We start from the raw sequence: 230,686 nt of genomic DNA, 5'->3' as shown, positions 1-230,686 counted from the left end.
GGGCCGGCGCGCTGTCCGCGCTCGCTACGCCTCTTCGGTAGTGAACAACAATGATTAATTTCAGACTGCGCATCTGGCATTCACCGGGGCGAGTTGCTACGTTTATACCCGTCATACTTGAAGCAGCATCTTTGTTGGCTGCGCCTACTCACCCTGGTCGCATCGTTGGCTATGTTCCCGGGGATTTGCAGACTTGCCGCCTCGCTGCAGCTCCAATTATTTAGGGTATACGCCATGACGCGCAACGCGAAAGGAAAGGGACGGACGATGTTGAAGACCATTGCGAAACTCACGGCGATCGGCGTTTTGGCGATCGGGCTGTCTGCCTGTGACAACAAGGAAGACACCAAACCGGCAGTGCCCAAGCCGGACCCCAAGCCGATCGTGACGCAGCCCATTGCGCCGCCGCCACCGCCGGTGGAAAGCGAGCCCGTGGGGCTGAAGGTGTCGCTGCAAAGGGGCAACGTGACCTTTTTACTGCCGGCGGGGTTTAGCGATCAGACCCAGAACAGCGGCATTGTCAACGACAGCAAATCCACCATTCAGCGTTTCCTCGACGGCAAGACACGCCAGAGCACCGTGTCTTCTGAAGTGGTCCCGCCTGACGACATGAAGCTCAACACCAGCGATAAAATGCTGAAAGATCTGACGCAAAGCATCATCACTGAGCTGTCCGACCGCTATCAGAATATCAAGACCACCAAAGAAGAGAACTTCAGCGTCGGCAAGCAGAAGTTCCATCGGCTGGATACCGAGCAAAGCGTCAATGGGCAAAAGGTACTTTCCACCTTTGTGCTGACGGTATTGAATAAAAGGGTGGTGACGTTGCAAATGCTGTCGCCGGCCAAAACGCCCGAGGCGCACCAGGCGCTGGTTCAGCGGATTATCGACACGCTGGTGGTGAAATAACAACGCTGTGTTTCGACAGCCGGGGGGAAGACGAATGAAGCTGATAGGCAGCTATACCAGCCCTTTTGTACGCAAGATTTCCGTGATGCTGCTGGAAAAGGGGATAGCGTTCGAATTCGTTAACGATCCGCCGTATGAGCCGGGCAGCCGGGTGGTGGAACTGAATCCGCTCGCCAAGGTGCCGGTGCTGGTGGCCGATGACGGCGCGGTGTATTACGACTCGCGCGTCATTGCCGAATACCTCGAACTGCTTCCCGCCGCCCCGGCATTTTTGCCTGCCGATCGCGCGGCTGCGCTGCGTATTCGCCAGGTTGAAGCGCTGGCCGACGGCGTAACCGAAGCCGCCGCTACGCTGTTTCGCGAGAGCAAGCGCGCGCCGGAAAAACAGGACGAAAACTGGATACTGCGCCAGCGCGACAAACTGACGCACGGGCTGGACGCGCTGGAGAAGCTGGCGCAGGAAAAGACGCTGCTGAACGCCGCCGAACTGACGTTGGCGGACATCGCTACCGGCTGCGCGCTGGGCTACCTCAATTTCCGCCGCATCTTGCCCAACTGGTGCGTCGAACGGCCTGCGTTGGTCAAACTGGCCGAGCGGCTGTTTGCCCGCGAAAGTTTTGCCCGTACTTCACCCCCCTGAATTCCCTCACCCCGCTTTGGCGGGGGTTTTGCTTTATGCCGACATCATCACACAAAAAAACCGAGCGACCATGAGCACTGAATCCCACCGTCTTTACAGCCAGTTACCCGCCATTGATCGCCTGCTGCGCGATCCCGCTATCGAACCGCTGGTGGCCCAATACGGCCAGACGCTGATTGGCGACCTGCTGCGCGAGCTGCAGTTGCAGGCGCGTGAGACGATCAAGCAGCAGCAGCGGCTGCCCGATTGGTGCAGCGACTGGTCGCTGGCGCTCAGCGCCGGTTTGGCGCAACGGCAGCGTTCGGCGCTGACGCCGGTCTTCAATCTGAGCGGCACCGTGCTGCACACCAACCTTGGCCGCGCCCTGTTGGCGCAACCGGCTATCGAGGCGGTGATGCAGTCGATGGGGGCGGCGGTGACGCTGGAATACGATCTGGACGGCGCCGGGCGCGGGCATCGCGATCGCGCCGTGGCGGATTTACTGTGCCGGCTGACCGGCGCGGAAGATGCCTGCATCGTCAATAACAATGCGGCGGCGGTGTTGCTGATGCTGGCGGCGGTGGCGCCCGGCAAGGAAGTGGTGGTGTCGCGCGGTGAGCTGGTGGAAATCGGCGGCGCGTTCCGCATCCCCGACGTGATGCGCCAGGCGGGCTGCCGGTTGGTTGAGGTCGGCACCACGAATCGCACCCACCTGAAAGATTACCGCAACGCCATCAACGAACAGACCGGGTTGCTGATGAAGGTGCATACCAGCAACTACAGCATCCAGGGCTTTACCGCCGCGGTGGAGGAAGCCGAACTGGCGCAGCTCGGCGCCGAATATGGCGTGCCGACCGTCACCGATCTGGGCAGCGGCTCGCTGATTGATATGGCGCAGTACGGCCTGCCGGCCGAGCCGATGCCGCAGCGGCTGCTGGCCGCCGGGGTGGATCTGGTGACTTTCTCCGGCGACAAGCTGCTGGGTGGCCCGCAGGCCGGGATTATCGTCGGCAAAAAGGCGTTGATTGCCCGGTTGCAGCAGCATCCGCTTAAACGTGCGCTGCGTGTCGGTAAACTGACGCTGGCGGCGCTGGAAGCGACGCTGCGCCTCTATCAACAGCCTGAATTGTTGGCGGAGCAACTGCCGACGCTGCGGCTGCTGACCCGCCCGCAGCAGGCGATGCAGGCCGCAGCCGAACGCTTGCTGCACGCGCTGGAACCGCAGTTTGGCGAACGCTTCCAGTTGCGCGCCGAGCCGTGCTGGTCGCAGATTGGCAGCGGCTCGCTGCCGGTGGACAGGTTGCCCAGCTACGCATTGACCTTTACGCCGCTCGACGGCCGTGGGGCGACGCTGGAGGCGCTGGCAGAACGCTGGCGCCGCCTGCCGCAGCCGGTGATTGGCCGAATTAACGACGGCCGGCTGTGGCTGGATCTGCGCTGCCTTGAGCAGGAACAGGCGCTGATTGAGGCGTTAAACGCATGATTATCGCCACCGCCGGCCATGTCGATCATGGCAAAACCACCCTGTTGCAGGCGATCTCCGGGATCAACGCCGATCGCCTGCCGGAAGAAAAACGCCGCGGCATGACCATAGATCTGGGCTATGCCTACTGGCCACAACCCGACGGCCGGGTGCTGGGTTTTATCGACGTGCCCGGCCATGAAAAATTCCTCGCCAATATGCTAGCGGGCATCGGCGGTATCGATCATGCGCTGCTGGTGGTGGCCTGCGACGACGGCGTGATGGCGCAAACCCGTGAGCATCTGGCGATCCTGCGGCTGAGCGGGCGCCCGGCGCTGACGGTGGCCTTGACCAAGGCCGATCGGGTGGACGAAGCACGGGTTGACGAGGTGCGGCGGCAGGTTAGCGATGAACTGTCGCGGCAGGGTTGGCCCGATGCGCCGCTGTTTGTCACCGCCGCGGTGCGGGAGCGGGGGATTGAGGCTCTGCGTGCGCATCTGCGGGCGTTACGGCCTGATGAGCATGCGCTGACGCGCCGTTTCCGGTTGGCGGTAGATCGCGCCTTCAGCGTGAAAGGGGCGGGTCTGGTGGTAACAGGCACCGCGCTGGGCGGGCAGGTGGCGGTAGGGGATACGCTGTGGCTGACCGGTGCGGACGCCCCGGTGCGGGTACGCGGCCTGCATGCGCAGAATCAACAGGTTGAGCAGGCGCAGGCCGGTCAGCGCATCGCGCTGAACATCAGCGGTGACGTCAGCAAAGAGCAGGTGGCGCGCGGTGACTGGCTGTTGGCGAAAAAGCCGTTGCAGGCGGCAGAACGCATTCTGGTGGCGCTGGATACCGACCAGCCGATAAAGCATTGGCAACCGTTGCATCTGCATCATGCCGCCAGCCATATCACCGGGCGGATTGCGTTATTGAATGAACACCTGGCGGAACTGATCCTCGATCGCCCGCTGTGGCTGGCGGACAACGATCGGCTGGTGCTGCGCGATATCGGCGCCCGCCAGACCCTGGGTGGCGCACGGGTGCTGAGTTTGACGACGCCGAAACGCGGTAAACGCCAGCCGGACTACCTTGCCTGGTTGGCGGCATTGGCGCAGGCCGGCGACGATCGCCAGGCGCTGACGCTGCACCTGCCCAACGGGCCGCTGGATCTGGCGATGTTTGCCTGGGCGCGGCAACTGACCGAAGGCGGTCTGGCTGAGCTGTTGGCGGACCATGAATTGCTGATTGCCGGCGAGTTGGCGCTGGCGCAGGATAACGTGCAGCAGAGCGAACGGCGCCTGCTGCAAGTGTTGGAAGAGTACCACCGCCAACATGCCGATCAGCTTGGCTTGGGGCGAGCGCGCCTGCGGCGCATGGCGTTGCCTTTGTTGCCTGAAGCGCCGGTGTTTATGATGATCGATCGGCTGCTGGCCGCCGGCAGCGTGCGCAATACGCGCGGCTGGCTGCACCTGCCGGAGCATGGCCTGGCGTTCAGCGCCGAAGAACAGATTCTGTGGAGCCGCATTGAGCCGCTGTTCGGTGACGAAGCCTGGTGGGTGCGCGATTTGGCCGCTGAATTGGGCGAGGAAGAGGCCCCGGTGCGGGCGACGCTGCGTAAAGCGGCGCAACTTGGTCACATCGCGGCTGTGGTGGTGGACCGTTACTATCTCAGCCGGCGTATCGAACAGTTCGCCGCGCTGATCCGTGAGCTGGATGCAACGCAGGGCAGCACCAACGCCGCGGATTTCCGCGACAGGCTCGGCGTCGGCCGCAAACTGGCGATCCAGGTGCTGGAATTTTTCGATCGCAGCGGCTTTACCCGCCGCAAGGGTAACCAACATCTGCTGCGCGACAGCGGTCTTTTTGGCGGTGATTCCCATCATACTTGAAGCTGCATCTGTGTTGGCTGCGAGCGCTCACCCCAGTCACTTACTTGAGTAAGCTCCTGGGGATTTACGCTCTTGCCGCCTTGATGCAACTCCAATTATTTTGGGTATCTTACATTTTTTGATTTAGCGACGAGGCGAGCAGGATGAATGTTAATACTTTGCTGCTAGTAGGAAAAAATAACGTAGGGACTGACAAAACTGTTCGAGAGGAAGAACAGCGACGTTTGACGCTAGAGGCACTTAATGATGTCGAACAAATGAATATTATCAGCCATGAGGAAGTACAAGCATGGGCGATAAGTTTGGATGCTGACAAACGGAGTTGAGGGTGTTGAACCCAGTGCAAACTTTACAACACGCGAGGAGATAACCTCTCCTCGCGTGCAGATCATTACAGCGCTGCGTTAGGCGTCGGCGTTGCATCGCCGCTGCGGCGTTTGCTGAGGAACAGCGCCACCAGCGCCAGCCAACACAGGCCGCCGATCAGGTTAAACAGGTTGAACAACCCGCTGCCGCCCCAGACATAGGCCACTTTCGCCAGCTCGATGCCGACGGTGAACACCAGCATGCTCAACATGCCCATGGTGGCGGAAACCGTCCCTTTGCTGACGGAGCTTGAGAACAGCGTCAGGCGGTACAGCCCGGCGTTGGCCAGCCCGATACCGAAGGCATACAGGCTCAGCCCGGCGGTCATCCACAGATAGGCGTGGCTGGAGAACAGCGTAGCCAGCGCCGCGATCAGCAGCCCCAGCATCATAGGTACCGCGCCCAGCTTGATCAGGCGCTCTACGCTGTTTTTGCCGGTCAGGCGCGCCAGCGTCAGGTTGCCGAGGATCAGCGCGCCGAACACCGGGATCTGCAGCAGGCCGTAATCCAGCGTCGACAGCGATTCGCCGCTGATCAGGATCACCGGCGACTGGGCAATCCAGGCCAGCAGCGGCAGGCTGGCGAAGCCGATGGCCAGTGCGCCGCAGATAAAGCGGCGGTTGGCCAGCACCTGGCGATAGTCGCGCCACAGGTTGGCGGCCGAGAATTTATCGCCCTGCAACGAGGCGGTTTCCGGCATCGCCTTCCACAGGCCGTAAAAGGCAATCGCCGCCAGCGCCGCGAACAGCACGAACATGCTCTGCCACGGCGCGACGTGGATCAGCGCAGCCCCGGCCAGCGGCCCGAGCAGCGGAGCGATCAGCGCCACGTTGGCCATCAGCGCGGTGATTTTTATGCACACCGATTCCTCGAAGGATTCCTGTATCGTGGCGTAGCCGACCGCGCCGATAAAGCACAGGCCAATACCCTGCAGGAAACGCATAAAGATAAATTGCTCGATGTTGGTCACCAGCAAAATGGCCAGACAGGCGACGATAAAGAACGCCACGCCGGCCAGCATCACCGGGCGGCGGCCGCGTCTGTCCGACAGCGGGCCGAGCAGCCATTGCAAGAAAATACCGCCGGCCAGATAGGCGGTCATGGATGTCGGCACCCATTCTTCACCGGCGTTGAACTCTGCCACGACCGCCAGCATACCGGGCTGGATCATATCGTTGGCGATGTAGGTGGCAAATTCGAACAGCACCAGACAAAGAGGGAATAAAAGCGCCTGTCGGCCCAAGCGTGCCGCAGGTGGTAATGTAGTTTTCATATTTATAGTACTGATAGTGAAGAAGAAAAAAGGAACTGCCAGGGCGGGAAGCGCAAACTGAGCCAGTTATGGCGGCTATTTTGCCGCCAATCGTTCACCTTAGCAACGATAAGGTGTTGTTTCAGCACATTCTGATATGACCCGTCAGGGTTGCCACCCACACTTTGGCTAGTTACCCTCTTTTTAACAGACGAAGATGACAATACGGCGAGCAATCTTTTGAGCACTAAAATTGGCTGGATAGATAACCTGCGCGCGGTGGCGTGCATGATGGTGGTGATGATCCACGCCACCACCTATTACGTCACCAACGGTATGGCGGTGGGGGAACATAACTGGGACATCGCCAACGTGCTGAACGGCATGTCGCGCGTTTCGGTGCCGCTGTTTTTCATGATTTCCGGCTATCTGTTTTTCGGCGAGAAAAGCGCCGGCAAAAAACATTTCATCCGTATTGGCTGCTGCATCCTGTTCTACAGCCTCATTGCGCTTGCCTATATCGCGGCCTTCACCAAAATCGGCTTCTGGCCGTCGCTGCGCGGCATGCTGCAAAAACCGGTGTTTTATCACCTGTGGTTCTTCTATGCGATTGCGGTGATTTACCTGCTCTCGCCGCTGATCAGCGTCAAACCGGTCTCGCGCCGTTATCTGGCCGGGGTACTGGTGATCCTGGCGGTCATTGCCAACCCCAATACCCGTACGGTGACCGTCGGCAACGCCCACCTGCTGCCGGTCAATCTGTATATCTACGGCGACACCTTCTATTACCTGCTGTATGCGCTGGCCGGGCGGGCGATTGGCATGATGGACACCGGGCGGCGCGGCATCAGCTGGCTGGCGGCGCTGGGCTTTGTACTCAGCGTGGCGCTGATTGTTCAGGGCACCAAAAGCCAGATGTTCATCAACGGCAGCTTCGCCGATACCTTTTACATCTACTGCGGCCCGCTGGTGTTTATCGCTGCGGTGTCGCTGCTGGTGTGGTTTAAGAACTGCCTGCCGGAACCGATCGGCTGGCTGGGCGTTTTTTCCCGCCATTCGCTGGCGATCTACGGTTTTCACGCCATTATCGTCAACTTTATGCGCAGCCGGCATCTTGAACTCGCCGCTTATCCGCTGCTGGACATCTTCTGGGTATTCGGTGTGGCGCTGGCGCTCAGTCTGTTGCTGTCGATGGGGCTGCAAAAGCTGGACGTTCGAAGGCTGGTGTCATAACGGGTTTTGCCCGCGCTGTTGCGCGCGCCGCAACTGACGGCCGGACGAGAACCCGGCCGCCAGTGCCGCTTTCTCGAGCCCGTAGCCTTGTTGCAGCCGCTGTTGCGCCACGGCCAGCCGCAGCTGTTCATGATATTCCCGTACGCTGATGCCGATATGGCTGCGGAACAGCCGCGCCAGATGGCGGCTGCTGACGTGGGCTTTTTCCGCCACCTGCGGCACTGACCATTCGGCCTCCGGTTCGGCGGCCATCACGTCCTGGGCGCGGTGGACCGCCGGGTGCAGATGATTGCGATAGCGCAGCCACGGCGAAAGCTGCGGGTCGTCGCCGGAACGGCGGAAGTACACCACCATTTCGCGGGCGATTTCCATCGCCCGGGTTGCGCCGCACTGGCGGTTGATCAGGTGCAGCGCCAGATCGATACCGGCGGTAATGCCGGCGCTGGTGTAGACGCTGCGGTCTTCGACAAAAATGCGGTTTTCTTTCACCAGCGCCGCCGGCGCCTGCAGGCGCATGCGTTCGAGCACGTCATGGTGAGTGGTGCACTGGTAACCGTCGAGCAAGCCGGCCTGCGCCGCCAGCAGTGCGCCGGAACACACGCAGACCAGCGTGATGCGCCGGCTTTGCAGATCGGGTTGCAGCGCCGCCAGCCAGCGGCGGGCCTGTTCGGCTTGCGGGCCGGCAAAGTAGCGCGCCGAATCGCTGACTCCCGGCACCACCAAAATCGCGCCGTCTTCCAACTGAGCAGGCAACGGCTCCAGCCGGCTCAGCGTCATGCCGATGGAGCAGGTTATCTGCGGCTCCGGGCCGATGTAATGCAGGCTGAAGGTTCCGGCCAGGCGCAAGGTTTCGGCCGGGCCGCTGACGTCCAGCGACAGCACCTGGGGCAGCATCAGAAAGTAGACGGCCTGCGGCATTATGACTCCTGTGACAGTTGCGCCAGCACCTCATCCACGCTGGCGAGCCGGGCGAAACGGTCGACCAGCACCGTCTCAGTATGCCGCTTGAGCTGTTCGGTGGTAAAGACCTGGCCGTCGGGGTGTTGCATCGGGAACGTCAGGGTCGCTTCGGTGACGAAGGTCACCCGATAGCCGAGATCGCTTGCCACGCGGGTGGTGGTTTCGCAGCACTGCTCGGTACGAATGCCGGAGATAATCAGGTGATTGATCTCCCGTTCACGTAGCCAGGCATCCAACCCGGATTCGGTCAGCGCGTTATGCACCTGTTTGCGCACGGTAACGTCCGCCTGGTGGCTGAGGAACGGCAGGCGCTGCACCAAGCCGGACGCCAGCGAGAATGGCCCCTGCGGGGAAACGTGGAACACGTCGACCAACGCCACGCCCTGCCGGCGGCAGCCTTCGATTAATCTTGTGATCGCCTGCTGGAAAGCGGGCAGATCGTCCTCTTGCCAGAAAGGGCGATGCTGGAATGATTGCTGAACATCGATGATCAATAATGCGCTGTGTGACATTTTCGGCCTCCGCCTGTTGGGTATAACGCCATACTGCGCCGTTATCCTGCGAGGAAGAAGGCCAAAAACGGCCATCATGATGGCATCAGCGGACCAGCATCAGGCTTTGCTGAGCTGACCGGCGACCAGACGCCCCCGATGGAAGGTGGCGCGGCGGGCAGGCAGGCGGGCCACCGCCTCGGCGGAGCAACTGGCGTTGATCAACACGAACTCCGCGCTGTCGCCGGCTTTGGGCCAGGCGCGTTGGCCTTTGTCGTTCAGCGGCAACACGCCGCCGGTGGAAATGGCCAGGGCGCGCGACAGATGGAACTCATCCGAACCGCGATACAGCTGGGCGTAGAGATTGGCTTTTTCCAGAATGTCGCCGGTACCGAACGGCGACCAATGGTCGATCACGCTGTCGGTTCCGGTCATCACAAATACCCCTTTTTCACTGAGCTGCGGCAGCGGCATCATCAGCCCGCCGATCGGCACCGTGGAAGCGATGGTGATTTGCTGCGCCGCCAGGCGGGTGGCGGTTTCCGCCAGCGCATTCGGGTTCAGCGTGGTCAGGGCGAAGGCGTGGCTGATGGTGACCTTACCGCGCAGCGCCGGGTTGTTTTCTACGGTGGCGATCATGTAGTTAATCGCCGCTACCCCGGCGGGGCTGGTTTCATGCAGGTGGATGTCGACGCCTTTGCCAGTGTCGAGCGCAATCTGGAACATCGCGTCCAGCGACCTCTCCATCGCGCCGTCGACGTTGGTCGGGTCCAGCCCGCCGACGTATTGCACGCCCATCTGCATGGCCTCGCGCATCAAGCCGTCGACTTTAGAATGCAACAGGCCATGCTGCGGGAAGGCGACGATTTCGCAGCTGAAATCCGCCCGGTGATTTTCCAGCGCGCGTTGCAGGTGCTCCAGGCTTTTCAACCCGCTGACCGGATCGATATTGCAGTGGCTGCGCGCCACGGTGCTGCCTTTGGATTGCAACAGGGCGATCAGGTTTTCCGCGCGCTGCTGCGAGGTCGGCAGCAGCTTGGGGATCAGCGTCTGTTCCAGCGCGATCATGTCCATGATGGTTTTGCCCTGGCGTGGGCGCGGTGCCTGCCACGGGCCGCTGTAGAAGGTTTTGTCCAGATGGATATGCATGTCGCGGAACGCCGGCAGCAGCAACTGACCCTGCGCCTGATAACGCGGCACGCCCGCGATCGGCGCCGCATCCGCCGCGTGGATGGCGGCAATGTTGCCGTCTTTGATTTCCAGTTGATAGAGGGCGGTGCGGGTGCCGATCACCGTATCGCCATCGTATTCGAAACCCTCCTCCAGCCGCACGTCGCTCAGCACGTAGTGATTGTCGGTCAGGGTCATGGGTTCTGCCTCCGGCGCACAGTGGCCGCCAGCCTGTGGTGCGGCCTGCGTCACGCCGCCGGTCAACCCGATCACCGCGCAGGCGGTGGTGAGTTTGCCGGTTTGGCTGAGGAAAGCTCTGCGGCTTTGTTGTTGGGTTTTTTCCACGTTCGGTTCCTTAATCCAGAGGTGAGGTGCGTCAAAAAACACCCACCAATTTAGGAGAGGAACCCGCGGGTTGGCAGCGACATTTGCCACTGGCGACTATTCGATTTGGTAATAATGAGGGGCAGGGTCACTGCCCCCGGGGCCTCACATCAGCGGCAACAGACAGGTATACAGCTCGCGGAACGTGCTGCGGCGCGCGGCGTAGTGCCGATGGCGCTCGGCATCCGGTTGGTGCAGCTGTTCCAGCGGCAATTCGGGCAGCAGGTCGCTCAACGGGCGCTGCGGATTCAGGGCAATCTGCGCCAGGCGCGCGGCCCCCAGCGCCGGGCCGACGTCGCCGCCGGTGCGGTATTCCAGCCGTTGGCCGCTGATATCCGCCAGCATCTGCCGCCAGAACGGGCTGCGCGCGCCACCGCCGATCAGGGTGATGCTCGACGGTTGCAGGCCGCTGGCGTGCAGCACGTCCATGCCGTCCGCCAGGGCAAAACCGACGCCTTCCAGCACCGCGCGCGCCAGATCGTTCGGCCCATGCTGGTGAGTGAGCCCCCAGAACGCCCCTTTGGCGTTGGGATTGTTATGCGGCGTGCGTTCGCCGGAAAGGTAAGGTAAAAACCACAACGGGGCTTCCGCCGGAGGGGCCTGTTCGACGTTGCGCAGCAGGGTGGCGACGCTGTCGACATTGGTCAGTTTGCAGACCCAGTCCAGGCAGGAGGCGGCGCTGAGCGTCACCGACATCAGGTGCCAGGTGTCGGGCAGCGCATGGCAGAAGCTGTGCACCGCGCTGGCCGGGTTGCTGAGAAAGCCGTCGCTGACCGCAAAGTAAACGCCCGAGGTGCCGAGCGACAGCATGGCTTGCCCGGCCTGATACAGCCCAACGCCGATCGCCCCGGCGGCATTGTCGCCGCCGCCGGCCACCACCGGCACCGGCGGCATCCCCCAGCGCCTTGCCAGCTCGGTGTGGGTCTGGCCGGTGATTTGATTGCCTTCGAACAGTTGCGGCATGTGGCGGCGCGAGAGGCCGCAGGCGGCCAGCATTTCGTCGCTCCAGTCGCGCAGCGCGACGTTCAGCCACCCGGTGCCGGCGGCGTCCGACATATCGCCGGCGAATTCGCCGGTCATGCACCAGCGCAGATAATCTTTGGGTAACAGCACCTTATCGATCTGGCTGAACAGGTGCGGTTCGTGCTGTTGCACCCACAGCAGCTTGGGGGCGGTAAAGCCGGGCATCATCAGGTTGCCGGTAATTTGCCGCGATTGCGGCACCGCCCGCTCCAGCGCCTGGCACTGCGCGGCGCTTCTGCCGTCGTTCCACAGGATGGCCGGGCGCAGCACCCGCTGGCGGTCATCCAGCAGCGTGGCGCCGTGCATCTGGCCGCTGAGGCCAATGGCCTTCACCTGTTGCAGACTGTGCTGCTTGCCCAACGCCAGCATGGCGCGATCGGTGGCGTGCCACCAGTCCTGCGGCGCCTGTTCTGACCATAGGGGATGGGGGCGGGAGATGGGCAGCGGTTCACTCTGGCTGGCGAGCAGTTGGCCCTGCTCACCGAGCAAAATGATTTTTACGCCGGAGGTGCCGAGATCGATGCCGATATACATGATTGAGATCCTTTAAAGCGCGGCGGACGGTGCGCCGCGCGGGTATACCCTTCATTCTTCAGGCTGCGTCTGTGTTGGCTGCTTGCGCCTACCCCCCTGTCGCGTACTGGCTGTACGCTCCCGGGGATGCGCTGGGTTGCCGCCATGATGCAACTCGAATTATTTTGGGCATAGTTAACCGAACAGGTAGCGGTTCATCAGGTTCTCAAGCTGCTCCTGACGGCCGCTGGCGTGCTGCGGCGCCAGTGCATGTTGTTCAGCGTACTGCGCCAAGGCTTCCAGCGACAGTTTGCCCTGCAAAATTTGCTGGCCCAGCTCACCGTTCCAGCCGGCGTAACGTCGGGCGACCTGCTGAGGCAGTTGGCCGTCGACGGTCATTTTGGCCGCCACTTTCAGCGCCAGCGCCATCGTGTCCATCGCACCGATATGGCCGTAGAACAGATCGTATTTGTCGGTGCTTTGGCGGCGGACCTTGGCGTCGAAGTTCAGGCCACCGGTAGTGAAACCGCCGGCCTTGAGGATCTCGAACATCACCAGGGCGTTCTCCTCCACGCTGTTGGGGAACTGGTCGGTATCCCAGCCCAACTGCGGATCGCCGCGGTTGGCGTCGACCGAGCCGAAGATGCCGAGCGCGATGGCGGTGGCGATTTCATGGTGGAAGGAGTGCCCGGCCAGGGTGGCGTGGTTGGCCTCGATATTGACCTTGATCTCCTTCTCCAGCCCGAACTGCTTCAGGAAGCCGTACACCGTGGCGACGTCGTAGTCGTACTGGTGCTTGGTGGGTTCCTGCGGTTTGGGTTCGATCAGCAGCGTGCCCTGGAAACCGGTTTTGTGTTTGTGCTCCACCACCATTTGCATAAAGCGGCCAATCTGCTCGCGCTCCTGGCGCAGATCGGTATTCAGCAGGGTTTCGTAACCTTCGCGCCCGCCCCACAGCACGTAGTTCTCGCCGCCCAGTTGATGAGTGGCGTTCATGGCGGTGAATACCTGAGTGGCCGCCCAACTGAACACTTCCGGATCCGGGTTGGTGGCCGCGCCTGCGCCGTAGCGCGGATGGGTAAAGCAGTTGGCGGTGCCCCACAGCAGCTTCACGCCGCTGCTTTGCTGTTTTTCCGCCAGCACGTCGGTCATCACCGCAAAGTTATTCAGATACTCTTTCAGCGAAGCGCCTTCCGGCGAAACGTCGACGTCGTGGAAGCAATAGTAAGGCACGTTCAGCTTGTGGAAGAATTCGAACGCCACGTCGGCCTTGCGTTTCGCCAACGCCAGCGCATCGCCCGGTTGCTGCCAGGGCCGATCAAAGGCCCCGACGCCGAACATGTCCGCGCCGTTCCAGCAGAAGGTGTGCCAGTAACAGGCGGCGAAGCGCAGGTGGTCGGCCATGCGTTTGCCGAGCACCAACTCATCGGGATTATAGTGGCGGAAAGCCAGCGGGTTATTGCTGTCGGGGCCTTCGTAGCGAACTTGCTCAAGCTGATCAAAATAGGATTGCATTTTCGACTCCTGGGTAGCGATGCCCGGTTTACGGGATGCATTTATCTTCGGAGTTAGAACCCGGTGGCTCAATTACGTTATTTCACTCTTAAATTCACAGAATTATTAAATGTGCGGCAGATCTCATAATAGGCGTTTAAGCGCGTTTCATTTGAATTTTATGGCGCACGACGATTTTTTTCAGGGAGAAAGCATGACCGCCATCATAAAAATAACATTAAACCAAAAAACATAATTCGCCGGTAAAAATCTGTAATTGCCGAAGAGTAAATAACCGACAACAATCCGCTCTAAGCTGATTCACCGGCCCGTTTCAATTACCTTCCCATACCCGTCGCCTTTCAGGTTGCGGCGTTGTTGGCTGCAACCTGAAATTCATAGGGTATAAATATTGGATAACAAAGGTATATAAAATGAAATTAAAACCCCTGTTCCTTTCGGTCTGCGCGCTGCTGGCGCTGGCCAGCCAACCGGCACTGAGCAAAGAAATCAAAATTGGCATGGCGATCGACGATCTGCGTCTGGAGCGCTGGCAAAAAGACCGCGATATTTTCGTCAGCAAGGCCAAAACATTGGGGGCGGACGTCTTCGTTCAATCGGCCAACGGCAATGAAGAAACCCAGATGGCGCAGATAGAAAACATGATCAACCGCGGCGTCGACGTGTTGGTGATTATTCCCTATAACGGCCAGGTGCTGAGCAACGTCATCAGCGAGGCCAAGCGGGAAGGCATTAAGGTATTGGCCTACGATCGCATGATCAATAACGCCGATATCGATTTCTATATCTCCTTCGACAATGAAAAGGTCGGTGAACTGCAGGCGCAAAGCCTGGTGCAGCGGGTGCCGCAGGGCAATTATTTCCTGATGGGCGGCTCACCGGTGGATAACAACGCCAAACTGTTCCGTCAGGGCCAGATGAAGGTGCTGCAACCCTTGATCGACAGCGGGAAAATCAAGGTGGTGGGCGATCAGTGGGTTGATGGCTGGCTGCCGGAAAACGCATTGAAAATCATGGAAAATGCGCTGACCGCCAACAGCAACCATATCGACGCCGTGGTGGCTTCCAACGACGCGACCGCCGGCGGGGCGATCCAGGCGCTGGCCGCTCAGGGGCTAGCGGGCAAGGTGGCCATCACCGGCCAGGACGCCGATCTGGCGGCGGTGAAGCGTATTATGGCCGGCACCCAGACCATGACGGTCTACAAGCCGATCAGCAAGCTGGCCGATGAGGCGGCGAGCATCGCCGTGCAACTGGGCAAAGGCGAAAAACCCAAATCCAACGCGACCCTGAATAACGGCGCCAAACCGGTGCCGGCCTGGTTATTGACGCCGATCCCGGTGGATAAATCGAATATCGACAGCACTATTATTGCCGACGGTTTCCATAAAAAATCCGACCTTAATTAATACCGATATCCGGTGACGTGGAGGGAATAATGCCCTGCCTATTGGAAATGAAAAATATCACCATGCAATTCGGTGCAGTCAAGGCCGTGGATAATGTCAGCCTGCAACTAGAGGCCGGGCAGGTATTATCGTTGTGCGGTGAAAACGGGTCGGGAAAATCCACGCTGATGAAAGTGCTGTGCGGAATATATCCGCACGGCAGTTATCAGGGCGATATTTATTTTTCCGACGATGTGTTGGCGGCAAAAAATATCCGCGACACCGAGAAAAAAGGCATTGCCATCATCCACCAGGAGCTGGCGTTGGTGAAGCAGATGACGGTGCTGGAAAACATGTTTCTCGGCAACGAACAGTGTCGCCGTGGCGTGATGGATTACGACGCCATGTACCTGCGCTGCCGGCGCATGCTGGCGCAGGTCAAGCTGGAGGTGGATCCCAATACCCGCGTCGGTGAGTTGGGGCTGGGGCAACAGCAACTGGTGGAGATCGCCAAGGCGCTCAACAAGCAGGTACGGCTGCTGGTGCTGGATGAACCGACGGCGTCGCTGACCGAAAGCGAAACCGCCACGCTGCTGGCGATCATTCAGGATCTGCGCGATCACGGTATCGCCTGCATTTACATTTCGCACAAGCTGAACGAGGTGAAAGCGATCTCGGATCTGATCTGCGTGATCCGCGACGGCAGGCATATTGGCACGCGGCCGGCGGCGGAGATGAGCGAAAAAGACATTATCGCCATGATGGTGGGGCGCGAACTGACCGAGCTGTACCCGCAACAGCAGCATGCGATCGGCGACGTGATTTTGCAGGTGGATAACCTGACCGCCTGGCACCCGGTGAACCGCCACGTCCGCCGGGTGGATGAGGTGTCGTTCAGCCTGCGGCGCGGTGAAATTCTTGGCGTCGCCGGGTTGGTCGGCTCCGGCCGTACCGAGACTATGCAGTGCCTGTTCGGCGTCTATGCCGGCCGCTGGCAGGGCAGCATCCGCATTAACGGCCAGCCGGCCATTATCAATAATTGCCGACAGGCGATGCGCCACGGCATCGCCATGGTGCCGGAAGATCGCAAGCGCGACGGCATTGTGCCGGTGATGGGCGTCGGGGCGAATATGACGCTGGCGGCGCTGAGCGACTTCAGTGGCGCATTGACGGTGATCGACGACGCGCAGGAGCAGGCGACCATTCGCCAGTCGCTGGCGCAACTGAAAGTGAAAACGTCGTCGCCCGAATTGGCGATCGCCAGGCTGAGCGGCGGTAATCAGCAGAAGGCGATTTTGGCCAAGTGTCTGTTGCTGAAGCCGAAAATCCTCATTCTGGACGAGCCGACCCGCGGCATCGATATCGGCGCAAAACAGGAAATCTATAAATTAATCAATCAGCTGGTACAGCAGGGTATCGCGGTGATCGTGGTGTCTTCGGAACTGCCGGAAGTGCTGGGCCTCAGCGACCGCGTGTTGGTAATGCATCAGGGGCGTATCAAGGCGTCGCTGGAGAACCGGGGTCTGACCCAGGAACAGGTGATGGAAGCCGCATTGAGGAGTGAAACAGATGTCGAAAAGCACGCAGTCTGACGCGATAGCGCAGGAAATCGCCGAAAAAAAGCCGATCCTGAAGCTGAAATCCATCAATTTTCAGGTGTTGGTGATGCTGGCGGCGATCGCCGTCATTATGCTGTTCTTTACCTTTACCACCGAGGGTGCCTATCTCAGCGCGCGCAATGTCTCCAACCTGCTGCGCCAGACGGCGATTACCGGCATTTTGGCGGTGGGCATGGTGTTCGTGATCATTTCGGCGGAGATCGACTTGTCGGTCGGTTCGATGATGGGGCTATTGGGCGGGGCGGCGGCGATTTTTGACGTCTGGCTCGGCTGGCCTCTGCCGTTGACCATCGTGGTTACGCTGCTGGCCGGTCTGTTGCTGGGGGCCTGGAACGGCTGGTGGGTGGCGTACCGCAAGGTGCCGTCGTTTATCGTTACGTTGGCGGGCATGCTGGCCTTTCGCGGCATTCTGATCGGCATCACCAACGGCACCACGGTAGCGCCGACCAGCGGCGCCATGTCGCAGATCGGCCAGAGCTATCTGCCGGGCGGTGTGGGTTTTGGCATCGGCGCCGTCGGGCTGATGCTGTTCGTTGCCTGGCAATGGCGGCGACGCAGCCGACGCGCGCAGCTCGGGCTGCCGGTGGCCGCCGCGACCGGCGACGTGACCCGGCAAAGCCTCCTGGCGGTGGTGGTGCTGGGGGCGATTTATCTGCTCAACGATTACCGTGGCGTACCTACGCCGGTACTAATCCTTACCGCGCTGATGCTGGCGGGGATATTTATGGCCACCCGCACTGCGTTTGGCCGCCGGATTTATGCCATCGGCGGCAATATCGACGCCGCGCGCCTGTCGGGGGTCAACGTCGAGCGCACCAAGCTGGCGGTGTTCGCCATCAATGGCCTGATGGTGGCGATCGCCGGGCTGATCCTCAGTTCGCGGCTGGGCGCCGGCTCGCCGTCGGCGGGCAATATCGCCGAGCTGGATGCCATCGCCGCCTGCGTGATTGGCGGCACCAGCCTGGCCGGCGGCATCGGCAGCGTAGCTGGCGCGGTGATGGGGGCGTTTATCATGGCGTCGCTGGATAACGGCATGAGCATGCTGGACGTGCCGACCTTCTGGCAGTACATCGTCAAGGGCGCGATCCTGCTGCTGGCGGTGTGGATGGATTCCGCCACCAAACGCCGGGCATAAGCATATTTCCTTCACACTTGAAGCGGTATCTGTGTTGGCTGCGTTCGCCCACCCTTAAGTGAGCTCATCGGAATGAGCTCCTTTGCCGCCTCGATACAACGTCAATTATGTTGGATATAGCTTCAGAGATCACAGTTATGAGGTGATGCCTGCTGCTCTCGCAGATGGGGTGTGCTATGCCAGAGAGCAATTACATTTACCGGGGATGCCGCATGTTCGCGAAGCGCTTTCGCATTACGTTACTGTTCAACGCCAATAAAGTGTATGACCGCCAGGTGGTCGAGGGCGTCGGCGAGTATTTACAGGCTTCACAGTGTGACTGGGACATCTTTATCGAAGAGGATTTTCGCTGCCGTATCGACAACATCAAGGACTGGCTGGGCGATGGGGTGATCGCCGATTACGACGATCGCGAGATTGAGCGGTTGCTGCATAACGTCAGGGTGCCGATCGTCGGCGTTGGCGGCTCCTATCACCGTGAAGAGGATTACCCGCCGGTGCACTATATCGCCACCGATAATCAGGCGCTGGTGGAGGCGGCGTTTATGCACCTGAAGGAGAAGGGGATCAATCGCTTTGCTTTTTACGGCCTGCCGGCGGAAGGCGGCAAACGCTGGGCGCAGGAGCGCGAACAGGCGTTCCGCCAACGGGTGGCGGCGGAGCAATATCAGGGCGTGGTGTATCAGGGCATGGCCACCGCGCCGGAGAACTGGCAGTACGCGCAGAACCGGCTGGCGGATTGGGTGCAGACCCTGCCGCAGCAAACCGGCATCATCGCCGTGACCGACGCGCGGGCGCGCCATTTGTTGCAGGTGTGCGAGCACCTGGATATCGCGGTGCCGGAGAAACTCTGCGTGATCGGCATCGATAACGAAGAGCTGACGCGCTACCTGTCGCGGGTGGCGCTGTCGTCGGTGGCGCAGGGCACCCGCCAGATGGGGTACCGCGCCGCCAAGCTGCTGCATCAGTTGCTGGACCGCCGCGAACTGCCGCTGCAACGCATCCTGGTGCCGCCGGTGAAGGTGATTGAACGCCGTTCCACCGATTTCCGCTCGCTGCGCGATCCGGCGGTGATTCAGGCCATGCATTACATCCGTCATCACGCCTGCAAGGGCATCAAGGTCGAGCAGGTGCTGGATGCGGTCGGCATGTCGCGCTCCAACCTGGAAAAACGCTTTCGGGACGAGACCGGCGAAACCATCCACCATATGATCCATCAGGAAAAGCTGGAGCGCGCCCGTAATCTGCTGACGGCGACCTCGCTGACCATCAACGAAATCTCGCAGATGTGCGGCTACCCGTCGTTGCAATATTTCTATTCGGTGTTCAAAAAAGGCTATGACGCAACGCCCAAAGAGTACCGCGAGCGCCACGGTGAAACCGGGTATTAGTTGCCTTTTTGTAGCCTTAAAGGCTACATTTGTAGCAAATAAGGCTACAAAAAGAGGCGTCATGTACAATCCTCTGCTCGACATCCTGTTCAGCGAATATCGGCGAAAAGTGCTAAGCCTGCTGTTAACTCAGCCCGAACAAGCGTTTCATGTGCGTGAAATTGCGCGCCGGACCGCAACTCAGGCTGGCACTCTGCATAAAGAGTTGAATAAGCTGGCACAGGGCGGCATTTTGCTCAGACAGCAACAGGGGAATCAAATTTGTTACAGGGCCAATCCCGACTGCCTGATTTTTACTGAGCTGGCGGCTGTTTTCCGCAAAACTTCCGGGGTTGTCGGGTGTTTGCAACAGGCCTTGTCCGGGCTCAATGCCGATCTTGAGTTGGCCTTTGTTTTTGGCTCAATCGCCAGTGGTAAAGCCAATGCAGACAGCGACATAGATGTTTTGATCGTCGGCGATGTGTCTTTCACGGAGGTTATCAAAACTTTTTATCCGCTACAGGAGATGCTGGGCAGGGAAATTAACCCTAAGTTGTACTCTTCAGCAGAATGGCAGGTGGCTTTGGCTGAGGGTTCTGCGTTTATTCAGGACATCATGAATAAACCGCAATTATGGATTTTGGGAGACAAGGATGACATTGGACAATCTGGTCGGCATCGGCCTGGAGGCGATACCGCCTGATTCGGGCGCTATTAGAAAATTACTCTCCGCCGCTGCACGTAATCGGCGTGACGCCAGCATTACGCAGCTCAGCAATGAAAGCCGTTTTGACACGGCGTATAAAGCGGTTATGCAAATGGCCAATGCCGCTTTGCAGGCGCAAGGCTTTCGGACGTTGACCAGCAAACCAGGCGATCACCAGATTGTGATTCAATCATTGCCGCTTACGGTAGGGATCCCCCGTGAAACCATGATTTGTCTGGATGCTTTGCGAAAGCAACGCAACATTGCGGATTATTCAGGTGATTTGGTCACGGATGCGGCGGTGCAGGCTTGTCTGGAACAGGCCGAGGCATTATGGCTGGCGGTTAATGACTGGCTTCGACTCAAACACCCCCAGCTTTTGGAATAGCGCCCCTCACACCAACCCGCAAAACGCTCTTAGCCGCTCGGCCAGCGCCGGGGTGGCGGCGGGTGCGCTGTCGCGGTAGTAAAGCGCCAGCTCGAAGCTGCCGACCGGCGGTAACCCTTCGGCGATACCCAGCACCCGGTGGCTCGGCAACCGGCAGCCGGCCGGCAACAGGGTGACGCCCAACCCGGCGGCGGAGGCGGCGGTGAGTGCCGCCAGGCTGGCGCTGCTGTAGCCGATGCGCCAGCGTTTACCGAGGTTATCCAGCGCCTGACACAGCTCCTCACGGTACAGGCCATTAAGCGGAAACACCGCCAGCGGCACCGGGGATTGTTCGATCGCCGGGAAGGCCAGGCTGTCGAGCCACAGCAGCGGTTCCGGCCTGGCGGCGCGCGGCGGCTGGCTGCGGCGCTGCTTGACCAGGATCAGATCCAGCTCTTCTCGGGCGTAGGCGCTGTGCAGATCGGCGCTCAGGCCGCTGGCGACGTCGAGGCGCAGGTGCGGGTGCGCACGGCTGAATTCCGCCAGCAGCTCGGTGGTCGGCACCGCGAAATCCTCCGGCATCCCCAGCCGTAATACCCCGTCGCGCCAGATGCCGGTCAGCGCGTCGTGGGCCTCTTCATTCAGCGCGATAATCCGCCGCGCATAGCTCAGCAGCTTGACGCCCTCTTCGGTCAGCAATACCTGATGGGATGAGCGTTCAAACAGCGGCTTGCCGAGCATCTCCTCCAGCCGCCGCACCTGCTGGCTGACGGTCGATTGCGACAGGAACACCCGATCCGCGGCGCGGGTGAAGCTGCCGCTGTCGCAGACCGCGACAAAGCTGAGCAATAACTGCGGATTGAACATCGGGTAACGATTCATTTTCCCACTGCCGGCTATTCTATTATTTAATTTCCCAATACTAGCGGCGATGCCTACAGTAACGCAACGCTGTGGCGCACAGGCTGTGACGCCGCACTCTTCATCCCGCAAGACCAGGATTATGCCGTGTTAAATCATTCCGTTTCCCCCGCCACCTCGCGCCGCGGGTTTAACCCGCTGCTGTGGGCGCTGGTGCTGATTGGCCTGAATATGCGGCCCTTGTTGACCTCTGTCGGCCCGCTGCTGCCGACGCTGCGGCAGGCTACCGGGCTGAGCTTTGGTGGCGCTGCGCTGCTGACGACCTTGCCGGTGCTGATGATGGGGCTGATGGCGTTGGCGGGCGGGGCGATCAACCGCCTGTTCAGCGAACGGAGCAGCGTGGTGCTGAGCCTGCTGGCGATCGGCCTCGGCGCCGCCTGGCGCGAACTGGCGCCGGGCAGCACGCAACTGATGCTGAGCGCGGTGCTGGGCGGGCTGGGGATTGGGGTGATCCAGGCGGTGATGCCCGGCATCATCAAGCACCACTTTCTCAAGCGGATGGCGTTGGTGGCCGGCCTGTGGTCGGCGGCGCTGATGGGCGGCGGCGGACTGGGGGCCGCGATAACGCCGTGGCTGATGAGCGCCGGGCATGACTGGCACGGCGCACTGGCCTGGTGGGCCGCACCGGCTCTGATGGCGTTGATCGCCTGGTGGCCGGTCAGCCGTGGGTTGGCTCGCCTTGCGCCATCCGGCGCTTCTGCCGGCCCGAGCCTGCTGTTCAGTCGCCGCGCCTGGCTGCTGGGCGCTTATTTTGGTTTGATCAACGGCGGTTATACCAGCCTGATCGCCTGGTTGCCGCCGTATTACATGCAGCTCGGCTGGCAGCCGCAGGCCAGCGGAACGCTGCTGGCGCTGATGACCTTCGGCCAGGTGATTGGCGCGCTGTTGCTGCCAGCGGTGGCGCGGGCACAGGATCGTCGGCCGCTGTTATTGTTGGCGCTGGTGATGCAACTGATCGGTTTTATCGGCCTGATTTACCTGCCGCAGACGCTGCCGTGGCTGTGGGTACTGATCGCCGGTCTGGGGCTGGGCGGCGCCTTCCCGCTGTGCCTGGTGCTGGCGCTCGATCATATCCCGCACCCGGCGGCGGCGGGGCGGTTAGTGGCGTTTATGCAGGGCATCGGTTTTCTGCTGGCGGGGATGACGCCGTATCTTTCCGGCCTGCTGCGCGACTACAGCGGCGGCTTTACGCTGGACTGGCAAATCCATGCGCTGCTGGTGGTGGTGTTGATCGCCATCACCGGGCGTTTTCATCCGCGCAGCTACCGGCAGGCATGTAGCGAATAATATTTCTGTCATTGCGGCTCCCTATAGTGACGTTGCTTTTACCTCGGGGCGATAACAACAATTAGGGAACCATGACATGCACATCACCAAAACCCGTTTGGCGCTGTTGGCCGGCTGTATGGCATTAAGCGGCAACCTGTGGGCCGACGCGCAGCCGGCGCAAGCGATACTGGCCGGGCATGCGCTGCTGCCGGTTAAATCCAGCATCTCCGCGCCACAGGATGCGCCGACCGATTTACGGCAAAGCGGCAAATACACCAGCGGCAAGCGCGTGAGCGAACTGGGTAGCGTGGCGGGCAAATCTGCCGATCGCATGACCGGCATCGGCCTGCCGATCAATGGCCAACCCTTGCAGGGCCATTCCGGCATCAAACATATGCCCGACGGCACCTACTGGGTGCTGACCGACAACGGCTTTGGCAGCAAGGCCAACTCGCCGGACGCCATGCTGTATCTTAATCACTACAAAATCGACTTCAGCACCGGCACGGTTACGCCGCTGAAGACGGTATTCCTGCACGACCCGGACCAGAAGGTGCCCTTCCATATCATCAATGAGAGCACCGAAAAACGTTACCTGACCGGCAGCGATTTCGACCCGGAGAGCTTCCAGTTCGCCGACAATGCGCTGTGGATCGGCGACGAATTCGGTCCTTACCTGATCAAGGCCGATCTGGACGGCAAGGTGCTGGCGGTGTTCGATACCAAGGTGGACGGCAAGGTGGTGAAATCGCCGGATAACCCGACGCTGACCCTGCCGGGCGCACCGGACGGCAAACAGAACTTCCAGGTGGCGCGCTCCAAGGGCTTTGAAGGCATGGCGGCGTCGCCGGACGGCAGCAAACTCTACCCGCTGCTGGAAGGCGCGCTGTGGGACGGCGAGAAGTTTGAAAACGTCGACGGCAAACGCTACCTGCGGGTGCTGGAATTTGACGTGAAACAGCAGGCATGGACCGGCCGCAGCTGGCAATACGTACTGGAAGACAACCAGAACGCCATCGGCGATTTCAATATGATCGACGCCACGCGCGGCCTGGTGATTGAGCGCGACAACGGCGAAGGCACGCCGGACAAAGCCTGCGCTGCGGGTGCGCCGACCGACAATTGCTTCAGCCAGGTGGCGAAGTTCAAACGGGTGTATAAAATCGCCTTCTCGGATGCCAACGTCGGCAAACCGGTGGAAAAACTGGCGTATATCGATCTGCTGAACATTCAGGACCCGAACAAGCTGGCGCGCAAGCCGCTTAACGACGGCGTACTGACCTTCCCGTTCTTCACCATTGAAAACGTCGACGTGGTGGATGGCAGCCATATCATCGTCGGCAACGACAATAACTTCCCGTTCTCCTCCAGCCGCCAGCCGAACGTGGCGGACGATAACGAATTTATCCTGCTGGACGTGAAAGATCTGCTGAAGCCTTAACCCCGCCGGCCTCCGGCATTGCTGCCGGGGGCCAACGCTATTCCCTCTTAGCGCCAGGGATAAACTGCGCTATAATCAGCCTCTTGCTTCTGACTCCCGAAGGAAGATCCTCGTCCCCGGTGGGGCGGCCGGACTTCAAATCCGGTTGGGGCCGCCAGCGGTCCTGGGCAGGTTCGACTCCTGTGATCTTCCGCCAATGCTTGTTCTGATAGTTCCCGCAATTGAAACGATTAGCCGTAAACGGCACACAAATAAAGCCGATCGATGGATTCTGGCCTACAGGGAAGAATCATGCGTACCTTTGAGCCGGATGTGTGTTCGTACGGTGATCAACGCCCCATTGCCGAGATTAAGCCCTTGGATTTGCTGGAAGTACTGTGGCGGATTGAGAAGCTTAGGGTATTGGGGAAAACCCGTAAGGTATGCCAGCGCTGTGGAGAGGTCTTCCGCTACGCCATTATCACCGGCGGCGGAGTACAATCCAGCCTCAGATCTTGCCAGTGCACTAACCATTCCCAAGCAAAAGCACCACCCGTTTCTTTCTGCCGAAGAGCTGCCTTATTTTGTTAAGGACTTGGAAGGGTATACCGGCAGCATCATCACTAAGAACGCAGCTAAGATCGTTATGCTGACGGGCGTACGCACGCAAGAAATGCGTTTTGCAACATGGGAAGAAATTGATTTTGAACGCGCTATCTGGGAGGTTCCCGCCGAACGCATGAAAATGCGCCGCCCGCACATTGTGCCGCTCTTGTTTAAACAGCTACAACCGATCACAGGTCACTATCCTTACATTTTCATTGGACGAAACAACCGCAGAAAGCCTATAAGTAAGGAAAGTGTGAATCAGGTGATTGAGCTGCTGGGATATAAAGGGAGAGCCACCGGTCACGGTTTCAGGCATACGATGTCTACTATCCTACATGAGCAAGGGTTTGATTCCGCATGGATTGAGATGCAACTTGCTCATGTGGATAAGAATGGTATTCGAGGAACTTATAATCATGCTCAGTATCTTGAAAGAAGAAGGGAAATGCTTCAATGGTATAGCAACACTCTTTTCGTAATGAAAATTAAGGAGCGGTAGTGAAAATAATATCTTTATTCAATCATAAAGGTGGTGTTAGTAAGACCACAACTACTTTTAATATGGGATGGATGCTAGCTCAACTTGGCCATAAAGTTTTGATAGTTGATGCAGATCCACAATGTAACTTAACGGCTTTAACGCTAGGTTATTCAACTACGGATGATTTTGATGTAATATATAAAAATAATCCAAATTGTGATATTTACACCTGCATTAAGCCAGTTGTTGATGGTTCTTTAGGTAAGGTTATTCCAGCCGATCCAATTGTTACATCTAATCCACAGTTAAGCTTATTATGTGGCAGTATATCTTTGTCAGAAATAGAAACTCAGATTGGGGTTGCGTTGACAACTAGCACTGCTATTCCGGCTATTAGGAATATTCCAGGGAGTATAGGTGCGTTTTTGCGAGAAACAGGGAAAAAACACGAGTTTGATTATATTCTAGTTGATATGAGTCCCAGTGTTGGTGCATTGAATGAATGTCTACTGATGTGTAGTGACTATTTTATTGTACCGACATCACCAGACTTTTTCTGTGCTCAAGCTATTAAATCACTCGCAAAGGTTCTCCCTAGGTGGAATAGTGAAATAAATAACTTTCGAGATGAGGCGATTTTATATCCTTTCCCAGTGGAACCACCAAAATTTATTGGTTTTATTTCCCAGAAGTATCGTCCGAGAAATAATCAGCCGGTTAAATCTTTCCAGCGATGGATTGATGTTATTAAGGGTGAGGTTACAAATACATTAATACCTTCTTTAATGCCAGTTAATATGTCGATATCAGAGGCTGAGTTTGTTAATGGAAGTTCTTCGAAAGAACCGTTTAATTTAGCAAATATTTCTGACTTTAACTCACTTATAGCTCAATCACAGAGGCATAGCACACCTGTATTTGCTCTGTCAGATGCACAAATAGAGCAAAGTGGAGTAATTCTTGAAACAATGAAAGAAAATAGAAAGGAGTTTAGAGATAATTTCATAACACTGGCTAATTCCGTTGCTAATTTAGCAAGGTAAATGTATTTAAGCCGTAGACTATATAGTCTCGGCTTTTTTATTTGTGCTAATTTTATTTTGATGTTTTTCTAGAAAGTCTGCATTATTTATTTTTTTAGCCTTTGTGCTACAATTTTATTTATTTAAGGTGTTAAATTAAATAAATATTCAATCCCAATTGTCAATCATATATTTTACCCATTGGGAGTATTTTTCATTACCTACCTTTATAATGTATTTGTTACTATAATCGAATCCTGAATCTTTCTTTGAAAGATAAAAAACCAACTCTCCATCACCCCAATTACAAACGATCCTCCTTAGGTATTCCTCTTTTGATGTCATTGCACCATGAAAATCACTGTCACTTGGAAATCGTGAGTTAAGGTATTTAGTTGCCTCAATAAATAGTAATACTATATCTATAAAATCTTCGGCTTCCTCAAGAGTTGCATCTCTGTACTCGTGCTCTATTTCATTTCTTAGCTTATTTATTTTATCTATTATTCTTGGTCTAACAATTCCAATGCTTTCCAAAAAATCAATTTTTCTTGGAAAGTTTTTCAATTTTTTAAAATAATCAACTCCACTAAATGAAATGCAAAGAATATCTACCTTCATATGCAAAGCAGCTTTTGCATTCCTTATCGAGTTATTTAGATTCCTTCTTTCCTTTCCTGCATTTAAATCATCAATAGCATCTTGTAAGTATTTATTTGGTTTCAAATAATCTTTATATCCAATGTAAGTCCAACTACAGTCAGGATAAACATCTTCGTCCAACTCGCTAGGAACTAACATAATATAACCTCCTTGGTATGTGCTAGTTTATAAATGGATTCTTAACGTATGTAAATAGTCTAACAACACTAAAATTTTTACCATAAGTTTTAGCTGTAATGCCTGCGCGCGCAATACTCCCTCGCCTACGCGCTCTGACTTTATCGTGCACATTTCATGCATGACACAGAGGCCCAGTAAGCCCTTGTGGCGCGGGGTTTCGGCTGTTTTGAAAGGCTGGGGATTAATGCAAAATCATGCACCCTATGCATGCACGCTCGATTTAAGGCAGGCTAGCCAGAGAAAAGGCTGTTTTCGGGCTTGAGGGACGATAAAAGCCCCGCAGCAAAATCAACATTGCAGCGGGGCCAGTTCAATCAATGAAGTGTTTGATTTCGGCTATAACGGCGGTAACGATTTAATGTCCTTTTTCCGGTGGCGGTAAATCATCGCCGGTCACGGCCTCTGCTTTAATTGGCTGACATAAAATCTTATCGACGCTCTCTATAGCAAACTAGGATTGATAAACACCGCCTTCATGCATCTGCAACAGGTGGTTGTTCGCCTGCTCGCTGAGTTCTAACAGGGCAGGGAGCACATGCGCGGAGGCTTTGAGCCAGGCGCTGATTTGCACCTTGCTGTTTGCTGAGTGCTGTTCCCCATTCTCCAGCGATTCCGCCAGATACAACAAGCCATGACATAACCCTTCTGCGGATTCCTGAGCCACGGCGCTGAGATCGCACAATTGGATATCGCTGAGTTTGCAAAATTGCAGGTCGGCAATGAGGTTGCGGAAGAGGGTGATAGAGGATGCGGTGTTTTCAAATGTCGTGTTCATAGTGTTTTTCCGAGATAGTAGTGATTGCTACCATCACGCGAGGTTCCAATCTCGGGTGGTGGCCCAGACAGGTTTGGAACCCCGGCTCTCAGAAAAACCGGTCAACCTTGCGGTTGCCCTGCCTGAGCCACCGAACTGAGTGTGCACGTAGGCGCTGAAAAAACACAAGGTTTTTCAGTTCTGAGATAATCGAGGGTTCCAATCCCGACTACGGATTTTGCCGCAGCAAGAAGACTTTATCCCGGCGATAACGCGCAGGAAACAGGCTGGATGGATTTACAGGGATTTGTTGCAGGGATTGGAATCGGGATCGCAAATTATGGTTACCTTACGGACCTTATTATCTCCGCCACCTGTACAGGTTGGGATATCACGCTGTGCACTGACCCACTATACTTTGTATGCCGGAAGCGCTGGAGAATGGGATGCGTTGTCGCCTGCGCCTGGGCTGCCAAGAGGTTCAGGGCACCTGGCCAGAAAGCGAGATCGGGCTGATACTGATTTATTCCATGATGAATGAGGTTGATTACCCTTCCAGTGACGGAGGTAATCAACTGACTCTGATTCAAAACGCAACGGCAAGCTCTGCGGGACAATGAGCTTCGCCGTCGACACAGTAAACCGGAGCAAACATGTTCGAGCCATGCTTTCCAGAAAATGAAGCCGAACGTCTGTCGGTTCTGAATTCGTTGAACGTATTGGACACGAATTCAGTGGAAAAATTGGACCGCATCACGCGGCTGGCCGCAAAATATTTTGGCGTCAGCATTGCGCTGATTTCTCTGATAGACCGCGATCGCCAATGGTTTTTGTCGCGCTTTGGCCTGGATGCCAGGGAGACGCCACGCAATATTTCTTTCTGCGGGCACGCCATTTTGCAGCGAGAGACCCTGGTGGTGCCCGATACCGCCGCCGACCCGCGTTTTTTCGATAACCCCCTGGTCACCGGCGGCCCAAAGATTGGGTTCTACGCCGGGCAACCCTTGCTCTCGCTGGATGGTCTGCCGCTGGGTACGCTGTGTATTATCGATAGTCGTCCTCAGGCATTTTCTCGTGACTTGGTCCGCGACTTACATGATTTTGCCGCGGTAATCGAAGAACACCTGCATGGTGTTGAGCGTGATATTTATACCGAAAGCCTGAAATCTAACCTGCAGCGCACCGAAGCCCTGTTTGAACAGACATTTTCTCAGGCGGCGGTCGGCATGGCCCTGGTCTCGCTGGAAGGCTATTGGTTGCGCGTCAACCCGCGCATTTGCGAAATGCTGCAGTATTCTGAACGGGAATTGCTGGATCGCACGTTCCAGGACATCACCCATTCGGACGATCTGCATATCGACCTTGGCCTGCTGAAACAGTTGCTCGCCAACGAGATAGAAACCTATTCGATGGAAAAACGTTATTACCGCGCAGATGGCTCAATTATTTGGGTTCAACTTACGGTGTCTCTTAACCGCTTGCCGAATGGCAATCCCCACCATTTTATTTCGGTCATCGTGGATATCAGCGAGCGTAAAGCGGCTGAGGCCGATTTGTTCGCGTTGCAGCATGAACTGGAAGAACGGGTCGAACTGCGCACCCGGGAGCTCAGTGTGGTGGTCAATAAACTCAATCGCGAAATTGACAGCAGGGTCCTTACCGAACATCAACTTAGCGCGGAGAAAGAACGTCTGCGCGCTATTACCGACAATATGCCGGCCCTGATCAGCCAGATTGACAACAATGAACGTTATCTCTTCGCCAACAGCGCTTATAAGGCCTGGTTTGGCCTGGATGAAGCGCGCCTCAAGGAAATGACGGTACGAGATTTGGTGGGGGAGGCCGCTTATGTGAGGGCCAAACCTGTGATCGAAAGAGCGTTATGCGGGGAAACCGCCAGTTTTGAGAATGAACTTCAGACGCGGCAAGGGTTATTGACGGTCCATACCACATTGGTGCCCTGTGAAACGCAGGGTTTCTATATTCTGTCCATGGATATCACCGAGCTTAAACACTTGCAGCAGCGGCTGGAATACGATGTCACCCACGACATGCTGACAGGGTTAACCAACCGACGCGCTTTCCTGCGCCGGCTGGCCGGTACATTGCAGAGTTGTTGTCCTCAACAGCAGATGGCGCTGTTGTTCATCGACCTCGACGGTTTCAAAGCCATCAACGATACCTTCGGCCACGATTTTGGCGATCTGATCCTGAAGACTTTCGCCAAACTTCTCAGCGCCTGTGCCGGCACCGGCAACAGTGCGTCGCGGTTAGCCGGAGATGAGTTTACGGTCATCCTGTGGCCGCTAATGCACCCGGAGCGGCAGGTCACAGAATTTTGCGAGAAGCTGCTCACGCAGCTGGCGGCGATAACGCACATCGGCAACCAGAAGGTGAGCCTGTCCGCGAGTATCGGCGCAGCGATTGCCTCAGACGGCAATATCAGCGCTGAAGCGTTACTGACCAAAGCCGATGACGCCATGTACCAGGCGAAGTCCGCAGGCAAAAAGACATACAGGATCCGTTAGGTGAATCGTCTTTATCGGCTTTGATGGGGGATCCCAGGCATGCTTAGACACCTCAGTAAAAACGAAGATGAACGGCAAGCCTCGATCGATGCCCTGGAAGGGCTTGATACCAGCCATAATGACGCTATCCATAATGTGTTGGATCTGACGTGCAGGCTTCTGCAAGTGCCCGGTTGTTTTATCTGTCTCTACGGCTCAAAAAAAATCTGGATCAAGGCAAAAATCAATACCGAATTGCAGGATATCGATTTTAACAGTCCGCTCTTCAACTTTGTCCGGCATAGCGGTAAACCGCTGATCTGCAAGGATGCCCAACAGGACAAACGTTTCGCATCAGACCTGATGGTCACCGGCCCCGCCGCCATTCGCCACTATGTCGCCATGCCTTTACGTACCCGCGAAGGCTATATCATCGGGGCGTTATGCATCACCGACAAACAACCGCGTTTGTTTTCGGCCGTCAGGGCCGGTTTGCTCAGTAATATGGCCACCATCGTTATTGAGCTGATTGAGGCACAAAGTGAGATTGGTTTGGTCGATGCGGTAACGCGTTTCCCTAATCGCCAGAGGCTAATGGGTGAGATCGGCAATTTGTCGTCGGCCCCCGGTGAATATGCCTTGATCCTGCTCGATACGATCGACATTAAATACGCCTACGAAATGGCGCGCTCTTTCGGCCTCTCGGCTGTGGAGCTGGTGTTGGTGGATATTGGGCATTTTCTAAAAGGCACGTTTCTTGGCGAGCAACTTTTATACAGCATTTCTCCGGGCCGTTTCGCCACCATTATCGATGCCCAAAAAACACACTCGGTAATCGGCATGCTGGAAACCTGTGCAGAGCGGATCCGCCATGAAGTGCGCGGTATCGTGCCATTGAAACTGGAGCTTTATGCCGGCTACACCCTGTTCTCGGTCCAGGACAGCAACCCGCAAGAGGTGTTGCGCGAAGCGACCAGCGCCTTGCATGACGCCATAGATGAGAACCTGACCGTCTCGGCATATAACGTATCGAAGGATGCCATACGTAAATACAAATTCAATTTGCTCAATGAACTGGCGGAAAGCCTGAAACAAAGGGTCGGCTTGTATCTTGAGTATCAACCCAAAGTTGAGCTGATCTCGAAGCAGATTGTGGGGGCGGAAGCGCTGCTGCGCTGGCAGCATCCGGTGCTGGGGGCAATCCCCACCGGTGACTTTATTCGTCTCGCAGAGAACACGTCGCTGATCAAACCCCTCACCGAGTTTGTGATTTCACAGGCGACCCGCGAGGTCTTCAGGTTGCGTCAGGCAGGGGTCAATATCCCCGTATCGATCAATGTCACCGCCGAGAACTTTGCCGAGAAACACTTTTCTGACAGGCTGGACGACGCACTCGGCCACTATAATCTGCAACCCCAAGATATCGAGATCGAATGTCTGGAATCACAGCGGATCCTGGAAAGCGGTGAGGCGTTAGCCTGTTTGCAGACGCTCAAGGCCAAAGGTTACACCATTGCGCTGGATGACTTCGGCGCCGGCTACAGCAATCTAAACTACCTGCGTCATATCCCCGCCAGCGTGATTAAACTGGATGGTTCCTTGATCAAAAACTTGAGAACGGACAGCGAGAGCCGCATCGTGGTGCAAAGCATTATTGATATGTTACATAAGCTTAATTATGTCGTGTTGGCCGAAGGCGTAGAAGATCAAGAGTCATTGCACTACCTTGAGCAATACGGTTGCGATATCGCTCAGGGATTTTATTTCTCCCCGTCAGTCAGCCTGGAGAAACTGTGTGTGCTGCTCAATACCCACCCTCAGCGGTTAAAGATATCCTGACTCCCTACGCCGGTTTTTTCCGGGGCGCTGGCCGGAGGTGGTATGGCGCAGATGAATTTGAAATGATAGATTAACAATGTTAAAGTAAAAATTCCGGCCAGCAGTGACTTTTTGCATGCCCTGTCTGACCGGAAAATTTTCCCTGGTGTTGGCTATATTGGCTACCTGACCGTAACGGTCAGGTTTTTTTTACCAGTGCCTAACAAGGTTTATTATATATGGTGGGCTAAAATATATAAACTGTACTTAAGTTTAGGTTCTTTCCTCTAAAGGGCAAAGCCAGATCGCCACGGAGCCCGCATGCTTTCTACCCTCAATGAAAATCAGCTCATAACGGGAACGCTTCGGGAGTATATCGACAGGAAGTTATCCTCACTCGGTAGCCCGGCATACGCCTACACGGTTGTCAGGAAGAACAATCCGTCGGATGTTCTCATTATTTCCAGTTACCCTGACGAATGGGTGGATCTCTACCGCGCCAATAATTTCCAGCTCACTGACCCGGTGATTCTGACTGCGTTCAAACGCGTCTCGCCTTTTGTATGGGACGAAAATATTACCCGGATGTCAGATAAAATATTTTCCCTCTCCAGGCGGTACAACATCGTTAACGGCTTCACCTTCGTGTTGCATGACCCTATGAACAGCCTGGCGTTGCTGTCTGTCGTCATCGGCAGTAACGGACAAGGGGAGCTGGAAAAGCGGCTATCGTCCGATTGCGGGGCCATGCAGATGTTACTGATCGATTTTAATGAACAGATGTATCGTCTCGCCGGGTCGGTCTCCTCCGGTACGCGGAAGCATCATGCGGACGTAGACAAACCCATTTTCACCCCACGGGAGAATGAGGTGCTGTATTGGTCCAGCATGGGGAAAACCTATGGGGAGATTGCCGCCATCGCGGGTATTTCCCTGAGTACGGTGAAGTTCCACATGGGTAATATTGTGGTCAAACTGGGCGTCAGCAATGCCCGTCAGGCTATCCGACTGGGCGTTGAGTTGGGGCTTATGACACCGGTAGCGACAGCGGCCAGGCGATAAGGAGATCCATCCACTAAGCCCATTGAAGGCCGTTTGCCTTTACCCTGCGGATGGGCAGGTCTCCGCCAATTGAGTCAGCCCCTCACTTTCCTGCTTGAATGACACCTTATTCACTCTGCCGCTGTTATCCAGCGTGACCACAAAAATGCTGTCGAAGTCGCTGCCCGGCCATTTGGGTACCTGATTGGCGTCGCCACCGCGTGCGGCAACGATGTTTTTCACCGCCTGGTCGAGGTTCTTGTGTTCCCAGGCGATAAAGACGCGTGCGCTCTGGTATTTCTCGCTGAGCAGCTCTTGTTCAAGCCCGGCGATGTCGTTGGCGTGGAACTGAATGTTGATGGGTAACTCTGCACGCACGGCGGTGGGCATAATGGTCGATAAAGCGCGCAGCGAACTGCCGCTTTTGTTCTCTTTCGGCCCGGCGGCAAAGATAAAGTCCGGTTTGCCGTAGCGGCCCAGCAGCACCTGCGGTAATGCCAATGCGCGGTTCAACCCCTTACAGGTCAACTGGCCACTGTTGTTGGCGGGTTTCTCCCCGTGCCGGACGAAGATCAGCGTTTCCTGCGCCTGTGCGCTCTGGCTGCACAGCAGCAATGCCGCCAAACAGCCCAGTATTTTGTGGCCTATCTTGTTGCGCATCTTTACCCTCAACTTTCATGCAATGGTTCGTTGATTTTCTTGCGCTTTGCGCCGCATAACTCGTTATCATAACCGGTGTAACAAATAGGGCCGGCCGCCATACCGACGTGTCGCCTCTGGGATAATTAAATACTGACCTAAGGAAGGATTTACAATGAAAAATATTTTCTTTTTTGACGCGATGCTGACGCCGAAAATCATCACCGGCGTTTACTGGCTTTGCCTGTTGTGCATTCTTGTTGGCGGGATTGGGGCGATGTTCTACGGGGAGTTCTTCCGTGGCCTGTTCGGGATTATTCTCGGCGGCGTGTTTACCCGCGTCTGTTTTGAAATGATCATCATTGCATTCAAAAATAACGAATATCTGCGCAAAATCGCCGAAAAGCCTTAATTTAGCTACTATGCCGGGCACCGCTCGGCATAGTGCTATTTCTGCAACTCTCTCACGAAACGCTCTCGTATTGGCTCAATAAAATTCTTCGGCATTTTCACCCTTGAGGCTCTTTGGGGGGGAAGGCTCACATGCCGTACCGGAACTGTTCATAATCAATCACGCCAGAAGCACGAACCTGTGACAGTGCGGCACCGTACTTGCTGTAGCAGATTCGCCATATAATCGGCCACATGCCTGGAGTTTGATTTCCTGCGATGGCTGCCGGTCACGATAGAAATATCCATTAAAATCTCCTTATTCTTTGTGGTCGGTTGCTGAAAAACGACCACAGCATTAAACTTGCCGGGGCGGTTATGCTGATAGCAAGGATATAAATCCACGCGTGTTCATAACCGTCCTGGAATAAAAATACAGCCAACCCGGTGGCTATAACGCGATTGATTAAGGTAAATAATTGCCCGGTGGAAAACACACGGCCGATTTTTTCGCTCTCTACTTCATTCAGCACAACATTTTGGCTGCTAATGCGTGATGCAGAGTTGAAAAAACCGAGAAAGAAGGCACAGAACAGCACAACCGGTAGGGTCGGGGTCGTGGCAATCACTAATACTGTGAGCGCGAATCCGCCGGTAAAAATGTGAACGAGCTTTCTGGCAGGGAATTTTTGCGACAACCAACCCAATAAAATGCTGACCAATATTGCCCCTAAACCATAAATGATGCCGAAAGAAGCATAAGACTCTATGGATGCATTCAATACTTCATGCATAAAAGGTGCTTGTATGACATTAACAACCATGATGCAGACAAAGGGTATTGCTCCCATCAGCAGATACACAAGGATATCGCGACTTTCCGGTTGGAGTTGAAACAGTGAGCCCTTAGGCATATGGAGAACTGCCGATGAACGCCGCTGATAAGGTATCGCTAGCAAGATGACCAGAGAAATGGCAACCAGCGCCGCCAATATCGTAAATATGGCGTCGTAGCTAAAATAGGATGATGCAGAAATAACTAATAAGGCAGATATTAATGTCGACGCCTGAGATTCCATTTCAAGGAGAGAGTTGGTACGTGAAAGATAATCGCCATTAAATATATCCTTTATAAATCCCTGTCGTGCTATATAAAAAATGGCATAGTAAAATTGAATGACAAAGTAAGAGGCGATCAGTGGGAATATAATGTCAAAGGAAAGATACCGGCTGAAAATTGCCAAAACGAACGCAACGAATACAATGGCATTGACGACCGTAAGTAAATTTTTTCTGTTAAATTTGTCGACAAGCATGCCAATCCATGGTGTGACAAAGATCAGAAGTAGTGAAGATGCTGTTGCCATAGCGGCTAATAGTTTTGGCTGCCCGCCTTCATTGCTTATATACCAAGGGATGATATACATCCCTATGCTTACTGCAATGGATGAAAAAAAATTAGACGTTATCAGTAAGAGTAAGCAAGTTTTTTGCGAGTAATTCATGGATGTCACGCCATCTTAACTGTGGGCCGGGTTTTATCTGTTCGTTGTACAGTTCGTATTGTTGAAGATAGCCTGAGCGACCCAAAGTAGCAAACGTGTTGTCTTTGATATGTATAATGCTTTTCATATAGTCCTCACTGTTATAGATACTGTCTAACTGAGTGGCGGACAAGCGATCATATCTCAGCGCTAATGAAATACCGGTTATTTTAGCTGTCTGTACAGTGCCCATAAAATAACAACCCGTCATTGATAATTTAAAAGGACGGCAAGCGTGCGCTGCCCCTGAGCACCTTTAGCACCTATAATCGCTGCTGGATAACCGTGAATTCAGGGGTGAGTATGCCGTCCAGGGCGATAATCAAAGGGATCAAACGGCTGACGATTGTGGTCGTCACCGTCGTATTCACGTTGCTTGCGGTACGGGTTTACGACACCCAAAGCGGCCCGGCGCTGGAGCCGTGGCACACTTTTGTACCGCACGAATTGTCTGCCGCCGAGCTGGATAAGGCTGACTGGCAAGCGTACCTGGCCGCCGAAAACCGGGTGTTCGATGAGGTGAAGGCCAACGTCACCGACAAGCTTTCCGCCAGCGAACGGATTCCGCTCAACCGCTATTTCGACGGCAGCCCTGTGTATCCGCCGCACTTCGCTCAGGATTGGAACCGCTCCTATGAGCTGTTGCCGCAGGGCGAGCCGCGTGGCGCGGTGGTGCTGCTGCACGGCCTGACCGATTCCCCTTACAGCTTGCGGCATATCGCCGAAAACTACCGGCAGCGCGGTTTTGTGGCGGTCGGCATTCGCCTGCCGGCGCACGGCACCGTGCCGGGGGCGTTGACCGATATTGAATGGCGCGATTGGCTGGCGGCGACGCGGTTGGCGGTGCGCGAGGCACGCAGCAAAGTCGGGGGCGACAAGCCGCTGCATATCGTGGGTTTTTCTAACGGCGGCGCGCTGGCAATGAAATATACGCTGGACGCGCTGGAAGACTCGAAACTGGCGGCACCGCAGCGGCTGATTCTGATTTCGCCGATGATTGGCGTCACCAGCTTTGCCCGTTTCGCCGGTATCGCCGGATGGCCGGCGGTGTTCCCGGCGTTTGCCAAAGCGGCGTGGCTCGGGGTGCTGCCGGAGTTTAATCCGTTTAAATACAATTCGTTTCCGGTGAATGGCGCACGCCAGTCTTATCTGCTCAGTAATAGCCTGCAACAGCAAATCGCCCGTGCTGCGCGTGACGGCAAACTTGGCACCTTGCCGCCGGTGCTGACCTTCCAGTCGGTGATGGATTCCACCGTCAGCACCCGGGCGGTGATCCGCGCCTTATACAACGAATTGCCGGCGAACGGCAGCGAACTGGTGCTGTTTGACGTCAATCGAACGATCAACTTCGGGCCGCTGCTGCGGCCAAACGCGGCGGCGGCGGTCAGCCAGTTGTTGCCTGCGCCGCCGCGCCGTTACCGGACGACGGTAATCGCCAATGCCTCACCGGAAAGCAGTGAGGCGACTGCCCGCATAACGCCCGCCGGTGAAACCACGGAAACCGTGCAGCCGCTGGGAATGATTTACCCGGCGGATATTTATTCGTTGTCGCATGTGGCGCTGCCGTTCCCGGTGAGCGATTCGCTGTATGGACGTTTCCCGGCGCAGCGCAACGAGTTTGGCATCAGCCTGGGCACTATCGCCGCGCGCGGCGAACGGTCGGTGTTGGTGGTCGATCTCGATTCGCTGATGCGCATCGCTTCCAACCCGTTCTTCCCCTATCTACTGCAGCGCATCGACGAAAAACTTTAGGCGAAGCCCAGAATGCTGAACGCATCGTCCTGCGGGTAGTAGCCGAGCAGGCGGCTGGTCTCTTCCAGCGACAGCCGCTTATAGCGGTTGTTGGAGACGCCGTGCACCACCGCATGGTGCACGCCTTCAATGCGGATGCAGCGTTCCAGCAGATCGGCGGCGTCGCGATGGCTGAGAAAAGCGCTCATGTCACGGGCGCTTAGCTGCTCGCCGGCTTCCAGCGTGGTGAAGTTGGCGATGCGTACCGACAGCGCGGAAAGCCCTTCCTGATGGGCGAAGTAGGCTGCAATGCCTTCGCCGAACGCCTTGCTGACGCCGTACAGGTTTTTCGGTTTGGGCGCGTCCTCCGGACGGATCTGATAATCCAGCGGGTAGCCTTCCACCGCCTGCGCGCTGCTGGCGAATACCACGCGTTTGCAGCCTGCGTCTTTCGCCGCGCGGAAAATATTGTAGGTGCCGAGGATATTGTTATCTTTCAACGAGTGGCAAAAATCGGCGTCGGGGGAGGGATCGGCGGCCAGGTGCAGCACGGTATCGATATTGGCGCAGGCCGCACGGCAGGCGTCGAGATCGGCAATGTCGAAGCCGATCACTTCATCGCCGGGTTGCAGGCCGGTCAACACGTTACTGTCTCTTTCCGCCAGCCGCAATTGATAGCGATCGCCCACCGACTGACGGAATGCCGTGGCGACCCGGCCGCCGGCGCCGGTAATCAAAATTCGTCCAAATTCAGTACGCAATGTCATGATCACAGCCGTCCATAAAGTAAATTACGCGGCGATCAGTAATAATCCCCTGCGTGACTTTTGTCCAGCATTCAATTAGCAACCCTGATGTTTTATATTGCCAGCGGGCATTTTTTTCCGATGAGATCGCTCAGGAAAGTCATGACCGTGCGGATGGCGGTGGAACCTGCCAGATCGGGGTAGGTGACCAGCCATAACTCGCGCGTTGGCGGCGCTATCGGCGTCGGTAGCGCGACCAGTGCCGGGTCGTTATCGGCGACAAACGTCGGCAAAACTACGGCACCCAGCCCCGATCGTGCCGCTTCCTGCAAAGAGAACAGATCGCTGGCCTGAAACACCACCGGGCGGCCCAGCAGCAGCTGTTGCAACCACTGCTGGTGAGGCTGGTTGCTGTAGTGATGGTCATAGGCGATAAAGGCCCGCGCCGCTTCCGGCAGGGCGGCGTGCTGCGGGGTAGCGTACAGCCTGTAGCGCATCATGCCGATGCGTTGCACCAGCAAATCCGGCTGCTGTGGCCGCACCATGCGTACCGCCACTTCGGCGTCGCCGCGATCCAGTTCGGCGATGGAGGCTTCACCGGAGAGCACCAGCGTAATATGCGGAAAAGCCTGATGAAACTCGGCGATATGCGGGGCGATGACCCGCGCTGCGATCGACGGCGGCGCGCTGATGCGTACCTGGGCCTGCGGCGTTTCACTGGCGCTGCGGGCATGGCGAGCAATGGCGTGGCTTTGAGCTTCGATCTCTGCTGCCAGCCCGGCCACCTTTTGGCCGTCCGGCGTCAGCGGCGTACTGCGCGGCAACCGGAGGATCAGCCGCAGCCCGAGCGCCTTCTCCAGCGCCGCCACTCGCCGGCCGACCGTCGCGTGGTCGCAGCCCAACTCCCGTGCCGCCGCCGACAATGAACCGGTGCGAGCCAGCACCACAAAGTGTTTTAAATCCTGCCAATCGAACATCAGTGAATTCCTGCACAGTATTGCCGCGATTTTACGGAATATTCACACAGAGCGGGCTGTGATTCAATGCCGTTATCTCTTTAGCGAAATTGAATTATTCAATTAGGATATCTTATGGATTTGCAGTTGCAGGATCGTGTCGCGCTGGTCACCGGCGCCAGTGAGGGTATCGGCGCCGGTATGGTTCGGGTTCTGGCGGCGCAGGGCGTCACCCTGGTGGCGACCGCTCGCCGTGAGGAACGTTTGCTGGCTCTGGCCGATGAGGTTGAACGAAGCGGTGCCCCGCGGCCGTATACGATCGCGGCGGACATCACCGACGCGGCGGCGCTCGACGGCATGCTGGCGCAGGCGGCACGCCTGGTCGGGACGATTGATATCCTGATTAATGCGGTCGGCGGCGCTCGTCCGACCGCGTTGAGCGAAGGTGACGCCGGTTGGGAAGAGGCGTTCGCCCTGAACTTTACGCCGGCCCGCCGGGTGACCCACGCGTTGTTGCCCGGCATGCAGGCGCAAGGCTGGGGGCGAATCATCAACATCAGCGGCTCGATGGAACCGCGCAGCCTGAATGCCGCCACCGCCGCCAAGGGCGCGTTGCACCTGTGGGCCAAGGGGCTGGCAAGCGAGCTGGCGGCGCAGGGCATCACCGTCAATACGCTGCAGCCTGGGCGGATTAACAGCGAGCAGGTGCGCGAAAAACTGCACCCGACCGAGGCCGCGCGCCAGGCGTTCATCAAGCAGAATATCCCTATCGGCTACTTTGGCGAGCCGGAGGATATGGCTTATCTGGCGGCGTTTCTTTGTTCCCCGCTGGCGCGTTATATCACCGGCGCCGTGATCCCGGTAGACGGCGGCATGCACTATTTCGCCCACTGAGGCTGTTTTGCATGCCGGATCACAGTTCCACTCTTTGCCGTCGGAAAGCCTTGCCGTGGCAAAAAGCCGGGTGTTAACGTCATAGCTCAGCCGATTTAGGGTTGTCACTGCTCCGGCAGGCAAAACCTAAACCTCATGCTTCTGTTCCCCTTTTGCGGGGGCGGGGTCATGAGGTTTAGGTTTTTTTTTGCGCTGAATTCCGTCACGGCGATAGGCCATCGCTGCGCTGGAGCGGCAGAACACAGATCGTAAGGATAACACTATGAAATATGACACATTAGCCAGTGAGATTTTGGCCGGCGTCGGTGGCCGCGACAACGTAAAAAGCCTGGTGCATTGCGCCACTCGCTTGCGCTTTAAGCTGCGTGACCGCCAGCGTGCCGATGCCGCGGCGCTGAAAGAAAATCCCGGCGTCATCATGGTGGTGGAGAGCGGCGGGCAGTTTCAGGTGGTGGTGGGCAACCACGTGGCGGAAGTCTATAACGCGGTCAATCAGGCCGCCGGTCTGGGCGATGGCGCGGCGGCGGATGACACGGGCGATGGCAAGAAGGAAAACCTGTTCAGCCGCTTTATCGACGTGGTGTCAGGCATTTTTACCCCGCTGCTGGGGGTGATGGCCGCTTCGGGGATCCTGAAAGGTTTTCTGGCGCTGAGCCTGGCCTGTGGCTGGCTGTTGGAAAGCGGCGGCACCTTTAAAATGTTGTTTGCCGCCAGCGACTCGCTGTTCTACTTCCTGCCGATCATGCTGGGCTATACCGCCGGGAAAAAGTTCGGCGGCAATCCGTTCGTCACCATGGCGATCGGCGGCGCGCTGACGCATCCGCTGATGATGGCGGCGTTCGAAGCCGCGCAGCAGCCAGGCGCAGTGCGCGAGTATTTCCTCGGCATCCCGATGACCTTTATCAATTACAGCTCGTCGGTGATCCCGATTATTTTCGCCGCCTGGGTTTCATGCCGGTTGGAGCCGTTGTTTAACCGGGTGATCCACAGCGCGCTGCGCAACTTCATTACGCCGCTGCTGTGCCTGGCGATCACCGTGCCGCTGACCTTTTTGCTGATCGGCCCGGCGGCAACCTGGCTCAGCCACCTGCTGGCCAACGGTTATCAAAGTATCTATGCCTTTAACCCGATCGTTGCCGGCGCCTTTATGGGGGCGATGTGGCAGGTGTGCGTGATCTTCGGCCTGCATTGGGGCCTGGTGCCGTTGATGATCAATAACCTGAGCGTGCTCGGCCGCGACACCATGGTGCCGCTGCTGTTGCCGGCGGTAATGGGGCAGGTGGGCGCCGCGCTGGGCGTGATGCTGCGCACCCGCGACACCAAACTGCGGGCTTTGGCCGGCTCGGCCATCGGCGCCGGGGTGTTTGGCATTACCGAGCCGGCGGTCTACGGCGTGACCTTGCCGAACAAGCGGCCCTTTATCTTTGGCTGTATCGGCGGTGCGCTCGGCGGTGCGGTGATCGGCTATTTCCATACCGCCACTTACTCTTTCGGCCTGGTGAGCGTCTTCACCTTTGCGCAGATTATTCCCGCCGGCGGCTTCGATGCCACGGTGTGGGGGGCGATTGGCGGCACCCTGTTGTCGTTCTGTTTCGCCGCAGTCGCCAGTTATCTGTTCGGCGTGGCGCCGGCAGAGGTGGCTGCACCACAGGAGCCGATGCCCGTCGCCTCGCTCAATCGCAAGGAGATTGTCGTCAGCCCGATAGCCGGCGAGGTGATGCCGTTGGCCCAGGTCAACGACGCCACCTTCGCCAGTGGGTTGCTGGGCAAGGGCGTGGCGATCGTCCCGTTGCAAGGGCGGGTAGTGTCGCCGGTGGTGGGGTGCGTGGCGTCATTGTTTAAAACCAAACACGCGATTGGCATTGAGTCGGAGGACGGGGCGGAAATTCTCATCCACGTCGGCATCGATACCGTCAAGCTCGACGGGCTGCATTTCACCGCCCACGTGCAAGAAGGGGATCGGATCAACCCGGGCGATCTGCTGATTGAGTTTGATCAGGCGGCGATCCACGCTGCCGGCTTTGATACCACCACGCCGATCATCGTCAGCAACAGCGATGACTACGTCGACGTGTTGGCCAGCGGCCAGGGCAGGGTGCAGGAACAGGCGCCGCTGCTGACTTTATTACGTTAACCAAGGAGAAAGCGATGAGCAGCAAATTTCCAGACCATTTTCTGTGGGGCGGCGCAGTTGCGGCAAACCAGGTGGAAGGGGCTTATCAGACCGACGGTAAAGGGCTGTCGACTTCCGATCTGCAACCGCAGGGCATTTTCGGCGCGGTGACGCCACGGGTTGATGGCGACAGCGGCATCAAGGACGTGGCGATCGACTTCTACCACCGTTACCCGCAGGACATCGCGCTGTTCGCGGAAATGGGCTTCAAGTGCCTGCGCACCTCCATTGCCTGGACGCGCATTTTCCCGCAGGGCGATGAGGAAACCCCCAACGAGGCCGGGCTGGCGTTTTACGATCGGCTGTTTGATGAGATGGCCAGGTACGGCATCCAGCCGCTGATTACGCTGTCGCACTATGAGATGCCTTACGGGCTGGCGAAAAAGTACGGCGGTTGGGGCAATCGCAAGACCATTGGCTTCTTTGAGCGCTATGCGCGCACTGTGTTTGAACGCTATAAGCACAAGGTGAAGCATTGGCTGACCTTCAATGAAATCAATATGTCGCTGCATGCGCCCTTTACCGGCGTCGGCTTGCCGGAGGGCAGCAGCAAGAGCGCCGTCTATCAGGCGATCCACCATCAGCTGGTCGCCAGCGCCAAGGCGGTGAAGGCCTGCCATGAGATTGTACCGGAGGGCAAAATCGGCAATATGCTGTTGGGCGGTATTCTGTATCCGTTGAGTTGCCGGCCGGAGGACCTGCTGGAAACCCAGCGTCAGAACCGCGACTGGCTGTTCTTTGGCGACGTGCAGGCGCGCGGCGGTTATCCGGCCTATATGAAGCGCTATTTCCGTGAAAACGGCATTCAGGTCGAGATTACCGCCGAGGATCAACAGGCGCTGCGCGAGACTATCGATTTTATCTCATTCAGCTACTACATGAGCGGCTGTGTCACCACCGACGAGACGCAGAACGAGACCGCCCGTGCCAACATTCTCAACATGGTGCCTAACCCGCATCTGGCCAGCTCGGAGTGGGGCTGGCAGATAGACCCGATCGGGCTGCGTTACCTGCTCAACGTGCTGTATGACCGCTACCAAAAGCCGCTGTTTATCGTGGAGAACGGGCTGGGCGCCAAGGACCGCGTTGAAGCCGACGGCAGTATCAACGACGACTATCGCATCAACTATCTCAATGACCATCTGGTGCAGGTGGCGGAAGCGATTGACGATGGCGTGGAAGTGATGGGTTACACCAGCTGGGGGCCGATAGATCTGGTCAGCGCTTCTAAAGCCGAGATGTCCAAACGCTACGGCTTTATTTATGTCGATCGCGACGATGCAGGCAACGGCAGCCTGGAACGTCGCCGCAAAAAGAGTTTCTACTGGTATCGCGATGTGATCCAGAGCAACGGTAACAGCCTGAAAGACCAGGGCTAAATCTAAATACCCGCCCGGCGGCAATCGTCGGGCAATCACCTTTATTCACTGATGCTAATTATGGGGAATTCTCGCCCAGGGAATGCTGTTGCCCGCAGTCAGCGTTTTATATGCGGAGAAATATAATAATGAAATATCCATTACCTCACACCGGGACACTCGCGGCACTGCTGCTGTTTTGCAGTAGCGTGCAGGCGGAAACGCTGCAAACCGGCAAAGACGTCGAAGCGCCAACCGCCAAATGGGATGGTCTGGCGCTCGGTTTCGAACCGCCGTCACCGGGGTTGCTGGGCGATATGCTGGGGATCAGACCGATCCTGGAAGATCATGGTTTTCACTATAACCTCGGCTATCTCAGCCAGCTGTCGTATAACGCCGGCGGCGGGTATAACCAGGATAAGCAGGCTTCGTATATCGATCAGTTCTCGTTGACCTTCAGTCAGGATTTGCAGGCGCTGACCGGCATCCCGGACGCGGCCATTGAGGGCAATATCGTTAACCGCAACCACGACAACAACCTGACGCGCGATCGCTTGCAGGATCCGCGCGCCAATCCGACCGATCTGTCGCAGGAAAGTTATGGCGGCCAGTCGATCACCCGGCTGGGTTGGCTGACCTTCAGCCGCAGTTTTCTCGATCGCCGGTTGCAGTGGCGCGTCGGCATGATGAACAAGGTGCAGGATTTCGATCAGATCATTCCCTGCGATTTCCAGACGCTGGCGCTGTGCGGCGGCAAGTCCGCCAACTCGCTGACCTGGTATAACTGGAACGTGCATTATTGGGGCACCACCCTGCAGTACAAACTGACCGACGGGCTGACGTTCAAAACCGGCGTGATGGAGCAGAACCCGAACGCCACGAGCCGCGGCCATGCCTGGAGCACCACCACCAAGGGCAGCAAGGGCTTTTTACTGCCGATGGAACTGGAGCTGAAAACCAATGCGGTCAATCAGTTGCCGGGGGTGTACAACCTCGGTGTCCTGTTCACCAACGCCAGGCAGCAGGATCTGTATGAAGGGGTTTCCGGTGGCGCGGGCGCGACCGATCCGAACGGATATCGCAGCCACAATCGCACCTGGTTCCTGTACAGCGGTTTTAACCAGCAGGTGACGCGCCACCGTGATGACGCCAGCCGGGGTTTGAGCCTGTTCTACAGCCTGGGGCTGGCGGATCAGCGCACCAACTATATGCACTATTCCACCTCGACCGGCATTCGCTACCACGGCCTGTTCGATGCGCGGCCGGACGACTGGCTGGGGCTGGGGGTATCTATGATCAAGCTGAGCGATCATTACCGGGATAATCAGCGCTACATGAACCAAATCAACAACGTTACCGATTACCAGGATCCCAACTATCGCCCGGTGCCGGGGCATTCGGTGACGGCGGAGCTGTTCTATCGCTTCAACGTCACCCCCTGGTTACAGTTGCAGCCGGGTCTGCAATATTGGCATCACCCGGCGGGCGTGAGCGAAACGCAGGACGCCTGGGTGACGGCGCTGAAAACGGTGGTGACGTTCTGACGGCTAGGCCGCATCGCTTTCCCGGTAACGCCGGCGCGCATGTTCGAACCAACTTGCCGGGACGTTGTGCGGCGGCAACTGGAGCCTGGCCAGCCCTTGTTCGACGATATGGCTGGCCTGTCGCCACAGCGTCGGGTCGCCTTCGGTCAGCACTTCCAGCAGCCGCTGTTTTTCAATCAGATAGGTTCGGGCAAAGTGGCTGTCGTATTCCAGCAGCGAACGGGTGTTGTCGATCAGGTCCGCCAGTTTGATGGTTTTAGCCTGCGGCGAGGCGCCGGCGCTGTGCCGCCGATCGCGGTTTTTGCGTTCAAAGCGGTTGCCGTCGCCGGTGCCGCTGACGTTGGTGAGCATGCCCACCAGTTCAGCGACCTGCGGCCCAAAATGGCTTTCGATATCGCTGAGCGTTGTGGGTGTATCTTCTACCGTGTCGTGCAGCCAGGCCGCGGCCAGCATTTCTTCACTGTGTGGCACGCTACTGACGATTTCCATCACTGCCTGCGGGTGAACAATGTAGGGATCATTGGTGTATTTGCGGCGTTGGTCGATCGCCGCATGCGCTTTGGTGGCGTAACGGCGTGCACGCTCTGCCAATGTGGTTGTCATATCCTTTCCCTCCGCACAGCACCCTGCTGTGGCATCCCCTGCATTGAAAAATGTAGCACATCGCGTAAAAAATAGTTTGCGATTACATCGCGCACTATCTATATTTACCTCATGAAAACCAAAGACACCGAACAACCCACTGCGAAAAACCTGCTGCTGCTCGACCAGCAGATGTGTTTTGCCCTGTACTCCGCCAACCTGGCGTTGAACAAGGTATATCGTAAACTGCTGAGCCAACTCGAACTCACCTATCCGCAATACCTGGTGATGTTGGTGCTGTGGGAGCGCGATGAAATCAGGGTCACCGACATCGGTGAACGGCTGTTTCTCGATTCTGCCACCCTGACACCGCTGCTGAAGCGGCTCGAGACCGCCGGCCTGTTGGTGCGTTACCGTGCCACGACCGATGAGCGGCAGGTGATCATCGCCTTAACCGATAACGGCCGCGCGCTGCGTGAAAAAGCGCAGGCGGTGCCGGAAGCGGTGATGTGCGCCACCGATTGCAGCCTCGACGAAATAGTGAATATCAAGCAGCAGCTGGAAAAGCTGCGCGGCAAGCTGATCGACCAGATTTGATGGCCAGTGCCAGAAGCACGATCGCCGATCGTGCACTACACTGAGTTAAGCGCTTAATATAAGTAGTGTGCGATTTAATCGTGAAAGATAGAGAAGTGACGGAGTTCAGCCAACTGAATCCGATGTCATACCTCCAACCCGGAAATAAGGAACGATTTATGTCCATTGAAAAAGTTGTTTACCGCGCTCATGCAACCGCCACCGGTGGCCGCGACGGCCGTGCGACCTCATCCGACGGCGTGCTGGATGTGAAACTGGGCGTGCCGAAAGAAATGGGCGGCGCGGGCGGTGAAGTCACCAACCCGGAACAGCTGTTTGCCGCCGGTTACTCGGCCTGCTTCCTTGGCGCGCTGAAGTTTGTCGCGGCGAAAGAAAAAGTGAAGATCCCGGCCGAGGCCAAAATTGACGGTACCGTCGGCATCGGCGAAATTCCCAACGGGTTCGGCATCGAAGTGCAGCTGGATATCACCCTGCCGGGCATTGAACGCAGCGTAGCCGAAGACCTGGTGAAAAAAGCCCATGTGGTGTGCCCATACTCCAACGCCACCCGCGGCAATATTGATGTAACTCTTAACGTTAAATAACGTTTTTGCCGACACCACGGAAAAAATGGAGGGGAGACCCTCCATTTCCCCTTCTGCCCCGCATTTATCGTCATCACAAAAAACGGCAAAAAATGCCTGCTTTTTGAGAATTCACTTGATTATTACCCCCAAAATAGCGCTTATTGCCGATCGGCTGAACCTGCAGCCGCATCCAATGTCTGACTGATTCAGAACTGTTAAAGCTCCGGAGCCATCGCGTTACATGAACAAAGTTAAATCGCTATCACAGCAGAATTTATCGTTATTGTTAGCGATTTATATCGGCATCTTTTTGAACCTTTCCGTTTTTTATCGTCGTTTTGATTCGTTTTCGCACGGCATTCAGGGCATTAAGGTTATCTCTGCGGTCACTGAAGTTATCGCTATCGTTCTGTTTACCTTCTTCATCATGCGGCTGATATCGCTGGGCGGCCGGCTGTTTTACCGCATTATCGCTTCGCTGTTGGTGCTGATTTCCGTTGCCGCCAGCTATTACATGACGTTCTTCAACGTGGTGATTGGCTACGGCATCGTCGTCTCGGTGATGACCACGGATATCGACCTGTCGAAAGAAGTGGTCGGGATGCATTTCGTCCTGTGGATGGTGGTGCTCAGCGCATTGCCGCTGCTGTGCATCTGGAAAAACAACCTGCGCTACACGCTGATCGAACAGCTGAAAACCCCCGGGCACCGGGTGAAACCGCTGATGGTGCTGGTGGCGGTGGTGGCGTTGGTCTGGCTGCCGCTGCGCATGCTGGACAAAGAGCAAAGCGCACAGGAAAAAATCACTAACGTCGATCTGCCAAGCTACGGCGGCGTGGTGGCGCATTCCTACCTGCCATCTAACTGGATCTCGGCGCTGGGGCTGTTTGCCTATACCCGCTACGACGAAAGCCTGGATCAGGCCAATTTGTTCGATCCGGCCAAGAATTTTACCTATGTGCCGCCGGCGGATATCGATGACACCTACGTGGTATTCATCATCGGTGAGACCACGCGTTGGGATCACATGGGCATTCTCGGCTATGACCGTGATACCACGCCAAGGTTGTCGCAGGAGAAAAACCTGGTGGCGTTCCGCGGCGAATCCTGCGATACCGCCACCAAGCTGTCGCTGCGTTGCATGTTCGTGCGCGAAGGCGGCACGTCGGACAACCCGCAGCGCACGCTGAAAGAACAAAACGTGTTTGCGGTGCTGAAAAGCCTGGGCTTCACCTCCGAGCTGTTCGCCATGCAGAGCGAGGTCTGGTTCTACAACAATACCGAAGTGGACAACTATTCGTTCCGCGAGATGATCGCCTCCGAGAAACGCAACGACGGCAAATCGGTCGACGATATGCTGCTGGTGGACGAAATGAAAGAGTCGCTGGCGCGCTACCCGAAAGGCAAGCATATGGTGATCTTGCACACCAAAGGTTCGCATTATCTCTATTCGCAGCGTTATCCGCGCAGCTACGCGCGCTATCAGCCCGAATGTATCGGCGTTGACGACTTCTGTTCCAAAGATCAGCTGGTTAACGCCTTCGATAACTCGGTGCTGTATACCGACAGCTTTATCGCCAATGTGATCGACCAGGTGCGCGAGAAGAAGGCCATTGTGTTCTATTCGTCCGATCACGGCGAGTCGATAGGCGAGAATTCACACCTGCACGGCACGCCGCGCGAAATGGCGCCGCCGGAGCAGTTCCGCGTGCCGATGATGGTATGGGCCTCTGATAAGTTCCTGGAAGATCAGCAGCATCGCAGCGCGTTTGAGCAACTGCAGGCACAGCAGCGTATCGGCAAGACCCACCGCCACGTCGAGCTGTTTGATACCATTCTCGGTTGCCTCGGTTACACCTCGCCGAATGGCGGCATCGTAGATAAAAACAACTGGTGCAACATCCCGCAGGAAAAAGCAGCGGCGACCCCGCTGTAACATCCCCATGCCGGGCGCGGCTGCGCCCGGTGTTTATATCTCCGTCATACTTGACGCTGCATCTGTGTTGGCTACGGCCGTGATGCAACTCCAATTATTTTGGGGATGCATTCTCCTCAATACATTTTCTTCATCAATTCATCAGGCTCAGGCTTGCGGTATACTTGCGCACTTTCCCCTCGGACCGGAGATTTCCATGACCCTGCGCGTGGCGTTTATTGACGATCATGACATTGTGCGATCGGGCTTTGTACAACTGCTGTCGCTGGAGGCGGATATTCAGGTGGTCGGGGAGTTCAGCAGCGCGGCTCAGGCGCGCGCCGGCTTGCCGGGCCTGGAGGCGGAAATCTGCATCTGCGACATTTCGATGCCGGACGGCAGCGGGCTGGATCTGCTGGCGGACATTCCCTCCGGGATCCGGGTTGTGATGCTGTCGATGCATGACAATCCGGCGCTGGTGGAGCTGGCATTGGAGCGCGGCGCCTGCGGTTTTTTGTCCAAGCGCTGCAAGCCGGAAGATTTGATCACCGCGGTGCGCACCGTCGCCAGCGGTGGCGTGTACCTGATGCCGGAAATCGCCCAACAGCTGGCGCGGGTGAAGGTCGATCCGCTCACCCGCCGCGAACGCGAAATCGCGCTGCTGCTGGCACAGGGGCAGGAGGTGCGAGAGATCGCCGCTGCACTGGGGCTGTCGCCGAAAACGGTGCACGTGCATCGCGCCAATTTGTTCGCCAAGCTGGACATCAATAACAACGTCGAGCTGGCCAAGCGGATGCTGAACCTGTGATGCAACGCCTGATCACCCAGTTGGCGCTGTTTTTTATCTACGCCACCAGCGCTTTTTGCCTGTGGGGCATAGGTACTGCGCTGATCGACCCGCCGTGGCAGGCGCTGCTGCTGTTCCCGTTTGGCCTGCGGATGGGCATTTTGCTGCAAAGCCCTTACCGTTTTTGGCCAGGAATTTTGCTGGCCGATCTGCTGCTGATGGTGCTGCTGGCGGATCAGTTCGGCTATGGCCCGGCGCTGTGGGCTTCAGTCGTCGTGCTGGCGCTGACGGTGTTGCTCAGCCTGCTGGCTTCTCCCTGGTTGTTGCGCCATCAGCAAAGCGACAGTGAATGGCAATGGCCGCTGCTGCAGGGCGCGGTAGTGGCGGCGGCGGCCCTGTTGCAGGCCATGGTGTGGCAACTGGTGAACGGCGAAGGCGCGCGTGCGCTGCTGCTTGGCCTGGCGGGCGGTTTCACCATTGCGCCGACCTGCCTGCTGCTGTGGCACTATCTGGCGCGGCAAATCTGGGTACCGCTCGAGCCGGGCCTGATCCATAAACCCGTGACGCTGCGTCTGCACCATCTGGCCAGCTATCTGCTGCTGTTCGCGCTCAGCATCTGGTTGCAGCAACAGGTGAATGCCGCCGAGCTGCGCCGCTTCGCCCCGTTCTGCCTGGCTATTCCGATTGTCTTTATGTCCTATCGTTATGGCTGGCAGGGCGCGCTGCTGGCGACGCTGCTCAACGGCGTGGTGCTGGTGGCCAACGAGCCGCCGCAGCCGGAATCACACCGCGATCTGCTGTTGTCGCTGCTGGCCCAGAGCCTGACCGGGCTGTTGCTCGGCGCGGGCATCCAGCGCCAGCGCGAACTGAACCAGCAACTGCGGTTGCGGCTGGCGGAGAACCGCCAACTGGCGCGCGCGCTGGTCACCGCAGAGGAACAGACCCGGCGTGAGGTGGCGCGGGAACTGCACGATGAGGTCGGGCAGACCATCACCGTCATCCGTACCCAGGCCAGTATCATTAAACGTCTGGCGCCGCAGCCGCAGGTGGTGGGGTGCGCCGAAGCCATAGATACGCTGGCGTTGCGGGTCTATGACGGCGTGCATGACGTGCTGACCCAACTGTGGCCGGCGGCGTTGAATAACCTGCCGCTGTCGGCGGCGGTGGCGGCGATGCTGCGTGAATCACTGCCGCAAGATGCCTCGCTGGTGAGCGTGATGCAGTGGCAGGTGCCGGATGAACTGCTGGACGAAACCCTGAAGATTACGCTGTATCGGGTGTGTCAGGAGGGGGTGACCAACGTCTGCCGCCATGCGGCCGCCAGCCGGATTGAGCTGGATGCGCGTCTCGGGCACCGCAAAGGGCAGCCGCCGCAAATCCAGCTGACCATTTGCGATAACGGCGTGGGTATCGATCCTGCCGGCCACGAGCCGGGTTATGGCCTGCGCGGCATGCAGGAGCGTATCAGCGCGCTGGGCGGCCGGCTGCGGTTGACGTCGGAACAGGGCACCTGTTTGAATGTGATCTTACCCACAGTTTCACCGACAGAGGGGCAAAACTAGGAAATACTCCTAGCCGCGTCGGGAATCCGGCGTAAGCCATTCGCGCGCACGCGCAGCATGATAGCGGCACTTTTCCCACTCTTCTGAGGTTTCACATGTGGTCTTTCCTTAAAAGCCGCCAGGATGTGCCGCAGGTCACCGATCAAAAACAGATCGATGCCAGCTATAAATACTGGCGTATCCAACTGATGTGGACGATGTATATCGGCTATGCCGCGTTTTACTTCACGCGCAAAAGCTTCAACTTCATCATGCCGGCAATGCTGAGCGATCTTGGCCTGACGATGTCCGATGTCGGCATCCTCGGCACGCTGTTTTACATCACCTACGGCTGCTCGAAGTTTATCTCAGGCATGATCAGCGATCGCTCCAACCCGCGCTATTTCATGGGGCTGGGCTTGATCATGACCGGGATACTCAACATCTTCTTCGGTCTCAGCTCTTCGCTGATGATGCTGGGCACGCTGTGGATCCTTAACGCCTTCTTCCAGGGCTGGGGTTGGCCGCCATGCTCCAAAATTCTTACCAGTTGGTACTCGCGCTCCGAGCGTGGCGGCTGGTGGGCTATTTGGAACACTTCGCACAACTTTGGCGGCGCGCTGATCCCGCTGCTGGTCGGCTTTATCTCGCTGCACTTCAGCTGGCGCTACGGCATGATCATTCCGGGCATCATCGGCGTGGCGCTGGGCCTGCTGATGTGCTGGCGCCTGCGTGACAAGCCATCCACCCTGGGCCTGCCCAGCGTCGGCAAATGGCGCAACGACGCCATGGAACTGGTGCAGGAATCGGAAGGCCAGGGGCTGACCAACCGGGAAATCATCAAGCGCTACGTGCTGACCAACAAGTACATCTGGCTGCTGGCGGTGTCTTACGTGCTGGTGTACATCGTACGTACCGCGATCAACGACTGGGGCAACCTGTACCTGACGCAGGAGAAAGGCTATTCGCTGATGACCGCCAACTCGGCGATCTCCCTGTTCGAAGTGGGGGGCTTTATCGGCTCGCTGGTGGCCGGCTGGGGTTCTGACAAGCTGTTCCGCGGTAACCGTGGGCCAATGAACCTGATCTTCGCCATCGGTATCTTCCTGTCGGTTGCGGCGCTGTGGATCATGCCGGGCGTCACCTTCCTGTTGCAGGCCGCCTGCTTCTTTGCCATTGGCTTCTTTATCTTTGGCCCGCAGATGCTGATCGGCATGGCGGCGGCGGAATGTTCGCACAAGGATGCCGCGGGTGCGGCGACCGGTTTTGTCGGCCTGTTCGCTTACCTTGGCGCGGCGTTGTCCGGCTACCCGATTGCGCGGGTGATGGAAATCTGGCACTGGAACGGTTTCTTTGTGGTGATCTCCATCGCCGCCTGCCTGTCCGCGCTGTTCCTGTTGCCGTTCCTGCGCGCCCAGTCGCCGGCGCTCAATACCGCCAAGGCATAATGAAAAAGCGCTGCGCAGGCTCTGGCGCAGCGCTTTATGCCGTTTTTATCGCCACTTGACGGGCGCGATTGAAAAAGTCATTGACGCCTATGATGGCCGGCAGTAACATGCGCCCCCATCGGCGAGTAGCGCAGCTTGGTAGCGCAACTGGTTTGGGACCAGTGGGTCGGAGGTTCGAATCCTCTCTCGCCGACCACATTTAAGAAACCTGCTTTTTAAGCAGGTTTTTTTTCGCCTGGAGTTTATGAGGATGAGAACCTCCGAAGGAGGTTTGAGCCGAGCGCAGCGAGACCACGTTGCTTTAGCAACGGCCCGCAGGGCAAGCATCGTAGATGCGCGTAATCCTCTCTCGCCGACCACATTTAAGAAACCTGCTTTTTAAGCAGGTTTTTTTTCGCCTGGAGTTTATGAGGATGAGCACCTCCGAAGGAGGTTTGAGCCGAGCGCAGCGAGACCACGTTGCTTTAGCAACGGCCCGCAGGGCAAGCATCGCAGATGCGCGTAATCCTCTCTCGCCGACCACATTTAAGAAACCTGCTTTTTAAGCAGGTTTTTTTTCGCCTGGAGTTTAGGCAGCCTTGCCGACCACGAAGTCAAAATGGATTTCGTCGTAAGGGAACACGATCTTCGCACCTTTCTTCTCTAAAACACCGGCATTCAGTAGCGCTTGAACATCCGTATGCACAGCTTTGAAATCCCGGCTTACCCGCCTGGAAAGTTCGCGGATCGACATCGCCTCAGCACCGGTCATTTCTCTGATAAGCGCCATGCGGTTAGTGTTCAGCAAAACATAGGTCATTGTTTCGATATCTGGAAATGTCAGCACGCTTCCCATATCCACGCCAGATAATGCTTTGGAAAAATCGGTTTTAAGCCTGTTGATCGCCTGTTCGGCAGGCAGTACATTTACCATCAGAATGCTCATTGCGGCCTCCTTAGCTGGTTTACTTCAGTAACAAAATCATTAACCAATTGGTTGATGTCAATAAACTCTATGGGGACCTCGGCTGCGCCGAGATGTTTGTGGTCGCCTTTACCTGCTTCGTTGTCGTAGCGCAATACACACACATCTTGCACAACATAGGCCAAACGGTACTTGTATCTGTGGTTGCTTCCTCTTACTGAGGGGGTCACGTCCCAAACAACCAGGCTGAGCAAACTGCTTCTGTCCAGCCAGATGCGTCTCTTCATGATGAGTATTGCCGGCATTTAACATTCCTTGTTGATGTTTAAGCTACCATCAAATTTATTTTGATGTCAACGATGACATCATTCCCATAAAAGACATTCATCCTTTCCCACTAATTAATTCACTCTCCTTATTCCTGGCCACTTCTGTTATTCATATTTAAATAAATTCACCGTTGCCAAATAAAACCCGATTGATAGAGCTATTGTGTTGTAGGCGGTTTTATCTATAGTCTGAATACATACAGCGGAGGTAATTAATTCCCGTTGTGTGGCAAGATATTTAAATGTGTTTTTTAGTTTAATCGGCCAAGATTATTGCGGAATTATTTTGCTCCGGCAATAGGCGGCCGTCATTAACTCTTTTACGTTTATCCTCTCGGAATAAAGGAATCAGTTATGCGCAAATTTAATAAACCGTTGTTGGCGTTGCTGATCGGCAGCACGCTGTGTTCTGCGGCCCAGGCCGCCGCGCCGGGCAAGCCCACGCTGGCCTGGGGCAATACCAAATTCGCCATTGTCGAGGTTGATCAGGCGGCGACGGCTTATAATAATCTGGTGAAAGTAAAAACTGCCGCGGATGTTTCCGTTTCATGGAATTTATGGAATGGCGATACCGGTACCACGGCAAAAGTGTTATTAAACGGCAAGGAAGTCTGGAGCGGAGCCTCAACCGGCGCTTCGGGCACGGCAAACTTTAAGGTTAATAAGGGCGGCCGTTATCAAATGCAGGTGGCATTATGCAATGCCGATGGTTGCACCGCCAGCGACGCGACAGAAATTGTGGTGGCGGATACCGACGGCAGCCATTTGGCGCCGTTAAAAGAACCGCTGCTGGAAAAAAATAAACCTTATAAACAAGACTCCGGCAAAGTCGTCGGTTCTTATTTCGTTGAATGGGGCGTTTATAATCGTAATTTCACCGTCGATAAAATCCCGGCGCAAAACCTGACGCATTTGCTGTACGGGTTTATCCCGGTCTGCGGCGGTGACGGCATCAACGACAGCCTGAAAGAGATCGAAGGCAGTTTCCAGGCGCTGCAACGTTCCTGCCAGGGCCGCGAAGACTTCAAGGTGTCGATCCACGATCCGTTCGCCGCGCTGCAGAAAGGGCAAAAGGGCGTCACCGCCTGGGATGACCCCTACAAAGGCAACTTCGGTCAGCTGATGGCGCTCAAACAGGCGCGTCCCGATCTGAAAATCCTGCCGTCTATCGGCGGCTGGACGCTCTCCGACCCGTTCTTCTTTATGGGCGATAAGGTGAAGCGCGATCGCTTCGTCGGTTCGGTGAAAGAGTTCCTGCAGACCTGGAAGTTCTTTGACGGCGTGGATATCGACTGGGAATTCCCGGGTGGGCAGGGCGCTAACCCGAAACTGGGCAGCGCACAGGACGGGGCGACCTATGTGCAGTTGATGAAAGATCTGCGTGCCATGCTGGATCAGCTTTCGGCGGAAACCGGCCGCAAGTATGAGCTGACCTCCGCCATCAGCGCCGGCAAGGACAAGATCGACAAAGTGGATTACAACACCGCGCAGAACTCGATGGACCACATCTTCCTGATGAGTTACGACTTCTATGGCGCCTTCGATCTGAAAAATCTGGGCCACCAGACCGCGCTGAAAGCGCCGGCCTGGAAACCGGACACGGCTTACACCACGGTTAACGGCGTCAATGCGTTACTGGCGCAGGGCGTGAAGCCGGGCAAAATTGTGGTGGGTGCCGCCAAGTACGGCCGTGGCTGGACCGGCGTGAGCGGTTACCAGAACAACAATCCATTTACCGGCACCGCCACCGGGCCGGTGAAAGGTACCTGGGAAAATGGCATCGTGGATTACCGCCAAATCGCCAACGAGTTTATGAGCGGTGAATGGCAGTACAACTATGACGCCACTGCAGAAGCGCCTTATGTGTTCAAGCCGTCTACCGGCGACCTGATCACCTTTGACGATCCGCGTTCGGTGCAGGCGAAAGGCAAGTATGTACTGGATAAGCAACTGGGGGGATTGTTCTCCTGGGAAATTGACGCCGACAACGGGGATATTCTGAACAATATGAATACCAGCCTGGGCAATAGCGCCGGCACGCAATAATCCGGTTGTAGCACGTTGCCGGGGGATATCCTTTCGCCCCCGGCTTTTTGACAGACGAAAGTTTTTTCACGCCGCACAGATTGTGAGGTCAGAGGGCGCAAAAAGGACAACTCCGTCTCACCCTTTCGAGTAAGGAATCAGCATTTCATCCTGTTTTTAACCTAGATAACGAAAATAACCGTTCAGATATTCATCATTTAACAACAAACTTTTTTAGTTTTTTCTCGGAGTTAAATGCCAATAACTTTCCTCATGGCAGTCTATCGAGCTAAAAATGACCGCATAGCATAATTTTTAATGCTGCAAGTGTTAAAAAAAGGTTTTTTTTATGTTTGTTTGCTGTTTCTCACAGTCTGTGTAAATCCCTACTGGTTATATTGACGACACCCCAAACAGTTGGCAATTTGGTAGTCTCAGGGGTAAGAGCGAGAGTTGTTTGAGTGAATTCCACGCGCTCAGACGCCCCGGCGGGATGCGTTTTACCCGGCTCTCTCGCGCGTTTATCCCTTCTGCCTTCGGGCAACGACTGCACAGGCCGTGCAAAAAAAAATATAGGGTCTGGCGGTAACTACCCAATAGCTTTCGACCTGCAGCAAGGCGGCAATCGAACGAATCCCCGAGAGCTTAGGGGTGAGAGAGAGCAGCCAACGACGCAGCAGTTTGAAAGATGCAGGGTACACACACATCACATCACATAACGGAGCACAGCGATGACAAGTTCCTTGGGAAAAACAGGGATTCTGAAATTCGGGATTGGGCTGATTGCGTTGACCGTCGCGGCCAGCGTGCAAGCAAAAACGTTGGTTTATTGTTCTGAAGGGTCCCCGGAAGGGTTCAACCCGCAGCTGTTCACTTCGGGTACCACTTATGACGCCAGCTCGGTGCCCATCTATAACCGTTTGGTCGAGTTCAAAATCGGCACCACCGAGTTGGAACCGGGCCTGGCCGAAAAATGGGACGTCAGCGAAGACGGCAAAATCTACACTTTCCACCTGCGTAAAGGCGTGAAGTGGCAGAGCAGCAAAGACTTCAAACCGACCCGCGATTTTAACGCCGACGACGTGGTGTTCTCGTTCGAACGCCAGCTGGACGCGAATAACGCCTATCACAAAGTCTCCGGCGGCAGCTATGAGTACTTTGAAGGCATGGACATGCCGAAGCTGATCGCAAAAATCGAGAAAGTGGACGATAACACCGTGCGCTTCGTGTTGAACCGTTCGGAAGCGCCGTTCCTGGCCGATCTGGGCATGGACTTCGCGTCTATCCTGTCTGCCGAATACGCCGACAACATGATGAAAGCCGGCACGCCGGAAAAAGTGGACCTGAACCCGATCGGTACCGGCCCGTTCCAGCTGCTGCAATACCAGAAAGACTCCAAAATCCTGTACAAGGCATTTGACGGTTACTGGGGCACCAAGCCGAAGATCGACCGTTTAGTCTTCTCCATTACGCCTGACGCCTCCGTGCGTTACGCCAAGCTGCAGAAAAACGAGTGCCAGGTGATGCCGTTCCCGAACCCGGCGGATATCGCTCGTATGAAGCAGGACAAAACCATCAACCTGATGGAAAAACCGGGGCTGAACGTCGGCTACCTGGCGTTCAACGTCGAGAAAAAACCGCTGGATAACCTGAAAGTGCGTCAGGCGCTGACGTTGGCGGTCAACAAGCAGGCGATCATCGACGCGGTGTATCAGGGTGCAGGCCAGGCGGCCAAGAACCTGATCCCGCCGACCATGTGGGGCTATAACGACGCGGTGAAGGATTACACTTACGATCCGGTCAAGGCCAAAGAGCTGTTGAAAGAAGCCGGTATGGCTGACGGTTTCGCCATCGATCTGTGGGCGATGCCGGTACAGCGCCCGTATAACCCGAACGCGCGTCGCATGGCTGAAATGATCCAGAGCGATTGGGCGAAAATCGGCGTGAAAGCCAAAATCGTGACCTACGAGTGGGGTGAATACCTCAAGCGCGCCAAGGCGGGCGAACATCAGACGGTGATGATGGGCTGGACCGGCGACAACGGGGATCCGGATAACTTCTTCGCCACGCTGTTCAGCTGCGCCGCAGCGAAAGACGGCTCCAACTACTCCCGCTGGTGCTACAAGCCGTTTGAAGATTTGATTCAACCGGCGCGCGCCGAACCGAACCACGACAAACGCGTAGAGCTGTACAAACAGGCTCAGGTCGTGATGCACGATCAGGCTCCGGCGCTGATTGTTGCCCACTCCACCGTTTATGAGCCCGTGCGTAAAGAAGTGAAAGGCTACGTCGTGGATCCGCTTGGCAAGCATCACTTTGAGAATGTCTCTCTAGATTAATTCTGGTCCTTCGGCCGGGGTGCACAAAAGGACTTGGCAGGGGCGCAACAGGTTGCGCTTCTGCTGAGTCGTCCCCGGCGTATGGCATCAGGGTTGTTCAAAGTGTGTGAGCTTTAATAAGCCTGGCGGACGATGAGCTGCCGGGCATTTTATACAGAGAGTTCGGGATATGTTGCAGTTCATACTCCGACGTTTGGGGTTAGTTATCCCAACGTTTATCGGCATAACTTTGCTGACTTTTGCATTCGTCCATATGATCCCGGGTGACCCGGTGACCATCATGGCCGGGGAACGCGGGATCTCCGCAGAACGCCATGCGCAGTTGATGGCGGAAATGGGGCTGGATAAACCGCTCTATCAACAATACTTCCATTACGTATCCAACGTGCTGCATGGCGATTTGGGTACCTCCCTCAAAAGCCGCATCTCGGTGTGGGAAGAGTTTGTTCCACGCTTTAAAGCCACGCTGGAGCTTGGCTTCTGCGCGATGATCTTCGCCGTGCTGGTGGGCATTCCGGTCGGGGTGCTGGCGGCGGTCCGGCGGGGATCGATATTCGATCACACCGCCGTGGGCATTTCGTTGACCGGCTATTCGATGCCGATTTTCTGGTGGGGCATGATGCTGATCATGCTGGTGTCGGTGCAGCTAAACCTGACGCCGGTATCAGGGCGCGTCAGCGACACGGTGTTCCTCGATGATAGCCTGCCGCTGACCGGCTTTATGCTGATCGACACCCTGATTTGGGGGGCGCCGGGCGACTTCACCGATGCGGTAATGCATATGATCCTGCCGGCTATCGTGCTGGGCACTATCCCGCTGGCGGTTATCGTGCGCATGACGCGCTCCTCGATGCTGGAAGTGCTTGGCGAAGATTACATTCGCACCGCACGCGCCAAGGGCGTGAGCCGTATGCGGGTGATCGTGGTGCACGCATTGCGCAACGCGCTGTTGCCGGTGGTGACGGTCATCGGCCTGCAGGTCGGCACCATGCTGGCCGGCGCCATTCTGACCGAAACCATCTTCTCCTGGCCGGGCCTGGGGCGTTGGTTGATGGACGCGCTGCAACGTCGCGACTATCCGGTCGTCCAGGGTGGCGTGTTGCTGGTCGCCTGTATGATTATTCTGGTTAACCTGCTGGTAGACGTGCTCTACGGCGTGGTCAACCCACGAATTCGCCACAAGAAATAAGGGGCGCTCTGATGTCTCAAGTCACTGAGTCTGTAGTTAAAGGTGCGCCGAAGCCCATGAGCCCGTTCCAGGAGTTCTGGCACTATTTCAAGCGCAACAAAGGGGCCGTCGTCGGCCTGGTTTATATCGTTTTGATGTTTGTGATTGCTATCGGTGCCGGCGTTCTGGCGCCGCATGCCCCGGCGGATCAGTTCCGCGACGCGCTGCTCAAGCCACCGGCCTGGCAGGAAGGGGGCAGCTGGCAATACTTCCTCGGTACCGACGATGTTGGCCGCGATGTGCTGTCGCGCCTGATGTACGGCGCGCGGTTGTCGCTGCTGGTCGGGTGCCTGGTGGTGGTGCTGTCGCTGATCATGGGCGTGGTGCTGGGCCTGTTGGCCGGTTACTTCGGCGGCGTGGTGGATGCTGTCATCATGCGTATCGTCGACATCATGCTGGCGCTGCCAAGCCTGCTGCTGGCGTTGGTGCTGGTGGCGATTTTCGGTCCCTCCATCGTTAACGCCTCGCTGGCACTGACCTTCGTCGCCCTGCCGCACTATGTGCGTCTGACCCGTGCGGCGGTGTTGGTGGAAGTGAACCGCGACTACGTCACTGCCTCACGGGTGGCGGGCGCCGGCGCGCTGCGTCAAATGTTTATCAACATTCTGCCAAACTGCCTGGCACCCCTGATCGTCCAGGCTTCTCTTGGTTTCTCGAACGCCATTCTGGATATGGCCGCTCTCGGCTTCCTGGGCATGGGTGCGCAACCGCCAACGCCGGAGTGGGGTACCATGCTCTCCGACGTGCTGCAGTTCGCCCAAAGCGCCTGGTGGGTCGTGACCTTCCCCGGCGTGGCGATTCTGCTGACGGTGCTTGCATTTAACCTGATGGGGGACGGCTTGCGTGATGCTCTCGACCCCAAACTCAAGCAGTAACAGAGGACGAGAGAGATGGCGTTATTAAATGTAGACAAGCTTTCGGTGCATTTCGGCGACGAAGGCACACCCTTCCGTGCGGTAGACCGTATCAGTTACAGCATTGAGCAGGGCCAGGTGGTCGGCATCGTCGGCGAATCCGGCTCCGGCAAGTCCGTCAGTTCGCTGGCGATCATGGGATTGATCGATTTCCCCGGTAAGGTGATGGCCGAAAAACTGGAGTTTAACGGCCAGGATCTGCGCAAGATTTCCGAAAAAGAACGCCGCCAACTGGTGGGCTCGGAAGTGGCGATGATCTTCCAGGACCCGATGACCAGCCTGAACCCGTGTTACACCGTCGGTTTCCAGATCATGGAAGCGTTGAAGGTGCATCAGGGCGGCAATCGCAGTACCCGCCGCCAGCGGGCTATCGATCTGCTGACCCAGGTGGGGATTCCCGATCCGGCCTCGCGGCTGGACGTCTATCCGCATCAGCTTTCCGGCGGGATGAGCCAGCGCGTGATGATCGCCATGGCCATCGCCTGTCGGCCGAAGTTGCTGATTGCCGATGAACCGACCACCGCGCTCGACGTGACCATCCAGGCGCAAATCATCGAACTGCTGCTGGAGTTGCAGCAGCGCGAGAATATGGCGTTATTGCTGATCACCCACGATCTGGCGCTGGTAGCCGAAGCGGCGCACCACATCATCGTGATGTACGCCGGCCAGGTGGTGGAGTCCGGCAAAGCCGCGGAGATCTTCCGCGCACCGCGCCACCCTTACACTCAGGCGCTACTGCGTGCGCTGCCGGAATTCGCCGCCGACAAGGCGCGCCTGGCTTCGTTGCCGGGCGTGGTTCCGGGAAAATATGACCGCCCGAACGGGTGTTTGCTCAACCCGCGCTGCCCGTACGCCAATGAGCGTTGCCGCGTTGAGGAGCCGGAATTGCGCAGCATTCCCGGCCGTCAGGTTAAATGTCACACACCGCTGGATGATGCGGGGAGGCCGACCGTATGAGCCAGAATCAACCCTTATTGCAGGCGATTGACCTGAAGAAACACTATGCGGTCAAGAAGGGGATGTTTGCCCCGGAACGGCTGGTCAAGGCGCTGGATGGCGTTTCCTTCACCCTGGAACGCGGTAAAACCTTGGCGGTGGTGGGCGAATCGGGCTGCGGCAAATCAACCCTGGGCCGCCTGCTGACGATGATCGAAGTGCCGACTGCCGGCGAACTGTACTATCAGGGGCAGGATCTGCTGAAGCCGGACGTCACCGCCGAGAAGCTGCGACGTCAGAAGATCCAGATTGTGTTCCAGAATCCTTACGGATCGCTCAACCCGCGTAAAAAGGTCGGGCAGATCCTCGAGGAACCGTTGCAGATCAACACATCGCTGACCAGCGCGGAGCGCCGTGAAAAGGCGCTGGAGATGATGGCGAAGGTCGGGCTGAAAACCGAACATTACGATCGTTATCCACACATGTTTTCCGGCGGCCAGCGCCAGCGTATCGCCATCGCGCGTGGGCTGATGCTAAACCCGGACGTAGTGATTGCCGATGAGCCCGTGTCTGCACTCGATGTGTCGGTACGTGCGCAGGTGCTGAACCTGATGATGGATCTGCAGCAGGATTTGGGGCTGTCCTATGTGTTCATTTCACATGATTTGTCGGTAGTGGAGCACATCGCCGACGAGGTGATGGTGATGTATCTCGGCCGTTGTGTGGAGAAGGGCAGTAAAGACGCCATTTTCAATAACCCACGCCATCCGTACACCCAGGCGCTGCTGTCTGCCACGCCGCGCCTGAATCCGGATATGCGCCGCGAGCGCATCAAGCTGACCGGCGAGTTGCCCAGCCCGATGAACCCGCCGCCGGGCTGTGCATTCAACGCCCGCTGCCGTCGCGCCTTCGGGCCATGCACCCAGCTGCAACCGCAGCTTAAGCAATACGGCGAACAGATGGTGGCCTGCTTTGCAGTCGATCAGGATGAAAATCCCGACGTATAAGTCTGTTATTACTGATAATTAATGTTAACGCCGGCATTTACGTCGGCGTTTTTTTTTGGCTAATTTTCGAAATTATTCATTGAATAATTATTCCGGGTATATTCATAAATATTTAATTTATTACCGAAACCCTCAAAAAAAATTATTTATATTCGTAATATCCTTAAAAACGTCATACCCACCATCCTCCCGCTTAATTAGCCCAATATTTAATGACAGGCGGTTCAGCGCTGTAGCTACTCCTTTATTCTACAAGCCATAAAAAAGCACGCCCGAAGGCGTGCCTAAGAATTAACTGCGGGATTGACCGTGACGTTTACTGTGGATAAGGCACCCAATCGCCACCGTTAAGGCGAATGTAGGGTTTACCCTGATATTGCATCACGATGGCGTTGTCGTTCTCCGAAATAACCGGCGTTTGTGGCAGATTTTGAGTCAGTGCCTGCCAGTCTACGCTTGGTGCGGTGAAGGCTTTACCGTCTACCAGGCGGGATACCAGCTCAGAGAGCGCCAGATAGCTGCTTGGCGTTTTAATCTGCAACGGGCTGCCCTGATGCGGCGCTTTCATGCCCACCAGTTTGATGCCGACCGGCGTATGGGTAATGCTCGGGCTTGGGATATCACGCAGGCCGGACATCTGCATTTTGTCGCCCACCAAGGCCGCGCCGTGTTCCGGCACAATGACCACCATCACTTTGCGTCCGGACTTCTCCAGTTGTTCCAGGAAGGTGTTCAACTGGTCAAACAGCTTTTGCGCACGCGGCTGATAATCCGCGCTTTTGTTCGAGCCGACGAAGCGGTTGCCGTCATGCAGCGGAATGACGTTGAAGAAGGTGGCGCTGCGGCTATCCCCGGCCTTCTGTTGTTGATCCAGCCAGCGGGTGAGCAGTTCCAGATCGTTGTAAATCGGCTCGCCGTCGAAAGAGGTCAGTTCATTGCCGATACCGGCTTGTGACATCAGCGGCGCCTGCAGATCGCCCTGCTCGCGCAGGTTTTTCAGGTAGTTGCCGAACACGCCCGAGTGGTCCAGCATCAGCTGCTCTTTAAAGCCAAGTTTGGCAAGATTATCAAACAGATAACACTGCTGATTCACCGGTTGATACAAATCGTGATGCGAAGATTGGCCGCAACTGGCGCGCAGCAGGCGGATAGCGGCCGGGCCGCTGTAGGCGGTCGCCGAGTTGAAGCTGTCGAACATGATGTCCATTTTCGACCACAGCGGATGGTTCTGCAGATTGATCGACTCCATATCGGCCCAGGCCAGCGAGCAGATATTGATCACCAGCAGGTCAAAGGGCTGGGCGTCGGCCGGCAGGGTGGCCGGGAAGGCGGTGGCGCGGGATTTTTCCCGATCGTAAAACTGATTCAGGTAGGCCGTCAGGTTAGCGCTGGTCGGCGGCGCGCTGTCGGCCGGGGCGTTGTCACCGCCTGCTGCGGCCGGCGCCGTCGTTGCCGGCGTGGAGGTGGTTGCGGTGGTGCTGGCGGGCAGCAGCGACACGGCCGGACCGGCGATGGTCAGGACATTCAGCCACACCAGCGCCCCCACGGTGAAGACCGTGACGCGCACCCACTGGGCCAGAAACAGATAGGCAATCAGCATCACGAAGGCGGCGCCGATCATCTGCCAGTTGATAAAGCGGTTCACCAGTTCCAGCAGGTATTGGGCGCTGAAGCCGGCCAACTGCGAACCCTGGTTGAGAATGCTGTTGATGCCTGGCAACCAGGTATCGTAATAGAACAGGGCGATACCGACAGGAATGGCGACATAGTGCCGCCAGCGGTGCAGGCGCAGCGCCGGTATCGGCATCAACAGGAACGCCATAAACACCAGGTTCGGCAGCGGGTGGAAATTCAGGTAGCCGAACCACAGCAGGCCGAACTTGGCCAGGAAGTAGTAGTTCCAGCCGCCGAGTCCGCGCCAGTAGCGCCACAGAGAGTTATCGGGTTGGGTGTTGTTTTTTGGCTTCATGGCTGTTTCTTATGCTTAATCTGAGATGAAGAACCTTCGCGCACCCATAACCCGGAGGATTTTAAATAACGCGGTGATAAAAACAGGTTTTGCCAATATTGACGCCAGCGCGGGAAACGGCGGTGAAAGAAATAGCCCAGCGGAATAAAAATGATCGCGCACAGCAAAATCAACTGCGCGATATCGTTAAGGTTCAGCATGCTTGTTCTCCTGTGCGCCGGCGGCCAGCGTGAAGGCTACCGGTTGACGGCGTTCCTGCGGGCCGTCAGCCACGGCGGCGCTTTGGCGCGGCGCGGGCGGCGTGGTGGCCTGCGGCGCTAACGGAATATTGGCGTTTTGCGCCAGCCGTTTGATTTCTGAAGTAATATCCACGTCCTGGTGCCACACCACTCGGTTGCTGAACGCCTCGTTCACCGGCAGGCGGAAGATGAATTTCAGGGCGGTGTCCAGATCGTTAATCCGGCAGGTGGAGAGGAACAGCACCAGCCGCCCTTGCACCACGGTCATTACGTCACCGAAGCGGCGCAGATGGCACAGAGTCATCGCCTGTTCGGCACGCAGCCCCGGCGCAGGGCGCAGCGCGACCATCACGCCTTTGCCGTCTTCCGGCAGCAGCGTGTTGTTCATCAGCGAAATGACCGCCTGGCTGAAGTCGTCCGGGCGCATATAGCCTTTCAATTGCAGCGGCCGCAAGCCGTGCAGCAGGGCGTCGATATCCGCCGGAACATGACGCGAGAAGCGTTGCCCCTGGATGCCCTCCAGCATGGTCAGAAAACGTGATAGCGGCGCAACGTGCGGCACAATCAGGTTGGCGCCGCAGGCCAGCAGCAGGCGTTCATCGCTGTAGCGCAGGCTGGCGCTCATCTCGCGCACCGCAATTTTCAGCCCGTTGCCGCGATGGCGGCGAAGGCTGTGAATTTGATGCGCCAGCGCATCGATTTCGTCGCTTTGGTACAGCGCGAAAATCAGCGTTGCCGAGAGCGTCAACATGCCGTGCTGAGCCAGCTCCGCATTGCTTTCCAACAGTTGCCAGTTGGCCGACAGCGGCGGCGCACCTTCAAGAATGCTTTGCTGGGCCAGATAGAGGCCTTCGTCGCTGCGTATGGAGGTTGGCGAAGGTTGATTGCCGTCATCGTCACCCTGCCAGCCGTTTTCTCCGACATACAGCGTCAGTAACTGGTTGGCGTTGATGCCATTTTCCGTACTCCACCAGCTAACCAGATATTGCGCGCTGTCTTGCTGCCACTGCAGGCTGGCCAGGCCGTTAAGAATACGGTGCTGGGTACTGAGCTGCCCTTTGAGTTTGTTCACGCCACTGCCATGGCTGAGGATCAGCAGGGTGCACCCTTGCCGATGCAGCCAGTGGCCAGTGGTACGGCCCCAGTCGCGCAACTCTTCGGTGGTGAAGGTTTGCCACAGGCTGGCGTGGGCCAGCAGGATTAACAAGCGGTTTTGCGGTTTTAAGGCGCGCATCAGGTCATCGCAGAAATGCGTCAGCGCCGCTTTTTTCTCCGGTAGCTGGTACAGCGGAATTTTTTTCAGTGCAGGGGAAGCCAGCTCAGCCAGCAGTTTGTCGGGTTTTTCTCCGCTGCAAATCAACGCGACCTGGCTGGTTGCGGCCTGGGCAGCTAGAGTTTGTTGGCAGAGCAGAGCGGCATCAGTTTGGCGGTCGACATTCACCCAATAAAGCCCAGGTGACTGCATCACTGACAGTTCTTCCCAAATCTGCCGAATACCTAATGAGAAAGATTGCGCCATAGGATATTTTTCTACTTTCGTTGAAAGTGCCGTCGCGAGCAACTGAGTAAGTATTGCTAGTCAGTCAGCGTATCATTGGGAACAATAATAACAAATCTGACAATCTGTGTAATAATATCTGTTAAGAATCATCTTATTGGTTATGTCTTTTTTAGGTTACTCTTTTTTTTAGATTGCTATAGTTAATTAACATTAGCCTATTTTTAAAAGGCGGCAGAATGAATAATCAATTAACGCGCTTTCACGGGGTGGTATCGCCGGAAACTCAGGACGATCTGCTGGCCCTTAGTCAGGCTTTTTCTCTGCCAACATTAAGTTATGTCGATATTTCGCGTCAGGAACGATTGACGCAGATGATGACGCGTTGGCCATTGCTGGCCGAATTGGCGCAAACCACGGGGAGCCGCTAGTTTATGCCGATAATTGCGCTGCAAGGGCTGCGAGGCGGGATGGGCGCGTCGTCGATCACGGCGGCGCTCGCCTGGGCATTACAGGAGTTGGGCGAGTCGGTGCTGGCGATTGATTTTGCGCCGGATAATCAGTTACGCCTGCATTTCAATACGCCGTTTGAGCTGGCACGCGGCTGGGCTCGTGCAGAGCAGGACGGCGGCGACTGGCAGCAGGGCGCCATGCGCTACTGCGAAAAACTCGACTTTCTGCCTTTTGGCCGGCTAACGGCCACGGAACGACTGAATTTGCAATCCCCGGCTCGCTGGCAAGATAATCTGGTGCAGTTGGCCGGCGGCGGTCAATACCACTGGATCCTGCTGGATGTGCCGGCGGATGATGGCGTGCTGGCGCGTCAGGCGTTGGCGCTGGCAGACAGCATCTTCATGCTGATCGCCCCGGACGCCAACTGCCAGATCCGCCTGCATCAACAGGCGCTGCCGGAAGGTTGCCACTTCCTGATTAACCAATATTTTGCCGCCAGTCAGTTGCAGCAGGATCTGCATCAGCTGTGGTTGCAAACCTTGGGCGGGCTGTTGCCGGTGGCTATCCACCGCGATGAGGCGATGGCCGAAGCGCTGGCGGCAAAGCAACCGCTGGGTGAGTACCGCCCCGAGAGCCTGGCTGCCGATGAGGTGCTGACGCTGGCCAACTGGTGCCTGATTAATCTCAAGGATGCGGCGCCATGAGCCGGGTGATGAGCCTGCTGCTGGTGCCGCCGGTCCATCAGGCGGTGCAGACGCGCTATCGAACTTACCGCCGTAACGGCTCCTCGGCCTTTAGCGCTTTCCTTGCCACACTGCTGGTGGCGTTGGGCTGGATTTTCCTGCGTTTTGAATCCCCGGGCTGGCAGCAAGTGAGCGCCGGCCGCGCCTATTGGTTCCCGCATCTGTCCTTCATCCGTCCGCGCCCTGCGGATGGGTTGCGTTATCTGTTGCAGGGGCTGTGGCTGTTGCTGTTTCGTACCGGCCGCGCGCCGATGGGCCGCCATTATTTCGCCGGTTGGCACCGTCTGCAACTGCGTTACGCCAACTGGCTGCAAAGGCTCCCGCACCGGTTGCAGAGCGCCGGGGTGGAGCAGCGTTCGGTGGAACGCCTGAGCCAGATGAGCCGGCGCATGCGCCGCGTGCTGTTTATCATTGTCGGCGTACTGGCGGCGATCCTCGCCATGCTGTGCATTTCGCAACCCTTCGATTTGCCGGCGCAGTTTGTGTTTGTGGTGCTGCTGTGGGGCATTGCGATGGTGGTGCGCCGGGTGCCGGGCCGCCTGCCGGCGCTGATGCTGATCGTACTGTCGCTGACCGTTTCCTGCCGCTACCTTTGGTGGCGCTATACCGCCACGCTGAACTGGGACGATCCGCTCAGCCTGACCTGCGGCCTGCTGCTGCTGGCGGCGGAAACCTATGCCTGGGTGGTGCTGGTGCTAGGGTATTTTCAGACCGTCTGGCCGCTTAACCGCCAGCCGGTGCCGCTGCCTGCCGACAGCACCACATGGCCGACCATCGATCTGATGGTGCCGACCTACAACGAAGATCTTGGGGTGGTGAAGCCGACCATTTACGCCGCGCTGGGCATCGACTGGCCGAAAGAGAAGGTCAATATCTACCTCCTCGATGACGGCAACCGGCCCGAATTCAAAGCCTTCGCCGAAGAGGTGGGGGTGAAGTATATCGCCCGGCCGACCCATGAGCACGCCAAGGCCGGCAACATCAACAATGCGTTGAAGCAGGCCACCGGCGAGTTTGTGGCGATTTTCGACTGTGACCACGTGCCGACCCGCTCCTTCCTGCAATTGACCATGGGCTGGTTCTTCAAAGACAAGAAGTTGGCGATGTTGCAGACCCCGCACCATTTCTTCTCGCCGGATCCGTTTGAGCGCAACCTTGGGCGTTTCCGCCAGACCCCGAACGAAGGCACGTTGTTCTACGGCCTGGTGCAGGACGGCAACGATATGTGGGACGCGACCTTCTTCTGCGGCTCTTGCGCCATTCTGCGCCGCAGCGCGCTGGATGAGATAGGCGGCATCGCGGTGGAAACCGTCACCGAAGATGCCCACACCTCGTTGCGTTTGCATCGGCGCGGGCACACCTCGGCTTATATTCGAATTCCACAGGCCGCCGGGCTGGCGACAGAAAGCCTGTCGGCGCACATTGGCCAGCGCATTCGTTGGGCGCGCGGCATGGTGCAGATTTTCCGGCTGGATAACCCGCTGTTCGGCAAGGGGCTGAAACTGGCGCAACGCCTGTGTTACGCCAACGCCATGTTGCACTTCTTGTCCGGTATTCCGCGGCTGATTTTCCTCACCGCGCCTTTGGCGTTCTTACTGCTGCACGCCTATATCATTTTCGCACCTGCGCTGGCGATCGCGCTCTATGTGTTGCCGCATATGATCCATGCCAGCCTGACCAACTCGCGCATCCAGGGGAAATACCGTCACTCCTTCTGGAGCGAGATCTACGAAACGGTGCTGGCCTGGTATATCGCCCGGCCTACCACGGTGGCGCTGTTCAATCCGCACAAGGGCAAATTCAACGTGACCGCCAAAGGCGGTCTGGTGGAAGAGGAGCATGTCGATTGGGTGATTACCCGGCCTTACATGTTCCTGGTGGTGCTCAATCTGGCCGGCCTGATCTTCGGCGCCTGGCGGATGGCCTACGGCCCGACGGACGAAGTGATGACGGTGATCGTCAGCCTGGTGTGGGTGCTGTACAACATGACCATTCTCGGCGGCGCGGTGGCGGTGGCGGTAGAGGCCAAGCAGGTGCGCCAGGCGCACCGCGTGGAGATTGCCATGCCGGCGGCGATAGCCCGCGCCGATGGCCATCTGTTCCCTTGCACGCTGCGCGACTATTCCGACGGCGGGGTAGGGATTGAAATGCGCGTGTCGGATGCGCTGAAAGACGGCGACAAGGCATCGCTGCTGTTAAAACGCGGCCAGCAGGAATACAGCTTCCCGTGCGTAGTCACGCGCGCCTTCGGCAGCAAGGTGGGGATCCGCATGGTCTCACTCACCACCCGTGAACATATTGATTTTATTCAGTGCACCTTTGCCCGCGCCGATACCTGGGCGCTGTGGCAGGACGGGTTCCCTGAAGATAAACCGATCGAAAGCCTGCGCGACGTTCTGGCGCTGGGCTTCCGGGGTTACCTGCGCATGGCGGACTATGCGCCGCCGATGGTGCGCAGCCTGCTGGTCGGATTCACGACGATGATTGCGTGGATAGCGTCGTTCATCCCGCACGGTGTCGGCAGGCACCCGGCTTTCAGCCAAAAAGAGACAGTGGTATAGGCAAACCGCCCCGTTCACTTGCCTGGCTCCCAGGCTTTAACATTGATGATGATACGATGACGAGAAAAATAACCTGGTTTACCGCCCTGGCCTTAGGCATCAGCACCCTGTCTCAGGCTGAAACCGCCACCGCGCCGACCGTCGTCGCGCCGCCGGCGAGCGTACCGGCCGATGCACCGGTCACCACGCCAATGGGAGCGGCCGCACCGCAGGATGCGAATGCGCCGGTCCGCGACGTGCAATTGCCGTTTGCCCAGATAGCGCCGCCGCCGGGGACCTTTACCCTGCGCGGCACCCGCCCGGATGGCCAGGTTGAGTTCGGCGTCCGCAGCGACGAAGTGGTGTCGCAGGCGACGCTCGATCTGGAGTTCACGCCTTCCCCGTCGCTGATCCCGGTGGAATCGCACGTCAAGGTGTACCTCAATGACGAACTGATGGGCGTGACCCCCCTCACCAAAGAACAGCTCGGCAAACCAAATCGCATCCAGATGGCGATCGACCCGCGCTATATCACCGATTTTAACCGCGTGCGGCTGGTGTTCGTCGGCCATTACCAGAACCTCTGCGAAAACCCGGCCAACAGTACGCTGTGGCTCGACGTCAGCAAATCCAGCTCGCTGAATTTGCGTTTCCAGACGCTGCCGCTGAAGAACGAGCTGTCGCATTTCCCGGAACCATTCCTGGACAGCCGCGACAACCGGCCGTTGACGTTGCCGATGGTGTTCGCCGGCTCGCCGGACCTCACTCAGCAGCGTGCGGCGGGCATGCTGGCCTCGTGGTTCGGCAGCAAGGCGCAGTGGCGCGGCCAGTCGTTCCCGACGTTGTATAACAAGCTGCCGGACCGGCACGCCATCGTCTTCGCCACCAATAAGCAGCGCCCGGATTTCCTGCGCGATTACCCGGCGGTCAACGGGCCAACGGTGGAGATGATCAGCCATCCTGACAATCCCTACGTCAAACTGCTGCTGGTGCAGGGGCGTGATGACAACGATTTGATCACCGCGGTAAAAGGCATTGCGCAGGGCAACATTCTGTTCCGCGGCCAGAACGTCACGGTGGATAAGGTTGAACAATTGGCGCCGCGCACGCCATACGATGCGCCTAACTGGGTGCGCACCGATCGGCCAATGACCTTTGCCGAGTTGCAACAGTACGCCGAACAGCTGCAAACCAGCGGTATCGAGCCTGGCCCGATCTCGCTGACCATGAACCTGCCGCCGGATCTGTTCCTGATCCGCAGCACCGGCATCGATATGCACCTGAAATACCGCTATACCGCGCCGCGCATTCAGGACGGTTCGCGCCTGAGCGTTAGCCTGAACAATCAGTTCGTGCAGGCCTATTCGCTGGTGCCGGAACACGAACAGGGCACTCAGCTGCTGCGTCTGCCGCTGACCCAGGGGCTGATCGACTCCGACAAGAGCGTCAATATTCCGGCGCTGCGCTTGGGTGCCAGCAACCAGATGCGTTTCGACTTCGATTACACCACGCTGCTGGCCAGTGGGGCGGAGGGGCGCTGCGAGACGTATTCGTTCACTCAAAACCACGCGGTTATCGACGGGTCGTCGACCATTGATTTCTCCGGTTACCGTCACTTTATGGCGATGCCGGATCTGCGCGCCTTCGCCAATGCCGGTTTCCCGTTCAGCCGTCTGGCCGACCTGTCGCAGACGCTGGTGCTGGTCAACAAACAGCCGCAGCCGGCGCAGGTTAGCGCCATGCTGAACGCACTGGGGATCATCGGCGCCCAGACCGGTTACCCGGCGCTGGCAATGACGCTGAGTGACGATTGGTCGCAGGCCAAAGATCGCGATGCCGATATTTTGATGATCGGCACTATTCCGCCGGAACTGCGGGACGACAAAAAAATCAGTCTGCTGGTGGATGCCACCCAGAGCTGGGTGAAACAGCCAACGCGTCAACTGCCGCTGCCGGCCATGGATGTGCTGCCGGAGGACAGCAAGCCGGACAGCCAGACCACCATCAGTTCCGAAGGGGCGATGTCGGCGATTATCGGCGTGCAGTCGCCGTTTAACGATCAGCGTAGCATTGTGGCGCTGCTGGCCGACAGTCCGCGTGGCTATGAGCTGCTGAACACGGCGCTGCTGGACAGCGGCAAGCGTGCGGCGGTGTTTGGTTCGGTGGCGGTGATCCGCGAATCGGGGGTGAACAGCCTGCGCGTGGGCGACGTTTACTATGTCGGTCACCTGCCGTGGTGGGAGCGCATCTGGCACGCATTGTCGACCCATCCGGTGTTGCTGGCGGTGATTGCGGTGGCGGTGGTGGTGATTCTGGCGCTGATGCTGTGGCGTGGCCTGAAGGCCTTTAGCCGCCGTCGCCTGTCGCCTGAAGATCGGGATTAATCACCATGTCCGTAACGCTGAAACGCCTGACGTTCGGCATGCTGCTGCTGTGCGCATTCAGCGCGGCGGCGGCCTGCGAGTGGCCGGCCTGGCAACAGTACAAACAGTTTTACATCAGCGACGAAGGGCGGGTGATCGACCCGAGCAGCCCGAACCGCATCACCACCTCGGAAGGACAGAGCTACGGCCTGTTCTTCGCCCTGGTGGCGAACGATCGGCCGGCGTTCGACAAGTTGCTGGAGTGGACGGAAAACAACCTGGCGGCGGGCGATCTCAGCGCCCATTTGCCCGCCTGGTTGTGGGGCGAGGACGATAAAAAGCGCTGGACGGTGCTGGACACCAATACGGCGTCCGATGCCGATCTGTGGATTGCCTACAATCTGCTGGAAGCTGGTCGTTTGTGGAAAAGCCGACGTTATCAAACCCTGGGTACGCTGCTGTTGCAGCGTATCGGCCGCGAAGAAGTGGCCGATATTCCCGGGCTGGGGCTGATGCTGCTGCCGGGCAAGGTCGGGTTCGTGGCGGAAGATCGCTGGCGGCTCAATCCAAGCTACCTGCCGCCGCAGCTGCTGGCGCGTTTCGCCGCCCTGAACGGCCCATGGCGAGCGATGCAGAAAACCAATCAGCGGTTGTTGCTGGAAACCGCACCTCAGGGTTTCTCCCCGGATTGGGTGGTGTGGCAGGCCGGCAAAGGCTGGCAGCCGGATACCGTGAAACCGGATGTCGGCAGTTACGACGCCATCCGGGTTTATCTGTGGGCCGGCATGCTGGCGGACGATGACGAGCATAAAGCCGCCTTGGTCAGACAACTGTTGCCGATGGCGCAATTGACCGCTCAACAGGGCGTTCCGCCGGAAAAAACCGACGCCGCCAGCGGTAAAACCAGCGGCGGCGGCCCGGTGGGCTTCTCCGCAGCCATGCTGCCGATGCTGGCCAATCAAACGGCCGCGCTGGATACTCAGCGTCAACGCATCAATCAACACCCGCCGGGCGACGATGCCTATTTCAGCGCATCGCTGACGCTGTTCGGCCAGGGATGGGATCAACAACGTTATCGTTTTAATCGGCAGGGCGAACTTCAACCTGCCTGGGGCGGCCAATGCGTAACTTCAGAATAAACTGGTTGGGCCTGGTGCCTTTAAGCCTGGCGATGCTGCCGCAGGCGCAGGCGGCAGAAGCCGTCTCGCCTGAGCAGTGGCTGTTGGAGCAGGTGCGCGTCGGGGAGGCCAGTAACAAGGATGAACTGGTGCGTCAGTCGCTTTATCGGCTTGAACTGATGGATCCGAATAACCCGGACGTGATTTCAGCGCGCATGCGTCTGGCGTTGCGGCAGGGCAATCAGGCGCTGGCGCAGCAGCAACTGGATAAGCTTAAGCAGCTCGCGCCGCAGTCCAGCGCTTATCGTCAGGCGCAAATGAACATGCTGCTGACCCAGCCGGAAACCCGCCAAAAACTGCAACAGGCGCGGCTGATGGCGACCGCCGGGCGTTTGCCGGAGGCGAAAGCGCAATATGACGACCTGTTCCATGGCGACCCGCCGACGCTGGAACTGGCGGTGGAATACTGGCGTCTGGTTGCCCGTCTGCCGGGCCAGCAAGCGGCTGCGCTGAAACAGCTACAGTCGTTGGATCAACACTATTCCGGTAACGTGCCGCTGCGCATGTCGCTGGCGCGGATGCTGTTCAGCCAGGATCGTGACGCGCAGGCCTATGATTTACTGCAAAAAGTGGCCGCCGATCCCGCCGGGCGCGGCGATGCCGCCGATCTGTGGCTGGAAAAGGTCAAAGCCATGCCGGTCAGCCCGCAAAGCGTGGCGGCCCTCAACCGATTCCTTGGCGTATTTGAAACCGGCGATCAGGCGGTCAGCGCCCGGCAGGAACTGGCCCGGCAGCAAGCGTTGTTGTCGGATCCCGCCTATCTGGCGCGGGCGCGTGGGCTGGCGCAGGTGGACAAGGGCGGTAGCCGTGCGGCGATCCCCGAATTGAGAAAAGCGCTGGCGGCCTCGCCCAATGATGCCGAAGTGCTGGGAGCGCTGGGCCAGGCCTATTCGCGCGCCGGTAATCGCCCACAGGCGTTGAGCTTGTTCCGTCAGGCGTTGCAGGCCGATAAAGGTGGCAATAACAGCAGTAAATGGCAGAGCCTGATCAAGAGTAACGGTTATTGGCTGGCGATTGACGAAGGCGACAAGGCGTTGAAAGCCGGCAATCTGGCGTTGGCGCAGCAGAAATACCAGCAGGCCGCTCAGATTGATGGCAGCGACAGCAGCGCGGCGCTCGGCCTGGGCGATGTTGCGGTGGCGTGTAAAGATGACGCCGGTGCTGAACGTTATTATCAGCAGGCGTTGAGGCTGGAGCCGGGTAACGGCAGTGCGGTGCGCGGCCTGGTGAATATCTATCAGCGCCAGTCGCCGGAAAAGGCGCTGGCCTATCTCAATAGCCTGCCGCGCAGCCAGCAAAACAAGCTGCGCAGTACGCTCGACGGCCTGCAGCTCGACATGCTGAAACAGCAGGCTGACGACCTGGCCGGGCAGCAGCAATGGCATCAGGCGGCGGAAAAATACCGTCGCGCCCAGTTGATGGACCCTGATGACGTCTGGTTGACCTATCATTATGCGCAGACGCTGCGTCAGGCCGGGCAACCGCAACGGGCGGACGCCTTGTTCAGCCGGTTGGCGCAGAAACAGCGTGACAATCCGCAGCAGGCCTACGCTTATGCGTTATACCTCTCCGGCAGCGATCGCGACCGGCAGGCGCTGGCGCAGCTGAATACCTTGCCCGCCGCGCAGTGGAACGACAATATGCGCGAGCTGGCGCAGCGGCTGAAAATGCAGGCGACGCTGGATCAGGCCGAACGGCTGCGCGCCGCAGGCGACGAACCTGGCGCAGTGGCCTATCTGCGCCGGCAGCCGGCGGATACCCGTATCGATCTTCAGTTGGCCGATTGGGCGCTGGCGCGTGGCGAATATGACGCCGCACTGGCCGACTATCAGCGGGTGCGGGCCCGTGAGCCGAACAACCCGGATGCGCGGTTGGGTGAGATTGAGGCCTATGTGGCGCAGGGCAAACTCAGCGAGGCGCGCCAGCGCCTGCAAAACGAACCACAGGAGCCGGAACCTTCCAGCAACAGCGGGCGGCGAGTGGCCAATGCCTGGTATGCCGTTGGGGAGCCGCAGAAAGCGAGCGACATTTTTACCCGGCTGAAAACGGCGGCGCAGCAGGAGCCGGCGGGGCAGGCGAAAGCGCTGATTTACCGCGATGCGGCCCGGCTTGAGCGTGAACAACGGCAGCCGGAACTGGCACAACAGGATTATAAGCAGGCGATGGTCGCCGGCGGCATCACGCCGACCGTGCCGCAGGATAACGACAGCTATACCTATCTGACGCGCAACAACCCGGGTGACGACTGGCTCAAGCGCGGCATTCGCTCGGACGCGGCGGATCTGTACCGTCAGCAGGATGTCAACGTCACGCTCGATCACGATTACTGGCGTTCCAGCGGCACCGGCGGCATCTCCGACTACAAAGCGCACGACACCATGTTGCAGGTGGACATGCCGCTGTACGATGGGCGGGCCTTCGTGCGGACCGATACCGTGCAGCTGGATGCCGGCAGTTTTTCCTCCGACAGCAGCGGCAAGTATTACGAAACCTTCGGCACCTGCCATACCCAGGGCTGCAGCGGCGATGAGCATCAGAAAACCACCGGCACCAGCGTGGCGGCCGGTTGGGAAAACGATCGCTGGGCGGGGGACATCGGCACCACGCCGATGGGCTTTGAGGTGGTCGACTGGGTAGGCGGGCTGGCCTACAGCAATGACTGGAACCACATTGGCTGGACGCTGGCGGCCTCGCGGCGGCCGATCTCCAGTTCGCTGCTGGCGTTTGGCGGAACCAAAGATCCGAATACCGGCACCACCTGGGGGGGCGTGCGCGCCACCGGGGTGAGCCTTAGCGCCAGCTACGATCGCGGCGAAGCGAACGGCGTCTGGGCTGACCTCAGCGCGCACCAGCTGACCGGCAAAAACGTCGAGGATAACCAGCGTGAGCGCTTTATGGCCGGTTATTACTACAAGCTGATTAATGAAGATAATCGCCGTGTCACCGTCGGGCTGAACACCATGCTGTGGCACTATCAAAAGGATTTGAGCGGTTACTCGCTCGGCCAGGGCGGCTATTACAGCCCGCAGCAATATATGTCGCTGGCGGTGCCGGTCAATTATCGCCAGCGCACCGAAAACTGGTCCTGGGAACTGGGGGGGTCGGTGTCCCTGTCTCATTCGAAAACCAACAGCCAGCGGCGTTATCCGCTGCAGGGGCTGATACCGGATTCGTTGCCGGACAAGTTCGCGGTGGAAGACGGCAGTTCCTCTTCCGGCGTCGGCTATACTTTGCGGGCGATCGTTGAGCGCCGTCTCAGCTCGCACTGGACGTTGGGCGCCGGTATCGATATTCAGCAGGCGAAGGATTATACGCCGAGCCACGCATTAATTTATCTCCGCTATTCGTTGGCGGGCTGGCAGGGCGATCTCGATTTACCGCCGCAACCGCTCACGCCTTACGCAGACTTCAAATAACCGGGTTCAGTCAGATTCGGAGTGTCGGACACAGGGTAGTTTTGCTACCCTGTGTTAAGGCTGCGCCCTGCCATTTTCCGCCATCGGCGCTCATGTACCAGGGCGATACGGGGCCTTTCGTTTAAGAAAAGACTGAAACCCGCAGTTTTCTTGGTTCTGCCATGGGTATGGCAAGATAAAAACAGCCGACAATCGAGTATACTCGGACCGGTCCGAAGGGGGTAGGATACTTCTTAGCCTCTTTTTTATTTCAGCCCGAATTAGCGGAGAGCAGGTTTGCGGGTCAGGCGTTCATTAACGATTAAACAGATGGCAACGGTGTCCGGTGTGGCGCTGGTGACGATCTGCATATTTATCGTGATCCAGTTATTCCATTTTGTGCAGCAGCGCAGGGATGACTATGCCCAGCAACTGGAAAACATTGCTCATTCCGTACGGCAACCGCTGGCGGAGGCCGTGCTGCGCATGGACGTGCCGGAAACCAAACGGGTGCTGAATACCCTGTTGCCGGTAGGCATACTGACCCGTGCGGATATCGTGCTGCCGAACGAATTTCAGGCATTGCACGCCAACTTCCCGCCGGAACGCCCGGTGCCGACGTTGATCGCGCGGCTTTTCGAGCTGCCGATCCAAATTTCCGTTCCGCTCTATTCGCTGGAGCGCGTGCCCGCCAACCCACAGCCTCTGGCTTATCTGGTGTTGCAGGCCGATTCGTTCCGCATGTACCAATTCATTCTCGGCATGCTGTCGACCATGCTGTCGACCTACTTGCTGCTGGCGTTGATTCTGTCGGTCTCTATCAGCTGGTGTATGAACCGGTTGATGGTGCACCCGCTGCGCGCAATGGCGAAAGAGCTGGAAAATATTTCGCAAGATGAAGCGCCTTATCACCAGTTGATGCTGCCGGCCCTGCATCAGGACGATGAGCTGGGGTTGCTGGTGCGCAACTACAACCGCAATCAGCAGCGGCTTGCCAAAGCCTATGCCGAGATGAGCCGCCTGAGCACGCGTCATCCGGTTACCGGGCTGCCTAACCAGGCGTTGTTTACCGCGCTGCTGGAACAGCATATCGCCTCCAGCCTGCGGCCCGACCGCTTTAACCTGCTGGTCATCGGCATTGAGACGCTGCATGAGGCATCCGGCGTGCTCAATCCGGCGATGCGCGAAGCGCTGTTGCTGACGTTGGCGAAGAAGTTGCGTGAGTGTATTGATGAAAACGGCGTGCTGGCGCAACTGAGCAACACCGAGTTCGCTATTTTGGCCAAAGGCGTTGAGCGGCCCTTCCATGCCATGCAGTTGGCGCGCCGCATTATGGCGCAAATCAATGCGCCGCTGAGCCTGCAGGAAATGCCGTTGCGGCCAAGCGCCAGCATCGGTATCGCCCACTATCTCAATGTGGGAGAGAGCGCAGAACAGCTGCTGCGCAGCGCCACGTCGGCGATGATGTCGGCGCATCGTGAAGGCAAGAATCAGATCCTGTTCTTTGAACCGAGCCTGACGGAGCGCACCCAAAAGCGGCTGACGCAGGAAAGTGAGATTCTGCACGCCATTGATCAACGCCGTTTCACCCTGTTTTTACAGCCGCAGATGGACATGCAGTCCAATGCGGTGATCGGCGCCGAGGCGTTGCTGCGTTGGCAGCAGTACGACGGCAGCTTTATTCTGCCGGCAGACGTCATTCCGTTGGCCGAGGAGCTTGGCGTGATTGTGCCGCTCGGCAACTGGGTGCTGGAAGAGTCCTGTCGCATTCTGGCGGACTGGCAAGCCAGAGGCATTACGCTGCCGCTGGCGGTCAACATTTCCGCCATCCAGATGCAGCATGAAGACTTTATTCCGCACCTGAAGAGCATGTTGGCGCAGCATCATATCGACCCGCGCAAGCTGCTGCTGGAAATTACCGAAACGGTACGCATTGACGATCTCGACCGCGCGCTGGCGCTGTTGCGGGAGTTGCACGACCTGGGGCTGTCGATTGCGCTGGACGATTTTGGCATGGGATATTCCAGCCTTAATTACCTTAACCGGCTGAAATGCCTGCCGATCGATTTGATTAAAATCGACAAGAGCTTTATTCAGGGGTTACCGGCGGATGACGCCATGGTGCGCATCGTCAGTTCCATTTCTGAGGTACTGCATCTGCCGGTAATGGCTGAAGGGGTCGAAAACGCCGGGCAGCGCGATTGGCTGTTGCAGCACGGCATTCACAGCGGCCAGGGGTTCCTGTTTGCCCGCCCGTTGCCGCGCGCGGAGTTTGAATCTCAGTTCTGCCAACCTTCGGCTTAAGTCCAACACTTCTGTCTTTCGCTTTGGGCGACGTGTGCGTCGCCCGTTGCATATCCTGCCCAAAAAACGTTGATTATCAGCTACCCCTTTTGCGTTAGTGCAAAGAAATAGTTACGCAATTTGCCGCTTTACATTCGAGCTGGCGCGTTTCAGCTCTTAAATTCGTATCAACCTGTGTCTGTGGCTGCAACAAATTATTTCCATGTTGTTATGTGGGTGTTATTTTCCGCGCAAGCGATGAACAGGCGAGATAACTAGACTACCGCCTGGTGCGTGTCTTCCCCCCCAAAGGATGTTCATATGAAAATCACTATCTTTAAGAGCCTCTATTTTCAGGTGCTGACGGCAATTACGCTGGGCGTCCTGCTTGGCCATTTCTATCCTGATATTGGCGCACAGATGAAACCTCTGGGCGATGGATTCGTTAAGCTGATCAAGATGATCATTGCGCCGGTGATTTTCTGTACCGTGGTGACCGGCATCGCGGGCATGGAGAGCATGAAGGCCGTAGGCCGCACCGGTGCGATCGCGCTGCTCTATTTTGAGATTGTCAGCACCCTGGCGCTGCTGATTGGCCTGCTGATCGTCAACGTGGTGCAGCCGGGCGCGGGGATGAACATCGATCCGGGCACGCTGGATGCCAAAGCGGTGGCGGTATACGCAGAACAGGCTCAGCAGCAGGGTATCATTCCGTTCCTGCTGGACATCATTCCCGGCAGCGTCATCGGCGCTTTCGCCAGCGGCAACATTCTGCAGGTGCTGCTGTTCGCCGTGCTGTTCGGTTTCGCCCTGCATCGCCTGGGCGATAAAGGCCAGTTGATCTTCAACGTGATCGACAGCTTCTCGCGCGTTATCTTCGGCATCATCAATATGATCATGCGCCTGGCGCCGCTGGGTGCTTTCGGGGCCATGGCGTTCACCATCGGCAAGTATGGCGTGGGTACGCTGCTGCAACTCGGCCAGTTGATTGCCTGCTTCTATATTACCTGCGTACTGTTCGTGGTGGTGGTGCTTGGCACCATTGCTCGCGCCAATGGTTTCAGCATTTTCAAATTTGTTCGCTATATCAAAGAAGAGTTGCTGATTGTGCTCGGGACCTCTTCTTCCGAGTCGGTGCTGCCGCGCATGCTCGATAAAATGGAGAAGCTGGGCTGTAAGAAATCGGTGGTGGGGCTGGTTATCCCGACCGGCTACTCCTTTAACCTGGACGGCACCTCGATCTACCTGACCATGGCGGCGGTATTTATCGCTCAGGCAACCAATACTCATATGGATATCGTGCATCAGGTGACTCTGCTGGTGGTGCTGTTGCTGTCCTCGAAAGGGGCTGCCGGGGTGACCGGTAGCGGCTTTATCGTACTGGCTGCCACCATTTCCGCCGTGGGCCATCTGCCGCTGGCAGGCCTGGCGCTGATTCTGGGCATTGACCGCTTTATGTCCGAAGCCCGCGCGCTGACCAACCTGGTCGGTAACGGCGTGGCAACCGTGGTGGTGGCGAAATGGTGTAAGCAACTGGATGAAAAACAGCTGCATGACACCTTGTCCAACAAGCACGGTAACGGTGCCGATAAAACACTGCCTTCCGCCTGATTTTAGCTTCCAATCACCGGCTGCGGCCGTAGTCGGTGATGCTTTATTCCCCCAAGTAATGAATTCTTGCATTAAAAACCCGACTATCCATTATTTTTCACTTCAATGAGTGACATCCGCAAAGGCGTGCGGTCTAACAGAGTGGTACACTTTCTGCTTTCCGCCCCACTGTGAAACTCAGGGCGTATTTGTAGGCTGTACGAGACAGCCTAATATTCCGGTGAATGGAATATCCGCATTTGTATACAGAAATTGGATAGTAATTAAGTAGGGGTTCACATGCAGGGCACCAGAATTCATCTTATAGTCGGTGGGCTGTTGTTGGCTGCCGCCAACGGCAGCGTGCAGGCTGAAACACTACAACCCGATCCTGCCTGGCAGCAGGGTCAGCTCGACAACGGGTTTTCATGGCAGATTCTTGATACGCCGCAGCGGCCGAGCGATCGCGTCGAGCTACGGTTGATGGTCAATACCGGCTCGCTGGTGGAGTCTTCCCAGCAGATCGGCTTTGCTCACCTGCTGCCGCGCCTGTCGCTGGCGCGCAGTGAAAGCTTTACGCCACCGCAGTTGCGCTCGCTGTGGCAACAGAGTGTGGACAGCGAGCGGCCTTTGCCGCCGGCAATCAGCTCTTATGATTTCACCATTTATAATCTCAGCCTGCCAAATAACCGCCCAGACCTGCTGAAAGAAGCGCTGGCGTGGCTTTCCGATACCACGGGCAAGCTGGCGATCGACGAACATACCGTGCATGCGGTGATGAACTCCAGCGTCGACCCGGTCGGTACTTTCCCGCCGAACCCCAAAGAGGCCTGGTGGCGTTATCGCCTGAAAGGCTCGACGCTGCTGGCGCACGATCCGGCCCAGCCGGTGAAACGGCCGGTGAATATCGATCAACTGAAGAAGTTCTACCAGCAATGGTATACGCCGGACGCGATGACGCTGTACGTGGTGGGTAAAGTGGACAGCCGCAGCCTGGGCGAGCAGATCAACAAAGCCTTCTCGCCGCTGAAAGGGAAACGTGAAACGCCGGCCACCATGCCGACGCTGACACCGTTGCCGCCGCAGCCGGTCAGCCTGATCAGCGATCAGGTGAAGCAGGATACGTTGTCGATCATGTGGGACGCGCCATGGCACCCGATCCGCGATTCGCAAAATCTTAGCCGCTACTGGCGCAGCGATATCGCCCGCGAGGCGCTGTTCTGGCACCTTCAGCAGGTGCTGGAAAAGAGCGATCAGAAAAACCTGCATCTGGGCTTTGATTGCCGCGTGCAGTACCAGCGTGGCCAGTGCGCGATTCACCTTGATACGCCGAACAACAATCTGAACAACAGCCTGGGTTTTATCGCCCGCGAATTGGCCAGCGTGCGTAACAATGGGCTGTCGCAAGAGGAGTTTAACGGCCTGTTGGCGCAGAAGAACGATCAACTGAGCAAGCTGTTCGCCACCTACGCCCGCACCGATACTGACGTGCTGATGAGCCAGCGTCTGCGTTCGCAACAAAGCGGCGTTGTGGACATCGCGCCGGAGCAATATCAGAAGCTGCGCCAGGAGTTCCTGTCCGGATTAACGCTGGAAGCGCTGAACCAGGAGCTGAAGCTTCAGCTCTCGCAGGATGCGACGCTGGTATTGATGCAGCCGAAGGGCGAGCCGGAAATGAGCATGAAGCAGTTGCAGGAGACCTACAACGGCATTATGGCGCCGGCGCCGGCCGTGGTGACGGAAGAGGTCAAACCGACCGACGCCGCTCCGGCACCGGAGACCAGCGCACAGTAAAAACCAAGGGGGCGGCTCGCCCCCTTAGTTGCGGTACAGTACCTTGATGATGTGGTAGCCGAACTGGGTTTTCACCGGGCCATAAGGCTTCAGCAGCGGGATGCTGAACACCGCTTTATCAAAGGCCGCCACCATGGTGCCCTTGTTGAATTCGCCCAAGGCGCCGCCGTTGCGCTTTGACGGGCAGCTAGAATATTTGCGCGCCAGCGTGTCGAAGCTGACGCCGCGCTTCAGCTTGGCCAGCAGATCGTTGGCCAGTTTTTCGTTATCTACCAGAATGTGCAGGGCGCACGCCGTCTTTGCCATGGTATTGCCTTATCGATACAGAAATTGCGCCGAGTATACCCGTTAAATCTCATCGGCGCTTTCTGCTACAATCCCCTTCCACGTGAAAAAGCCGAGCAATAAAGCGCCATGCGATTAAATCCCAGCCAACAACAAGCCGTCGAATTCGTTACCGGGCCTTGCCTGGTGCTGGCCGGTGCAGGTTCCGGCAAGACGCGCGTCATCACCAATAAAATCGCTCACCTGATCCACAACTGCGGGTATCAGGCGCGGCATATCGCCGCCGTGACCTTTACCAACAAGGCTGCGCGCGAGATGAAAGAGCGTGTGGCGCAAACCATGGGGCGCAAAGAAGCGCGCGGGCTGATGATTTCCACTTTCCACACGCTGGGCCTGGAAATCATCAAGCGTGAATACGCCGCGCTGAAGATGAAGTCCAACTTCTCGCTGTTTGACGATCAGGATCAGCTGGCGTTGTTGAAAGAGCTGACTGAAAAATGGCTGGAGAATGACAAAACGCTGGTGGCGCAGCTGATTTCCACTATCTCCAATTGGAAAAATGACCTGGTCGATCCCAAAAAGGCGATGGAACTGGCGCGCTCCGAGCGCGACAAGCTGTTCGCTCATTGCTACGGCCTGTATCACGCCCATATGAGGGCGTGTAACGTGCTGGATTTCGACGATTTGATCCTGCTGCCGACCCTGTTGCTGCAGCGTAATGAAGAGGTGCGCGAGCGTTGGCAAAACCGTATTCGTTATCTGTTGGTGGATGAGTATCAGGACACCAATACCAGCCAGTATGAGCTGGTAAAACTGCTGGTGGGCAATCGCGCGCGCTTTACCGTGGTCGGGGACGACGACCAGTCGATTTACTCCTGGCGCGGTGCGCGGCCGCAAAATCTGGTGTTGCTGAAGGAAGATTTCCCGGCGCTGCAGGTGATCAAGCTGGAGCAGAACTACCGTTCCAGCGAGCGCATTCTGAAGGCGGCAAATATTCTGATCGCCAATAATCCGCACGTGTTTGAAAAACGGCTGTTTTCCGAGCTGGGCTACGGCGAAGAGCTGAAAGTGGTGACCGCGAATAACGAGGATCACGAGGCCGAGCGAGTCGTGGGGGAACTGATTGCCCACCACTTCGTGAAGAAAACCAATTACGGTGATTATGCGATCCTTTATCGCGGTAACCATCAGTCGCGGCTGTTTGAAAAAATGCTGATGCAGAACCGTATTCCTTACAAGATTTCCGGCGGCACCTCGTTTTTCTCGCGGCCGGAAATCAAGGATCTGCTGGCCTATCTGCGCGTGCTGACCAACCAGGATGACGACAGCGCTTTCCTGCGCATCGTCAATACGCCAAAGCGTGAGATTGGCCCGGCGACGCTGCAAAAGTTGGGTGAATGGGCCAATCAGCGTAACAAAAGCCTGTTCCGCGCCAGTTTCGATCTGGGCCTGAGCCAACATCTGACCGGCCGTGGGCTGGAGTCGCTGCAACGCTTCACCCACTGGCTGGACGGTATCGCTCAACTGGCGGAGCGTGAGCCGGTGGCTGCGGTGCGCGACCTGATCCACGGCGTGGACTATGAAAGCTGGCTGTTTGAAACGTCACCCAGCCCGAAAGCCGCCGAAATGCGCATGAAAAACGTCAACACGCTGTTTGGCTGGATGACGGAAATGCTCGAAGGCAGCGAGCTGGATGAGCCGATGACGCTGACCCAGGTGGTGACGCGCTTTACCCTGCGGGACATGATGGAGCGCGGCGAAAGCGATGAGGAGCTGGATCAGGTTCAATTAATGACGCTGCACGCCTCCAAAGGGCTGGAGTTCCCTTATGTATTCCTGGTGGGAATGGAGGAGGGATTATTACCGCATCAGAGCAGCATCGACGAAGATAACGTCGATGAAGAGCGGCGTTTGGCCTATGTGGGGATCACCCGCGCCCAAAAAGAGCTGATTTTCACTCTGTGCCGCGAGCGCCGCCAATATGGCGAGCTGGTGCGACCGGAACCGAGCCGTTTCTTGCTGGAACTGCCGCAGGATGATCTGGCGTGGGAAAGCGAGCGTAAGGTGGTCAGCCCGCAGGAGCGGATGCAAAAAGGGCAGAGCCATTTGGCCAATATTCGCGCGCAGCTGGCCAAAGCCAAAGGTGAAGGCTAAAAAGAAAGGGCGCTTGGCGCCCCTGGAGTTTGATGACAAAGTGGTCTTTGAACCCGAGATACCCGGGCCTAGCGCACCGAGGGGCGCTCCGACGGCCAAGGCCGTTACGACCCCTTCGGCACGCTCTCCCTAATAACGGGCTTTGTCAGCAGTCTGAAAGAGCGCTTGGCGCCCTTGTCATATTAACGTTGTTCTTCCAGCATCAGCGGCCAGTGCACATAGCTTTGCCAGTGGCTTTCCTGATCCAGTGCCTCTGCACGTAGCGGGTGCTGCTCCAGCCAGCCCGACGGCAGGATCACCGTCAGCTCGTCGTCGTTATTGGCACGCAGGCGCACCGCAGGCAGCGTGTCGTCGCGGCGCCGGCTGGCAAAAATGATGGCCAGCCGCAAAAGGCGGCATAGACGTTGCGCCATACGCGGCGGCAGGGCGTTTTGCTGGCTCAGCAGCGGCAGATCGATAGTGTTGCTCTGGTTTTGCAATAGCGTAGCCAACAGCTTTTTTTGCGCCGGCGTGAAGCCGGGCAAATCCAGATGGCGGATCAGGTAGGCGGCGTGTTGTGGCGCCTGCTTGAAATCAACGCTGAGGCCGATTTCGTGGATCAGGCAGGCGCTGTGCAATAACTCGCGACATCGCGCGTCCAACTGCCACTCGTTGCTCACCTGCTGCGAGAAGTTGGCAGCCAACTGGCTGACTCGCTCGGCCTGTTCGGTATCCAACAGGTAGCGCCGTTGCAGATTGCGAATGGTGCGGCTGCGGATATCCTGTTCAACCGGCAGATGCAGCATGCCGTAGACCAGTCCTTCGCGTAGCGCGCCGCCGGCCAGCATCATGCTTTCAATGCCCAGCTCCTGGAAAATCGCCAGCAGGATCGACAGCCCGCTTGGAAACACCAGTGCGCGTTCCAGCGTCAAGCCCTCGATTTCCAACTCTTCCAGCTTGCCGCATTGAATGGCGCGCTGTTTCAACTGACGCAGCTTGGACAGGGTGATGCGCTCATCCATGCCCTGCGCCACCATGATTTCCTGCAACGCCTGTACGGTGCCGGAAGCGCCGACGCAGATTTGCCAGCCGTGCTGACGCAGATGCGGTGCGATAGGGCGCACCATTTCGCGTGCGGCCTGTTCGGCGCGTTCGAAATTATCCTGCCCCAGATTGCGATCGCTAAAGAAACGCTCCAGCCAGGTGACACAGCCCATGGACAGGCTGTATAGCTGGGCAGCCTGAGCGCCGGTGCCGGTGACCAACTCGGTGCTGCCACCGCCGATATCGACCACCAAACGCTGGTCCGGCCCACCGGTGGTATGGGCAACGCCATGATAAATCAGGCGCGCTTCTTCCTCGCCGCTGATCACCTGGATCGGGCAACCGAGAATTTGCTCGGCGGTCTGCAGGAATTCATCGGCATTTGACGCCAGACGCAGCGTGGCCGTAGCGACCACACGGATCTGGGCGCGGGGGATGTCCTGCAAGCGTTCGGAGAACAGCTTCAGGCATTGCCAACCGCGCTGCATGGCGTCATGCGACAGGTGATTGTGCTGATCCAGCCCGGCCGCCAGACGCACTTTACGCTTGATGCGCGCCAGGGTCTGAATGCTGCCGGCCACTTCCCGTACCACCAGCATGTGGAAGCTGTTGGAGCCGAGGTCGATAGCGGCATAGAGCGTGCTGGAACTGAGCATGGTTATCAGCCTGGACGTTTACGGTTATTGCGTGGTGCACCGCCGCCACGACGCGGCGCGGAATTACGGCGTGGGCCGTTGCCACCGCGTGGACGGGCAAGGCGTTTCGGCGCAGGCAGGTCAGTCAGCAACGCGTCGCTGTTGTACTTGCTCACCGGAATGCTGTGGCCGGTATAGGTTTCGATCGCCGGCAGGTTGAGTGCGTACTCTTCACAGGCCAGGCTGATGGAATGGCCGCTTTCGCCGGCACGGCCGGTACGACCGATACGGTGAACATAGTCTTCGCAGTCGTCAGGCAGATCGTAGTTGAACACATGCGTGACCAACGGGATATGCAGGCCGCGGGCGGCGACGTCGGTGGCGACCAGAATATCGAGGTTGCCTTTGGTGAAGTCTTCCAGAATACGCAGGCGTTTTTTCTGCGCCACATCGCCGGTCAGCAGGCCTACGCGGTGGCCGTCGGCCGCCAAATGGCCCCAGACGTCTTCACAGCGATGCTTGGTGTTGGCGAAAATGATGCAGCGGTCCGGCCACTCTTCTTCGATCAGCGTCTGCAGCAGGCGCATCTTTTCTTCGTTGGACGGGTAGAACAGTTCTTCTTTGATGCGATGGCCGGTTTTCTGTTCCGGTTCCACTTCAACATATTCGGCGTTGTTCATCTGCTCGAAAGCCAGTTCGCGTACGCGATAGGACAGAGTGGCGGAGAACAGCATGTTCAGGCGTTGATCGACCGCAGGCATGCGGCGGAACAGCCAGCGAATGTCTTTGATAAAGCCAAGATCGTACATGCGATCGGCTTCATCCAGCACCACAACCTGGATCGCGCCCAGATCGATGTAGTTCTGTTTGGCGTAATCGATTAAACGACCTGTGGTGCCCACCAGGATATCCACGCCGCTTTCCAGCACTTTCAGCTGCTTGTCGTAACCGTCGCCGCCGTACGCCAGACCCAGTTTCAGGCCGGTGGATTGGGAGAGGGCTTCCGCATCGGAGTGGATCTGCACCGCCAGTTCACGCGTTGGCGCCATGATCAAGGCGCGCGGCTGGTTGGTCTGGCGATCCTGTTTCGCCGGGTTAGAAAGCAAATAGTGAAAAGTAGACGCTAAAAATGCCAGCGTCTTTCCGGTACCGGTTTGCGCCTGACCTGCAACGTCACGCCCGGAGAGCGTGAGCGGCAATGCTAACGCCTGGATAGGCGTGCAATGGTGAAACCCTTTTTTTTCAAGGGCTTCAAGGACTAACGGGTGCAGGGCGAAGTCGGAAAACTTCTGTTCGGTCAAGTGTGTTTTGCTCATAGTGTGGTAGAATATCAGCTAACTATTGCTTTACGAAAGCACATCCGTTGAAATAAACGCGGTGAAATAAAATCACCTTAGGTTGGTTAATGCTACACCAACAAGGTAGGCATAATCCTGTGGAGTAGAACATGAGCGATAAAATTATTCACCTGACTGACAGCAGCTTCGACACCGACGTGCTAAAAGCTGAAGGGCCAATCCTGGTCGATTTCTGGGCTGAATGGTGTGGGCCGTGCAAGATGATTGCTCCGATCCTGGATGAAATTGCCGTTGAGTTCGAAGGCAAGTTGACCATCACCAAGCTGAATATCGACCAAAATCCGGCAACCGCCCCCAAGTACGGTATCCGCGGTATCCCGACGCTGTTGCTGTTCAAAAACGGTGAAGTGGCTGCGACCAAGGTGGGTGCGCTGTCCAAAGGCCAGCTCAAAGACTTCCTTAACGCGAATCTGTAATCGGGCGTAACGCCCTATATCCTGTGGGATCAAAGCCGTAGCCAATCAGGCTGTAGCTTCAGAGGCAATGGGGATATTCAGGCGTCTGGCGGGGATTTAAATTCACCGCTAGACGCCTGCCAATAAGCGTGTTAAGTTTAGCCACACTGCATATAGAACTTGCCCGAAGTTTTAAATCTAAAGAGTTTGAATCTAAAGCTATACTCTGTGCTGAACCGCTGGTGTTGACAGTAAAATGAACTCAACCCGCGTTTTAGCAGTCAAAAGGTTTTGCAAAATCAATTTTAAGGTACCTTCGATCTTAAACCGTCAATGCGCGCGTCTCTTGTAAGCCATTTCTTACCGTGACAGCTCAGCGCCCGGTGGTCGAACGTCCAGTAAACAGGCACGTATCACGCTGCCATACCATTCACGATAGCAGTTCGAGACACACCCCGAGTTTAAGAACCCACCACTATGAATCTTACCGAATTAAAGAATACGCCGGTTTCTGAGCTGATTACTCTCGGCGAAAATATGGGGCTGGAAAACCTTGCCCGTATGCGCAAGCAGGACATTATCTTCTCCATCCTTAAGCAACATGCGAAAAGTGGAGAAGATATCTTCGGCGATGGCGTGTTGGAGATATTGCAGGATGGATTTGGTTTCCTCCGCTCTGGAGACAGTTCCTACCTTGCAGGCCCCGACGACATCTACGTATCCCCTAGCCAAATCCGCCGTTTCAACCTCCGTACAGGTGACTCCGTTTCCGGTAAGATTCGTCCGCCAAAAGAAGGCGAGCGCTATTTTGCCCTGTTGAAAGTTAATGAAGTCAACTACGACAAACCGGAAAACGCCCGCAGCAAGATCCTGTTCGAGAACTTAACCCCGCTGCATGCCAACTCCCGTCTGCGGATGGAACGTGGCAACGGTTCAACCGAAGACCTGACGGCACGCGTGCTGGACCTGGCTTCTCCGATTGGCCGTGGTCAGCGTGGCCTGATTGTCGCTCCACCGAAAGCCGGTAAAACCATGCTGCTGCAGAACATTGCGCAGAGCATCGCTTACAACCATCCCGACTGCGTGCTGATGGTACTGCTGATCGACGAGCGTCCGGAAGAAGTGACCGAGATGCAGCGTCTGGTGAAGGGCGAAGTCATCGCCTCTACCTTTGACGAGCCGGCTTCCCGTCACGTCCAGGTTGCGGAAATGGTGATCGAAAAGGCCAAGCGCCTGGTTGAGCACAAGAAAGACGTTATCATCCTTCTTGACTCCATCACCCGTTTGGCACGTGCCTACAACACCGTTGTGCCGGCTTCCGGCAAAGTACTGACCGGTGGTGTGGATGCCAATGCCCTGCATCGTCCTAAGCGTTTCTTCGGTGCGGCACGTAACGTTGAAGAGGGCGGCAGCCTGACCATCATCGCTACCGCGCTGGTCGATACCGGTTCCAAAATGGACGAGGTTATCTACGAAGAGTTTAAAGGTACCGGCAACATGGAATTGCATCTGGCGCGCAAAATCGCCGAGAAGCGCGTATTCCCTGCGATCGACTACAACCGCTCCGGTACCCGTAAAGAAGAGTTGCTCACCACGTCTGAAGAACTGCAAAAAATGTGGATCCTGCGTAAAATCATTCACCCAATGGGCGAGATTGATGCGATGGAGTTCCTCATTAACAAGTTGGCCATGACCAAGACCAATGATGAATTCTTCGATATGATGAAGCGCTCATAATGACGACGCGCTCATAATTGAGTAAAAAATTCAGAGAACGCCACGCCTAGCCGTGGCGTTTTTTGCATTTGGCGGATACGATAAGTAACAGAAATGGAAATGTAAGTTTTTTGTGACTTACTGAGAATTCATCTTATTTGCGGTCGGCGCTTTGCCGCTCGCGCTTTGTTGCTGTCTAAACGGCGGGCACACACATTGGCGTAAGAATGAATGGCTGTTGTCATAGGAAATGACTGAAAGGTAGCGGGATCCCATGGCGCAACCTGTCGCCCGTGTTAAGCTGCCTTATCTTCTACAGAGATCTGTTAACTGTGAACTTACTCACTATGAGTACTGAAATTCTATTTGTTTTCCTGTTTTCTTTGGCGTTTCTCTTTGTTGCCCGTAAAGCAGCAAAACGTATTGGTCTGGTTGATAAACCTAATTACCGTAAGCGTCATCAGGGGTTAATTCCTCTGGTCGGCGGTATTTCCGTTTATGCCGGGCTGTGCTTTGCCTTCCTTATCTCTGACCAAACGATTGCGCACGGTAAACTTTACCTGACCTGTGCGGGTATATTGGTGTTCGTTGGTGCTCTCGACGATCGTTTCGATATCAGCGTGAAAATTCGTGCTCTGGTTCAGGCGTTGGTTGGCATCGCGATGATGGTTTTCGCCGGTCTCTATCTGCGCAGTTTCGGCCACGTGCTGGGTGACTGGGAAATGCAGTTGGGGCCTTTCGGCTATCTGGTCACGCTGTTTGCCGTTTGGGCCGCCATCAACGCCTTTAACATGGTGGACGGCATTGACGGTCTGTTGGGTGGGCTTTCATGCGTTTCTTTCGGTGCGCTGGGTGTCCTGCTGTATCTGAGCGGCCATTCTGAGTTGGCTTTCTGGTGCTTCGCGATGATCGCCACCATCGTTCCCTATATCCTGCTTAACCTCGGCATTCTTGGCCGGCGGTATAAGGTATTCATGGGGGATGCAGGCAGTACGCTGATCGGCTTCACCGCCATCTGGCTGTTGTTGCAAAGCTCGCAGGGTAAGGTTCACTCCATCAATCCGGTTACCGCCCTGTGGATTATCGCTATTCCGCTGATGGACATGATTGCGATCATGTACCGTCGCTTACGCAAGGGGATGAGCCCCTTCTCCCCCGATCGTCAACACATTCACCATCTGATTATGCGCGCAGGCTTTACGCCGCGGCAGGCTTTCGTACTGATTACCCTGGCGGCAGCGCTGCTGGCGGCGATTGGCGTGCTTGGCGAGCGTCTTACTTTTGTTCCTGAATGGGTAATGTTGGCATTATTCTTGCTTGCTTTCTTTTTGTACGGTTATTGCATCAAACGCGCCTGGCGCGTTGCACGTTACATTAAGCGTATCAAGCGCCGCTTACGGCGTTCGACCGACAATAAGCAAGTATCTTAACCAGAGGCTTTTGGGCAGTGATGAATCCAGAAACAACGTCTGACAAGAATATCCCGGCAGTGGATAACGAACTCGATATCCGCGGCTTGTGCTGTACCCTGTGGCGCGGCAAGCAATGGATTATCGGCATGGCGGCATTGTTCGCGGTGGTTGCGCTGGCCGTATCCTACCTGGTGAAACAGGAATGGAGTGCGGCGGCGATTACCGATCGGCCGACCGTGAATGCACTGGGAGGCTATTATTCCCAGCAGCAGTTCCTGCGAAATCTGGATGTGCGTACGCTGCCGGCGGTCTCTGCCGAGCAGCCGGGCATTGCTGACGAAGCCTATAATGAATTCATTATGCAGTTGGCGGCATACGATACGCGTCGCGATTTCTGGCTGCAGAGCGATTATTACAAACAGCGCCAGGAAGGTGATGCCCGCGCCGATGCGGCATTGCTTGATGAACTGATTAACAACGTTCAGTTTACGCCGCGCGATGACAAAAAAGTGCCGAACGATGGCGTGAAATTGACGGCGGAAACGGCGGCGGACGCCAATCATCTGCTGCGCCAGTACGTGGCATTCGCCAGCCATCGCGCAGCTCAACACCTGAATGAAGAAATCCAGGGCGCATGGGCTGCCCGCACGACGTCGATGAAGGCGCAGGTGAAACGTCAGGAGGCGGTGGCGGACGCGGTTTACAAGCGCGAGCTGAACACGATCGAGCAGGCGCTGAAAATTGCCGATACGCAGGGCATCAGCCGGACTCAAACCGATACGCCGGCCGAACAATTGCCGGATTCCGATCTGTTCCTGCTGGGGAAACCTATGTTGCAGGCGCGTCTGGAAGGGTTGCAGGCTTCAGGGCCAACCTACGATCTGGATTACGATCAAAATCGTGCGATGCTGTCGACATTGAATGTGGGTCCGACCCTGGACGAGAAATTTCAGACTTACCGCTATTTGCGGACCCCGGAAGAACCGGTAAAACGTGACAGCCCGCGGCGGATATTCTGGTTGATCATGTGGGGCGCGATGGGCGCTTTGGTTGGCGCAGGTATTGCCCTGGTGCGCCGCCCGCGTAATTAAAAATAATATAATAATTCGCTTATGGGCGTGTGAACGCCCAATTCGCAGGTATGCCTGCGGTTAACCGACCAAAAGAGATTCGCTGTGAAAGTGTTGACTGTTTTCGGCACCAGGCCTGAAGCCATCAAGATGGCACCGCTGGTACATGCCCTGGCTCAGGATGAAGCCTTTGAATCAAGAGTCTGCGTAACGGCACAGCATCGTGAGATGTTGGATCAAGTGTTGCGGTTATTTGAAATCGTGCCTGATTACGATCTGAACATCATGAAGCCCGGCCAGGGACTGAGTGAGATTACCTGTCGCATTTTGGAAGGCCTGAAAGGCGTTCTGGAAGAGTTCAAGCCGGATGTGGTGCTGGTCCACGGTGACACAACCACCACGCTGGCGACCAGCCTGGCGGCTTTTTATCAGCGTATCCCGGTTGGACACGTGGAGGCGGGCTTGCGCACCGGCGATCTGTACTCGCCGTGGCCGGAAGAGGCCAACCGCAAGCTGACCGGTCATCTGGCGATGTATCATTTTGCACCGACGGAAAATTCACGCCAGAACCTGCTGCGCGAACTGTTGCCGGACGATCATATTTTCGTCACCGGCAACACGGTTATCGATGCGTTGTTCTGGGTGCGCGATCGTGTAATGGGTGATGCCGCCGTGCATGATGGCCTGGCGCAGCGCTACCCGTTCCTGGATGCCAGCAAGAAGTTGATCCTGGTGACGGGCCACCGTCGCGAAAGCTTCGGCGGCGGGTTTGAGCGGATTTGCAGCGCGCTGGCAGAAATCGCCCGTACTCATCCTGACGTACAGGTGGTGTACCCGGTACATCTCAACCCGAACGTAAGCGAGCCGGTCAACCGCATTCTGAAAGGGATTGATAACATTATCCTGATCGATCCGCAGGATTACTTGCCGTTCGTGTATCTGATGGCTAACGCTTATATGATCCTGACCGACTCCGGCGGTATCCAGGAGGAAGCGCCGTCATTGGGTAAACCTGTGCTGGTAATGCGTGACACTACCGAACGGCCGGAAGCGGTGGATGCGGGTACGGTCCGCCTGGTCGGCACCGACGTGGCTAAAATTGTTGATGCGGTGACCCGGCTGTTGACGGATGAAAAGGAATATCACGCCATGAGCCGGGCGCATAACCCTTACGGTGACGGGCATGCCTGCCAGCGTATTCTCGCAGCTTTGAAGAATCATCAGGTGACACTATGAGTTTTAACACTATTTCGGTTATCGGCCTGGGGTATATCGGTCTGCCAACGGCGGCGGCGTTTGCCTCGCGCAAGAAAAAAGTGGTCGGCGTAGATGTTAACCAGCATGCGGTAGATACCATTAACCGCGGCGCGATTCATATCGTTGAACCCGATCTGGATAAAGTGGTTAAAGAGGCCGTCGACGGCGGTTATCTGCAGGCGGTGACCAAACCCTTGGCCGCGGACGCTTTTCTGATCGCGGTACCTACGCCGTTTAAAGGCGATCATGAGCCCGATCTGGCTTATGTCGAGGCTGCCGCCAAATCACTGGCGCCGGTACTGAAAAAGGGTGATCTGGTTATCCTGGAGTCCACCTCTCCGGTGGGGGCTACCGAACAGATGGCGCAGTGGCTGGCCGAGGCGCGCAGCGATCTCAGCTTCCCGCAGCAGACGGGTGAAGCTGCCGATGTGAATATTGCTTACTGTCCGGAGCGTGTGCTGCCGGGGCAGGTGATGGTTGAGCTGATTCAGAACGATCGCGTTATTGGCGGCATGACGCCAAAATGCTCGGATCGCGCCAGCGAGCTGTACAAGATTTTCCTTGAAGGTGAATGTGTGGTGACTAATTCACGCACCGCCGAGATGTGCAAACTGACCGAAAACAGTTTCCGCGACGTGAATATCGCCTTTGCGAATGAGCTGTCGCTGATTTGCGCCGAGCAGGGCATCAACGTCTGGGAACTTATCCGTCTGGCGAATCGCCATCCGCGGGTGAATATCCTGCAGCCGGGTCCTGGCGTCGGTGGCCACTGCATCGCGGTCGATCCGTGGTTTATCGTGTCGCAAAATCCGCAGCAGGCGCGCCTGATCCATACCGCACGTCTGGTGAATGACGGAAAACCACTGTGGGTGGTTGACCGGGTGAAAGCCGCCGTTGCCGACTGTCTGGCGGCCACCGACAAGCGCGCTTCAGAAGTGAAAATTGCCTGTTTCGGTCTGGCTTTCAAGCCGAATATCGACGATTTGCGCGAAAGCCCGGCGGTGGAAGTGGCGCATCTGATTGCTGACTGGCACGTCGGCGAAACCTTGGTGGTAGAACCCAATGTTGAGCAGTTGCCGAAATCTCTGGCCGGTCACGTGACGCTGAAAGCGTTGGCCGATGCCTTGCAGCAGGCGGATGTGATCGTAATGCTGGTCGACCATAAGCAATTCAAAGCGATCAAGCCGGAAGAGATTACGCAATCCTGGGTAGTGGATACCAAAGGGGTATGGCGTTGAAACGTATTTTAGTCACTGGAGGCGCCGGCTTTATTGGTTCCGCCGTCGTGAGGCATATCATTGAAGCCACGCAAGACAGCGTCGTGGTGGTAGATAAGCTCACTTACGCGGGCAATCTGGAGTCGCTTGCGGTGATTGCCGATAACGAACGCTATGCGTTTGAACAGGTGGATATCTGCGATCGCACGGCGTTGGATCGGGTATTTGCCCAGTATCGGCCGGATGTGATCATGCACCTGGCGGCGGAAAGCCATGTCGATCGTTCGATCGACGGCCCGGCGGCATTTATTGAAACCAACGTGGTGGGGACCTACACCCTGCTGGAAGCGGCCCGCCAGTATTGGCAATCGCTGGATGCGGAGAAGAAGCAGAATTTCCGCTTTCACCACATTTCCACCGACGAAGTGTATGGCGATCTGCATGGCACGGACGATCTGTTCACCGAAACCACGCCTTATTCGCCGAGCAGCCCGTATTCGGCCTCTAAAGCCTCCAGCGATCATCTGGTGCGCGCCTGGTTGCGAACCTACGGCCTGCCGACCATCGTCACTAACTGTTCCAATAACTACGGCCCGTATCACTTCCCGGAGAAACTGATCCCGTTGGTGATCCTGAATGCCGTTGCCGGCAAGCCATTGCCGGTATATGGCGACGGCGCGCAAGTCCGCGATTGGCTGTATGTTGAAGACCATGCGCGCGCGTTGTACCAGGTTGTTACCGAAGGTGTGGTAGGTGAAACCTACAATATCGGCGGCCACAACGAGCGCAAGAATATCGAGGTGGTACACACCCTCTGCGATCTGTTGGAAGAACTGGCCCCGAACAAGCCGCTGGGCGTGAAGAAATACCGCGACCTGATTACTTACGTCAAGGATCGCCCAGGTCATGATATGCGCTACGCGATCGATGCCGGGAAAATTGACCGGGAACTGGGCTGGCGGCCGCAGGAAACCTTTGAAAGCGGCATTCGCAAAACGGTTTCCTGGTATCTGAACAACGAAACCTGGTGGCGACGCGTTCAGGACGGTTCCTATGCGGGTGAACGTTTAGGTTTATCCGACTAAATTTGGCGAGGCCGCTGCCGTTTGGCGGCCCTGTGAAGTCTGGAGTGAGTATGAAAGGTATTATTCTGGCGGGCGGCTCCGGCACACGCCTGCACCCGATTACCCGTGGCGTATCCAAGCAACTGCTGCCTATCTACGACAAGCCGATGATTTACTATCCGCTGTCGGTGCTGATGCTGGCGGGGATCCGCGACATTCTGATCATCTCCACCCCGGAAGATTTACCCTCATTCAGACGCTTGCTGGGCTCTGGAGAAGAGTTCGGCATTACCCTCAGTTATGCCGAACAACCTAGCCCAGATGGCCTGGCGCAGGCATTTTTAATTGGTGAAGAGTTCCTGGCCGGCGAACCGAGCTGCCTGGTGCTGGGTGATAATATCTACTTTGGCCAAGGGTTTAGCCCGAAACTGAAAACTGTCGCCGCCCGTACGCAAGGCGCTACCGTGTTCGGCTATCAGGTGATGGATCCTGAGCGCTTCGGTGTCGTGGAATTTGACGATAATTTCCGCGCCCTGTCGATCGAGGAAAAACCGCAACAACCTAAATCCAATTGGGCGGTGACCGGCCTGTATTTCTACGACAGTCAGGTCGTGGAGTTTGCCAAACAGGTAAAACCTTCCGAGCGCGGCGAGCTGGAAATCACCAGCATTAACCAGATGTACCTGGAGCGTGGTGAACTGACCGTCGAGCTGTTGGGCCGTGGTTTCGCCTGGCTGGATACCGGCACACACGACAGCCTGCTGGAAGCCAGCAGCTTTGTGCAGACAGTGGAAAAACGCCAGGGCTTTAAAATTGCCTGCCTGGAAGAGATTGCCTGGCGCAATGGCTGGCTGGACGATGACGGTGTGAAACGCGCCGCGCAATCCTTGCTTAAAACCGGTTACGGTAAGTATCTGCTGGATTTATTGCATGCACGTCCGCGCCAGTATTGAGCCCTTAGCCTGGGAAACAGAGTTTTTTGCCCTTAACAGCGCAAAGCTCAATTTTGCCACTGCAGCCCCCATACTCGCTGAAGCCGATTTGAATGCCTACGCATTGGTGCAGGCCAAAATCCCTGCGCATCAAACGGCCTGGGCGGATGGATTGGCCGGGTTGGGGTTTCAACTGGTTGAAGGCGAAGTCGATCTGGTACTGAATATCGGCACGGAATGTGCTTCATCTCAGACTGTGTCGCCAGGGACCATTCGCCCGGCAGTGCCGGGCGATATCCCGGCGCTGCGTGACGCGGCGGCCGGGGTGTTCACCGCCAGCCGTTTTCGTGCGCCCTGGTATGACGCTAATGACAGCGGCCGTTTCTATGCCATGTGGATAGAAAAAGCGGTATTGGGGACATTTGATCACCAGTGCCTGCTGGCGCTGGACGAAGCCGGGCAGCCTGAAGGGTTTGTCAGCCTGCGTGATATCGGTGGCCAGGAGGCACGAATCGGCCTTTTAGCGGCGTTTCCCGGCGCATCCGGCAAAGGGATTGGCTCCCGATTGATGGCGGCGGCTATCGCAGAGTGCCGGTCGCTGCAGCGCCTGCGGGTCGCCACCCAGATAGGTAATATCGCCGCGTTACGGCTCTATCAACGACAGGGTGCCGCTATCGAAAGCACCTCGTATTGGTTATACAGAGGAAAACATGATCCCATTTAACGCACCACCGGTTGTTGGCACCGAACTTGAGTATATGCAGGCTGCAATGAGCAGTGGCAAACTGTGTGGCGATGGAGGTTTTACCCGTCGCTGCCAACAGTGGATGGAGCAGCGTTTTGGTTGCCCGAAGGTGCTGTTGACGCCTTCCTGCACCGCCTCGCTGGAGATGGCGGCGATCCTGCTGGATATTCAGCCGGGCGATGAAGTGATCATGCCGAGCTTCACCTTTGTTTCAACCGCCAACGCTTTCGTGCTGCGCGGCGCTAAAGTGGTGTTCGTTGACTTGCGTCCGGACACCATGAACATCGATGAGAGCAAAATCGAAGCGGCGATCACCGATAAAACCCGCGCCATTGTGCCGGTTCATTACGCCGGCGTGGCCTGCGAGATGGACACCATCATGGCGCTGGCGAAAAAATACAACTTGTACGTGGTGGAAGATGCCGCACAGGGCGTGATGTCGACCTATAAAGGTAAGGCGCTCGGCACCATCGGCCATATTGGCTGTTTCAGCTTCCATGAAACCAAAAACTACACCGCAGGCGGTGAGGGCGGTGCCACGCTGATTAACGATCCGGCGCTGATCGACCGGGCGGAAGTCATTCGCGAGAAGGGCACCAACCGCAGCCAGTTCTTCCGTGGTCAGGTCGACAAGTACACCTGGCGCGATATCGGTTCCAGCTACCTGATGTCAGATCTGCAGGCCGCTTACCTGTGGGGCCAGCTCGAGGTTGCCGATCGCATCAACCAGCGCCGCCTGGCGCTATGGCAGAAGTATTACGATAGCTTCCTGCCGCTGGCCGAGGCCGGCCGCATCGTATTGCCGAGCATTCCGGCGGACTGCGTGCAGAATGCGCATATGTTCTATATCAAACTGCGCGATATTGAAGACCGCACGGCGTTTATCGATTATCTGAAAGAAGCCGAAATCATGGCGGTGTTCCATTACATTCCGCTGCATGACTGCCCGGCGGGCGATCGTTTCGGCCGCTTTGCCGGCGAAGACCGCTTCACCAGCCAGGAAAGCGCGCGCCTGGTGCGTCTGCCGCTGTTCTACAATATGTCTGATGCTAATCAGCGTACGGTGATCAATACCATTCTTAGTTTCTTCGCCTGATATGTCGTTGGCAAAAGCATCGATTTGGACCGCCGGCTCCACGCTGATCAAAATCGGCGTGGGGTTATTGGTGGTGAAACTGCTGGCGGTGGCGTTTGGCCCCAGCGGCGTTGGGCAGGCGGGTAACTTCCGCCAGTTGATCACCGTGCTGGGTGTGCTGTCCGGCGCCGGGATTTTTAACGGCATCACGAAATACGTCGCCGAATACCATCAGGATCCGCAGCGGTTGAGGCTGGCGGTCGGCACGGCGTCGACTATCGTGCTGGGCTTCTCCACGCTGTTGGCGCTGGTGTTTTTATTCGCAGCCGTTCCCATCAGCATTGCGCTGTTCGGCCACGCAGAGTATGTGAACGTGGTGCGTGCGGTGGCCTTTATTCAGATGGGTATCGCCTACGCCAACCTGTTTATGGCGGTGCTGAAAGGCTACCGCGATGCGATGGGCAATGCGTTGGCGGTGATTGGCGGCAGCCTGATTGGCGTGGTGGCGTACTACCTGTGCTTTAAGCTGGGCGGTTATGAAGGCGCGCTCGCGGGGTTGGCGCTGGTGCCGGCATTGGCGGTATTGCCCGCCGGCTTCCTGCTGTGGCGGCGCAAGACCTTGCCGCTGCGCTACCTGGCGCTGGCCTGGGACAAGGCGCTGGCCAGTCATCTCGGCAAGTTCACCATTATGGCGCTGATTACCTCAGTGACGCTGCCGGTGGCCTATGTGATGATGCGTAACCTGCTGGCCAGCCATTACAGTTGGGATGAGGTGGGGATTTGGCAGGGCGTCAGCAGCATTTCCGACGCTTATCTGCAATTTATCACCGCTTCGTTTACCGTCTATCTGCTGCCAACGCTGTCGCGCCTGAAGGACAAAAGCGCCATCTCGCAGGAGATTGTGCGTTCGTTGAAGTTTGTGCTGCCCGCCGTGGCGGCGGCGAGTTTCACCGTCTGGCTGCTGCGCGACGTCGCCATCTGGTTGCTGTTCACGGACAAGTTCGTCGCCATGCGCGATTTGTTCGCCTGGCAACTGGTAGGGGATGTACTTAAGGTCGGCGCTTATGTGTTTGGCTACCTGGTTATCGCCAAGGCGTCGTTGCGTTTTTACATCCTGACGGAAGTCAGCCAGTTTCTGCTGCTGACGCTGTTTTCGCACTGGCTGATCCCCTTGCACGGCGCACTGGGTGCGGCACAGGCCTACATGGCAACCTACATCGTGTATTTCGCGCTCTGTAGCTGCGTATTCATTCTTTATCGTAGACGAGTATGACCATACTGATTCACGTATTGGGATCTGATATCCCGCATCACAATCAGACGGTGTTGCGTTTCTTCAACGACGTGTTGGCGAAGCGCCTGCCGCCCGAACAGACGCGCCATTTTATGGTGGCGGCCAGAGACGTAGCGGCGTTGGGCGATTTTCCCGAGCTGAGCATCGAGGCTTTCCCGGATAAGAAAAGCCTGGCGGCGGCGGTCATCTCTCGCGCTCAGGGCGATCGGAATCAGCGTTTCTTCCTGCATGGGCAGTTTAATCCTGCGCTGTGGCTGGCGCTGCTGAGCGGTAAAATCAAAACTCGCCAGGCGAGCTGGCATATCTGGGGCGCGGATCTGTATGAGGATGCCACCCATTGGAAATTTCGCCTGTTCTATTTACTGCGCCGCATCGCGCAGGGGCGGGTAGCACGTGTATTTGCTACCCGCGGCGACGTGATCCATTACCAGCAGCGCCATGCGCGCGTGCCGGCCTCGCTGTTGTATTTTCCAACGCGAATGGATCCGGCGCTGACCGGCATTAGCGCAGAGAAAAACCTGGCCGGGCCAATGACCATTCTGGTAGGGAATTCCGGCGATCGCACCAACCGCCACGTTGAAGCGCTGAAGGCGATTCACCAGCAGTTCGGTGCGGACGTGCGCGTGATCCTGCCGATGGGGTATCCGACCAACAACGACGTCTACATTGAGCAAGTGCGTAGCGCCGGGCTGCAATTGTTCGGCGACAAGAACCTGCAGTTGCTGACGCAACAGGTGGCGTTCGACGATTACCTGAACATTTTGCGTGAGTGCGATCTCGGCTACTTTATTTTTAACCGCCAGCAGGGTATCGGTACCCTGTGTTTGCTGATTCAGTTCGGCGTGCCGTTCGTGCTCAGCCGACATAACCCGTTCTGGCAGGATTTGGCGGAGCAGCATTTGCCGGTATTGTTCTACGGCGATTCGCTGGATGAGGCGGTGGTGCGCGAGGCGCAGCGCCAACTGGCATCGGTAGATAAACAGGCGATCGCTTTCTTTAATCCAAACTACATTGATGGCTGGCAACAGGCATTGGCTCTGGCTGCGGGGGAAGGCTCATGACGTTGGCGCAATTTGGCGGATTGTTTGTCGTCTATCTGGTCAGCGTGCTGTTTATCCTTACTCTGACCTATCAGGAGTTTCGGCGTATCCGCTTTAACTTCAACGTGTTCTTTTCGCTGCTGTATTTGCTGACGTTTTACTTCGGCTTTCCGCTGACGTGTCTGTTGGTGTTTCAGTTCGACGTTGAGGTGGTGCCGGTCGAGTTCCTGCTGTACGCCATTCTCTCCGCTACCGCGTTTTACGCAATTTATTACGTCAGTTATAAAACCCGGCTGCGCAAGCCCAGCGTGCGGCCGCGTAAGCCGGTATTTACCATGAACCGGGTGGAAACCAATCTGACCTGGATACTGCTGGCGCTGGTGGCGATCGGCACCGTTGGCATTTTCTTCATGCAAAACGGTTTTCTGCTGTTCAAGCTCAACTCTTATAGCCAGATTTTCTCCAGCGACGTATCCGGCGTAGCGCTCAAGCGGTTCTTCTATTTCTTTATTCCGGCAATGCTGGTGGTGTATTTCCTGAAACAGGATCTGCGCGCCTGGTTCTTCTTCCTGGCGGCTACGGTGGCCTTCGGTATCCTGACCTACGTGATTGTCGGCGGTACTCGCGCCAATATCATCATCGCTTTCTCGCTGTTTTTGTTTATCGGCATCGTGCGCGGCTGGATTTCGCTGTGGATGCTGGTGGCCGCCGGCGTGTTCGGCATCGTCGGCATGTTCTGGCTGGCGTTAAAGCGTTACAGCCTGGACGTCAGCGGTTCTGAAGCGTTTTACACCTTCCTTTACCTGACGCGAGACACGTTCTCGCCATGGGAAAACCTGGCGTTGTTGCTGCAAAACTACGACAAAATCGACTTCCAGGGGTTGGCGCCGATAGTGCGTGACTTCTACGTGTTCATTCCGGCCTGGCTGTGGCCGGGCCGTCCGGATACGGTGCTGAATACCGCCAACTATTTCACCTGGGAAGTCTTGGATAACCATTCTGGCCTGGCGATCTCACCGACGCTGATCGGGTCGCTGGTGGTGATGGGCGGCGCGTTGTTTATCCCTGTCGGCGCCGTGTTGGTTGGCATGATCATCAAATGGTTCGACTGGCTATACGAAATGGGCAAAAGCGAGCCTAACCGCTATAAGGCGGCGATATTGCAGAGTTTCTGTTTTGGCGCTGTGTTCAACATTATCGTCTTGGCGAGGGAAGGCGTGGATTCGTTTGTCTCGCGGGTGGTGTTCTTCTGCCTTATTTTTGGCGCCTGTTTGCTTATGGCGAAATTGCTGTACTGGCTGTTCGACGCTGCCGGTTTGATTAAGGCACGGGTGCTGCGTTCACGCAGGCTGGCATCGCCGGCATCCTCCCCGCGCGCCAACGGTCTTCTGTAAGGATAAGAATAACGATGGAAGCAACTATTAGGGTTCCCAAATATGAGCTGCGCGGTTTCAGCCTTTGGGGATTCCGCGATATGGCGCAATGCATGGATTTTCTGTTTGACGGCGGTCAGGTAAAACAGGGCACGCTGGTGGCAATGAACGCAGAAAAGATACTGAAGGCGGAGGAGGATACCGCGCTGCATGCATTGCTGGACGAAGCGGAATACAAGTATGCCGACGGTATCAGCATGGTGCGATCAATCCGCCGCAAATATCCGGGCGCCGAGGTGTCGCGCGTGGCGGGCGCCGATCTGTGGGAAGCGCTGATGCAGCGTGCCGGCCGTGAGGGGACGCCGGTGTTCCTGATTGGCGGCAAACCTTCGGTACTGGCGGAAACCGAGCAGAAGTTGCGCAGCCAGTGGAATGTGAATCTGGTCGGCAGCCAGGATGGTTACTTCAAGCCCGAACAGCGCGATGCGCTGTTTGAACGCATCCGCGTCAGCGGCGCCGCTATAGTGACGGTTGCCATGGGATCGCCGAAACAGGAAATCCTGATGCGCGACTGCCGCAAGGCGCATCCGCAAGCGTTGTATATGGGCGTGGGCGGGACCTACGACGTGTTCACCGGTCACGTGAAGCGTGCGCCAAAGGTATGGCAGAATCTTGGCCTGGAGTGGCTTTACCGGCTGCTCAGTCAACCCAGCCGGATTGGTCGCCAACTGAAACTGCTGAAATTTGTGGGTTACTACTACCGCGGCAAGATGTGATGAGTACGTCGGGGTGTATTGTGCTGCCCTGGCGTATTCACTTGTTCAAATAAGCTGCTTGATGACGTATTAGCCAGCACCTCTATAACCTCAGACCCTAAGCCCACCCTCATTTATTCCATAAAGTTTTAAGTTGCGGTTTGCTTATAGCGGCAAAATGCGAAACGATACCGTCCGGAAATTATCCCCAGTTGCTGGCGCCCGGAGTGGCAGCGCTGAACGACGTTTTTCTCGCCGTAAGATCGCCCCGATCAAACATTGATGTCAGCCAAAGCGGCGGGGGATGATTTACTCTATTTTCATCAAAAAACAATAACGACCGGCAGCGGCCGGCATGCAAACACAATCAAAAAGACATCATTGAGGATCTATGGCACACAAAGAAAAACCGCAAGGACTGCACCGGGGGCTAGAGGCCCGGCATATTGAGCTGATCGCTCTGGGTGGCACCATCGGTGTCGGTCTGTTTATGGGGTCGGCCAGCACGCTGAAATGGGCGGGGCCGTCGGTCTTGTTGGCCTATATCATCGCCGGGCTGTTCGTGTTCTTTATTATGCGTTCGATGGGCGAAATGCTGTTCCTGGAGCCGGTAGCGGGTTCTTTTGCCGTTTATGCGCATAAATATATGGGGCCGTATTTCGGTTACCTCACCGCCTGGGGCTATTGGTTTATGTGGATTGCCGTTGGCATCTCCGAAATCACCGCCATTGGGGTCTATGTCCAGTTCTGGTTCCCGGAAATCCCGCAGTGGGTGCCGGCGTTGATCGCCGTGGCGATGGTGGCGTTGGCCAACCTGGCGGCGGTGCGCCTGTACGGCGAGCTGGAGTTCTGGTTTGCCATGATTAAGGTGACCACCATCATTGTGATGATTCTGGTGGGACTGGGAGTGATCTTCTTTGGCTTTGGCAACGGTGGCGAGCCGATCGGTTTTGCCAATCTTACGCAGCACGGCGGCTTCTTTGCCGGCGGTTGGAAGGGCTTCCTGTTCGCGCTGTGTATCGTTGTGGCCTCCTATCAGGGGGTTGAGCTGGTCGGTATTACCGCCGGCGAGGCCAAGAACCCGCAGGTTACGCTGAAACGCGCGATTAACAATATCCTGTGGCGCATTCTGATCTTCTATGTCGGCGCCATCTTCGTCATCGTCACTATCTTCCCATGGAACGGTATCGGCACTATCGGCAGCCCGTTCGTGCTGACCTTCGCCAAGATCGGTATCGTCGCCGCCGCGGGAATCATCAACTTCGTGGTGCTGACTGCGGCGCTGTCCGGCTGCAACAGCGGCATGTACAGCGGTGGCCGCATGCTGTATGCCCTGGCCAAGAACCGCCAACTGCCCGCTTCCTTAACCAAGCTGTCCGCCAGCGGTGTGCCGGTGAACTGCATTGCCGTGACCATCGTCTGCCTGCTGGTCGGCTCAGGGCTGAATTACCTCATTCCGAATCCGCAGCAGGTATTTGTCTATGTCTACAGCGCCAGCGTGCTGCCCGGTATGGTGCCGTGGTTTGTGGTGTTGATTAGCCAACTGTACTTCCGTCGCGCTCATAAAGAAGCGATCAAAACCCACGGCTTCAAGTCAGTGATGTTCCCGTATGTGAACTATCTGACCATCGTTTTCCTGGTCTGCGTACTGATTGGCATGGGAATTAACCCTGATACGCGTATTTCTCTGTTGGTGGGGGCGATTTTCTTGGCGGGTGTTAGCCTGTGCTACTTTGCTTTCGGCATGCACAAGAAACATCATCCGGCTGAAAAACGGGCAGAAACGCAGCAATAACCGGTGAAAAGGGGCTACGGATAGCGCTTTTCGGCGTGGGAGTGAGCAAAGCGTAATCAAACGCAACATTTCTTCGAAAAAGCACTAGACAGGATTGGGTTAAATCCGTAGTATCCCCTCCCGCAACGGCGCTACGCGCCCGTAGCTCAGCTGGATAGAGCGCTGCCCTCCGGAGGCAGAGGTCTCAGGTTCGAATCCTGTCGGGCGCACCATTAAGTTTGTGTGCAAGAGCTGCGGTGGTAGTATTACCGCGTGAAGTTAAGAAGTAATGGTGGCTATAGCTCAGTTGGTAGAGCCCTGGATTGTGATTCCAGTTGTCGTGGGTTCGAGTCCCATTAGCCACCCCACTTCCTAAGAGAAGTGAAGAATTGTAAGCTGTTTTGTGACTGTGCGAAGGTGGCGGAATTGGTAGACGCGCTAGCTTCAGGTGTTAGTGTTCTTACGGACGTGAGGGTTCAAGTCCCTCTCTTCGCACCACACAAAATGTCTGATAAATTTTAATATTTACATAGACATAAGCGATAAAATTCAGTAGTATCTGCAACAAGAAATCGGCGAGTAGCGCAGCTTGGTAGCGCAACTGGTTTGGGACCAGTGGGTCGGAGGTTCGAATCCTCTCTCGCCGACCACATTCAAAGAAACCGACGAAAGTCGGTTTTTTTACGCCTGTAGTTTATGAGGATGAGTACCTCCGAAGGAGGTTCGAGCCGAGCGCAGCGAGACCACGTTGCTTTAGCAACGGCCCGCAGGGCAAGCATCGCAGATGCGCGTAATCCTCTCTCGCCGACCACATTCAAGAAACCTGCTTTTTAAGCAGGTTTTTTTTCGTCTGGAGTTCAAGAGGATGAGAACCTCCGAAGGAGGTTTGAGCCGAGCGCAGCGAGACCACGTTGCTTCAGCAACGGCCCGTAGGGCAAGCATCGCAGATGCGCGTAATCCTCTCTCGCCGACCACATTCAGAAAAAGCCCGTTCAGCAATGAACGGGCTTTTCGCTTTCTGTAATCCGCACTTTTATTTTCTTCAGTTTTGTCCTTTGTCCTTTGTCCTTTGTCTTCCTGTCTGCGTGTTTTGGCATGTCGTTGGGTTTCAGCGACATGGGCATCATGCATTGTCGTCAGGTTGAGACATATAACGTGATGATTTTATTATATAAAAATCACTTTAACTTAAGTCGTCGTTCTAAGGCGACATAGTTGGCTGCGGCAGACCAAGAGAATGGCGCAGGATAACGAACGGCGCCATCGGTGTGAAAATAATTAAATGTTTTTTAATTCAATAGAATAGAGGGTTTTATGCAAAGTCCGGCGCGCATCTGCCTGAAGTTGGCACGCCACGTGCAATATCTATTCTGTAGATGCTCATTCCACCTCTTATGTTTGCTTAGGCTTCATAAACCCTGGGAATGATGCAGAGCCGATTTAGGGTGCCTATTGTCCACCAGAACGATGACAGCGTTGTTTGCAACTGCTGACATCACACTCCGGGCATAACGTTGAGTGAGGCACCGCCCCTGTTGTCCTAGACCTGATTGCTTTTTTATACACTTGCCACTGCGGCAAGTGTTTTTTTTTGCCTAATACCCTTCATACTTGAAGCTGCATCTGTGTTGGCTGCGTTTGTGCACCCCAGTCACTTACCTGTGTAAGCTCCTGGGGATTTACAAACTTGCCGCCTTGATTCAGCTCCAATTATTTCGGGTAGAAGTCGTTGTCATACTTGAAGCTGCATCTGTGTTGGCTGCGTTTGTGCACCCCAGTCACTTACCTGAGTAAGCTCCTGGGGATTTACAAACTTGCCGCCTTGATTCAGCTCCAATTATTTCGGGTATAAGTCGTTGCCATACCTGAGGCTGCATCTGTGTTGGCTGTGTGTCTCAGTCATAAGATACAGAGAATAAAAAAGGCGCGACCAGAGGGCGCGCCTTGAAGATAATGCGTTGTCGCGTTATTCGCCGTTATGTTTCAGCGTCAGCATCAGCCCTTCGCGTCGCATTTGAGCGGCTTCGTCCGAACGGTGCAACTTATCCAGCACATCAGCCAGCCAGGCGTAGTCGTAGGCATCCGGACGCTGTTTCAGCGCCTCCCGGAATGCGTCGGCGGCCTGCTGCCATTCACCGTGTTTCATCAACAACTGACCGAGCGTACTGTTCAGCAACGGCGTAGCGCCATGCTGTTTGATCTGCTGACGCAGCGCTTTTTCCAGTTGTTCCGGATTGCCGGACTTCAGACGCGGGATCAACAACACCAGACGTTCGTCATACTGACGTTTCAGGCTGTCGAGCACGATTTCCTGCGCCATTTCGTGGTCGTTGCATTCGATCAGGTGCTCTACCATCGCAATTTGCAGCGGGACTTCATGGCGGGTTTTACGGCTCTGATCTTTCCACCAGCGCTTCAGGCCGTCGCTGCCCTCATCCGCCATCGCCTGGTTCATCAGGCCGATATAAGCCTGCTGTTGCAGCGCTTGCAGCTCATCTTCGGTGTGCAAATTGATTTTGCCCATCGACGGCAGAATTTCCAGCAGCGAGGCAAAGGCACCGGTGCGCAGATAAGCCTGCTCTGCCAGACGCAAGACTTCGGGATGACGCGGTGCCTGGTTCAGCAGGCGATCGACCCCGTGACGCGCGGCATGGTTTTCCCCCTGCGCCAGTTGAATGCGCACGCGCGTGATATCTACCGGTAACTGATCGGTATCGGCGGCCTCGGCTGCGCGCTCCAGATACTGATTGGTGCGGAAAGCATCACCGCGTTGCTGTGCGGCTTCGGCTGCCAGCAGGTAGTTTACTACCGGCTGTTCGGCGTGGTCGGCATTGCGCGTCAGCAATTTTTCGACCTGCTTGTAATCCCCTTCAGCCAGTTTGATCAGCGCGGCTTTGGTTTGTTTGCGCGCCCGGCTGCGTTTGCGGCCAAGGAACCAGCCGCGGGTACGGGCGCCAGTGCGGAAGAGGCGGCGCAGGATCCACTCGATCACCAACAGCACGACAAAGAACAGCACTGCCATGATCACCAGGCCGGTGACGCTGGTTTCGACATTGTAGTTATCGGTCTGGATCAGCACATAGCCCTGATGGCCGGCCAGCATCGGCCCGACCACCACGCTTGCGATCAGTACCAGGAACAGAAATAGCACGCGTAACATGGCTTATCCCTCCTGGTGAGCGGCAGGGGACTGGGTCAGCAGATTGCGCACCCGGGTCTGCATCAGTTTTTCCAGCAACGGCTGGCTTTTCAGGTGATCCGGCACGTCCATGGAGATCGACTGCTGGCTCAGGCTATCCAACTCCTCCAGAAAAGCTTTGGTGGCCGGATCGGTGGTATCGAAGTAGGCGCGTACCCAGGTGGAAATGGTTTCCAGCGACTGTTTGTAGGTCTCATTCTGATGACGCGGGATAGCCTGCGCCGCCACCAGCAGGCGCGAACGGATATTTTCGCGCAGGTAGATGTCCTGATTCGGCGCCAGCAGCGGTTCGGCGCTGGCATCGCGGCGGCGAACGGTAATAAAGTCGGCCATAAAGTTGTGCCAGCTTTTGCTCAGGTTCTGCCGCCATTCGCCAATCGAGCTGGAAAGTTCGCTGCTGTCCTGATCCATCGGCGCTTCATCTCTGTCGTTATCCGCCAGGCGCAGGTTGTCTACCTGGTTAGACAACTGATTGGTCTTGAGAATGATGCCATCGAAATCGACCTGGGTCAGGGTGGAGAGCGTGCTGATGTCTTCGGTAATGGCGCGGCGTACCTCGAGCAGGCTTGGGTCGTTCATGTCCGCCAGGCTGGCGTCGGCGCTTTTCAACAGCGTCGCCGCACTGGTCACGTCCTGATCGCTCCACAGCTTGCGCCCGGCCATTTTCACCAGGAAATCGGCTTGTGCCAGCAGCCAGGTTTTGGCATCGCTGCCGGAGATGGTCGCGACCTTTTCCTGCAGTTCGTTAAGCTGCCGGGCCAGAGTGGCTTGCTCGCGATCGGCGGCGTCCAGCGTTTTACCCTGTTGTTGCAACAGACCTTCCAGCGCGTTTCTTTCTTGTTGCTGGCTTTGCTTCAGCCCGTCGAGCTGCTGCTGCAAGGCTTGATTGGCGGCAATAAGCCGTTGTGCCTGCTGATGTGTGTGGTAATAACCGCCCGCGCCCAGAGCGATGACCAGCGCGATGGCGATCGCGCCGAGTACCGGACCGGTATTTTTCCCTTTGCGGCGGTCAGCGTCTGGCTGCTGGGAGGTCTCAACCGCTGGGGTGGGTTCTTCAACCGGGGCGGATGGGGTATTTTGTTCCGTCATAGTGGCACATCCCATAGTCAGGTTTATTGTAGCGCGCGGATTAGCGCGTCATTATCGGCTTTATCAGCTACCCGAATCGTGCTCCAGCCCAATTCCTGGGCAAGGGTAGCCAGACGTTCGCTCACTACTATCAGGCGGCAACGCAACAGCCACGAAGAGCGATAGTAATCAGGAACTAAAGTATAGAGCTGTTGTAACATTTCACCGCTGGTCACGACCAGCGTATCAACACCGGCGCGCTGCCAGTGGGCGCTTTGCTCACTGCCATCATAGTGCACCGGGCTGCGTTGATAACATTCATAATAGCTGACGTTGGCACCACGTTCGCTCAACTGGTTGCCGAGCAACTCGCGCCCGCCGTTGCCGCGCAGTATCAGCGCTTGCTTGCCGTCCAACTTCTGCAATGCCGGCAGCAGCAACAGCGTTTCACTGATCTCCTGCTCGCGCGGATACTCCACCGGCAGGCTGCTGATGCGGTGCATCGCCAGCCCGGTTGCACGGCCAATAGCATAATAGGACAACCGTGCCGGCCATGTCAGCCCGGCGCGGCCGATGACCGAGTTGGCGTAATTCACCGAATGCTGCGACACGACAAACACCAGATCGCCATCGTTAAGTTGCTGCAATGCCTGCGGCAGTTTAGGCAGATCGCTGCCGGGAGCGAAATCGATCAACGGGGCATGATAGGCAACCCGGCCGAGTGCGCGCAGGCGGCTCACCAGTTGTTCTCCAAAAGGAGAGGGGCGGGTTACCAGAATCGTCATGCCGGGGGATTTCCCTGATAAACGTCGTGCAGGATTTCACGTGCGCCGCGCGCCAGCAGTTCTTCCGCCAGCTCGACGCCCATTTGTTCGGCCAGGGCCGCCGGGCCGCGACGTTCGCCGCGCACCATCTGGCTGCCGTCCGGTGAGCCGACCAAGGCTCTCAGCCACAGGCTGTCGCCTTCCAGCTCGGCATAGCTGCCGATCGGCACCTGGCAACCGCCTTCCAACCGCGTATTCATCGCCCGTTCGGCACGCACGCGGATATCGGTTGCGGTGTGATTGAGCGGTGCAAGCAGCGCGCGGGTGGCGTCATCGTCGAGGCGGCATTCGATGCCCACCGCACCCTGACCGACTGCCGGCAGGCACTCTTCGGGGCTCAATGGGCTGCGGATACGTTGCTCCAACCCCAGACGTTTCAACCCGGCGACCGCCAGAATAATGGCGTCGTAATCGCCGTTATCCAGCTTGGCCAAACGGGTACCGACGTTGCCGCGCAAATCGCGCACGATCAAATCCGGCCGGCGTTCGCGCAACTGGCACTGACGGCGCAGGCTTGAGGTGCCAACCACGCTGCCCTGCGGTAACTGATCGAACGAGGCGAAACGATTGGAAACAAAAGCGTCGCGCGGATCGTCACGCTCACAAATGGTCACCAGGCCCAGGCCGGCGGGGAAATCTATCGGGACGTCCTTCATCGAATGGACGGCGATATCGGCCCGGCCTTCCAGCAGCGCCAACTCAAGTTCTTTAACAAACAGGCCTTTACCGCCGACCTTCGCCAGCGGCGTATCCAGAATAATGTCGCCCTTTGTGACCATTGGCACCAGTTCAACCTGCAGGCCAGGGTGGCTGGCCATCAGACGCTGTTGCACATAATGTGCTTGCCAGAGCGCGAGTGGGCTTTGTCGGGTGGCAATTCGAATAATTTTGTCTAACATGCTTGTTACCGTTTTTATAATTCGCCATCCATCCTACCACTGAGTGTGAAAACTGTCAGTGCAAGAAGCCACAGGCGGAGAAAGGACAACGGAATCAACGGGACGTGTGATGTGTTTTGGGGCAGTTAACACTGTGGGTAAATCGTTTAGGGAAGCGCTACAATAATAGTGGAGCGTTACCTCCTTTACGGTCAATCGGCAAGGTGTTAAATTGATCACGTTTCCGACAATAAGTTGCCAAATATTCTTCCAATACAAACGGCGCTTATGGAATACGGGTTTTTTCTAAACACCGGGATAATCAGGCGAGACGTCTTGTACCTCTACATCGAGACACTGAAGCAGAGACTGGATGCGATCAACCAATTACGAGTTGATCGCGCCCTAGCGGCCATGAAACCCGCGTTTCAACGGGTATACAGTCTGCTGCCTACCTTACTGCACTACCATCACCCACTGATGCCGGGCTATCTGAACGGTAACGTTCCCCACGGCGTTTGCCTCTACACGCCTGATGAAACCCAGCAAGATTACCTTAACGATTTAGAAGACAAATGGGGCAGCCCGTTTGACAAGCTGGCCAGCGGTGAGCTGCCGATTACCGGCGTTTACTCGATGGGCAGTACGTCATCGATCGGCCAAAGCTGCAGCTCGGATCTCGACATCTGGGTGTGTCATCAGTCCTGGCTGGATAACGAAGAGCGTAGCCGTCTGCAGGAAAAATGCAGCCTGCTGGAAAAATGGTCGGCGTCGATGGGCGTAGAAGTCAGCTTCTTCCTGATCGATGAAAACCGCTTCCGCCATAACGAAAGCGGCAGCCTGGGTGGCGAGAACTGCGGCTCTACCCAACATATCCTGTTGCTGGATGAGTTTTACCGCACCGCGGTGCGCCTGGCCGGCAAACGTATTTTGTGGAACATGGTACCGGGCGAAGAAGAAGCGCATTACGATGAGTATGTGCTGTCGCTGTATTCGCAAGGTGCGTTGACGCCGAACGAATGGCTGGATCTCGGCGGCCTGAGCACGCTGTCGGCGGAGGAGTATTTTGGCGCCAGCCTGTGGCAGTTGTACAAGAGCATCGATTCGCCTTACAAAGCCGTGCTGAAAACCTTGCTGCTGGAAGCCTATTCCTGGGAATACCCGAATACTCAACTGCTGGCGATGGACATTAAACACCGTCTGCATGAAGGCGAGATCGTCTGTTTCGGCCTCGACTCCTACTGCATGATGCTCGAACGCGTCACGCATTATCTAAACCAAATCAACGACACCACCCGTCTCGATCTCGTCCGCCGCTGTTTCTATCTGAAAGTCTGTGAAAAGCTGTCGCGCGCTAACGCCTGCGTCGGTTGGCGCCGCGAAATCCTGAGCCAACTGGTCAGCGAGTGGGGATGGGACGAAGGGCGCCTGGCTATCCTGGATAACCGCGCCAACTGGAAGATCGAGCGGGTACGTGAAGCGCATAACGAACTGCTGGATGCGATGATGCAGAGCTATCGCAATCTGATCCGCTTCGCGCGCCGCAACAACCTCAGCGTCAGCGCCAGCCCGCAGGATATCGGTGTGCTCACCCGCAAGCTGTATGCGGCGTTTGAAGCCCTGCCCGGCAAGGTAACGCTGGTGAACCCGCAGATCTCGCCGGACCTGTCGGAAAACGACTTAACCTTTATTCATGTGCCGATTGGCCGCGCCAACCGCACCGGTTGGTATCTGTACAATCAGGCGCCGGCCATGGATTCCATCGTCAGCCATCAACCGCTGGAATATAACCGCTACCTGAACAAGCTGGTGGCCTGGGCCTATTTCAACGGCCTGCTGACGCCGCAGACCCGCCTGCACATCAAGAGCGGCAACCTGTGCGATACGGCCAAACTGCAGGAGCTGGTGGCGGATGTGTCGCACCATTTCCCGCTGCGCCTGGCGGCGCCGACGCCAAAAGCCTTGTACAGCCCGTGTGAAATCCGCCATCTGGCGATTATCGTCAATCTGGAAAACGATCCAACCGCCGCCTTCCGCAATCAGGTGGTGCATTTCGATTTCCGCAAGCTCGACGTGTTCAGTTTCGGCCAGCAGCAGCAGTGCCTGGTGGGCAGTATCGATCTGCTGTACCGCAACTCATGGAACGAAGTGCGTACCCTGCATTTCAGCGGTGAGCAATCGGTGCTGGAAGCGCTGAAGACCATACTCGGTAAAATGCATCAGGACGCCGCGCCGCCGGAATCGGTGGAAGTGTTCTGCTACAGCCAGCATTTGCGCGGTCTTATCCGTACGCGCATCCAGCAACTGGTGTCGGAGTGCATAGAGCTGCGCCTGTCCAGTACTCGCCTGGAGCCGGGCCGTTTCAAAGCGGTGCGCGTCGCCGGCCAGACCTGGGGCCTGTTCTTTGAGCGTCTGAGCGTGTCGGTGCAAAAGCTGGAGAACGCGGTGGAATTCTACGGCGCCATTTCCAACAACAAATTGCACGGTCTGTCGATCAAAGTGGAAACCGATCAGGTGCACTTGCCGCCGGTAGTGGATGGTTTCGCCAGTGAGGGGATCATTCAGTTCTTCTTCGAAGACACGTCGGACGATAAAGGCTTTAACATCTATATTCTGGATGAATCCAACCGGGTTGAGGTTTATCACCATTGTGAAGGCAGTAAAGAGGAACTGGTGCGCGACGTCAGCCGTTTCTACTCCTCTTCACACGATCGCTTCACTTACGGTTCCAGTTTTATCAACTTCAACCTGCCGCAGTTCTACCAGATAGTGCAGTTGGATGGCCGCACTCAGGTGATCCCGTTCCGCAGCAATGTTCTGTCGAGCCTGTGCGTGACCCTGGCCGATGGCGCCGCTCAGCCGCTGAAGCAGCAATTTCAGTTGCATTGATTCCGTAGGGAAAGCCCTACGGAATCAGCGGTTTATCAGGAAAAATGCACCTCTTCGCCGGCCTGTGCGCTGGCCGCTTCGCTGAGCAACGGATAGAACCCGCGATCGCTGCGATCGCACAACCAGGCGCCGTCCCGGTAGTTAAAGTGATAACCGCCGGTTTTGGTTGCCAGCCATACCTGATGCAGCGGTTCCTGGCGGTTGATCACAATCTTGGTGCCATTTTCGAAGCTTAACGTCATTACGCCGCCGTTAGTTTCGTAATCGATGTCCGCATCGCCGTCAAAATCGTCCAGTGTCTCTTCGATATTAAGCATCAGTTGGTCAGCCAACTGGTGAAACTCACTGTCGTTCATAATCAATTCCTATTGCTTTTCATGATCCACCTGCGATTATAGAGATCTTGGACGCATGAATTACAGGCATTAATGCAAATGAAAAAACAACTACGCTATGCGCTGATGGCAGTTCTGCTTGCCGGGCTCTCCGGCTGCGGTCTGAAAGGCCCGCTGTATTTCCCACCGGCCGAACCTGGTAGCCATAAATCGGCCACTCCGCCGGTACAAACGGGCGATCAGGTACAGAAAAATCAGCAGGAAACTTCTGTCTCTCAGCAAAAACCGTCGATGAGCGACCAGTAACACCTGATTTGCGGTGGCGGGGCGTCGCCGCAAACCCAAGACGGATGAACCCAATAGATTTCAAGTTGCAGCCAGGCGACAAGCGCGTGAATCCCCAGGAGCCTGGATTCGCCAAGTGACTGGGGTGAAGGCGAGAAGCCAACAACGCGGCAGCTTGAAAGATGAAGGGGGTAGCGCGTCCAGATAGCGGAGTATGATATGCAGTTCTCCAAAATGCACGGTCTGGGCAACGACTTTATGGTGGTCGATGCCGTTACACAGAATGTCTATTTTTCACCTGAACTGATCCGCCGATTGGCCGATCGGCACTTGGGCGTTGGCTTTGACCAGATGCTGGTGGTAGAACCGCCTTACGATCCGGAACTTGATTTCCACTACCGTATTTTCAACGCCGACGGCAGTGAAGTGGCGCAGTGCGGTAATGGCGCCCGCTGTTTCGCCCGTTTTGTGCGGCTGAAAGGGCTAACCAACAAACGCGATATCCGCGTCAGCACCCAAACCGGGCGCATGGTGCTCAGCGTCACCGACGATGATCTGGTGTGCGTGAATATGGGTGAACCGAATTTTGATCCTCAGGCGGTGCCGTTTCGCGCCACCAAAGAGGAAAGGACATACATCATGCGTGCGGCGGAACATACCGTGCTGTGCGGCGTGGTGTCGATGGGCAATCCACATTGTGTTTTACAGGTGGATGATGTAAAAACCGCCAAGGTGGAGCTGCTTGGGCCGGTGCTGGAAGGGCACGAGCGCTTCCCGGAACGGGCCAATATCGGTTTTATGCAAATCGTCAGTCGTGAACACATCAAGCTGCGGGTCTATGAGCGCGGCGCCGGTGAAACGCAGGCCTGTGGCAGCGGAGCCTGTGCGGCAGTGGCTGTGGGGATTCAACAGGAATTGCTGTCAGAAGAGGTGCATGTAGAACTGCCGGGCGGCAGCCTGCATATTCGCTGGAAAGGGCCGGGCAACCCGCTGTTTATGACCGGTCCGGCAACCCATGTATATGACGGATTTATTCATCTATGAAGAGTGTTGAGGACCAGGCTGTCACGGGCATTGAGCTTGATGACGACGCCGTAATGCAGTTTTTGCTGCAAAACCCGGATTTCTTTATTCGCAATGCGCGTTTGGTTGAACAGATGCGCGTCCCCCATCCCGTTCGCGGAACCGTGTCGCTGGTCGAGTGGCATCTGGCCCGCCAGCGCAACCATATTGGCCGGCTCGAAGAAGAGATCACCCTGCTGATGGAGCAGGCCAGCGCCAACGAAACGCTGTTTGCCAGCCTGCTGCATCTGCAGGCCAATCTGGCTACCGCCGGCAGTCTGCAAGACATGCTCAACCGCCTGCAACGTTGGGCGCGTGGTTTCGGTTTGGCCGGCGCCAACATCCGCCTGTTTTCCGAAAGCTGGAAAATCGGCGCGCCTTCCGACTTCACCCATCTTGCCCTGACGCGTTCGTCGTTTGAACCGCTGCGCATTCAGCGCCTGGGCGACCAACAGCATTTTCTCGGCAGCCTGAATGGCCCCGAACTGCTGCTGCTGTTGCCGCAGGCCAAGCTGGTTGGCTCGGTCGCATTGTCGATGTTGGGCGAAAACGGCGAACTGGGCATGGTGATTTTCAGCAGCCGCGATACGCAACACTATCAGCAGGGCATGGGCACCGTGATGCTCAATCAGTTGGCGCGCATGCTGCCAGAACTGCTGGAACGCTGGATAGAACGAGCATGACCCCGGTTGCGACCAGCCTGCAACAGCCGGTGGACGCTTTCCTGCGTTATCTGAAGGTTGAGCGTCAGCTCAGCCCGCTCACTCAACTGAGTTATTCGCGCCAACTGCAGGCGCTGATGGCGCTGGCGCAGGAGATGGGCGTGACCGAATGGCCGATGCTTTCCGCCGCTAAAGTCCGCATGCTGGCGGCGCGCAGCAAACGCGCGGGCCTGCAGTCTTCCAGCCTTGCGCTGCGCTTGTCGGCGCTGCGCAGCTTTCTCGACTGGCAGGTCAGCCAGGGCGCGCTGATCGCCAATCCCGCCAAAGGTATCCGAACGCCGCGCAGCGGTCGTCATCTGCCGAAAAATATCGATGTCGATGAAATAAACCAGCTGTTGAATATCGATCTTAACGATCCGCTGGCGGTGCGCGATCGCGCCATGCTGGAGGTGATGTACGGCGCCGGGCTGCGCCTTTCGGAACTGGTGGGGCTGGACTGCCGTCATGTCGATCTGGCCGCCGGCGAAATTTGGGTGCTGGGCAAGGGCAGCAAAGAACGCAAGCTGCCGGTGGGCCGCACCGCCGTTACCTGGCTGGAGCACTGGTTGGCGATGCGTGACCTGTTCGGGCCGACAGACGACGCGATGTTCCTGTCCAATCAGGGAAAACGCATCTCGACCCGCAACGTGCAAAAGCGTTTTGCCGAGTGGGGCGTCAAGCAGGGCGTAAACAGCCATATTCATCCCCACAAGCTGCGCCACTCGTTTGCGACCCATATGCTGGAGTCGAGCGGCGACCTGCGTGCCGTGCAGGAACTGCTCGGCCACGCCAACCTCACCACTACCCAAATCTATACCCACCTCGACTTTCAACATCTGGCGAACGTGTACGATGCTGCGCATCCGCGCGCCAAACGGGGGAAATCCTGATGCATTTTTATCGTCCGCTGCGCCCGCTGGCGGCGCTGACCTTCGATCTGGACGACACGCTGTACGACAACCGCCCGGTGATCAGGCAGACCGAGCTGCAGTCGGTAGCCTTTCTGCAGAATTATCATCCCGGGCTGAATCACTTTCAGTCGGCGGATTTTCACCGTCTGCGCCAGGAGCTGCGCGAGCAGGATCCGGAGATTTATCACGACGTCACCCAGTGGCGCTGGCGCGCCATTCATCTGGCGCTGAGCCGTCAGGGGTTACGGGATGCCGAGGCCGCCGTCGGCGCCGACGCGGCGATGCAGAACTTTGCGCTGTGGCGCAGCCGCATCGAGGTGCCGGAGGCGACTCACGCCACGTTGAAAGCGCTGGGGGAGCGTTTCCCGCTGGTGGCGATCACCAACGGCAATGCCGATCCGGCGCTGTGCGGGCTGGACGGTTACTTCCAGTTTGTGCTGCGTTCCGGGCCGGATGGCCGCGCCAAACCCTATCAGGACATGTATCGGTTAGCCGTTGAACGGTTAGGTGTTCCCGCCGGGCGCATTCTGCACGTTGGCGATGATTTGACCACCGACGTCGCCGGGGCGCTGCGCGCAGGCCTGCAGGCCTGCTGGATCAACGATCGTCAGCGTAACCTGATGCAGGTCGCGGACAGCCGTCTGCTGCCACATATTGAGATCGCTCAGTTGGCATCGCTGACAACATTGTTATAGCCCTTTCATACTTGAAGCCGCAGCTGTGTTGGCTACGTGCGTTCACCCCAGTCACTTACCCGAGTAAGCTCCTGGGGACTCACACACTTGCCGCCTTGCTGCAACTTCAATTATTTCGGGTATAATCCCAGATTGACTCTGTATAAATTCCCAGTGGAAAACGCGTCTCAGGCGCGTTTTCCCTTACCAATTAATGGTGCTTATGGACGTTTCCGATCTGCTCGACAGCCTGAATGAAAAACAACGCGAAGCCGTGGCTGCGCCACGCTGCAACCTGTTGGTGTTGGCCGGCGCGGGCAGCGGTAAAACCCGGGTGCTGGTACATCGCATCGCCTGGCTGCTGTCGGTAGAGAACTGCTCGCCGTATTCGATTATGGCGGTGACGTTCACCAACAAAGCGGCGGCGGAAATGCGCCATCGTATCGAACACCTGATTGGTACCAGCCAGGGCGGCATGTGGATCGGTACCTTCCACGGTCTGGCCCACCGGTTGCTGCGTGCCCACCATATGGACGCCAATCTGCCGCAGGATTTCCAAATCCTCGACAGCGACGACCAGTTTCGTTTGCTGAAGCGCATCGTTAAGGCGCTGAATATCGACGAAAAACAATGGCCGCCGCGTCAGGCGATGTGGTACATCAACGGCAAAAAAGACGAGGGCCTGCGCCCGCAGCACGTTGAAACCTACAACAACCCGGTGGAAGCGACCTGGTTGCGTATCTACCAGGCCTATCAGGAAGCCTGCGACCGCGCCGGGCTGGTGGACTTTGCCGAACTGTTGCTGCGCGCCCATGAGCTGTGGCTGAACAAGCCGCATATCCTCAATCACTACCGCGAGCGCTTCACCAACGTATTGGTGGACGAGTTCCAGGATACCAACAGCATCCAGTACGCCTGGATCCGCCTGTTGTCCGGCAATAACAGCAACGTGATGATCGTTGGCGATGATGACCAGTCAATTTACGGCTGGCGCGGCGCTCAGGTGGAAAACATCCAGCGTTTCCTGAAGGATTTCCCCGGCGCGCAAACCGTGCGCCTGGAACAGAACTACCGTTCGACCAGCAATATCCTGAAAGCCGCCAACACCCTGATCGCCAACAACGGCGGGCGCATGGGTAAAAACCTGTGGACCGAGGGGGCCGAAGGCGAACCCATATCAATCTACTGCGCGTTCAATGAACTCGACGAGTCGCGCTTTGTCGTCGGCCGTATCAAAACCTGGCAGGAAAACGGCGGTGCGCTGAATGATTGCGCGATACTCTATCGCAGCAACGCCCAGTCGCGGGTGCTGGAAGAGGCGCTGTTGCAAACCGCCATGCCGTACCGCATTTATGGCGGCCAGCGCTTCTTCGAACGTCAGGAAATCAAGGATGCGCTGGCCTATTTGCGGCTGATCGCCAACCGTAACGACGACGCGGCGTTTGAGCGCGTGGTGAATACCCCGGCGCGCGGCATCGGCGACCGAACGCTGGACGAAGTGCGCCGTACGGCGCGCGATCGCCAATTGACGCTGTGGCAGGCTACCCGCGCGTTGTTGCAGGACAAAGTGCTGGCCGGGCGTGCGGCGTCCGCGCTGCAACGTTTTACCGAATTGGTGGATTCCCTGGCGCACGAAACCGCAGATATGCCGCTGCATGTACAGACCGACCGGGTGATCCGCGACTCGGGGCTGTTCATCATGTACGAGCAGGAAAAGGGTGAGAAGGGTCAGGCGCGTATCGAAAACCTTGAGGAACTGGTCACGGCAACGCGGCAGTACAGCTATCAGGATGAAGATCAGGATCTGATGCCGCTGCAGGCGTTTTTGTCACATGCCGCGCTGGAGGCGGGCGAGGGGCAGGCAGATGCATACCAGGATGCGGTGCAACTGATGACCCTGCACTCCGCCAAGGGGCTTGAGTTTCCGCTGGTGTTTATCGTCGGTATGGAAGAGGGGATGTTCCCGAGCCAGATGTCGCTGGACGAAGGCGGGCGACTGGAAGAAGAGCGCCGGCTGGCCTACGTTGGCCTGACGCGCGCCATGCAGAAATTGACGCTGACCTATGCCGAAACGCGCCGTTTGTACGGCAAAGAGGTTTATCACCGGCCTTCGCGCTTTATCGGCGAACTGCCGGAAGACTGTGTGGAAGAAGTGCGGCTGCGCGCCAGCGTATCGCGGCCGGTGAATCATCGCCGCATGGGCACGCCCATCAGCGAAAACGACACCGGCTACAAGCTTGGCCAGCGGGTGCGCCATCCCAAGTTTGGCGAGGGTACCATCGTCAATCTGGAAGGCAGTGGTGAACACAGCCGGTTGCAAATTGCGTTTCCGGGCGAAGGCATCAAGTGGCTGGTGGCGGCCTACGCCCGGCTGGAAACGGTGTAAGGCGAATTGCAGGGGAAAGTCCCCTGCAATCAGTCAAATCAGTGAGAGTAACTGTCGCCGATTTGTGCGGTGGCATACCAACGCATCACCGCTTCGGTGCCCTCACCGCCTTCCGCCGGCGCCCATGACATGCAGTCTTCTTCCGACAGCGGCTGATACGGCCCCTGTTTCACTTCAAACACCACGCCGCCCGCATCCACCGACAGCACCGCATGCCAGGTAAACGCCGGCATCTCCAGCACTTTGGTTTCTTCGCCGAGCAGCGTGCGTTGGGTGACGACGCCGTCATCGTTGAACTGCAGCACCACAAAACGGCCGCGCAGCGGCGTCAGCAGCTCCCAGGTTTGCGGATGGCGGTGCGGGCGGATATAGGTGCCCGGCTCCATGGCAATCGCCAGGCGCTGTACCGGATCGCTTAACTCTTCGTGTAATGTACGGTGCGCGCGCAGGCGCGCCACTTTGGCAGCTTGTTCGCTCATCGTGGCCAGGTCGTGGGCGGTAATCTGTTTCATCGGTTAAATCCGCAGGTTTATAGTGGCCTAATCTTAGCAACTTTCCCGGATGCGGTCAGAGATCGCCGCAGACTTTTTCTGCACGCTTTACTTCGGATTAAGCGCGCTTTTCGTCATTTGTCATAGTGATGAGTTGTTGCTCAATTATCCTGTCTAACGTGTTGACAGGCTTTTTCTTCTCGGCGTAACATGCGCGCACGATTATCAATGAGGACATACGCCTTGGACACACCCAGTAGATACTGGCTCACTGACCTGGACAACAACAGGTACAACTTCTAAGGCTATCCCATTGAGCTGATGGCCTTCGTGGTTGTCGGCGACCCCGCAAAGCGTCGCTACGAGTCGGATCCTTCATGGTCTGAAACAAGCTGGTGATGCAACACCCCTCTGTTTCTGTGCTTCCACGCGTTGTCTGCACCTGTCACCGATAGGGAGTTTTGGCACATGCTAAGCGCGTTTAAATTAGATAACAGTCGCCTGTCCCGTCTGGAGTTGGATGACTCGGATGATCTCACCTCGTCACTGTGGGTTGATCTGGTTGAACCGGAAGAGGGCGAGCGTGAGCGCGTGCAAAACGAGCTGGGCCAGAGCCTGGCGACACGCCCGGAGCTGGACGACATCGAAGCCTCCGCGCGTTTCTTCGAAGATGAAGATGGCCTGCATATTCACTCCTTCTTCTATTTTGAAGATGCGGAAGATCACGCCGGCAACTCGACCGTGGCTTTTACCATTCGCGACGGCCGGCTGTATACCCTGCGAGAACGCGAACTGCCGGCGTTTCGTTTGTACCGCATGCGTGCCCGCAATCTGACGATGGTTGACGGCAATGCCTATGAGTTGTTGCTGGATCTGTTCGAAACCAAGATTGAACAGTTGGCGGACGAGATCGAAAACATCTATAGCGATCTGGAAAAGCTCAGCCGGGTGATCATGGAAGGCCATCAGGGCGACGAATACGACGAAGCGCTGTCAACCTTGGCGGAACTGGAAGATATCGGCTGGAAAGTGCGCCTGTGTCTGATGGATACCCAACGCGCGCTTAACTTCCTGGTGCGCAAGGCGCGCCTGCCGACCGGCCAGTTGGAACAGGCGCGTGAAGTGCTGCGCGACATCGAATCCCTGTTGCCGCATAACGAATCGCTGTTCCAGAAGGTGAACTTCCTGATGCAGGCGGCGATGGGTTTTATCAATATCGAACAGAACCGCATCATCAAGATTTTCTCGGTGGTATCGGTGGTGTTCCTGCCGCCTACGCTGGTGGCTTCCAGCTACGGGATGAACTTTGAGTTTATGCCGGAACTGAAATGGTCGTTCGGTTATCCGGGGGCCATCAGCCTGATGATCCTCGCGGGGCTGGCCCCTTATCTGTACTTCAAGCGCAAGAACTGGCTGTAAACGAAACGAGCGTTGCCAACGTGAGCTCGGCCTGCGTGTAGGCTCCGGAGCCGGCGTGCTACGTTTAAAGAGTGCGTGGGGATGATCCCTTAGCCTGCTAAATAGAGGTAGAATAGCCCCTCAGCTTATCGGCCCCCTAAGGCGTGCGTGTTGATGGAAAGAGTTCCCCGCTTGATTCAATGGCTGTTCCTGCTGCTGGCTTCGTTGGCGCTGGGGTTTGGCCTGCAAACATTTCATATTCCCGCTGCGCTGTTGCTGGGGCCGATGATCGTCGGCGTGGCGATGGGGCTGTCGGGGGCCACGGTGCGTATTCCGACTCGTCTGTTTATCGTCGCGCAGGCGGTGCTCGGCTGCATGATCGCGCAAAGTCTCTCACCCGCTATCCTCACGCCGTTACTCGACGACTGGCCGCTGGTGCTGTTGGTATTGTTAGCCACGCTGGCGGCCAGCGGCGTTTCCGGCTGGTGTCTGGTGCGTTTTAGCGGGTTGCCGGGGCCAACAGGCGCCTGGGGTTCATCGCCCGGCGGCGCTTCGGCGATGGTGGCGATGGCGGGGGATTTCGGTGCAGACGTCCGGTTAGTGGCATTCATGCAGTACCTGCGGGTACTGTTTGTCGCCACGGCGGCGGCCATGGTGGCGCGGATTGGGCTGGGCGATGAGGCGGGTCACGGCAGCGTCGCACTGGAATGGTTTCCGCCGCTGGATTGGCGTTTTCTCGCGACGCTGGGTATCGCCGTTGTCGGCGCCTGGCTTGGGCCCCGGCTGCGCATTCCTTCCGGCGCGCTGCTTTTACCGATGATTATCGGCGCAACGCTTCACTCCAGCGGCGCGATGGCGTTGCAGGTGCCGGAATGGTTGTTGGCGTTGGCTTATACCCTGATTGGCTGGAGCGTCGGGCTGCGCTTTACCCGACCGATCTTTTTGCTGGCGCTGCGCACATTGCCGCAGATGGTGGCGTCGATAGTGGCGCTGATGCTGTTTTGCGGGCTGCTGGCCTGGATGCTGACCCACTTTCTGCCGGTGGATCTGATGACCGCCTATCTGGCGACCAGCCCGGGCGGGCTGGACACCGTGGCGATTATTGCGGCGGGCAGCCGGGTGGATATGTCCTTCGTGATGGCGATGCAAACGTTGCGGCTGTTCACCATCCTGCTGACCGGCCCGGCGATGGCCCGCTTCATTTCCAACCGGGCCTCGCCTGCGTCAACGTAATTTGCGCTGGGTGTAGAGTGCGTCGAGGATAAACAGCAGCAGTGCCGCCCAGATAAAGCCGAAGGTCACCAGCTTGTCCTGGCCGATGGTCTCCCCATAGCAAGTGACGGCCAGCAGAAACATCAGCGTCGGGCCGAGGTATTGGAAAAAGCCGAGTGTCGACAGGCGCAGGCGGGTCGCCGCAGCGGTAAAGAACAGCAGCGGTATGGTGGTGACGATGCCGGCTGCGACCAGCATCAGGTTCAGTGACCACGGGTTGGCGCTCAGATGGCTGGTCGGGCTGTCGGCGAACAGGAACAGATATGCCGCCGCTACCGGCAGTAACCACAGGGTTTCAATCAGCATGCCGGTCTGCGCGTCGATGGCGATCTTCTTGCGCAGCAGGCCGTAGAAGGCAAAGCTGAACGCCAGCCCCAGGCCGATAATCGGCAGCGACCCGAATTGCCATAGCTGAATCAACACGCCGGCAAACGCCAACACTACCGCCAACCACTGCATGCGGCGGAAACGTTCTCCCAGGAACAGCATTCCCAACAGCACGTTAACCAGCGGGTTAATGAAATAGCCCAGGCTGGCTTCCAGCATGTGGTGGTTATTTACCGCCCAGATAAACAGCAGCCAGTTACCGCCGATCAACACAGCGGTCACCGCCAGCAGCAGCAGCCGTTTGCGGTTGCTGCAGGCGGCACGAACCTGCGGCCAGTTGCGGCCCAGCGTGATCAGCGCCAGCATAAAGAAGAAGGACCAAATGACCCGATGAGTGAGGATCTCATCGGCGGGTACCTGTTGAATCAGTTTGAAATAGGCCGGGGCGATGCCCCAAATCAAATAGGCGGCCAAAGCAAAGAAGATGCCCTGCCGCGTTTGCTGTGCGTCCATGACGATACTCGGATGGGTAAAACGGAGATGCGGTGAGTGTACTTAAGACACTCACCGCGCACAATCACCCGACCAGGTAGGTGGCGGTGGCGCTGGCGATATGCAGGCCATCGTGGTTATGCAACTCGACGCGGGCGACCGCCACTTTGTTGCCGCTGCGCAAGACGCTGGCGGAGGCGACGAAATGCTCGCCGCGGCCGGGGCGCAGGTAGTCAACGCGCAGATCTATGGTTCCCATGCGCGACAGGCGCGAGGCCACTTCCTCTTCGATCAGCGGATCCATACGCATCAGCACGCTACCGGCGCAGGCCAACCCGGCGGCAACGTCCAGCACTGAAGCGATCACGCCGCCGTGCAGGATCTTCTGGGCGGCGTTACCCACCAGTTTGGGCTGATTGGCGAAACTCAGTTCAACGTAGTCATCTTCAAAACGGCGCAGTTCAAGGCCCAGCTCGCGGTTAAACGGCATGTGATAAACAAAAATTTCGCCGATTTTCTGGCGTGCAGCATCGAGAGTCAGTGGTGTAGTGGACATAAATACCCGTTCTTTATTCAATAGAGTGAGGAGGTTATTAACTGGTCAGTCCAGGTTAATCGTTTGTTGATTTTATGCCTATATTTTGTTGCTGACCAGACTAATCCAATAAATGCACGCCGCGCTGCTGCAAAACCGCCTTTGCGTGTAAAATGGCCTGTTTTTATTTCAGAGTTTGTCATTTTTGTTGGAGTGAGGAACGTTATGCGCATTTTGTCAGGGATCGTTTTGGCCATGTTGGCGGTGCCATTGCTGGTGCAGGCGGAAGAGGCCAAAGAGCAGCAAATTCATGATAAACCCGCAGTGCGCGGCAGCATTATCGCCAACATGCTGCAGGATCACGACAACCCCTTCACGCTCTATCCGTACGACACCAACTACGTGTTGTACACCGATACCAGCAATATCAACAAAGAGGCCATCAAGTCCTACAACTGGGCCGAGAAGGCGCGCAAGGATGAAGTGAAATACCAGCTCAGCCTGGCCTTCCCGCTGTGGCGCGGCATTCTTGGCGACAACTCGGTGCTGGGCGCCTCTTATACTCAACGTTCCTGGTGGCAGCTTTCCAACCACGGGGAATCGTCGCCGTTTCGCGAGACCAACTACGAGCCGCAGGTATTCCTCGGCTGGGCGACGGATTACCGCTTTGCCGGCTGGACGTTGCGCGATGTTGAAGTGGGCCTCAACCATCAGTCCAACGGGCGTTCTGATCCCACCTCCCGCAGCTGGAACCGTGGCTATGCGCGTTTTATGGCGCAGAACGGTAACTGGCAGGTGGATCTGAAACCCTGGTTCCGCTTCTCGGAAAGCGACAGCAGCGATGACAACCCGGATATCACCAAATACATGGGATATTACCGTCTGAAAGTCGGTTACGCCTGGGGCGACAGCGTGTTCAGCGTCGACAGCCATTACAACTGGAACAGCGGCTACGGCGGTGCGGAAGTGGGCTGGAGCTACCCGATCTCCAAGCATGTGCGTTTCTACACTCAGGTGTTCAGCGGCTACGGCGAATCGCTGATTGATTACAACTTCCGGCAGACACGGGTTGGCGTTGGTGTCATGCTTAACGATATTATGTAATCATACCCTGCGTACTTGAAGCTGCTGCTGTGTTGGCTGCGTACACTCACCCCGGTCACTTGGTTGGCCAAGCTCCCGGGGACTCACGTACTTGCCGCCTTGCCGCAGCTCCAATTACTTTGGGTATATAGTTCAAAGTGGGGAAGTGTGTGTCAACCGCAGCAGTGATAAACAAAGAGTTGCTGGCAGAGCAGGTATTGCGCGATACCTTTGGCTACCAGCAATTCCGACCGGGTCAACAAACGATTATCAACGCGGCGATCGGCGGGCTGGATTGTCTGGTGGTCATGCCGACCGGCGGCGGTAAATCGTTGTGCTATCAAATCCCGGCGCTGGTGATGGATGGCCTGACGTTAGTGGTTTCCCCCTTGATCTCGCTGATGAAAGATCAGGTCGATCAACTGCTGGCTTATGGCGTTTCCGCCGCCTGCTATAACTCGACGCAGACGCGCGAGCAGCAGCTGGAAGTCATGGCGGGTTGCCGCAGCGGGCAGATCAAAATGCTGTATATCGCCCCCGAACGGCTGATGATGGACAGCTTCCTCGATTTGCTCGACCACTGTCCGCCGGCGCTCTTGGCGGTGGACGAGGCGCACTGCATTTCGCAGTGGGGCCATGATTTCCGTCCTGAATACCGCGCGTTGGGTCAGCTGAAGCAGCGCTTCCCGACGATGCCGGTGATTGCCCTGACCGCGACCGCCGACGAGTCTACCCGTGGCGACATCGTGCGCCTGTTGGCGCTGCACGATCCGTTGGTGCAGGTCAGCAGCTTCGACCGTCCAAATATTCGCTATACGCTGGTGGAGAAGTTCAAGCCGCTCGATCAGCTGTGGCGCTTCGTGCAGGACCAACGCGGCAAGAGCGGCATCATTTACTGCAACAGCCGCGCCAAGGTGGAAGACACCACCGCGCGTTTGCAGAGCCGCGGGCTGAGCGTGGGCGCCTACCATGCCGGGCTGGACAACGATCGCCGCGCGCAGGTGCAGGAAGCGTTCCAGCGTGACGATTTACAGGTGGTGGTAGCCACCGTCGCCTTCGGCATGGGCATCAACAAACCCAACGTGCGTTTCGTGGTGCACTTCGATATCCCGCGCAATATCGAGTCCTACTATCAGGAAACCGGCCGTGCCGGGCGTGATGGCCTGCCGGCCGAAGCGATCCTGTTGTATGACCCGGCCGACATGGCCTGGCTGCGCCGTTGCCTGGAAGAGAAACCGGCCGGGCAGCAGCTGGATATCGAGCGCCACAAGCTGAACGCCATGGGGGCTTTCGCCGAAGCGCAAACCTGCCGTCGTTTGGTGTTGCTCAATTACTTTGGCGAGGGCAAGCAGCAAAATTGCGGCAACTGCGATATCTGCCTCGATCCCCCCAAGCGCTATGACGGGCTGGAAGACGCACGCAAGGCGCTGTCTTGCGTGTATCGCGTCGGCCAGCGGTTCGGCCTGGGCTATATTGTCGAAGTGCTGCGCGGTTCCAATAACCAGCGCATCCGCGAATACGGGCACGACAAGTTGCCGGTGTACGGCATCGGCCGCGAGCAGACGACCGAGCACTGGACCAGCGTGCTGCGTCAACTGATCCACCTGGGGTTTATTACCCAGAACATCGCCATGCACTCGGCGCTGCAATTGACCGAGGCCGCGCGCCCGGTGTTGCGTGGTGAGCTGGAGTTGCAACTGGCGGTGCCGCGTATTCAGAGCCTGAAGTCGCGTGGCAGCGCCAACCAGAAATCCTACGGCGGCAATTACGATCGCAAGCTGTTTGCCAAACTGCGCAAGCTGCGCAAATCGATTGCCGACGAAGAAAATATCCCGCCTTACGTGGTGTTTAACGATGCCACGCTGTTGGAAATGGCGGAGCAGATGCCGATCAAGGCCGGCGACCTGCTTAGCGTTAACGGCGTTGGCCAGCGCAAACTGGAGCGTTTCGGCGCCCCGTTTATGGCGATGATCCGCGATCACCTCGATAATGACGAAGAATAAGGGCAATAAATCATGCTGATGCTGTTTCTGACCGTGGCGCTGGTGCACCTGATTGCGTTGATGAGCCCGGGGCCGGACTTCTTTTTTGTTTCGCAAACCGCCGCCAGCCGCTCGCGCCGCGAGGCGATGATGGGCGTAGTGGGCATTTCACTGGGTATCGTGGTGTGGGCGGGGGTTGCGCTGATGGGCTTGCACCTGATCTTGCAGAAAATGGCCTGGCTGCACCAGATCATCATGGTCGGCGGTGGGCTTTACTTATGCTGGATGGGCTGGCAACTGTTGCGTTCCGCACGTTCCCAGAACGCCCAATCGGTGCCGGCGCAAGAAGTGAAAGTGGCGTTGCCAAAGGCCGGACGCAGCTTTATCCGCGGTTTCCTGACCAACCTTTCAAACCCGAAAGCGGTTATCTATTTCGGCAGCGTGTTCTCGCTGTTTGTCGGTGACGACGTGGGCGCCGGCGCGCGCTGGGGCTTGTTCCTGCTGATTATCGCCGAGACCTTTGTCTGGTTCAGCCTGGTGGCGGTAGTGTTTGCGTTGCCGGCGATGCGCCGCGGCTATCAGCGTTTGGCGAAATGGATCGACGGGCTGGCGGGCGTGCTGTTCACCGGCTTTGGTCTGCATCTGATCTTTACCCGTTAGGCTATTTTACTTGCCAGGTTGAGTCCGGACAGCGCCCGGACTCCTCAGGTACTTTATGTAGGCTCCGGGTCCTGTGCGCTGCTCGAGTCCAACCTGCCGGCGACAATAACGCCTAACATTGAATTCTCAGGCCTTTCTGGCCGTCGCCAATAACCCGGCCACCAGAATAAACAGCGAACCGAAGATGCGGTTCAGCAACTGCATTTGGCGCGGCGTCTTCAGCCAGCCGGCAATGCGCTTAGCCAGGGTGGCGTAACCGATCATCACCACAATATCCACCGCCACGGTGGTCACGCCGAGTATCAGATACTGCTCGGCCTGCGGCTGGTTGGGTAAAATAAACTGCGGGAACAGTGCGGCCAGAAACACGATGCTCTTCGGGTTGGTCAGATTGACCAGCACCGCGCGGCGGAACAAACGGCGGCGCGGCAGGGTACCCGCCAGCGTATGCAGATCCAACGAACCGGCAGCGCGCCACTGCTGGATACCGAGCCATACCAGATAGGCGGCGCCGAACCATTTCAGCAATTCAAATGCCATCAGCGACTGAGAGACCAACGCGCCGAGGCCAATGCCCACCAGCACGATATGCAGACTCAACCCGACCTGCAGCCCGGCGATGGATGCCGCCGCGCCGCGATACCCGTGGCTGATACCGGTGCTCATGGTGTTGATTGCGCCTGAACCGGGTGACAGGCTCAGGATAAGGGTTGTCAGCAGATAGGTTAACCACCAGTCCAAGGTCATCGTAAGGCTCCCTGAAAGTATCAATTTGTGCCAAAATAGGCTCGGTTCTTGTAAGACTGAAATCACAATACGCTAGTATTATTTCTTGTGCCAGAGGCCACATTTTTGCCGCTGGCGGCTCAGGGAAAAGCTCTCAATGACGTCGTTCACTCAAGGCACCGATGACTGGTTAATGCGTGAAACGCAGTTCGCTGCTTTCGCTACCGGCCCGCTGCTGGACTTTTGGCGGCTGCGGGAGGAGGGCGAGTTCAGTGGCGTGGGCGGCGTGCCGATCCGCTTCGTGCGTTTCAGCTCATCGCGTCATCAGCGGGTGGTGGTGATCAGCCCCGGCCGTATCGAAAGTTACGTTAAATATCCAGAAGTTGCCTACGATCTGTTCCATTGCGGTTTTGATGTGATGATTCTCGATCATCGCGGGCAAGGTCGTTCTGGCCGCTTGCTGGCTGATACGCACCGCGGTCATGTGGTAAGCTTTACCGATTATATTGACGATTTCGCTCAGTTTTATCAGCAGCAAGTGGTGCCGCACGGTTACCTGCAGCATTTTGCGCTGTCGCATTCGATGGGCGGCGCGATACTGGCGCAGTTTCTGGCCCGTCAACCGCAGGCGTTTGACGCCGCTGCGTTTTGCGCGCCGATGTTCGGCATTCATCTGCCGATGCCGGGCTGGATGGCGGACCGGATCCTTAACTGGGTAGAGAAACACCCGGCGGTGCGCGATTACTATGCGATAGGCACCGGCCAGTGGCGGCCGCTGCCCTATGTGGTCAACGTATTGACCCACAGCCGTGAACGTTATCGCCGCTGTTTGCGCTATTACGCCGATTACCCCGAGTTGCAGGTGGGTGGCCCTACCTACCACTGGGTAAGAGAAAGCATTCAGGCCGGGCGGCAGATTGTCGCGCAGGCGGCTAAAATCACCACACCGCTGTTATTATTGCAGGCCGGCGAGGAACGGGTGGTCGACAACCCTTCCCAGCAGGCTTTTTGTCAGGCACTGTCAGACGCGGGGCACCCTTGCGAAGGGGGGAAACCGCGGGTTATCCAAGGCGCACGCCATGAGATCCTGTTCGAGCGGGACGCGATGCGCGCCGAAGCATTGAACGCAATCCTGCGTTTCTTTGCTCAACACTTAGGTGGCGCCCCTGCCGCCGACCACTCCATCAGAGGTTAGAACATATCCTTATGTATCACGTTGTCGCTTCCGATTTAGATGGCACGCTGCTATCACCTGACCATACCCTGTCGCCTTATGCCAAAGAGACGTTGAAGCTGCTGACCCAGCGTGACGTGCACTTTGTGTTTGCCACTGGCCGGCATCACATCGACGTTTCGCAGATCCGCGATAACCTCGATATCAGCGCCTTTATGATCACCTCCAACGGTGCCCGCGTGCATAACACCGCCGGTGAGCTGATTTTCAGCCATAACCTGGCGGAAGACATCGCCCGCGATCTCTACGGCATGATGCACGATGATGCGGACATCACCACCAACGTCTACCGCAACGACGACTGGTTCATCAACCGGGAAAGCCCGGAGCAGGAGGAGTTCTTCCGGGAATCGATCTTCCGGTATCAGCTGTTTGAACCGGGCCTGCTGGAGACCGACGGCGTGTGCAAGGTGTACTTTACCTGTGACGACCATGAAAAGCTGCTGCCGCTGGAAGATGCCATCAATGCGCGCTGGGGCGATCGGGTGAACGTCAGTTTCTCGTTCCCGACCTGTCTGGAAGTGATGGCGGGCGGCGTATCCAAAGGGCATGCGCTGGAAGAAGTGGCCAAAATCATCGGCTATTCGCTGAAAGAGTGCATCGCTTTCGGTGACGGCATGAATGATCTGGAAATGCTGGCGATGGCCGGCAAGGGCTGCATTATGCGCGACGCGCACCAGCGCCTGAAAGACAAGCTGCCGGAGCTGGAAGTGATTGGCTCCAATGCCGACGATGCGGTGCCGCACTACCTGCGCAAGATGTATCTCTGAAACAACAAGGGCGCCTTGCGGCGCCCTTGTCCGGGTTACTTGTGCTGGCCCTGCTTTTGCAGGAACTGCACGCCCTTGTCGGGGAAGTCGGTGAACACGCCATCAACGCCCGCCTGGTTGTAAATCACGTCGTACAACTGATTCACGTCGGTCACGTAGTTTGGCAGCGCATCGGCGCGGATGGTGAACGGATGCACCGCCAGCTTGTTGGCATGGGCTTCTTTCACCATATCGGTCAGCACCACGTGGCCCGGTTTGGATTTCTCCGCTTCCACCAGCATGTGGTAGTCCGGCCCGATGCCGTCGGCGTACTGGGCAATCTGCTTCATCGCGCCCGGCTTGAACATCCAGTCATAGTCGTATTCCACCCATTTGCCGTCGGCTTTCTGCTCATAGGTTTCCTGCCACTTGTTGTAGGCGATCAGTTGGATCAGCTTCAGATCCATGCCCATCTTCGGTTCCAGTTCGGTTTTAATCCGCTTCAGTTCGTTGGCGTCGAAGCATTGCAGATAAACATTGTCGCCCTTGCCGGTGTAACCATACTGCTTCAACACCGCCAGCACTTTGCTGGAGATATCCTTGCTTTCCTGCTTGTGGAACCACGGCGCCTTGATTTCCGGGTAAATACCGATGTTTTTGCCGGTCGAATGGTTCAGCCCCTGCACAAATTCGATCTCTTCCTGGAAGGTATGGACGCGGAAGTCCGATTTGCCCATCGGGAAGCGGCCAGGGTAGCCCTGCACCTTTTTGCCGTTTTCGATCTCAAAGCCTTCCGTGAACTTCAGCGACTTGATTTCCGCCAGGGTAAAGTCGATGGCGTAATAACGGCCGTCTTTGCGTGCCCGGCTCGGGAAGCGCTCGGCCACGTCGGTAACGCGATCGAGGTAATGGTCATGCAGCACCACCAGCTCGTTGTCCTTGGTCATCACCAGGTCCTGCTCGAGGAAGTCCGCACCCTGCGCGTAGGCCATCGCCTTCGCCGGCAGCGTGTGTTCCGGCAGATAGCCGCTGGCGCCACGGTGGGCGATCACCACCTTGTCCGCCGCCTGTACGGCACTGACCATTGAGGTGGCCAGGATGATCCCTGTCAGCAGGGCTTTGACTTGAGTCCGCATTCTGTAATTCTCCATGTTGTAGGTGCAGGGCAATAAAAAGGCCGCAGCGCGGCCTTTAAATAATGCGAAATTTGTATGACGCTTAGCCGCGTTTGTTGGCTGCGATTTCTGCGTGGTGCTTTTTCTCGCTCAGCATGGTCAGCAACAGCAGCACTACCGCGCCGATACTGCCGCCAATCATCACCATAAAGCCGCCGTCCCAACCGAAGTAGTCCACGGTGTAACCGACGATGGCGCTGGCCGCAACGGAACCGCCCAGGTAACCGAACAGACCGGTGAAGCCCGCTGCGGTACCGGCCGCTTTCTTCGGTGCCAGTTCCAGCGCATGCAGGCCGATCAACATCACCGGGCCGTAAATCAGGAAGCCGATGGTGATCATGCAGGCCATGTCGATGCCAGGATTACCGACCGGGTTGAGCCAGTAAACGACGGTAGCGATGGTCACCAGCGTCATAAAGAACACGCCGGTGGCGCCGCGATTGCCTTTGAACACTTTGTCCGACATCCAGCCGCACAGCAGGGTGCCCGGAATACCGGCGTATTCGTACAGGAAGTAGGCCCAGGAAGACTTATCCAGCGCGAAATGCTTCACTTCTTTCAGGTAGGTCGGTGACCAGTCCAGAATGCCGTAACGCAGCAGGTAAACGAACACGTTGGCCACGGCGATGTACCACAGCAGCTTGTTCGGCAGAATGTATTGCATGAAGATCTGCTTGGCGGTCAGCTCTTCTTCCGCTTTCTCGCTGTAGTCGTCCGGGTAATCGTTTTTGTATTCTTCGATCGGCGGCAGGCCACAGGATTGCGGCGTATCGCGCATCAGCGCAAAGGCGATCAGGGCCACCAGAATGGCGCCGAAGGCCGGCATGTACAGCGCCGCGTGCCAGTCGTTGAACCAGGCCATGCCCAGCAGGAACAACAGCGGCGGCAGGCCGCCACCCACGTTATGGGCGCAGTTCCAGACCGAAACGATACCGCCGCGCTCCTTCTGCGACCACCAGTGCACCATGGTGCGGCCACAAGGCGGCCAGCCCATGCCCTGGAACCAACCGCACAGGAACAGCAACACGAACATGACCGCGATGCTCGATGTCGCCCAGGGAACGAAGCCCATGAACAACATCACTGCGGCAGCCAGTATCAGGCCGGCAGGCAGAAACACGCGTGGGTTGGAGCGGTCGGAAACCGACCCCATGATGAATTTGGAAAAACCGTAGGCGATGGAAATACCCGACAGCGCGAAACCGAGGTCGCCGCGGCTGAAACCCTGGTCGATCAAATACGGCATGGCCAGGGTGAAGTTCTTACGCACCAGGTAGTAGGCGGCGTAACCGAAGAAAATCCCCATAAATATTTGCCAGCGCAATTTACGGTACAGCGGGTCGACTTTGTCGACCGGCACACGGGAAATGTGTGCTGCCGGCTTAAAAATACTCAACATGAGCGCCTCCGATGGCTTTTAGTTATCACATCAATATGATTGTCTACGTTCATTTGATGATTGAGCGGATATCGTATGTGGTGTTTTTTTGTTCCATAACGAGCGTCATCCTAGTCAAAACAGCCTGGTGTCGCTGTGATGAATGGCGCAAATGTTACACTTTTATGAAACTACGGCGGATTTTGAGCGATTCGTTAACGTTATGAAATAGAAAAACGGCCAAAAATCGTGATTCCGATCACATTCATGGTTTTTTGTGGACATTTTGTTTTCGTTTTAAGTTCGTTATTGTTCCTTATCAAACAAAGACCCCAGCAACTGTGACCCAATAGGATAATAACCACGGATCCTGAGGGAGCATCATGAGCAGCCATTCACCGGACAGCGAAACGGATGTGATAATCATTGGCGGCGGCGCAACCGGAGCGGGCATTGCCCGTGACTGCGCGCGTCGTGGCCTGCGTTGCATACTGCTGGAGCGCCATGATATCGCCACCGGCGCCACTGGCCGTAACCACGGTTTGTTGCACAGTGGAGCGCGCTATGCGGTGACCGACGGCGAGTCGGCGCGTGAGTGCATAGAAGAAAACCGCATCCTCAAGCACATCGCGCATCACTGCATCGAGCGTACCGATGGGCTGTTCATTACCCTGCCGCAGGATTCGTTGACCTACCAGCAACAATTTATTGCTTCCTGCCACAGTGCCGGCATCAACGCCGAAGCCATTGATCCGCAACTGGCGTTGCGCCTGGAGCCGGCGGCTAACCCGGCGCTGATCGGCGCCGTGCGGGTGCCGGATGGCACCGTCGACCCGTTCCGCCTGACCGCCGCCAATATGCTCGATGCCCGCGAGCATGGCGCACAGATCCTGACCTATCATCAGGTGGTCGGTTTGTTGCGCGTGGGTGACCGCGTGACCGGCGTGCGCGTTTTCGACCATCAAGCTGCGCGCCGCTACGATATCCACGCCGAGGTGGTGGTCAACGCCGCCGGCATCTGGGGCCAGCAGATTGCGGAATACGCCGATCTGCGCATCCGCATGTTCCCGGCCAAGGGCGCATTGCTGATCCTCGGCCACCGCATCAACAACATGGTCATCAACCGTTGCCGCAAACCGGCAGACGCCGACATTCTGGTGCCGGGCGACACCATCTCACTGATTGGCACCACCTCCACCCACATCGACTATGACCAGATCGACAATATGGTGGTGACGCCGCAGGAGGTGGACATTCTGATCCGCGAAGGCGCGCTGCTGGCGCCGGAACTGGCGCAAACCCGCATTTTGCGCGCCTATGCCGGAGTGCGGCCGCTGGTGGCCAGCGACGACGACCCCAGCGGCCGTAACGTCAGCCGCGGCATCGTGCTGCTCGATCATGCCAGCCGCGATGGGCTGGAAGGATTTATCACCATCACCGGCGGCAAGTTGATGACCTATCGCCTGATGGCACAGTGGGCGACCGATAAAGTGTGTGAAAAGCTTGGGCTGGATAGCCCATGCACTACCGCAGTGGAACCGCTGCCCGGCTCCCGGCAGACGGCGGAGGAAACGGTGCGCAGCGTGGTGGCGTTGCCGGCCAGTATTCGTGGCTCGGCGGTGTATCGCCACGGCGATCGCGCCAGCCTGGTGCCGGCCGGTAATCGGCTGGACAACAGTCTGGTCTGCGAATGCGAGGCGGTCACCGCCGGCGAGGTGCGCTATGCGGTGAACTCCCTCACCGTCAATAATCTGGTGGATCTGCGCCGGCGTACCCGCGTGGGCATGGGCACTTGCCAGGGCGAGCTGTGCGCCTGCCGCGCCGCCGGGCTATTGACGCGCTTTAACGTCGCTACCCCGCAACAGTCAATCGATCAGTTGTCGCATTTCCTCAACGAACGCTGGAAGGGCGTACGCCCGATCGCCTGGGGTGACGCGCTGCGCGAGAGCGAGTTCACCAGTTGGGTTTATCAGGGATTGTGCGGGCTGGATGCACGGGAGAAACGGGAGGCAGATGATGCGATTTGACGTGGTGGTGATTGGCGGCGGCTTGGCGGGTATGGCTTGCGCCATCGGGTTGGCGGAACAGGGCAAGCGCTGCGCCGTGGTCAGCTCGGGCCAGAGCGCGCTTTATTTCTCCTCCGGCTCGCTTGATTTGCTGGCGCAACTGCCCGACGGCACGCCGGTCGACGCGCCGCTGGCTGCGTTGCCAGAGCTGGCGCGACAGGCGCCGCAACACCCTTATGCCTTGATTGGCGCAGAGCGGGTGGCGCTGTTATCTGATGAGGCGGCCCGGCTGTTGCAGCGCTGCGGCCTGAACCTGCAAGGCAGTAATGAAAGGAATCATCTGCGCATTACGCCGCTCGGCACGCGCCGGGCCACCTGGCTCAGCCCACAGGCCATTCCGGTGACGCCGTTGGCCGGTGAACTGCCCTGGGAAAGCATTGCGGTGATTGGCATTGAGGGCTTTTTGGATTTTCAGCCGCAGCTGGCCGCCGATTCACTCATGCAGGCGTTGGGAGTGCGCACCGAGGCCAATGGGTTGCATTTACCTGCGCTGGACCGGCTGCGCAACAATCCCAGCGAGTTCCGGGCGGTGAATATCGCCAGAGTGCTGGACTTGCCGGAAAACCTGATGCCGATGGCGGACGAGCTGCGCCGGCTGGCCGGTGATGCCGAGGCGATTTTCCTGCCGGCCTGTCTGGGGCTGGAGGAGGATGCCCCGCTGGTGGCGTTACAGACGGCGGTGGGCAAACCGGTGCGTCTGTTGCCGACGCTACCGCCTTCGGTGCTGGGCATGCGCTTGCACCAGGTATTGCGCCGGCGTTTGCAACAATTGGGCGGTGTTTTTATGCCGGGGGACAGTATGCTGCGGGCGGATATCGACGCCGGGCGTGTTACCGGTCTTTACACCCGCAACCACGGCGATATTCCGTTGCAGGCGCAGCAGGTGGTGCTGGCCGGCGGCAGCTTTTTCAGTAATGGGCTGGTGGCGGATTTTGACGGCGTGCGCGAGCCGGTGTTTGGGCTGGACGTCGAAAGCCGCGCGGATCGCGCCGACTGGAGCCGCAGCGATCTGTTTGCTCCGCAACCTTATTTGCAGTTCGGCGTACGCACCGATAGCCGGCTGCGTGCGTTAAGGCAGGGGGAGGCGCTGACCAACCTGTATGCCATCGGCGCGGTAACCGGCGGGTACGATCCGTTACAGCAGGGCTGCGGCGCCGGCGTTTCGCTGATCGGGGCGCTGCACGTCGCGCAACAGATTGCCGCAGAGGAGGAGCGACCATGAGCCTGCAGAAAGACAACAGCTTTGAGAACTGCATCAAATGCACCGTCTGCACCACCTATTGTCCGGTCGCCAAAGTCAACCCGCTCTATCCAGGGCCAAAACAGGCGGGACCGGATGGCGAACGCCTGCGGCTGAAAGATCCGGCGTTGTACGATGAAGCGCTGAAGTATTGCACCAACTGCAAGCGCTGTGAGGTCGCCTGCCCGTCCGACGTCAAAATCGGCGATATCATTCAGCGCGCCCGCGCCGATTACGCCCAGAGCAAACCGACGCTGCGCGATGCCATCCTCAGCCATACCGACATCATGGGATCGCTGTCGACGCCCTTTGCGCCCATAGTCAACGCCGCCACCGGTCTGAAACCGGTGCGCGCGCTGCTGGACAAAGCGTTGAAAATTGACCACCGTCGCGAGTTGCCAAAATATTCGTTCGGCACCTTCCGTCACTGGTATCGCCGGCAGGCGCAGGCCCAGCAGCGCTATGCCGAACAGGTGGCGTTTTTTCACGGCTGCTTCGTCAATTACAACCATCCGCAGCTGGGCAAGGATCTGATCAAGGTATTTAACGCGATGGATATCGGCGTGCAACTGCTGAAGCGCGAGAAATGTTGCGGCGTGCCTTTGATCGCCAACGGCTTTATCGCCCAGGCCAAAAAGCAGGCCAAAGTGAATGCCGAATCGTTGCATGAGGCGGTGCTGGAACGCGGAATTCCTGTGGTGGCGACCTCGTCGAGCTGTACCTTTACCCTGCGCGATGAATATCCGCATCTGTTGGAGGTGGATACCTCGGCGGTGCGCGAGCGGGTAGAGCTGGCGACGCGCTATGTGTATCGACTGATCAACCAGGGCCGCACTCTGCCGCTGAAGCGCACGCCGCTGCGGGTGGCGTATCATACGCCGTGCCATATGGAGAAAATGGGCTGGACCGCTTATACGCTGGAGCTGTTAAGGCAAATTCCGGGGCTGGAGCTGGTGGTGCTGGATTCGCAGTGTTGCGGCATTGCCGGCACTTACGGGTTTAAATCGGAGAACTATGCGACTTCGCAGGGGATTGGCGCTTCGCTGTTTCGCCAGATAGAGGAGAGCGGCGTGGATCTGGTGGTGACCGATTGCGAAACCTGCAAGTGGCAAATCGAGATGTCGACCGGCAAGCGCTGCGAACATCCGATCACCCTGCTGGCGCAGGCGTTGGCATAATCGGTGATGAGCTGGCGAAACGGGGCCGGCATGCCGGCCCCCTAAGGTTACTGCTTCAGTTTCAAGGTGCTGATGATGCCTTCGGCTTCACTTTGCGCCTGCTGCTGGTTATCTGCCGGCAGCGTTACCTGAATGGTCAGCATCTTGTTATCCAGTGTGCCGATCAGGATCGAAGAGTAGGCTTTCTCGCCGCCGCTGGTGATGATGCTGTCCAGTTGACGCAGAGGGACGCCGTTAACCTCGATGGCCTTGTTGGTAATCACCTGCAGATTGGCGTCACGCGAGCGCTGGGTGTCTTCCAGACGCTTGGCCAGGGTTTCCAGGTTGTCGGCGGTCTTGTCGCCGAGGATCACGATCACCGCGCGCTGGCCGGTGCTGTCGGCGTAAACGTGCATGTTGTTCGCCTGGTTGCCCAGCTTGCCGCTCTGGTCCGCCATGCCGACCGGCAGAGTGAACGCCAGTTTACCGTCCAGTAAACTCACCTGTTGCCCGGCCGGTGCACTGGCCGCAGCACCGCCCGCCGGCGCCTTGGTGTCTTTGGTGTCGCCGTCACAGGCCGCCAGGCCAAGCACTAACAGGCTGATACCCATCAATTTTGCTACTTTACGCATTGGGCTTCCTTCTTCCTTTCAGGTAGGTTTTACTGCCGTATCGCAACCTATTCCACGTTGAAATGCAAGGCAGATGTTGTCACAAGGTTTTTTCAAGTAATAGCCGATAATCAGCCACTTCGCCTTTCTTTTCCAGCTGAACAATCTGATAGTGATGGCCGATGAGCATCGTCAGCATCGCCTGGAACCTATTGCGTGTTTTCACTCTTATCCGGCGATAGCCCCGAGCCTGCGCCCAGCGTTCCTGTTCGGCCAATAAGGCCTGCGCCGCGCCGTGGCGGCGAAACGCCGGCAGCACGCCGCCCAGCCAGCTGTAAAATACCCTTTCTTGCGTCTGATAACCCAGCTTGAAACCGGCAGGTTGGCCGCCGATCTCGGCGATCAGCAGGTGGCAGGCGGACGGCCCGACGCGTTGCTGTAAATCGGCCAGGCTATGCAGGCCACCGAATTCGGGGATTTGTCGATACAGGGCGTGGATTTCTTCGAGGGTAGCGTGGCGGGTGATTACTGTCATTGGCGGCCTCCGTAGGGTGCAGGCCGCCAATGATAACACGGCTCAGTTCGCTTGCAGGCTGCCGTCATTGCGGCGGACGGCAATGCGCTTGAGCAGCATATTCAGCAGTACGCCGTACATCGGCAGGAAGAACAGCAGGCAGATCAGAACCTTGAAGCTGTAATCCACCAGGGCGATCTCCACCCAGTTATTGGCCATAAAGGCATCGCTGCTCTTGTAAAACGCAATAAAGAAGAACGACAGGGTATCGCTGATATTGCCGAGGAACATTGCTGCAGCAGGAGCAACCCACCAGGCGCTGCGTTGGCGCAGGCGGTTGAAAACGTGTACGTCGAGGATCTGACCGAGCACGTAAGCCATAAAGCTGGCGATGGCGATACGTGCCACAAACAGGTTAAAACTGCCCAACGCGGCAAAACCCTGCCATTCGCCCTGATAGGTTACGGTAGAAATCACGTACGAGATGAACAGCGCCGGGACCATTACCGAAAGAATGATACGTCGTGCCAGCGGGGCGCCAAAAATACGCACCGTCAGATCGGTTGCCAGGAAGATGAACGGAAAGGTAAACGCCCCCCAGGTGGTATGGAAGCCGAAAACGGTAATCGGCAACTGCACCAGGTAGTTACTGGAGGTGATGATGACAATATGGAACAGCGATAGCCAGAGCAACGCGGTGAGGCGCTGCTGAGCGGTAAACGAATACATGTTGTAGCCTTTTTAGTCGTGGGGTGAGGGAACCCAGTGATTCTTGTCAGAGCAGCCGAATTAACTGCGCGGCGGCATGATACGTGTTTGCGCAACCAATGCAATGGTTAGGCTGTGTCTCCCTATGAAACGTGAGGGCCGCTGGAGGTCAAATCACAGTGCAGCAGGGCGTGAGTCGCGAGGTTTGGTGGGCCAAATAAGCGGCGAATAACGCAGCAGCACTGTGATTTGGCCCCAGCCTGAAAGGCCACGCCCTCAACAACCGTTCTCTGTGTTGTCAGGTTTGCCCATAGGCCCACTATGGGCTGCACCCTCCGCCGTGATAACGGCAGTTGGGGGCAGTGGCGGCACCACATTTCATAGGGAGACGCAGCCTCTTTTTAAGCAAACGTTAACGTATCTTGCGCAGAAAAACTACCGGCGTAAACTAGGCGCCAATGAGATGCGGCGGGCGTTCGCCGATCGCTTTTGATCGAGAAAAATTGCATGACTGACTTATTTGCCCAGGCAGACCAGACGCTTGACGCGCTGGGACTGCGCTGTCCGGAACCGGTGATGATGGTGCGCAAGACCGTACGCCATATGGATGACGGTCAAACCCTGCTGATTATTGCCGATGATCCGGCCACCACCCGCGACATTCCGGGCTTCTGCCGCTTTATGGAGCACACGCTGGTGGCGCAGGAAACCGACAAGGCACCGTACCGCTATCTGTTACGCAAGGGCGTCTGACCGCTGCGAATTTCACCTCAGGGGCGAATTGATTCACCCCTGAGGTATGCCGTCGTCTAGTTGCGTTTCTTCAGCAAGCGCAGTGCGTTGGCGGTGACCAGCGCGGTAGCGCCCGAGTCGGCCAGCACCGCCAGCCACAATCCGGTCATCCCCAGCAGGGTGGTGATCAGGAATACCCCTTTCAGCCCCAGCGCAATGGTGATGTTTTGCCGGATATTGGCGTGCGTAGCGCGCGAGATGCGGATCATCTCTGCCACGCCGACCAGCCGGTTGTGGGTCAGCGCCGCGTCCGCGGTTTCCAGCGCCACGTCGGTGCCGCTGCCCATGGCGATGCCGATGCTTGAGGCTTTCATCGCCGGCGCATCGTTGATTCCGTCGCCGATCATTGCCGTCGGGCGCAGTTCACTCAGTTCGATCACCGCCTTCACTTTATCCTCCGGCAGCAGCCCGGCACGGTAATCGATCCCCAGTTCAGCGGCAATCGCCGCCGCCGCTCGCGGGTTATCGCCGGTCAACATCACCCCGTGGATCCCCAGCGCGTTCAGTTCGGCAATCGCCTGTTTGGCGTCGCTGCGCAACGTATCGCGCAGCGCCAGCAGGCCGATTGCCACGCCGTCTTCCAATACCACCACCGCCGTTTTACCGGCGTTTTCCAGCTTTTCCACCTGGTTTTGCAACTGTGCGTCGAGCTGGCCTGCCGCCAGTTTACCCGGCGCGCTGATCAACAGGGTTTTGCCGTCAACCTTGCCTTCCACCCCGACCCCAGCCAGAGCGCGACGCGCCTGAGCCGGCGGCAGAGGTGCGCCATACTGCTCGGCCCGTTTGATAATTGCCTGCGCCAACGGGTGGTGGGAGCCGGTTTCTACCGCCGCCGCCAGGGTCAGCAACCGCTGCTCGCTGATGCCGTTGCTTGGCAGCACATCCGTAACCCTGGGTTTACCTTCCGTCAGCGTGCCAGTTTTATCGAAGGCGATGGTTTGCACCTGGCCCAGTTGTTCCAGCGCTGCGCCGCCTTTAATCAGGGCGCCGCGTCGGGTGGCTGCCGCCAGCCCGGAGGTAATCGCCGCCGGAGTGGATATGACCAACGCACAAGGACAGCCTATCAGCAGCAGAGTCAGGCCACGGTAAATCCAGATATCCCAGGGCTGTGACAGCAGCAGCGGCGGCACCAGGATCACCGCAACGGCCAGCAGCATAATCGCCGGCGTGTAGTAACTGCTGAAGCGGTCAAGAAAACGTTCGATAGGCGCGCGGCGTTCTTCGGCCTCTTCGATCAACTGCAGAATGCGGTCGATGGCGTTTTTGCCCGGCTCGGAAATTACCTTCATTTGCGCGGCCTGATCGACCGACAGGCTGCCGGCGGCGACTTTTTCACCCTGCTGACGTTCGACCGGCACCGATTCGCCGGTCAGGGCGCTTTCGTCGAAACTGGCGAACGGATTGAGCAGTTCGGCATCGGCCGGCAGGCGGCCGCCGGGGGCAATTTCAATCACATCGCCGGGGCGCAGGCTGGCGACCGGTACGCGCTTGCGCTCCGAGCCCCGGACCCGCAAAGCATCTTCCGGCACCAGTTCCATCAGCGCCTTCACGCCACGGCGGGCGCGGTTGGCGGCGTAGGATTCCAGCAGTTCGCCCACCATAAACAGCAGCAGCACCATGGCCGCCTCGGCGGTGGCGCCGATAAACAGCGCGCCTATTGCCGCCACGCTCATCAACGTTTCAATGGCAAACGGCGTACCGGAGCGGATTAACCGCAGCGCCTTGGTAGCGACCGGCGCCAGACCGACCAGCGTGGTGGCGATAAACGCAATGCGGCCCAGTTCGGGATTGACCATATTGAGTGCCCAACTGACTACCATCAGCGCGGTGAGCAGCAGCAGCGGGCCGAACTCCTTCAGGAGCGATGCCTTGGGCGACTCGGTTTGGGTTGCCTGGGTGCCGAGCAGGCTAAAGCCTGCCTGTTGCACCGCATCCTGGATGCGCAGGCTGACATCGGATTGGGCGTCGACCACCAGCTTTTCAGTGGCGAACAGCACGCGAGCGTTTTCTACGCCGGGAATGCCCGTAACGGCGTTCTCTATTTTTTTTGCGCAGCTTGGGCAGTCCATGCCGGTGACTTTCCAACTGTAACGTTGGCTGCCGGAAGGTGGCGCGTCAGCCAGCCTGTCGCTTTCCTCATCCGGATCCTCATGATCGTCCGTACTGCAACAGCTGGCGCCATGATCGTGCGAGTGAGCGTGATCGGCTTCGGCGGCGACTTTTTTTTGCTCGTTGCTGCAACCGTGCTGGGTTTTACCGTGGCTGTGATTGCAGCCGCAGGCACCTTCTGCAGGGTTATGTTCCTGATGATTATGGTTTTGATGGGTATGCATAACGTCCCCCTCCGGGCAGTTAATGATGTTCATTGCGCCGACTCTACACCCTGGAGTCAACTCCAGAGTCAAGCGCCGGGATGAGAATTATTGCTAACTGTCATGCTGGGAGAGGGCGAGCGGTAAAAAAGAATTTGATAGCAAAGCAATAATACAAATATTAATCAATTGGCGATGACAGGGGTGTTTTTAGGCGATGTACCTCGGGCCGTTAGTCGATATAAGAAGATGTTATTTCTAAGCGAACTAAAAAGTCCCGTCAGCTAATAATAAAGAGTTATTAATCTATAACTGTTTAGTTAAATTTAACTCTTTTATTGAAAACAGCCAGCATGATTCGCTTGTGTCTGCAGGTCGCATTCTTATTGAAGTTTGTGACCAACTTATATGGAGTAGATTGCTTTTGATTTGTAAAAGTGATCAAAAAGCAGCATAAATATCTTTCGATATTTAAATATATAGTTGATTATTTTATGTTCAGTTTTGAGTCCATGCCTATAATTGGAATCGATTACCATTTCTGTTGGTAATCTTATTTGCTGATATATATGCATTAATTCTATCTAACACACTGCCGGTAACGGCGCATAAACCCCTTCCCGCAAGCCGGTGGTTCGTCCATCGTGGCTTTCTGGCAGGTTATGTTTATCTGTCTGATTGATAACAATCAGCTAATGAGTGGAATCGAACCAATGCAATCTACTAAAAAGGCAATTGAAGTTACTGAGTCCAGCCTCGCCGCTACCGGATCCGGCTATAATGCTGTAGACGATCTGTTGCATTACCACGAGCGCGGCAACGGGATTCAGGTTAATGGCAAGGACTCATTTTCTACCGAACAAGCTGGGCTGTTTATTACCCGTGAGAACCAAACCTGGAACGGTTATAAGGTTTTTGGTCAACCGGCTAAATTAACTTTCTCTTTCCCCGATTATAAATTCTCTTCTACCAACGTCGCCGGCGATACCGGGCTGAGCAAGTTCAGCGCCGAACAGCAGCAGCAGGCTAAGCTGTCGCTGCAATCCTGGTCCGACGTGGCCAATCTTACCTTCACCGAAGTTGCCGCCGGCCAGAAAGCCAATATCACCTTCGGCAATTACAGCCAGGATCGTCCCGGCCATTACGATTACGATACTCAGGCTTACGCTTTTCTGCCGAACACGGTTTATCAGGGGCAGAATCTGGGCGGCCAAACCTGGTACAACGTCAATCAGTCCAATGTCCAACATCCGGCAAGCGAAGATTACGGTCGCCAGACGTTCACTCATGAAATTGGCCACGCGTTGGGCCTGAGCCACCCGGGCGATTACAACGCTGGGGAAGGCAACCCAACCTACAACGACGCCAGCTATGCCGAAGACACTCGCGAGTTCAGCCTGATGAGCTACTGGAGTGAAACCAATACCGGCGGCGACAACGGCGGCCACTATGCCGCGGCACCGCTGCTGGATGACATTTCCGCCATCCAGCACCTGTACGGCGCCAACCTGTCCACCCGCACCGGCGATACCGTGTATGGCTTCAACTCCAATACCGGCCGCGATTTCCTCAGCACCACCGGCAACGCGCAGAAAGTGATCTTTGCGGCCTGGGACGCGGGCGGCAATGATACCTTCGATTTCTCCGGTTACACCGCCAATCAGCGTATTAACCTGAACGAGAAATCTTTCTCGGACGTCGGCGGGCTGAAAGGCAACGTGTCGATCGCTGCGGGTGTCACCATTGAGAACGCCATCGGCGGTTCAGGCAACGACGTTATCGTCGGTAATGCGGCCAATAACGTGTTGAAGGGCGGTGCGGGCAACGACATCCTGTTCGGCGGCGCAGGGGCCGATGAACTGTGGGGCGGCGTCGGCAAAGATACCTTTGTTTTCGCCGCCGTCAGCGATTCCAAGCCGGGCGCTTCTGACTGGATCCGCGATTTCCAGAAAGGCACCGATAAAATCGACCTGTCGTTCTTCAATCAAGGGGGACAGGGCGGCAATCAGATCCATTTCGTCGATCATTTCAGCGGTGCGGCGGGTGAAGCCTTGTTAACCTACGATACTTCAAGCAACGTCAGCGATTTGGCGCTGAACATTGGCGGGCATCAGACGCCGGACTTCCTGGTGAAAATTGTCGGGCAGGCGGACGTTGCCACCGACTTTATCGTGTAACGGTGAACGTCATAACGCCCGGCGCAGCCTGGCCGGGCGTTATGCAGGAGTCAACATGAAAGGCAGTTTAGCGCGAGCCGCCGTGATGGCGGGGGGCATGATGATTATGGGAGCAGTTATGGCCGGCAGTTTGGTTCTTCCCTCCGCACAGTCGCTGGCGGGGCAATGGCTGATCGCCGATGCCGAACAGCAGTGCCAGATTGAATTTTTGGCTGGCGAACAAAGCGAAATCAACGGCTATCGGCTGGTGGATAGTCAGCACTGTCTGAAAAAGGTGTTTACGGCAGAGGTGGTCGGTTGGCGCCCGGCGCCGGATGGCATCGCTCTGTTGCAGGCCGATGGCAGTACGCTGGCGTTCTTTTCGCGTGACGGCGAGAGTTATCGCAACCAGCTCGGGGCGGATGATGGCCTGACTCTGAAGGCGCTGAGATAGTAAAACGGGTTCGGCAGCCCGAACCCGCTCTGGACAGTTACAGGTACAACGAGCGTACGATCAGGAAGTGACCGGAGAAGTAGCAAAACGCCACCAGCGCATCCGCCGCGCGGAAGGTGAAGCGGTAGCGGTTGAGCAGCCAAACCACATTGGCCAGCAGCAGCAACGAGGTGCCGGTCAGCAGCGAGAAGCCGAAATCGGTGCTGCGCAGGAAATATTGCTCGCCCGCCAGCCAGACCATCAGCAGCGTCATCGCCACGTAGGTGACGATCGGCCAGCGCATCTCTTCCAGCCGGGTCCAAATGGTGGCCAGCAGCAACGCGCCGATCGCCAGCAGCGCCAGCGGCAGCGGCCAGAACAGACTGAACGTCATCTGGCTGGCGAAGCTCAGGGTATACAGCAGGTGGGACAGGAAAAAGGCGCCGATGGCGTACAGCACCCGCTCACGCGGCAGCAGCAGCAGCGCATCGCCGATCAGCGTCGCCAGCAGGCCGAGTACGATCAGATAACCCGCGGCGCTCAGCACCGGCGCCTGCCAGGCCAACAGCAACAGCAACAGTAGAGTTAGAGGTTTAAATACCCAGCGCTGCCAGCGCGGCCCACGGTAAGAGGCGTCGACGAACAGCCAACCGGAAAAGAATACGGCAAGGAACGGCCAACTCATTGTGTCTTCCTTATTCATTATGGGAGCCGCAGAGTCCGGCTCCAAATTGTCACCAGTGTCACTTCCTATGTGCAGTGTAGGCAGCGCGCCGGCAATCGACAATGCTTTCTTGAGAATGCTATGTTTACGCCGATTTAGCCGCGAAGGGAATGGGAATAAAGATGAGTAAACCGCCGCTGTTTTTTGTCGCCGTGATTGCGTTGATCGCCGTGCTGGCGACGCACCGTTACTTCAACCAGCGCCGGGCCGAGGCGGAAAATGACCGCGCGCCGGTGCGCAGTTTACAGGTCAAGGTTAGCGACAAGCGCGAGTTTCCCGTGGCGACCACCCGTTCGCGCCAGCGCGAACAGACGGTCAATGAGCCGATGCATTATGAGGTGGTGTTCAGCCCGCTGCGCGGCGGCGAGGACATCCGGCTGCGGCTGAAACAGTGGCAGTACAACCCGATCGAAAAGGGCGCGCAGGGCACGTTGAGCATGCAGGGCACGCGCTTCGTCTCCTTTACCGCCCAATAACCTATTTCCTTTTGATCGGCGGCTGCTTTTTCTGCCAGGCCAGCAGTTCAAACACGCCAAAGATGAAGATCTTGGCTTCCTGCCAGTAGCTTATCGGCTGATCTTTCGGCTGGGTGGATTTGAGCAACACCAGTTGCAGCCCGTGCATCACCACCATAAAGAACAGCGCCACGTCGATGAAATACTTCAGCGGCTTGGGAAAAGGGTGAAACAGATTGGAGAGCAGAAAGCCCCATACGCACAGCATCAGCAGGCGGCCCAGATTAATCAGCATTGTTGGTTTTCTCTTGCGAACGAATATAAAGCCGGTAAGCGACCTGACCGGCGACTTTTTCCCGGTGTAATTGCCAGTTGGCCGGCACGTCAGCCGCGGCGCTTTCCGCCTCGGCCTCTACGTAAATCCAGGCCTCATCGGCCAACCAGCCCTGCTGTTCCAGCAGGGTGACGGTTTCTGCCAGCAGCCCTTTGCGGAACGGCGGATCGAGAAACACCACGTCAAACGGCTGGCCGTTGCCCGCCAGCCAGTTCAGCGTGTTGGTGTTGACCACCGTGCCTTTACCCTGCAGCAGCGCCAGGTTTTTCTCCAGCTGCTGCGCCACCGGGCGTTCAAACTCCAGTAGCGTGGCGCTGCCGGCATAGCGTGACAGCGCCTCCAACCCCAATGCGCCGCTGCCGGCAAAACAGTCCAGGCAGCGCGCACCCTGAATGACCGGCGCCAGCCAGTTGAACAGGGTTTCGCGGACGCGGTCGGTGGTCGGGCGCAGCCCCGGGCTGCTAGGCACCGGCAGTTTACGCCCGCGCCATTGGCCGCCGATAATGCGGATCTGCCCGGCCGCGGCCTGGGGCGGTTTTTTTGCCGACGCCCGTGGCGTTAGTCTTGTCATAGGTTTGCTTTATTTCTTTCTTTGGCCGTGAGGCCGCACGAGTTAACGAAAAGTTGCCTCTATTCTACCGGTGAGACGCGCCGGGGGGAACGGTAAAACTTTGTTGCCTGATTTCACAGCGGAAAGCATACCGGATGCGTGTTGCTGCGCGAGGGAAAGTGATAGACTCGGCGGATTATTGTCAGCATAAGCAAGCCTTAGGTACGGAGTAGAGTCATCACATGGCAAAAGATAAGAAACGTGGGTTTTTCTCCTGGCTGGGCTTCGGCCAGAAGGAAGAAGAGCAACCGCAACCTGAACCGTCGGTAGAGCAGACGGAAAATCAGGCCGTGGATACGCCGGCTGAACCGGTTGCCGCCCCGCTGGACGACAAGCTCCCCGCCCAGGAATCTGAACCTGCCGCCTCCGTTGATACCCCAGGGGAATGGGACGGCAGCCTGACCGGCGAGCATATCGCCGAAAGCGTGCCTGCCGTCGCTGAGCATTCCACCCCGGCGCAAGCGTTGGCGGAAGAGGTGGTCACCCTTACCGAACAGGTGGCGGCGCAACAGCAGCCTGAGGTTGAAGAGATCGTTGAGCCGGTCGCGGTCATTGCGCCGGAGCCTGAACTCATTGCACCTGCTGTCGAGCCTGAGCCGATGGTGGAACCTGAACCTGAGATGGTTGAGGCATTGGTTGAGCCAGAGCCAGAGCCAGAAGCAGAATCGGAACCAGAGCCTCTGCCGGCCAGCGTTGCGCTGGAGCCGATGATCATTGCCCCGGCCGTTGTTGAAAGAGAAGAACAAGAGCCTGAGTCGGCGGAAGACGACCTGCCGGCCCCGGCGGTGACTCAAGAGCAGGAACGCCCGACCAAAGAAGGCTTCTTTGCCCGCCTGAAGCGCAGCCTGGTGAAAACCAAGCAGAACCTGGGTTCCGGTTTCATCGGCCTGTTCCGTGGCAAGAAAATCGACGACGATCTGTTTGAAGAGCTGGAAGAACAGCTGCTGATTGCCGACGTCGGCGTGGAAACCACCAGTAAAATCATTACCTCCCTGACTCAGCACGCCAGCCGTAAGCAGTTGAAAGACGCCGAGGCGCTGTACGGCAAGCTGAAGGAGGAAATGTCTGAAATTCTGACTAAAGTTGAACAACCGTTGGATGTGGGCGGTAAAACCCCCTATGTCATTCTGATGGTTGGGGTGAACGGCGTGGGTAAAACCACCACCATCGGCAAGCTGGCTCGTCAGTTCCAGGCGGAAGGCAAATCGGTGATGCTGGCGGCGGGGGACACCTTCCGCGCGGCGGCGGTGGAGCAATTGCAGGTATGGGGCGAGCGCAACCGTATTCCGGTGGTGGCGCAGCATACCGGCGCAGACTCAGCGTCGGTGATCTACGACGCGGTGCAGGCCGCCAAGGCGCGCGGCATCGACGTGCTGCTCGCGGATACCGCCGGCCGCTTGCAGAACAAGGCGCATCTGATGGAAGAGCTGAAGAAGATCGTCCGCGTCATGAAAAAACTGGACGACCAGGCCCCCCATGAGGTTATGCTGACTCTGGATGCCAGCACCGGACAGAATGCTGTCAGCCAGGCGAAATTATTTAATGAAGCCGTGGGCTTAACCGGCATCACGCTGACTAAACTGGACGGTACCGCCAAGGGCGGGGTGATCTTCGCCATTGCCGATCAGTTCGAAATCCCGATTCGCTATATTGGCGTTGGGGAAGGTATCGAAGATTTGCGGCCATTTAAGGCTGACGATTTTATTGAGGCACTTTTTGCCCGAGAGGATTAATACGGATGATTCGCTTTGAACAGGTCAGTAAAGCTTATCTGGGCGGACGGCAAGCGCTGCAGGGGGTAGATTTCCATCTGCGTCCGGCGGAGATGGCGTTTCTGACCGGCCATTCCGGCGCGGGGAAAAGTACCCTGCTGAAACTGATTTGTGGTATCGAACGACCAAGCGCCGGCCATATTTGGTTTGGTGGCCACGACATCAGCCGGTTGAAAAACAGCGAGGTGCCGTTTCTGCGTCGTCAGATCGGCATGATTTTCCAGGATCACCACCTGCTGCTGGATCGCACGGTCTATGACAACGTGGCGATGCCGCTGATCATCGCCGGTGCCAGCACCGAAGACATCCGCCGCCGCGTTTCCGCCGCGCTGGACAAGGTCGGGCTGCTGGATAAAGCGAAAAACTTCCCGATTCAGCTGTCCGGCGGTGAGCAGCAACGCGTGGGCATCGCCCGTGCGGTGGTGAACAAACCGGCGGTGCTGCTGGCGGACGAACCCACCGGTAACCTGGATGATGCGTTGTCGGAGGGCATTCTGCGCCTGTTTGAAGAATTTAACCGTGTTGGCGTTACCGTGCTGATGGCCACGCACGACACCGGGCTTATCGCCCGTCGCAATTACCGCATTCTGAGCCTGAGCCAGGGCCGTATGGCTGGAGGAGCGCATCATGGCGAATAATGCAAAAACCGCCAAGAGCAAGGCGCTGCGCGGCGGCTGGCGTGAACAATGGCGCTATGCCTGGATGAACGCCATCAAGGATATGCTGCGTCAACCGTTGGCGACGCTGCTGACGGTGATGGTGATCGCCATCTCGCTGACGTTGCCGAGCGTGTGTTATATCGTCTGGAAAAACGTCAGCACGGCGGCCACCCAGTGGTATCCGACGCCGCAGCTGACGGTGTATCTGGATAAATCTCTCGATGACGACGCCGCAGTGAAGGTGCTCGACGCCATCAAGGCGGAAGCCGGCGTAGAGAAGGTGAATTACCTGTCGCGCGAAGAGGCCCGGGGCGAATTCCGCAACTGGTCCGGCTTTGGCGGTGCGCTGGATATGCTGGAAGAAAACCCGCTGCCGGCCGTGGCCATCATCACGCCGAAGATGAGCTTCCAGAGCTCGGAAACCCTCAATACCCTGCGCGATCGCGTGGCGGCGGTTCAGGGGGTGGACGAAGTGCGGATGGATGACAGTTGGTTTGCCCGCCTGGCGGCGCTCACCGGGCTGGTTGGCCAGGTGGCGGCGATGATCGGCGTTTTGATGATTGTGGCGGTCTTCCTGGTGATCGGCAACAGCGTGCGTCTGAGCATCTTCAGCCGCCGTGACACCATCAATGTGATGAAGTTGATTGGCGCGACCGACGGCTTCATCCTGCGGCCGTTCCTGAACGGCGGGGCGATGCTCGGCTTTTTCGGCGCTCTGCTGTCGCTGCTGCTCTCCGGGGCGCTGGTGTGGAAACTGGAGTCGGTGGTGACCGGCGTGGCGAAAGTGTTCGGCACCACCTTTACCCTGCATGGGCTGGGGTGGGATGAGGCGCTGTTGCTGCTGATTATCTCCGCGATGATTGGCTGGATCGCCGCCTGGCTGGCGACGGTGCAACATTTACGCCGATTTACACCACAATAACGTTTTTTTGGTATACTCTTCTCCTGCTGCTCCGAGCGTGTTGCGGGAGAAGAGCTACCTGCAGTAAAGCAGGCACCATTCAGTCTCTTCTTAGCGCACAAATTCCCTATCGGTCTCAACCTTCGTCACGTATTGTCATCTGCAATGCGATCGAAAAACAGTGAACTTATAGGGCGGAACACGGTCAAAATTTGCAGCAAAATGTTAGGGTGCCCGGCGTGTGGACCGCTTTTGCAACAGCAACTGCCGTAAAATCAATCTTTTCCCCCGCCGTGAATCATCACCTGCATGACCTGTTTTCTCAAGAGAGGGTTTGAATGACCAAAGAAATGCAAACTTTAGCTTTAGTGCCCCAGGGCAGTTTGGAAGCCTATATCCGGGCCGCCAACACCTATCCGATGCTGACGGCAGAGGAAGAGCGGGAGCTGGCTGAACGGCTGCATTATCAGGGCGATCTGGAAGCCGCTAAGCAGCTGATCCTGTCTCACCTGCGCTTTGTCGCTCATATTGCCCGTAATTACTCTGGTTACGGCCTGCCGCAGGCAGACCTGATTCAGGAAGGTAATATCGGCCTGATGAAAGCTGTACGCCGCTTCAATCCGGAAGTTGGGGTGCGCCTGGTGTCCTTTGCGGTGCATTGGATCAAGGCAGAAATTCACGAATACGTGCTGCGCAACTGGCGTATCGTCAAGGTCGCTACCACCAAAGCACAGCGCAAGCTGTTCTTTAACCTGCGTAAAACCAAGCAGCGTCTGGGCTGGTTCAATCAGGACGAGGTGGAGCTGGTAGCCCGCGAGTTGGGCGTGACCAGCAAAGACGTGCGTGAGATGGAGTCCCGCATGGCGGCGCAGGATATGACCTTCGATCCCACGCCGGACGACGACGCGCGCGACGGTCAGTCGATGGCGCCGGTTCTCTACCTGCAGGACAAAAGCTCGGACTTCGCCGAAGGCATCGAGGAAGATAACTGGGAAAGCAACGCCGCAGACAAACTGGCCTACGCGCTGGAAGGTCTGGACGAGCGCAGCCAGCATATCATCCGCGCCCGCTGGTTGGATGATGACAACAAATCCACTTTGCAGGAGCTGGCCGATCAGTATGGCGTTTCCGCCGAGCGTGTGCGCCAGCTGGAAAAGAACGCCATGAAGAAACTGAAAATGGCGATCGAAGCCTGATCCCGCTTAAGCGTTAAAAAAACCCGTTCAGCAGTGAACGGGTTTTTTTGTGCCTGAAATTCGGCGTTACTGGCCCGCCGCGGCAAAATCCGGTGCCGGGCAGTCGTAGCCAAACTTGCTGGCCCAGGAATAACGGGTCCCGGTGTTGATATAGCGTTGATACAGCGCCTGGCCGGTTTTCGCGTCGCGTTTGATAACCCAGCCGGCGGAATTGCACAGCACGGCAGCATACGCCTGGCTTTTGGGCGGCAACAAATCGGCGGCCTGCTGGGCAAGGGCGACCGCCTGCCAGCGATAATGCAGGAAGCGATTGTCTTGTGCCGGCAGCGCCGCTTTGGCCCGCGCCGCCTCGGCGTTGCTGATCCAACTCTTGTGTTTCAGCTCGCGGGTATCGAAGGCATCCCCCAGATACGAATAACCTGCGCCATAAATGGCGTAATCCGGCGTCATCTCATAACCGGTGAACGTCAGCCCCTGCGTACGCAACAGCGTCGCCGCCTGATAATAGGCCTTGGCCCGCACCGGTTTGTCGGCGGTTTTGTCCTGCGCGGTTTTCAGCGTATCGGCATACCCTTGCGCCACCTGGCGGTAGTTCGGAATATCAAAGTACCCCATCGCCTCCTGGGCCCGCCCGGCGCGCATCAGCCGCCGCGCCAACAGTTCCCGCAATTGGGTATCCGGCGTGATTTGCTGGCCGTTGTACTCATCGGGATTGACGGGTTTCAGCGGCGTTGCCGGCGCCGGTGCATGTTTATCGACGAAGCCTTTCAGTTCGTCGATCGTCAGCACCCGCTCGGCCACGTCGGCGACATCTGCCCAATAAATCTCTTTGCCGCGATACAGAAAATCCATCGCCTGCAGGTAGTCGCCGCGATCCAGGGCAAGGATCGCCTGCTCCCCGGCTACCCGGCACTCGGGCACGATGGTTTCCGGCGTAAAGTCCGCGTTGCGTTGTTCGCCCCAGCTTTCGCTGGCGGGGAAGGCTGCAGCCGCTTTGGCATAGGCGGCGGTCGCGGCTTTAACATCCCCGTCGCGCAGCGCCATCTTGGCGCGCAGCCACCACGCCAGCCCGCTGTCACCGGCATGTTTTAACAGACTGGCCGCCATGGGATATTGCCCGGCGCGATACGCCAGCGCGGCTAGCCGATCGCTGCCGCTGAAACCGCTTTTCACCGAGGCGTTCAGCAGCGTCAGAATTTGGCTGACTATCTGTTTCGAACGGGTGCCGGTGGCGTCGGTATCCGACATTTGCAAATTGCTGCCGCGCGCAAAGAGTTCGATGGTCACCAACTGTTGGATCACCGGATCGCCAATGGCCTGTTTCAGCGCGTCAACATGGTCAGGATTGACCAGATAGCTGGAGATGTACTGCAACGACAACCCACCGTTTTGATCGCCCTGCGCCGCCTGCTGGGCGTACAGTTGTGCCGCCGGGGCGATATTGCCCAACCACAGCTGGATGCGCGCTTGCTGCCCCAGGCTGCTCAGCGCCAGTTGATCGGGATCGGCCGCGCCGGCTTTCACCCGCTCAATCACCTGCTGGAAAGCCGCCAGCGCCTGCTCTAACTGAGGTTTAGCCGGGCGTTTAATCGCTGGAGCCGGTGCGCCGGACTCATTTTCCGGCGTGCCGTGGTCGTCCATCAGAACCCGTCCGAGCGAATACTGCGCCCGCAGTCCCCAGTCGCCCTGTTGTGCTGCGGGCAGGGCCAGGACCTGCTGGAAATACTCTGCGGCACGCGGATCAGCACCGGCAAAGGCCACGGCACCCAGTTGATAAAGGCGTGCGGCGTCTGACAACCCCTGAGAATTGACCGCGTCGGCCTCCTCGACGGTCTTGGCGGCGCGCATTTTGCCGATAATGATTGTCTCCGGTGACAGCGGCATCGGTTTCGGCGGGGTCGCCGGTGGTGGCGCTTTCCACAACGGCAGTTGGTTATCTACCGCGACCAGGCGGCTGGCCTCAAAGGCAAAATTGCCTTCCGGCATATACAGCAGGGTACCGTTGCGATCGGTCAGCAAACGGTTGGGAAAATCCGGCCCGCAGGCGAAACCGTTAATGGGCAGCGCCAGCGCTGAACCGATCAGGGCGGCGAGCGGGAGATACCGGCCGTGGCGGTTGCGTATCGCGCGTGCATCAGGGTATGACAAGAGTGCCTCCTGGCGTCAAGTGTTGGCAGCGCAGCCAGCCCAGCGGCCGGGATTGCCCGGCGCGCAGCTGATCGCCGCTGATGAGGACAAAGCGCTGCCGCTGAGGCCCGCTTTCCAGCCGATAGTTGCCCGCCGCGTCCGCCGCCAGACAGTCCGTGGCGGCGACGGTAATTTCACGAGGCAGCGGGGCATCAACCGGTCCATTATTATGAATTATCAGATCATACAGCCCATTTTGCTGTGGCTGAGGGCTAAATTTTACCTGCCAACTGACGCTGAGCGGCTGTTGCTCGATCACCGCCCGCAGCGTATTGAGCGACCAGGCGCGGCGATCGTCCGCCAACGGCAGCCGGAACCAGATAATGCCGCGCAGATGCGGTGTATCCTGAACGTTTAATTGCCGCAGAAAATCGGCCACCTGTTGCGGCGCCACCGTCAGTTCGCGGGGATTGCCCGCCATGCGCAGTGAGGCTTCGCTCTCGACCTGTGCGCCCTGCGCATCAACGCCCAGCAGGCCCATACCGTAGGCCGGCAGCGCCACCCTGAAAGGTTTGGACGTGATGTTTGCATACTGTTTTACCCAGCGTAGCGCCAGCGGGGCAGCGAACAGCCCCTGCTGCGGCGAGAGCACCGCGTGCACCTGCAACACCGAGCTGTCTGCCTGTTGCAACACGCCGGCCAGCGCCGGTGAGCCGATCCAGGCCGGTAACGCGGTAATGCCGAGTTGTAAGGAGGAAGGCAGCTGTCGGCGCAGCTGTTGCAAGAAATAGCGATAGTCGGGCAGGCGAGCGGTGGCGGCGTCATGATCTATTTCGATGCCGATCACCTGCAACCCAGCGGCCTGCCATTGCTGAGCCTGTTTTATCAGGCGCTGGCGAATAGCCGATGCATCGAGCTGCGCCAGTTGCCCATCTAAACGGGCCACCAGCCACAGCGGGCGGCCATCCTGTTGCAACTGCGGCAGATTGACCGGAATTTCGCGCCAGCCTTCACGCGGATGCGCCTGCGCGCCCAACACGCGCAGGGTGGAGAACAGGTCACGGCTTTGCGCCAGCGCAGTGGCGTGTTGCGGCGTCCAGACCCGTTGCCAGATATAAATCTGGTTGTCCCGGGGCTGCTGTAGCCGCAGCGCCTGGTGACGGCCGCCGAACCAGGCCGTTAACGCCAGCGCCAACAGCAGCAACGCCATCAGCCCGCGTTTCATTTTTGCCAAAGGTCGCCTTGCTGGGTGAAACCGCAGGCGCGCATAAAGTTATCCACTTCACCGCGTTCGCGCGGCGTCAGGCCGGCGGTAGAAAGCTGCCAGTGCGCGACTTGCGGCAGCTGGCGCTGCATATCCTGCACCAGATACAGCCCGACGCCACGACGGCGCGTGACTTCACGCACCAGCAAATCCTGCAGTTGGGCGTTATCGCCATCCAGGGCAATTTTCACTGCACCCAGCAGCCGTTCGTTGAAGCGCGCGGCGAACAGGGCCCGATCGCCGTCCAGCCAGCTCTGCCATTGCTGTGGCTGCTGTTGCGGCCAGATTTTACCGAGGTCGATAAGGTCTTGCGGGGACAGCGTGGTTAATCGCTCAATAGTCAGTTTCATGCAGAATTTCCGAACGGCTAATCGATGCCGACAGTGTAATAGATCTTGCACAGAGCGTTGTGTAAGTTTTTCTGTACGATTACTGCGCAAAATGTTTTTTGCATGACGCATTTTCCGAGTAAATGGATTGTTAATGGATCAATAACCAGCACAACGCGCTGCGCATGATGTGAAACAGCGCAGATTTAATCCGGATTTTATCCTGTTTACACCGCTTGTTTCTGATTGTTCAAGTTGATTTGCAGCAGAAAACTCCTGTTTAATGGTATGAAAAATAAAGTCTTATTAGAAAATATTGCCGAGAAATGACCTAAATCATTATTACTTATGAATAAAAGCAGTAAATAAGGGTTCAGGTGCAGGCAAACACAACAGGTACGTTCACAACGACAGATGGGGATTTGCGAATGAAATTAACAAAAGGTAAGGCGCTGTTGGCGGGTTGTATCGCGATGGCTATCGGTCATTCGGCAATGGCGAAAGACATCAAGGTAGCGATCGTGGGCGCAATGTCCGGCCCGGTCGCGCAGTATGGCGATATGGAGTTCACCGGTGCTCGTCAGGCGATTGCCGATATCAACGCCAAGGGCGGCATCAAGGGCGATAAGCTGGTCGGCGTGGAATACGATGACGCCTGTGACCCGAAACAGGCGGTCGCGGTTGCCAACAAGGTGATTAACGACGGCATTCGCTATGTGATCGGCCACCTGTGCTCGTCCTCGACTCAACCGGCTTCCGATATCTATGAAGACGAAGGCGTGATCATGATTACCCCGGCGGCCACCAACGCCGATCTGACCACCCGTGGTTACAAGATGATCATGCGCACCACCGGGCTGGATTCCGATCAGGGCCCGACCGCGGCGAAATACATCCTCAGCGAAATCAAACCCAAGCGCATTGCCGTGGTTCACGACAAGCAGCAGTATGGCGAAGGCCTGGCGCGCTCGGTGCGCGACAGCCTGAAAAAACAGGGTACCGACGTGGTGATGTTTGAAGGCATCACTGCCGGGGATAAAGATTTCTCCACTCTGGTGGCGCGCCTGAAGAAAGAAAACGTCGATTTCGTTTACTTTGGCGGCTACTACCCGGAAATGGGGCAGATCCTGCGCCAGGCGAAACAGGCGGGCCTGACCACCCGCTTTATGGGGCCAGAGGGCGTGGGCAACTCCTCGCTGTCCAACATTGCCGGTGCCGCCTCGGAAGGCATGCTGGTGACCCTGCCTAAACGTTACGATCAGGTACCTGCCAACAAACCTATTGTGGATGCACTGAAAGCCAAGAAGCTGGATCCGACCGGGCCGTTCGTCTGGACCACTTACGCAGCGCTGCAATCTCTGACTACCGGGATGGAGCGCAGCGGCAGCCAGGAACCGGCCGACATCGTCAAGGATCTGAAAACCGGCAAGCCGGTGGACACCGTGATGGGGCCGCTGAGCTGGGATGAGAAGGGCGATCTGAAAGGTTTCGAGTTCGGCGTATTTGAATGGCATGCAGACGGCACATCAACACCAATCAAATAATATACCCTTCATACTTGAAGCTGCCTCCGTGTTGGCTGCGAGCATTCACCCCAGTCACTTACTTGAGTAAGTTCCTGGGGATTCTTGCTCTTGCCGCCTTGATGCAACTCCAATTATTCTGGGTATACCCCGCGTCTTTCACGTTGCAGCGTTGTTAGTTGTAACGTGAAATTCATTGGGAGTAAGCATCTTTACTGGTTTTCATTCCAGGTTGCTATAAAAGCGAAGCCAAGGGTCAGAGTATGTCAGAGCAGCTCCTCTATTTTGTGCAGCAGATGTTCAACGGCTTAACGTTGGGCAGCACCTATGCATTGATCGCCATCGGTTACACCATGGTCTACGGCATTATCGGCATGATCAACTTCGCCCACGGCGAGGTGTATATGATCGGCAGTTATGTCTCCTTTATTGTTATCGCCGCCCTGATGATGCTCGGTATCGACGTCGGCTGGCTGCTGATTGGCGCCGCGTTTTTGGTGTCGATCGTGATCGCCAGCGCCTACGGCTGGAGCATAGAGCGGGTGGCCTATAAGCCGGTGCGCAACTCCAAGCGTCTGATAGCGCTGATTTCCGCCATCGGCATGTCGATATTCCTGCAAAACTACGTCAGCCTGACGCAGGGCTCGCGCGATCTGGCTCTGCCTAGCCTGGTCACCGGCCAATGGGTGCTGGGCGAAAGCAATGGCTTCGCCGCCACCATCAGCACCATGCAGCTGATTATCTGGGTCGTCACCTTCCTGGCGATGCTGGCGCTGACGCTGTTTATCCGTTATTCCCGCATGGGCCGCGCCTGCCGCGCCTGCGCGGAAGATTTGAAGATGGCCAGCCTGTTGGGCATCAATACCGACCGGGTCATTTCACTGACCTTCGTGATCGGTGCCGTGATGGCGGCGGTGGCCGGCGTGCTGCTTGGCCAGTTCTACGGCGTAATCAACCCGTACATCGGCTTTATGGCCGGCATGAAAGCCTTTACCGCGGCAGTATTGGGCGGCATCGGCAGCATTCCCGGCGCGATGATCGGCGGGCTGGTGCTGGGAGTGGCAGAAGCGCTGACCTCGGCCTACCTGAGCACCGAATATAAAGACGTGGTGTCGTTCGCGTTGCTGATCGTGGTGTTGCTGATCATGCCAACCGGCATCCTTGGGCGGCCGGAGGTTGAGAAGGTATGAAACTCAATCTGCTTAATGCGCTGATAGCCTCGGTGGTGCTGTTTGTGATGGCGTCGTTCCTGATGGGCATGCAACTGAGCCTGGACGGTACCAAGCTGGTGGTCCACGGCGCGGCGGAAGTGCGCTGGATGTGGATCGGCATCGGCTGCGTCATCGTCTTCTTCTTCCAACTGTTGCGCCCGCTGATGCAGCAGGGGCTGAAAAAACTGTCCGGCCCCTCTTTTGTATTACCGAGCTTTGACGGCACCACCCCACGCCAGAAGCTGTTGGCGGCGGCGATTATCGTTGCCGCGATCGCCTGGCCGTTTCTGGTGTCGCGCGGTACGGTGGATATCGCCACCCTGACGTTGATCTACGTGATGCTCGGCCTGGGCCTGAACGTGGTGGTCGGGCTGTCCGGCCTGCTGGTACTGGGTTACGGCGGCTTCTACGCCATCGGCGCCTATACCTACGCGTTGCTGAATCACTATTATGGCCTCGGCTTCTGGGAAAGCCTGCCGTTGGCGGGCATCGTCACCGCCATCTTCGGTTTCCTGCTCGGTTTCCCGGTGCTGCGTTTGCGCGGCGACTACCTGGCGATTGTGACGCTGGGCTTCGGCGAGATCGTACGTATCCTGTTGCTGAACAACACCGAGATCACCGGCGGGCCGAACGGCATCAGCCAGATCCCGAAACCGACCTTTTTCGGGCTGGAGTTTAACCGCAGCGCGCGGGACGGCGGCTGGGATACCTTCCATAATTTCTTCGGCCTGAAATACGATCCGAGCGATCGCATCGTGTTCCTGTATCTGGTGGCGCTGCTGCTGGTGGTGCTGACGCTGTTTGTGATCAACCGCCTGCTGCGTATGCCATTGGGCCGCGCCTGGGAAGCGCTGCGTGAAGATGAAATCGCCTGCCGCTCGCTGGGCCTGAGCCCGACCAAAATCAAACTGACCGCTTTTACCATCAGCGCCGCCTTCGCCGGTTTTGCCGGTACGCTGTTCGCCGCGCGCCAGGGCTTCGTCAGCCCGGAGTCATTCACCTTCGTCGAGTCGGCCTTCGTGCTGGCGATTGTGGTGTTGGGCGGTATGGGGTCGCAGTTCGCGGTGATCCTGGCGGCTATCTTGCTGGTGGTGTCGCGCGAGATGATGCGTGATCTGAACGAATACAGCATGCTGTTGCTGGGTGCATTGATGGTGCTGATGATGATTTGGCGGCCGCAAGGGCTGCTGCCGATGAAGCGCCCGCAGTTGAAGTTGAAAACGGCCGACAAGGGGGAACAGGCATGAGCATGCAACCTCTGTTGAAAGTAGAAGGTCTGTCGATGCGTTTCGGCGGCCTGCTGGCGGTGAATAACGTGGCGCTCGAGTTGAACGAAGGCGAAATTGTTTCGCTGATCGGCCCGAACGGCGCGGGAAAAACCACGGTGTTTAACTGCCTGACCGGTTTTTACCGCCCCACTGGCGGTACCATCAAGCTGCGCGATCGCCATCTGGAAGGGCTGCCTGGCCAGACGATTGCCCGTATGGGCGTGGTGCGCACTTTCCAGCATGTGCGGCTGTTCCGCGAAATGACGGTGATTGAGAACCTGCTGGTCGCCCAGCATCAGCACCTGAAAAGCGGCGTATTCGCCGGGCTGCTGAAAACCCCCGCCTTCCGCCGTGCCGAAGCCGACGCGCTGGAACGCGCTTCCGTATGGCTGCAACGCGTTGGCCTGCTCGAGATGGCTAACCGTTCGGCGGGCAATCTGGCCTACGGCCAGCAGCGGCGGCTGGAGATTGCGCGTTGCATGGTGACACGCCCGGAACTGCTGATGCTGGACGAACCCGCTGCGGGCCTGAACCCGAAGGAAACCGACGAGCTGGACCACTTGATCGTCGAGCTGCGCAACCAGCATAAAGTGTCGGTGCTGCTGATCGAGCACGACATGAAGCTGGTGATGGGCATTTCCGATCGTATCTACGTGGTGAATCAGGGCACGCCGCTGGCGCAGGGCACGCCGGCAGAAATTCGTAACAACCCGGACGTGATCCGGGCGTATTTGGGGGAAGCTTAATGCTGTCATTTAATCAGGTATCCGCCCATTACGGCAAAATCCAGGCGTTGCATCAGGTCAGCCTGAATATCAGGCAGGGCGAGATAGTCACCCTGATCGGCGCCAACGGCGCCGGTAAAACCACGCTGCTCGGCACGCTGTGCGGTGAGCCGCGTGCCACCGAAGGCAGCGTTACCTTCCTCGACCAGGATATTACTCAGTGGCAGACTTCGCGCATTATGCGTGAGGCGGTGGCGATAGTGCCGGAAGGGCGCCGGGTATTCTCGCGCATGACGGTGGAAGAGAATCTGGCGATGGGCGGCTTTTTTGCCGATCGTCACCAGTACCAGCAGCGTATCGAGCGGGTGTTCGGTCTGTTCCCGCGCCTGCTGGAACGTCGCAACCAGCGCTCCGGCACCATGTCCGGCGGTGAACAGCAGATGCTGGCGATCGGCCGCGCGCTGATGAGCCAGCCGAAGCTGTTGTTGCTCGACGAACCCTCCCTCGGGCTGGCGCCGATCATCATCCAGCAGATTTTCGACATTATTCAGCAGCTGCGCGAAGAGGGCATGACCATCTTCCTGGTGGAGCAAAACGCCAATCAGGCGCTGAAATTGGCGGATCGCGGTTATGTACTGGAAAACGGGCGCGTGGTGTTGGAAGATACGGGAGCCGCATTGTTAGCAAACGAAGCAGTTCGCTCCGCCTACCTGGGCGGCTGAAATACCCGTCGTTTTTCAAGCTGCAGCGTTGTTGGCTGCACTCACTCCCCTGTGGGGGCTAATGGGGTCGCCCGAGTAGCTCGGTCGCCGCGTACCCTGCCCCTACAAAATTTATAACGATTACGAGAATAAGAAATGAAGACAGAAGGGTTACTCGCGCAGCGCATCGTCAACGTAAAAAGCTCGGCAATCCGTGAATTGCTCAAGCACAGTAAGATGGAAAACGTCATTTCGCTGGCGGGCGGCATCCCCTCTGATGCCCTGTTTGATTTTGAAGGGCTCAGCATTGCCACCCATCAGGCGATCACCGAGCAGCCAAAAAGCGCCTTCCAGTATGGCCTGACCGAAGGCAGCCCGCTGCTGCGTGAACGCATTTGCGCGCTGTGCGCCGAGCGCGGCGTTGTCGCCACGGCAGAAGAAGTGATGGTGACCGCCGGCTCCCAGCAGGCGTTGGATCTGGTGATGCGCGCTATCGTCAACCCAGGCGACGTGTTTGTGGTGGAGCGCCCGACCTATCTGGCGGCGCTGCAGACGCTGGAGCTGGCGGAAGCCAACATCATGTCGGTGTCATCCGACAGCGACGGCATGGTGGTTGAAGAGCTTGCCGAGCTGCTGAAAACCCAGCGCATCAAGGGCGTGTACGTGGTGCCGAACTTTGGCAACCCAAGCGGCCTCACGCTGAGCGCACCGCGCCGCGAACTGCTGGTGAAACTGGCGGCCGAGCACAACTTCCTGATTATCGAAGATGATCCGTACGGCGAGCTGCGCTTTACCGATGAGCGTAACGCCACGCTGCATCAGGTTTCGCAGCGGGTGCTGGGCCATACCGATAACATTATCTACACCTCGACCTTCTCCAAGATCCTGGCGCCGGGCTTGCGCCTGGGCTGGGCTATTTTGCCTGAGTTCCTGCTGCACAAAGTGGCGATCATCAAACAGGCTGCGGATCTGCACGCCAGCGCGCTGTCGCAGAGCATCGTCGAATGCTACCTGGGTCTGGATCGTCTGCCGGGGCAGATCGAAAAGATCCGCGCCGCCTACAAGCAAAAGGGCGAGATCCTGGCTGCGCTGGTGGAGAAAGAGCTGGGTGATCACATCACCTTTGATATGCCGAAGGGCGGCATGTTCCTGTGGGCGCGTTTCCGTCAGCCGTTCAACGCCACCGAATGGCTGAAAACCACCCTGCAACAGGGCGTGGTGTTCGTGCCGGGGGAATATTTCTTCTCCGATAACCCGGATCGCTCAACCTTCCGTTTGTCGTTCGCCACCGCCACTGAACAACAGATGCAGGAAGCGGTCGCCCGCCTGCGTCGTTCACTGTAATCCCCGCGGCGGCGGGGAGATTCTCCTCGTCGCCGACATCAAACCGCAACCTGCACTTCACTTCTCTGTCACCTTGCTGTCATTTTTTAGTTATTTTTCTGTCATCCGAGCATGGCATGTTAGCTTCCGAACAAAAAACTGATTCTTTTCGCTCACGCGCTTATTGCCCCAAGAGATTTCACGTTGCAGCAACGCGGCTGCGGCTTGAAAGATGCAGGGGATACACCAGCTTTTTTCAGGAGTTAGGCATGCTCACCTACGCTATTCGCAAAACTACGCTGTGCGTCGCGTTGACCCTGGCGGTCAGCACTCAGGCACTGGCGGCGACCGAGATCCCGTTCTGGCATTCGATGGAAGGTGAACTGGGGAAAGAAGTGGATTCCCTGGCGGACCGCTTTAACCAGTCGCATAGCGACGTCAAAATCGTTCCGGTTTATAAAGGCAACTACGAACAGAACCTGGCGGCGGGCATTGCGGCTTACCGTTCCGGCAAGGCACCGGCGATTTTGCAAGTTTACGAAGTGGGCACCGCCACCATGATGGCGAGCAAAGCGATCAAACCGGTGTATCAGGTGTTCAAAGATGCCGGCATCAACTTTGACGAATCGGTGTTCGTGCCGACGGTGGCCGGTTACTACACCGACAACAAGAGCGGCCATTTGCTGTCCCAGCCGTTCAACAGCTCCACCCCGGTGCTGTATTACAACAAGGACGCGTTCAAAAAAGCCGGCCTGAACCCGGATCAGCCGCCAAAAACCTGGCAAGAGCTGGCGGCGGACACCGCCAAACTGCGTGAGGCCGGCATGAAGTGCGGCTACGCCAGCGGCTGGCAGGGCTGGATCCAACTCGAGAACTTCAGCGCCTGGCACGGTGTGCCGTTCGCTACCGAAAACAACGGCTTCGGCGGCGCCAGCGCCAAGCTGGAGTTCAACAAACCTTTGCAGGTCAAACATATCCAGCTGCTGGCGGACATGAACAAGAAGGGTGATTTCACCTACTTCGGCCGTAAAGACGAATCGACCGAGAAGTTCTACAGCGGCGACTGCGCCATCACTACCGCCTCTTCCGGTTCGCTGGCGGACATCAAACACTATGCCAAATTCAACTATGGCGTGGGCATGATGCCATACGACGCCGACGCCAAGAACGCGCCGCAGAACGCCATCATCGGTGGCGCCAGCCTGTGGGTGATGAACGGCAAAGATGCCGCTACCTACAAGGGCGTAGCCGAGTTCCTGCAGTATTTGGCGCAACCGGAAATTGCCGCCGAATGGCACCAGAAAACCGGCTACCTGCCCATTACCACCGCCGCCTACGATCTGACCAAGCAACAGGGCTTCTATGACAAGAACCCGGGCGCCGACGTTGCGACGCGTCAAATGCTGAACAAGCCGCCATTGCCGTTCACCAAGGGCCTGCGTCTGGGCAATATGCCGCAGATCCGCAGCGTGGTGGATGAAGAACTGGAAGGCGTGTGGACCGGCAAGAAAACGCCACAGCAAGCGTTGGACGCTGCCGTACAACGCGGCGATGTATTGCTGCGCCGCTTCGAATCTTCGACGCAATAATCCCATTTGACTACTGCGCTTGCCAGCTTGGGATTGGGCAGTGCTCGGACTCCTCTCGTACTACCTGTACGCTCCGGGTCCTGTGCGCTGTCCGCACCCAATCTGGCGGCGCTCGCTACGTCAACTGGAATTATTGAAGTGATGATTTTGGCTACCGCACTTCACCTCGTTTTGAGTCACCTGTCTTTTGTCTTCATGAGTCCCTGATTATGAGCTCACATCGTCCCGGTTTTGGCTGCAGCTGGCTGCCCTATGTTTTGGTGCTGCCGCAGTTGCTGATAACCGCAATATTTTTCCTGTGGCCCGCCGGCGAGGCGCTGTGGTATTCGGTGCAGAGCCTCGATCCCTTTGGCCTGTCCAGCCAGTTCGTCGGGTTGGATAACTTTAGCCAACTGTTCCAGGACCCGTACTATCTCGATTCTTTTTACACCACGCTGATTTTCAGCTTCCTGGTGGCGGGTATCGGGCTGGTGGTGTCGCTGTTCTTCGCCGCGTTGGTGGATTACGTGCTGCGCGGCAGCCGGATTTACCAGACGCTGATGATCTTGCCCTACGCCGTGGCCCCCGCCGTGGCGGCGGTATTGTGGATCTTCTTGTTTAACCCCGGCCTGGGGCTGATCACCCATTTCCTTGGCGGACTGGGTTACAACTGGAACCATGCGCAGCACAGCGGGCAGGCGATGTTCCTGGTGGTGCTGGCTTCGGTGTGGCAGCAAATCAGCTATAACTTCCTGTTTTTCCTGGCGGCCCTGCAATCGATCCCGCGTTCGCTGGTGGAAGCGGCGGCTATCGACGGCGCCGGCCCGGTGCGGCGTTTCTTCAACCTGGTGTTGCCGTTGATCACCCCGGTGAGCTTCTTCCTGCTGGTGGTTAACCTGGTGTACGCCTTCTTCGATACTTTCCCGGTGATTGATGCCGCCACCGGCGGTGGCCCGGTACAGTCCACCACCACGCTGATCTACAAGATCTACCGCGAAGGCTTTGCCGGCCTGGATCTGTCCAGCTCAGCGGCGCAGTCGGTGATCCTGATGCTGTTGGTGATTGGCCTGACGGTGATCCAGTTCCGCTTTGTCGAACGTAAGGTGCGCTACCAATGATTGAGAACCGACGCGGGCTGGATATCTTCAGCCACGTAATGCTGATTATCGGCGTGCTGGTGGTGCTGTTCCCGCTGTACGTGGCTTTTGTCGCCGCTACGCTGGACGATAAGCAGGTGTTTCAGGTGCCGATGACCCTGATACCGGGCGGCCATCTGTGGGAAAACATCCGCAATATCTGGCAGGGCGGCGTGGGTAACCTCAAGGTGCCGTTCTCGCTGTTGCTGCTGAACAGCGTGATCATGGCGCTGGCGATTACCTTCGGCAAAATCCTGGTGTCGGTGCTGTCGGCCTATGCCATCGTGTATTTCCGTTTCCCGCTGCGCAGCCTGTTTTTCTGGCTGATTTTCCTTACCCTGATGCTGCCGGTGGAAGTGCGTATTTTCCCGACGGTGGAGGTGATCTCCACCCTGAACCTGCTGGACAGCTACACCGGCCTGACGCTGCCGCTGATGGCCTCGGCGACCGCGACCTTCCTGCTGCGCCAGTTCTTCATGACGCTGCCGGATGAGCTGCTGGAAGCGGCGCGCATCGATGGTGCCGGGCCGATGCGCTTTTTCTGGGACATCGTGCTGCCGCTGTCGAAAACCAATCTCGCGGCGCTGTTTGTCATCACCTTTATCTACGGCTGGAACCAGTACCTGTGGCCGATCCTGATCACCAGCGACGCCTCGATGGGGACCGCGGTGGCGGGCATCAAGAGCATGATCTCCACCTCCGGCGCGCCGACCCAGTGGAATCAGGTAATGGCGGCGATGATTCTGACCTTAATTCCACCGCTGACGGTGGTTCTTCTGATGCAGCGCTGGTTTGTGCGCGGTCTCGTCGACAGCGAGAAGTAACGAGAGAAATGTTCACATGGCAGGTTTAAAACTACAGGCAGTCACCAAATCCTACGACGGTAAAACGCCGGTGATTAAGCAAATCGATCTCGACGTGGCGGACGGCGAGTTTATCGTGATGGTCGGCCCTTCAGGCTGCGGCAAATCGACGCTGCTGCGCATGGTCGCCGGGCTGGAACGCACCACCAGCGGCGATATTTATATCGACAGCCAGCGCGTGACCGATATGGAACCGAAAGATCGCGGCATCGCGATGGTGTTTCAGAACTACGCACTGTATCCGCACATGAGCGTGTACGACAACATGGCCTACGGCCTGAAAATTCGCGGCTTCGGTAAACAGCACATCCAGCAGCGGGTGGAAGAAGCCGCGCGCATTCTGGAGCTGGAGCCGCTGTTGCAGCGCAAGCCGCGCGAGCTTTCCGGCGGGCAACGCCAGCGGGTGGCGATGGGGCGCGCCATTGTGCGTGAACCGGCGGTATTCCTGTTCGATGAACCTTTGTCCAACCTGGATGCCAAGCTGCGCGTGCAGATGCGCCTGGAATTGCAGCAGCTGCATCGCCGGCTGAAAACCACCAGCCTGTACGTGACGCACGATCAGGTTGAGGCGATGACGCTGGCGCAGCGGGTGATTGTGATGAACAAGGGCGTAGCGGAACAGATTGGCACCCCGAGCGAGGTTTACCAGCGCCCGGCGTCGCTGTTCGTCGCCAGCTTTATCGGCTCTCCGGCGATGAACTTGCTGCCCGGCACCTTGAGCGCCGACGGCAGCCAACTGTTGCTGGCCGACGGGATGAGGCTGAATTTACCTCAGGCCAAAACACAGTGGGGCGGCCGCCCGTTGACGCTCGGCATCCGTCCGGAGCATATTCAACTGACCACCCTCGAGCAAGGCGGCGTGCCGCTGGAGCTGCAAACGCTGGAGCTGCTGGGCGCAGATAATCTGGCGCACGGGCAATGGGGCGGTCACGGCGTGATTGCGCGGTTGTCGCATGAAACTATGCCGACGGCGGGCAGCACGCTATATTTGCAACTGCCTGCACAGGCGCTGCACTTTTTTGATTCAAACAGCGGATTACGGATGGAACAATGACCACAGCCTGGCCTTATCCTCATATCGTCGCCCACCGCGGCGGCGGTTCCCTGGCACCGGAAAATACCCTGGCGGCGATCGACGTCGGCGCGCGACACGGCCACAAAATGATTGAGTTCGACGTCAAGCTGGCGCAGGACGGGCAGATCTTCTTGTTGCATGACGATACCCTCGATCGCACCAGCGACGGTTGGGGCGTGGCGGGCGAGTTGCCCTGGGACAAGCTGGTGCAGTTGGATGCCGGCAACTGGTACAACTCCGCCTACAAGGGCGAGCGTCTGCCGTTGTTGTTGGAGGTCGCAGAGCGCTGTCAGCAGCACGGCATGATGGCGAATATCGAAATCAAACCCACCACCGGCACCGACGATGAAACCGGCCGCGTGGTGGCGCTGGCGGCACGGCTGCTGTGGCAAGGCCAGACCGAACCGCTGCTTTCTTCGTTCTCGGTTGAGGCGCTTGAGGCGGCGCAGCGTACGGTACCGGACCTGCCGCGCGGCCTGTTGCTGGACGAATGGGATGACAACTGGCGGGCGCTGACAGAACGGCTGGGTTGCGTGTCGCTGCATATCAACCACAAAGAGCTGACCGCAGAACGGGTCGCGGCGCTGAAGGCGGCCGGCCTGCGCATTCTGGTGTATACCGTTAACCAGCCGGCGCGCGCGCGTCTGTTGTTGAACTGGGGCGTTGACTGTATTTGTACCGACCGGATAGATTTAATCGGCCCGGATTTTCCCAACGAATAAACCTCTGTTGCTACGGGCGCAGTCTGCTGCGCCCGTGAATTCGCCGGCGCCTGTTGATTCTTGCGACGTCAGCCCCTTGCCGCCGCGCTAACGGAAGGGATGTGATGTCTGTCTTTATTGTTTCTCTGTGGCACCAGATAGCGCTGTCTTTGCCGCTATTTGTTCTGATCGTGCTGGGGTATGGCCTTATCCGCTGGGGTAAGTGGCCGGCCACCATCACCGACGGTCTGACCCGCTTCGTCTTCTCCCTGGCGCTGCCCGCCATGTTATTTCGCATGATGTGCGATTTCTCGCAACGCCCGGCGGTGGATGCCCGCTTGCTGATCGCTTTTTTCGGCAGTTGCCTGATCGTGTTCGTGATGGGCCGCATCACCGCGCGCCGGGTGTTTAAACTGGATGGGGTGTCCGGTTCGGTGTTCGCGCTGGGGGGGATTTTCTCCAATAACGTGATGCTGGGCCTGCCGATCGCCAGCGTGATGTTGGGTGAGGCGGCGATCCCTTCGGTTGCCCTGGTGCTGGTATTCAATGGGCTGATCCTCTGGACGTTGGTAACCATCTCGATCGAATGGGCGCGCAACGGCTCGCCCACCCTGCACGGCTTTATCAAAACCGCGCGCAGCGTGCTCACCAATCCCCTGATCATCGGCATTCTCTCCGGCACGCTGTTCAGCCTGACCGGGTTGCCGTTGCCGACGTTTGTCGAGCAGCCGGTCAGCATGCTCGGGCAGGTGGCGGCGCCGCTGTCGCTGGTGGTGCTGGGAATGGGGTTGGCGGAATATCGTATCAGCGAGGGGTGGCAACTGAGCAGCGCCATTTGTTTCTTCAAGCTGATCGTCCAGCCGCTGATCATCTGGCTACTGGCCTGGATGCTGGACCTGCCGCCAATGGAAACCCGTGTGGTGGTGCTGCTGGGTTCCATGGCGGTCGGGGTCAATGTTTACCTGATGTCACGCCAGTTCAACGTGCTTACCAGCCCGGCCGCCACCAGTCTGGTGATGTCCACCGCGCTGGCGGCGGTCACTACGCCGCTGATCCTCACCATTATGGGCGTGCGGGTGTAATCGGCATTTGCGTTTGCGGCACCGTCGGTGACGTGCGGTTAAACGGATTGCGCGGTTGGTTGCCGTTTGGCAGCAATTGCCCGCCGTTTGGCGCAGTGCGCAGCAACGTTTGCTGATTGTCGTCGAATTGCCGCTGTTGTTGCCGGCGGCGCTGATCCAGCTGCTGGTTATTCAGCATGCGTTGTTGCTGCATCTGCTGATTGCGCTGGTTTAGGAACTGCTGTTGCGAGCTGAGCTCGGTTACGCCATTGGCCGCCGTTGCCAGCCCGGACAGCAACAGCAGGCCGTACAGGATGCGATAACTTTTCATGATATTTATCCTCGCTTTTATTTAAGCCTAACCCACCGGCGAAAAATTGCCGAAAAGTTTATATTTTGCACAGATGTAAACCGCCTTTTCATCACGCAGCATTTAGCCTTCCGCTACAATCGCCTTTTCTGATTGTTTAGGGTGAACCCGACGTGCTGCTTCTGGTGATTACTACCGTCTTATGGGCGTTCTCTTTCAGCCTGATTGGCGAATATCTGGCGGGCCAGGTCGACAGCTGGTTCTCGGTGCTGATGCGTATCGGGCTGGCGGCATTGGTGTTCCTGCCTTTCCTGCGTTGGCGCAATATCAAACTGAAAGTGATCCTGATGTACATGCTGGTGGGCGCCTGCCAGTTGGGCATCATGTATCTGTTCAGCTTCCGTGCCTACATGTACCTGACGGTACCGGAATTCCTGCTGTTTACCGTGCTTACGCCGTTGTACGTCACGCTTATCTACGATTTGCTCAGCGGCCGACGTCTGCGCTGGGGTTATGTATTCAGCGCGTTGCTGGCGGTACTGGGCGCGGCGATCATCCGTTACCATCACTTGAGCGAGCATTTCTGGTGGGGGTTATTGCTGGTGCAGGCGGCGAACATCAGCTTCGCCATCGGCATGGTCGGTTACAAGCGCCTGATGGAAGTGCACCCACTGCCGCAACATACGGCGTTTTCCTGGTTCTACCTCGGCGCGTTGGTGGTCGCGGTAGTCGCCTGGTGCCTGTGGGGCAATCCGCAGAAACTGCCGACCACCAACCTGCAATGGGGCGTGCTGATCTGGCTGGGCGTGGTGGCTTCCGGGCTGGGCTATTTCATGTGGAACTACGGTGCAACGCAGGTGGATGCCGGAACGCTCGGCATCATGAACAACATGCACGTGCCGGCCGGTTTGCTGGTCAACCTGGCCATCTGGCAACAGCAGCCGCATTGGCCGAGTTTTATTATCGGCGGGGCGGTGATTGTCGCTTCGCTGTGGGTGCATCGCCGCTGGGTGGCGCCAAAGCCGGCTAATTGAGACCACGGGCTACCCAAGCGCAGGCAGCCCGCAGGATTAGGCTTGTGAAGACAGCGGTTTGATGCTGGCGGCGAGGGTGCCCGGGCGTGCGGCATCGCGTACGAACGGCAGGTGATTGCAGGCGTGTTGACGCGCCGAGCGGATAAAGGCTTCGGTCACCGCCTGGCGCTGCTCGCCGTCGCGTACCGCGGCATACAGGCGGCTCCACAGGCCATCGCCCAGGGTTTTTGTCACCACCAGCCCCTGGCGTTCGAAACTTTCGACGACCCAATGCGGCAGCGCCGCAATCCCCATCCGCGCCGACACCATCTGGATCAGCAGCAAGGTGTTATCGACGTTTTTCAGCGCCGGGCTGACGCCGGCCGGTTGCAGGAAATGACGCCATATATCCAGACGCTGGCGCTGCACCGGATAAATCATCAGCGTCTCATCGCTCAAATCCTCCGGCTCAATATGCAGTTTGCCGGCCAGTGGGTGATCCGGCGCCAGCACCAGACGTACCTCGAAATCAAACATCGGCGAATAGTGCAGGCCGCTGCGCGGCAGGATGTCCGAGGTCAGCACCAGATCCAACTCCCCCTGCTGCAACGCCGGTTGCGGATCAAAAGTGACGCCGGACTTAAAGTCCATCACCACCTGCGGGAAGCTCTGGCGGAAGTTGTCCAACGCGGGCGTCAGCCACTGAATGCAGCTGTGGCATTCGATGGCGATGCGCAGCGTGGCCTGATGCGGTTCGTGGCACTCCTGCAACGCCTGCTGGATTTGCGGCAGTACCTGTTCCGCCAGCTGTAACAGGATTTCTCCCTGCACGGTAAAGCGCAGCGGTTGGCTTTTTCGAACGAACAGTTTGAAGCCCAGACGCTGCTCCAGATCGCTGAACTGATGCGACAGGGCCGATTGCGTCTGATGGAGTTGGGCCGCGGCCGCCGCCAGAGAGCCGGTGTTGCGCAGAGCCTGCAGCGTCCGTAAATGTTTCAGTTCGATCATGAGAGTCCTTCACAGTGACAGTGAATAAATTGCGCTTGTGGTTAATACAGTACCTGCGGATTATGGATGTGTAAACATCTGGACGGCTAAATGGGGAATATGACGATGGCAATTCTAAATCACACACTGGGTTTTCCACGCGTTGGGCTGCGACGTGAACTGAAAAAAGCTCAGGAAAGTTACTGGGCAGGTAACTCAACGCAGGAAGAACTGCTGGCGGTTGGCCGCGAGCTGCGCGCTCGCCATTGGCAACAGCAACAGCAGGCCGGGGTGGATTTGGTGCCGGTCGGCGATTTCGCCTGGTACGATCATGTATTGACCACCAGCTTGCTGCTGGGCAACGTGCCGGCACGTCATCAAAATGCGGATGGCTCAATCGATCTGGACCAGCTGTTCCGTCTGGGTCGTGGCCGCGCACCGACCGGTGAACCGGCGGCGGCGGCGGAAATGACCAAGTGGTTTAACACCAACTACCACTACATGGTGCCTGAATTCCAGAAGGGCCAGCAGTTCAAACTGGGTTGGACTCAATTACTGGATGAAGTTGACGAAGCGCTGGCGCTGGGCCACAACATCAAGCCTGTGCTGCTGGGGCCTGTCACTTACCTGTGGCTGGGCAAAGTGAAGGGCGAGCAGTTTGATCGGCTGTCTTTGCTGAAGGACATTCTGCCGGTGTACCGGCAGGTTCTGGCCGAACTGGCGAAGCGCGGCGTAGAGTGGGTGCAGATCGACGAACCTGCGCTGGTGCTGGAGCTGCCGCAGGCATGGCTCGACGCTTTCAAACCGGCTTACGACGCGTTGCAGGGCCAGGTAAAACTGCTGTTGACCACCTATTTCGACAGCGTTGGCCACAACCTCGACACTATCCGCGCATTGCCGGTACAGGGTCTGCATGTCGATCTGGTGGCCGGCCACGACGATATCGCCGTATTGAACAAGGCATTGCCAAAAGAGTGGCTGCTGTCGCTGGGCGTCATCAATGGTCGTAACGTCTGGCGTGCCGACCTGAGCCGTTGGTTCGACCGCCTGCAACCGCTGGTTAACAGCCGTCCGCTGTGGATTGGCACCTCTTGTTCCCTGCTGCACAGCCCCATCGATCTGAGTGTGGAAACCCGCCTGGATGAAGAAGTGAAGAGCTGGTTCGCCTTCGCTCTGCAAAAATGCGCCGAAGTGGCTTTGCTAAGCGCAGCGCTGAACGCACCGGATGCAGAAAAGCGGGCAGAACTGGACGCATACAGCGCGCCGATCCGCGCTCGTCGTCAATCCAGCCGCGTACATAATGCGCAGGTAGGCCAACGTCTGGCCGCCATTACCGCACAAGACAGCGAGCGCCAGAGCCCTTACGCTCAGCGCGCTCAGGCGCAGCGCGATCGCTTCAATCTGCCGGCCTGGCCGACTACCACTATCGGCTCATTCCCGCAGACCACCGAAATCCGCGGCCTGCGCCTGGACTTCAAACAGGGGCGTCTGGACGGCAACAATTACCGCACCAGCATTAGCGAGCACATCAAACAGGCGATCGTTGAACAAGAACGCCTGGGCCTGGACGTGCTGGTGCACGGCGAAGCCGAGCGTAATGACATGGTGGAATACTTCGGCGAGAACCTCGACGGCTTTGTCTTCACCCAAAATGGCTGGGTACAGAGCTACGGTTCCCGCTGCGTAAAACCGCCGGTCATCATTGGCGACATCAGCCGTCCTGAAGCCATTACCGTTGAGTGGGCGAAATATGCGCAGTCGCTGACCGACAAACCGGTAAAAGGCATGCTGACCGGCCCGGTGACCATTCTTTGCTGGTCGTTCCCGCGTGAGGACGTAACCCGCGAAGCGATCGCCAGGCAGATCGCCCTGGCGCTGCGCGACGAAGTGGAAGATCTGGAAAAAGCCGGCATCGGCATCATCCAGATTGACGAACCGGCACTGCGCGAAGGGTTGCCGCTGCGTCAATCCGACTGGGCCGCTTACCTGGACTGGGCAGTGGATGCTTTCAAACTGAACGCCGCCGTAGCGCAGGATGACACGCAGATCCACACCCACATGTGTTACTGCGAATTCAACGACATCATGGATTCCATCGCGGCGCTGGATGCCGATGTGATCACCATCGAAACCTCGCGTTCCGATATGGATCTGCTGGAAGCCTTCAAAGAGTTCGAGTATCCAAACGAAATTGGACCCGGCGTGTACGACATCCACTCGCCAAACGTGCCAAGCGTGGAATGGATCGAAGCGCTGCTGCGTAAAGCTGCGCAGAACATCCCGGCGGAACGCCTGTGGGTTAACCCGGATTGCGGCCTGAAAACCCGTGGCTGGCCGGAAACCCGTCAGTCGTTGGCCAACATGGTGTTGGCGGCACAGCGTCTGCGCGAGCAGCAAGCCTGACCGGAGTGCGCTCGGCCATCGAGGCTGACGCAATTATTTTGGGGCGCTTCGGCGCCCTTTTCGTTGCTCAACTGCAATCGTTCATTTTTTGCCCTGCCGCAGATTTTTCCCTTGGTCGATTGGTTATCATCTGGAGTTATCTTTTCCGGGTTGGAGGATCATCGCCGATGAAACATCCGCTGCTGACGGTGTTGGCGCCATTACTGGATGACGCGCAGGGGATCAGGCAGGTTTATTTTGCCGATAACCGGCACCCCGCGCCGGACCTTTCCTCTTTGGTCAATTATCCGCGTATTGAGCTGGTGCTGGCCGGAGAGCAAAGCGTGGCCTGGGTGGGGCATCAGGGGGAACGCCAGCGGCAGTTGTTGCTGCCCGGCGATGCGTTGTTTGTCCCTGCGCAGGGATGGCACTGCCCGCACTGGCAGCGGCCGGTCACCACGCTCAGCCTGCGGTTCAACAAGCAGCAACTTGGCTACTGTTTGTTGAAATGGGATGGCCGCGATCCTATCCCTCAGGGGAAGGACAGCGTGGCGCGACGAGGATCGCGCGTGGGATCTTTTACGCTGCAGGCCTTGAGTGAACTGGCGGCGCATCACAACGATCAGTCAACGGCGCGCTTTCTGGTGAAGGGCCTGCTGAGCCATGCGATCGATCTGTTTGGCTCGTCGGCGCCGGCGGCATCACGCAGCCAGACGTTGTTTGTGACGGTGAGAGGCTATCTGGAGACGCATTTCCGTGAGCCTTTAACCCGCGAGTCGGTTGCGCAGCTTTTTGGTATTTCCCCCAATTACCTTTCGCATTTGTTCCAAAAGTCTGGCTGCATGGGGTTTAACGAGTCCCTGAATCATGTCCGGCTGGAACAGGCCAGACATCTGCTCAGGTACGACAATATGAAGGTAAAGGACGTAGCGCAGGCCTGCGGCTTTGTTGACAGCAATTATTTCTGCCGCCTGTTTCGCAAGCATAACCGATGTTCGCCTTCGGTGTACCGCAGCCGGCAGCGCAGTGAACCGCCGGTAGGCGAATAGAGCGGGCGCAGTAGGCAGCGCGCCCGCGGGAGAATTATTTGACGCCGGCCACGCCGTGCTGGGCGAACCATGTCAGCATGCGTTGCCAGCCGTCCGTCGCCGCTTCGGCATCATAGCTTGGGCGATAATCGGCATTGAAGGCATGACCCGCCTCTGGGTACACCACGATCTCGGCATTGGCGTTAGCTGCACGAATCGCCTGGCGCATGGTCTCCACCGTTTCCAGCGGGATGCCGGTGTCCTGGCCGCCGTATAATCCCAACACCGGCGCAGACAGCTGCGTTGCGACGTCGACCGGGTGTTTGGGGGAATTCAGCGTTTTTTCGCCCACTAACTTGCCGTACCAGGCCACCGCTGCCTTCAACTGCGGGTTATGTGCCGCATACAGCCAGGTAATACGGCCGCCCCAGCAGAAACCGGTAATCGCCAGTTTGCCGGCGTCGCCGCCGTGACGGGTGGCCCAATGGGCTGCGTGGTCGAGATCGGCCAGCACCTGACGGTCCGGCACCTTGTTCACCAGTTTCTGGAACAATTCGCCAATGTCGGTGTAATCCCTGGCATCCCCCTGGCGGAAGTACAGCTCGGGCGCTATCGCCAGGTAGCCCTGTTTCGCCAGACGGCGGCACAGATCCTGAATATGCTCGTGAACGCCAAAAATCTCTTGTACCACCAACACCACCGGGAAGGGGCCGTCGTGGTTCGCCGGCTTGGCGATATAGGCCGGCAGGTTGTCGCCCTGCGAGGGAATGGTGGTTTCCCCGGCATGAATACCTTGTTCGTCGGTATGAAGAGTAGAAGCGGCCAAGGGTATTACGGCCGGGGCGAATCCCCCCTGAGCCTGTTTTAATGTCATCACATGGTCGGTTTTCATTGCGGTCTCCGTGCAATAGAAAAAAGCGCTGAGAATAACTATAGGTAAGATTACCCGTTATTGGCACCCGGTTGAGCATTTTCGGTCAAGTCGGTAAAAAACGATTAATTATCTGGCTTTAGCGCATTTTTCTTATCTTTTTATCAGGGTATTGCGCATTTTGGCCTGCATTAGCGCCATAAGGTGCGTTAGCGACATTTTTTGCTGCTAAGTCGCCGATAAAATAAGGCTATTTTTCGGTAGTGCCGTAAGTGGCCTCATCGCGGGACAGGGGGCTTGCCGCCAGGGAGAAGGGGATAAACGGCGGTCTGTTTTGTCGGCTAGACTTGTGGCAGATGCGGCGGTTATGGAGGCTCTCGGGTTATTTTATGTGACTTAAATCACAAAAATTATGTAGATTGCTCTCTGTTTCTTTATTCATGGTGATTGTCGTCACGAAATTGGGTGGCGATTTTCAGTAGAGTACTTTTTTGTTCCTCCCAATAAACATGATCTATGAGGAGTCTCGTATGTCTCAATCTGACGTTTTTCATCTCGGCCTCACTAAAAACGATTTACAAGGGGCCCAGCTTGCCATCGTTCCGGGCGACCCGCAGCGCGTAGAGAAAATTGCCAAGCTGATGGAAAACCCGGTGCACCTGGCTTCCCATCGTGAATTTACTACCTGGCGTGCAGAGCTGGACGGCAAGGCCGTGATCGTCTGCTCCACCGGCATCGGCGGCCCGTCTACCTCGATCGCCGTCGAAGAACTGGCGCAACTGGGGATCCGTACCTTCCTGCGTATCGGCACCACCGGGGCGATTCAGTCGAACATCAACGTCGGCGACGTACTGGTCACTACCGCGGCGGTTCGTCTCGACGGCGCCAGCCTGCACTTCGCGCCGATGGAATTCCCGGCAGTGGCCGACTTCGCCTGCACCACCGCATTGGTAGCGGCTGCCAAGGCCAGCGGCGCTACCACGCACATTGGCGTGACCGCGTCTTCTGACACCTTCTATCCTGGCCAGGAACGTTACGATACCTATTCCGGCCGCGTCGTCAGCCGCTTTAAGGGCTCGATGGAAGAATGGCAGGCGATGGGCGTGATGAACTATGAAATGGAATCCGCCACTCTGCTGACCATGTGCGCCAGCCAGGGTCTGCGTGCCGGTATGGTTGCCGGCGTGATCGTCAATCGCACCCAGCAGGAAATTCCAAATGCAGAAACCATGAAAAACACCGAAAGCAAAGCGGTACAGATTGTGGTTGAAGCGGCACGCCGCCTGCTGTAAATGCTCCCCCCCTTCAACGGGCCGCCAACGCGGCCCGTTTTTCCATTCCGCCTTAATCTGTTACGGTTATAGCCATCGGCGTCGCGCCGAGGGCCGCAGGGTGATGCCCGAGCGGCGGCTGCCTGCGGCGCCCAGTTACATGATAACAACGAGGACGTTTATGACCGCCCAGATCCTGCTTCATCCTTCACTTGCGCCGCTTGATGGCGGCATCAACTTTCGCGATTTTGGTGGCAACGGCGTTGCCGACGGACGCCGTATCAAGCGGGGCCTGCTGTTTCGTTCCGGCTCGCTCGAAAGGCTGACGGAAAAGGACTGCGAGTTTTTGGCCGGCGTGCCGGTGCGCTCGGTGCTGGACTACCGCGATGCCGACGAGGTGCAGGCCAAACCGGATATCCTGTGGCGCGGCGCCGATTATCACCATGTGCCGGCCAACCCGCTGAGCAACGAAGTTAATGCCAACCTGGAAAAACTCACCAGCGAAACGCTGGCCGGCTTTGACGCCCGGGCGTTCATGCTGGAGCTGTATCGCCGCCTGCCGTTCGGCAATGCGGCCTATAAGCAGCTGGCGCAGCTGCTGAGCAACCCCGGCGACGGCGCTATCGTGCAGCACTGCGCGGTGGGTAAGGACCGCACCGGGGTCGGCTCGGCGCTGGTGCTGTTCGCGCTGGGTGCCGACGAAGCAACGGTAACCGAGGATTACCTGCTGACTGAAACCACCCTGGCCGGCTTCCGCGAGCAGATGTTGGATCAGCTGTCGATTCGGCTGAACGCCAAGGCGCTGGAGCAGTTTGCCTACGTGCTCAGCGCGCGCGAAGAGTTTTTGATGACCGCCCTGAGCTGCATCCGCGCTCAATACGGCACGACCAACCGCTGGCTGGAGGCGGAGTACGGCCTGGGGGAGGCCCAGCGCGAAACGCTGCAGGCGTTTTACCTGGAGTAAACCGCCGCATGTTTAGCCGGGGTTTAACCCGCGCCGGTCAGCATTGCGTAACTTTGGCGGTGAAACATCGCGAATCAGGAGCCCGTATTGAGCCTCAACGACATTATCAACTGGGTCGGCGACGTCGTGCGACAGCACGAAGGCTGGGCCATTCCCATCATCTTCTTCCTGGCGTTTGGCGAGTCGCTGGCGTTTTTATCGCTGCTGCTGCCGGCCACGGTGATCCTGCTGGCGTTGGGCGCGTTGATTGGCGAGAGCGGCATCGCTTTTTGGCCAATCTGGGCCGCCGCCGCCATAGGGGCATTTTTCGGCGACTGGCTTTCTTATTGGATCGGTTACCACTATCAAGACCGCGTGGCGCACATGTGGCCGCTATCGCGTAATCCGCAGTTGCTGAACCGCGGCCATGCGTTTTTTGAACGCTGGGGCGTGTTGGGTATTTTTATCGGCCGCTTCTTCGGCCCGCTACGCGCGGTGGTGCCGTTGGTCGGCGGTATCTGCGGCATGCCCCAACGCTACTTCCAGCTGGCGAATATCACTTCAGCGATGATCTGGGCGTTCGGCATTCTTGCGCCGGGGGCGTTTGGCATCAAGTGGTTAAGCCAGTGGTTTGGTTAGTTTTTGCCTGACTTGCGCGGCGTTTCGCAATATTGCGTTGCCGGTGCAAAATCAGACTGGACATCCATACAGCATCCCCTTAACGTGACGGGCAACGGGCGCATAAACGCAGGAACGGCAAGGCGTAACAGGAGGCAGGGTGGATACCAGTTTGGTTTACGGTGTGGGCGGAGTCGTGGTTGGCATACTGCTGGGGTGGTTGATCGCCAGCCTGCGCGTGCAGCAGGCCCATGCGCAGCATGAAACCGAGCTGCGGCTGCTGGAGCAGTCGTTGCAGCAGGCACGGCAGGAAACGGCGGCCCGGCAGGAAGTTCTACAGAGAAATGAACAGCAAATGCGGCAAACCGATTTGGAACTGCGTAATTTGCACAGCCAATTGGCGGCCGGGCATGAAAAATTGCAGCAGCTCAATCACTGGCGCAACGAATGTGAACTGCTCAATCAGGAGCTGCGCGCCCAGCGCGAGGTCAACAGCGCTCAGGAAGCCGAACTGCGTGAAGTGACCATCCGTCTGGAAGAGACCCGTATGGCGGCGGAAGAGAAGCAGCGTTTGCTGATCAACAGCGAACAACGGCTCACCACCCAGTTTGAAAACCTGGCCAACCGCATCTTCGAACACAGCGGGCGCAAGGTGAACGAACAGAATCAGCAAAGCCTGGATCGGCTGCTGCTGCCGCTGCGCGAGCAACTGGACGGTTTTCGCCGTCAGGTGCAGGACAGCTTTGGCCAGGAGGCCCGCGAGCGCCATACCCTGACTCATGAAATACGTAGCCTGCAGCAACTCAACGCACAGATGGCGCGCGAGGCGATTAACCTTACCAAAGCGCTGAAAGGTGATAATAAAACCCAGGGCAACTGGGGAGAGGTGGTGCTCAGCCGGGTGCTGGAAGCCTCGGGTTTGCGCGAGGGGCACGAGTATGAAACTCAGGTTAATGTGCGGCTGGATCATCAGAGCCGTATGCAGCCTGACGTTATTGTGCGTCTGCCGCAGGGCAAGGATGTCGTGATCGATGCGAAAATGTCGCTGGTCGCCTACGAGCGCTATTTCAACAGTGAAGATGAAGAGGAACGCGAGGCGGCGCTGAGCGAGCATATCGCCTCGCTGCGCGGCCACATTCGCTTGCTGGGGCGCAAAGATTATCAACAGTTGCCCGGCCTGCGTTCACTGGACTATGTATTGATGTTTATTCCGGTGGAGCCGGCTTTCCTGCTGGCCATCGACCGGGAGCCGGAATTGATAAGCGAAGCGCTTAAACACAATATTATGCTGGTCAGCCCGACTACGTTGTTGGTTGCGTTGCGCACCATCACCAACCTGTGGCGTTATGAGCACCAGAGCCAGAATGCACAGCGTATTGCCGACCGGGCGGCGCGGCTGTACGACAAGATGCGGTTGTTTGTCGACGACATGTCGGCGTTGGGGCAGAGCCTGGACAAGGCCCAGGGGAGTTATCGCCAGGCGATGAACAAACTGAGCGAAGGCCGTGGTAATCTTATCGGCCAAACCGAAGGGTTCCGCGCGCTGGGGGTTGAGGTGAAACGACCGATCAATCCGTTGCTGGCACAGCAAGCCGGCGCGCAGCATGATGAAGAAGATGAGGCAGCGGATGACGATGACGTCAACGCGTTGCCGCAGGCGGAAGACGACGATTCCGCCGAAGAACCACGCTCCGCTTCGCAGGCATGACAGCCGCCTTGAGGTGGGGTATTCCGTGGGGTTCTGGTACACTTGACCACACAAAATTGACTGAATAGCAGGCAGGACAATGGCAGATCAATCGCAGGAAACCACAGATTTCGGTTTTCGCACCGTAGCTAGAGACGAAAAACAGGCCATGGTGGCAGACGTTTTTCATTCGGTAGCGGCAAAATATGACGTGATGAACGACCTGATGTCGTTTGGCATCCACCGTATCTGGAAGCGGTTTACCATTGACTGCAGCGGCGTGCGCCGTGGGCAGCGCGTTCTGGATCTGGCCGGCGGCACCGGCGATCTGGCCGCCAAGTTCTCCCGCATGGTCGGTGAGCAAGGGCAGGTAGTGCTGGCGGATATTAACGACTCCATGCTGAAGATGGGGCGCGAGAAACTGCGCGATCGCGGCATTATCGGCAACATCAGCTATGTGCAGGCTAATGCCGAAGCGCTGCCGTTCCCGGATAACTATTTTGACTGCATCACCATTTCCTTCGGCCTGCGCAACGTCACCGACAAAGACAAAGCGCTGCGTTCGATGTTCCGCGTGCTGAAGCCAGGCGGCCGCCTGTTGGTGCTGGAGTTCTCCAAACCGCTGCTGGCCCCGCTGAGCAAAGCCTATGATGCCTATTCGTTCCATGTGCTGCCGAAAATCGGCGAGCTGGTGGTGAAGGATCCGGAAAGCTACCGTTATCTGGCCGAGTCAATCCGCATGCACCCCGATCAGGAAACGCTGAAGGGCATGATGGGAGCCGCCGGTTTTGACAACGTGACCTATTTCAATCTGACCGGCGGTATCGTGGCCCTGCATCGTGGCTTCAAGTTCTGATATGGACATGCCGATGCTGCTAACCCCCTTGTTGACCGGCGCGCTGGAGACATCGCTCAATAGCCTGCTGTTCCGCGATCGCAGTATGAAGGCCGCCCGTCTGCGGTTGGCCGGGAAAATACTGCGTATTGAGTTGCAGGAGCTTGCTTCGCCGCTGGTATTGATATTCAGCGAACAGCGGGTGGATGTGCTTGGCCAGTCTGAAGATCACGCCGATTGCACGGTACGCAGCCGGATATCGGTGTTGTTGAAGCTGCGCGACCGTCAACAGCTTTCGCCATTGATGCGCAGCGGCGAGTTGATCGTCGAAGGCGATATTCAGGTGGTGCAACAGCTGGTGGGGCTGCTTGATCTGGCGGAGTGGGATCCGGCGGAATGGCTGGCACCCTATATCGGTGATATTGCCGCGCAGGGCATCACGCAGGTGCTCGGTAAAGGCGCGAACCTGTTGATATCGGGGTTGCAGCGTCAGCAGCATTACGTGGCGGAAGCCCTGACGGAAGAGTGGCGCGTGGCGCCGGGGCCGCTGGAAGTGGTGTGGTTCAACGAGGAAGTTGACGCCACCGTCCGCAGCGCCGAAGCGCTGATTGCCCGTATGGACAAGTTGGAGGGTAAACGATGACCCCTGGCGAACTGCGCCGCCTGTATTTTATCGTCCGCGTTTTTCTCAGCTATGGCCTGGATGAACTGATCCCCAGGATGCGCCTGACGCTGCCGCTGCGTTTAGGCCGCCGCCTGCTGTTTTGGATGCCCAATCGCCACGCAGACAAGCCTCTGGGCGAGCGTTTGCGTTTGGCCTTGCAAGAGCTGGGGCCGGTATGGATCAAGTTCGGCCAGATGATGTCCACTCGCCGCGACCTGTTCCCGCCACAGATTGCCGATCAACTGACCTTGTTGCAGGATCGGGTTGCGCCATTCGACGGCGCGTTGGCGCGCAAACACATTGAATTGGCGATGGGTGGCCCACTGGAAACCTGGTTTGATGATTTTGACCAGCAGGCGCTGGCATCTGCATCGATAGCGCAGGTGCATACTGCACGCCTGAAAACCACCGGGCAGGAAATTGTCCTGAAGGTCATTCGACCGGATATCGGGCCAATCATCAAGGCCGACGTTCGCCTGATGTATCGTCTGGCGGCCTGGGTGCCGAAACTGATGCCGGATGGCCGTCGTTTGCGGCCGCGTGAAGTGGTGCGCGAGTATGAAAAGACTCTGCTGGACGAGTTGAACCTGTTGCGTGAAGCGGCAAACGCCATCCAGCTGCGCCGCAATTTTGATGGCAGCCCGATGCTGTACGTGCCGGAAGTCTACTCCGACTATTGCCGTGAAAGCGTGCTGGTGATGGAACGCATCTACGGCATACCGGTTTCGGATATCGCTACGCTGGAAAAACAGGGCACCAACATGAAGTTGTTGGCCGAGCGGGGGGTACAGGTATTCTTTACCCAGGTATTCCGCGACAGCTTTTTCCATGCCGACATGCATCCCGGTAATATTTTTGTCAGCTACGAGCACCCTGAAAATCCCCGTTATATCGGCATTGATTGCGGCATCGTCGGCTCGCTGAACAAGGACGACAAACGCTATCTGGCGGAAAACTTTATCGCCTTCTTCAACCGTGATTACCGCAAAGTGGCAGAGCTGCATGTTGATTCAGGCTGGGTACCGCGTGATACCAACGTAGAAGACTTCGAGTTCGCCATCCGCACCGTGTGCGAGCCGATCTTCGAGAAGCCGCTCGAGGAGATTTCGTTCGGCAACGTGTTGTTGAATCTGTTCAATACTGCGCGCCGTTTCAATATGGAAGTACAGCCGCAACTGGTGTTATTGCAGAAGACCTTGCTGTATGTTGAAGGCCTGGGGCGGCAGCTCTATCCGAAGCTGGATTTATGGACTACCGCCAAGCCATTCCTTGAGAGTTGGATGCACGATCAGGTCGGCATACCGGCGGTGATTCGAGCCTTGAAGGAAAAAGCGCCGTTTTGGGCGGAGAAGCTGCCCGAATTGCCTGAATTATTTTACGATAGCCTGCAACAGCATAAACGGCTGCAACAAAGCGTTGATAAGCTAACCAATCAGATGCAGGCCCAGCGCGTTCGTCAGGGGCAATCGCGTTATTTGTTCGGCGTTGGCGCTACACTGTTAGTAAGCGGTACGATTTTGCTGTTAGGGAAGGTCGAGATTTTCCCCGCGTGGCTGATGGCCGCCGGCATCGTATCCTGGGTGATCGGCTGGAAGCGAACCACCTGAATTGATTCAAAACTCTGGTAAAAACTGCCGTATAATGCGGCAGATTTTGAAAAAACCCTGTAAAAATAGAGGTAATTGCAATGGGCGGTATTAGTATTACGCAATTGTTGATCATCGCGGTGATCGTGGTGCTGCTGTTCGGTACCAAAAAACTCCGTACGCTGGGCTCCGATCTCGGTGCATCAATCAAGGGTTTTAAAAAGGCGATTGGTGACGACAACACGCCACCGACCAACACGGCTGAGAAAAGCAGCCAGGATGATGCTGACTTCACGGCGAAGCCTATTACCGATAAGCAGCCGGAAGTGAAAGCGGAAGAGTCGAAGAACAAAGAGCAGGTATAAACCGTGTTTGACATAGGGTTTAGTGAACTGTTGCTGGTTCTGGTCATTGGCCTGGTGGTACTCGGGCCAGAACGGTTGCCGGTAGCGGTTAGAACAGTTTCGGGTTGGATCCGCGCCCTGCGTTCGTTGGCGGCTTCGGTGCAGAATGAACTCTCTCAGGAACTGAAGCTGCAGGAACTGCAAGACAGCCTGAAAAAGGTTGAGAAGGCGGGCCTGCAGAATTTGTCGCCGGAGCTGAAGGCGTCGATGGATGAGCTGAAAGACGCGGCGGAATCACTGAAGCGCTCTTATCATGGCGAAGACAAAGACGAACCGGCGCACACCATCCATAACCCTCTGGTCACCGACCCGGAAGCCATTCATGACGGCGTGACCCCGGCGGAGGCTGCGACTGCTGCTGCCTCACCGGCGGCTGTACCGAAACCGGTAGCGCCGGAGCCTGTCGTTGCGGCAACGCCGCAGGCAGCGCAACCGTCAGCAGCGGAGCCGGTTAAGCAGCCTGCGGCGGTGACCGTGGAGGCAACCCCAGAACCTGTTGCGGATAAAACCCCAGCGTCTCACCAACCTAGTGGCGATCGTTAAAACATGGCTGTTGAAGATACCCAACCCCTTATCAGTCATCTGATAGAACTGCGTAAGCGGTTGTTAAACTCGATTATCAGCGTGCTGGTGATCTTCCTGGTGCTGGTTTATTTTGCCAACGACATTTATCAACTGGTGTCTGCGCCGCTGATCAAACAGCTGCCTGCCGGGGCAAGCATGATAGCCACAGACGTGGCCTCACCGTTCTTCACCCCCATCAAGCTGACCATGATCGTCTCGGTATTCGTTTCTGCGCCGGTGATCCTGTATCAGGTCTGGGCCTTTATTGCCCCGGCGTTGTACAAGCATGAACGTCGTTTGATGATGCCTTTGCTGGTCTCCAGCAGCCTGCTGTTTTATCTCGGCATGGCGTTTGCCTATTTTATCGTGTTCCCGCTGGCGTTCGGTTTTTTTGCCAAGACCGCGCCGGCCGGGGTGATGATTGCTACCGACATCAATAACTACCTCGATTTCGTCATGGCGCTGTTTATGGCGTTTGGCGTGGCGTTTGAGGTACCGGTTGCCATTATTCTGCTGTGTTGGAGTGGCGTCACTTCGCCGGAAGACCTGAAAAAGAAACGTCCTTATGTCCTGGTAGGGGCTTTTGTGGTTGGCATGCTGTTAACGCCGCCGGATGTTTTCTCGCAGACCTTGCTGGCGATACCGATGTATCTGCTGTTTGAAGTGGGCGTGTTCTTTGCCCGCTTCTACACCGGCAAACGCCGTCCGCAGCCGGAAGAAGAAGACGAGGGTGGCGAACCCCCGGCAGCTTAATTTGCGTTTTGTTTCTAAAGCCGCCCGATGGGCGGCTTTAGATTGATGACAAACGCCCGAAAAACGTGGTTTTCGGGCGTTTGGGGAAACCCGTAAAACATAATCCTTTGTTTTTAATCGCACGAAGATCATTACTTTTAACCGCAAAGGATTTTGTCAGCCGTTTCGAGCCGCCCGATGGGCGGCTTTTGCTTTGGAAAAAACCATGTTTGATATCGGCGTTAATCTCACCAGTTCACAGTTTGCCAAAGATCGCCCGGCAGTGGTGGATCGCGCACGCGCCGCAGGCGTGAATGGGCTGTTAATAACCGGTACCGACCTGCAAGAAAGCCAGGCCGCCAGTGACCTGGCGCAGCGGCAGGCCGGTTACTGTTGGTCCACTGCAGGCGTGCACCCGCACCATGCCAGCCGTTGGAACGAGGATACCGCAGCCTGCATTCGCCAGTTGGCTATCCGGCCGGAAGTGGTGGCGGTAGGGGAGTGCGGGCTGGATTTCAACCGCAATTTCTCCACCCCGGAGCAGCAAGAAGAGGCTTTCAGCGCCCAGTTGGCACTGGCCGCAGAGCTGGGGATGCCGGTTTTTCTTCATTGCCGCGACGCGCACGCACGTTTTGCCGCGCTGTTGGCGCCATGGTTGGATAAACTGCCCGCGGCCGTGGTGCACTGCTTTACCGGCACGGCCCAGGAATTGGACCACTGTCTGTCGCTGGGGTTGTCGATCGGTATTACCGGTTGGGTCTGCGATGAGCGGCGTGGCCTGGAATTGCGCGCACTGTTGCCGCGGATCCCGGCGGACCGCTTATTGCTGGAAACCGACGCACCCTATCTGTTGCCCCGGGATTTACACCCTAAACCTGCATCTCGCCGCAACGAACCCTGTTTTTTGCCCCATATCGTCCGGCAGGTGGCTGCCTGGCGGCAAGAAGACCCTGAATGGTTGGGGCAGAAAACCGTTGAGAACGCCCGCCGGCTGTTCCGGCTGGTATGAGTTAGGAGAAAACTATGAGCTATGCATTTCCGGGCGCTTTTCCAGGCCGCCGTATGCGCCGTGTGCGCCGTCATGATTTCAGCCGCCGTCTGGTGGCGGAGAACCAACTGACGGTTAACGACTTGATTTATCCGGTATTTGTCATGGAAGGCAGTAATCGTCAGGAGGCGGTAGCATCCATGCCAGGCGTATCGCGCATGAGCATTGATCTGCTGATTAAGGAAGCGGAAGCCATCGCTAAACTTGGCGTACCGGTGATCTCCCTGTTCCCGGTGATTGAACCGAGCCTGAAGTCATTGCATGCGGAAGAAGCTTATAATCCGGACGGCCTGGTGCAGCGTACGGTGCGCGCGTTGAAAGATGCGGTACCGGAGCTGGGCATTCTGACTGACGTGGCGTTGGATCCTTACACCACGCATGGTCAGGACGGCGTGATTGACGAGCACGGCTACGTCATTAACGATATCTCCAAAGATATTCTGGTACGTCAGGCGCTATCCCATGCGGAAGCCGGAGCGGAAATCGTTGCGCCAAGCGATATGATGGACGGCCGTATCGGCGCGATCCGCGATCGTCTGGAGCATCAGGGGCTGATTAATACCCAGATCATGGCGTACTCGGCAAAATATGCCTCCTGCTATTATGGTCCGTTCCGAGATGCGCTCGGTTCGAGCGGTAACCTGAAAGGCGGCAACAAGAAAACCTATCAGATGGACCCTGCCAACAGTGACGAAGCCCTGCAGGAAATTGCGCAAGATCTGCAGGAAGGCGCAGATATGGTGATGGTGAAACCTGGTATGCCTTATCTGGATGTGGTGCGTCGGGTGAAAGACACCTTTGGCGTGCCGACCTTTGCCTATCAGGTTTCCGGTGAATATGCGATGCACATGGCGGCGATTCAAAACGGTTGGCTGCAGGAGCAACCGGCGGTGATGGAGTCGCTGCTGTGCTTCAAGCGCGCTGGGGCCGATGGTGTGCTGACCTACTTCGCCAAGCGGGTAGCTCAGTGGATGCATGATGAAGCGATGCAGCGCTAAGGCGTGCGTATCCAATAACAAAGGCGCCATTTGGCGCCTTTTTGCTTTATAGCTTTTGGAACTGCCGATTATCCACGCTTTGGCTGACCTGCTTGTTAATCAGGTTCAGCAGCAGCATTGAGCGAGCTTCTCCGTCCGGCTCGGTGTAAATCGCCTTCAACCCTTCGAACACGCCGTCAACGATCAATACGGTATCGCCTGGCTGAGGGGTTTCCGGGTCGAAATAGGTTTCGCTGGCATGAGTCTGCAGTTCTTCGATAACCTTCTGCGGGATGGTCGTCGGCAGTGAGCCAAAGCGCACGAAATGGCTGACACCACGCGTTGCGCTGATGGTCGTGGTGTGAATGCGTTCCGGGTCGAACTCCACAAACAGGTAGTTGGGGAACAGGGGTTCACTGACCGCGATGCGTTTACCGCGCACCACTTTTTCCAGCGTAATGATCGGGCTCAGACAGTTCACTTCCTGTCGTTCCAGATGTTCCTGCGCCCGTAAAAGTTGGCCGCGTTTGCAATACAGTAAGTACCAAGATTCCATAATTTCACATGCCTTTCTGTCAGCCGGTAAGCATATCAAAAGCCGGTACGGATACATAGTGATGCAGGTTTCAGCCTGTAACAGCCGCTATCTGCATGAATCGTCGGCAATTAGCGAGGGGTCACACACTTATTCGCACGGCTTGGGTATAACAGAGGGCTAAAAATTTGTTACCGTCGCAAGTATGCCTTGGCCTGATGTGGCCGGATGTGACGCTATTCATCATTTTTGATTGAGAGGAAGACATGGAGTTATTTCTGTTAAGCAACGGCAAGCTGTCCGGCGAGGATGAATTGTTGGGTTATGCCAAGAGCCGGCTGCTGGCGATGATCGCGCGTCATGGAATTACGTCCGCCGTATTCGTCCCTTATGCCCTGATCCGCAGTGATTACGATCAACGCACGCAGGAACTGGCGCAGACCCTGGGTATCCAGGTGACCGGTATTCATCATGCCGAATCCCCGGCGGCGGCGATTGATCAGGCACAATGCATTTTGGTCAGCGGCGGCAATACCTGGATGCTGAACCAGATGCTGCATGAAAAGGGACTTATCGTCCCGATCCAGCGGGCGGTTCGTGAGCGCGGCGTACCTTATGTCGGTTGGAGCGCCGGCTGCAACGTCGCTACGCCAAGCATTCGGACCACTAATGATATGCCGGTGCGCAACAGCGTAGTGCTGCCGGCATTGGGCTTGTTCCCGGTGCAGATAAACCCGCATTATATCGATGCTCATATCAGCGGCCATATGGGTGAAACTCGCGATGAACGCTTGGCGGAGTTCTGCGCAGTCAATCCGAGCGAATCGGTTGTGGCGTTGCGCGAGGGCAGCCTGCTGCACGTTGAGGGCAATGACTTGCGCTACTTCAGTGCCAGAGCTCAAGGCTTCAAGGTATTCCGCCACGGCGTGGAGACCCAGGAGTATGACAATACGCAGGCGTTACGCCCGCTGGTGCCATTCACGTGCCACTGAGAACCGGCGATGCCTTTACCGGTGTTTAACAAAAGTGCAGCAACAACCGTGAAGAGGGCTTATAATGCCCTTCTCACTGGCCGTTATAATGATCAGCATGAAATACCGTGACTTACGCGATTTCCTCTCGTTGCTGGAAAAGAGAGGGGAACTAAAACGCATCAGCCAGCCGATTGATCCCTATCTGGAAATGACAGAAATTGCCGATCGTACTTTACGTGCGGGCGGCCCGGCGTTGCTGTTCGAAAACCCGAAAGGGTACGACATGCCGGTGCTGTGCAATCTGTTTGGCACGGCCAATCGCGTAGCGATGGGCATGGGCCAGGAGGATGTCAGCTCATTGCGTGAGGTCGGCAAACTGCTGGCGTTTCTTAAAGAGCCGGAGCCGCCGAAGGGCTTCCGCGATTTGTTCGACAAGTTGCCGAAGTTCAAGCAAGTGCTGAATATGCCGACCAAGGTACTGGGCTCCGCGCCTTGCCAGGAGCAGGTATGGCAGGGCGATGACGTCGATCTCGGCCGTATTCCGGTGATGCACTGCTGGCCTGAAGACGCCGCACCGCTCATCACCTGGGGGCTGACCGTTACCCGCGGGCCGCAAAAAGAGCGGCAGAACCTGGGCATTTACCGTCAGCAGGTGCTGGGCAGGAATAAAGTGATCATGCGTTGGCTGTCGCATCGCGGCGGCGCGTTGGATTACCAGGAATGGTGCCAGGCGCATCCCGGTGAGCGTTTCCCGGTAGCGGTCGCACTGGGTGCGGATCCCGCCACTATCCTCGGTGCCGTCACGCCGGTGCCGGACAACCTGTCTGAATATGCCTTTGCCGGGTTGTTGCGCGGCAATAAAACCGAAGTGGTCAAGTGCATCTCCTGCGATCTGGAAGTGCCCGCCAGTGCGGAAATCGTGTTGGAAGGCTACATTGAGCCGGGTGAAATGGCGCCAGAAGGCCCGTATGGCGATCACACCGGTTACTACAACGAGATCGACAGCTTCCCGGTATTTACCGTCACCCACATCACCCAGCGTCGCGATGCCATTTATCACTCGACCTACACCGGCCGTCCGCCGGATGAGCCGGCGGTATTGGGTGTGGCGCTGAACGAAGTGTTTGTTCCCATCCTGCAAAAGCAGTTCCCGGAAATCGTAGATTTCTACCTGCCGCCAGAAGGCTGCTCTTACCGCCTGGCGGTGGTGACTATCAAAAAACAGTATGCCGGTCACGCCAAGCGCGTGATGATGGGCGTCTGGTCGTTCCTGCGTCAGTTTATGTACACCAAGTTTGTTATCGTCTGTGATGATGACATCAATGCGCGTGACTGGAATGATGTGATTTGGGCGATCACCACCAGAATGGATCCGGCAAGGGATACCGTGATGGTAGAAAACACGCCGATCGATTATCTGGACTTCGCCTCCCCGGTTTCCGGATTGGGATCGAAGATGGGGCTGGATGCCACCAATAAATGGCCGGGTGAAACCCAGCGCGAATGGGGCCGTCCAATTCAGATGGATGAAAAGGTGCGCGCGCGCGTCGATGAAATCTGGGATGAGCTCGCAATTTTCAGTGACAGAGAACCGACATTATAATGTACCCAAAATAATTGGAGTTGCATTGAGGCGGCAACGCAGCGAATCCCAAGAGCTTACTTGAGTAAGTGACTGGGGTAAGCGAGGAAGGCCAACCAAGATGCGGCTTTAAGTATGAAGGGTATGTCTGGCTCTGTTCTCAGTTTTGCATTGATGACCCGACAGAGGGAACGCATGACAATATTGAGCTGTAAAGTGACCTCCGTAGAGGCCATTACCGATACGGTTTATCGGGTACGTTTGGTGCCAGAGGCACCGTTTTCTTTCAAGGCAGGACAGTATTTGATGGTGGTGATGGATGAGCGCGACAAGCGTCCCTTCTCGCTGGCATCGACGCCTTCACAGCAAGAATATATCGAGCTGCATATCGGCGCTTCGGAGCTGAATCTGTACGCTATGGCGGTGATGGATCGCATTCTGAAAGAGCAGGCGATTACTGTCGATATCCCGCACGGCGATGCCTGGCTGCGAGAAGAAGGCAGCCGTCCGTTGGTGTTGATCGCCGGCGGTACCGGCTTCTCCTATGCGCGTTCAATTCTGCTTACCGCGCTGGAGCAGCAGCCGGACCGCGATATCTCTATCTATTGGGGCGGGCGTGAGCTGAAGCACCTGTATGATTTGAGCGAGCTGGAAGCGCTGTCGTTGCAGCACCCGAACCTGAAGGTGATTCCGGTGGTCGAACAGCCGGAAGACGAGTGGCGTGGCCGCAGCGGCACGGTACTCAGTGCGGTATTGCAGGATTTCGGCACGCTGGCGGAGCACGATATTTATATTGCCGGCCGGTTCGAGATGGCCAAAATTGCCCGCGAGCGTTTCTGCGTTGAACGCGGTGCGCAGGAAGCGCATATGTTTGGCGACGCCTTCTCGTTCATCTGAGGCGTGAGGTTGGCATAAAGTGGGGTGGCCGGTGGCTGCCCTTTTTTATTGGGGCGCCTGTAGATTTCAGGCATAAAAAAACCCGCCCCTGACAGGCGGGAAGTACGGCAACTAAACTTGTCGGGATGCTGCGGTTTGAATGAGTTACGCAGTCATCCCAAGATAGACACAGCTAAACGCGTTCAAATACGGTGGCAATCCCCTGACCCAGGCCGATACACATGGTCGCCAGACCGAATTGCGCGTCACGGCGTTCCATGTTGTTCAACAGCGTGGTGGAGATACGCGAGCCGGAACAGCCCAGCGGGTGGCCCAGGGCAATGGCGCCGCCGTTCAGGTTAATCTTCTCGTCGATGCTGTCCAACAGCCCTAGATCCTTGATGCAGGGCAGCGATTGGGCGGCAAAGGCCTCATTCAATTCAAACAGATCGATGTCCTGTATGCTCAGGCCGGCCCGTTTCAACGCCAGTTTGCTGGCCGGTACCGGGCCATAACCCATAATGGATGGATCGCAACCGACTACCGCCATAGAACGAATGCGGGCGCGGGCTTTCAGGCCGAGCGCTTTGGCGCGTGATTCGCTCATCAGCAACATGGCGGATGCGCCGTCGGATAAGGCCGAAGAGCTGCCGGCGGTTACGGTGCCATTGACCGGATCGAACGCCGGACGCAGCGCCGCCAGGCTGGCAACGGTGGTTTCCGGGCGAATGACTTCGTCGTAGTCATAACGGGTCAGCACGCCGTCGGCGTCATGGCCGGTGGTGGGGATGATTTCGTTCTTGAAGTAACCGGCCAGCGTGGCTGCATGCGCACGTTGGTGCGAGCGTGCCGCGAATTCATCCTGCATCTGGCGGCTGATATTGTGCATCTTGGCCAGCATTTCAGCGGTTAGCCCCATCATGCCGGCGGCTTTCGCTACGCTGCGGCTCAGGCCAGGGTGGAAATCCACGCCGTGGTTCATCGGCACATGGCCCATGTGCTCAACGCCGCCAATCAGGCTAACCTGCGCATCGCCGACCATAATGGCGCGTGCGGCATCGTGCAGAGCCTGCATGGACGAGCCGCACAGTCGGTTGACGGTAACTGCCGGGACGCTATGCGGGATTTCGGCCAGCAGCGAGGCATTACGGGCAATGTTAAAACCCTGCTCCAGCGTTTGTTGCACGCAGCCCCAGTAAATATCGTCAATTTCGGCCGCATCCAGAGCCGGGTTACGGCTCAGCACGGCACGCATCAGGTGAGCGGAAAGATCTTCAGCGCGTACCTGGCGGAAGGCGCCGCCCTTGGAGCGGCCCATCGGCGTGCGTACGGCGTCAACAATAACTACGTTTTCCATCTTTATGACCTCATGCCGGTTGGCCAGTGGCGATATCGGACAATGGCGTCGCCGCCGGGTAGTAGCTTTCATTACGTTCAGCTTTGGCGCGCAGGCCGGCGGGCACTTGATACAGAGCGCCAAGATGCGCGTAACGCTGGGCCAGTTCGACATAGTTGGCGGTGCCAAGAGTATCCAGGTAACGGAACGCCCCACCGTGGAACGGAGGGAACCCGATGCCGTAAACCAGCGCCATATCGGCTTCTGCCGGGCTGGCGACGATGTTCTCTTCCAGGCAGCGCACCACTTCGTTGATCATCGGGATCATCATTCTGGCGATAATTTCTTCGTCGCTGATGGTCTGGCGCGGCTGGGAGACTGCGGCCAACAGCGCATCGGTCTGCTCATCGTTATCTTTACGCGGTTTGCCTTTGTTGTCCTGACTGTAACGGTAGAAGCCCAACTGGTTTTTCTGACCAAAACGTTGGTTGTCGAACATCACGTCAATGGCGTCGCGATAATCTTTGCCCATACGCTCCGGGAAACCGGCGGCCATCACCGCCTGGGCATGGTGCGCGGTATCGATCCCCACTACGTCGAGCAGGTAAGCCGGGCCCATTGGCCAGCCAAACTGTTTTTCCATTACCTTATCGATTTGGCGGAAATCCGCTCCATCGCGCAGCAGCATGCTGAAGCCGGCAAAATAGGGGAACAGCACGCGGTTGACGAAGAACCCCGGGCAATCATTAACCACGATCGGCGTTTTGCCCATGCGGGAGGCGTAGGCCACCACGGCGGCGATGGTGTTGTCGCTGGTCTGTTCGCCGCGGATGATTTCAACCAGCGGCATGCGGTGCACCGGGTTAAAGAAGTGCATGCCGCAGAAATTTTGCGGGCGCTTCAGCGACTTCGCCAGGTGATTGATGGGAATGGTTGAGGTATTGGAGGCCAGGACGGTATCTTCACCGACCAAGCTTTCCACCTCGGACAGCACCGCCGCTTTAATCTTCGGATTCTCGACCACGGCTTCAACGATCACCTGCGCGCGTTCGATACCGGCATAATCCAGCGTCGGTTGAATGGTCGACAACACCTGTGCCATCTTCAGGCCGTCCAGCTTGCCGCGCTCCAGCTGTTTGTTCAGCAGCTTGGCGGCTTCATTCATGCCAAGCGCCAGGGATTTGTCGCTGATGTCTTTCATTATCACCGGCACGCCTTTCAGTGCGGACTGGTAAGCGATGCCGCCGCCCATAATGCCTGCACCCAATACCGCAGCCTGCTTCGGCGCTTCCACGTTTTTGGCCAGCTTTTTCGCCTGGCTTTTCACAAATTGATCGTTGAGGAAAATACCGACCAGTGCGCGCGCTTCGTTGGAACGGGCCAAAGGCACGAAGCTGGCGGTTTCCAATTTCAAGGCTTCGTCGCGGCCCAGTTTGGCGGCGGCTTCGATGGTTTTCACTGCTGTCATCGGCGCCGGGTAATGTTTGCCTGCGGTTTGCAGCACCATGCCTTTGGCGGTGGTGAAGCTCATGGCCGCTTCGATTGGGCTGAGTTTCAACGGATCGAGTTTCGGTTGACGATAGGCGCGCCAGTCCAACTGGCCATCAATGGCCTGTTGCAGCATTTTCAGCGCGGCTTCTACCAGTTTTTCCGGCGCCACCACCGCATCCACCAAACCGACCTTCAGCGCGTCTTTGGCGCTGACGTCTTTACCGGCGGCGATAATCTCCAGTGCGCTGTCGTTGCCCAACAGGCGTGGCAAGCGAACTGAACCGCCGAAGCCCGGCATAATGCCCAGCTTGGTTTCCGGCAGACCAATGCGCGCATCAGGCGAAGCGACCCGGAAGTCGGTTGCCAGAATGCATTCGCAGCCGCCACCGAGCGCATAGCCGTTAATGGCCGAAATGGTCGGTACCGGCAGATCTTCCAGCCGGTTAAAGGTCGCGTTGGCAAAGGCCAGCCATTGGTGCAGTTTTTCAGCCGGAGCCGCGAACAGCGAAAGGAATTCGGTGATATCGGCACCGACAATAAATGCGGCCTTGCTGGAACGCACCAGCAGCCCTTTCAATTCGGTCTGTTTTTCCAGCACGTCGAGTGCTTCGCCCAGGCTGGCGACGGTGCGAGTGTCCAGCTTGTTTATCGAGCCCGGGGCATTGAACACCAGCTCGGCGATGCCGTTATCGAGCCAGTGCAGTTGTAATGTTTCGCCTTGGTAGAGCATGTCTATCTCCTGAATCAGCGTTTGATCTGGTATGACCAGATGATGAGGAGTGTGGTTTTTATGTTAACAATATGCAAATCAGAGATTGCATTTTTGCAAAGCGGATCACATGGGTATGAGTTAATGTGTTGATTTAATAAAAAATTATATTTTAGATATTCTTGTCATCTGCCGGGAACCAAAAGGCCCAATACGCTTGCCCGAGATAGCGCGCTATCCACGCAGGGGGCAGGATGAGTAAAGCGATATGTGTAAAACAGAGCGGGTTTTGGAGTATTCCCGCCAGAACCATGACGCTGGCCTGCCTGCTGGTTTTTATGGCACAGATGGCGACAACGGCGTATTTGCCTGCTTTGCCAGTGCTGTTCTGGGGGCCGCGTCCGGCGGTGTCTTGCTGGAGCATCATGGTCTGCGGCCGGCGGCAATTGCGTTGCTTGGTTTTTTGGGATGATTGATTGTTCTGCGGCGGACGTAATGGCGTTTACGCTGATTTGCGAACTGCCCCGCATGCCGGAAGTGATGGGGTTGGTGCGCCAGAGCGGTGTGTTAAGATGGCGCATTCCGTTTTAAGGGTATAAGGGTATTGTGATGGAAACGCTGGCTTCATTGTATAACGACCACCTGGCAGAGCTGCAAAAACGGGCGCGCGAAGTATTGGCGCGCAACAAGCTGGATGCTCTGTTGATTCACTCCGGGGAACTGCAACGGGTTTTTCAGGACGACCATAGCTATCCGTTCAAGGTGAATGCGCACTTCAAGGCTTGGGTGCCCGTCACATCGGTACCGAACTGCTGGTTGTGGGTGGATGGCGTTAACAAACCGAAGCTGTGGTTCTATTCGCCGGTTGATTACTGGCACAGCGTTGAGCCGCTGCCGGACAGCTTCTGGACCAAGTCCATCGATCTGTTGCCGCTGGCCAATGCGGATGATATCGCTCAGCAGCTTCCTGCTCAGCGTGAGCGCGTGGGCTATATCGGTTACGGGCAGCAACGCGCCCGCGATCTCGGTATCCCAGCGGAAAACGTGAACCCGAAAGCGGTGCTGAACTACCTGGATTTCCATCGCTCAATCAAAACCGGTTACGAGCAGGCCTGCATGCGCGAAGCGCAAAAGACGGCCGTTATGGGGCACCGTGCGGCCCATGAAGCCTTCCTGTCCGGCATGAGCGAGTTTGACATCAATCAGGCCTACCTTACCGCTACAGGCCACCGCGATACCGATGTGCCTTATGACAATATTGTGGCGCTGAATGAACATGCGGCAGTGTTGCATTACACCAAGCTGAACCATCAACCGCCGGCCGAATCGCTGAGCTTCCTGCTTGACGCCGGTGCGGAATACAACGGCTATGCCGCCGATTTAACGCGTACCTATGCAGGCCAGAGCGGCAGTGACTTCGCGCAGTTGGTGAAGGATCTCAATGCCGAGATGCTGGCGCTGGTGGGTACCATCAAAACGGGAGTGCGCTACACCGACTACCATGTGCAGATGCATCAACGTATCGCCAAACTGCTCAAGAACCACAAGCTGGTGAGCGGTATCAGCGAAGAAGCCATGGTAGAGCAGGGGATCACCACCCCATTCCTGCCGCATGGCCTTGGTCATCCACTGGGCTTGCAGGTGCATGACGCCGCCGGCTTTATGCAGGACGAGCAGGGTACGCATCTGGCAGCGCCGTCCAAATATCCGTTCCTGCGCTGTACCCGAGTATTACAGCCCGGCATGGTGCTGACTATCGAACCTGGCCTGTATTTTATTGAGTCATTGCTGGCGCCATGGCGTAGCGGCGAGTTTAGCAAGCACTTTGCCTGGGATCGCATCGATGCGCTGAAACCTTATGGGGGAATGCGTATTGAAGACAATATCGTGATCCACGAGAAACGTATCGAGAACATGACGCGCGATCTGAACCTGGCCTGATGCAGCCTTATCCGATCCCTGCGGGGCCCGTCAGCGTCAGCGAGGAGATAAAGAAGAGTCGTTTTATCACTCTGCTGGCGCCGACTTGCGGGCCGGATGCAGCAAAGGCGTTTATTCAACAGGCCCGTGATGAGCATCCGGCGGCAAGGCATCATTGTTGGGCGTTTATCGCCGGGCCACCGAATGATTCGCAGCAGTTGGGGTTCTCCGACGACGGTGAGCCTTCCGGCACCGCGGGTAAGCCGATACTCGCGCAGCTTATGGGCAGCGGCATAGGTGAAATCACCGCCGTAGTGGTGCGTTATTACGGCGGCATCAAGTTGGGCACCGGTGGCCTGGTACGAGCCTATGGCAGCGGCGTGCAGCAGGCGCTAAAGCAGTTGATTGTGGACTACAAGGTTCCGCAGGCCGAATATACTTTGCAATGTGACTATGCGCAGCTGGCGCTGATCGAGAATTTGTTACAGCAAACTGAAGGGCGGATCGTTCAGGGAGAATATGGCGCTTGCGTCATGTTGCACCTGGCTTTGCCGGTAACCGTCGTTGAGACCTTTGGGAAAAAATTACGTGATCTCAGTCGCGGTAATTTGCAATTGACCCCTGTTTCGCAATAATTCCCCCAACTGAATTGCTAAGGATTGTGCTGAAATGCATTTTCGCGCCATAACCCGTATCGTAGGTTTGCTGGTCATCTTATTCTCCGGGACAATGTTTATTCCTGGCCTGGTGGCGTTGATATATCGCGATGGGGCGGGCAGGGCTTTCAGCCAAACCTTCTTTGTGGCGGTGACGATTGGCCTGATCCTGTGGTGGCCTAATCGTAAACAAAAACATGAGCTGAAGCCACGCGAAGGTTTCCTGATTGTAGTGCTGTTCTGGACGGTACTGGGTAGCGTGGGGGCTTTGCCATTCTTGTTCTCGGAGCGGCCTAACCTGTCGCTTACTGATGCTTTCTTTGAGTCGTTTTCCGGCTTGACCACCACCGGCGCGACGACGCTGGTGGGGTTGGATTCATTGCCCAAAGCCATTTTGTTCTACCGGCAGATGCTGCAGTGGATGGGTGGGATGGGGATCATCGTGTTGGCGGTAGCGATATTGCCGATCCTCGGCGTCGGCGGCATGCAGCTGTATCGTGCGGAAATGCCCGGCCCGCTTAAAGATAACAAAATGCGCCCGCGTATCGCCGAAACGGCCAAAACCCTGTGGCTGATCTATGTTCTGTTGACGATTGCCTGTGCGCTGGCGCTATGGGGCGCGGGGATGTCAGTCTTTGACGCTATTGGCCACAGCTTTTCAACTATCGCTATTGGCGGTTTCTCTACCCACGATGCCAGTATCGGTTATTACGCCAGTCCGACCATCAACACCATAATTGCCATTTTCCTGTTGATCTCTGGTTGTAACTACGGCTTGCACTTCGCCCTGCTAAGCGGTCGCAGCCTGAAAGTGTACTGGCGCGATCCTGAGTTCCGCATGTTCATTGCCGTGCAGTTTACGCTGGTAGTGGTCTGTACTGCGGTGCTGTGGGGCCATGGCGTCTATAAAACCGGTATGGAGACGCTTAATCAGGCGTTTTTCCAGGTGGTATCGATGGCGACGACGGCGGGCTTTACCACCGACAGCATTTCCAAGTGGCCGCTATTCCTGCCCATGTTGCTGTTGTGTTCTGCTTTTATTGGCGGCTGTGCAGGCTCGACCGGCGGTGGTCTGAAGGTTATCCGTATTCTGTTGCTGTATCTGCAAGGCTCTCGCGAGCTGAAAAGGTTGGTGCATCCCAATGCGGTTTATACCATCAAGCTGGGTAACCGTGCGCTGCCGGAAAGGATCCTGGAAGCGGTGTGGGGATTCTTCTCAGCTTACGCCCTGGTATTTATCGTCAGCATGTTGGCGATAATCGCCACCGGCGTTGATGATTTCTCCGCCTTTGCCGCCGTAACGGCAACGCTGAATAACCTCGGGCCGGGACTGGGTGTGGTAGCGGATAACTTTACTACTATGCCTGCGGCGGCGAAGTGGATTCTGGTATTGACCATGCTGTTCGGACGACTGGAAGTCTTTACGCTGCTGGTTCTGTTTACGCCAACGTTCTGGCGCGAATGATCCTGATAGAAGGAGTAACGCCGTGAAGGCACTGATTCTTTATTCGAGCCGTGATGGGCAAACGCGTTCTATCGCTTCTTATATAGCAAGTAAATTGCAGGATACATTGCACTGTGACGTGATTGACTTGTTGCAGGCAGACAATGTCGATCTCAGCCAGTATCAACAGGTGTTGATTGGCGCTTCGGTGCGTTACGGCCATTTCCATCCGGTGCTGGAAAAGTTCGTTAAGCAGCATGCCGAACAATTGAACCTGATGCCGAGTGCGTTCTTTGCCGTCAACCTGACAGCCCGTAAGGCGGACAAGCGTTCGCCGCAGACCAATGCCTATACCCGTAAGTTCCTGCTTTCCTCTCCGTGGCAGCCAAAACAGTGCGTGGTGTTTGCCGGCGCGTTGCGCTACCCGCGTTATCGTTGGTTAGATCGCGTCATGATTCAATTTATTATGCGTATGACGGGCGGGGAAACCGATACCAGTAAAGAAGTGGAGTACACCGATTGGCAGCAGGTGGACCGTTTTGCCCAGGAGTTTGGCCAAATTCAGTATGAAAAGTGACGAAATCGCTGGCTTGTGCAGCGTTTTGCCGAAAAAAACCGCGCTTGAAAAGTTTTTTGCATTTAGGGGTTGCGGCCTTCTGAGAACTCCCTATAATGCGCCTCCACTGACCGGGAACAACGACTCCTCTAACGAGAACGCGTCGCCAGGTCGGTAAGAGAAAAGCGAAATAAACGCTTGACTCTTCGGGTGAAAAGCGTAGTATACGCCACCTCGAGATAGCAAGCTACGGCGGCTAACTCACTGCTCTTTAACAATTTATCAGACAATCTGTGTGGGCACTCCACAAGACGATATCCAGAACCTTCGGGTTCGAAAAAATATCAAGTCTTGAAGAGTGACTACTGAAGTAAAATTCATTTAGTAACCTTTGAGCATCGCTTCACGAGTTGAAGCAAATCGAACTTTTAAATTGAAGAGTTTGATCATGGCTCAGATTGAACGCTGGCGGCAGGCCTAACACATGCAAGTCGAGCGGTAGCACAAGAGAGCTTGCTCTCTGGGTGACGAGCGGCGGACGGGTGAGTAATGTCTGGGAAACTGCCTGATGGAGGGGGATAACTACTGGAAACGGTAGCTAATACCGCATAACGTCTACGGACCAAAGTGGGGGACCTTCGGGCCTCACGCCATCAGATGTGCCCAGATGGGATTAGCTAGTAGGTGGGGTAATGGCTCACCTAGGCGACGATCCCTAGCTGGTCTGAGAGGATGACCAGCCACACTGGAACTGAGACACGGTCCAGACTCCTACGGGAGGCAGCAGTGGGGAATATTGCACAATGGGCGCAAGCCTGATGCAGCCATGCCGCGTGTGTGAAGAAGGCCTTAGGGTTGTAAAGCACTTTCAGCGAGGAGGAAGGGTAGTGTGTTAATAGCACATTGCATTGACGTTACTCGCAGAAGAAGCACCGGCTAACTCCGTGCCAGCAGCCGCGGTAATACGGAGGGTGCAAGCGTTAATCGGAATTACTGGGCGTAAAGCGCACGCAGGCGGTTTGTTAAGTCAGATGTGAAATCCCCGCGCTTAACGTGGGAACTGCATTTGAAACTGGCAAGCTAGAGTCTTGTAGAGGGGGGTAGAATTCCAGGTGTAGCGGTGAAATGCGTAGAGATCTGGAGGAATACCGGTGGCGAAGGCGGCCCCCTGGACAAAGACTGACGCTCAGGTGCGAAAGCGTGGGGAGCAAACAGGATTAGATACCCTGGTAGTCCACGCTGTAAACGATGTCGATTTGGAGGTTGTGCCCTTGAGGCGTGGCTTCCGGAGCTAACGCGTTAAATCGACCGCCTGGGGAGTACGGCCGCAAGGTTAAAACTCAAATGAATTGACGGGGGCCCGCACAAGCGGTGGAGCATGTGGTTTAATTCGATGCAACGCGAAGAACCTTACCTACTCTTGACATCCAGAGAATTCGCTAGAGATAGCTTAGTGCCTTCGGGAACTCTGAGACAGGTGCTGCATGGCTGTCGTCAGCTCGTGTTGTGAAATGTTGGGTTAAGTCCCGCAACGAGCGCAACCCTTATCCTTTGTTGCCAGCGATTCGGTCGGGAACTCAAAGGAGACTGCCGGTGATAAACCGGAGGAAGGTGGGGATGACGTCAAGTCATCATGGCCCTTACGAGTAGGGCTACACACGTGCTACAATGGCGTATACAAAGAGAAGCGAACTCGCGAGAGCAAGCGGACCTCATAAAGTACGTCGTAGTCCGGATTGGAGTCTGCAACTCGACTCCATGAAGTCGGAATCGCTAGTAATCGTAGATCAGAATGCTACGGTGAATACGTTCCCGGGCCTTGTACACACCGCCCGTCACACCATGGGAGTGGGTTGCAAAAGAAGTAGGTAGCTTAACCTTCGGGAGGGCGCTTACCACTTTGTGATTCATGACTGGGGTGAAGTCGTAACAAGGTAACCGTAGGGGAACCTGCGGTTGGATCACCTCCTTACCTAATGATATTGATTCGCGTGGCGTGCTCACACAGATTGTCTGATGAAAAAGTAATGAGCAAAAGCGCTACCTGTTGATGTAATGAGTCTCTGACTCATGCTGATACGAACCGATTAAAACGTTCAGTTTAATCGGATTTTCGTGTCCCCATCGTCTAGAGGCCTAGGACACTGCCCTTTCACGGCTGTAACAGGGGTTCGAATCCCCTTGGGGACGCCAATCCGATAATGAGTGAAAGACATTATCACCGGTGAGTCATCACCGAAAACATCTTAAAGATGACTCTTGCGAGTCGTGTTTAAGATATTGCTCTTTAACAATCTGGAACAAGCTGAAAATTGAAACATGACAGCTGAAACTTATCCCTCCGTAGATGTATTGGGATAAGGATTAACCTGTCATAGAGTCTCTCAAATGTAGCAATGCGAACGATGGAAACATCTTCGGGTTGTGAGGTTAAGTGACTAAGCGTACACGGTGGATGCCTAGGCAGTCAGAGGCGATGAAGGGCGTGCTAATCTGCGAAAAGTGTCGGTAAGGTGATATGAACCGTTATAACCGGCAATACCCGAATGGGGAAACCCAGTGTGTTTCGACACACTATCGTATGGTGAATACATAGCCATACGAGGCGAACCGGGGGAACTGAAACATCTAAGTACCCCGAGGAAAAGAAATCAACCGAGATTCCCCCAGTAGCGGCGAGCGAACGGGGAACAGCCCAGAACCTGAATCAGTTTGTGTGTTAGTGGAAGCGTCTGGAAAGTCGCACAGTAAAGGGTGATAGTCCCGTACACTAAAATGCACATTCTGTGAGTTCGATGAGTAGGGCGGGACACGTGACATCCTGTCTGAATATGGGGGGACCATCCTCCAAGGCTAAATACTCCTGACTGACCGATAGTGAACCAGTACCGTGAGGGAAAGGCGAAAAGAACCCCGGCGAGGGGAGTGAAATAGAACCTGAAACCGTGTACGTACAAGCAGTGGGAGCACCTTCGTGGTGTGACTGCGTACCTTTTGTATAATGGGTCAGCGACTTATATTTTGTAGCAAGGTTAACCGTATAGGGGAGCCGTAGGGAAACCGAGTCTTAACTGGGCGAATAGTTGCAAGGTATAGACCCGAAACCCGGTGATCTAGCCATGGGCAGGTTGAAGGTTGGGTAACACTAACTGGAGGACCGAACCGACTAATGTTGAAAAATTAGCGGATGACTTGTGGCTGGGGGTGAAAGGCCAATCAAACCGGGAGATAGCTGGTTCTCCCCGAAAGCTATTTAGGTAGCGCCTCGTGAACTCATCTTCGGGGGTAGAGCACTGTTTCGGCTAGGGGGCCATCCCGGCTTACCAAACCGATGCAAACTCCGAATACCGAAGAATGTTATCACGGGAGACACACGGCGGGTGCTAACGTCCGTCGTGAAGAGGGAAACAACCCAGACCGCCAGCTAAGGTCCCAAAGTCATGGTTAAGTGGGAAACGATGTGGGAAGGCATAGACAGCCAGGATGTTGGCTTAGAAGCAGCCATCATTTAAAGAAAGCGTAATAGCTCACTGGTCGAGTCGGCCTGCGCGGAAGATGTAACGGGGCTAAACCATGCACCGAAGCTGCGGCAGCGACGCTTAGCGTTGTTGGGTAGGGGAGCGTTCTGTAAGCCGTTGAAGGTGGCCTGTGAGGGTTGCTGGAGGTATCAGAAGTGCGAATGCTGACATAAGTAACGATAAAGCGGGTGAAAAACCCGCTCGCCGGAAGACCAAGGGTTCCTGTCCAACGTTAATCGGGGCAGGGTGAGTCGACCCCTAAGGCGAGGCCGAAAGGCGTAGTCGATGGGAAACAGGTTAATATTCCTGTACTCGGTGTTACTGCGAAGGGGGGACGGAGAAGGCTAGGCTAGCCGGGCGACGGTTGTCCCGGTTTAAGCGTGTAGGGGGAGAGAATTGGTAAATCCGTTCTCTTATTCAACCCTGAGGCGTGATGACGATGCACTACGGTGCAGAAGTAGTTGATGCCAAGCTTCCAGGAAAAGCCTCTAAGCATCAGGTAACACAGAATCGTACCCCAAACCGACACAGGTGGTCAGGTAGAGAATACCCAGGCGCTTGAGAGAACTCGGGTGAAGGAACTAGGCAAAATGGTGCCGTAACTTCGGGAGAAGGCACGCTGGCGCGTAGGTGAAGAGACTTGCTCTCGGAGCTGAAGCCAGTCGCAGATACCAGCTGGCTGCAACTGTTTAATAAAAACACAGCACTGTGCAAACACGAAAGTGGACGTATACGGTGTGACGCCTGCCCGGTGCTGGAAGGTTAATTGATGGGGTCAGCCGCAAGGCGAAGCTCTTGATCGAAGCCCCAGTAAACGGCGGCCGTAACTATAACGGTCCTAAGGTAGCGAAATTCCTTGTCGGGTAAGTTCCGACCTGCACGAATGGCGTAATGATGGCCAGGCTGTCTCCACCCGAGACTCAGTGAAATTGAACTCGCTGTGAAGATGCAGTGTACCCGCGGCAAGACGGAAAGACCCCGTGAACCTTTACTATAGCTTGACACTGAACATTGAGCCTTGATGTGTAGGATAGGTGGGAGGCTTTGAAGCGTGGACGCCAGTCTGCGTGGAGCCAACCTTGAAATACCACCCTTTAATGTTTGATGTTCTAACTCGGCCCCGTAATCCGGGGTGAGGACAGTGTCTGGTGGGTAGTTTGACTGGGGCGGTCTCCTCCCAAAGAGTAACGGAGGAGCACGAAGGTTAGCTAATCACGGTCGGACATCGTGAGGTTAGTGCAAAGGCATAAGCTAGCTTGACTGCGAGAGTGACGGCTCGAGCAGGTACGAAAGTAGGTCTTAGTGATCCGGTGGTTCTGAATGGAAGGGCCATCGCTCAACGGATAAAAGGTACTCCGGGGATAACAGGCTGATACCGCCCAAGAGTTCATATCGACGGCGGTGTTTGGCACCTCGATGTCGGCTCATCACATCCTGGGGCTGAAGTAGGTCCCAAGGGTATGGCTGTTCGCCATTTAAAGTGGTACGCGAGCTGGGTTTAGAACGTCGTGAGACAGTTCGGTCCCTATCTGCCGTGGGCGTTGGAAGATTGAGAGGGGTTGCTCCTAGTACGAGAGGACCGGAGTGAACGCACCACTGGTGTTCGGGTTGTCATGCCAATGGCACTGCCCGGTAGCTAAGTGCGGAAAAGATAAGCGCTGAAAGCATCTAAGCGCGAAACTTGCCTCGAGATGAGTCTTCCCTGGGCCTTTAAGGCCCCTGAAGGAACGTTTAAGACTAAGACGTTGATAGGCTGGGTGTGTAAGTGCAGCGATGCATTGAGCTAACCAGTACTAATGATCCGTGAGGCTTAACCTTACAACACCGAAGGTGTTTTGATTTGAGAGATTTTCAGCGAAGTTCCGAGATTGGTTTCGATGGCGACACGAGAGTGAAGCGGTTGGAATGAAACAGAATTTGCCTGGCGGCAATAGCGCGGTGGTCCCACCTGACCCCATGCCGAACTCAGAAGTGAAACGCCGTAGCGCCGATGGTAGTGTGGGGTCTCCCCATGCGAGAGTAGGACACTGCCAGGCATCAAACAAAGTCGAAAGCCTCATGCGAAAGCATGGGGCTTTTTGCTTTTGAGTCCGGGAATACGGGCGCAGCTATGCTGCGCCTCAGTGGCTACATTGCGTTCTCATCGGCATGCGAAAAGCCGCCCGTTGGTAATGAACTTTCACACCACTCGCAGCGGCCCCGAAGGCGTGAGTCCCGGGATGAGACGAGTATTGCAGGACACTGCCAGGCATCAAATAAAGTTTTGCGGTCAGGCAACAACGGATGCAGGCATACGGTTGGTGCCCCAACGGCTACATTTCTGAATGAATAAAAAGCTATTGAGGTTATATTTATAAGCATAAGTATACTCAATGTATAAAATCGATGAGTAATATTAGATATATATAAATAGCGCTAATATAGCAGGGTAGTGCTATGTGACTATAAGTCTCTACCTAAAATAATACCTGTATTAATCATGTCGCCAATTATCTCCATCGCATTGCCCATCTATTTGTATAAATATTTCCTTATAAAACAATTAGAAATATTTTTCGCGTGGATGATAACCAGGCTAAATTAAAATCAATAAAAACAAATATTAGCCTGGAGCGCCGAATCGAGTAGACTAGACGGAAGTTTATTTCCGTATAGGTATTTAACATTATGTCTACTGAACGTGCGTCTTTAAAAACACACAATACCTTTGCGCTCCCGGTCAACACAGCGCATCTGGTCATTGCAGATACAATCGAGTTAATGATCAAGGTTTGGCAGAAAACGCAAAAGCGTCAAGAGCCATTGTTGGTGCTCGGTGAAGGAAGTAATGTCCTGTTTCTTGAGGACTTTGCCGGTACGGTTATGATCAATCAATTCAAAGGCATCGATATCAGAGAAGATAAGGATGCCTGGTACCTTCATGTCGGTGCCGGCGAAAACTGGCATGGTTTGGTCTGCAGTACGCTGGACAAGGGTATTCCCGGGCTGGAAAATCTGGCTCTAATCCCGGGGCTGGTCGGTTCTGCACCTATTCAAAATATCGGTGCCTACGGCATCGAACTCAAAAGCGTATGTAACTACGTTGATTTACTGGACTTTAATACAGGCGCCATCGATCGCATTCCGACATCGGAGTGCGGGTTCGGTTATCGTGAAAGTATTTTCAAGCATCATTTTCAGATCGGCCACATCATTGTCGGCGTAGGCTTGCGACTGAGCAAACAGTGGAGCCCGATGCTGAATTATGGCGATCTGACGAAAATGGATCCGGAAACGGTGACGCCACGTCAGATATTTGATTCGGTATGCGCTATGCGCCGCAGCAAATTGCCTGATCCCGCTGTGACCGGTAATGCAGGTAGCTTCTTCAAGAACCCGCTTGTCAGCGAGGAGAAGGGCGCCGAGCTGGTTGCCCTATACCCCGATATGCCACATTATCCGCAACGGGATGGCCAGGTGAAGTTGGCCGCCGGCTGGTTGATCGACCAATGTGAGTTGAAGGGTTATCAAATTGGCGGTGCCGCGGTACATCGCCAACAGGCGCTCGTTCTGGTTAACCTGAATGATGCCAGCAGTCAGGACGTAGTTGCATTGGCTCGCCATGTGCGCAATACGGTAGCGAAGAAGTTTGATGTATGGTTGGAACCTGAAGTCCGTTTTATCGGCGCGACGGGCGAACGAAACGCCCTGGAAGTTCTCGCATGAAAGACTCCAAAGTACCATTAAAGATAATTGCGCTATTGGCTGACGGCAGCTTTCATTCCGGCGAGCATCTTGGCGAGTATTTGGGGATGAGTCGCGCAGCGATTAATAAACATATCCAGACAATTCGTGAGTGGGGGTTGGATGTATTTACCGTACCGGGAAAAGGGTACAGTCTGCCTGGCCCCATCCAGCTATTAGATGCTGACAGTATTCTTGGGCAACTGGAAGATAAGCGCGTAACCGTGTTACCGGTCGTAGACTCCACCAACCAATATTTGCTGGAGCGCATCACTGAATTACAATCGGGTGATGCTTGTATCGCCGAGTATCAGCAAGCCGGCCGTGGCCGACGCGGGCGGCAATGGATATCGCCGTTTGGCGCCAATCTGTATCTTTCGATGTTTTGGCGTTTGGACCAGGGACCTGCAGCCGCAATTGGCCTGAGCCTGGTGATTGGCATAGTGATGGCCGAGGTGTTACAACGCTTGGGTGCTGCGGATGTCAGGGTTAAATGGCCGAATGATTTATATCTTAACGATCGTAAGCTAGCGGGCATTTTGGTTGAATTGACAGGAAAGACTGGTGATGCCGCGCAGTTGGTGATTGGCGCCGGTATCAATTTGGCGATGCGTGAAAGCAATGCGAATGCTATCAACCAAGGGTGGGTAAATCTGCAGGAAGCGGGGATTAGCATAGATCGTAATGAGCTGGCAGCGACCTTGCTGAATGAGTTACGCCAATCTTTGCGGCAGTTTGAAATTGATGGGTTGGCACCCTTTATTTCGCGTTGGCGTACTTTGGATAATTTTATTGATAGGCCTGTTAAACTGCTAATAGGTGAACAACAAATTTTTGGTATTGCGCGTGGTATTGATCAGCAAGGGGCATTATTGCTCGAGCAGAATGGTGTGGTTAAGCCATTTATCGGTGGGGAAATATCGCTACGTAGCGCTGAATAACGATTATTGATAGGGGGCCAACGTTGCCCCCATTTTTTATAGCATTATTTTCTCAAACGGACGTGTTCGACGGCATGATTAGCGCTTTTCGTCATTATCAGACTGGCTCGCTCACGGGTTGGAAGAATATTTTGCTGTAAATTCAATCCATTAATCTCATTCCATAGCTGAGTGGCAATGCTGATGGCCTCCGTTTCTGGCAGCTTTGCGTAGTTGTGGAAATAAGAATCAGGATTAGAAAACGCACCCTGACGGAATTTCAGGAACCTATTGATGTACCAGGTTTGCAATAACTGTTCAGGTGCGTCGACATATATTGAGAAATCAACAAAGTCGGAAACAAATACGTGATGGGGATCGTGAGGATAATCCATTCCGCTTTGTAATACGTTTAACCCTTCAAGAATTAGAATGTCCGGTTGCTCAATAACCTTATTACCATCCGGAACAACATCATAGATCAGATGTGAATACACGGGGGCGGTCACGCGTTTGGCGCCGGACTTCACCTCAGAAACGAATTTCACCAGACTGTGCATATCGTAAGACTGAGGGAATCCTTTTTTCTTCATCAGCCCACGTTCGTTCAGCACCTTATTAGGGTGCAGGAAACCGTCGGTGGTGATCAGTTCAACGCTGCGATGCTCCGGCCAATTGCTAAGTAATGCCTGCAGCAAACGTGCGGTGGTGCTTTTACCTACGGCAACGCTGCCTGCAATACCGATGACATAAGGAATTTTCTGGCCATCGGTGCCGAGGAATTGTTCAAGTACGGCCTGACGACGAAGGTTGGAACTGATATAGAAGTTCAGCAGACGCGATAGCGGCAGATAAATCTGTGCCACCTCTTCCAAAGAGAGATCTTCGTTAATCCCTTTTAGTTTAACGATCTCTTCTTCTGACAGCGTCAGTGGCACCGAATCTCGCAACGCAGCCCACTGGGTACGATCGAACTGAAGGTAAGGCGTCGTTAAAGATTGATCTCTTTTTATCATAAGCCAAATTCTGCCTGTTAACGCAGGTTGGGAAAGGCGCCGGACGCCAACTCCAGATAATAAACAAGCTGCATATTATAGACAGCTTGGTTTTTGGCGTAGACTTTTTTCGCAAAAGTTATCGATTGGCGGCAGTTTATGTCAATTGTGAGAAGCTGCGCGCAGTTGATTGCAGAGGCGTTGCAAAGCGGTATCTCTGGGGAATGATACCGCTTTCATGCTAGCTGGCGATGGCGGGGCAGGTTTGGTTAACCGTGAACAGGCGTTTGTAATAAATGACCGTCGGGTGATAGTAACCATCGGGTGCGGCGGCATAGTCGGGCAATTCTCCCAGACAGCGATAGCCCAGTGAGCGATACAGCGCTTCTGCGGCGGAAGCCGCCTGTGTGTCGAGATACAGCAGGCCACGCTGTTGCTGCAGCGCCGACCGTTCCAATGCCTTCATCAGAGCCTGTCCGACACCATTGCGGCGTGCGCGGCTGTGGACCAACAATTTTTGCACTTCAGCACGGTTACGGCCATTCGGTTTTTGACACAGCTCGAGCTGAACCGTGCCAATGACACCGCGCTCGTCTCGGGCGATCCACAGCAACAGCTCTCCTTTGGCCAAGGCAGGCCTCAGGCTGTGAAAGTAGCTCTCTGCGTCTTCATGCGGGATCAGCGTGTCGTAGCCCACAGAGGCCCCATGCGTCACTGCATCGGTCAACAGACGAGCCAGTTCATCACGGTAAATGGGGAGTGTAGCGGCATTAATCAGGACAATTTTCATCGGTCATTCCTCCTGGGTGAGGGGGTAATGAAGATAAGCAATAATTGCGCCAGGACGGCGGAGGGCGTTCCGGCGGCGAAAGAGGTGAGGAATAACTGTAGTTGATGCCGTTACGTGGGGCACTCTTCCCTTTTCTGGTGCATCGATCCCGCTCACAGTTTCCTGATTCGGGTTTATGGATTTGAGATAACGGGCACGGGGAAAGTCAGGGGCAATCTTTGCAAAAAGTGGATTAAATCGTAGAGAATGATTCCTGCAATTGATGAATCTTTGCCCGCTGCGCGCTGTGAATTGCCAGACACCGTGCAGGATTGGGTGATTTATGAGCGAAAGTGCGCGAAACGCAATTTTTTTGTTGCATAGGTCGCTCGGTCTACCTAGAATGCGCTGCACTTGATGCCGGCTTAGCTCAGTTGGTAGAGCAACTGACTTGTAATCAGTAGGTCACCAGTTCGATTCCGGTAGCCGGCACCAATCAAGTCGCAGTAGTAAAAATTTGGTGGGGTTCCCGAGCGGCCAAAGGGAGCAGACTGTAAATCTGCCGTCACAGACTTCGAAGGTTCGAATCCTTCCCCCACCACCAAATCTTGCCTTCGGCAGTTGACTGACCAGCGAATAACTCGCAGCGGTTAATTTGCGGAAGGAGAAGGCGAAAGCCTTCAGCAAGGTTCGAGTCGTGCAGCGCAAAGCGCAGCAGGCCCGAAGGGTGAGAGTTAAGCGACGAACAATCCTTCTCCCACCTAAAAATTCTACAGAAAAGTCAGGTAGCCGAGTTCCAGGATGCGGGCATCGTATAATGGCTATTACCTCAGCCTTCCAAGCTGATGATGTGGGTTCGATTCCCACTGCCCGCTCCAAGATGTGCTGATATAGCTCAGTTGGTAGAGCGCACCCTTGGTAAGGGTGAGGTCGGCAGTTCGAATCTGCCTATCAGCACCACTTCTTATTATCTCGCCCCCTGATTTTCTTTCTGTTCTGGATTCAACAGGCAAATGCTTGGTTGATGTGGTGATACCACCGATTTATCCGTGTCTTAGAGGGACAATCGATGTCTAAAGAAAAGTTTGAACGTTCAAAACCGCACGTTAACGTCGGTACTATCGGCCACGTTGACCACGGTAAAACTACCCTGACTGCAGCAATCACTACCGTTCTGGCTAAAACCTACGGCGGTTCTGCACGTGCTTTCGACCAGATCGATAACGCGCCAGAAGAAAAAGCTCGTGGTATCACCATCAACACTTCTCACGTTGAGTATGACACCCCAAGCCGTCACTACGCGCACGTTGACTGCCCAGGGCACGCCGACTACGTTAAAAACATGATCACCGGTGCTGCTCAGATGGACGGCGCTATCCTGGTTGTTGCTGCGACTGACGGCCCAATGCCTCAGACCCGTGAGCACATCCTGCTGGGTCGTCAGGTTGGCGTTCCTTTCATCATCGTATTCATGAACAAATGCGACATGGTTGATGATGAAGAGCTGCTGGAACTGGTAGAAATGGAAGTTCGTGAACTTCTGTCTGCTTACGACTTCCCTGGTGATGACCTGCCGGTTGTTCGTGGTTCAGCGCTGAAAGCACTGGAAGGCGAGCCAGAGTGGGAAGCTAAAATCATCGAGCTGGCCGGTTTCCTGGATTCTTACATCCCAGAACCAGAGCGTGCTATCGACAAGCCGTTCCTGCTGCCAATCGAAGACGTATTCTCCATCTCCGGTCGTGGTACCGTTGTTACCGGTCGTGTTGAGCGCGGTATCGTTAAAGTTGGCGAAGAAGTTGAAATCGTGGGTATCAAAGACACCGTTAAGTCTACCTGTACCGGCGTTGAAATGTTCCGCAAACTGCTGGACGAAGGCCGTGCTGGTGAGAACGTGGGTGTTCTGCTGCGTGGTATCAAGCGTGAAGATATCGAACGTGGTCAGGTACTGGCTAAACCAGGTTCAATCAAGCCGCACACCAAGTTTGACTCAGAAGTGTACATCCTGAGCAAAGAAGAAGGTGGTCGTCATACTCCATTCTTCAAAGGCTACCGTCCACAGTTCTACTTCCGTACAACTGACGTGACCGGTACCATCGAACTGCCAGAAGGCGTTGAGATGGTAATGCCAGGCGACAACGTGAACATGGTTGTTACCCTGATCCACCCAATCGCGATGGACGACGGCCTGCGTTTCGCAATCCGTGAAGGCGGCCGTACTGTTGGCGCTGGTGTTGTTGCCAAAGTTATCGCTTAATCGCTGATAATATTTGACGCGACACGCGGTAAAAGGGCATCATTTGATGCCCTTTTTCTACGCTGTGAACTAGAACCTATCTCATCAGCGATTTTGCAGTCATAATCATTGGTGAGATGGGCTCTTAAAACCGTATTGACTGAGATACGTCATAGCGTAAAACACCGAGATGCTGTCGAAACAGTATCGGTTTGGTTTGCCTCGCGGTGCGAGGCAAAGTTGTCTGTTCTGAATTCATTGTGACAGGTTGGTTTATGAGTGCGAATACCGAGGCTCAAGGGAGCGGGCGCGGCCTGGAAGCGGCAAAGTGGGTGACCGTTGCCATTCTGTTGGTTGTGGCTATTGTCGGTAACTATTACTACCGTGATTTCAGCCTGCCATTACGTGCGCTGGCCGTCGTAGTGGTTATTGCCATTGCAGGTGCAGTGGCGCTGATGACCACCAAAGGCAAAGCTACCGTTGCGTTTGCGCGCGAAGCGCGTACTGAAGTGCGCAAAGTGATTTGGCCAACTCGTCAGGAAACGCTACATACCACGTTGATCGTTGCTGCGGTAACTGCCGTGATGTCACTGATTCTGTGGGGGCTGGATGGTATTCTGGTCCGTCTGGTATCGTTTATTACTGGCCTGAGGTTCTAAAATGTCTGAAGCCCCAAAAAAACGTTGGTACGTCGTTCAGGCGTTTTCCGGTTTTGAAGGTCGCGTAGCGCAATCGCTGCGTGAGCATATCAAACTGCACGATATGGAAGAACTGTTCGGCGAAGTCATGGTTCCTACGGAAGAAGTTGTTGAAATCCGTGGCGGCCAACGCCGTAAAAGCGAGCGCAAATTCTTCCCGGGTTATGTGTTGGTTCAGATGGTGATGAACGATGCCAGCTGGCACTTGGTGCGCAGCGTTCCACGCGTAATGGGTTTCATCGGCGGTACTTCTGACCGTCCGGCACCGATCAGCGATAAAGAAGTTGATGCGATCATGAACCGCCTGCAGCAGGTTGGTGATAAGCCGCGTCCTAAAACGCTGTTCGAACCGGGTGAACTGGTCCGCGTTAACGATGGTCCATTCGCTGACTTCAACGGTGTTGTTGAAGAAGTGGATTACGAGAAGAGTCGCCTGAAAGTTTCTGTCTCCATCTTTGGGCGTGCAACGCCGGTGGAACTGGACTTTGCTCAGGTTGAAAAAGGCTGATCAATTAATCAGCGATAAGTGGCTTTTGTCGCTTGTCAGAGGCGCGAAATTGAACTATAATTTCGCGCCTTTTGTTTTTATAGGCCTTGCTCGTTGAGCGAGGCGAAACACGGGGAGCCTCTTGTGAGGCGTTATTACCCAAATCGAGGAATTGTAAATGGCCAAGAAAGTACAAGCCTACGTTAAGCTGCAAGTTGCAGCCGGTATGGCGAACCCAAGTCCGCCAGTTGGTCCAGCTCTGGGTCAGCAAGGCGTTAACATCATGGAATTCTGTAAGGCGTTCAATGCTAAGACTGACAGCGTTGAGAAAGGCCTGCCGATTCCGGTTGTTATTACCGTTTATTCTGACCGTTCCTTCACTTTCGTTACCAAAACTCCGCCAGCAGCAGTTCTGCTGAAAAAAGCGGCTGGTATCAAGTCTGGTTCAGGCAAGCCGAACAAAGACAAAGTAGGTAAAGTGACTAGTGCTCAGGTACGTGAAATCGCAGAAACCAAAGCTGCGGACATGACTGGTTCCAACGTTGAAGCGATGACTCGCTCCATCGAAGGTACTGCTCGTTCCATGGGCCTGGTAGTGGAGGATTAAGAAATGGCTAAGCTGACCAAGCGCATGCGCGTGATCCGTGACAAAGTTGATGCTACTAAACAGTATGACATCACCGAAGCTGTTGCTCTGCTGAAAGAGCTGGCCACCGCTAAATTCGTAGAAAGCGTTGACGTTGCTGTTAACCTCGGCATCGACGCTCGTAAATCTGACCAAAACGTTCGTGGCGCTACCGTTCTGCCAAACGGCACCGGTCGTTCCGTTCGCGTTGCCGTATTTGCCCAGGGCCCTAACGCTGAAGCAGCTAAAGCTGCTGGCGCAGAGCTGGTAGGTATGGAAGATCTGGCAGACCTGATCAAAAAAGGCGAAATGAACTTCGACGTTGTTATTGCTTCTCCTGATGCAATGCGCGTTGTTGGTCAACTGGGCCAGATCCTGGGCCCACGTGGCCTGATGCCAAACCCGAAAGTGGGTACCGTTACTCCGAACGTTGCTGAAGCAGTGAAAAACGCTAAAGCAGGTCAGGTTCGTTACCGTAACGACAAAAACGGCATCATCCATACCACTATCGGTAAGGTTGATTTCGAGTCAGACAAGCTGAAAGAAAACCTGGAAGCTCTGCTGGTTGCGCTGAAAAAGGCAAAACCATCTCAGGCTAAAGGCGTGTACATCAAGAAAGTTAGCCTCTCCACCACCATGGGTGCTGGCGTTGCTATCGATCAAAGCGGCCTGACTGCTGTAGCGAACTAATCGCCCTGCGATTATCGCTTTGACTTGGGGCCAAGAGTTGTCTAGAATCTTATGCCCCAAGGTTTCGCTATGGTAATAGCCATCAGCGGAACAAAGATTTTTCGGTTGGAGCCTGGCCTATCCAGGCCTCCGTCCAAGACCGCAGGTGTATCGAAAGGTACTTAATCCTTCCTGCGTAGACGGTGACAGAGCCTAAAGAAAATTTTAAATTGTCTTTGCTGGATTCTGCTCACCGTGTTTGAACGCTCTCACCGCGTGATTTATCACAAGGTGTTGAGTGATGTGAGTGCCGGGGATTTCCCCCGGCTAAATCCAGGAGCAAAAAGCTAATGGCATTAAATCTTCAAGACAAACAAGCGATTGTTGCTGAAGTCAACGAAGTAGCCAAAGGCGCGCTGTCTGCGGTTGTTGCGGATTCCCGTGGCGTTACCGTTGATAAAATGACTGAACTGCGTAAAGCAGGTCGTGAAGCTGGCGTTTACATGCGTGTTGTTCGTAACACCCTGATGCGTCGCGTAGTTGAAGGCACTCCATTCGAATGCCTGAAAGACACGTTTGTCGGTCCTACCTTGATTGCATTTTCTCATGAACACCCGGGCGCTGCTGCTCGTCTGTTCAAAGATTTCGCGAAAGCGAATGCAAAGTTCGAGATTAAAGCTGCGGCCTTTGAAGGTGAGATGATCCCTGCGGCACAAATTGACCGCTTGGCAACTCTGCCTACTTACGATGAAGCAATCGCACGCCTGATGGCAACCATGAAAGAAGCCGCTGCCGGCAAACTGGTTCGCACTCTGGCTGCACTGCGCGATCAGAAAGAAGCGGCATAAGCCCTCTCTCTTATCCGTTGCTTACGTATTTAAACTATTTCTGAATTTTAGGAACTTTTGTTATGTCTATCACTAAAGACCAAATTATCGAAGGCGTTGCAGCTCTGTCTGTAATGGAAATCGTTGAACTGATCGCCGCTATGGAAGAGAAGTTCGGTGTTTCTGCTGCTGCTGTAGCTGCAGGTCCTGCTGCTGCTGCTGAAGTTGTTGAAGAAAAAACTGAATTCGACGTTGTTCTGTCTGCTATCGGCGGCAACAAGGTTGCAGTTATCAAAGCAGTACGTGGCGCAACCGGTCTGGGCCTGAAAGAAGCCAAAGACCTGGTAGAATCTGCTCCAGCAGTACTGAAAGAAGGCATCAGCAAAGACGACGCTGAAGCACTGAAAAAAGCTCTGGAAGAAGCTGGCGCTTCTGTTGAAGTTAAGTAATTTTAACTTCTCAGAGTGCAGTCTGACTTAACAGACTGATGGCTGGTGACTTTTTGGTCGCCAGCCTTTTTGCGCTGTAGGGCGTCAGTAGAGTTTCACACTGTTTGGCTACTGGCTAACCCCAATATTTCTTTCTATCGACGACTTAATATATTGCCCTCCCTGCCGCAGCCGAATCTGCCGCACAGCGCGATGAAATGATTTAAGCGTGATAGAAACGAGTATTGCGGAAAGTGTTCCCGCTTTCCGATCCACAAAATGGTGTTGCATGAACCGTCCTCTATCCGGACGGACAGATTGGGTCACTGATCAGCGAGCTGAGGAACCCTATGGTTTACTCCTATACCGAGAAAAAACGTATTCGTAAGGATTTTGGTAAGCGTCCACAAGTTCTGGACATACCATATCTCCTTTCTATCCAGCTTGACTCGTTCCAGAAGTTTATCGAGCAAGATCCAGAAGGGCAGTACGGCCTTGAAGCCGCATTCCGTTCTGTTTTCCCTATCCAGAGCTACAGTGGCAATTCGGAGCTGCAATACGTTAGCTACCGTCTTGGTGAGCCGGTGTTCGACGTCAAAGAGTGCCAGATCCGTGGTGTGACGTACTCTGCACCGCTGCGCGTAAAACTGCGCCTGGTAATCTATGAGCGTGAAGCTCCAGAAGGTACGGTCAAAGACATCAAGGAACAAGAAGTCTATATGGGCGAAATTCCGCTCATGACCGAAAACGGTACCTTTGTGATCAACGGTACTGAGAGGGTTATCGTATCTCAGCTTCACCGTAGTCCTGGCGTATTCTTTGACAGCGATAAGGGTAAAACCCACTCCTCGGGTAAAGTGCTTTATAACGCACGTATCATCCCTTACCGCGGTTCATGGTTGGATTTCGAGTTTGACCCGAAAGACAACCTGTTCGTGCGTATTGACCGTCGCCGCAAACTGCCTGCGACCATCATTCTGCGCGCGCTGCAATTCACCACTGAGCAGATCCTTGACCTGTTCTTTGCGAAAGTTGTATTCGAGATCCGTGATAACAAGCTGCAGATGGAGCTGGTTCCAGAACGTCTGCGTGGTGAAACCGCTTCATTTGATATTGAAGCCAACGGCAAGATCTACATTGAGAAAGGCCGTCGTATCACCGCTCGTCATATCCGTCAGCTCGAAAAAGACGAAATTCAGAGTATTGAAGTACCGGTTGAGTACATTGCGGGCAAAGTGGTCGCGAAGGACTATATCGATACCAATACCGGTGAGCTGATCTGCGCAGCCAACATGGAGCTGTCGCTGGATCTGCTGGCCAAACTGAGCCAGTCCGGCCACAAACGTATCGAAACGCTGTTCACCAACGATCTGGATCACGGCGCGTATATCTCTGAGACTCTGCGTGTCGACCCAACCAGCGATCGTTTGAGCGCACTGGTAGAAATCTACCGCATGATGCGCCCTGGTGAGCCACCAACGCGCGAAGCTGCCGAAAGCCTGTTCGAGAACCTGTTCTTCTCCGAAGACCGCTATGATCTGTCTGCGGTTGGCCGTATGAAGTTCAACCGTTCTCTGCTGCGTGACGAGATCGAAGGTTCGGGCATCCTGAGCAAAGACGACATCATTGAAGTGATGAAGAAGCTCATCGATATCCGTAACGGTAAAGGCGAAGTGGACGATATCGACCACTTGGGCAACCGTCGTATTCGTTCCGTCGGCGAAATGGCCGAGAACCAGTTCCGTGTAGGTCTGGTGCGTGTTGAGCGTGCGGTTAAAGAACGTCTGTCCCTGGGCGATCTGGACACCCTGATGCCTCAGGACATGATCAACGCCAAGCCGATTTCGGCGGCGGTGAAAGAGTTCTTCGGCTCCAGCCAGCTGTCTCAGTTTATGGACCAGAACAACCCGTTGTCCGAGATTACGCACAAACGTCGTATCTCTGCATTGGGCCCAGGCGGTCTGACCCGTGAACGTGCCGGCTTTGAAGTTCGAGACGTACACCCGACTCACTACGGTCGCGTGTGCCCAATCGAAACGCCGGAAGGTCCAAACATCGGTCTGATCAACTCCTTGTCCGTGTACGCACAGACCAACGAGTATGGCTTCCTGGAAACTCCGTACCGCCGCGTGCGTGACGGTCTGGTTACCGATGAAATCAACTACTTGTCTGCTATTGAAGAAGGCAACTTCGTTATCGCTCAGGCGAACTCCAACCTGGATGATGACGGCCGCTTCGTAGAAGACCTGGTCACCTGTCGTAGCAAAGGCGAGTCAAGCCTGTTTAGCCGCGATCAGGTTGACTATATGGACGTATCAACCCAGCAGGTTGTTTCCGTTGGTGCTTCACTGATTCCATTCCTGGAACACGATGACGCCAACCGTGCATTGATGGGTGCGAACATGCAACGTCAGGCGGTTCCTACACTGCGTGCTGACAAGCCGCTGGTAGGTACCGGTATGGAACGTGCTGTAGCGGTTGACTCCGGTGTTACTGCCGTAGCCAAACGTGGCGGTGTGATCCAGTACGTGGATGCTTCCCGTATCGTTATCAAAGTTAACGAAGACGAGATGCACGCGGGCGAAGCAGGTATCGATATTTATAACCTGACCAAGTACACCCGTTCTAACCAGAACACCTGCATCAACCAGATGCCGTGCGTGAACCTGGGTGAGCCAATCGAGCGCGGCGACGTGCTGGCAGATGGCCCGTCCACCGATCTGGGTGAACTGGCGCTGGGCCAGAACATGCGCGTGGCGTTCATGCCATGGAACGGTTACAACTTCGAAGACTCCATCTTGGTGTCCGAGCGTGTGGTTCAGGAAGATCGCTTCACTACCATCCACATCCAGGAACTGGCGTGCGTGTCTCGCGACACCAAGCTGGGGCCTGAAGAGATCACTGCCGACATCCCTAACGTGGGTGAAGCTGCGCTCTCCAAACTGGATGAATCCGGTATCGTGTATATCGGTGCTGAAGTGACCGGTGGCGACATTCTGGTGGGTAAGGTAACGCCGAAAGGTGAAACCCAACTGACCCCAGAAGAGAAGCTGCTGCGCGCGATCTTCGGTGAGAAAGCGTCTGACGTTAAAGACTCTTCTCTGCGTGTACCAAACGGCGTTTCCGGTACGGTTATCGACGTGCAGGTCTTTACCCGCGATGGCGTGGAAAAAGACAAGCGTGCGTTGGAAATCGAAGAAATGCAGCTGAAGCAGGCGAAGAAAGACCTGACTGAAGAACTGCAGATCCTGGAAGCCGGTCTGTTTGCGCGTATCCATGCGGTGTTGGTTGCCGGTGGCGTTGAAGCCGAGAAGCTGAGCAAACTGCCACGCGATCGCTGGCTGGAACTGGGCCTGACCGACGAAGAGAAGCAAAACCAGCTGGAACAGCTGGCAGAGCAGTACGACGAGCTGAAATCCGACTTCGAGAAGAAGCTGGACGCCAAACGTCGTAAGATCACCCAAGGCGATGACCTGGCACCAGGCGTGCTGAAAATCGTTAAGGTTTATCTGGCTGTTAAGCGTCAGATCCAACCGGGTGACAAGATGGCAGGCCGCCACGGTAACAAGGGTGTTATCTCCAAGATCAACCCGATCGAAGATATGCCTTACGATGAAAACGGCACGCCGGTTGACATCGTACTGAACCCGCTGGGCGTACCATCACGTATGAACATCGGTCAGATCCTGGAAACCCACCTGGGTATGGCTGCGAAAGGTATTGGTGAGAAGATCAACCAAATGCTGAAGCAGCAACAGGAAGTGGCCAAGCTGCGTGAGTTCATTCAGAAGGCCTACGATCTGGGCGACGATGTCTGCCAGAAAGTTGACCTGAACACCTTCACCGACGACGAAGTACTGCGTCTGGCAGAGAACCTGAAAAAAGGTATGCCAATCGCCACGCCGGTGTTCGATGGTGCGAAAGAGACTGAAATCAAGCAACTGCTGGAAATGGGCGGAATCCCAACCTCCGGTCAGATTACGCTGTTCGATGGCCGTACCGGTGAGCAGTTCGAGCGCCAGGTTACCGTTGGCTATATGTACATGCTGAAACTGAACCACTTGGTTGACGATAAAATGCACGCCCGTTCAACCGGTTCTTACAGCTTGGTTACTCAGCAGCCGCTGGGTGGTAAGGCGCAGTTCGGTGGTCAACGCTTCGGTGAGATGGAAGTGTGGGCACTGGAAGCATACGGCGCAGCTTACACCTTGCAGGAAATGCTCACCGTTAAGTCGGATGACGTTAACGGCCGTACCAAGATGTACAAAAACATCGTGGATGGCGATCACCGCATGGAACCAGGCATGCCGGAGTCCTTCAACGTACTGTTGAAAGAAATCCGCTCGCTCGGTATCAACATCGAACTGGAAGACGAGTAATCGTTTTTCCGGCTCAGGCTCCCGGCCTTAGGGAGCCTGAGGGTGGTTGTTCAGGTCACACGGGTACCTACTGCGGTTGTGGGTACCCAACAGGTTTAACTCCGACAGGAGCCAATCCGTGAAAGACTTATTGAAGTTTCTGAAAGCGCAAACTAAGACCGAAGAGTTTGATGCGATCAAGATTGCTCTGGCATCGCCAGATATGATCCGTTCGTGGTCGTTCGGTGAAGTTAAGAAGCCGGAAACCATTAACTACCGTACGTTCAAACCAGAACGTGACGGCCTTTTCTGCGCCCGTATCTTTGGGCCGGTAAAAGACTATGAGTGCCTGTGCGGTAAGTACAAGCGCTTAAAACACCGCGGCGTGATCTGTGAGAAGTGCGGCGTTGAAGTGACCCAGACCAAAGTGCGCCGTGAGCGTATGGGCCACATCGAGCTGGCATCACCGACTGCACATATCTGGTTCCTGAAATCGCTGCCTTCGCGCATCGGTTTGCTGCTGGATATGCCGCTGCGTGACATCGAACGCGTACTGTACTTCGAATCCTATGTGGTTGTTGAAGGCGGTATGACCAACCTCGAGCGTCGTCAGATCCTGACTGAAGAGCAGTATCTGGATGCGCTGGAAGAGTTCGGTGACGAATTCGACGCCAAGATGGGTGCGGAAGCCATTCAGGCCCTGTTGAAAAACATGGATCTGGAAGCGGAATGCGAACAGCTGCGTGAAGAGCTGAACGAAACCAACTCCGAAACCAAGCGCAAGAAGCTGACCAAGCGTATCAAGCTGCTGGAAGCGTTCGTGCAGTCTGGCAACAAGCCAGAGTGGATGATCCTGACCGTGCTGCCGGTACTGCCGCCGGATCTGCGTCCGCTGGTTCCGCTGGATGGTGGTCGTTTCGCGACTTCAGATCTGAACGATCTGTATCGCCGCGTTATCAACCGTAACAACCGTCTGAAACGCCTGCTGGATCTGGCCGCGCCTGACATCATCGTGCGCAACGAAAAGCGTATGCTGCAAGAAGCGGTAGATGCCCTGTTGGATAACGGCCGTCGCGGTCGTGCGATCACCGGTTCCAACAAACGTCCTCTGAAATCTTTGGCCGATATGATCAAAGGTAAGCAGGGTCGTTTCCGTCAGAACCTGTTGGGTAAACGTGTTGACTACTCCGGTCGTTCTGTAATCACCGTAGGTCCATACCTGCGTCTGCATCAGTGCGGTCTGCCTAAGAAAATGGCGCTGGAGCTGTTCAAACCGTTCATCTACGGCAAGCTGGAACTGCGTGGCCTGGCCACCACCATCAAAGCCGCCAAGAAAATGGTTGAGCGCGAAGAAGCTGTCGTTTGGGACATCCTCGACGAAGTTATCCGCGAACACCCGGTACTGCTGAACCGTGCACCAACCCTGCACCGTTTGGGTATCCAGGCATTTGAACCGGTTCTGATCGAAGGCAAGGCAATCCAACTGCACCCGCTGGTTTGTGCGGCATACAACGCCGACTTCGACGGTGACCAAATGGCTGTACACGTACCGCTGACGCTGGAAGCCCAGCTGGAAGCGCGTGCGTTGATGATGTCTACCAACAACATCCTGTCACCTGCGAACGGCGAGCCAATCATCGTTCCTTCTCAGGACGTTGTACTGGGTCTGTACTACATGACCCGTGACTGTGTTAACGCCAAAGGCGAAGGCATGGTGCTGAGCGGCCCGAAAGAAGCTGAGCGTATTTACCGCGCCGGTCTGGCCTCTCTGCATGCGCGTGTCAAAGTGCGTATCACTGAAGAGATCAAAAACACCGAAGGTGAGTCTGTACACCAGACTTCGATCATCGACACTACCGTTGGCCGCGCCATCCTGTGGATGATCGTGCCAAAAGGTCTGCCGTACTCGATCGTTAACCAGCCTTTGGGCAAGAAAGCGATCTCCAAGATGCTGAACACCTGTTATCGCATCCTGGGCCTGAAGCCGACCGTTATCTTTGCTGACCAGATCATGTACACCGGTTTTGCCTATGCAGCCCGTTCAGGTGCTTCAGTAGGTATCGATGACATGGTTATCCCAGCCAAGAAAGCGGAGATCATCGAAGAAGCGGAAACCGAAGTTGCCGAGATCCAGGAGCAGTTCCAATCTGGTCTGGTAACCGCCGGCGAACGTTACAACAAAGTGATCGATATCTGGGCTGCGGCAAACGAACGCGTTGCTAAAGCGATGATGGAAAACCTGTCGGTTGAAGACGTGGTTAACCGTGACGGCGTTGTGGAACAACAAGTTTCCTTCAACAGCATCTTTATGATGGCCGACTCCGGTGCGCGTGGTTCCGCCGCTCAGATTCGTCAGCTGGCCGGTATGCGTGGCCTGATGGCGAAGCCGGACGGCTCCATCATCGAAACGCCAATCACCGCGAACTTCCGTGAAGGTCTGAACGTACTCCAGTACTTCATCTCCACTCACGGTGCTCGTAAAGGTTTGGCGGATACCGCACTGAAAACGGCTAACTCCGGTTATCTGACCCGTCGTCTGGTTGACGTGGCGCAGGATCTGGTGGTTACCGAAGACGACTGTGGCACTCACAACGGCATCACGATGACCCCGGTTATCGAAGGTGGCGACGTTAAAGAGCCACTGCGTGAACGCGTTCTGGGTCGTGTGACTGCAGAAGATGTCATCAAGCCGGGTACGGCGGACATTCTGGTTCCACGCAACACGCTGTTGCATGAGAAGACCTGTGACCTGTTGGAAGAGAACTCTGTCGACAGCGTTAAAGTCCGCTCTGTAGTTAGCTGTGAAACCGACTTTGGTGTGTGTGCAAACTGCTATGGTCGCGACCTGGCACGTGGTCACATCATCAACAAAGGCGAAGCTATCGGCGTTATCGCGGCACAGTCAATCGGTGAGCCGGGTACACAGCTGACGATGCGTACGTTCCACATCGGTGGTGCGGCATCTCGTGCGGCTGCTGAATCCAGCATCCAGGTGAAAAACAAGGGTACGCTGAAGCTGAGCAATGTGAAGTTCGTTATGAACGCCGCAGGCAAGCTGGTGATTACCTCTCGTAACACCGAGCTGAAGCTGATCGACGAATTCGGTCGTACCAAAGAAAGCTACAAAGTGCCTTACGGCGCCGTGATGGGCAAAGGTGACGGTGCAGAAGTTAACGGCGGCGAAACCGTTGCTAACTGGGATCCGCACACCATGCCAGTTATCACCGAAGTGAGTGGTTTCATCCGCTTCGCTGATATGGTTGACGGCCAGACCATTACCCGCCAGACCGACGAACTGACCGGTTTGTCTTCTCTGGTCGTACTGGACAGCGCAGAGCGTACCGGTAGCGGTAAAGACCTGCGTCCGGCACTGAAAATCGTTGATGCCAAAGGCGACGACGTATTGATCCCAGGTACTGATATGCCTGCTCAATACTTCCTGCCAGGTAAAGCGATTGTGCAGTTGGAAGACGGCATTCAGATCGGTGCGGGTGATACCCTGGCGCGTATTCCTCAGGAATCCGGCGGTACCAAGGATATTACCGGTGGTCTGCCACGCGTTGCGGATCTGTTCGAAGCACGTCGTCCGAAAGAACCGGCTATCCTGGCTGAAATCAGCGGGATTATCTCGTTCGGTAAAGAGACCAAAGGCAAACGTCGCCTGGTAATCTCTCCGCTGGACGGCAGCGACGCTTACGAAGAGATGATTCCGAAATGGCGTCAGCTCAACGTGTTTGAAGGCGAAATTGTGGAACGTGGCGACGTTGTTTCTGACGGCCCAGAGTCTCCGCACGACATTCTGCGTCTGCGTGGTGTGCATGCGGTTACCCGCTACATCACCAACGAAGTGCAGGAAGTTTACCGTCTGCAAGGCGTTAAGATTAACGATAAACACATCGAAGTTATCGTTCGTCAGATGCTGCGTAAAGGCACCATCGTTAGCGCTGGCAGCACCGAGTTCCTGGAAGGCGAGCAGGCTGAAGTGTCTCGCGTTAAGATTGCCAACCGTCAGCTTGCTGCTGAAGGTAAAATCGAGGCAACCTTCTCACGCGACCTGCTGGGTATCACCAAGGCTTCCTTGGCGACCGAGTCCTTCATCTCCGCAGCATCGTTCCAGGAAACGACGCGCGTTCTGACCGAAGCGGCTGTTGCCGGTAAGCGTGATGAACTGCGCGGCCTGAAAGAGAACGTCATCGTGGGCCGTCTGATCCCAGCCGGTACCGGTTACGCTTATCATCAGGATCGTATGCGCCGTAAAGCGCAGGGCGAAGTGCCGGTTGTTCCGCAGGTAAGCGCGGAAGAAGCGACAGCTAACCTGGCTGAATTGCTGAACGCAGGGAACCTGGGCGGTAACGACGAGTAATCGTTGATATCCCCTGAGGGCCGGTATACCGGCCCCTTTCCAGATAAACCGCTCCTTTGGGGCGGTTTTTTTTTGCCCGCTTCAGCAGGAGTAATCTTTGCTACTATGAATAAACCCGCGATAATGGCAAAAATCGCCCGCGCTATTACAACCAAGGATTGTACAGATATGGACAGCCTGATCACCTTCGAAAAACTGACCGCAAAACACTTGCCTTACCTGTATGAAATCAGATTTTCCGTCGAAGAGAACCCGCTTCATCCTCACCAGATCCAATATCTTCAAAGAACTCAGGTGCTGGATGATATCAACCAGGGCGGAGGCTGGATTTGCAAATGCGGTGAAGATTACGCCGGCGTCGGTTTCGGCCTCTTTATTCCCGAACCATTGATCGGCGGGCTGTTTGTGAAGCCGGAGTATCAGGCGAAAGGTATAGGTTCCGCTTTACTGGATGCCGTAACGGCATGGTTGTTCGAGAATGGTGCCGCAGAGATCCACCTCACCACCGATCCGGGCTCCAGGGCTGAGGCGTTTTATCAGCGGCGTGGCTGGGTTACCGTTGGCAAGGATGAATTTGGTCAGGCGGAACTGGTTAAGCCTAAAGGTGATAAATAATGAAAATCAAAGGACTGATAGCCGCATTATTTCTGATTTCCCTGTTTAGCGCTCCGCTTTATGCGGGCGTTGATTATTTTTATCTTAAAAAGAGCGATGGCGAGAAGGTCAAAATTACGCTGCAGGCGTTAGAGGCGATGCCATCCTCTTCGATTAAAACCTCGACCAATTTCACACCCGAGGCCGTTTTTACCGGCGTTGAGTTTAGCGCGCTGGCAAAGGTATATGGCCTGACAGGAAGCAAGGTTCGCGCTTTTGCCTGGGATGATTATTCATATTCAATGCCTGCCGCCGAGTTGGATAAATATAAAGTCATTATCGCTTATAAGAAAAATGGTGAGCTCATGGATGTTGCGCAGTTGGGGCCTTTTGCGATTATCTACCCTCGCGATAGCTACCCTGAGCTGAACAATATAGATGTAAACGCAAAAACCGTTTGGCAAATAAAAATGCTAGAGGTTAAGTGAAATGAGCAAGAAATTTCTCGGGACCCTTATCACCCTGGTTGCGGTGCTGGTGTTGTTGATTTTATTGATTGCCGTAAATTTCGGCAATGTGAAAGATCGATACAAGCAGATTGAACCTAACCTCGATAACTACTCCGTTGCTGAAATTCTCTTTTTATCCTTCGAACGGACGAGAACCGCACTGCTGCTGGGCGACGAGGATAACTACGATGGTTTTATGCTCAAGAAGAAAATATTTGCCTCGAAGATTGCCATCATTGAAGGCCGTTCTACGTTCAGCGACTCTTTTTATTATGACGATGAATTTATAAAAACGGTGGCGGTTTTGAAGCGTCAGTATGCCGAGCTGGATCAACTTGGCGTCGAACTGCGTAATGGCACCAAAACCAGAGCCGATATACTCTCCTTTATGGATGAAATGGAAATCACCCTGGTCGATATTCAAGAGATGATTTACAAAATACAGATAAGGAATTTCACCGAGGTTAAAGACATCATCAAAGACAATTCAGGTAAAGCCGAGCTATTTGCCATGTTCTCGCTGGTGCTGATTTTCTTGATGATGTTCCTTATCTTGAAGAATGCGTTTTCACTGAAGGAGATAGTTAAGAATAAGAACATATTTATTTCTTCCATCTACCATGAGATCGCCGGCTCAACGCAGGCTATCGTGATTGCGGCAGACATCATGGAGCACGAGCTGGTTCAGGAGGAGTTGAAGAAAGAGGCCAGGCTCATCTCGCACCATGGCAATAAAATTGCGGAGCAAACGCGTGAGGTGATGGATTACTCGCGGCTTGAAATGGGGGAGATAAAGGTAAATGATTCCCTGTTTTCACTCAATGAGGTGGTTGACGATGCCGTCGCCGCAGTGAGCGGGGAAGGCCGCAATCAATTTATTATCCGGCATTCGTCTTATGCAGGGAAAATCCATTCCGATAAGTACAAACTCTATCGAATACTCGTCAACCTGCTGGGCAATGCCGATAAATATACGCATTGCGGCCTGGTTATCGTGAATGTGAAAGTCTGCAATAGCCGTCTTTATCTTCTGGTGAAGGATAACGGCATCGGCTTTAACGTGAAGAATATCGATAGATTATATAAGGCATTCAATCAGGGATTGGAAAGGGAGACGCGGCAGGGGCTGGGCCTGGGGCTAACCATTATAAAGAACTATGTAACCAGGATGAAAGGCACCATCAGGGTGAAATCAGCCGAGGGCAAAGGGTCGTCATTCCTCATTTGCCTGCCAATAAAATCAGTTGAAAAATAAATGAGAAAGCAGCAGCGAAGAGATAATCAGCGGCTTGGCCGGCTTCTCAACCAAGTGCACGTCGTAGTTTAATATCATATCGCCTATGTTTTTCTCATAGTGGTTTAACTGGCCGGTCAGGATGATGATCTGCGCAGGGGTGTCTGCCTGGTCTTTTATCTTTTCTACCACCTTTTCGGACGTCTCGCCGAAGTCTAACAACCAATCAAGGATAAAGGCCTCGTAGGCGTGCTGCTCCAGGGCATCGATGATCGCCGCCGCCGTTGGGAAGGTATCTGTTTCAATCCCATAACGGGTGGTGATTTTCTTCAGCAATTCCAGGATGTCTTGATCGTTGTCGAGTATGGCTATCCTTGGCGCCGGCAGAAAGTCTATTTTTCTGACTTTATACAGCTCTGCGCCCGCGCTTTTATCTCTTCCGGTGTTAATGATAAAAAGATCGTCTTTCCTGAACGCATAGGTTTCCGCATCCTCAATGTTATCCACCGGTTTGTCGTCAACCTCAATATTGCACCGCTTATGTATGCTGTTCATGATAAAGACGCAGTTATGGGTTCTGCGCCCTTGAAACGATTCGTTGAAGTATTGAAATACCTTTTTTACCTCGTCGAGAGTGATGCCTCTTTTACCGTCCAGCTTCTGCTTGGCGCTGTTGTATTGGAGGTTCAGTATGCTCGCCATGGTTGATGCGTGCTTTCTGTCGCCAACCCCTTTCTGGGTCAGCAAGGTACTGATTGCCTCTGCGTAATTTGGCGTTTTTTTCATGATCACCTCGATTTTTCTGATGTTGACCACGAGCATTTGCTGTCCCGAGGCTGTCTGCTGGCTCGATTATAGATGAGTCAGAATGGCTGTTGCTATATCCATTTGATTTTCTTGAGTAAACTCAAAAGCAACTCAATTTAATTTAAAAAGACACTCAAAAGACATTCACATTTTACCGCCGATATGATTAATTAGCATCCATATGTGTGATTTGCGTTCCTAGGGGGGGTGCCAGTCTCACAAAATAAGTTGCCTGCACCCGCTTTCAAACCGGGTGCAGGCAGCGAAAAAGATACATGGCCAACACCAGGGGCCCTTATAACATCACGGCATCACGGCATCACTGCGACGTTGCTGGTATTGCCGAACGCTGGCTACCACCACGTCCGGCGCGACCACACCTTCCCGCCCTAAAATCACCGCCCGCGAGGTACCCTGAGCGACGATCCGATCTCCAATGCTGAAGGTGTGGGTGGCATAGAAATAGCGTTCGTCCCAATGGGTAATGCTCATGCTGACCTGATAGCGCTGGAAGGGTTGCAACGCCTTTTTGTAATCCATGGTGTGCTGGCTGATGATCGGCGACCAGTGCCGTTTAAGCATCAATGCCATCAGGCCGGTGCGGATAAACAAATCGACCCGATTCAGGTCGCATACCGTCATGTAGCGGCCGTTGTTCATATGCAAATTGAGGTCGATATCATTCAGCCACACCCGGGTCGCCAGTTGGTTGGTCAAAGCATCCATCGACATGCGTGGCTTCCAGTACGATGAGAGTAAAACCCAGATCAGTCGCAGGTACAGATTCATAGTGGTTATCTCGCAGAGTTATCAGACCGGCTTCAGCGATCAGACTTTAAATGTGGTCCAACCAGTTTGGTTTGTCAAAAGATCGGCGAGATGCATGCGGGAGGAGCCAGGCATTGAGAGGTCCCGGAGTCGCGCAGAAGGGTATCCGGCGCGATCCGGGGGTTGGTAAGCAGAGCCGTTGAGAAAATAGCGGCTCCGGCTGGTGCCGGGTTCGGAAGCCAGCATCGCCACTATAGCCGCGTTGATTTCCCGTACCAGCAGCATTGGCAGGCTTTGCGCTGCGCTTCCATGGCTTTTCCAACCGCGCTGCAAAGATTGCAAATTACTGCGTGCTACGCCCCAGATATCCGTCCCAGTCTTTCCACACCGGCTGCAACCCGGCTGCGCTGATAGCCTGCGACACCTGCTGCGGTGTGCGGCCATCGTGCGGTTCGAACTGCTCCAGTTCAGGCGGCACATCGTCGGCATAGCCGCCGGGCTGGGTCTTGGAGCCGGCACTGACGCTGTTGATCGCCACCGGGATCATATGATCACGGAAGAACGGCGACTCGCGTGTAGACAGAGAAAGCTCTACGTCAGGCGCAAACAGGCGAAAGGCGCAGATTAACTGCACTAACTGCGGTTCACTCATGATTGATGCAGGCTCAATGCCGCCGGCGCAGGGGCGCAGACGTGGGAATGAAATTGAGTAACGGCTCTGCCAGTAAGTTTGCTGCAGGTAGAACAGGTGTTCGGCCAGCATATAGCAGTCGGTGCGCCAACTGTTGGAAAGCCCAATCAGCGCGCCGAGGCCGATCTTGTCGATCCCGGCACGGCCGAGGCGATCCGGCGTAGCCAGCCGCCAGTGAAAATCCTGTTTCTGCCCGCGCAAATGATGTTGCAGGTAGGTGGCAGGATGATAGGTTTCCTGATACACCAGCACGCCGTCCAGCCCCAGCGTTTTCAACTCGGCATATTCCTCCTCCGCCAGCGGTTGCACTTCCATCATCAGTGAACTGAAGTGGGGGCGGATCGCCGGAATATGCCGGCGGAAATAGTCCATGCCGACTTTGCTCTGGTGCTCGCCGGTGACCAGCAACAGGTGCTCGAAACCCAATGCCTTAATCGCCAGGCATTCGCGCTCGATCTCGGCGGCATCCAGAGTTTTACGTTTTATACGATTGCTCATCGAAAAACCGCAATAGGTGCAGTCGTTGGCGCACAGGTTGGACAGATACAGTGGCACATAGAAGCCGACCACGTTGCCAAAGCGTTGGCGCGTCAGCTGTTGGGCACGCTGCGCCAGCGGTTCCAGATAGGGCAGTGCTGCGGGCGAGATCAGCGCCATAAAATCTTCACGCGTCAATTTTTGCGCACCGAGCGCCCGTTCGACATCCAGCGCGGTTTTGCTGTTGATGCGCAGCGAGATATCGTCCCAATCGAGCTGCTGCCAGCGGCTACTGAAATCCTCTGTCATTACAATGCCTCCCCGGTTTGGTTGAGGAAGGCGGTCAGCGGGCTGGAGGCTACCGCGCTGCGGCTGCGGCTGCCCAACCCGGCCAGGCGCGCCAGTTCACCGGCTTCCAGTGCCAAACGGAACGCCCGCGCCATTTGTACCGGATCGCGAGCCACGGCGATTGCGGTATTCACCAGCACCGCATCGGCGCCCAGCTCCATCGCCTCCAGAGCATGACTTGGCGCACCGATGCCGGCATCGACCACCACCGGCACTTTGGCCTGTTCGATAATGATTTCCAGGAAGTCGCGGGTCCGTAGCCCGCGATTGGATCCTATCGGTGCGCCGAGCGGCATCACCGCTGCGCAGCCCACCTCTTCCAGCCGTTTGCACAACACCGGATCGGCACCGCAGTAGGGCAACACCACAAAGCCCTCTTTAACCAGCGTTTCCGCTGCTTTCAGCGTTTCAATAGGGTCCGGCAGCAGATATTTCACGTCGGGATGGATTTCCAGTTTTACCCAATGGGTGCCAAGTGCCTCGCGCGCCAGGCGGGCGGCAAACACCGCTTCAGCGGCGGTTTTTGCGCCGGACGTGTTGGGCAGCAGGCGCACGCCCAACTGTTGCAGCGGCGCAAGAATGGCATCATTGCCGCCGCGCAGGTCAACGCGCTTCATCGCCATGGTCACTAACTGCGAGCCGGAGGCTTGCAGCGCTTCCAGCATCAGCGCAGGAGTGGCGAATTTACCGGTGCCGGTAAACAGGCGTGAAGTAAAGGTGGTATCGGCGATTTGCAGCATGTCAGCCTCCGGCAATCGCTTGAAACAGCAGGATGTCATCGCCGTCTTGCACCTGGTGGTTAGCCCAGTCGGCACGCGGGATGATAGTTTGGTTAATAGCCAGAGCGGTACCTGGCTGGTGGCGCCCTAGCTGCTCAAGCAGGGCAGTGACGCTCAGTGGCTGCGCCAGTTCCAGCGGTTGGTCATTCAGCCGGATTTTCATGCTGCGCCTCCGCAGACCGGGCAGGCGCTGGCCTGACTGAGCTGCAACGTACTCCAGCTTTGCTGTTTACCATCGAACAACCGCAACTTGCCGCTGAGCGATGAAGGCATTCCCGCCAGCATTTTTATCGCCTCCAGCGCCTGCAGGGTGCCAATCACACCGACCACCGGGCCGAGTACGCCTGCGGTGCGGCAGTTGCGTTGCGGCTCGGTGTGTTCTGGGTACAGGCAGGCGTAGCAGCCGTGGGCATAAGGCGGTTCAATCACCAGCAATTGGCCGCTGAAGCCCACCGCGCTGCCGCTGATCAGCGGTTTGCCGGCGGCGATACAGGCGGCGTTCACGGCATGGCGGGTTGTCATGTTATCGCTGCAATCCAGGATCAGATCGGCGCGCTCCACGGCGTCCTGCAAGCTTTCCCCTTGTAAACGCTGTTCCAGCGCGATGGATTCCACCTGCGGGTTCAGCGCTTGCAACTGACGCTGCGCCAGAGCGGCTTTGCTTTTGGAAACGTCGCCGCTGCGGTAGAGGATCTGGCGCTGCAGATTGGTGATGTGCAGCCTATCGTCATCTGCCAACAGCAGCGTGCCGACGCCGGCAGCGGCCAGGTAGAGCGCGGCGGGGGATCCTAATCCCCCGAGGCCGACCAGCAAAACCGATGCCTGTTTCAGCTTTTCCTGGCCTTGCGGACCTACGTCCTCCAGCAGCAGCTGGCGGCTGTAGCG

Annotated in this window: 192 protein-coding genes, 11 tRNA genes, 3 rRNA genes, 5 other RNA genes and 2 pseudogenes (1 of these 213 cut by a window edge); 156 read left to right on the top strand and 57 right to left on the bottom strand. The window is 56.6% G+C overall.

The genetic code is table 11. The features are described 5' to 3' along the window. Nucleotides 1-267: 267 nt before the first annotated feature. The 5 genes from JK621_RS16105 (at nt 268) to JK621_RS16085 (ending at nt 5,190) form a co-directional block, all read left to right on the top strand. Nucleotides 268-909 (top strand): DcrB-related protein, encoded by a 642-nt coding sequence (locus JK621_RS16105; RefSeq protein ID WP_212556832.1) that lies wholly within the window; start codon nt 268-270, stop codon nt 907-909. A 34-nt stretch (nt 910-943) separates the two neighbouring features. Beyond that, a complete protein-coding gene (locus JK621_RS16100; protein WP_212556831.1) occupies nt 944-1,549 on the top strand; it encodes a glutathione S-transferase in 606 nt (201 codons plus the stop codon). Between the two features lie 70 nt (nt 1,550-1,619). Beyond that, nucleotides 1,620-3,011: an L-seryl-tRNA(Sec) selenium transferase gene (gene selA, locus JK621_RS16095; protein ID WP_212556830.1), complete on the top strand. Its 1,392-nt coding sequence runs from the start codon at nt 1,620-1,622 to the stop codon at nt 3,009-3,011. Continuing rightward, nucleotides 3,008-4,864 carry a selenocysteine-specific translation elongation factor gene (gene selB / locus JK621_RS16090; RefSeq protein ID WP_212556829.1) on the top strand — a complete coding sequence of 619 codons (1,857 nt, stop codon included), beginning with the start codon at nt 3,008-3,010 and terminating at the stop codon, nt 4,862-4,864. Before selA ends, selB begins: the two co-directional genes overlap by 4 nt. Nucleotides 4,865-5,007: 143 nt before the next feature. After that, nucleotides 5,008-5,190, top strand: a complete 183-nt coding sequence (locus tag JK621_RS16085; protein WP_249337083.1) for a hypothetical protein — start codon at nt 5,008-5,010, stop codon at nt 5,188-5,190. Nucleotides 5,191-5,255: 65 nt separating this feature from the next. Here JK621_RS16085 and JK621_RS16080 read toward each other — a convergent pair whose 3' ends face one another. Further along, nucleotides 5,256-6,503: an MFS transporter gene (locus tag JK621_RS16080; RefSeq protein WP_212556828.1), complete on the bottom strand. Its 1,248-nt coding sequence runs from the start codon at nt 6,501-6,503 to the stop codon at nt 5,256-5,258. A gap of 219 nt (nt 6,504-6,722) precedes the next feature. Between JK621_RS16080 and JK621_RS16075 the strand changes: the two genes are divergently transcribed. Next, on the top strand, nt 6,723-7,715 hold the full coding sequence (locus JK621_RS16075) for an acyltransferase (RefSeq protein ID WP_212556827.1): 993 nt from the start codon (nt 6,723-6,725) through the stop codon (nt 7,713-7,715). Here JK621_RS16075 and JK621_RS16070 read toward each other — a convergent pair. From JK621_RS16070 to xylA, 5 genes are all read right to left on the bottom strand, one after another. Then, nucleotides 7,710-8,633 carry a GlxA family transcriptional regulator gene (locus JK621_RS16070; RefSeq protein ID WP_212556826.1) on the bottom strand — a complete coding sequence of 308 codons (924 nt, stop codon included), beginning with the start codon at nt 8,631-8,633 and terminating at the stop codon, nt 7,710-7,712. The genes JK621_RS16075 and JK621_RS16070 overlap by 6 nt on opposite strands. Beyond that, nucleotides 8,633-9,187, bottom strand: coding sequence for a cysteine hydrolase family protein (locus JK621_RS16065; protein ID WP_212556825.1), 555 nt, complete (start codon nt 9,185-9,187; stop codon nt 8,633-8,635). Before JK621_RS16065 ends, JK621_RS16070 begins: the two co-directional genes overlap by 1 nt. Before the next feature lie 99 nt (nt 9,188-9,286). Beyond that, nucleotides 9,287-10,681, bottom strand: coding sequence for an amidohydrolase family protein (locus JK621_RS16060; protein ID WP_212556824.1), 1,395 nt, complete (start codon nt 10,679-10,681; stop codon nt 9,287-9,289). 144 nt (nt 10,682-10,825) lie between these two features. Next, entirely contained in the window at nt 10,826-12,277 is a 1,452-nt protein-coding gene (xylB, locus tag JK621_RS16055; protein WP_212556823.1) for a xylulokinase, read from the bottom strand. Nucleotides 12,278-12,451: 174 nt separating this feature from the next. After that, a complete protein-coding gene (xylA, locus tag JK621_RS16050) occupies nt 12,452-13,771 on the bottom strand; it encodes a xylose isomerase (RefSeq protein WP_212556822.1) in 1,320 nt (439 codons plus the stop codon). Nucleotides 13,772-14,184: 413 nt separating this feature from the next. On the opposite strand from xylA, the gene xylF reads away from it, so the two are divergent. The 6 genes from xylF to JK621_RS16020 all read left to right on the top strand — a co-directional run bounded on the left by xylF (nt 14,185) and on the right by JK621_RS16020 (nt 20,377). Further along, nucleotides 14,185-15,180: a D-xylose ABC transporter substrate-binding protein gene (gene xylF / locus JK621_RS16045; RefSeq protein WP_212556821.1), complete on the top strand. Its 996-nt coding sequence runs from the start codon at nt 14,185-14,187 to the stop codon at nt 15,178-15,180. Nucleotides 15,181-15,209: 29 nt separating this feature from the next. Beyond that, on the top strand, nt 15,210-16,751 hold the full coding sequence (locus tag JK621_RS16040) for a xylose ABC transporter ATP-binding protein (protein ID WP_212556820.1): 1,542 nt from the start codon (nt 15,210-15,212) through the stop codon (nt 16,749-16,751). After that, nucleotides 16,729-17,913 carry a xylose ABC transporter permease XylH gene (gene xylH, locus JK621_RS16035; protein ID WP_126479585.1) on the top strand — a complete coding sequence of 395 codons (1,185 nt, stop codon included), beginning with the start codon at nt 16,729-16,731 and terminating at the stop codon, nt 17,911-17,913. Before JK621_RS16040 ends, xylH begins: the two co-directional genes overlap by 23 nt. A gap of 212 nt (nt 17,914-18,125) precedes the next feature. Beyond that, the gene (gene xylR, locus JK621_RS16030; protein WP_212560214.1) at nt 18,126-19,304 is read left to right on the top strand and encodes a D-xylose utilization transcriptional activator XylR; all 1,179 of its coding nucleotides are present in this window, start codon (nt 18,126-18,128) and stop codon (nt 19,302-19,304) included. 61 nt (nt 19,305-19,365) lie between these two features. Beyond that, nucleotides 19,366-19,986, top strand: a complete 621-nt coding sequence (locus JK621_RS16025) for a nucleotidyltransferase domain-containing protein (RefSeq protein WP_212556819.1) — start codon at nt 19,366-19,368, stop codon at nt 19,984-19,986. After that, nucleotides 19,937-20,377 (top strand): DNA-binding protein, encoded by a 441-nt coding sequence (locus JK621_RS16020; protein ID WP_212556818.1) that lies wholly within the window; start codon nt 19,937-19,939, stop codon nt 20,375-20,377. Before JK621_RS16025 ends, JK621_RS16020 begins: the two co-directional genes overlap by 50 nt. A 6-nt stretch (nt 20,378-20,383) precedes the next feature. Here the strand turns inward: JK621_RS16020 and JK621_RS16015 are convergent, their stop codons facing one another. Beyond that, nucleotides 20,384-21,238 carry a LysR family transcriptional regulator gene (locus tag JK621_RS16015; RefSeq protein ID WP_064799593.1) on the bottom strand — a complete coding sequence of 285 codons (855 nt, stop codon included), beginning with the start codon at nt 21,236-21,238 and terminating at the stop codon, nt 20,384-20,386. A gap of 126 nt (nt 21,239-21,364) precedes the next feature. Here JK621_RS16015 and JK621_RS16010 point away from each other — a divergent pair, with 126 nt between their 5' ends. The 5 genes and pseudogenes from JK621_RS16010 (at nt 21,365) to JK621_RS15990 (ending at nt 26,099) form a co-directional block, all read left to right on the top strand. Beyond that, the gene (locus JK621_RS16010; RefSeq protein WP_212556817.1) at nt 21,365-22,564 is read left to right on the top strand and encodes a cyanate transporter; all 1,200 of its coding nucleotides are present in this window, start codon (nt 21,365-21,367) and stop codon (nt 22,562-22,564) included. Nucleotides 22,565-22,640: 76 nt separating this feature from the next. Then, nucleotides 22,641-23,987, top strand: coding sequence for an esterase-like activity of phytase family protein (locus JK621_RS16005; protein ID WP_212556816.1), 1,347 nt, complete (start codon nt 22,641-22,643; stop codon nt 23,985-23,987). Nucleotides 23,988-24,088: 101 nt separating this feature from the next. Next, a tRNA-Sec gene (locus JK621_RS16000) sits at nt 24,089-24,183 on the top strand. A 21-nt stretch (nt 24,184-24,204) separates the two neighbouring features. Next, a pseudogene (locus JK621_RS15995) lies at nt 24,205-25,074 on the top strand (tyrosine-type recombinase/integrase); the annotation flags it as partial. Continuing rightward, on the top strand, nt 25,074-26,099 hold the full coding sequence (locus JK621_RS15990) for a ParA family protein (RefSeq protein WP_212556815.1): 1,026 nt from the start codon (nt 25,074-25,076) through the stop codon (nt 26,097-26,099). The pseudogene JK621_RS15995 and the gene JK621_RS15990, both read left to right, overlap by 1 nt. A 147-nt stretch (nt 26,100-26,246) precedes the next feature. Here the strand turns inward: JK621_RS15990 and JK621_RS15985 are convergent, their stop codons facing one another. Together JK621_RS15985 and JK621_RS25405 are read right to left on the bottom strand one after the other, a co-directional pair. After that, complete coding sequence (locus JK621_RS15985) at nt 26,247-26,879, bottom strand: hypothetical protein (protein ID WP_212556814.1); 633 nt, start codon at nt 26,877-26,879, stop codon at nt 26,247-26,249. Nucleotides 26,880-27,372: 493 nt separating this feature from the next. After that, complete coding sequence (locus JK621_RS25405) at nt 27,373-27,696, bottom strand: hypothetical protein (RefSeq protein WP_249337082.1); 324 nt, start codon at nt 27,694-27,696, stop codon at nt 27,373-27,375. Between the two features lie 632 nt (nt 27,697-28,328). Here JK621_RS25405 and JK621_RS15975 point away from each other — a divergent pair. From JK621_RS15975 to JK621_RS15965, 3 genes are all read left to right on the top strand, one after another. Continuing rightward, on the top strand, nt 28,329-30,203 hold the full coding sequence (locus JK621_RS15975) for a diguanylate cyclase domain-containing protein (protein ID WP_212556812.1): 1,875 nt from the start codon (nt 28,329-28,331) through the stop codon (nt 30,201-30,203). Nucleotides 30,204-30,242: 39 nt separating this feature from the next. Then, a complete protein-coding gene (locus JK621_RS15970) occupies nt 30,243-32,021 on the top strand; it encodes a sensor domain-containing diguanylate cyclase (protein WP_249337081.1) in 1,779 nt (592 codons plus the stop codon). Between the two features lie 300 nt (nt 32,022-32,321). Beyond that, nucleotides 32,322-33,062, top strand: coding sequence for a LuxR family transcriptional regulator (locus JK621_RS15965; RefSeq protein WP_212556811.1), 741 nt, complete (start codon nt 32,322-32,324; stop codon nt 33,060-33,062). Nucleotides 33,063-33,101: 39 nt separating this feature from the next. Here JK621_RS15965 and JK621_RS15960 read toward each other — a convergent pair whose 3' ends face one another. Continuing rightward, nucleotides 33,102-33,701, bottom strand: coding sequence for a histidine phosphatase family protein (locus tag JK621_RS15960; protein WP_212556810.1), 600 nt, complete (start codon nt 33,699-33,701; stop codon nt 33,102-33,104). 154 nt (nt 33,702-33,855) lie between these two features. Here JK621_RS15960 and JK621_RS15955 point away from each other — a divergent pair, with 154 nt between their 5' ends. Continuing rightward, nucleotides 33,856-34,092 (top strand): DUF4282 domain-containing protein, encoded by a 237-nt coding sequence (locus tag JK621_RS15955; RefSeq protein WP_212556809.1) that lies wholly within the window; start codon nt 33,856-33,858, stop codon nt 34,090-34,092. Nucleotides 34,093-34,378: 286 nt separating this feature from the next. On the opposite strand, the gene JK621_RS15950 is transcribed toward JK621_RS15955, so the two are convergent. Then, a complete protein-coding gene (locus JK621_RS15950; RefSeq protein WP_212556808.1) occupies nt 34,379-35,575 on the bottom strand; it encodes an MFS transporter in 1,197 nt (398 codons plus the stop codon). 342 nt (nt 35,576-35,917) lie between these two features. Between JK621_RS15950 and JK621_RS15945 the strand changes: the two genes are divergently transcribed. After that, nucleotides 35,918-37,366, top strand: coding sequence for an alpha/beta hydrolase (locus JK621_RS15945; protein WP_212556807.1), 1,449 nt, complete (start codon nt 35,918-35,920; stop codon nt 37,364-37,366). On the opposite strand, the gene JK621_RS15940 is transcribed toward JK621_RS15945, so the two are convergent. Both JK621_RS15940 and JK621_RS15935 read right to left on the bottom strand, forming a co-directional pair. After that, a complete protein-coding gene (locus tag JK621_RS15940; RefSeq protein WP_212556806.1) occupies nt 37,363-38,112 on the bottom strand; it encodes an NAD-dependent epimerase/dehydratase family protein in 750 nt (249 codons plus the stop codon). The two genes, JK621_RS15945 and JK621_RS15940, sit on opposite strands and share 4 nt — an antisense overlap. A gap of 92 nt (nt 38,113-38,204) precedes the next feature. Beyond that, nucleotides 38,205-39,068, bottom strand: a complete 864-nt coding sequence (locus JK621_RS15935; protein WP_212556805.1) for a LysR family transcriptional regulator — start codon at nt 39,066-39,068, stop codon at nt 38,205-38,207. 114 nt (nt 39,069-39,182) lie between these two features. On the opposite strand from JK621_RS15935, the gene JK621_RS15930 reads away from it, so the two are divergent. From JK621_RS15930 to JK621_RS15915, 4 genes are all read left to right on the top strand, one after another. Next, nucleotides 39,183-39,941 carry an SDR family NAD(P)-dependent oxidoreductase gene (locus JK621_RS15930; RefSeq protein ID WP_212556804.1) on the top strand — a complete coding sequence of 253 codons (759 nt, stop codon included), beginning with the start codon at nt 39,183-39,185 and terminating at the stop codon, nt 39,939-39,941. A gap of 262 nt (nt 39,942-40,203) precedes the next feature. Beyond that, entirely contained in the window at nt 40,204-42,075 is a 1,872-nt protein-coding gene (gene bglF, locus JK621_RS15925; RefSeq protein WP_212556803.1) for a PTS beta-glucoside transporter subunit IIABC, read from the top strand. Nucleotides 42,076-42,089: 14 nt separating this feature from the next. Beyond that, on the top strand, nt 42,090-43,493 hold the full coding sequence (locus tag JK621_RS15920; RefSeq protein ID WP_212556802.1) for a glycoside hydrolase family 1 protein: 1,404 nt from the start codon (nt 42,090-42,092) through the stop codon (nt 43,491-43,493). A gap of 128 nt (nt 43,494-43,621) precedes the next feature. Then, the gene (locus JK621_RS15915) at nt 43,622-45,016 is read left to right on the top strand and encodes a carbohydrate porin (RefSeq protein ID WP_212556801.1); all 1,395 of its coding nucleotides are present in this window, start codon (nt 43,622-43,624) and stop codon (nt 45,014-45,016) included. A 3-nt stretch (nt 45,017-45,019) separates the two neighbouring features. Here JK621_RS15915 and JK621_RS15910 read toward each other — a convergent pair whose 3' ends face one another. Then, nucleotides 45,020-45,619: an HD domain-containing protein gene (locus JK621_RS15910; protein ID WP_212556800.1), complete on the bottom strand. Its 600-nt coding sequence runs from the start codon at nt 45,617-45,619 to the stop codon at nt 45,020-45,022. A 111-nt stretch (nt 45,620-45,730) separates the two neighbouring features. On the opposite strand from JK621_RS15910, the gene JK621_RS15905 reads away from it, so the two are divergent. The 9 genes from JK621_RS15905 to JK621_RS15865 all read left to right on the top strand — a co-directional run bounded on the left by JK621_RS15905 (nt 45,731) and on the right by JK621_RS15865 (nt 52,974). Next, nucleotides 45,731-46,195 (top strand): MarR family winged helix-turn-helix transcriptional regulator, encoded by a 465-nt coding sequence (locus tag JK621_RS15905; protein WP_013811007.1) that lies wholly within the window; start codon nt 45,731-45,733, stop codon nt 46,193-46,195. A 158-nt stretch (nt 46,196-46,353) separates the two neighbouring features. Continuing rightward, on the top strand, nt 46,354-46,779 hold the full coding sequence (locus JK621_RS15900; RefSeq protein ID WP_004950797.1) for an organic hydroperoxide resistance protein: 426 nt from the start codon (nt 46,354-46,356) through the stop codon (nt 46,777-46,779). A gap of 223 nt (nt 46,780-47,002) precedes the next feature. Further along, nucleotides 47,003-48,697: a kdo(2)-lipid A phosphoethanolamine 7''-transferase gene (gene eptB / locus JK621_RS15895; RefSeq protein WP_212556799.1), complete on the top strand. Its 1,695-nt coding sequence runs from the start codon at nt 47,003-47,005 to the stop codon at nt 48,695-48,697. Nucleotides 48,698-48,893: 196 nt separating this feature from the next. Further along, nucleotides 48,894-49,484 carry a transcriptional regulator UhpA gene (uhpA, locus tag JK621_RS15890; RefSeq protein ID WP_212556798.1) on the top strand — a complete coding sequence of 197 codons (591 nt, stop codon included), beginning with the start codon at nt 48,894-48,896 and terminating at the stop codon, nt 49,482-49,484. Then, the gene (gene uhpB / locus JK621_RS15885; protein WP_212560212.1) at nt 49,484-51,025 is read left to right on the top strand and encodes a signal transduction histidine-protein kinase/phosphatase UhpB; all 1,542 of its coding nucleotides are present in this window, start codon (nt 49,484-49,486) and stop codon (nt 51,023-51,025) included. The genes uhpA and uhpB overlap by 1 nt, the downstream gene beginning before the upstream one ends. Before the next feature lie 95 nt (nt 51,026-51,120). Next, nucleotides 51,121-52,452 (top strand): MFS transporter, encoded by a 1,332-nt coding sequence (locus tag JK621_RS15880; protein ID WP_212556797.1) that lies wholly within the window; start codon nt 51,121-51,123, stop codon nt 52,450-52,452. A 119-nt stretch (nt 52,453-52,571) separates the two neighbouring features. After that, a tRNA-Pro gene (locus JK621_RS15875) sits at nt 52,572-52,648 on the top strand. Nucleotides 52,649-52,682: 34 nt separating this feature from the next. Next, nucleotides 52,683-52,811: non-coding RNA, RtT sRNA (locus JK621_RS15870), on the top strand. 34 nt (nt 52,812-52,845) lie between these two features. Beyond that, nucleotides 52,846-52,974: non-coding RNA, RtT sRNA (locus tag JK621_RS15865), on the top strand. A 46-nt stretch (nt 52,975-53,020) separates the two neighbouring features. On the opposite strand, the gene JK621_RS15860 is transcribed toward JK621_RS15865, so the two are convergent. After that, nucleotides 53,021-53,377: a transcriptional regulator gene (locus tag JK621_RS15860; protein ID WP_212556796.1), complete on the bottom strand. Its 357-nt coding sequence runs from the start codon at nt 53,375-53,377 to the stop codon at nt 53,021-53,023. Then, nucleotides 53,374-53,661: a toxin-antitoxin system TumE family protein gene (locus JK621_RS15855; RefSeq protein WP_212556795.1), complete on the bottom strand. Its 288-nt coding sequence runs from the start codon at nt 53,659-53,661 to the stop codon at nt 53,374-53,376. Before JK621_RS15855 ends, JK621_RS15860 begins: the two co-directional genes overlap by 4 nt. Before the next feature lie 378 nt (nt 53,662-54,039). Between JK621_RS15855 and JK621_RS15850 the strand changes: the two genes are divergently transcribed. From JK621_RS15850 to dppF, 6 genes are all read left to right on the top strand, one after another. Next, on the top strand, nt 54,040-55,731 hold the full coding sequence (locus tag JK621_RS15850; protein ID WP_212556794.1) for a glycosyl hydrolase family 18 protein: 1,692 nt from the start codon (nt 54,040-54,042) through the stop codon (nt 55,729-55,731). A 710-nt stretch (nt 55,732-56,441) separates the two neighbouring features. Beyond that, nucleotides 56,442-58,049 carry a dipeptide ABC transporter periplasmic-binding protein DppA gene (gene dppA, locus JK621_RS15845; protein ID WP_212556793.1) on the top strand — a complete coding sequence of 536 codons (1,608 nt, stop codon included), beginning with the start codon at nt 56,442-56,444 and terminating at the stop codon, nt 58,047-58,049. Nucleotides 58,050-58,218: 169 nt separating this feature from the next. Continuing rightward, the gene (dppB, locus tag JK621_RS15840; RefSeq protein ID WP_020438277.1) at nt 58,219-59,238 is read left to right on the top strand and encodes a dipeptide ABC transporter permease DppB; all 1,020 of its coding nucleotides are present in this window, start codon (nt 58,219-58,221) and stop codon (nt 59,236-59,238) included. 11 nt (nt 59,239-59,249) lie between these two features. Continuing rightward, the gene (gene dppC / locus JK621_RS15835) at nt 59,250-60,152 is read left to right on the top strand and encodes a dipeptide ABC transporter permease DppC (RefSeq protein ID WP_212556792.1); all 903 of its coding nucleotides are present in this window, start codon (nt 59,250-59,252) and stop codon (nt 60,150-60,152) included. Between the two features lie 15 nt (nt 60,153-60,167). Next, nucleotides 60,168-61,148 (top strand): dipeptide ABC transporter ATP-binding protein, encoded by a 981-nt coding sequence (dppD, locus tag JK621_RS15830; protein ID WP_212556791.1) that lies wholly within the window; start codon nt 60,168-60,170, stop codon nt 61,146-61,148. Then, nucleotides 61,145-62,134 (top strand): dipeptide ABC transporter ATP-binding subunit DppF, encoded by a 990-nt coding sequence (dppF, locus tag JK621_RS15825; protein ID WP_212556790.1) that lies wholly within the window; start codon nt 61,145-61,147, stop codon nt 62,132-62,134. Before dppD ends, dppF begins: the two co-directional genes overlap by 4 nt. 316 nt (nt 62,135-62,450) lie before the next feature. Here the strand turns inward: dppF and bcsG are convergent, their stop codons facing one another. The 3 genes from bcsG to bcsE are packed head-to-tail and all read right to left on the bottom strand — an operon-like array spanning nt 62,451 to nt 65,861. Continuing rightward, nucleotides 62,451-64,103, bottom strand: a complete 1,653-nt coding sequence (bcsG, locus tag JK621_RS15820; RefSeq protein ID WP_212556789.1) for a cellulose biosynthesis protein BcsG — start codon at nt 64,101-64,103, stop codon at nt 62,451-62,453. Then, entirely contained in the window at nt 64,100-64,303 is a 204-nt protein-coding gene (gene bcsF, locus JK621_RS15815; RefSeq protein ID WP_212556788.1) for a cellulose biosynthesis protein BcsF, read from the bottom strand. The genes bcsG and bcsF overlap by 4 nt, the downstream gene beginning before the upstream one ends. Then, a complete protein-coding gene (bcsE, locus tag JK621_RS15810; RefSeq protein WP_212556787.1) occupies nt 64,290-65,861 on the bottom strand; it encodes a cellulose biosynthesis protein BcsE in 1,572 nt (523 codons plus the stop codon). The genes bcsF and bcsE overlap by 14 nt, the downstream gene beginning before the upstream one ends. 218 nt (nt 65,862-66,079) lie before the next feature. On the opposite strand from bcsE, the gene bcsR reads away from it, so the two are divergent. The 9 genes from bcsR (at nt 66,080) to JK621_RS15765 (ending at nt 82,179) form a co-directional block, all read left to right on the top strand. Further along, a complete protein-coding gene (gene bcsR, locus JK621_RS15805) occupies nt 66,080-66,271 on the top strand; it encodes a cellulose biosynthesis protein BcsR (protein WP_212556786.1) in 192 nt (63 codons plus the stop codon). Between the two features lie 3 nt (nt 66,272-66,274). After that, nucleotides 66,275-66,997, top strand: a complete 723-nt coding sequence (gene bcsQ, locus JK621_RS15800) for a cellulose biosynthesis protein BcsQ (RefSeq protein WP_212556785.1) — start codon at nt 66,275-66,277, stop codon at nt 66,995-66,997. Further along, nucleotides 66,994-69,597 (top strand): UDP-forming cellulose synthase catalytic subunit, encoded by a 2,604-nt coding sequence (gene bcsA, locus JK621_RS15795; RefSeq protein ID WP_212556784.1) that lies wholly within the window; start codon nt 66,994-66,996, stop codon nt 69,595-69,597. Before bcsQ ends, bcsA begins: the two co-directional genes overlap by 4 nt. A gap of 56 nt (nt 69,598-69,653) precedes the next feature. Next, nucleotides 69,654-71,960, top strand: coding sequence for a cellulose biosynthesis cyclic di-GMP-binding regulatory protein BcsB (gene bcsB / locus JK621_RS15790; RefSeq protein ID WP_212556783.1), 2,307 nt, complete (start codon nt 69,654-69,656; stop codon nt 71,958-71,960). 5 nt (nt 71,961-71,965) lie between these two features. Continuing rightward, nucleotides 71,966-73,078, top strand: coding sequence for a cellulose synthase complex periplasmic endoglucanase BcsZ (bcsZ, locus tag JK621_RS15785; protein ID WP_212556782.1), 1,113 nt, complete (start codon nt 71,966-71,968; stop codon nt 73,076-73,078). Then, complete coding sequence (bcsC, locus tag JK621_RS15780) at nt 73,060-76,533, top strand: cellulose synthase complex outer membrane protein BcsC (protein ID WP_212556781.1); 3,474 nt, start codon at nt 73,060-73,062, stop codon at nt 76,531-76,533. Before bcsZ ends, bcsC begins: the two co-directional genes overlap by 19 nt. A 276-nt stretch (nt 76,534-76,809) precedes the next feature. Further along, on the top strand, nt 76,810-78,816 hold the full coding sequence (hmsP, locus tag JK621_RS15775) for a biofilm formation regulator HmsP (RefSeq protein WP_212556780.1): 2,007 nt from the start codon (nt 76,810-76,812) through the stop codon (nt 78,814-78,816). 300 nt (nt 78,817-79,116) lie between these two features. Further along, nucleotides 79,117-80,406 (top strand): dicarboxylate/amino acid:cation symporter, encoded by a 1,290-nt coding sequence (locus JK621_RS15770; protein WP_212556779.1) that lies wholly within the window; start codon nt 79,117-79,119, stop codon nt 80,404-80,406. A gap of 279 nt (nt 80,407-80,685) precedes the next feature. Then, a complete protein-coding gene (locus JK621_RS15765) occupies nt 80,686-82,179 on the top strand; it encodes a M16 family metallopeptidase (protein WP_212556778.1) in 1,494 nt (497 codons plus the stop codon). 24 nt (nt 82,180-82,203) lie between these two features. Here JK621_RS15765 and ppiC read toward each other — a convergent pair whose 3' ends face one another. Next, nucleotides 82,204-82,485 carry a peptidylprolyl isomerase PpiC gene (ppiC, locus tag JK621_RS15760; protein WP_004950862.1) on the bottom strand — a complete coding sequence of 94 codons (282 nt, stop codon included), beginning with the start codon at nt 82,483-82,485 and terminating at the stop codon, nt 82,204-82,206. Nucleotides 82,486-82,593: 108 nt separating this feature from the next. Between ppiC and rep the strand changes: the two genes are divergently transcribed. Then, a complete protein-coding gene (rep, locus tag JK621_RS15755) occupies nt 82,594-84,618 on the top strand; it encodes a DNA helicase Rep (protein ID WP_212556777.1) in 2,025 nt (674 codons plus the stop codon). A gap of 182 nt (nt 84,619-84,800) precedes the next feature. Here rep and ppx read toward each other — a convergent pair whose 3' ends face one another. Both ppx and rhlB read right to left on the bottom strand, forming a co-directional pair. Further along, a complete protein-coding gene (ppx, locus tag JK621_RS15750; protein WP_212556776.1) occupies nt 84,801-86,297 on the bottom strand; it encodes an exopolyphosphatase in 1,497 nt (498 codons plus the stop codon). A gap of 5 nt (nt 86,298-86,302) precedes the next feature. Further along, complete coding sequence (rhlB, locus tag JK621_RS15745) at nt 86,303-87,592, bottom strand: ATP-dependent RNA helicase RhlB (protein WP_212556775.1); 1,290 nt, start codon at nt 87,590-87,592, stop codon at nt 86,303-86,305. A 131-nt stretch (nt 87,593-87,723) separates the two neighbouring features. Here rhlB and trxA point away from each other — a divergent pair, with 131 nt between their 5' ends. The 21 genes from trxA to JK621_RS15640 all read left to right on the top strand — a co-directional run bounded on the left by trxA (nt 87,724) and on the right by JK621_RS15640 (nt 105,727). Further along, entirely contained in the window at nt 87,724-88,050 is a 327-nt protein-coding gene (trxA, locus tag JK621_RS15740; RefSeq protein WP_208904529.1) for a thioredoxin TrxA, read from the top strand. A 456-nt stretch (nt 88,051-88,506) separates the two neighbouring features. Further along, nucleotides 88,507-89,766: a transcription termination factor Rho gene (gene rho, locus JK621_RS15735; protein WP_004950874.1), complete on the top strand. Its 1,260-nt coding sequence runs from the start codon at nt 88,507-88,509 to the stop codon at nt 89,764-89,766. Nucleotides 89,767-90,077: 311 nt separating this feature from the next. Next, nucleotides 90,078-91,175 (top strand): UDP-N-acetylglucosamine--undecaprenyl-phosphate N-acetylglucosaminephosphotransferase, encoded by a 1,098-nt coding sequence (wecA, locus tag JK621_RS15730; protein ID WP_212556774.1) that lies wholly within the window; start codon nt 90,078-90,080, stop codon nt 91,173-91,175. A gap of 20 nt (nt 91,176-91,195) precedes the next feature. After that, nucleotides 91,196-92,248: an ECA polysaccharide chain length modulation protein gene (wzzE, locus tag JK621_RS15725; protein ID WP_212556773.1), complete on the top strand. Its 1,053-nt coding sequence runs from the start codon at nt 91,196-91,198 to the stop codon at nt 92,246-92,248. Between the two features lie 84 nt (nt 92,249-92,332). After that, nucleotides 92,333-93,463 (top strand): non-hydrolyzing UDP-N-acetylglucosamine 2-epimerase, encoded by a 1,131-nt coding sequence (wecB, locus tag JK621_RS15720; protein WP_065505701.1) that lies wholly within the window; start codon nt 92,333-92,335, stop codon nt 93,461-93,463. Further along, nucleotides 93,460-94,722, top strand: a complete 1,263-nt coding sequence (wecC, locus tag JK621_RS15715; protein WP_212556772.1) for a UDP-N-acetyl-D-mannosamine dehydrogenase — start codon at nt 93,460-93,462, stop codon at nt 94,720-94,722. Before wecB ends, wecC begins: the two co-directional genes overlap by 4 nt. Next, entirely contained in the window at nt 94,713-95,786 is a 1,074-nt protein-coding gene (gene rffG, locus JK621_RS15710) for a dTDP-glucose 4,6-dehydratase (protein WP_212556771.1), read from the top strand. The genes wecC and rffG overlap by 10 nt, the downstream gene beginning before the upstream one ends. 50 nt (nt 95,787-95,836) lie before the next feature. Beyond that, a complete protein-coding gene (rfbA, locus tag JK621_RS15705) occupies nt 95,837-96,718 on the top strand; it encodes a glucose-1-phosphate thymidylyltransferase RfbA (RefSeq protein WP_126479627.1) in 882 nt (293 codons plus the stop codon). Continuing rightward, entirely contained in the window at nt 96,696-97,421 is a 726-nt protein-coding gene (gene rffC, locus JK621_RS15700; protein WP_212556770.1) for a dTDP-4-amino-4,6-dideoxy-D-galactose acyltransferase, read from the top strand. Before rfbA ends, rffC begins: the two co-directional genes overlap by 23 nt. After that, the gene (rffA, locus tag JK621_RS15695) at nt 97,408-98,538 is read left to right on the top strand and encodes a dTDP-4-amino-4,6-dideoxygalactose transaminase (protein ID WP_212556769.1); all 1,131 of its coding nucleotides are present in this window, start codon (nt 97,408-97,410) and stop codon (nt 98,536-98,538) included. The genes rffC and rffA overlap by 14 nt, the downstream gene beginning before the upstream one ends. 1 nt (nt 98,539) lies before the next feature. Next, the gene (gene wzxE, locus JK621_RS15690) at nt 98,540-99,790 is read left to right on the top strand and encodes a lipid III flippase WzxE (protein WP_212556768.1); all 1,251 of its coding nucleotides are present in this window, start codon (nt 98,540-98,542) and stop codon (nt 99,788-99,790) included. After that, nucleotides 99,787-100,872, top strand: a complete 1,086-nt coding sequence (locus JK621_RS15685) for a TDP-N-acetylfucosamine:lipid II N-acetylfucosaminyltransferase (RefSeq protein WP_212556767.1) — start codon at nt 99,787-99,789, stop codon at nt 100,870-100,872. The genes wzxE and JK621_RS15685 overlap by 4 nt, the downstream gene beginning before the upstream one ends. Further along, a complete protein-coding gene (gene wzyE, locus JK621_RS15680; RefSeq protein ID WP_212556766.1) occupies nt 100,869-102,245 on the top strand; it encodes an ECA oligosaccharide polymerase in 1,377 nt (458 codons plus the stop codon). The genes JK621_RS15685 and wzyE overlap by 4 nt, the downstream gene beginning before the upstream one ends. Before the next feature lie 14 nt (nt 102,246-102,259). Further along, nucleotides 102,260-103,000 carry a lipopolysaccharide N-acetylmannosaminouronosyltransferase gene (gene wecG / locus JK621_RS15675; protein WP_212556765.1) on the top strand — a complete coding sequence of 247 codons (741 nt, stop codon included), beginning with the start codon at nt 102,260-102,262 and terminating at the stop codon, nt 102,998-103,000. Between the two features lie 370 nt (nt 103,001-103,370). Next, a complete protein-coding gene (gene thrP, locus JK621_RS15670) occupies nt 103,371-104,774 on the top strand; it encodes a bifunctional threonine/serine APC transporter ThrP (protein WP_212556764.1) in 1,404 nt (467 codons plus the stop codon). A 135-nt stretch (nt 104,775-104,909) separates the two neighbouring features. After that, a tRNA-Arg gene (locus tag JK621_RS15665) sits at nt 104,910-104,986 on the top strand. Nucleotides 104,987-105,045: 59 nt separating this feature from the next. Further along, nucleotides 105,046-105,121 (top strand) — tRNA-His (locus tag JK621_RS15660). Between the two features lie 43 nt (nt 105,122-105,164). Next, nucleotides 105,165-105,251 (top strand) — tRNA-Leu (locus tag JK621_RS15655). A 75-nt stretch (nt 105,252-105,326) separates the two neighbouring features. Then, a tRNA-Pro gene (locus tag JK621_RS15650) sits at nt 105,327-105,403 on the top strand. Between the two features lie 32 nt (nt 105,404-105,435). Further along, nucleotides 105,436-105,564, top strand: a non-coding RNA gene (locus JK621_RS15645) — RtT sRNA. A gap of 33 nt (nt 105,565-105,597) precedes the next feature. After that, nucleotides 105,598-105,727, top strand: a non-coding RNA gene (locus JK621_RS15640) — RtT sRNA. A gap of 992 nt (nt 105,728-106,719) precedes the next feature. Here JK621_RS15640 and hemY read toward each other — a convergent pair. From hemY to hemC, 4 genes are read right to left on the bottom strand one after another with little or no spacing between them, the layout of a single operon-like run. Further along, nucleotides 106,720-107,913, bottom strand: coding sequence for a protoheme IX biogenesis protein HemY (gene hemY, locus JK621_RS15635; RefSeq protein WP_212556763.1), 1,194 nt, complete (start codon nt 107,911-107,913; stop codon nt 106,720-106,722). A 3-nt stretch (nt 107,914-107,916) separates the two neighbouring features. Then, nucleotides 107,917-109,041 (bottom strand): uroporphyrinogen-III C-methyltransferase, encoded by a 1,125-nt coding sequence (hemX, locus tag JK621_RS15630; RefSeq protein WP_212556762.1) that lies wholly within the window; start codon nt 109,039-109,041, stop codon nt 107,917-107,919. Between the two features lie 23 nt (nt 109,042-109,064). After that, complete coding sequence (gene hemD / locus JK621_RS15625; RefSeq protein ID WP_006318329.1) at nt 109,065-109,805, bottom strand: uroporphyrinogen-III synthase; 741 nt, start codon at nt 109,803-109,805, stop codon at nt 109,065-109,067. Continuing rightward, nucleotides 109,802-110,743 (bottom strand): hydroxymethylbilane synthase, encoded by a 942-nt coding sequence (gene hemC / locus JK621_RS15620; protein WP_212556761.1) that lies wholly within the window; start codon nt 110,741-110,743, stop codon nt 109,802-109,804. The genes hemD and hemC overlap by 4 nt, the downstream gene beginning before the upstream one ends. Nucleotides 110,744-111,058: 315 nt before the next feature. On the opposite strand from hemC, the gene JK621_RS15615 reads away from it, so the two are divergent. Further along, entirely contained in the window at nt 111,059-113,611 is a 2,553-nt protein-coding gene (locus JK621_RS15615; protein WP_212556760.1) for a class I adenylate cyclase, read from the top strand. Nucleotides 113,612-113,646: 35 nt separating this feature from the next. Here JK621_RS15615 and cyaY read toward each other — a convergent pair whose 3' ends face one another. Then, nucleotides 113,647-113,967 carry an iron donor protein CyaY gene (gene cyaY, locus JK621_RS15610; protein ID WP_212556759.1) on the bottom strand — a complete coding sequence of 107 codons (321 nt, stop codon included), beginning with the start codon at nt 113,965-113,967 and terminating at the stop codon, nt 113,647-113,649. A 78-nt stretch (nt 113,968-114,045) separates the two neighbouring features. Between cyaY and lptM the strand changes: the two genes are divergently transcribed. The 6 genes from lptM (at nt 114,046) to uvrD (ending at nt 119,965) form a co-directional block, all read left to right on the top strand. Beyond that, on the top strand, nt 114,046-114,252 hold the full coding sequence (gene lptM / locus JK621_RS15605; RefSeq protein WP_283249336.1) for an LPS translocon maturation chaperone LptM: 207 nt from the start codon (nt 114,046-114,048) through the stop codon (nt 114,250-114,252). Nucleotides 114,253-114,450: 198 nt separating this feature from the next. Then, nucleotides 114,451-115,275 (top strand): diaminopimelate epimerase, encoded by an 825-nt coding sequence (dapF, locus tag JK621_RS15600; RefSeq protein ID WP_004950915.1) that lies wholly within the window; start codon nt 114,451-114,453, stop codon nt 115,273-115,275. Beyond that, complete coding sequence (locus JK621_RS15595; protein WP_212556757.1) at nt 115,272-115,976, top strand: DUF484 domain-containing protein; 705 nt, start codon at nt 115,272-115,274, stop codon at nt 115,974-115,976. The genes dapF and JK621_RS15595 overlap by 4 nt, the downstream gene beginning before the upstream one ends. Further along, nucleotides 115,973-116,884 (top strand): tyrosine recombinase XerC, encoded by a 912-nt coding sequence (gene xerC, locus JK621_RS15590; RefSeq protein ID WP_212556756.1) that lies wholly within the window; start codon nt 115,973-115,975, stop codon nt 116,882-116,884. Before JK621_RS15595 ends, xerC begins: the two co-directional genes overlap by 4 nt. Then, on the top strand, nt 116,884-117,600 hold the full coding sequence (gene yigB / locus JK621_RS15585; RefSeq protein WP_212556755.1) for a 5-amino-6-(5-phospho-D-ribitylamino)uracil phosphatase YigB: 717 nt from the start codon (nt 116,884-116,886) through the stop codon (nt 117,598-117,600). Before xerC ends, yigB begins: the two co-directional genes overlap by 1 nt. A gap of 202 nt (nt 117,601-117,802) precedes the next feature. Continuing rightward, nucleotides 117,803-119,965 (top strand): DNA helicase II, encoded by a 2,163-nt coding sequence (uvrD, locus tag JK621_RS15580; RefSeq protein ID WP_212556754.1) that lies wholly within the window; start codon nt 117,803-117,805, stop codon nt 119,963-119,965. Nucleotides 119,966-120,003: 38 nt separating this feature from the next. Here uvrD and JK621_RS15575 read toward each other — a convergent pair whose 3' ends face one another. Next, entirely contained in the window at nt 120,004-120,477 is a 474-nt protein-coding gene (locus JK621_RS15575; RefSeq protein WP_212556753.1) for a WbuC family cupin fold metalloprotein, read from the bottom strand. 447 nt (nt 120,478-120,924) lie between these two features. Between JK621_RS15575 and corA the strand changes: the two genes are divergently transcribed. Both corA and JK621_RS15565 read left to right on the top strand, forming a co-directional pair. Further along, a complete protein-coding gene (corA, locus tag JK621_RS15570) occupies nt 120,925-121,875 on the top strand; it encodes a magnesium/cobalt transporter CorA (RefSeq protein WP_004950926.1) in 951 nt (316 codons plus the stop codon). Between the two features lie 153 nt (nt 121,876-122,028). Then, on the top strand, nt 122,029-123,087 hold the full coding sequence (locus JK621_RS15565; RefSeq protein WP_212556752.1) for an AbrB family transcriptional regulator: 1,059 nt from the start codon (nt 122,029-122,031) through the stop codon (nt 123,085-123,087). Here the strand turns inward: JK621_RS15565 and rarD are convergent. Further along, a complete protein-coding gene (rarD, locus tag JK621_RS15560) occupies nt 123,079-123,966 on the bottom strand; it encodes an EamA family transporter RarD (protein WP_212556751.1) in 888 nt (295 codons plus the stop codon). The two genes, JK621_RS15565 and rarD, sit on opposite strands and share 9 nt — an antisense overlap. Before the next feature lie 64 nt (nt 123,967-124,030). After that, nucleotides 124,031-124,501 (bottom strand): thioesterase family protein, encoded by a 471-nt coding sequence (locus tag JK621_RS15555; RefSeq protein ID WP_212556750.1) that lies wholly within the window; start codon nt 124,499-124,501, stop codon nt 124,031-124,033. A gap of 204 nt (nt 124,502-124,705) precedes the next feature. Here JK621_RS15555 and pldA point away from each other — a divergent pair, with 204 nt between their 5' ends. The 3 genes from pldA (at nt 124,706) to rhtC (ending at nt 128,205) form a co-directional block, all read left to right on the top strand. Then, complete coding sequence (gene pldA / locus JK621_RS15550; protein WP_212556749.1) at nt 124,706-125,584, top strand: phospholipase A; 879 nt, start codon at nt 124,706-124,708, stop codon at nt 125,582-125,584. A 149-nt stretch (nt 125,585-125,733) separates the two neighbouring features. Then, a complete protein-coding gene (gene recQ / locus JK621_RS15545; RefSeq protein WP_006318304.1) occupies nt 125,734-127,566 on the top strand; it encodes an ATP-dependent DNA helicase RecQ in 1,833 nt (610 codons plus the stop codon). A 12-nt stretch (nt 127,567-127,578) separates the two neighbouring features. Continuing rightward, the gene (rhtC, locus tag JK621_RS15540; RefSeq protein WP_212556748.1) at nt 127,579-128,205 is read left to right on the top strand and encodes a threonine export protein RhtC; all 627 of its coding nucleotides are present in this window, start codon (nt 127,579-127,581) and stop codon (nt 128,203-128,205) included. A gap of 126 nt (nt 128,206-128,331) precedes the next feature. Here rhtC and rhtB read toward each other — a convergent pair whose 3' ends face one another. Continuing rightward, nucleotides 128,332-128,952, bottom strand: a complete 621-nt coding sequence (rhtB, locus tag JK621_RS15535) for a homoserine/homoserine lactone efflux protein (protein WP_212556747.1) — start codon at nt 128,950-128,952, stop codon at nt 128,332-128,334. A 136-nt stretch (nt 128,953-129,088) separates the two neighbouring features. Between rhtB and pldB the strand changes: the two genes are divergently transcribed. Both pldB and yigL read left to right on the top strand, forming a co-directional pair. Continuing rightward, the gene (pldB, locus tag JK621_RS15530) at nt 129,089-130,126 is read left to right on the top strand and encodes a lysophospholipase L2 (protein ID WP_212556746.1); all 1,038 of its coding nucleotides are present in this window, start codon (nt 129,089-129,091) and stop codon (nt 130,124-130,126) included. Between the two features lie 11 nt (nt 130,127-130,137). After that, entirely contained in the window at nt 130,138-130,935 is a 798-nt protein-coding gene (gene yigL / locus JK621_RS15525) for a sugar/pyridoxal phosphate phosphatase YigL (protein WP_212556745.1), read from the top strand. 35 nt (nt 130,936-130,970) lie between these two features. Here the strand turns inward: yigL and glpQ are convergent, their stop codons facing one another. Next, nucleotides 130,971-132,050 carry a glycerophosphodiester phosphodiesterase gene (gene glpQ, locus JK621_RS15520; protein WP_212556744.1) on the bottom strand — a complete coding sequence of 360 codons (1,080 nt, stop codon included), beginning with the start codon at nt 132,048-132,050 and terminating at the stop codon, nt 130,971-130,973. An 82-nt stretch (nt 132,051-132,132) separates the two neighbouring features. After that, entirely contained in the window at nt 132,133-133,488 is a 1,356-nt protein-coding gene (glpT, locus tag JK621_RS15515) for a glycerol-3-phosphate transporter (RefSeq protein WP_004950940.1), read from the bottom strand. 362 nt (nt 133,489-133,850) lie between these two features. On the opposite strand from glpT, the gene glpA reads away from it, so the two are divergent. The 3 genes from glpA to glpC are packed head-to-tail and all read left to right on the top strand — an operon-like array spanning nt 133,851 to nt 137,951. After that, nucleotides 133,851-135,494, top strand: a complete 1,644-nt coding sequence (gene glpA, locus JK621_RS15510) for an anaerobic glycerol-3-phosphate dehydrogenase subunit A (RefSeq protein ID WP_212556743.1) — start codon at nt 133,851-133,853, stop codon at nt 135,492-135,494. After that, on the top strand, nt 135,484-136,755 hold the full coding sequence (glpB, locus tag JK621_RS15505; RefSeq protein WP_212560211.1) for a glycerol-3-phosphate dehydrogenase subunit GlpB: 1,272 nt from the start codon (nt 135,484-135,486) through the stop codon (nt 136,753-136,755). The genes glpA and glpB overlap by 11 nt, the downstream gene beginning before the upstream one ends. Continuing rightward, nucleotides 136,752-137,951 (top strand): anaerobic glycerol-3-phosphate dehydrogenase subunit GlpC, encoded by a 1,200-nt coding sequence (gene glpC, locus JK621_RS15500; RefSeq protein WP_212556742.1) that lies wholly within the window; start codon nt 136,752-136,754, stop codon nt 137,949-137,951. Before glpB ends, glpC begins: the two co-directional genes overlap by 4 nt. Nucleotides 137,952-137,998: 47 nt before the next feature. Here glpC and JK621_RS15495 read toward each other — a convergent pair whose 3' ends face one another. The 3 genes from JK621_RS15495 to JK621_RS15485 all read right to left on the bottom strand — a co-directional run bounded on the left by JK621_RS15495 (nt 137,999) and on the right by JK621_RS15485 (nt 139,784). Beyond that, nucleotides 137,999-138,562 carry a DcrB family lipoprotein gene (locus tag JK621_RS15495; RefSeq protein WP_212556741.1) on the bottom strand — a complete coding sequence of 188 codons (564 nt, stop codon included), beginning with the start codon at nt 138,560-138,562 and terminating at the stop codon, nt 137,999-138,001. A 79-nt stretch (nt 138,563-138,641) separates the two neighbouring features. After that, the gene (locus JK621_RS15490; RefSeq protein WP_212556740.1) at nt 138,642-139,076 is read right to left on the bottom strand and encodes a GNAT family N-acetyltransferase; all 435 of its coding nucleotides are present in this window, start codon (nt 139,074-139,076) and stop codon (nt 138,642-138,644) included. A gap of 42 nt (nt 139,077-139,118) precedes the next feature. Further along, complete coding sequence (locus JK621_RS15485; protein ID WP_212556739.1) at nt 139,119-139,784, bottom strand: 7-cyano-7-deazaguanine/7-aminomethyl-7-deazaguanine transporter; 666 nt, start codon at nt 139,782-139,784, stop codon at nt 139,119-139,121. A 486-nt stretch (nt 139,785-140,270) separates the two neighbouring features. Here JK621_RS15485 and tusA point away from each other — a divergent pair, with 486 nt between their 5' ends. Next, a complete protein-coding gene (gene tusA, locus JK621_RS15480; protein WP_004950955.1) occupies nt 140,271-140,516 on the top strand; it encodes a sulfurtransferase TusA in 246 nt (81 codons plus the stop codon). A 56-nt stretch (nt 140,517-140,572) separates the two neighbouring features. On the opposite strand, the gene JK621_RS15475 is transcribed toward tusA, so the two are convergent. Continuing rightward, nucleotides 140,573-142,888: a zinc/cadmium/mercury/lead-transporting ATPase gene (locus tag JK621_RS15475; protein ID WP_212556738.1), complete on the bottom strand. Its 2,316-nt coding sequence runs from the start codon at nt 142,886-142,888 to the stop codon at nt 140,573-140,575. Between the two features lie 692 nt (nt 142,889-143,580). On the opposite strand from JK621_RS15475, the gene JK621_RS15470 reads away from it, so the two are divergent. Further along, on the top strand, nt 143,581-145,044 hold the full coding sequence (locus JK621_RS15470) for a serralysin family metalloprotease (protein ID WP_212556737.1): 1,464 nt from the start codon (nt 143,581-143,583) through the stop codon (nt 145,042-145,044). Between the two features lie 55 nt (nt 145,045-145,099). Beyond that, the gene (locus JK621_RS15465; RefSeq protein ID WP_212556736.1) at nt 145,100-145,477 is read left to right on the top strand and encodes an AprI/Inh family metalloprotease inhibitor; all 378 of its coding nucleotides are present in this window, start codon (nt 145,100-145,102) and stop codon (nt 145,475-145,477) included. A 37-nt stretch (nt 145,478-145,514) separates the two neighbouring features. Here the strand turns inward: JK621_RS15465 and JK621_RS15460 are convergent, their stop codons facing one another. Further along, nucleotides 145,515-146,141 carry a lysoplasmalogenase gene (locus JK621_RS15460; protein WP_212556735.1) on the bottom strand — a complete coding sequence of 209 codons (627 nt, stop codon included), beginning with the start codon at nt 146,139-146,141 and terminating at the stop codon, nt 145,515-145,517. Nucleotides 146,142-146,302: 161 nt separating this feature from the next. Here JK621_RS15460 and JK621_RS15455 point away from each other — a divergent pair, with 161 nt between their 5' ends. Beyond that, entirely contained in the window at nt 146,303-146,656 is a 354-nt protein-coding gene (locus JK621_RS15455; protein ID WP_212556734.1) for a DUF2500 domain-containing protein, read from the top strand. 1 nt (nt 146,657) lies between these two features. On the opposite strand, the gene JK621_RS15450 is transcribed toward JK621_RS15455, so the two are convergent. Together JK621_RS15450 and rsmD are read right to left on the bottom strand one after the other, a co-directional pair. Continuing rightward, complete coding sequence (locus JK621_RS15450) at nt 146,658-146,930, bottom strand: DUF1145 family protein (protein ID WP_006317223.1); 273 nt, start codon at nt 146,928-146,930, stop codon at nt 146,658-146,660. Continuing rightward, entirely contained in the window at nt 146,920-147,540 is a 621-nt protein-coding gene (gene rsmD / locus JK621_RS15445; protein WP_212556733.1) for a 16S rRNA (guanine(966)-N(2))-methyltransferase, read from the bottom strand. The genes JK621_RS15450 and rsmD overlap by 11 nt, the downstream gene beginning before the upstream one ends. Nucleotides 147,541-147,761: 221 nt before the next feature. Between rsmD and ftsY the strand changes: the two genes are divergently transcribed. From ftsY to rpoH, 4 genes are all read left to right on the top strand, one after another. Continuing rightward, complete coding sequence (gene ftsY / locus JK621_RS15440) at nt 147,762-149,312, top strand: signal recognition particle-docking protein FtsY (protein WP_212556732.1); 1,551 nt, start codon at nt 147,762-147,764, stop codon at nt 149,310-149,312. Between the two features lie 5 nt (nt 149,313-149,317). Next, nucleotides 149,318-149,989, top strand: a complete 672-nt coding sequence (ftsE, locus tag JK621_RS15435; RefSeq protein WP_004950974.1) for a cell division ATP-binding protein FtsE — start codon at nt 149,318-149,320, stop codon at nt 149,987-149,989. Then, nucleotides 149,979-150,932, top strand: a complete 954-nt coding sequence (gene ftsX / locus JK621_RS15430; protein ID WP_062869231.1) for a permease-like cell division protein FtsX — start codon at nt 149,979-149,981, stop codon at nt 150,930-150,932. The genes ftsE and ftsX overlap by 11 nt, the downstream gene beginning before the upstream one ends. A gap of 317 nt (nt 150,933-151,249) precedes the next feature. Then, nucleotides 151,250-152,107, top strand: coding sequence for an RNA polymerase sigma factor RpoH (rpoH, locus tag JK621_RS15425; protein ID WP_004950979.1), 858 nt, complete (start codon nt 151,250-151,252; stop codon nt 152,105-152,107). Nucleotides 152,108-152,173: 66 nt separating this feature from the next. On the opposite strand, the gene JK621_RS15420 is transcribed toward rpoH, so the two are convergent. The 3 genes from JK621_RS15420 to panM are packed head-to-tail and all read right to left on the bottom strand — an operon-like array spanning nt 152,174 to nt 155,848. After that, complete coding sequence (locus JK621_RS15420; RefSeq protein ID WP_212556731.1) at nt 152,174-154,255, bottom strand: hypothetical protein; 2,082 nt, start codon at nt 154,253-154,255, stop codon at nt 152,174-152,176. Continuing rightward, entirely contained in the window at nt 154,242-155,459 is a 1,218-nt protein-coding gene (locus JK621_RS15415) for a DUF3142 domain-containing protein (protein ID WP_212560210.1), read from the bottom strand. The genes JK621_RS15420 and JK621_RS15415 overlap by 14 nt, the downstream gene beginning before the upstream one ends. Beyond that, nucleotides 155,456-155,848: an aspartate 1-decarboxylase autocleavage activator PanM gene (gene panM / locus JK621_RS15410; protein ID WP_212556730.1), complete on the bottom strand. Its 393-nt coding sequence runs from the start codon at nt 155,846-155,848 to the stop codon at nt 155,456-155,458. Before panM ends, JK621_RS15415 begins: the two co-directional genes overlap by 4 nt. A gap of 407 nt (nt 155,849-156,255) precedes the next feature. On the opposite strand from panM, the gene JK621_RS15405 reads away from it, so the two are divergent. The 12 genes from JK621_RS15405 to JK621_RS15350 all read left to right on the top strand — a co-directional run bounded on the left by JK621_RS15405 (nt 156,256) and on the right by JK621_RS15350 (nt 169,003). Then, a complete protein-coding gene (locus JK621_RS15405) occupies nt 156,256-157,371 on the top strand; it encodes a branched-chain amino acid ABC transporter substrate-binding protein (RefSeq protein WP_004950983.1) in 1,116 nt (371 codons plus the stop codon). 242 nt (nt 157,372-157,613) lie between these two features. Further along, nucleotides 157,614-158,540 (top strand): high-affinity branched-chain amino acid ABC transporter permease LivH, encoded by a 927-nt coding sequence (livH, locus tag JK621_RS15400; protein WP_212556729.1) that lies wholly within the window; start codon nt 157,614-157,616, stop codon nt 158,538-158,540. Continuing rightward, nucleotides 158,537-159,808, top strand: a complete 1,272-nt coding sequence (locus JK621_RS15395) for a high-affinity branched-chain amino acid ABC transporter permease LivM (protein WP_212556728.1) — start codon at nt 158,537-158,539, stop codon at nt 159,806-159,808. The genes livH and JK621_RS15395 overlap by 4 nt, the downstream gene beginning before the upstream one ends. Beyond that, nucleotides 159,805-160,575, top strand: a complete 771-nt coding sequence (livG, locus tag JK621_RS15390) for a high-affinity branched-chain amino acid ABC transporter ATP-binding protein LivG (RefSeq protein WP_212556727.1) — start codon at nt 159,805-159,807, stop codon at nt 160,573-160,575. Before JK621_RS15395 ends, livG begins: the two co-directional genes overlap by 4 nt. Continuing rightward, nucleotides 160,575-161,276, top strand: a complete 702-nt coding sequence (gene livF, locus JK621_RS15385; RefSeq protein ID WP_065505714.1) for a high-affinity branched-chain amino acid ABC transporter ATP-binding protein LivF — start codon at nt 160,575-160,577, stop codon at nt 161,274-161,276. Before livG ends, livF begins: the two co-directional genes overlap by 1 nt. 135 nt (nt 161,277-161,411) lie before the next feature. Then, nucleotides 161,412-162,599 (top strand): PLP-dependent aminotransferase family protein, encoded by a 1,188-nt coding sequence (locus tag JK621_RS15380; protein ID WP_212556726.1) that lies wholly within the window; start codon nt 161,412-161,414, stop codon nt 162,597-162,599. A 248-nt stretch (nt 162,600-162,847) separates the two neighbouring features. Beyond that, nucleotides 162,848-164,167: a sn-glycerol-3-phosphate ABC transporter substrate-binding protein UgpB gene (gene ugpB / locus JK621_RS15375; RefSeq protein WP_212556725.1), complete on the top strand. Its 1,320-nt coding sequence runs from the start codon at nt 162,848-162,850 to the stop codon at nt 164,165-164,167. A gap of 209 nt (nt 164,168-164,376) precedes the next feature. Beyond that, a complete protein-coding gene (gene ugpA, locus JK621_RS15370; RefSeq protein ID WP_212556724.1) occupies nt 164,377-165,264 on the top strand; it encodes a sn-glycerol-3-phosphate ABC transporter permease UgpA in 888 nt (295 codons plus the stop codon). Further along, complete coding sequence (gene ugpE, locus JK621_RS15365) at nt 165,261-166,106, top strand: sn-glycerol-3-phosphate ABC transporter permease UgpE (RefSeq protein WP_065505718.1); 846 nt, start codon at nt 165,261-165,263, stop codon at nt 166,104-166,106. Before ugpA ends, ugpE begins: the two co-directional genes overlap by 4 nt. Nucleotides 166,107-166,122: 16 nt before the next feature. Continuing rightward, nucleotides 166,123-167,199: a sn-glycerol-3-phosphate import ATP-binding protein UgpC gene (locus JK621_RS15360; protein WP_212556723.1), complete on the top strand. Its 1,077-nt coding sequence runs from the start codon at nt 166,123-166,125 to the stop codon at nt 167,197-167,199. Beyond that, nucleotides 167,196-167,942 (top strand): glycerophosphodiester phosphodiesterase, encoded by a 747-nt coding sequence (gene ugpQ / locus JK621_RS15355; RefSeq protein WP_212556722.1) that lies wholly within the window; start codon nt 167,196-167,198, stop codon nt 167,940-167,942. The genes JK621_RS15360 and ugpQ overlap by 4 nt, the downstream gene beginning before the upstream one ends. 104 nt (nt 167,943-168,046) lie before the next feature. Continuing rightward, a complete protein-coding gene (locus JK621_RS15350) occupies nt 168,047-169,003 on the top strand; it encodes an AEC family transporter (protein WP_212556721.1) in 957 nt (318 codons plus the stop codon). Here the strand turns inward: JK621_RS15350 and JK621_RS15345 are convergent. Next, nucleotides 168,984-169,313 (bottom strand): hypothetical protein, encoded by a 330-nt coding sequence (locus tag JK621_RS15345; protein ID WP_212556720.1) that lies wholly within the window; start codon nt 169,311-169,313, stop codon nt 168,984-168,986. The genes JK621_RS15350 and JK621_RS15345 overlap by 20 nt on opposite strands. A 152-nt stretch (nt 169,314-169,465) precedes the next feature. Here JK621_RS15345 and JK621_RS15340 point away from each other — a divergent pair, with 152 nt between their 5' ends. Beyond that, on the top strand, nt 169,466-170,326 hold the full coding sequence (locus JK621_RS15340) for a carboxylate/amino acid/amine transporter (protein ID WP_212556719.1): 861 nt from the start codon (nt 169,466-169,468) through the stop codon (nt 170,324-170,326). A gap of 36 nt (nt 170,327-170,362) precedes the next feature. On the opposite strand, the gene metR is transcribed toward JK621_RS15340, so the two are convergent. Next, complete coding sequence (gene metR, locus JK621_RS15335) at nt 170,363-171,313, bottom strand: HTH-type transcriptional regulator MetR (RefSeq protein ID WP_212556718.1); 951 nt, start codon at nt 171,311-171,313, stop codon at nt 170,363-170,365. A 105-nt stretch (nt 171,314-171,418) separates the two neighbouring features. On the opposite strand from metR, the gene metE reads away from it, so the two are divergent. Both metE and JK621_RS15325 read left to right on the top strand, forming a co-directional pair. Next, entirely contained in the window at nt 171,419-173,695 is a 2,277-nt protein-coding gene (gene metE / locus JK621_RS15330) for a 5-methyltetrahydropteroyltriglutamate--homocysteine S-methyltransferase (RefSeq protein WP_212556717.1), read from the top strand. Nucleotides 173,696-173,862: 167 nt separating this feature from the next. Then, nucleotides 173,863-174,723: an AraC family transcriptional regulator gene (locus JK621_RS15325; protein WP_212556716.1), complete on the top strand. Its 861-nt coding sequence runs from the start codon at nt 173,863-173,865 to the stop codon at nt 174,721-174,723. A 34-nt stretch (nt 174,724-174,757) separates the two neighbouring features. Here the strand turns inward: JK621_RS15325 and JK621_RS15320 are convergent, their stop codons facing one another. Continuing rightward, nucleotides 174,758-175,594 (bottom strand): dienelactone hydrolase family protein, encoded by an 837-nt coding sequence (locus JK621_RS15320; protein WP_212556715.1) that lies wholly within the window; start codon nt 175,592-175,594, stop codon nt 174,758-174,760. A gap of 509 nt (nt 175,595-176,103) precedes the next feature. Here JK621_RS15320 and udp point away from each other — a divergent pair. The 12 genes from udp (at nt 176,104) to hemB (ending at nt 186,923) form a co-directional block, all read left to right on the top strand. Then, a complete protein-coding gene (gene udp, locus JK621_RS15315; protein ID WP_126527372.1) occupies nt 176,104-176,865 on the top strand; it encodes a uridine phosphorylase in 762 nt (253 codons plus the stop codon). Nucleotides 176,866-177,025: 160 nt separating this feature from the next. Next, the gene (locus JK621_RS15310) at nt 177,026-177,808 is read left to right on the top strand and encodes a tyrosine-protein phosphatase (protein ID WP_212556714.1); all 783 of its coding nucleotides are present in this window, start codon (nt 177,026-177,028) and stop codon (nt 177,806-177,808) included. Between the two features lie 87 nt (nt 177,809-177,895). After that, the gene (locus tag JK621_RS15305; RefSeq protein WP_212556713.1) at nt 177,896-178,426 is read left to right on the top strand and encodes a DedA family protein; all 531 of its coding nucleotides are present in this window, start codon (nt 177,896-177,898) and stop codon (nt 178,424-178,426) included. Between the two features lie 139 nt (nt 178,427-178,565). Further along, entirely contained in the window at nt 178,566-180,113 is a 1,548-nt protein-coding gene (rmuC, locus tag JK621_RS15300) for a DNA recombination protein RmuC (protein WP_212556712.1), read from the top strand. Between the two features lie 79 nt (nt 180,114-180,192). Then, nucleotides 180,193-180,948: a bifunctional demethylmenaquinone methyltransferase/2-methoxy-6-polyprenyl-1,4-benzoquinol methylase UbiE gene (ubiE, locus tag JK621_RS15295; RefSeq protein ID WP_004951027.1), complete on the top strand. Its 756-nt coding sequence runs from the start codon at nt 180,193-180,195 to the stop codon at nt 180,946-180,948. 13 nt (nt 180,949-180,961) lie between these two features. Further along, a complete protein-coding gene (gene ubiJ / locus JK621_RS15290) occupies nt 180,962-181,570 on the top strand; it encodes a ubiquinone biosynthesis protein UbiJ (protein ID WP_212556711.1) in 609 nt (202 codons plus the stop codon). Continuing rightward, nucleotides 181,567-183,198, top strand: a complete 1,632-nt coding sequence (gene ubiB / locus JK621_RS15285) for a ubiquinone biosynthesis regulatory protein kinase UbiB (protein WP_212556710.1) — start codon at nt 181,567-181,569, stop codon at nt 183,196-183,198. The genes ubiJ and ubiB overlap by 4 nt, the downstream gene beginning before the upstream one ends. An 80-nt stretch (nt 183,199-183,278) precedes the next feature. After that, nucleotides 183,279-183,542 carry a Sec-independent protein translocase subunit TatA gene (gene tatA / locus JK621_RS15280; RefSeq protein ID WP_126479686.1) on the top strand — a complete coding sequence of 88 codons (264 nt, stop codon included), beginning with the start codon at nt 183,279-183,281 and terminating at the stop codon, nt 183,540-183,542. A gap of 3 nt (nt 183,543-183,545) precedes the next feature. Further along, on the top strand, nt 183,546-184,124 hold the full coding sequence (gene tatB / locus JK621_RS15275; RefSeq protein ID WP_212556709.1) for a Sec-independent protein translocase protein TatB: 579 nt from the start codon (nt 183,546-183,548) through the stop codon (nt 184,122-184,124). Between the two features lie 3 nt (nt 184,125-184,127). Continuing rightward, nucleotides 184,128-184,898, top strand: coding sequence for a Sec-independent protein translocase subunit TatC (gene tatC / locus JK621_RS15270; RefSeq protein ID WP_212556708.1), 771 nt, complete (start codon nt 184,128-184,130; stop codon nt 184,896-184,898). Nucleotides 184,899-185,103: 205 nt separating this feature from the next. After that, nucleotides 185,104-185,886 carry a 3'-5' ssDNA/RNA exonuclease TatD gene (gene tatD / locus JK621_RS15265; protein ID WP_212556707.1) on the top strand — a complete coding sequence of 261 codons (783 nt, stop codon included), beginning with the start codon at nt 185,104-185,106 and terminating at the stop codon, nt 185,884-185,886. Between the two features lie 14 nt (nt 185,887-185,900). After that, nucleotides 185,901-186,923, top strand: coding sequence for a porphobilinogen synthase (hemB, locus tag JK621_RS15260; protein ID WP_212556706.1), 1,023 nt, complete (start codon nt 185,901-185,903; stop codon nt 186,921-186,923). Nucleotides 186,924-186,969: 46 nt separating this feature from the next. On the opposite strand, the gene rfaH is transcribed toward hemB, so the two are convergent. Beyond that, nucleotides 186,970-187,458, bottom strand: a complete 489-nt coding sequence (rfaH, locus tag JK621_RS15255) for a transcription/translation regulatory transformer protein RfaH (RefSeq protein ID WP_212556705.1) — start codon at nt 187,456-187,458, stop codon at nt 186,970-186,972. A gap of 245 nt (nt 187,459-187,703) precedes the next feature. Here rfaH and pepE point away from each other — a divergent pair, with 245 nt between their 5' ends. From pepE to fre, 3 genes are all read left to right on the top strand, one after another. Then, nucleotides 187,704-188,429 carry a dipeptidase PepE gene (pepE, locus tag JK621_RS15250; protein ID WP_212556704.1) on the top strand — a complete coding sequence of 242 codons (726 nt, stop codon included), beginning with the start codon at nt 187,704-187,706 and terminating at the stop codon, nt 188,427-188,429. A gap of 88 nt (nt 188,430-188,517) precedes the next feature. After that, on the top strand, nt 188,518-190,014 hold the full coding sequence (gene ubiD, locus JK621_RS15245; RefSeq protein ID WP_212556703.1) for a 4-hydroxy-3-polyprenylbenzoate decarboxylase: 1,497 nt from the start codon (nt 188,518-188,520) through the stop codon (nt 190,012-190,014). 174 nt (nt 190,015-190,188) lie between these two features. After that, entirely contained in the window at nt 190,189-190,890 is a 702-nt protein-coding gene (gene fre, locus JK621_RS15240; RefSeq protein WP_126479694.1) for an NAD(P)H-flavin reductase, read from the top strand. Nucleotides 190,891-191,062: 172 nt separating this feature from the next. Here the strand turns inward: fre and fadA are convergent, their stop codons facing one another. Next, complete coding sequence (gene fadA / locus JK621_RS15235; protein ID WP_212556702.1) at nt 191,063-192,226, bottom strand: acetyl-CoA C-acyltransferase FadA; 1,164 nt, start codon at nt 192,224-192,226, stop codon at nt 191,063-191,065. A 10-nt stretch (nt 192,227-192,236) separates the two neighbouring features. Further along, on the bottom strand, nt 192,237-194,426 hold the full coding sequence (gene fadB, locus JK621_RS15230; RefSeq protein WP_212556701.1) for a fatty acid oxidation complex subunit alpha FadB: 2,190 nt from the start codon (nt 194,424-194,426) through the stop codon (nt 192,237-192,239). Between the two features lie 233 nt (nt 194,427-194,659). Here fadB and JK621_RS25525 point away from each other — a divergent pair. From JK621_RS25525 to birA, 12 genes and pseudogenes are all read left to right on the top strand, one after another. Beyond that, nucleotides 194,660-194,791: pseudogene (locus JK621_RS25525) on the top strand (MFS transporter); the annotation flags it as partial. Between the two features lie 82 nt (nt 194,792-194,873). Beyond that, nucleotides 194,874-194,996, top strand: coding sequence for a hypothetical protein (locus tag JK621_RS25475; RefSeq protein WP_283249335.1), 123 nt, complete (start codon nt 194,874-194,876; stop codon nt 194,994-194,996). Between the two features lie 18 nt (nt 194,997-195,014). Next, on the top strand, nt 195,015-196,346 hold the full coding sequence (pepQ, locus tag JK621_RS15220) for a Xaa-Pro dipeptidase (protein ID WP_212556699.1): 1,332 nt from the start codon (nt 195,015-195,017) through the stop codon (nt 196,344-196,346). Continuing rightward, the gene (locus tag JK621_RS15215) at nt 196,346-196,960 is read left to right on the top strand and encodes an IMPACT family protein (RefSeq protein WP_212556698.1); all 615 of its coding nucleotides are present in this window, start codon (nt 196,346-196,348) and stop codon (nt 196,958-196,960) included. The genes pepQ and JK621_RS15215 overlap by 1 nt, the downstream gene beginning before the upstream one ends. Before the next feature lie 34 nt (nt 196,961-196,994). After that, a complete protein-coding gene (trkH, locus tag JK621_RS15210) occupies nt 196,995-198,446 on the top strand; it encodes a Trk system potassium transporter TrkH (RefSeq protein ID WP_212556697.1) in 1,452 nt (483 codons plus the stop codon). 22 nt (nt 198,447-198,468) lie between these two features. Next, nucleotides 198,469-199,002 carry a menaquinone-dependent protoporphyrinogen IX dehydrogenase gene (hemG, locus tag JK621_RS15205; RefSeq protein ID WP_212556696.1) on the top strand — a complete coding sequence of 178 codons (534 nt, stop codon included), beginning with the start codon at nt 198,469-198,471 and terminating at the stop codon, nt 199,000-199,002. A gap of 409 nt (nt 199,003-199,411) precedes the next feature. Continuing rightward, nucleotides 199,412-200,953: ribosomal RNA gene (locus JK621_RS15200) — 16S ribosomal RNA — on the top strand. 145 nt (nt 200,954-201,098) lie between these two features. Next, nucleotides 201,099-201,174 (top strand) — tRNA-Glu (locus JK621_RS15195). Nucleotides 201,175-201,409: 235 nt separating this feature from the next. After that, nucleotides 201,410-204,317, top strand: a 23S ribosomal RNA gene (locus JK621_RS15190). Nucleotides 204,318-204,419: 102 nt separating this feature from the next. Next, nucleotides 204,420-204,535: ribosomal RNA gene (rrf, locus tag JK621_RS15185) — 5S ribosomal RNA — on the top strand. The 16S, 23S and 5S rRNA genes sit together here with 1 tRNA gene alongside, the layout of an rRNA operon. Nucleotides 204,536-205,166: 631 nt before the next feature. Next, nucleotides 205,167-206,204 (top strand): UDP-N-acetylmuramate dehydrogenase, encoded by a 1,038-nt coding sequence (gene murB / locus JK621_RS15180; RefSeq protein WP_212556695.1) that lies wholly within the window; start codon nt 205,167-205,169, stop codon nt 206,202-206,204. Continuing rightward, nucleotides 206,201-207,163 carry a bifunctional biotin--[acetyl-CoA-carboxylase] ligase/biotin operon repressor BirA gene (birA, locus tag JK621_RS15175; RefSeq protein WP_212556694.1) on the top strand — a complete coding sequence of 321 codons (963 nt, stop codon included), beginning with the start codon at nt 206,201-206,203 and terminating at the stop codon, nt 207,161-207,163. Before murB ends, birA begins: the two co-directional genes overlap by 4 nt. 44 nt (nt 207,164-207,207) lie before the next feature. On the opposite strand, the gene coaA is transcribed toward birA, so the two are convergent. Continuing rightward, nucleotides 207,208-208,158, bottom strand: a complete 951-nt coding sequence (gene coaA / locus JK621_RS15170; RefSeq protein ID WP_212556693.1) for a type I pantothenate kinase — start codon at nt 208,156-208,158, stop codon at nt 207,208-207,210. A 220-nt stretch (nt 208,159-208,378) separates the two neighbouring features. Further along, nucleotides 208,379-208,927, bottom strand: a complete 549-nt coding sequence (locus JK621_RS15165) for a GNAT family N-acetyltransferase (RefSeq protein ID WP_212556692.1) — start codon at nt 208,925-208,927, stop codon at nt 208,379-208,381. A 398-nt stretch (nt 208,928-209,325) separates the two neighbouring features. On the opposite strand from JK621_RS15165, the gene JK621_RS15160 reads away from it, so the two are divergent. From JK621_RS15160 to JK621_RS15080, 17 genes are all read left to right on the top strand, one after another. Further along, a tRNA-Thr gene (locus JK621_RS15160) sits at nt 209,326-209,401 on the top strand. Nucleotides 209,402-209,425: 24 nt separating this feature from the next. Continuing rightward, a tRNA-Tyr gene (locus tag JK621_RS15155) sits at nt 209,426-209,510 on the top strand. A gap of 46 nt (nt 209,511-209,556) precedes the next feature. Continuing rightward, nucleotides 209,557-209,672: non-coding RNA, RtT sRNA (locus JK621_RS15150), on the top strand. 37 nt (nt 209,673-209,709) lie between these two features. After that, a tRNA-Gly gene (locus tag JK621_RS15145) sits at nt 209,710-209,784 on the top strand. A gap of 6 nt (nt 209,785-209,790) precedes the next feature. After that, a tRNA-Thr gene (locus JK621_RS15140) sits at nt 209,791-209,866 on the top strand. A gap of 109 nt (nt 209,867-209,975) precedes the next feature. Continuing rightward, complete coding sequence (tuf, locus tag JK621_RS15135; RefSeq protein ID WP_013811124.1) at nt 209,976-211,160, top strand: elongation factor Tu; 1,185 nt, start codon at nt 209,976-209,978, stop codon at nt 211,158-211,160. Between the two features lie 254 nt (nt 211,161-211,414). Beyond that, entirely contained in the window at nt 211,415-211,798 is a 384-nt protein-coding gene (gene secE, locus JK621_RS15130) for a preprotein translocase subunit SecE (protein ID WP_126527376.1), read from the top strand. Nucleotide 211,799: 1 nt separating this feature from the next. Then, nucleotides 211,800-212,345 carry a transcription termination/antitermination protein NusG gene (nusG, locus tag JK621_RS15125; protein WP_004953928.1) on the top strand — a complete coding sequence of 182 codons (546 nt, stop codon included), beginning with the start codon at nt 211,800-211,802 and terminating at the stop codon, nt 212,343-212,345. A gap of 157 nt (nt 212,346-212,502) precedes the next feature. Then, nucleotides 212,503-212,931, top strand: a complete 429-nt coding sequence (rplK, locus tag JK621_RS15120) for a 50S ribosomal protein L11 (RefSeq protein ID WP_006323135.1) — start codon at nt 212,503-212,505, stop codon at nt 212,929-212,931. Nucleotides 212,932-212,934: 3 nt separating this feature from the next. Beyond that, nucleotides 212,935-213,639 carry a 50S ribosomal protein L1 gene (gene rplA / locus JK621_RS15115; RefSeq protein WP_004953932.1) on the top strand — a complete coding sequence of 235 codons (705 nt, stop codon included), beginning with the start codon at nt 212,935-212,937 and terminating at the stop codon, nt 213,637-213,639. A gap of 329 nt (nt 213,640-213,968) precedes the next feature. Continuing rightward, the gene (gene rplJ / locus JK621_RS15110; protein WP_004953935.1) at nt 213,969-214,466 is read left to right on the top strand and encodes a 50S ribosomal protein L10; all 498 of its coding nucleotides are present in this window, start codon (nt 213,969-213,971) and stop codon (nt 214,464-214,466) included. Between the two features lie 62 nt (nt 214,467-214,528). Beyond that, nucleotides 214,529-214,894 carry a 50S ribosomal protein L7/L12 gene (gene rplL, locus JK621_RS15105; protein WP_006323137.1) on the top strand — a complete coding sequence of 122 codons (366 nt, stop codon included), beginning with the start codon at nt 214,529-214,531 and terminating at the stop codon, nt 214,892-214,894. 329 nt (nt 214,895-215,223) lie between these two features. Beyond that, entirely contained in the window at nt 215,224-219,252 is a 4,029-nt protein-coding gene (gene rpoB, locus JK621_RS15100) for a DNA-directed RNA polymerase subunit beta (protein WP_212556691.1), read from the top strand. 118 nt (nt 219,253-219,370) lie between these two features. Further along, on the top strand, nt 219,371-223,594 hold the full coding sequence (rpoC, locus tag JK621_RS15095) for a DNA-directed RNA polymerase subunit beta' (protein ID WP_065505745.1): 4,224 nt from the start codon (nt 219,371-219,373) through the stop codon (nt 223,592-223,594). Nucleotides 223,595-223,762: 168 nt separating this feature from the next. Beyond that, the gene (locus tag JK621_RS15090; protein ID WP_212560209.1) at nt 223,763-224,209 is read left to right on the top strand and encodes a GNAT family N-acetyltransferase; all 447 of its coding nucleotides are present in this window, start codon (nt 223,763-223,765) and stop codon (nt 224,207-224,209) included. After that, nucleotides 224,209-224,676, top strand: a complete 468-nt coding sequence (locus JK621_RS15085) for an oxidoreductase (RefSeq protein ID WP_212556690.1) — start codon at nt 224,209-224,211, stop codon at nt 224,674-224,676. The genes JK621_RS15090 and JK621_RS15085 overlap by 1 nt, the downstream gene beginning before the upstream one ends. A gap of 1 nt (nt 224,677) precedes the next feature. Next, on the top strand, nt 224,678-225,952 hold the full coding sequence (locus JK621_RS15080; protein WP_212556689.1) for a sensor histidine kinase: 1,275 nt from the start codon (nt 224,678-224,680) through the stop codon (nt 225,950-225,952). Here JK621_RS15080 and JK621_RS15075 read toward each other — a convergent pair. From JK621_RS15075 to JK621_RS15050, 6 genes are all read right to left on the bottom strand, one after another. Beyond that, the gene (locus JK621_RS15075; RefSeq protein WP_212556688.1) at nt 225,938-226,753 is read right to left on the bottom strand and encodes a helix-turn-helix domain-containing protein; all 816 of its coding nucleotides are present in this window, start codon (nt 226,751-226,753) and stop codon (nt 225,938-225,940) included. The two genes, JK621_RS15080 and JK621_RS15075, sit on opposite strands and share 15 nt — an antisense overlap. A 288-nt stretch (nt 226,754-227,041) precedes the next feature. After that, complete coding sequence (locus tag JK621_RS15070; protein WP_249337078.1) at nt 227,042-227,470, bottom strand: thioesterase family protein; 429 nt, start codon at nt 227,468-227,470, stop codon at nt 227,042-227,044. Between the two features lie 379 nt (nt 227,471-227,849). Further along, nucleotides 227,850-228,983 carry a 2-iminoacetate synthase ThiH gene (thiH, locus tag JK621_RS15065; protein ID WP_212556686.1) on the bottom strand — a complete coding sequence of 378 codons (1,134 nt, stop codon included), beginning with the start codon at nt 228,981-228,983 and terminating at the stop codon, nt 227,850-227,852. Beyond that, nucleotides 228,983-229,762: a thiazole synthase gene (locus tag JK621_RS15060; protein WP_212556685.1), complete on the bottom strand. Its 780-nt coding sequence runs from the start codon at nt 229,760-229,762 to the stop codon at nt 228,983-228,985. Before JK621_RS15060 ends, thiH begins: the two co-directional genes overlap by 1 nt. A gap of 1 nt (nt 229,763) precedes the next feature. Then, nucleotides 229,764-229,964: a sulfur carrier protein ThiS gene (gene thiS, locus JK621_RS15055; protein ID WP_212556684.1), complete on the bottom strand. Its 201-nt coding sequence runs from the start codon at nt 229,962-229,964 to the stop codon at nt 229,764-229,766. Next, nucleotides 229,961-230,686, bottom strand: partial view of a HesA/MoeB/ThiF family protein gene (locus JK621_RS15050; RefSeq protein WP_212556683.1) — the 3' portion only. The gene runs 24 nt beyond the window's last position; the window shows 726 of its 750 coding nt (coding positions 25-750); its start codon lies beyond the right edge, outside the window; it ends in the stop codon at nt 229,961-229,963. The genes thiS and JK621_RS15050 overlap by 4 nt, the downstream gene beginning before the upstream one ends.

This window comes from Serratia plymuthica (genome assembly GCF_018336935.1).
GTDB lineage: Bacteria > Pseudomonadota > Gammaproteobacteria > Enterobacterales > Enterobacteriaceae > Serratia > Serratia plymuthica_B.
The sequence above is the reverse complement of the archived record's forward strand: the minus strand, read 5'-3'. Positions and strand labels throughout refer to the sequence as shown.

Coding starts and splice junctions, on each gene's coding strand:
- JK621_RS15060 (WP_212556685.1), bottom strand. CDS start 229,762: ATGCTGCAAATCGCCGATACCACCTTTACTTCACGCCTGTTTACCGGC.
- xylF (WP_212556821.1), top strand. CDS start 14,185: ATGAAATTAAAACCCCTGTTCCTTTCGGTCTGCGCGCTGCTGGCGCTG.
- bcsC (WP_212556781.1), top strand. CDS start 73,060: ATGCGTAACTTCAGAATAAACTGGTTGGGCCTGGTGCCTTTAAGCCTG.
- JK621_RS15415 (WP_212560210.1), bottom strand. CDS start 155,459: ATGAAACGCGGGCTGATGGCGTTGCTGCTGTTGGCGCTGGCGTTAACG.
- tatA (WP_126479686.1), top strand. CDS start 183,279: ATGGGCGGTATTAGTATTACGCAATTGTTGATCATCGCGGTGATCGTG.
- JK621_RS15215 (WP_212556698.1), top strand. CDS start 196,346: ATGCAGCCTTATCCGATCCCTGCGGGGCCCGTCAGCGTCAGCGAGGAG.
- pldB (WP_212556746.1), top strand. CDS start 129,089: ATGACGTCGTTCACTCAAGGCACCGATGACTGGTTAATGCGTGAAACG.
- xylH (WP_126479585.1), top strand. CDS start 16,729: ATGTCGAAAAGCACGCAGTCTGACGCGATAGCGCAGGAAATCGCCGAA.
- JK621_RS15595 (WP_212556757.1), top strand. CDS start 115,272: ATGAAGAGTGTTGAGGACCAGGCTGTCACGGGCATTGAGCTTGATGAC.
- rarD (WP_212556751.1), bottom strand. CDS start 123,966: ATGGACGCACAGCAAACGCGGCAGGGCATCTTCTTTGCTTTGGCCGCC.
- tuf (WP_013811124.1), top strand. CDS start 209,976: ATGTCTAAAGAAAAGTTTGAACGTTCAAAACCGCACGTTAACGTCGGT.
- bglF (WP_212556803.1), top strand. CDS start 40,204: ATGAAATATGACACATTAGCCAGTGAGATTTTGGCCGGCGTCGGTGGC.
- JK621_RS15310 (WP_212556714.1), top strand. CDS start 177,026: ATGACCGCCCAGATCCTGCTTCATCCTTCACTTGCGCCGCTTGATGGC.
- JK621_RS16080 (WP_212556828.1), bottom strand. CDS start 6,503: ATGAAAACTACATTACCACCTGCGGCACGCTTGGGCCGACAGGCGCTT.
- JK621_RS15920 (WP_212556802.1), top strand. CDS start 42,090: ATGAGCAGCAAATTTCCAGACCATTTTCTGTGGGGCGGCGCAGTTGCG.
- cyaY (WP_212556759.1), bottom strand. CDS start 113,967: ATGAACGACAGTGAGTTTCACCAGTTGGCTGACCAACTGATGCTTAAT.
- JK621_RS15360 (WP_212556723.1), top strand. CDS start 166,123: ATGGCAGGTTTAAAACTACAGGCAGTCACCAAATCCTACGACGGTAAA.
- JK621_RS16015 (WP_064799593.1), bottom strand. CDS start 21,238: ATGAATCGTTACCCGATGTTCAATCCGCAGTTATTGCTCAGCTTTGTC.
- ugpA (WP_212556724.1), top strand. CDS start 164,377: ATGAGCTCACATCGTCCCGGTTTTGGCTGCAGCTGGCTGCCCTATGTT.
- rfaH (WP_212556705.1), bottom strand. CDS start 187,458: ATGGAATCTTGGTACTTACTGTATTGCAAACGCGGCCAACTTTTACGG.
- bcsB (WP_212556783.1), top strand. CDS start 69,654: ATGACGAGAAAAATAACCTGGTTTACCGCCCTGGCCTTAGGCATCAGC.
- JK621_RS15950 (WP_212556808.1), bottom strand. CDS start 35,575: ATGAATTACTCGCAAAAAACTTGCTTACTCTTACTGATAACGTCTAAT.
- panM (WP_212556730.1), bottom strand. CDS start 155,848: ATGAAACTGACTATTGAGCGATTAACCACGCTGTCCCCGCAAGACCTT.
- glpC (WP_212556742.1), top strand. CDS start 136,752: ATGAGCCTGCAGAAAGACAACAGCTTTGAGAACTGCATCAAATGCACC.
- JK621_RS15325 (WP_212556716.1), top strand. CDS start 173,863: ATGAAACATCCGCTGCTGACGGTGTTGGCGCCATTACTGGATGACGCG.
- JK621_RS15350 (WP_212556721.1), top strand. CDS start 168,047: ATGTCTGTCTTTATTGTTTCTCTGTGGCACCAGATAGCGCTGTCTTTG.
- livH (WP_212556729.1), top strand. CDS start 157,614: ATGTCAGAGCAGCTCCTCTATTTTGTGCAGCAGATGTTCAACGGCTTA.
- ubiE (WP_004951027.1), top strand. CDS start 180,193: ATGGCAGATCAATCGCAGGAAACCACAGATTTCGGTTTTCGCACCGTA.
- JK621_RS15490 (WP_212556740.1), bottom strand. CDS start 139,076: ATGACAGTAATCACCCGCCACGCTACCCTCGAAGAAATCCACGCCCTG.
- JK621_RS15970 (WP_249337081.1), top strand. CDS start 30,243: ATGCTTAGACACCTCAGTAAAAACGAAGATGAACGGCAAGCCTCGATC.
- JK621_RS15395 (WP_212556728.1), top strand. CDS start 158,537: ATGAAACTCAATCTGCTTAATGCGCTGATAGCCTCGGTGGTGCTGTTT.
- hemX (WP_212556762.1), bottom strand. CDS start 109,041: ATGACGGAACAAAATACCCCATCCGCCCCGGTTGAAGAACCCACCCCA.
- ugpB (WP_212556725.1), top strand. CDS start 162,848: ATGCTCACCTACGCTATTCGCAAAACTACGCTGTGCGTCGCGTTGACC.
- xylB (WP_212556823.1), bottom strand. CDS start 12,277: ATGTATATCGGCATCGATCTCGGCACCTCCGGCGTAAAAATCATTTTG.
- rpoB (WP_212556691.1), top strand. CDS start 215,224: ATGGTTTACTCCTATACCGAGAAAAAACGTATTCGTAAGGATTTTGGT.
- JK621_RS15380 (WP_212556726.1), top strand. CDS start 161,412: ATGAAGACAGAAGGGTTACTCGCGCAGCGCATCGTCAACGTAAAAAGC.
- selA (WP_212556830.1), top strand. CDS start 1,620: ATGAGCACTGAATCCCACCGTCTTTACAGCCAGTTACCCGCCATTGAT.
- JK621_RS15685 (WP_212556767.1), top strand. CDS start 99,787: ATGACCATACTGATTCACGTATTGGGATCTGATATCCCGCATCACAAT.
- JK621_RS15485 (WP_212556739.1), bottom strand. CDS start 139,784: ATGTATTCGTTTACCGCTCAGCAGCGCCTCACCGCGTTGCTCTGGCTA.
- hemB (WP_212556706.1), top strand. CDS start 185,901: ATGAGCTATGCATTTCCGGGCGCTTTTCCAGGCCGCCGTATGCGCCGT.
- dapF (WP_004950915.1), top strand. CDS start 114,451: ATGCAGTTCTCCAAAATGCACGGTCTGGGCAACGACTTTATGGTGGTC.
- metE (WP_212556717.1), top strand. CDS start 171,419: ATGGCAATTCTAAATCACACACTGGGTTTTCCACGCGTTGGGCTGCGA.
- ppiC (WP_004950862.1), bottom strand. CDS start 82,485: ATGGCAAAGACGGCGTGCGCCCTGCACATTCTGGTAGATAACGAAAAA.
- ftsX (WP_062869231.1), top strand. CDS start 149,979: ATGGCGAATAATGCAAAAACCGCCAAGAGCAAGGCGCTGCGCGGCGGC.
- trkH (WP_212556697.1), top strand. CDS start 196,995: ATGCATTTTCGCGCCATAACCCGTATCGTAGGTTTGCTGGTCATCTTA.
- wecC (WP_212556772.1), top strand. CDS start 93,460: ATGAGTTTTAACACTATTTCGGTTATCGGCCTGGGGTATATCGGTCTG.
- ugpQ (WP_212556722.1), top strand. CDS start 167,196: ATGACCACAGCCTGGCCTTATCCTCATATCGTCGCCCACCGCGGCGGC.
- ftsY (WP_212556732.1), top strand. CDS start 147,762: ATGGCAAAAGATAAGAAACGTGGGTTTTTCTCCTGGCTGGGCTTCGGC.
- bcsE (WP_212556787.1), bottom strand. CDS start 65,861: ATGGCGCAATCTTTCTCATTAGGTATTCGGCAGATTTGGGAAGAACTG.
- rsmD (WP_212556733.1), bottom strand. CDS start 147,540: ATGACAAGACTAACGCCACGGGCGTCGGCAAAAAAACCGCCCCAGGCC.
- glpQ (WP_212556744.1), bottom strand. CDS start 132,050: ATGCGGACTCAAGTCAAAGCCCTGCTGACAGGGATCATCCTGGCCACC.
- JK621_RS15405 (WP_004950983.1), top strand. CDS start 156,256: ATGAAATTAACAAAAGGTAAGGCGCTGTTGGCGGGTTGTATCGCGATG.
- JK621_RS15565 (WP_212556752.1), top strand. CDS start 122,029: ATGGAAAGAGTTCCCCGCTTGATTCAATGGCTGTTCCTGCTGCTGGCT.
- JK621_RS15450 (WP_006317223.1), bottom strand. CDS start 146,930: ATGCTGATTAATCTGGGCCGCCTGCTGATGCTGTGCGTATGGGGCTTT.
- fadB (WP_212556701.1), bottom strand. CDS start 194,426: ATGCTCTACCAAGGCGAAACATTACAACTGCACTGGCTCGATAACGGC.
- JK621_RS15495 (WP_212556741.1), bottom strand. CDS start 138,562: ATGCGTAAAGTAGCAAAATTGATGGGTATCAGCCTGTTAGTGCTTGGC.
- pepQ (WP_212556699.1), top strand. CDS start 195,015: ATGGAAACGCTGGCTTCATTGTATAACGACCACCTGGCAGAGCTGCAA.
- JK621_RS15985 (WP_212556814.1), bottom strand. CDS start 26,879: ATGTTAGTTCCTAGCGAGTTGGACGAAGATGTTTATCCTGACTGTAGT.
- murB (WP_212556695.1), top strand. CDS start 205,167: ATGTCTACTGAACGTGCGTCTTTAAAAACACACAATACCTTTGCGCTC.
- yigB (WP_212556755.1), top strand. CDS start 116,884: ATGCATTTTTATCGTCCGCTGCGCCCGCTGGCGGCGCTGACCTTCGAT.
- JK621_RS25475 (WP_283249335.1), top strand. CDS start 194,874: ATGATTGATTGTTCTGCGGCGGACGTAATGGCGTTTACGCTGATTTGC.
- JK621_RS15455 (WP_212556734.1), top strand. CDS start 146,303: ATGAGTAAACCGCCGCTGTTTTTTGTCGCCGTGATTGCGTTGATCGCC.
- uhpB (WP_212560212.1), top strand. CDS start 49,484: ATGCAACGCCTGATCACCCAGTTGGCGCTGTTTTTTATCTACGCCACC.
- JK621_RS15770 (WP_212556779.1), top strand. CDS start 79,117: ATGAAAATCACTATCTTTAAGAGCCTCTATTTTCAGGTGCTGACGGCA.
- JK621_RS15975 (WP_212556812.1), top strand. CDS start 28,329: ATGTTCGAGCCATGCTTTCCAGAAAATGAAGCCGAACGTCTGTCGGTT.
- tatC (WP_212556708.1), top strand. CDS start 184,128: ATGGCTGTTGAAGATACCCAACCCCTTATCAGTCATCTGATAGAACTG.
- JK621_RS15080 (WP_212556689.1), top strand. CDS start 224,678: ATGAGCAAGAAATTTCTCGGGACCCTTATCACCCTGGTTGCGGTGCTG.
- corA (WP_004950926.1), top strand. CDS start 120,925: ATGCTAAGCGCGTTTAAATTAGATAACAGTCGCCTGTCCCGTCTGGAG.
- JK621_RS15855 (WP_212556795.1), bottom strand. CDS start 53,661: ATGCCGGCAATACTCATCATGAAGAGACGCATCTGGCTGGACAGAAGC.
- tusA (WP_004950955.1), top strand. CDS start 140,271: ATGACTGACTTATTTGCCCAGGCAGACCAGACGCTTGACGCGCTGGGA.
- JK621_RS15090 (WP_212560209.1), top strand. CDS start 223,763: ATGGACAGCCTGATCACCTTCGAAAAACTGACCGCAAAACACTTGCCT.
- pepE (WP_212556704.1), top strand. CDS start 187,704: ATGGAGTTATTTCTGTTAAGCAACGGCAAGCTGTCCGGCGAGGATGAA.
- rpoH (WP_004950979.1), top strand. CDS start 151,250: ATGACCAAAGAAATGCAAACTTTAGCTTTAGTGCCCCAGGGCAGTTTG.
- bcsG (WP_212556789.1), bottom strand. CDS start 64,103: ATGAAGCCAAAAAACAACACCCAACCCGATAACTCTCTGTGGCGCTAC.
- dppD (WP_212556791.1), top strand. CDS start 60,168: ATGGCGTTATTAAATGTAGACAAGCTTTCGGTGCATTTCGGCGACGAA.
- JK621_RS15475 (WP_212556738.1), bottom strand. CDS start 142,888: ATGCATACCCATCAAAACCATAATCATCAGGAACATAACCCTGCAGAA.
- JK621_RS15910 (WP_212556800.1), bottom strand. CDS start 45,619: ATGACAACCACATTGGCAGAGCGTGCACGCCGTTACGCCACCAAAGCG.
- livF (WP_065505714.1), top strand. CDS start 160,575: ATGCTGTCATTTAATCAGGTATCCGCCCATTACGGCAAAATCCAGGCG.
- JK621_RS16020 (WP_212556818.1), top strand. CDS start 19,937: ATGACATTGGACAATCTGGTCGGCATCGGCCTGGAGGCGATACCGCCT.
- JK621_RS15930 (WP_212556804.1), top strand. CDS start 39,183: ATGGATTTGCAGTTGCAGGATCGTGTCGCGCTGGTCACCGGCGCCAGT.
- JK621_RS15075 (WP_212556688.1), bottom strand. CDS start 226,753: ATGCTCGTGGTCAACATCAGAAAAATCGAGGTGATCATGAAAAAAACG.
- bcsZ (WP_212556782.1), top strand. CDS start 71,966: ATGTCCGTAACGCTGAAACGCCTGACGTTCGGCATGCTGCTGCTGTGC.
- birA (WP_212556694.1), top strand. CDS start 206,201: ATGAAAGACTCCAAAGTACCATTAAAGATAATTGCGCTATTGGCTGAC.
- JK621_RS15965 (WP_212556811.1), top strand. CDS start 32,322: ATGCTTTCTACCCTCAATGAAAATCAGCTCATAACGGGAACGCTTCGG.
- ftsE (WP_004950974.1), top strand. CDS start 149,318: ATGATTCGCTTTGAACAGGTCAGTAAAGCTTATCTGGGCGGACGGCAA.
- xerC (WP_212556756.1), top strand. CDS start 115,973: ATGACCCCGGTTGCGACCAGCCTGCAACAGCCGGTGGACGCTTTCCTG.
- dppB (WP_020438277.1), top strand. CDS start 58,219: ATGTTGCAGTTCATACTCCGACGTTTGGGGTTAGTTATCCCAACGTTT.
- rffC (WP_212556770.1), top strand. CDS start 96,696: ATGCACGTCCGCGCCAGTATTGAGCCCTTAGCCTGGGAAACAGAGTTT.
- thrP (WP_212556764.1), top strand. CDS start 103,371: ATGGCACACAAAGAAAAACCGCAAGGACTGCACCGGGGGCTAGAGGCC.
- trxA (WP_208904529.1), top strand. CDS start 87,724: ATGAGCGATAAAATTATTCACCTGACTGACAGCAGCTTCGACACCGAC.
- nusG (WP_004953928.1), top strand. CDS start 211,800: ATGTCTGAAGCCCCAAAAAAACGTTGGTACGTCGTTCAGGCGTTTTCC.
- JK621_RS15915 (WP_212556801.1), top strand. CDS start 43,622: ATGAAATATCCATTACCTCACACCGGGACACTCGCGGCACTGCTGCTG.
- ubiB (WP_212556710.1), top strand. CDS start 181,567: ATGACCCCTGGCGAACTGCGCCGCCTGTATTTTATCGTCCGCGTTTTT.
- xylR (WP_212560214.1), top strand. CDS start 18,126: ATGTTCGCGAAGCGCTTTCGCATTACGTTACTGTTCAACGCCAATAAA.
- hemD (WP_006318329.1), bottom strand. CDS start 109,805: ATGACGATTCTGGTAACCCGCCCCTCTCCTTTTGGAGAACAACTGGTG.
- JK621_RS16025 (WP_212556819.1), top strand. CDS start 19,366: ATGTACAATCCTCTGCTCGACATCCTGTTCAGCGAATATCGGCGAAAA.
- rho (WP_004950874.1), top strand. CDS start 88,507: ATGAATCTTACCGAATTAAAGAATACGCCGGTTTCTGAGCTGATTACT.
- rhtC (WP_212556748.1), top strand. CDS start 127,579: ATGCTGATGCTGTTTCTGACCGTGGCGCTGGTGCACCTGATTGCGTTG.
- thiH (WP_212556686.1), bottom strand. CDS start 228,983: ATGACAGAGGATTTCAGTAGCCGCTGGCAGCAGCTCGATTGGGACGAT.
- JK621_RS15860 (WP_212556796.1), bottom strand. CDS start 53,377: ATGAGCATTCTGATGGTAAATGTACTGCCTGCCGAACAGGCGATCAAC.
- yigL (WP_212556745.1), top strand. CDS start 130,138: ATGTATCACGTTGTCGCTTCCGATTTAGATGGCACGCTGCTATCACCT.
- uhpA (WP_212556798.1), top strand. CDS start 48,894: ATGACCCTGCGCGTGGCGTTTATTGACGATCATGACATTGTGCGATCG.
- eptB (WP_212556799.1), top strand. CDS start 47,003: ATGAACAAAGTTAAATCGCTATCACAGCAGAATTTATCGTTATTGTTA.
- tatD (WP_212556707.1), top strand. CDS start 185,104: ATGTTTGATATCGGCGTTAATCTCACCAGTTCACAGTTTGCCAAAGAT.
- selB (WP_212556829.1), top strand. CDS start 3,008: ATGATTATCGCCACCGCCGGCCATGTCGATCATGGCAAAACCACCCTG.
- rplK (WP_006323135.1), top strand. CDS start 212,503: ATGGCCAAGAAAGTACAAGCCTACGTTAAGCTGCAAGTTGCAGCCGGT.
- rfbA (WP_126479627.1), top strand. CDS start 95,837: ATGAAAGGTATTATTCTGGCGGGCGGCTCCGGCACACGCCTGCACCCG.
- JK621_RS15960 (WP_212556810.1), bottom strand. CDS start 33,701: ATGCGCAACAAGATAGGCCACAAAATACTGGGCTGTTTGGCGGCATTG.
- JK621_RS15575 (WP_212556753.1), bottom strand. CDS start 120,477: ATGAAACAGATTACCGCCCACGACCTGGCCACGATGAGCGAACAAGCT.
- hemC (WP_212556761.1), bottom strand. CDS start 110,743: ATGTTAGACAAAATTATTCGAATTGCCACCCGACAAAGCCCACTCGCG.
- rep (WP_212556777.1), top strand. CDS start 82,594: ATGCGATTAAATCCCAGCCAACAACAAGCCGTCGAATTCGTTACCGGG.
- rplA (WP_004953932.1), top strand. CDS start 212,935: ATGGCTAAGCTGACCAAGCGCATGCGCGTGATCCGTGACAAAGTTGAT.
- JK621_RS15165 (WP_212556692.1), bottom strand. CDS start 208,927: ATGAAAATTGTCCTGATTAATGCCGCTACACTCCCCATTTACCGTGAT.
- bcsR (WP_212556786.1), top strand. CDS start 66,080: ATGAATAATCAATTAACGCGCTTTCACGGGGTGGTATCGCCGGAAACT.
- wecG (WP_212556765.1), top strand. CDS start 102,260: ATGGAAGCAACTATTAGGGTTCCCAAATATGAGCTGCGCGGTTTCAGC.
- hemY (WP_212556763.1), bottom strand. CDS start 107,913: ATGTTACGCGTGCTATTTCTGTTCCTGGTACTGATCGCAAGCGTGGTG.
- JK621_RS25405 (WP_249337082.1), bottom strand. CDS start 27,696: ATGAACACGACATTTGAAAACACCGCATCCTCTATCACCCTCTTCCGC.
- JK621_RS16040 (WP_212556820.1), top strand. CDS start 15,210: ATGCCCTGCCTATTGGAAATGAAAAATATCACCATGCAATTCGGTGCA.
- JK621_RS15935 (WP_212556805.1), bottom strand. CDS start 39,068: ATGTTCGATTGGCAGGATTTAAAACACTTTGTGGTGCTGGCTCGCACC.
- metR (WP_212556718.1), bottom strand. CDS start 171,313: ATGATCGAACTGAAACATTTACGGACGCTGCAGGCTCTGCGCAACACC.
- JK621_RS15345 (WP_212556720.1), bottom strand. CDS start 169,313: ATGAAAAGTTATCGCATCCTGTACGGCCTGCTGTTGCTGTCCGGGCTG.
- JK621_RS16005 (WP_212556816.1), top strand. CDS start 22,641: ATGCACATCACCAAAACCCGTTTGGCGCTGTTGGCCGGCTGTATGGCA.
- uvrD (WP_212556754.1), top strand. CDS start 117,803: ATGGACGTTTCCGATCTGCTCGACAGCCTGAATGAAAAACAACGCGAA.
- JK621_RS15945 (WP_212556807.1), top strand. CDS start 35,918: ATGCCGTCCAGGGCGATAATCAAAGGGATCAAACGGCTGACGATTGTG.
- wzzE (WP_212556773.1), top strand. CDS start 91,196: ATGAATCCAGAAACAACGTCTGACAAGAATATCCCGGCAGTGGATAAC.
- bcsF (WP_212556788.1), bottom strand. CDS start 64,303: ATGCTGAACCTTAACGATATCGCGCAGTTGATTTTGCTGTGCGCGATC.
- dppF (WP_212556790.1), top strand. CDS start 61,145: ATGAGCCAGAATCAACCCTTATTGCAGGCGATTGACCTGAAGAAACAC.
- rhlB (WP_212556775.1), bottom strand. CDS start 87,592: ATGAGCAAAACACACTTGACCGAACAGAAGTTTTCCGACTTCGCCCTG.
- ubiD (WP_212556703.1), top strand. CDS start 188,518: ATGATCAGCATGAAATACCGTGACTTACGCGATTTCCTCTCGTTGCTG.
- glpB (WP_212560211.1), top strand. CDS start 135,484: ATGCGATTTGACGTGGTGGTGATTGGCGGCGGCTTGGCGGGTATGGCT.
- JK621_RS15940 (WP_212556806.1), bottom strand. CDS start 38,112: ATGACATTGCGTACTGAATTTGGACGAATTTTGATTACCGGCGCCGGC.
- dppA (WP_212556793.1), top strand. CDS start 56,442: ATGACAAGTTCCTTGGGAAAAACAGGGATTCTGAAATTCGGGATTGGG.
- ppx (WP_212556776.1), bottom strand. CDS start 86,297: ATGCTCAGTTCCAGCACGCTCTATGCCGCTATCGACCTCGGCTCCAAC.
- wzxE (WP_212556768.1), top strand. CDS start 98,540: ATGTCGTTGGCAAAAGCATCGATTTGGACCGCCGGCTCCACGCTGATC.
- udp (WP_126527372.1), top strand. CDS start 176,104: ATGTCTCAATCTGACGTTTTTCATCTCGGCCTCACTAAAAACGATTTA.
- fre (WP_126479694.1), top strand. CDS start 190,189: ATGACAATATTGAGCTGTAAAGTGACCTCCGTAGAGGCCATTACCGAT.
- JK621_RS15465 (WP_212556736.1), top strand. CDS start 145,100: ATGAAAGGCAGTTTAGCGCGAGCCGCCGTGATGGCGGGGGGCATGATG.
- xylA (WP_212556822.1), bottom strand. CDS start 13,771: ATGCAATCCTATTTTGATCAGCTTGAGCAAGTTCGCTACGAAGGCCCC.
- glpT (WP_004950940.1), bottom strand. CDS start 133,488: ATGTTGAGTATTTTTAAGCCGGCAGCACACATTTCCCGTGTGCCGGTC.
- JK621_RS16070 (WP_212556826.1), bottom strand. CDS start 8,633: ATGCCGCAGGCCGTCTACTTTCTGATGCTGCCCCAGGTGCTGTCGCTG.
- JK621_RS15555 (WP_212556750.1), bottom strand. CDS start 124,501: ATGTCCACTACACCACTGACTCTCGATGCTGCACGCCAGAAAATCGGC.
- JK621_RS16065 (WP_212556825.1), bottom strand. CDS start 9,187: ATGTCACACAGCGCATTATTGATCATCGATGTTCAGCAATCATTCCAG.
- ubiJ (WP_212556711.1), top strand. CDS start 180,962: ATGCTGCTAACCCCCTTGTTGACCGGCGCGCTGGAGACATCGCTCAAT.
- bcsQ (WP_212556785.1), top strand. CDS start 66,275: ATGCCGATAATTGCGCTGCAAGGGCTGCGAGGCGGGATGGGCGCGTCG.
- JK621_RS15085 (WP_212556690.1), top strand. CDS start 224,209: ATGAAAATCAAAGGACTGATAGCCGCATTATTTCTGATTTCCCTGTTT.
- JK621_RS15850 (WP_212556794.1), top strand. CDS start 54,040: ATGCGCAAATTTAATAAACCGTTGTTGGCGTTGCTGATCGGCAGCACG.
- JK621_RS16085 (WP_249337083.1), top strand. CDS start 5,008: ATGAATGTTAATACTTTGCTGCTAGTAGGAAAAAATAACGTAGGGACT.
- pldA (WP_212556749.1), top strand. CDS start 124,706: ATGCGCATTTTGTCAGGGATCGTTTTGGCCATGTTGGCGGTGCCATTG.
- JK621_RS15955 (WP_212556809.1), top strand. CDS start 33,856: ATGAAAAATATTTTCTTTTTTGACGCGATGCTGACGCCGAAAATCATC.
- livG (WP_212556727.1), top strand. CDS start 159,805: ATGAGCATGCAACCTCTGTTGAAAGTAGAAGGTCTGTCGATGCGTTTC.
- JK621_RS15905 (WP_013811007.1), top strand. CDS start 45,731: ATGAAAACCAAAGACACCGAACAACCCACTGCGAAAAACCTGCTGCTG.
- JK621_RS15470 (WP_212556737.1), top strand. CDS start 143,581: ATGCAATCTACTAAAAAGGCAATTGAAGTTACTGAGTCCAGCCTCGCC.
- JK621_RS15070 (WP_249337078.1), bottom strand. CDS start 227,470: ATGTCGATGGATGCTTTGACCAACCAACTGGCGACCCGGGTGTGGCTG.
- wzyE (WP_212556766.1), top strand. CDS start 100,869: ATGACGTTGGCGCAATTTGGCGGATTGTTTGTCGTCTATCTGGTCAGC.
- JK621_RS16105 (WP_212556832.1), top strand. CDS start 268: ATGTTGAAGACCATTGCGAAACTCACGGCGATCGGCGTTTTGGCGATC.
- glpA (WP_212556743.1), top strand. CDS start 133,851: ATGAGCAGCCATTCACCGGACAGCGAAACGGATGTGATAATCATTGGC.
- rplJ (WP_004953935.1), top strand. CDS start 213,969: ATGGCATTAAATCTTCAAGACAAACAAGCGATTGTTGCTGAAGTCAAC.
- JK621_RS15765 (WP_212556778.1), top strand. CDS start 80,686: ATGCAGGGCACCAGAATTCATCTTATAGTCGGTGGGCTGTTGTTGGCT.
- rplL (WP_006323137.1), top strand. CDS start 214,529: ATGTCTATCACTAAAGACCAAATTATCGAAGGCGTTGCAGCTCTGTCT.
- bcsA (WP_212556784.1), top strand. CDS start 66,994: ATGAGCCGGGTGATGAGCCTGCTGCTGGTGCCGCCGGTCCATCAGGCG.
- thiS (WP_212556684.1), bottom strand. CDS start 229,964: ATGAAAATCCGGCTGAATGACCAACCGCTGGAACTGGCGCAGCCACTG.
- fadA (WP_212556702.1), bottom strand. CDS start 192,226: ATGGAAAACGTAGTTATTGTTGACGCCGTACGCACGCCGATGGGCCGC.
- JK621_RS16100 (WP_212556831.1), top strand. CDS start 944: ATGAAGCTGATAGGCAGCTATACCAGCCCTTTTGTACGCAAGATTTCC.
- rffG (WP_212556771.1), top strand. CDS start 94,713: ATGGCGTTGAAACGTATTTTAGTCACTGGAGGCGCCGGCTTTATTGGT.
- coaA (WP_212556693.1), bottom strand. CDS start 208,158: ATGATAAAAAGAGATCAATCTTTAACGACGCCTTACCTTCAGTTCGAT.
- JK621_RS15320 (WP_212556715.1), bottom strand. CDS start 175,594: ATGAAAACCGACCATGTGATGACATTAAAACAGGCTCAGGGGGGATTC.
- secE (WP_126527376.1), top strand. CDS start 211,415: ATGAGTGCGAATACCGAGGCTCAAGGGAGCGGGCGCGGCCTGGAAGCG.
- dppC (WP_212556792.1), top strand. CDS start 59,250: ATGTCTCAAGTCACTGAGTCTGTAGTTAAAGGTGCGCCGAAGCCCATG.
- JK621_RS15900 (WP_004950797.1), top strand. CDS start 46,354: ATGTCCATTGAAAAAGTTGTTTACCGCGCTCATGCAACCGCCACCGGT.
- rhtB (WP_212556747.1), bottom strand. CDS start 128,952: ATGACCTTGGACTGGTGGTTAACCTATCTGCTGACAACCCTTATCCTG.
- JK621_RS15880 (WP_212556797.1), top strand. CDS start 51,121: ATGTGGTCTTTCCTTAAAAGCCGCCAGGATGTGCCGCAGGTCACCGAT.
- lptM (WP_283249336.1), top strand. CDS start 114,046: ATGAAAAAACAACTACGCTATGCGCTGATGGCAGTTCTGCTTGCCGGG.
- JK621_RS15460 (WP_212556735.1), bottom strand. CDS start 146,141: ATGAGTTGGCCGTTCCTTGCCGTATTCTTTTCCGGTTGGCTGTTCGTC.
- rffA (WP_212556769.1), top strand. CDS start 97,408: ATGATCCCATTTAACGCACCACCGGTTGTTGGCACCGAACTTGAGTAT.
- ugpE (WP_065505718.1), top strand. CDS start 165,261: ATGATTGAGAACCGACGCGGGCTGGATATCTTCAGCCACGTAATGCTG.